The organism is Glaciecola sp. G7-5, assembly GCF_055808975.1.
Map to the genome: position 1 here is coordinate 1,095,760 of NZ_CM147892.1, position 230,686 is coordinate 1,326,445.

170 protein-coding genes and 12 pseudogenes (2 of these 182 running past the window's edge) are annotated in these 230,686 nt (G+C 40.9%); 88 read left to right on the plus strand and 94 right to left on the minus strand.

Going from position 1 to position 230,686, the window contains the following annotated elements:
- From AC0L6H_RS04840 to AC0L6H_RS04850, 3 genes are all read left to right on the plus strand, one after another.
- Positions 1-125, plus strand: the end of a protein-coding gene (locus tag AC0L6H_RS04840) for a hypothetical protein (RefSeq protein WP_473392932.1). The gene continues 208 nt to the left of window position 1, outside the view; 125 of the gene's 333 nt are visible here — the last part of the coding sequence; the start codon falls outside the window, past its left edge; it ends in the stop codon at positions 123-125.
- A gap of 122 nt (positions 126-247) precedes the next feature.
- Positions 248-703, plus strand: a complete 456-nt coding sequence (locus tag AC0L6H_RS04845; RefSeq protein WP_473392933.1) for a hypothetical protein — start codon at positions 248-250, stop codon at positions 701-703.
- A 269-nt stretch (positions 704-972) separates the two neighbouring features.
- Positions 973-4,665, plus strand: a complete 3,693-nt coding sequence (locus AC0L6H_RS04850) for a tetratricopeptide repeat protein (protein WP_473392935.1) — start codon at positions 973-975, stop codon at positions 4,663-4,665.
- Between the two features lie 492 nt (positions 4,666-5,157).
- Here the strand turns inward: AC0L6H_RS04850 and csm6 are convergent, their stop codons facing one another.
- Together csm6 and AC0L6H_RS04860 are read right to left on the minus strand one after the other, a co-directional pair.
- On the minus strand, positions 5,158-6,351 hold the full coding sequence (csm6, locus tag AC0L6H_RS04855) for a CRISPR-associated ring nuclease Csm6 (RefSeq protein WP_473392936.1): 1,194 nt from the start codon (positions 6,349-6,351) through the stop codon (positions 5,158-5,160).
- A 12-nt stretch (positions 6,352-6,363) separates the two neighbouring features.
- A complete protein-coding gene (locus AC0L6H_RS04860) occupies positions 6,364-7,515 on the minus strand; it encodes a Card1-like endonuclease domain-containing protein (protein WP_473392937.1) in 1,152 nt (383 codons plus the stop codon).
- 247 nt (positions 7,516-7,762) lie between these two features.
- Here AC0L6H_RS04860 and AC0L6H_RS04865 point away from each other — a divergent pair, with 247 nt between their 5' ends.
- The gene (locus AC0L6H_RS04865; RefSeq protein ID WP_473392939.1) at positions 7,763-8,374 is read left to right on the plus strand and encodes a hypothetical protein; all 612 of its coding nucleotides are present in this window, start codon (positions 7,763-7,765) and stop codon (positions 8,372-8,374) included.
- An 875-nt stretch (positions 8,375-9,249) separates the two neighbouring features.
- On the opposite strand, the gene AC0L6H_RS04870 is transcribed toward AC0L6H_RS04865, so the two are convergent.
- Complete coding sequence (locus AC0L6H_RS04870) at positions 9,250-9,975, minus strand: NYN domain-containing protein (protein ID WP_473392940.1); 726 nt, start codon at positions 9,973-9,975, stop codon at positions 9,250-9,252.
- A gap of 299 nt (positions 9,976-10,274) precedes the next feature.
- Positions 10,275-10,448, minus strand: a complete 174-nt coding sequence (locus AC0L6H_RS04875) for a hypothetical protein (RefSeq protein ID WP_473392941.1) — start codon at positions 10,446-10,448, stop codon at positions 10,275-10,277.
- A gap of 330 nt (positions 10,449-10,778) precedes the next feature.
- On the opposite strand from AC0L6H_RS04875, the gene AC0L6H_RS04880 reads away from it, so the two are divergent.
- On the plus strand, positions 10,779-11,093 hold the full coding sequence (locus AC0L6H_RS04880; RefSeq protein ID WP_473392943.1) for a hypothetical protein: 315 nt from the start codon (positions 10,779-10,781) through the stop codon (positions 11,091-11,093).
- Positions 11,094-11,561: 468 nt separating this feature from the next.
- Here the strand turns inward: AC0L6H_RS04880 and AC0L6H_RS04885 are convergent, their stop codons facing one another.
- The 3 genes from AC0L6H_RS04885 to AC0L6H_RS04895 form a co-directional block, all read right to left on the minus strand.
- Entirely contained in the window at positions 11,562-12,482 is a 921-nt protein-coding gene (locus AC0L6H_RS04885; protein ID WP_473392944.1) for a hypothetical protein, read from the minus strand.
- A 67-nt stretch (positions 12,483-12,549) separates the two neighbouring features.
- Positions 12,550-13,509: a hypothetical protein gene (locus AC0L6H_RS04890; RefSeq protein ID WP_473392945.1), complete on the minus strand. Its 960-nt coding sequence runs from the start codon at positions 13,507-13,509 to the stop codon at positions 12,550-12,552.
- A 304-nt stretch (positions 13,510-13,813) separates the two neighbouring features.
- The gene (locus AC0L6H_RS04895; RefSeq protein WP_473392946.1) at positions 13,814-14,425 is read right to left on the minus strand and encodes a tyrosine-type recombinase/integrase; all 612 of its coding nucleotides are present in this window, start codon (positions 14,423-14,425) and stop codon (positions 13,814-13,816) included.
- A gap of 262 nt (positions 14,426-14,687) precedes the next feature.
- Between AC0L6H_RS04895 and AC0L6H_RS04900 the strand changes: the two are divergent.
- Positions 14,688-15,032 (plus strand): annotated as a pseudogene (locus tag AC0L6H_RS04900) (transposase); the annotation flags it as partial.
- Between the two features lie 233 nt (positions 15,033-15,265).
- On the opposite strand, the gene AC0L6H_RS04905 reads toward AC0L6H_RS04900, so the two are convergent.
- The 6 genes from AC0L6H_RS04905 to AC0L6H_RS04930 form a co-directional block, all read right to left on the minus strand.
- Positions 15,266-16,864 carry a GMC family oxidoreductase gene (locus AC0L6H_RS04905; RefSeq protein WP_412970820.1) on the minus strand — a complete coding sequence of 533 codons (1,599 nt, stop codon included), beginning with the start codon at positions 16,862-16,864 and terminating at the stop codon, positions 15,266-15,268.
- A 52-nt stretch (positions 16,865-16,916) separates the two neighbouring features.
- Positions 16,917-18,473 (minus strand): AMP-binding protein, encoded by a 1,557-nt coding sequence (locus AC0L6H_RS04910; protein ID WP_473392947.1) that lies wholly within the window; start codon positions 18,471-18,473, stop codon positions 16,917-16,919.
- Positions 18,474-18,490: 17 nt separating this feature from the next.
- Entirely contained in the window at positions 18,491-19,909 is a 1,419-nt protein-coding gene (locus AC0L6H_RS04915) for a coniferyl aldehyde dehydrogenase (RefSeq protein WP_412970818.1), read from the minus strand.
- The gene (locus AC0L6H_RS04920) at positions 19,902-22,265 is read right to left on the minus strand and encodes an efflux RND transporter permease subunit (protein WP_412970817.1); all 2,364 of its coding nucleotides are present in this window, start codon (positions 22,263-22,265) and stop codon (positions 19,902-19,904) included. The genes AC0L6H_RS04915 and AC0L6H_RS04920 overlap by 8 nt, the downstream gene beginning before the upstream one ends.
- Before the next feature lie 9 nt (positions 22,266-22,274).
- On the minus strand, positions 22,275-23,393 hold the full coding sequence (locus tag AC0L6H_RS04925; protein ID WP_412970816.1) for a WD40/YVTN/BNR-like repeat-containing protein: 1,119 nt from the start codon (positions 23,391-23,393) through the stop codon (positions 22,275-22,277).
- 178 nt (positions 23,394-23,571) lie between these two features.
- Entirely contained in the window at positions 23,572-24,606 is a 1,035-nt protein-coding gene (locus AC0L6H_RS04930; protein WP_412970815.1) for an AraC family transcriptional regulator, read from the minus strand.
- 151 nt (positions 24,607-24,757) lie between these two features.
- Between AC0L6H_RS04930 and AC0L6H_RS04935 the strand changes: the two genes are divergently transcribed.
- The 3 genes and pseudogenes from AC0L6H_RS04935 to AC0L6H_RS04945 all read left to right on the plus strand — a co-directional run bounded on the left by AC0L6H_RS04935 (position 24,758) and on the right by AC0L6H_RS04945 (position 30,021).
- The gene (locus AC0L6H_RS04935; protein ID WP_412970814.1) at positions 24,758-26,590 is read left to right on the plus strand and encodes a DUF1302 domain-containing protein; all 1,833 of its coding nucleotides are present in this window, start codon (positions 24,758-24,760) and stop codon (positions 26,588-26,590) included.
- 15 nt (positions 26,591-26,605) lie between these two features.
- Positions 26,606-27,963 (plus strand): annotated as a pseudogene (locus AC0L6H_RS04940) (DUF1329 domain-containing protein).
- A 63-nt stretch (positions 27,964-28,026) separates the two neighbouring features.
- Positions 28,027-30,021 (plus strand): alkyl/aryl-sulfatase, encoded by a 1,995-nt coding sequence (locus AC0L6H_RS04945; protein ID WP_473392949.1) that lies wholly within the window; start codon positions 28,027-28,029, stop codon positions 30,019-30,021.
- Between the two features lie 20 nt (positions 30,022-30,041).
- Here the strand turns inward: AC0L6H_RS04945 and AC0L6H_RS04950 are convergent, their stop codons facing one another.
- The gene (locus tag AC0L6H_RS04950) at positions 30,042-30,884 is read right to left on the minus strand and encodes a DODA-type extradiol aromatic ring-opening family dioxygenase (protein WP_412970811.1); all 843 of its coding nucleotides are present in this window, start codon (positions 30,882-30,884) and stop codon (positions 30,042-30,044) included.
- 236 nt (positions 30,885-31,120) lie between these two features.
- A pseudogene (locus AC0L6H_RS04955) lies at positions 31,121-32,630 on the minus strand (transposase).
- 225 nt (positions 32,631-32,855) lie between these two features.
- On the opposite strand from AC0L6H_RS04955, the pseudogene AC0L6H_RS04960 reads away from it, so the two are divergent.
- The 4 genes and pseudogenes from AC0L6H_RS04960 to AC0L6H_RS04975 form a co-directional block, all read left to right on the plus strand.
- Positions 32,856-34,067: pseudogene (locus AC0L6H_RS04960) on the plus strand (IS1182 family transposase); the annotation flags it as partial.
- An 82-nt stretch (positions 34,068-34,149) separates the two neighbouring features.
- Positions 34,150-34,569, plus strand: coding sequence for a hypothetical protein (locus AC0L6H_RS04965; protein WP_473392950.1), 420 nt, complete (start codon positions 34,150-34,152; stop codon positions 34,567-34,569).
- A gap of 158 nt (positions 34,570-34,727) precedes the next feature.
- Positions 34,728-35,009 carry a hypothetical protein gene (locus AC0L6H_RS04970; protein ID WP_020745568.1) on the plus strand — a complete coding sequence of 94 codons (282 nt, stop codon included), beginning with the start codon at positions 34,728-34,730 and terminating at the stop codon, positions 35,007-35,009.
- A gap of 112 nt (positions 35,010-35,121) precedes the next feature.
- Positions 35,122-36,636: pseudogene (locus AC0L6H_RS04975) on the plus strand (transposase).
- A 203-nt stretch (positions 36,637-36,839) separates the two neighbouring features.
- On the opposite strand, the gene AC0L6H_RS04980 reads toward AC0L6H_RS04975, so the two are convergent.
- From AC0L6H_RS04980 to AC0L6H_RS04995, 4 genes are all read right to left on the minus strand, one after another.
- On the minus strand, positions 36,840-36,965 hold the full coding sequence (locus AC0L6H_RS04980) for an NAD(P)-binding protein (protein WP_473392951.1): 126 nt from the start codon (positions 36,963-36,965) through the stop codon (positions 36,840-36,842).
- Between the two features lie 363 nt (positions 36,966-37,328).
- Complete coding sequence (locus tag AC0L6H_RS04985) at positions 37,329-38,498, minus strand: NAD(P)/FAD-dependent oxidoreductase (protein WP_473392952.1); 1,170 nt, start codon at positions 38,496-38,498, stop codon at positions 37,329-37,331.
- A gap of 3 nt (positions 38,499-38,501) precedes the next feature.
- Positions 38,502-38,666, minus strand: coding sequence for a rubredoxin (locus AC0L6H_RS04990; RefSeq protein ID WP_473392954.1), 165 nt, complete (start codon positions 38,664-38,666; stop codon positions 38,502-38,504).
- 40 nt (positions 38,667-38,706) lie between these two features.
- On the minus strand, positions 38,707-39,546 hold the full coding sequence (locus AC0L6H_RS04995; RefSeq protein WP_473392955.1) for a sterol desaturase family protein: 840 nt from the start codon (positions 39,544-39,546) through the stop codon (positions 38,707-38,709).
- A gap of 162 nt (positions 39,547-39,708) precedes the next feature.
- Here AC0L6H_RS04995 and AC0L6H_RS05000 point away from each other — a divergent pair, with 162 nt between their 5' ends.
- The gene (locus tag AC0L6H_RS05000; protein ID WP_473392956.1) at positions 39,709-40,638 is read left to right on the plus strand and encodes a LysR family transcriptional regulator; all 930 of its coding nucleotides are present in this window, start codon (positions 39,709-39,711) and stop codon (positions 40,636-40,638) included.
- Positions 40,639-40,654: 16 nt separating this feature from the next.
- On the opposite strand, the gene AC0L6H_RS05005 is transcribed toward AC0L6H_RS05000, so the two are convergent.
- On the minus strand, positions 40,655-41,197 hold the full coding sequence (locus AC0L6H_RS05005) for a YkvA family protein (protein WP_473392957.1): 543 nt from the start codon (positions 41,195-41,197) through the stop codon (positions 40,655-40,657).
- A 507-nt stretch (positions 41,198-41,704) separates the two neighbouring features.
- Here AC0L6H_RS05005 and AC0L6H_RS05010 point away from each other — a divergent pair.
- Positions 41,705-42,355, plus strand: a complete 651-nt coding sequence (locus AC0L6H_RS05010; RefSeq protein ID WP_473392959.1) for an alpha/beta fold hydrolase — start codon at positions 41,705-41,707, stop codon at positions 42,353-42,355.
- A gap of 202 nt (positions 42,356-42,557) precedes the next feature.
- On the opposite strand, the pseudogene AC0L6H_RS05015 reads toward AC0L6H_RS05010, so the two are convergent.
- Positions 42,558-44,067: pseudogene (locus tag AC0L6H_RS05015) on the minus strand (transposase).
- A gap of 225 nt (positions 44,068-44,292) precedes the next feature.
- Here AC0L6H_RS05015 and AC0L6H_RS05020 point away from each other — a divergent pair.
- A pseudogene (locus AC0L6H_RS05020) lies at positions 44,293-44,724 on the plus strand (transposase); the annotation flags it as partial.
- 23 nt (positions 44,725-44,747) lie between these two features.
- Complete coding sequence (locus AC0L6H_RS05025; protein WP_473392960.1) at positions 44,748-44,930, plus strand: hypothetical protein; 183 nt, start codon at positions 44,748-44,750, stop codon at positions 44,928-44,930.
- A 372-nt stretch (positions 44,931-45,302) separates the two neighbouring features.
- On the opposite strand, the gene AC0L6H_RS05030 is transcribed toward AC0L6H_RS05025, so the two are convergent.
- Complete coding sequence (locus AC0L6H_RS05030) at positions 45,303-46,811, minus strand: transposase (RefSeq protein WP_473392962.1); 1,509 nt, start codon at positions 46,809-46,811, stop codon at positions 45,303-45,305.
- A 225-nt stretch (positions 46,812-47,036) separates the two neighbouring features.
- On the opposite strand from AC0L6H_RS05030, the gene AC0L6H_RS05035 reads away from it, so the two are divergent.
- Positions 47,037-48,470: an IS1182 family transposase gene (locus AC0L6H_RS05035; RefSeq protein ID WP_473389513.1), complete on the plus strand. Its 1,434-nt coding sequence runs from the start codon at positions 47,037-47,039 to the stop codon at positions 48,468-48,470.
- 197 nt (positions 48,471-48,667) lie between these two features.
- On the opposite strand, the gene AC0L6H_RS05040 is transcribed toward AC0L6H_RS05035, so the two are convergent.
- Positions 48,668-49,561 carry a LysR family transcriptional regulator gene (locus AC0L6H_RS05040; RefSeq protein ID WP_473392963.1) on the minus strand — a complete coding sequence of 298 codons (894 nt, stop codon included), beginning with the start codon at positions 49,559-49,561 and terminating at the stop codon, positions 48,668-48,670.
- A gap of 159 nt (positions 49,562-49,720) precedes the next feature.
- Here AC0L6H_RS05040 and AC0L6H_RS05045 point away from each other — a divergent pair, with 159 nt between their 5' ends.
- The 6 genes and pseudogenes from AC0L6H_RS05045 to AC0L6H_RS05070 all read left to right on the plus strand — a co-directional run bounded on the left by AC0L6H_RS05045 (position 49,721) and on the right by AC0L6H_RS05070 (position 54,945).
- Complete coding sequence (locus AC0L6H_RS05045; RefSeq protein WP_473392964.1) at positions 49,721-50,479, plus strand: SDR family oxidoreductase; 759 nt, start codon at positions 49,721-49,723, stop codon at positions 50,477-50,479.
- A 74-nt stretch (positions 50,480-50,553) separates the two neighbouring features.
- On the plus strand, positions 50,554-51,561 hold the full coding sequence (locus tag AC0L6H_RS05050; protein WP_473392966.1) for a zinc-dependent alcohol dehydrogenase family protein: 1,008 nt from the start codon (positions 50,554-50,556) through the stop codon (positions 51,559-51,561).
- A 46-nt stretch (positions 51,562-51,607) separates the two neighbouring features.
- Positions 51,608-52,614: pseudogene (locus tag AC0L6H_RS05055) on the plus strand (zinc-dependent alcohol dehydrogenase family protein).
- A 115-nt stretch (positions 52,615-52,729) separates the two neighbouring features.
- Positions 52,730-53,059, plus strand: a pseudogene (locus tag AC0L6H_RS05060) (low temperature requirement protein A); the annotation flags it as partial.
- 83 nt (positions 53,060-53,142) lie between these two features.
- Positions 53,143-53,883: a low temperature requirement protein A gene (locus tag AC0L6H_RS05065; protein WP_473392968.1), complete on the plus strand. Its 741-nt coding sequence runs from the start codon at positions 53,143-53,145 to the stop codon at positions 53,881-53,883.
- A gap of 759 nt (positions 53,884-54,642) precedes the next feature.
- Positions 54,643-54,945 (plus strand): putative quinol monooxygenase, encoded by a 303-nt coding sequence (locus tag AC0L6H_RS05070; protein WP_248532944.1) that lies wholly within the window; start codon positions 54,643-54,645, stop codon positions 54,943-54,945.
- A 90-nt stretch (positions 54,946-55,035) separates the two neighbouring features.
- On the opposite strand, the pseudogene AC0L6H_RS05075 reads toward AC0L6H_RS05070, so the two are convergent.
- The 6 genes and pseudogenes from AC0L6H_RS05075 to AC0L6H_RS05100 all read right to left on the minus strand — a co-directional run.
- Positions 55,036-55,299: pseudogene (locus AC0L6H_RS05075) on the minus strand (group II intron reverse transcriptase/maturase); the annotation flags it as partial.
- 28 nt (positions 55,300-55,327) lie between these two features.
- Positions 55,328-55,567: an AbiV family abortive infection protein gene (locus tag AC0L6H_RS05080; protein WP_473392970.1), complete on the minus strand. Its 240-nt coding sequence runs from the start codon at positions 55,565-55,567 to the stop codon at positions 55,328-55,330.
- Between the two features lie 388 nt (positions 55,568-55,955).
- The gene (locus AC0L6H_RS05085) at positions 55,956-56,828 is read right to left on the minus strand and encodes a hypothetical protein (RefSeq protein ID WP_473392972.1); all 873 of its coding nucleotides are present in this window, start codon (positions 56,826-56,828) and stop codon (positions 55,956-55,958) included.
- Between the two features lie 32 nt (positions 56,829-56,860).
- Positions 56,861-62,128, minus strand: coding sequence for a hypothetical protein (locus tag AC0L6H_RS05090; RefSeq protein WP_473392973.1), 5,268 nt, complete (start codon positions 62,126-62,128; stop codon positions 56,861-56,863).
- A 1,151-nt stretch (positions 62,129-63,279) separates the two neighbouring features.
- On the minus strand, positions 63,280-64,320 hold the full coding sequence (locus tag AC0L6H_RS05095; protein WP_473392974.1) for a hypothetical protein: 1,041 nt from the start codon (positions 64,318-64,320) through the stop codon (positions 63,280-63,282).
- Positions 64,310-64,828: a sigma-70 RNA polymerase sigma factor region 4 domain-containing protein gene (locus AC0L6H_RS05100; protein WP_473392976.1), complete on the minus strand. Its 519-nt coding sequence runs from the start codon at positions 64,826-64,828 to the stop codon at positions 64,310-64,312. The genes AC0L6H_RS05095 and AC0L6H_RS05100 overlap by 11 nt, the downstream gene beginning before the upstream one ends.
- A gap of 835 nt (positions 64,829-65,663) precedes the next feature.
- On the opposite strand from AC0L6H_RS05100, the gene AC0L6H_RS05105 reads away from it, so the two are divergent.
- From AC0L6H_RS05105 to AC0L6H_RS05140, 8 genes are all read left to right on the plus strand, one after another.
- Positions 65,664-66,332, plus strand: coding sequence for a site-specific integrase (locus AC0L6H_RS05105; RefSeq protein WP_473392977.1), 669 nt, complete (start codon positions 65,664-65,666; stop codon positions 66,330-66,332).
- 60 nt (positions 66,333-66,392) lie between these two features.
- Positions 66,393-67,430, plus strand: coding sequence for a PDDEXK nuclease domain-containing protein (locus AC0L6H_RS05110; RefSeq protein WP_473392979.1), 1,038 nt, complete (start codon positions 66,393-66,395; stop codon positions 67,428-67,430).
- A gap of 462 nt (positions 67,431-67,892) precedes the next feature.
- Positions 67,893-68,396, plus strand: coding sequence for a hypothetical protein (locus AC0L6H_RS05115; protein WP_473392980.1), 504 nt, complete (start codon positions 67,893-67,895; stop codon positions 68,394-68,396).
- 13 nt (positions 68,397-68,409) lie between these two features.
- Positions 68,410-68,832: a DUF2513 domain-containing protein gene (locus tag AC0L6H_RS05120; protein ID WP_473392981.1), complete on the plus strand. Its 423-nt coding sequence runs from the start codon at positions 68,410-68,412 to the stop codon at positions 68,830-68,832.
- A gap of 5 nt (positions 68,833-68,837) precedes the next feature.
- Complete coding sequence (locus AC0L6H_RS05125) at positions 68,838-69,383, plus strand: hypothetical protein (protein ID WP_473392982.1); 546 nt, start codon at positions 68,838-68,840, stop codon at positions 69,381-69,383.
- A 3-nt stretch (positions 69,384-69,386) separates the two neighbouring features.
- Positions 69,387-69,599, plus strand: a complete 213-nt coding sequence (locus AC0L6H_RS05130) for a hypothetical protein (protein WP_473392983.1) — start codon at positions 69,387-69,389, stop codon at positions 69,597-69,599.
- A 438-nt stretch (positions 69,600-70,037) separates the two neighbouring features.
- Positions 70,038-70,508, plus strand: coding sequence for a hypothetical protein (locus AC0L6H_RS05135; protein ID WP_473392985.1), 471 nt, complete (start codon positions 70,038-70,040; stop codon positions 70,506-70,508).
- Complete coding sequence (locus tag AC0L6H_RS05140; protein ID WP_473392986.1) at positions 70,499-71,152, plus strand: hypothetical protein; 654 nt, start codon at positions 70,499-70,501, stop codon at positions 71,150-71,152. The genes AC0L6H_RS05135 and AC0L6H_RS05140 overlap by 10 nt, the downstream gene beginning before the upstream one ends.
- Before the next feature lie 870 nt (positions 71,153-72,022).
- Here the strand turns inward: AC0L6H_RS05140 and AC0L6H_RS05145 are convergent.
- The 8 genes from AC0L6H_RS05145 to AC0L6H_RS05180 form a co-directional block, all read right to left on the minus strand.
- Positions 72,023-73,207, minus strand: coding sequence for an IS91 family transposase (locus AC0L6H_RS05145; protein ID WP_473392987.1), 1,185 nt, complete (start codon positions 73,205-73,207; stop codon positions 72,023-72,025).
- Between the two features lie 10 nt (positions 73,208-73,217).
- The gene (locus AC0L6H_RS05150; RefSeq protein WP_473392988.1) at positions 73,218-74,108 is read right to left on the minus strand and encodes a tyrosine-type recombinase/integrase; all 891 of its coding nucleotides are present in this window, start codon (positions 74,106-74,108) and stop codon (positions 73,218-73,220) included.
- Positions 74,109-74,221: 113 nt separating this feature from the next.
- Positions 74,222-74,398, minus strand: coding sequence for a hypothetical protein (locus AC0L6H_RS05155; protein ID WP_473392989.1), 177 nt, complete (start codon positions 74,396-74,398; stop codon positions 74,222-74,224).
- Positions 74,399-74,421: 23 nt separating this feature from the next.
- Entirely contained in the window at positions 74,422-75,954 is a 1,533-nt protein-coding gene (tnpC, locus tag AC0L6H_RS05160) for an IS66 family transposase (RefSeq protein ID WP_473392990.1), read from the minus strand.
- A gap of 94 nt (positions 75,955-76,048) precedes the next feature.
- Complete coding sequence (gene tnpB, locus AC0L6H_RS05165) at positions 76,049-76,396, minus strand: IS66 family insertion sequence element accessory protein TnpB (protein WP_473392991.1); 348 nt, start codon at positions 76,394-76,396, stop codon at positions 76,049-76,051.
- Entirely contained in the window at positions 76,393-76,785 is a 393-nt protein-coding gene (gene tnpA / locus AC0L6H_RS05170; RefSeq protein ID WP_473392992.1) for an IS66-like element accessory protein TnpA, read from the minus strand. The genes tnpB (AC0L6H_RS05165) and tnpA (AC0L6H_RS05170) overlap by 4 nt, the downstream gene beginning before the upstream one ends.
- Positions 76,739-77,656, minus strand: coding sequence for a hypothetical protein (locus AC0L6H_RS05175; protein ID WP_473392993.1), 918 nt, complete (start codon positions 77,654-77,656; stop codon positions 76,739-76,741). Before AC0L6H_RS05175 ends, tnpA (AC0L6H_RS05170) begins: the two co-directional genes overlap by 47 nt.
- A gap of 391 nt (positions 77,657-78,047) precedes the next feature.
- Positions 78,048-79,577, minus strand: a complete 1,530-nt coding sequence (locus tag AC0L6H_RS05180) for a site-specific integrase (protein WP_473392995.1) — start codon at positions 79,575-79,577, stop codon at positions 78,048-78,050.
- A 273-nt stretch (positions 79,578-79,850) separates the two neighbouring features.
- On the opposite strand from AC0L6H_RS05180, the gene tnpA (AC0L6H_RS05185) reads away from it, so the two are divergent.
- The 3 genes from tnpA (AC0L6H_RS05185) to tnpC (AC0L6H_RS05195) all read left to right on the plus strand — a co-directional run bounded on the left by tnpA (AC0L6H_RS05185) (position 79,851) and on the right by tnpC (AC0L6H_RS05195) (position 82,144).
- Entirely contained in the window at positions 79,851-80,165 is a 315-nt protein-coding gene (tnpA, locus tag AC0L6H_RS05185; RefSeq protein ID WP_473389192.1) for an IS66 family insertion sequence element accessory protein TnpA, read from the plus strand.
- Positions 80,162-80,512 (plus strand): IS66 family insertion sequence element accessory protein TnpB, encoded by a 351-nt coding sequence (gene tnpB, locus AC0L6H_RS05190; RefSeq protein ID WP_473389191.1) that lies wholly within the window; start codon positions 80,162-80,164, stop codon positions 80,510-80,512. Before tnpA (AC0L6H_RS05185) ends, tnpB (AC0L6H_RS05190) begins: the two co-directional genes overlap by 4 nt.
- A gap of 87 nt (positions 80,513-80,599) precedes the next feature.
- Positions 80,600-82,144 (plus strand): IS66 family transposase, encoded by a 1,545-nt coding sequence (gene tnpC, locus AC0L6H_RS05195; protein WP_473389190.1) that lies wholly within the window; start codon positions 80,600-80,602, stop codon positions 82,142-82,144.
- Between the two features lie 545 nt (positions 82,145-82,689).
- On the opposite strand, the gene AC0L6H_RS05200 is transcribed toward tnpC (AC0L6H_RS05195), so the two are convergent.
- The 3 genes from AC0L6H_RS05200 to AC0L6H_RS05210 form a co-directional block, all read right to left on the minus strand.
- Positions 82,690-82,863: a hypothetical protein gene (locus tag AC0L6H_RS05200; RefSeq protein ID WP_473392996.1), complete on the minus strand. Its 174-nt coding sequence runs from the start codon at positions 82,861-82,863 to the stop codon at positions 82,690-82,692.
- An 811-nt stretch (positions 82,864-83,674) separates the two neighbouring features.
- Positions 83,675-84,574, minus strand: coding sequence for a hypothetical protein (locus AC0L6H_RS05205; protein WP_473392997.1), 900 nt, complete (start codon positions 84,572-84,574; stop codon positions 83,675-83,677).
- Positions 84,564-85,082, minus strand: coding sequence for a sigma-70 RNA polymerase sigma factor region 4 domain-containing protein (locus AC0L6H_RS05210; protein ID WP_473392998.1), 519 nt, complete (start codon positions 85,080-85,082; stop codon positions 84,564-84,566). Before AC0L6H_RS05210 ends, AC0L6H_RS05205 begins: the two co-directional genes overlap by 11 nt.
- A 475-nt stretch (positions 85,083-85,557) precedes the next feature.
- On the opposite strand from AC0L6H_RS05210, the gene AC0L6H_RS05215 reads away from it, so the two are divergent.
- Positions 85,558-87,354 (plus strand): SIR2 family protein, encoded by a 1,797-nt coding sequence (locus AC0L6H_RS05215; protein ID WP_473392999.1) that lies wholly within the window; start codon positions 85,558-85,560, stop codon positions 87,352-87,354.
- A gap of 183 nt (positions 87,355-87,537) precedes the next feature.
- Here AC0L6H_RS05215 and tnpC (AC0L6H_RS05220) read toward each other — a convergent pair.
- The 3 genes and pseudogenes from tnpC (AC0L6H_RS05220) to AC0L6H_RS05230 all read right to left on the minus strand — a co-directional run.
- Positions 87,538-88,197, minus strand: a pseudogene (tnpC, locus tag AC0L6H_RS05220) (IS66 family transposase); the annotation flags it as partial.
- Between the two features lie 426 nt (positions 88,198-88,623).
- Positions 88,624-90,549, minus strand: a complete 1,926-nt coding sequence (locus tag AC0L6H_RS05225; RefSeq protein ID WP_473393001.1) for a hypothetical protein — start codon at positions 90,547-90,549, stop codon at positions 88,624-88,626.
- Between the two features lie 380 nt (positions 90,550-90,929).
- On the minus strand, positions 90,930-92,585 hold the full coding sequence (locus tag AC0L6H_RS05230; protein ID WP_473393002.1) for a hypothetical protein: 1,656 nt from the start codon (positions 92,583-92,585) through the stop codon (positions 90,930-90,932).
- A gap of 744 nt (positions 92,586-93,329) precedes the next feature.
- On the opposite strand from AC0L6H_RS05230, the gene istA reads away from it, so the two are divergent.
- Both istA and istB read left to right on the plus strand, forming a co-directional pair.
- Positions 93,330-94,874 (plus strand): IS21 family transposase, encoded by a 1,545-nt coding sequence (gene istA / locus AC0L6H_RS05235; RefSeq protein ID WP_473393003.1) that lies wholly within the window; start codon positions 93,330-93,332, stop codon positions 94,872-94,874.
- Positions 94,875-94,886: 12 nt separating this feature from the next.
- Complete coding sequence (gene istB, locus AC0L6H_RS05240; RefSeq protein WP_473393005.1) at positions 94,887-95,624, plus strand: IS21-like element helper ATPase IstB; 738 nt, start codon at positions 94,887-94,889, stop codon at positions 95,622-95,624.
- Between the two features lie 819 nt (positions 95,625-96,443).
- Here the strand turns inward: istB and AC0L6H_RS05245 are convergent.
- Positions 96,444-97,397, minus strand: coding sequence for a hypothetical protein (locus AC0L6H_RS05245; protein ID WP_473393006.1), 954 nt, complete (start codon positions 97,395-97,397; stop codon positions 96,444-96,446).
- A 415-nt stretch (positions 97,398-97,812) separates the two neighbouring features.
- Positions 97,813-98,253, minus strand: coding sequence for a DUF3427 domain-containing protein (locus AC0L6H_RS05250; RefSeq protein WP_473394465.1), 441 nt, complete (start codon positions 98,251-98,253; stop codon positions 97,813-97,815).
- 600 nt (positions 98,254-98,853) lie between these two features.
- Here AC0L6H_RS05250 and AC0L6H_RS05255 point away from each other — a divergent pair.
- Together AC0L6H_RS05255 and AC0L6H_RS05260 are read left to right on the plus strand one after the other, a co-directional pair.
- Positions 98,854-99,357 carry an antitoxin Xre/MbcA/ParS toxin-binding domain-containing protein gene (locus AC0L6H_RS05255; protein WP_473393007.1) on the plus strand — a complete coding sequence of 168 codons (504 nt, stop codon included), beginning with the start codon at positions 98,854-98,856 and terminating at the stop codon, positions 99,355-99,357.
- Positions 99,358-99,828, plus strand: coding sequence for an RES family NAD+ phosphorylase (locus AC0L6H_RS05260; protein WP_473393008.1), 471 nt, complete (start codon positions 99,358-99,360; stop codon positions 99,826-99,828).
- A 38-nt stretch (positions 99,829-99,866) separates the two neighbouring features.
- On the opposite strand, the pseudogene AC0L6H_RS05265 reads toward AC0L6H_RS05260, so the two are convergent.
- Positions 99,867-102,223: pseudogene (locus AC0L6H_RS05265) on the minus strand (DNA polymerase II).
- A gap of 213 nt (positions 102,224-102,436) precedes the next feature.
- Between AC0L6H_RS05265 and AC0L6H_RS05270 the strand changes: the two are divergent.
- The 3 genes from AC0L6H_RS05270 to AC0L6H_RS05280 are packed head-to-tail and all read left to right on the plus strand — an operon-like array spanning position 102,437 to position 105,180.
- Positions 102,437-102,700, plus strand: coding sequence for a helix-turn-helix domain-containing protein (locus AC0L6H_RS05270; protein WP_473393009.1), 264 nt, complete (start codon positions 102,437-102,439; stop codon positions 102,698-102,700).
- A 38-nt stretch (positions 102,701-102,738) separates the two neighbouring features.
- A complete protein-coding gene (locus AC0L6H_RS05275; RefSeq protein ID WP_473394466.1) occupies positions 102,739-104,025 on the plus strand; it encodes a type II toxin-antitoxin system HipA family toxin in 1,287 nt (428 codons plus the stop codon).
- A gap of 12 nt (positions 104,026-104,037) precedes the next feature.
- Positions 104,038-105,180, plus strand: a complete 1,143-nt coding sequence (locus tag AC0L6H_RS05280) for a hypothetical protein (protein ID WP_473393011.1) — start codon at positions 104,038-104,040, stop codon at positions 105,178-105,180.
- Between the two features lie 74 nt (positions 105,181-105,254).
- On the opposite strand, the gene AC0L6H_RS05285 is transcribed toward AC0L6H_RS05280, so the two are convergent.
- From AC0L6H_RS05285 to AC0L6H_RS05300, 4 genes are all read right to left on the minus strand, one after another.
- A complete protein-coding gene (locus AC0L6H_RS05285) occupies positions 105,255-105,518 on the minus strand; it encodes a hypothetical protein (protein WP_473393012.1) in 264 nt (87 codons plus the stop codon).
- A gap of 20 nt (positions 105,519-105,538) precedes the next feature.
- Positions 105,539-106,441: a nucleotidyl transferase AbiEii/AbiGii toxin family protein gene (locus AC0L6H_RS05290; protein WP_473393013.1), complete on the minus strand. Its 903-nt coding sequence runs from the start codon at positions 106,439-106,441 to the stop codon at positions 105,539-105,541.
- Positions 106,438-107,019 carry a type IV toxin-antitoxin system AbiEi family antitoxin gene (abiEi, locus tag AC0L6H_RS05295; protein ID WP_473393014.1) on the minus strand — a complete coding sequence of 194 codons (582 nt, stop codon included), beginning with the start codon at positions 107,017-107,019 and terminating at the stop codon, positions 106,438-106,440. The genes AC0L6H_RS05290 and abiEi overlap by 4 nt, the downstream gene beginning before the upstream one ends.
- Positions 107,020-107,154: 135 nt before the next feature.
- Positions 107,155-108,849 (minus strand): methyltransferase domain-containing protein, encoded by a 1,695-nt coding sequence (locus AC0L6H_RS05300; protein WP_473393016.1) that lies wholly within the window; start codon positions 108,847-108,849, stop codon positions 107,155-107,157.
- A gap of 187 nt (positions 108,850-109,036) precedes the next feature.
- Here AC0L6H_RS05300 and AC0L6H_RS05305 point away from each other — a divergent pair, with 187 nt between their 5' ends.
- Positions 109,037-109,432 (plus strand): (deoxy)nucleoside triphosphate pyrophosphohydrolase, encoded by a 396-nt coding sequence (locus AC0L6H_RS05305; RefSeq protein ID WP_473393018.1) that lies wholly within the window; start codon positions 109,037-109,039, stop codon positions 109,430-109,432.
- A 27-nt stretch (positions 109,433-109,459) separates the two neighbouring features.
- On the plus strand, positions 109,460-112,309 hold the full coding sequence (locus AC0L6H_RS05310) for a DUF3427 domain-containing protein (protein WP_473393020.1): 2,850 nt from the start codon (positions 109,460-109,462) through the stop codon (positions 112,307-112,309).
- A 54-nt stretch (positions 112,310-112,363) separates the two neighbouring features.
- Here AC0L6H_RS05310 and AC0L6H_RS05315 read toward each other — a convergent pair whose 3' ends face one another.
- Positions 112,364-113,479: an AAA family ATPase gene (locus AC0L6H_RS05315; RefSeq protein ID WP_473393021.1), complete on the minus strand. Its 1,116-nt coding sequence runs from the start codon at positions 113,477-113,479 to the stop codon at positions 112,364-112,366.
- Positions 113,480-113,677: 198 nt separating this feature from the next.
- Between AC0L6H_RS05315 and AC0L6H_RS05320 the strand changes: the two genes are divergently transcribed.
- The gene (locus AC0L6H_RS05320) at positions 113,678-114,487 is read left to right on the plus strand and encodes a hypothetical protein (protein ID WP_473393022.1); all 810 of its coding nucleotides are present in this window, start codon (positions 113,678-113,680) and stop codon (positions 114,485-114,487) included.
- Positions 114,488-114,599: 112 nt separating this feature from the next.
- Here the strand turns inward: AC0L6H_RS05320 and aspA are convergent, their stop codons facing one another.
- The 4 genes from aspA to AC0L6H_RS05340 form a co-directional block, all read right to left on the minus strand.
- Positions 114,600-116,036, minus strand: a complete 1,437-nt coding sequence (gene aspA / locus AC0L6H_RS05325; protein ID WP_473394467.1) for an aspartate ammonia-lyase — start codon at positions 116,034-116,036, stop codon at positions 114,600-114,602.
- A 197-nt stretch (positions 116,037-116,233) separates the two neighbouring features.
- Complete coding sequence (locus tag AC0L6H_RS05330; RefSeq protein WP_473393023.1) at positions 116,234-116,452, minus strand: cyclic nucleotide-binding domain-containing protein; 219 nt, start codon at positions 116,450-116,452, stop codon at positions 116,234-116,236.
- A gap of 78 nt (positions 116,453-116,530) precedes the next feature.
- A complete protein-coding gene (locus tag AC0L6H_RS05335; RefSeq protein ID WP_473393024.1) occupies positions 116,531-118,462 on the minus strand; it encodes a M48 family metallopeptidase in 1,932 nt (643 codons plus the stop codon).
- Between the two features lie 97 nt (positions 118,463-118,559).
- On the minus strand, positions 118,560-119,156 hold the full coding sequence (locus AC0L6H_RS05340) for a LemA family protein (protein ID WP_473393026.1): 597 nt from the start codon (positions 119,154-119,156) through the stop codon (positions 118,560-118,562).
- 316 nt (positions 119,157-119,472) lie between these two features.
- On the opposite strand from AC0L6H_RS05340, the gene AC0L6H_RS05345 reads away from it, so the two are divergent.
- The 4 genes from AC0L6H_RS05345 (at position 119,473) to AC0L6H_RS05360 (ending at position 125,761) form a co-directional block, all read left to right on the plus strand.
- Positions 119,473-121,203 (plus strand): DUF4153 domain-containing protein, encoded by a 1,731-nt coding sequence (locus AC0L6H_RS05345; protein WP_473393027.1) that lies wholly within the window; start codon positions 119,473-119,475, stop codon positions 121,201-121,203.
- A 125-nt stretch (positions 121,204-121,328) separates the two neighbouring features.
- Positions 121,329-122,015, plus strand: a complete 687-nt coding sequence (locus AC0L6H_RS05350) for a response regulator transcription factor (protein ID WP_473393028.1) — start codon at positions 121,329-121,331, stop codon at positions 122,013-122,015.
- Positions 122,008-123,372 carry a sensor histidine kinase gene (locus AC0L6H_RS05355; protein ID WP_473393029.1) on the plus strand — a complete coding sequence of 455 codons (1,365 nt, stop codon included), beginning with the start codon at positions 122,008-122,010 and terminating at the stop codon, positions 123,370-123,372. Before AC0L6H_RS05350 ends, AC0L6H_RS05355 begins: the two co-directional genes overlap by 8 nt.
- A gap of 157 nt (positions 123,373-123,529) precedes the next feature.
- Complete coding sequence (locus tag AC0L6H_RS05360) at positions 123,530-125,761, plus strand: tetratricopeptide repeat protein (RefSeq protein WP_473393030.1); 2,232 nt, start codon at positions 123,530-123,532, stop codon at positions 125,759-125,761.
- A 44-nt stretch (positions 125,762-125,805) separates the two neighbouring features.
- Here AC0L6H_RS05360 and AC0L6H_RS05365 read toward each other — a convergent pair whose 3' ends face one another.
- The 13 genes from AC0L6H_RS05365 to AC0L6H_RS05425 form a co-directional block, all read right to left on the minus strand.
- Positions 125,806-126,558, minus strand: coding sequence for a sulfite exporter TauE/SafE family protein (locus tag AC0L6H_RS05365; protein WP_473393031.1), 753 nt, complete (start codon positions 126,556-126,558; stop codon positions 125,806-125,808).
- Positions 126,559-126,629: 71 nt separating this feature from the next.
- On the minus strand, positions 126,630-128,141 hold the full coding sequence (locus AC0L6H_RS05370; protein ID WP_473393032.1) for a peptidoglycan-binding domain-containing protein: 1,512 nt from the start codon (positions 128,139-128,141) through the stop codon (positions 126,630-126,632).
- 34 nt (positions 128,142-128,175) lie between these two features.
- Positions 128,176-128,529 (minus strand): hypothetical protein, encoded by a 354-nt coding sequence (locus AC0L6H_RS05375; protein WP_473393033.1) that lies wholly within the window; start codon positions 128,527-128,529, stop codon positions 128,176-128,178.
- Positions 128,530-129,077: 548 nt separating this feature from the next.
- Entirely contained in the window at positions 129,078-133,724 is a 4,647-nt protein-coding gene (locus AC0L6H_RS05380) for a DEAD/DEAH box helicase (RefSeq protein ID WP_473393035.1), read from the minus strand.
- Positions 133,725-133,726: 2 nt separating this feature from the next.
- On the minus strand, positions 133,727-135,526 hold the full coding sequence (locus AC0L6H_RS05385) for a hypothetical protein (protein WP_473393036.1): 1,800 nt from the start codon (positions 135,524-135,526) through the stop codon (positions 133,727-133,729).
- Entirely contained in the window at positions 135,523-137,046 is a 1,524-nt protein-coding gene (locus AC0L6H_RS05390) for a hypothetical protein (protein ID WP_473393037.1), read from the minus strand. Before AC0L6H_RS05390 ends, AC0L6H_RS05385 begins: the two co-directional genes overlap by 4 nt.
- 83 nt (positions 137,047-137,129) lie before the next feature.
- Positions 137,130-137,891, minus strand: coding sequence for a hypothetical protein (locus AC0L6H_RS05395; RefSeq protein WP_473393038.1), 762 nt, complete (start codon positions 137,889-137,891; stop codon positions 137,130-137,132).
- An 11-nt stretch (positions 137,892-137,902) separates the two neighbouring features.
- Positions 137,903-138,487 carry a hypothetical protein gene (locus AC0L6H_RS05400; RefSeq protein ID WP_473393040.1) on the minus strand — a complete coding sequence of 195 codons (585 nt, stop codon included), beginning with the start codon at positions 138,485-138,487 and terminating at the stop codon, positions 137,903-137,905.
- Positions 138,488-138,501: 14 nt separating this feature from the next.
- Positions 138,502-139,554 (minus strand): hypothetical protein, encoded by a 1,053-nt coding sequence (locus tag AC0L6H_RS05405; protein WP_473393041.1) that lies wholly within the window; start codon positions 139,552-139,554, stop codon positions 138,502-138,504.
- A gap of 142 nt (positions 139,555-139,696) precedes the next feature.
- Complete coding sequence (locus AC0L6H_RS05410; protein ID WP_473393043.1) at positions 139,697-141,076, minus strand: GTPase/DUF3482 domain-containing protein; 1,380 nt, start codon at positions 141,074-141,076, stop codon at positions 139,697-139,699.
- Complete coding sequence (locus AC0L6H_RS05415) at positions 141,069-142,187, minus strand: DUF2868 domain-containing protein (RefSeq protein ID WP_473393044.1); 1,119 nt, start codon at positions 142,185-142,187, stop codon at positions 141,069-141,071. The genes AC0L6H_RS05410 and AC0L6H_RS05415 overlap by 8 nt, the downstream gene beginning before the upstream one ends.
- A 125-nt stretch (positions 142,188-142,312) precedes the next feature.
- Positions 142,313-144,055 carry a hypothetical protein gene (locus tag AC0L6H_RS05420; RefSeq protein WP_473393046.1) on the minus strand — a complete coding sequence of 581 codons (1,743 nt, stop codon included), beginning with the start codon at positions 144,053-144,055 and terminating at the stop codon, positions 142,313-142,315.
- 3 nt (positions 144,056-144,058) lie between these two features.
- Positions 144,059-145,519, minus strand: coding sequence for an oligosaccharide flippase family protein (locus tag AC0L6H_RS05425; protein WP_473393048.1), 1,461 nt, complete (start codon positions 145,517-145,519; stop codon positions 144,059-144,061).
- A gap of 373 nt (positions 145,520-145,892) precedes the next feature.
- Between AC0L6H_RS05425 and AC0L6H_RS05430 the strand changes: the two genes are divergently transcribed.
- From AC0L6H_RS05430 to AC0L6H_RS05510, 17 genes are all read left to right on the plus strand, one after another.
- Positions 145,893-146,489, plus strand: coding sequence for a Pvc16 family protein (locus AC0L6H_RS05430; RefSeq protein WP_473393049.1), 597 nt, complete (start codon positions 145,893-145,895; stop codon positions 146,487-146,489).
- Entirely contained in the window at positions 146,479-147,369 is an 891-nt protein-coding gene (locus AC0L6H_RS05435) for a hypothetical protein (protein ID WP_473393051.1), read from the plus strand. Before AC0L6H_RS05430 ends, AC0L6H_RS05435 begins: the two co-directional genes overlap by 11 nt.
- A gap of 18 nt (positions 147,370-147,387) precedes the next feature.
- Positions 147,388-148,683, plus strand: a complete 1,296-nt coding sequence (locus AC0L6H_RS05440) for a phage tail sheath family protein (RefSeq protein WP_473393052.1) — start codon at positions 147,388-147,390, stop codon at positions 148,681-148,683.
- On the plus strand, positions 148,670-149,038 hold the full coding sequence (locus tag AC0L6H_RS05445) for a phage tail sheath C-terminal domain-containing protein (RefSeq protein WP_473393053.1): 369 nt from the start codon (positions 148,670-148,672) through the stop codon (positions 149,036-149,038). Before AC0L6H_RS05440 ends, AC0L6H_RS05445 begins: the two co-directional genes overlap by 14 nt.
- Positions 149,039-149,080: 42 nt before the next feature.
- Entirely contained in the window at positions 149,081-149,533 is a 453-nt protein-coding gene (locus AC0L6H_RS05450) for a phage tail protein (RefSeq protein ID WP_473393055.1), read from the plus strand.
- 186 nt (positions 149,534-149,719) lie between these two features.
- Positions 149,720-150,064, plus strand: coding sequence for a phage tail protein (locus AC0L6H_RS05455; protein WP_473394469.1), 345 nt, complete (start codon positions 149,720-149,722; stop codon positions 150,062-150,064).
- Positions 150,065-150,066: 2 nt separating this feature from the next.
- Complete coding sequence (locus tag AC0L6H_RS05460) at positions 150,067-150,267, plus strand: hypothetical protein (RefSeq protein WP_473393056.1); 201 nt, start codon at positions 150,067-150,069, stop codon at positions 150,265-150,267.
- Between the two features lie 12 nt (positions 150,268-150,279).
- Entirely contained in the window at positions 150,280-150,972 is a 693-nt protein-coding gene (locus AC0L6H_RS05465; protein WP_473393058.1) for a CIS tube protein, read from the plus strand.
- A gap of 2 nt (positions 150,973-150,974) precedes the next feature.
- Complete coding sequence (gene vgrG / locus AC0L6H_RS05470) at positions 150,975-152,759, plus strand: type VI secretion system tip protein VgrG (protein ID WP_473393059.1); 1,785 nt, start codon at positions 150,975-150,977, stop codon at positions 152,757-152,759.
- Positions 152,760-152,782: 23 nt separating this feature from the next.
- Positions 152,783-153,082 (plus strand): PAAR domain-containing protein, encoded by a 300-nt coding sequence (locus AC0L6H_RS05475; protein WP_473393060.1) that lies wholly within the window; start codon positions 152,783-152,785, stop codon positions 153,080-153,082.
- Positions 153,083-153,502, plus strand: a complete 420-nt coding sequence (locus AC0L6H_RS05480; protein ID WP_473393062.1) for a GPW/gp25 family protein — start codon at positions 153,083-153,085, stop codon at positions 153,500-153,502.
- Positions 153,499-157,557, plus strand: a complete 4,059-nt coding sequence (locus tag AC0L6H_RS05485) for a hypothetical protein (RefSeq protein WP_473393063.1) — start codon at positions 153,499-153,501, stop codon at positions 157,555-157,557. Before AC0L6H_RS05480 ends, AC0L6H_RS05485 begins: the two co-directional genes overlap by 4 nt.
- A gap of 5 nt (positions 157,558-157,562) precedes the next feature.
- Positions 157,563-158,447 carry a hypothetical protein gene (locus tag AC0L6H_RS05490; RefSeq protein ID WP_473393064.1) on the plus strand — a complete coding sequence of 295 codons (885 nt, stop codon included), beginning with the start codon at positions 157,563-157,565 and terminating at the stop codon, positions 158,445-158,447.
- Positions 158,447-164,206, plus strand: coding sequence for a contractile injection system tape measure protein (locus AC0L6H_RS05495; RefSeq protein WP_473393066.1), 5,760 nt, complete (start codon positions 158,447-158,449; stop codon positions 164,204-164,206). Before AC0L6H_RS05490 ends, AC0L6H_RS05495 begins: the two co-directional genes overlap by 1 nt.
- 4 nt (positions 164,207-164,210) lie before the next feature.
- Complete coding sequence (locus tag AC0L6H_RS05500) at positions 164,211-165,584, plus strand: ATP-binding protein (RefSeq protein WP_473393067.1); 1,374 nt, start codon at positions 164,211-164,213, stop codon at positions 165,582-165,584.
- The gene (locus tag AC0L6H_RS05505) at positions 165,581-168,040 is read left to right on the plus strand and encodes a hypothetical protein (RefSeq protein WP_473393068.1); all 2,460 of its coding nucleotides are present in this window, start codon (positions 165,581-165,583) and stop codon (positions 168,038-168,040) included. The genes AC0L6H_RS05500 and AC0L6H_RS05505 overlap by 4 nt, the downstream gene beginning before the upstream one ends.
- 524 nt (positions 168,041-168,564) lie before the next feature.
- Positions 168,565-170,916 (plus strand): polyprenyl synthetase family protein, encoded by a 2,352-nt coding sequence (locus AC0L6H_RS05510; protein WP_473393070.1) that lies wholly within the window; start codon positions 168,565-168,567, stop codon positions 170,914-170,916.
- A 108-nt stretch (positions 170,917-171,024) separates the two neighbouring features.
- On the opposite strand, the gene AC0L6H_RS05515 is transcribed toward AC0L6H_RS05510, so the two are convergent.
- Positions 171,025-171,525, minus strand: a complete 501-nt coding sequence (locus AC0L6H_RS05515; RefSeq protein ID WP_473393071.1) for a DUF3718 domain-containing protein — start codon at positions 171,523-171,525, stop codon at positions 171,025-171,027.
- Positions 171,526-172,211: 686 nt separating this feature from the next.
- Positions 172,212-173,156 (minus strand): YihY/virulence factor BrkB family protein, encoded by a 945-nt coding sequence (locus AC0L6H_RS05520; RefSeq protein ID WP_473393072.1) that lies wholly within the window; start codon positions 173,154-173,156, stop codon positions 172,212-172,214.
- Positions 173,157-173,742: 586 nt separating this feature from the next.
- Between AC0L6H_RS05520 and AC0L6H_RS05525 the strand changes: the two genes are divergently transcribed.
- Positions 173,743-174,729 (plus strand): DNA topoisomerase IB, encoded by a 987-nt coding sequence (locus AC0L6H_RS05525; protein ID WP_473393074.1) that lies wholly within the window; start codon positions 173,743-173,745, stop codon positions 174,727-174,729.
- Between the two features lie 137 nt (positions 174,730-174,866).
- Complete coding sequence (gene dkgB, locus AC0L6H_RS05530) at positions 174,867-175,673, plus strand: 2,5-didehydrogluconate reductase DkgB (protein ID WP_473393075.1); 807 nt, start codon at positions 174,867-174,869, stop codon at positions 175,671-175,673.
- 72 nt (positions 175,674-175,745) lie between these two features.
- Here dkgB and AC0L6H_RS05535 read toward each other — a convergent pair whose 3' ends face one another.
- The 4 genes from AC0L6H_RS05535 to AC0L6H_RS05550 all read right to left on the minus strand — a co-directional run bounded on the left by AC0L6H_RS05535 (position 175,746) and on the right by AC0L6H_RS05550 (position 179,038).
- Positions 175,746-177,128, minus strand: coding sequence for an NAD-dependent succinate-semialdehyde dehydrogenase (locus AC0L6H_RS05535; protein WP_473393076.1), 1,383 nt, complete (start codon positions 177,126-177,128; stop codon positions 175,746-175,748).
- Between the two features lie 279 nt (positions 177,129-177,407).
- Positions 177,408-177,902, minus strand: a complete 495-nt coding sequence (gene msrA / locus AC0L6H_RS05540) for a peptide-methionine (S)-S-oxide reductase MsrA (RefSeq protein WP_473393077.1) — start codon at positions 177,900-177,902, stop codon at positions 177,408-177,410.
- Between the two features lie 66 nt (positions 177,903-177,968).
- Positions 177,969-178,253 (minus strand): GNAT family N-acetyltransferase, encoded by a 285-nt coding sequence (locus AC0L6H_RS05545; RefSeq protein ID WP_473393078.1) that lies wholly within the window; start codon positions 178,251-178,253, stop codon positions 177,969-177,971.
- Positions 178,253-179,038 (minus strand): substrate-binding periplasmic protein, encoded by a 786-nt coding sequence (locus AC0L6H_RS05550; protein WP_473393080.1) that lies wholly within the window; start codon positions 179,036-179,038, stop codon positions 178,253-178,255. The genes AC0L6H_RS05545 and AC0L6H_RS05550 overlap by 1 nt, the downstream gene beginning before the upstream one ends.
- 270 nt (positions 179,039-179,308) lie before the next feature.
- Between AC0L6H_RS05550 and AC0L6H_RS05555 the strand changes: the two genes are divergently transcribed.
- A complete protein-coding gene (locus tag AC0L6H_RS05555) occupies positions 179,309-179,776 on the plus strand; it encodes a hypothetical protein (protein ID WP_473393081.1) in 468 nt (155 codons plus the stop codon).
- A gap of 12 nt (positions 179,777-179,788) precedes the next feature.
- Here the strand turns inward: AC0L6H_RS05555 and AC0L6H_RS05560 are convergent, their stop codons facing one another.
- Both AC0L6H_RS05560 and AC0L6H_RS05565 read right to left on the minus strand, forming a co-directional pair.
- On the minus strand, positions 179,789-180,646 hold the full coding sequence (locus AC0L6H_RS05560) for a carbon-nitrogen hydrolase family protein (protein ID WP_473393082.1): 858 nt from the start codon (positions 180,644-180,646) through the stop codon (positions 179,789-179,791).
- Between the two features lie 103 nt (positions 180,647-180,749).
- Positions 180,750-181,973 carry a ligand-gated ion channel gene (locus tag AC0L6H_RS05565; RefSeq protein ID WP_473393083.1) on the minus strand — a complete coding sequence of 408 codons (1,224 nt, stop codon included), beginning with the start codon at positions 181,971-181,973 and terminating at the stop codon, positions 180,750-180,752.
- A 392-nt stretch (positions 181,974-182,365) separates the two neighbouring features.
- Here AC0L6H_RS05565 and AC0L6H_RS05570 point away from each other — a divergent pair, with 392 nt between their 5' ends.
- The 3 genes from AC0L6H_RS05570 (at position 182,366) to AC0L6H_RS05580 (ending at position 187,081) form a co-directional block, all read left to right on the plus strand.
- Positions 182,366-183,769 (plus strand): eCIS core domain-containing protein, encoded by a 1,404-nt coding sequence (locus AC0L6H_RS05570; RefSeq protein WP_473393084.1) that lies wholly within the window; start codon positions 182,366-182,368, stop codon positions 183,767-183,769.
- 149 nt (positions 183,770-183,918) lie between these two features.
- Entirely contained in the window at positions 183,919-184,761 is an 843-nt protein-coding gene (fdhD, locus tag AC0L6H_RS05575; RefSeq protein ID WP_473393085.1) for a formate dehydrogenase accessory sulfurtransferase FdhD, read from the plus strand.
- Positions 184,754-187,081, plus strand: coding sequence for an FdhF/YdeP family oxidoreductase (locus tag AC0L6H_RS05580; protein WP_473393087.1), 2,328 nt, complete (start codon positions 184,754-184,756; stop codon positions 187,079-187,081). The genes fdhD and AC0L6H_RS05580 overlap by 8 nt, the downstream gene beginning before the upstream one ends.
- Positions 187,082-187,133: 52 nt before the next feature.
- Here the strand turns inward: AC0L6H_RS05580 and AC0L6H_RS05585 are convergent, their stop codons facing one another.
- The gene (locus tag AC0L6H_RS05585; protein ID WP_473393088.1) at positions 187,134-188,189 is read right to left on the minus strand and encodes a 50S ribosomal protein L11 methyltransferase; all 1,056 of its coding nucleotides are present in this window, start codon (positions 188,187-188,189) and stop codon (positions 187,134-187,136) included.
- A gap of 177 nt (positions 188,190-188,366) precedes the next feature.
- Here AC0L6H_RS05585 and hpf point away from each other — a divergent pair, with 177 nt between their 5' ends.
- Together hpf and AC0L6H_RS05595 are read left to right on the plus strand one after the other, a co-directional pair.
- A complete protein-coding gene (hpf, locus tag AC0L6H_RS05590) occupies positions 188,367-188,723 on the plus strand; it encodes a ribosome hibernation-promoting factor, HPF/YfiA family (protein WP_473393089.1) in 357 nt (118 codons plus the stop codon).
- A gap of 94 nt (positions 188,724-188,817) precedes the next feature.
- Positions 188,818-190,011, plus strand: coding sequence for an alginate lyase family protein (locus tag AC0L6H_RS05595; protein WP_473393091.1), 1,194 nt, complete (start codon positions 188,818-188,820; stop codon positions 190,009-190,011).
- A gap of 49 nt (positions 190,012-190,060) precedes the next feature.
- Here AC0L6H_RS05595 and AC0L6H_RS05600 read toward each other — a convergent pair whose 3' ends face one another.
- On the minus strand, positions 190,061-191,137 hold the full coding sequence (locus AC0L6H_RS05600; protein WP_473393092.1) for an energy transducer TonB: 1,077 nt from the start codon (positions 191,135-191,137) through the stop codon (positions 190,061-190,063).
- Positions 191,138-191,390: 253 nt separating this feature from the next.
- Between AC0L6H_RS05600 and AC0L6H_RS05605 the strand changes: the two genes are divergently transcribed.
- Positions 191,391-191,972 (plus strand): carbonic anhydrase, encoded by a 582-nt coding sequence (locus AC0L6H_RS05605; RefSeq protein ID WP_473393093.1) that lies wholly within the window; start codon positions 191,391-191,393, stop codon positions 191,970-191,972.
- 260 nt (positions 191,973-192,232) lie between these two features.
- Positions 192,233-195,097: an EAL domain-containing protein gene (locus AC0L6H_RS05610; RefSeq protein ID WP_473393094.1), complete on the plus strand. Its 2,865-nt coding sequence runs from the start codon at positions 192,233-192,235 to the stop codon at positions 195,095-195,097.
- Here AC0L6H_RS05610 and AC0L6H_RS05615 read toward each other — a convergent pair whose 3' ends face one another.
- The 10 genes from AC0L6H_RS05615 to AC0L6H_RS05660 form a co-directional block, all read right to left on the minus strand.
- A complete protein-coding gene (locus AC0L6H_RS05615; protein WP_473393096.1) occupies positions 195,098-195,913 on the minus strand; it encodes a DUF4198 domain-containing protein in 816 nt (271 codons plus the stop codon).
- Between the two features lie 93 nt (positions 195,914-196,006).
- On the minus strand, positions 196,007-196,528 hold the full coding sequence (locus AC0L6H_RS05620; protein WP_473393097.1) for an Ig-like domain-containing protein: 522 nt from the start codon (positions 196,526-196,528) through the stop codon (positions 196,007-196,009).
- A gap of 18 nt (positions 196,529-196,546) precedes the next feature.
- Positions 196,547-198,169 (minus strand): DUF4331 domain-containing protein, encoded by a 1,623-nt coding sequence (locus AC0L6H_RS05625; RefSeq protein WP_473393099.1) that lies wholly within the window; start codon positions 198,167-198,169, stop codon positions 196,547-196,549.
- Between the two features lie 459 nt (positions 198,170-198,628).
- Complete coding sequence (locus AC0L6H_RS05630) at positions 198,629-201,691, minus strand: AAA family ATPase (RefSeq protein WP_473393100.1); 3,063 nt, start codon at positions 201,689-201,691, stop codon at positions 198,629-198,631.
- On the minus strand, positions 201,688-202,830 hold the full coding sequence (locus tag AC0L6H_RS05635) for an exonuclease SbcCD subunit D (RefSeq protein WP_473393102.1): 1,143 nt from the start codon (positions 202,828-202,830) through the stop codon (positions 201,688-201,690). Before AC0L6H_RS05635 ends, AC0L6H_RS05630 begins: the two co-directional genes overlap by 4 nt.
- 47 nt (positions 202,831-202,877) lie before the next feature.
- The gene (locus AC0L6H_RS05640) at positions 202,878-203,963 is read right to left on the minus strand and encodes a hypothetical protein (RefSeq protein ID WP_473393103.1); all 1,086 of its coding nucleotides are present in this window, start codon (positions 203,961-203,963) and stop codon (positions 202,878-202,880) included.
- Positions 203,964-204,052: 89 nt separating this feature from the next.
- Positions 204,053-204,688: a condensin complex protein MksE gene (locus AC0L6H_RS05645; RefSeq protein WP_473393104.1), complete on the minus strand. Its 636-nt coding sequence runs from the start codon at positions 204,686-204,688 to the stop codon at positions 204,053-204,055.
- Positions 204,681-206,198: a hypothetical protein gene (locus tag AC0L6H_RS05650; protein WP_473393105.1), complete on the minus strand. Its 1,518-nt coding sequence runs from the start codon at positions 206,196-206,198 to the stop codon at positions 204,681-204,683. The genes AC0L6H_RS05645 and AC0L6H_RS05650 overlap by 8 nt, the downstream gene beginning before the upstream one ends.
- The gene (locus AC0L6H_RS05655; RefSeq protein ID WP_473393106.1) at positions 206,195-209,095 is read right to left on the minus strand and encodes a hypothetical protein; all 2,901 of its coding nucleotides are present in this window, start codon (positions 209,093-209,095) and stop codon (positions 206,195-206,197) included. Before AC0L6H_RS05655 ends, AC0L6H_RS05650 begins: the two co-directional genes overlap by 4 nt.
- Before the next feature lie 133 nt (positions 209,096-209,228).
- The gene (locus AC0L6H_RS05660; protein ID WP_473393107.1) at positions 209,229-210,038 is read right to left on the minus strand and encodes a DUF7281 domain-containing protein; all 810 of its coding nucleotides are present in this window, start codon (positions 210,036-210,038) and stop codon (positions 209,229-209,231) included.
- Positions 210,039-210,349: 311 nt separating this feature from the next.
- Between AC0L6H_RS05660 and AC0L6H_RS05665 the strand changes: the two genes are divergently transcribed.
- Positions 210,350-213,580 (plus strand): zinc-dependent metalloprotease family protein, encoded by a 3,231-nt coding sequence (locus AC0L6H_RS05665; protein WP_473393109.1) that lies wholly within the window; start codon positions 210,350-210,352, stop codon positions 213,578-213,580.
- A gap of 205 nt (positions 213,581-213,785) precedes the next feature.
- A complete protein-coding gene (locus AC0L6H_RS05670; protein ID WP_473393110.1) occupies positions 213,786-215,738 on the plus strand; it encodes a glycoside hydrolase family 97 protein in 1,953 nt (650 codons plus the stop codon).
- Positions 215,739-215,863: 125 nt separating this feature from the next.
- On the opposite strand, the gene AC0L6H_RS05675 is transcribed toward AC0L6H_RS05670, so the two are convergent.
- The 3 genes from AC0L6H_RS05675 to AC0L6H_RS05685 all read right to left on the minus strand — a co-directional run bounded on the left by AC0L6H_RS05675 (position 215,864) and on the right by AC0L6H_RS05685 (position 218,802).
- Positions 215,864-218,116: a CHRD domain-containing protein gene (locus AC0L6H_RS05675; protein ID WP_473393111.1), complete on the minus strand. Its 2,253-nt coding sequence runs from the start codon at positions 218,114-218,116 to the stop codon at positions 215,864-215,866.
- 208 nt (positions 218,117-218,324) lie between these two features.
- Positions 218,325-218,708, minus strand: coding sequence for a hypothetical protein (locus AC0L6H_RS05680; RefSeq protein ID WP_473393113.1), 384 nt, complete (start codon positions 218,706-218,708; stop codon positions 218,325-218,327).
- A gap of 1 nt (position 218,709) precedes the next feature.
- Positions 218,710-218,802, minus strand: coding sequence for a type II toxin-antitoxin system VapB family antitoxin (locus AC0L6H_RS05685; RefSeq protein WP_473393114.1), 93 nt, complete (start codon positions 218,800-218,802; stop codon positions 218,710-218,712).
- 157 nt (positions 218,803-218,959) lie between these two features.
- On the opposite strand from AC0L6H_RS05685, the gene AC0L6H_RS05690 reads away from it, so the two are divergent.
- From AC0L6H_RS05690 to AC0L6H_RS05715, 6 genes are all read left to right on the plus strand, one after another.
- Complete coding sequence (locus tag AC0L6H_RS05690; RefSeq protein ID WP_473393115.1) at positions 218,960-219,388, plus strand: DUF1493 family protein; 429 nt, start codon at positions 218,960-218,962, stop codon at positions 219,386-219,388.
- Between the two features lie 29 nt (positions 219,389-219,417).
- Complete coding sequence (locus AC0L6H_RS05695) at positions 219,418-219,663, plus strand: hypothetical protein (RefSeq protein ID WP_473393116.1); 246 nt, start codon at positions 219,418-219,420, stop codon at positions 219,661-219,663.
- A gap of 203 nt (positions 219,664-219,866) precedes the next feature.
- On the plus strand, positions 219,867-220,439 hold the full coding sequence (locus AC0L6H_RS05700; RefSeq protein WP_473393118.1) for a hypothetical protein: 573 nt from the start codon (positions 219,867-219,869) through the stop codon (positions 220,437-220,439).
- Positions 220,426-220,764 carry a hypothetical protein gene (locus tag AC0L6H_RS05705; protein WP_473394470.1) on the plus strand — a complete coding sequence of 113 codons (339 nt, stop codon included), beginning with the start codon at positions 220,426-220,428 and terminating at the stop codon, positions 220,762-220,764. Before AC0L6H_RS05700 ends, AC0L6H_RS05705 begins: the two co-directional genes overlap by 14 nt.
- 31 nt (positions 220,765-220,795) lie before the next feature.
- A complete protein-coding gene (locus AC0L6H_RS05710) occupies positions 220,796-221,203 on the plus strand; it encodes a putative signal transducing protein (RefSeq protein WP_473393119.1) in 408 nt (135 codons plus the stop codon).
- A gap of 120 nt (positions 221,204-221,323) precedes the next feature.
- Positions 221,324-222,106: an MBL fold metallo-hydrolase gene (locus AC0L6H_RS05715; RefSeq protein ID WP_473393120.1), complete on the plus strand. Its 783-nt coding sequence runs from the start codon at positions 221,324-221,326 to the stop codon at positions 222,104-222,106.
- Positions 222,107-222,110: 4 nt separating this feature from the next.
- Here the strand turns inward: AC0L6H_RS05715 and AC0L6H_RS05720 are convergent, their stop codons facing one another.
- Positions 222,111-223,700 (minus strand): hypothetical protein, encoded by a 1,590-nt coding sequence (locus AC0L6H_RS05720; RefSeq protein WP_473393122.1) that lies wholly within the window; start codon positions 223,698-223,700, stop codon positions 222,111-222,113.
- Between the two features lie 285 nt (positions 223,701-223,985).
- On the opposite strand from AC0L6H_RS05720, the gene AC0L6H_RS05725 reads away from it, so the two are divergent.
- The 3 genes from AC0L6H_RS05725 to AC0L6H_RS05735 all read left to right on the plus strand — a co-directional run bounded on the left by AC0L6H_RS05725 (position 223,986) and on the right by AC0L6H_RS05735 (position 227,248).
- The gene (locus tag AC0L6H_RS05725) at positions 223,986-224,882 is read left to right on the plus strand and encodes an MFS transporter (RefSeq protein WP_473393123.1); all 897 of its coding nucleotides are present in this window, start codon (positions 223,986-223,988) and stop codon (positions 224,880-224,882) included.
- A gap of 8 nt (positions 224,883-224,890) precedes the next feature.
- Entirely contained in the window at positions 224,891-225,391 is a 501-nt protein-coding gene (locus AC0L6H_RS05730) for an MFS transporter (RefSeq protein WP_473394472.1), read from the plus strand.
- Between the two features lie 168 nt (positions 225,392-225,559).
- Positions 225,560-227,248 (plus strand): glycoside hydrolase family 13 protein, encoded by a 1,689-nt coding sequence (locus AC0L6H_RS05735; protein WP_473393124.1) that lies wholly within the window; start codon positions 225,560-225,562, stop codon positions 227,246-227,248.
- Between the two features lie 72 nt (positions 227,249-227,320).
- Here AC0L6H_RS05735 and AC0L6H_RS05740 read toward each other — a convergent pair whose 3' ends face one another.
- Complete coding sequence (locus AC0L6H_RS05740; protein WP_473393126.1) at positions 227,321-229,768, minus strand: TonB-dependent receptor; 2,448 nt, start codon at positions 229,766-229,768, stop codon at positions 227,321-227,323.
- A gap of 304 nt (positions 229,769-230,072) precedes the next feature.
- Positions 230,073-230,686: the 3' portion of a polysaccharide lyase family 7 protein gene (locus AC0L6H_RS05745; protein ID WP_473393127.1), read on the minus strand. Its footprint extends 415 nt past the window's final position; only the last 614 of its 1,029 coding nucleotides appear in the window; the start codon falls outside the window, past its right edge — the gene reads right to left on this strand; the stop codon is at positions 230,073-230,075.

The window sequence follows — 230,686 nt, forward strand, 5'->3', positions numbered from 1 at the left end:
TTTTCATTGCCGAGAATCCTAATTATAAATGGGTCTCAGTCCCTTTCATTAATAGGCCAAAACTTGGCATCTTTAGTAAAAGCGACAATACAATGTGGTACCCAATCGAACAATTTGCAAAATGACAACAAGGAACTGTCGAATCATTTGTTAAGCAAATCAGTGAATAATCCTGACAATAACGCTACATAAACGCTTTTTTTGAGAAGGAAAAGTTAAAATGTTCGAATCAAGATAAATTTACAAGTTGAGTGAAGGTAATAAAATTAAATCTGTCGAGTATTCTGAGGATACTCATTGGCATTGCGACAAAGAACTTGTCGGTATCATTAATGATGCTGGAGAAGAAGAACTTTTGCCATTTTGCGGTGAGATATTGCTTGGGAATGCTTTGAGTTTAGAAGATCGTAGGCAGGGATATTTCACTATTTTTTGTGGTGCGAAGAGTTATCGTAAATCCGAGGATGCTTGTGAAGAATGGCAGTATATTTCAGATGATTCCCTGCTCTCTTGTTTCGTGCACAATGGGGTATGTATGGCAGTTATCAAAGGAAGTGCGCCTCATGCGTTGAATGAAGCAGATTCGAAATATTTTATGATGACAAATTTATCGTCGCAACTGAGCAAAAATTTTGAAAACAAGGCTTCGGTTATTTCTTTGTCTGAGTATCGTATGAAGCGAAGTCTTCAGTTTGACTACTAGTAAACCACGATTTCCTTGTTATTAATATATTAAATAACTAACTAAAAGAGTGACTAATCGGCTTTGGTTACTCAAGGGCTAATCGTTGTCGCCGACATCCATTAGTTAGTCGCGAGTATAATATGAAAAGGCTGTGAACATATCTATTGTAGGAGAAATTCTTTGACCACTACACATAAGTCATTACTTATTGAAAAGTGGAGCGTTAGGTTTTATTCTGCTGGGCAGTCTGACTGCGACTCTAATTGAACGAAAAGGATTGTTAGTAAATGGAAATTAATTTTGAGAAAGTCCCCTTTCTAGGAGAGTCTCGATTAAAGCTTGTAGAAGGGCTATTAAATGTATTTGATGAAGTAAATGAAACGGGTAAGGCGAAATGGATTTCCTTGGAAGCGCCTTCTGGTTGGGGGAAAACTCGTCTGGTACAAGAAATGTACAAGAAATTAGCGGCACGTCAAGAAACACATTATTGGCCAAACTCAATTCTTGGTGCGACTGAGTCCGACATCAACAATCTCATGTCTAAACGAAAACGAATTTTCCCTGAGACTTATTTGTTTAACCGTGATAGACATGCTTTACCCGAGTTTATGTGGCTGGGAATCGCCTGTGAATCTCGCGGCGGTGTGCCATCGCAAGTATTGCTCGAAGATTTACAACAACTTGATGAACATAAACTCTACTTAGAGGCCGCTTGGTCAGCGATTACTTCTTTCGAAGAAAAAAGGTTTCCTACACGAGCAGAAGCACGAGCAGCCGTGATTAATATTTTTGAAGAGTTTGCTAGTCATAGTTTGGGCTTGGTAATCGAAGAAATCGCGAAATTAACTGTCCCAGGTATGGGGCTAGTGGTTAAACTCGGGCAGTTGGGGATAAAAAAATCAGAAGATAGAAATAGAAAAAATAGACAGCTTAGATCAACAGGCGCTTTGGAAAATTCAAACAGTACACTAGATTTGGTAGACGAGACTATAGCTATTATTAACAAACTCGCAAAACCAGGATTACCTACGGTATTGTTTGTTGAAGATCTTCACAAAGCAACTACTATCATGGAGAATCTGATTGACAAGTTAGTCAGATTAGATGCTGCGGTAATAATTATTACTTCGACTTGGCCAGGCGAGTTAGAACAACGACAGGTCCTTTTGAAAACGCTTCAAGATCCCGTGCTCAATGAACGATGTATCAGGGTCAAACATGATCAAGCTTTGTCATCTTCATACTTTCCTGACGGGGCATCAATGGCACCTTTAAGCTCAGATAATATGCGCTCAATAATCAAAGCTTATCACCCTAAAGTAGAGTCAAAAACTCTTGAATTATTAGCTGTTCGTTACAATAACCCGCTACCGCTTGAATTGGTTTGCACTTTACCTAGCTATACAAATAGCTTTCCTGACGGTGACTTAAAACTCACGGAGCAGGAAGTATCGGACTTACCAAGAAATGTGGAATCACTTTACATGCAGCTTTGGGATTTATTGCCCCGTCCCGCTCAACAAGCACTCGTGCTTGCCACTATATTCATACCTAATGGACGTGTCGAGTGGGACAATCAATTATTAAGTCGTGTAGTGAGCCATTTTAGTGAAGATAAATCGTATGCACTGATAGCCAAAACATTGGCAAGCACCCCAATTCAACATGGCTGGACCCGTAATGTTCTTGACTGGTTAAAGCGCTTCAACGAGCCAGATCACTTTAAAATAGCTCAATCCAATTTTTCTATGTTCTTTCGGAAACGAGACGTAGACCAAATCATTGCGCAGATAGTCGTTGAACTTAGTAAAGTACAGTTAGATATATATTCAGCATCTAGACAAGAGCAACATACAGCTTGGATGATATTGACTTTACATCAACAAGGATTGATAGCAAATCACAATGTCGTACTTACTGCTATCCGTATTTTACAAATAGCACTTTCTCCTTTTCCTCGAGAATTCCACACGGTCATTACCGTCGGAAAGTACTTAGATGGGCTTAATGTACCTGAAGATTCGGAAGAACTTTTGCATGGTAAAGCAATCAATATCTACTTTGTTGGTAGGTTCGGTCGAGTGGATCAGGCCATTGAACAAACTGAACAACTCCTGCAAGACTATAATCGTGTAATGGGAAAATTTGACCCAGATACTCTATGGACGCGCAAGAATTACTTATCACTTTTAAGCGAAAGTGGTCGTGTCGATAAGGCTTTAGAGCAGTATAAAATTCTGCAACAAGATCAAATTAGTGTGTTCGGGCCAGATGCATCTGAAACACTAACTACACGATTAGAAATCGCCTTATTAGTAGCTAAAAGAGGTCAAAAAGGCCAAGCCATTGAACAACTTGAAACATTACTGAATGACCAAATTCGTGTGTTAGGACCAGATTCGTCCGTTTTATTAAGAACACGAGGTGCTATCGCCGACTTATTAGGTGAAAGTGGTCAAGTCGGTAAGGCCTTAGAGCATCTGGAAGTATTATTGGATGAACAAATCTGTTTGTTAGAGCCTGATAACTTAGTAACATTTAAAACTCGAAACAATATTGCCAGATTGTTGGGACTGAAGGGTCAAACAGCCAAGGCCATCGAACAATTTGAAATACTACTACGTGACCAAACCCTTTTATTAGGGGCAGATTCTCCTGATGCATTGCTCTCACGCAACAATATAGCACATTTATTGAGTCTAAGAGGCCAAACTGCTATGGCTATCGAGCAGTACACAACACTATTGCGTGATCAAATTCGTATCTTGGGGCCAGATTCGCCTCTTACGTTTACAACACGTAATAATATAGCTAATTTGGAACTGGAGTGTGGTCAAAAGGACAAAGCCATCGAGCAATTTGAAATACTACTGAAGGATAGAATTCGTGTATTGGGGGCAGATGCGCCGGACACATTGACAACGCGCTCTAATATCACCGCTTGCCTTATGAGAAGTGGTCAAACGGATAAAGCTATTGAACAATATGAAATACTACAACATGACCAAATTCGTGTATTGGGGCCAGAAGCTCCCGCTACATTGACAACACGCTATAATATTATTCGCTTATCAATTGTTAAAAATGGTCGAACAGACAAGGCCATCGAGCAACTTGAAATACTGCTAAACGACAGAATTCGTGTTTTAGGTCCAGATGCGCAAGATACAATAAAAACGCGCGATACTCTTGCAACTACTTTAGGTGAAAGTGGTCAGTTTGATAAGGCTATCGAGCAATTCAACGTACTGTTGAATGATAGAATTCGCTTGTTCGGGCCAGATGAGCCAGTTACGTTACAAACCCGTGATACTTTTGCTACCTTTTTGGGTGAAAGTGGTCAATTTGATAAGGCTATTAAGCATTTTGAAATATTGTTGAATGATAGGATTCGTTTATTAGGAGAATATGCTCCCGATGTTTTGGAAACGAGGCATAGTATGGGATGTTGGCTTGCACGAAGTGGTCAAGTGAATCATGCTATCAAAGGGCTTGAAACTTTACTAAATGACAAAACTCGTATATTGGGTTCAAATGCGCCTTCTACATTTAATACTCGTAACAGTTTCGCAATATGGCTAGGACAGAGTGGTCAATATGATAAGGCTATTGAGCATGGAAAATTAGTCCTGAGGCATCAAAAAATTGTATTGGGGCCAGATGAGCATGACACGTTTGAAACACGTCATAATATTGCCTTTTGGATGGCAAAAAGTGGTAGAGCCAAAAATGCCATTAAGCCTTTAGAAAAACTTCTCAGAGATCAATTACGGGTATTGGGGTCAGATGCACTCGACACATTGGAAACGCGCCATAGTATCGCACATTGTTTATTGCTAAGTGAGCAAATCTTCAAAGCTATCAAACAGTTTAAAGTACTACTGAGTGAACAAGAACGTATATTGGGACCAGATGCGCCCGAAGCATATACAACCCGTAACAAAATAGCTGGTCTAATGATACGAAAACATTACAAATAATTTTAAGATGAAGGTATATGAACACTACTTGTCTTCTACAGCTGTTGTTTGGAATTACTATCTACGGAATACGCGCTACAGCGTACATTACTTCGCTATCTTGTCAACATCAGCGAATACTTTTGCCTGTGGTAAGGAATGTCTTGTTTCGGTTACTAGATCACAATGGCACTTATTGCTGACCGGGATAGCTTTCAAGGTAAGTACTTTTGTCCCTTTTGTGGCCCCGTAGTGACTCGGTAATTTACGAAGTCGACCTTGCAACGCGAGTAAGCTAGGTTCATCATCTGTAGGCAAGTTGAGAAAAGTGTTTTCCAAATCACGCTCAACCAATCAGACTTTCACTAAATATCGAGCAATACTTTGGCTGATGGTGTGCAGAAGTTCGACCATGTCGCTTAATGCGAGTAAAGTTACCCTCGTGTTAATTTACACTATTTCACTATTATTTAGGAAGACCTTCACCAAACGTAAAAAGGTACGATGCCATGTTTAGTTTATCGATATAAAACGCTGTTCTATATTCAACCCAAAATAATTAATTTGTTTTGTCGCTCCTTTTCGTCGTACTTTCGCGATAGAGTCAATATCATAATGTTCTGCTACTATCTCGGGTAGCTCGGAACGCAAGAGCTTACTGACTTCATTCTTTCGCGCCGTAAAAAAGGATTTTTTTAAGCCATTTCTTATGCCATCTATTTCACTCTGTTTGAATACAAACGCGTTTTTTTCGATGTAGTCTATAGCATTTTTAAGATTAGTGAAGTTGGCATTTATACCAACCATCTCCAAACGCTTATTAATATATATCAAACCCATAACAATATCAGGACACTCATCAACCGGGCAATCAAATCCTTCATGCGCATTCATAAGATCGTCTACCATCATCAAATAAAAAGCGAAATTAGCAGGACTTAACGCAATTTCTACGCCAGAACATCTTAAAGTGCGAGTATGCATTTCAATCTCAAGTTTAAGAGGAGCATTAAGTAACTTGTATACCATCTCACCTTCTTTAAAAGTGATTTTTCGTTCTAAAAACTTCTTGGGTAGGTTTGGCCTTAGCTGAATATATGGAATTTCTGACAAGTTTACTTCAGCTTTACTGATATCTAGGTTTTTACCCCTATACTTTATGAAAGAGGAGCTTTTTGTTGGGTAAAAGAAATCGTTAGATAAATAATCTGGATCCACAAATACATGGCTCAAGGTATCAAAAGGGCGCCCATATATTGACATAGCGTAGCTAAGATAAAACGTCATCGTTTTACGGCCACCTGCTAATGACGCATGCAGATTAATCGTTTCATTATTTGTTAGTTGAAAAATCATATTTAGAATGTGATCAGCAAAAGCAACCATCTGAGATTGTGTCTGCACGTCTTCTATTTGACTACCGTCTTCATCGACTGGTACGTGAACACTATCATGTGAAAATTTTATTGCAGGAAGACTGTATTCATTTTGTAAGGCTTCTAAGATAGATATTCCGCCATCTGGGCAGTTGCTTAGCTTTGTAACTGCCTCGTTTGCATAAGGCGATGTTGTTACCAGAATAACCTCATCTATTGCGATATTTTTATGATGCCAATACGCATAAATTGATTCGGTAACAATTTGCGGATTCTCAGCAACCAATACCAGTAGGATATTGCCTTTAGTCGTCTCAGGTAGTTGCGCCATAAATGTCCTTATTTACGCGTTAGAAAGCCATGAGGCTAGATGAGGTTTTAAATTCGAAAGCTCGTCTTGGCCAAATACAGCTATATCCATTTCTTTCGCTCTTGCAACCTCATTTAAAGAAATAGGCTGATAGCTTAACAAAGCAGCACGTCCACTCAAACCGCCAAGAAGTTCATTCAGAGAGTCAATTTTATATAAGGTATCGTTACCGGAAGTACCTTTAAATCGTTTTGTTTTGCATTCAAAGATATGTAATTTATTATTAACTAGCGCCACGACGTCAAGTTCGTTATGGATTAGCTTTCCGTCTATTTTTCTTTCGATAACAGCGCTATGAGCCTGATCTTGAATACTTGGAATAGTTGGCCGTAAGCTTTTAAGCACTCCGTATGCATACTCTTCTAGCCAACCACCATTGCAAAAGAACCTTGCCTTTTCGTTTTTGAAATTAATCCTGTTTTGTTTGAGTTCAATAAAGTCGATATCAATAAGATCAGTTAATAAATTAGTAAAAATATCGTCATTCTGCATATTTGCATTTAATGGCTTTGATAAGTGTTGCTCGTTAGCAGTTGTTGCTAAGAAATTAAGCTTTGCCAGTGCGCTGCCAGCTTCTTTAATCTGCATGACCCACTTTTCTCCTAACAGCCTAATTGTCTTGTCTACTTCATGTTTCATATTCTGATTTTTTAGAATCGCGCCATTAAGATCAAAATATTCATGTAATTTTAGTTTATCTTGAATTGGGGTAGGGGGACGGTCTTCTGGATATAGCCAAAAAAGATGGTCATTTTGTGGTTCTACGACATAAACAGATGCGTTGCATTCTCTTGCTGCTTCAAAAGCACACAAGACTTGGGACCGAGAGCCGTTGCTAGCGTTTAAGCAAAGTCTATTATCAGGCGATTGATAACTTTCAAAAAGTTCTAAAAACGATAGCTTTAAATCGAAACAATTGTTGCTGTCTGGCAATTGCCACCACACAGCTTCATAACCTCTCCGTTTAGCAATATCCACTACCTTCTTTGATTGGTCGTAAAACTCAATGCTTGAAACAATAACGAGTTTGTCGCTAGCAATCGTTGGGTCAATGATGGGAGTTAAAATTGAGGTAAAGTCGCCATTGAGAAGGCAAATATGGGTCGTTAAGACATCCTGTACCATTACTACTTCCGTAAATCTTTTAACGCTATGGTTTTTCATAGTTTAACAAAAACTTCTTATATTACACAGTAAGATTTCCACCCTATTTGTTCACAAGTTTGTGATCGATACTTATTTGTTCAGTTAATGCTAATTTATTAATAAATCTCGATATGACCAACAGGAGTTTGCTTTTCAGAATTACAGGTCCTATCAAAATTATCTAAACATGATTGATGGGTGCAACACCATCTAGCGGAGACGCGCAATGAAAATGATATTTGCAATAATATTAATAACGGTAGGAACTCTTTGTTTAATTAACAATATTATTTATATAGGAATAATGTGTTTTCTAGCAGGGCCCATCCTAATCTTTTGGTTTTTAGTAGAAATAAGTGACGATTCAGAAGTTGCGTATTCAAGCGAGAACCGCGCTTTCAGCCAACGAGCTAATGGCCGGAGGGTTGTGGGTACGTCTGGACTTACTGCTACAATGACAAGTGCATTGGCAGAAAAAGAGATTTCTGAAAGCATCGATGTTTCATATTTTTCTGGAGACGATACTTCAGAATGGCTTAATGACGAACTCAGTGATAGTACATTCGACACTATTTCAACGAACTCGGACTTAAACCATAAAATTGATAACGATGAGATTGTCATTAACCCTGCGAACGGTAATCCAATGATTGGAGGGGTGGGTGGCATTGATATTGAAGGTAACCCTTATGGTGTCGACGATGATGACTCTCAAATTGATACGTTAAGCTCGAGTGACAACTCACTGTTTGAAGACCACACCTTTGAAACTGATACAAGTTGTATGGACAGCTTTGATTCAAGTTTTAATGATATTTCGTCAAGCGATGATTGGTAATTAGCAACTAGTAATAAGTATAAACTAAATAAGCTATTTGAACTCTGTATTCACAAAAAGTATGAATTTTCGCTTCTATTGGTAAGTAGGGAGAGCGGTACCATTAATATTAAAAAGATTAAGATAAACAAGGCTTTTATTTGCATGAACATGCATGAATTTATTCTTTCTACGTCGTTGTTCTTGTGTGCATTATTAGGTTTGAACGCAGAATCTATTAGTGAGGTAAATTTATGGTTTTCCCTATATTTGCTTTTGTTATGTAAAGTCATTAGAGGGTTTTGTAGGTATCTAGACTGGTATGAAGTGAGTAAGCGGCATTCATACCGACATTTAGCGTTTAATTTAATTTTTCGGTTTTTTTAGTGGCTTGAATATCTACCAATATAAACCGAACGCTACTTTTGCAGAATACGTCTAGCAATTTTGGGGCCTAGCCATATAGTTACACCAAGAACTGTTAGGCATACAAATGTCGCTATCATAAAATTTGTCATTGTATAAATGTTCACTCTTGTTCGGGTGCGTTCTCTGATTAACTCTAAGTTATGTTTGATTATAAATGAAGTAAAGGATTTCCAAGCAGGTTATGAATGTTAAATTTCTAAATAATATTTAAGATGATATCTTAAACAGCACTGTATTAAAGGAGCTGAAATGCCAGAAGAGCTTATTTTCATCTTACCCCTTGCTTTATTGTGCTTGGGATATTTTTATGTTAAGAAACATCCTTCAAAAAAGTCTAAAAAAAGCAATTACAAGGAGTAAATTCTAATTTATCTGGTTCGCATGCTTGTTGGTGTAAGGTTAGACTAATAAGCCAAGGTTAAGCTCAACCAAACATAAGTCATTCTTACTAACTTAATCGAGGCCTTCTATTTCGTTGAGTTTGCTTTGGGTATTAAACGCACTTCTAAACCAGAATTATTGGTGATTCTAGTTTCATACCTGTTTGAATGAACATCAAAGAAATCAGACAGCTTTGTTAGCCCATAATTGCGAGTATCAAAGTCTGATTTAATACGTTTAAGGTACTTCCCGATATCTCCTAGCTTCGCCCAGCCTGCATCATTACGATAGTTTTGCCATGCTTGATGCATTAATCGCCATAGTTCACGTTCGAGTTCTTGCGTAAATGTATCATGTTGATCATCGCCTTCATGCTGCGATGAATCAAGGTTTTCTATGGCTATAAAATCATCACAAGCATTTTTAAATGATACCGGTGTAGTTGTTTTGCCAACACCAATCACGTGTAGTTCCGATTCTCTTAGACGTGTAGCTAAACTAGTAAAGTCACTATCACTAGATACCAGAGCAAATGCATCGAACCTCTCCGTATACAACAAGTCCATGGCATCAATAATCATCGTGGCATCTGTCGAATTTTTACCTGTCGTATAAGCAAATTGCTGTCTAGGCTGAATTGCCATTTCATTTAACGGTGTTTTCCAATTTTTGAGGTGCTCAGTAGAGAAATCACCATAGGCACGTTTTACAACTATTTGCCCAAAACCCGATAACTCTTCAATGATAAGCCGCAACTTCGAATATTGAGTATTATCCGAATCGATTAACACCGCTAGCTTCTTGTTTTCCATAAGTTACTTATATTTAGACGTTCTGTCAGGCAGAGTAACTTAATTTTCTCCGTTTATAAGTAGTTAAGAGCATAACTAAGTATGTGTTCGATGGTGAAATTGAGTGCTACCTTGTATATCGGCTAACGCCAAAGTGACAACAATAGTATGTCGTTTTACTAATAGCGGCCATTTGAAAACGTTTCTTTCAGTGCGCAAATTCAACATTCCTCCGTCGGTTAGGTTTTGTCTTTTAGTATTGGTATTAGGCAATATGAACGATTGCCAAGCCGGCCAAATTACCAATGCTCGAAAAACAATTACTCTTTAACTTCAAAACAAAGCCGCTCGTGATCTTCTTGAATATCAAGTGCAGAGTTTTCCTCAGCCATGGACTTCAATGCCTTATCTTCTTGGAGTTGTTCATAATGAACATAGATAACGATAAATGTGAATATTAATGAAACTATTGCGCAAAAAATAACAATTGGCATCACGCTTCCTTAATTAACTAGGTTCTAATAACTATACTACATGATGGGAAATACGCATTTAAAAACAATTTTTTTAGATGTAAGTAACCTCTTTGAACTCACCAACTTTGCGAGGCATTGTTCATCTTTTGATATTTCACTTCTATGATATGAGTAATTTTTGGTTGCAACATTGAAATAATATGAACGCACCTCATCCATAGCAAAGGTACGGGCCATTTTCATGTATAGCTAATAGGATTATTCAGTAATACATGAGAATAATAATTTCCGTTTTCATGTATAGAATTAGCCAATGACATTTAGGTACAGTACTTTTATTAAAGTATCATGCAAAAGACGAAAGAACTTAAACAAATACGCAGTTTACTGTATGAAGAATGTCGAGCAGTGAGAAAAAATTTGAGGGTTGCGATTGAAGAAGCAAAATCCTCAACTGATGAGCATCGTGAGGAAATTTTGGATAAAATCGAAATTCTCAATATGAAGCTGAACGACTTAACGGCAAACATAAATGTGATTACAGACGAGATTGACACTCAAAGAGTAAATAAAAAACCGAAACAGAAAAAGTCTACTAAAGTGCATAACATCTCAGGTAGGTATATTGATCAAACTGGTTTTTCAGGAGTTGTGCAAGCATGAGCACTTGGTAGCGGCAAACGTAGGTAAAATGCTCTAAAAAGGCAAAACATAACGGTCATTGTCAATGGAAATTAGCCTGACAGATTGAACCGAGACTAATTCAACTTCGTTGCGGCTAGCACAAAACCCACAATCGCTTGGTGTTAACAACTTTATGTGTACTAGCTCACATAAAACTTGACATTTTTGGTGGGAAGTTTCGACTTAACCTGACAGACAGCAAAAGACAAGCAGCGGACGTTCAGGCATTAATTCATGAGATTTTGCACTGTGCCAATAACAGCCGTTCAGTGACAACTAAGCATCTTATTTCCATTCATGATTGCCGACGTTCAGCCAACTCAAAATTGGATAAACATAATTTAGTACTTGAAAAACTACGCCGTGTTAATGGGTAAAATACAGTTGACTGAACTACGAGGCAAACGAGTAAAGATCAACAGTATATTTTCCCAATGAAACAGCTTCTTAAATACTAATTAGCTTAGCAAAGCTCCTCATATTACCTACTTCAATGAAGAATGGCTCTAGCTTAAGGGTGGGTGTTTCAGGTAGCCAAATTGTCCGCACCTCATTTTGGTAACTATATTTAAAGTGCTTTGAGAAGAAAATATTTACTGAATCAGGATTGCAAGTGAGAGGATCTAAATACTTAACAGGTGCTGCAAAGCCTTTAAAACTGCACTTTTGTTTCCTGACAGCTTTCATCATTTTTTGAAACAGCTTGCGTGGGTTTGAAATGACAATGCACGAATCAGCTTCAAAGTCATCGTACTCACGATAGGTGTAAGCAGCAGCAAAACAATGAACATAGTAGTTGGTCTCAGATTTTAAGTGAAACTTAACATCTCCAAATGTAGGGATAGTTTTTCCAGTATCACTTTGTAAAATGATGCTGTCAGATTTACGCCTAACCATAAAACTAAGTTCATCATCTTGAATAGCTTTATTTAAAGACGGATCAGCATAGTATGATGCAGGAGCTATCCTAATAATTCCATTGTTAAACATTTGTTTCAAGTGCTCGGATTTACCAAACTTGTAGATACAACCTTCTTGAACACCGCCAACTGAATCAATTGCCACCTTTGATGGCGGTAACTCGGGATATGTAGTATTAACAATAGGTGCATCCTTCATACTTCCATCAGAAAACCCATTTGGGTAGGGCCCGTATCTTAGACTGAACTCTTCTAAGGCATGTGTCCATTTGATCATCCAAAACGCCCCTGAAGTTCTAGACGAGTGAATACTTATTTGTCCATGCGCGGATAGCAAAGTTAAATTAGATATTATTTCTTTTGTTCTAGTTTTTAGCTCAATATCTGACAGAAATTCCATGTACCTGTTTTGACGATACTCGTGACGCCATAACTCGTGACGTTTCAATTATACCTCCCTAGTGGCACTTTACGCCGAATTCTACATCTTGTTGCCTTTAAGACTTTTGATAAACTCAGCGTATATGACCTAATTCTTTCACGGGTGACCAGATTGCCCCGTTCCAATGTATGGGTGCGATTCTCATACCCTCTTTTACTCCACCCCAAGATTTATCGCTTGAAGTTTCAGACAGAAATTCAGAATAGCGTTCTATAGTTGAGTTAAACTCATCTTTTAACCATTTATATTTTTCTAAAACGCTGTCACTTCCGCCATCAAAGTTGATATCCCAACCGTAGACTTCTTTCCAGCAGCAAAATTTATCTAAATTTCTCAGCTCTTGACTAAAGCCAGATACTCTAGGGTCAAAGATATTCAAATGGTATAAGATCCTGCTTTTAACTCTCAACAAAAAGTCTATCCACGATGGCGTATATATTGGATGATAACTCAGAGGAAAATTAGATAGATAACTGAAATCGTTAGTAACTTTAGTTATTGCACATTCATTTAGCGGAAACTTTCCCATGTCACTTTTCAAAACATTAAAAACAACATCATCGATAATTATACGAGGATGTTTTGCATGCTCTGATTCTAATTGATAAGCCTTTTGATATGCACTTCCAAATAGCATTGGACCATGGTGATAAACCTTCCCATGAGTAATTGAACCTCTTAAAAAAATTCCATCACACGCAATATCAGTAGAGAATTTAGTTATTTTATTGCAGAGAGACTTAAACCCATCAAATGAGCTTTCTGTTGATATAATCACGCAATCTGATATGTAACTAATTCGGGGATCACCAAGCTCTTTTTCTAGTATATGACCTTCTTTTTGTTCATATACTGGCAAGTCATGCTGACCATTAGATTCAATAGACTCTTCATAGAGAAAATTAAGTACCGATCTTACTCTCTCAAAATTCGAGCTTTCATGTCCTTCAGATTCAATTTTTAAGATTAATTCTTTAAAGCCCAATATATCCAAAAATGCTACAAAACGGTCTTCGTATCCTTCAATGTTCATCGATTCCTCATGAGTCTATAACAGCTTATTGTGTAGACGTCTTAGTAATACCCACCTACTTTCGAATCCAATAAATTACCAGAAAGGTTAAAAATTTCAATTTATTAACTAATTAATAATAAAGGAGTAAAAATAAAATCTTACTAAGATTTCTCGGTTATAGAAAAATGAACATTAATGAAATTTATACAATGTTAGTTACTCCCTCATTTGAGTTGGAACCCAAACTTGTTTTGGGGCAGAAATGCGTTAGTGGAATGTCCGCTTTACGTACAAATGGGCTGCGCAAGCAGCCCATATAAGTTCAAACTTCAATTGACTCGGATATCTCTAGAGCATCATCTACCTCAATTCCTAGGTAGCGAACAGTGCTCTCCAATTTTTTATGACCTAGCAATAGCTGCACAACTCGAAGATTTTTAGTTTTTTTGTAAATCAAGTAAGGTTTAGTTCTGCGCATCGAGTGTGTGCTGTAAAGAGATGAATCTAAACCCAGCTTGTCAATCCAACCATGCAAAATACGATTGTATTGTCGAGTTGAAATATGTTCAGAGTCGTTTATCCGTGATTTAAACAAGAAATCTGATTCCTTCAACCCTGCTTCTTTTACCCAAGCTAGAATCGACTCTCCGGTATTCGGCGTAATTTCGAATTGGACAGGGCTTCCAGTTTTTTGCTGAACTACCATTGTCCTTTTAAGTGCTGAGCGTCCACAAACGACATCCGATACTTTAAGCTTAACTAGGTCGCACCCTCTTAACTTACTATCGAGACCTAAATTGAATAACACTAAATCTCTTGTTCGTTGTTCAAGCTCTAGCCTAATTCGAATGCCCCAAATATGGGAGATCTGCAACGGCTTTTTTTGACCGATGATTTGGCCTTTATTCCAAGGTTGATGAGTTTGGTTCTTCATAAGTTTCCCCTCTGGTTATGGAAACTTAAGTATGGCAGAGCAAATGAAACTAATTTTATCGGCACAAAAAGACAAGCTGCGGACATTCATACTTGTGATCTTAGACTTCTCTTATGTGCCCAGCCTGTGTGAAAACTCCGTTTTGATCACCTTTTGAACTAAGTAGGCTGTTCTTATGATCAAACAGTCTTAGCAGCCGATCCAAGTTCACCATGGTATTTAGTATAATAAAGCGGTAAGCCAAAGCAGGAGATTACCGCTAATGTCCCATCATATAAAAGGCCAATCTAGAACCCAAGCCACCTTGTTTCCAGAAGCATTAGACGACTTCGTCACGGATGAGAATCCAATACGCGTTATCGATGTCTTCGTTGATAGTTTAGATTTAGCGTCACTAGGGTTCGAAAAAGTCGAAACCAAAGCGACTGGCCGACCTTGCTATCATCCAGGCACAATGCTCAAACTTTATATTTATGGCTATTTGAATCGTATTCAGTCATCTCGCCGATTAGAAAAAGAAACCCATCGCAATGTAGAGCTAATGTGGTTACTTGAGCGTTTACAACCTGACTTCAAAACCATCGCAGACTTTAGAAAAGACAACGGTTTTGATTGTGCCATGGTTAATTTCCTCTTATTAAGTGAAGGTGAGCAAAATAAACAATTTTGCTCCTTAGGATGTTCACCTAAGCTAGTGCAATTCACATTCCACTTAATAAAAGGTTATTTATCAATACAATTCAATAACTTACACTACCAACAAAAAGCACAATGGCGGTTTTTTGAAAAATTAACAAAATAAGTATGAAATGTTTTCATGGCAAGAGATCTGCCTTAAGGCTAATTTACCATTGCATCGGCAATTTTTTCGGCAATAGCCATTGTTGGCGCATTCGTATTACCACTAATAAGTGTTGGCATAATTGAGGCATCAACGACTCGCAACGAGTCAATCCCGTGTACCTTTAACTCTTTATCAACCACCGCAAGGTCATCTTGACCCATTTTACATGTGCCAACTGGGTGATATACCAAACCTAATCTTTCTTTCGCTTTTGCAAAAATGCTTTCATCAGATTCATTTTCAATGCTTGGATGCATTTCGCTCAAACGGTGTTCGTCAAATGAAGGTGCGGCCATAATTTTTCTTAACTGACGAATACCATCTACAATGACTCTCCTATCTTTGCCTTGCTCATCTGAAAAAAAGTTAAAATCGATAATAGGTTCATCTTTATAGCTTTTTGATTTTAGTTTTATGCTTCCACGACTTTCTGGACGTAACACACACACATGACAAGAATAACCATGTTCATTCATTAGTTTTAAGTCTCTACCGTTATCGTCGTATAGCAAGGGCACCATATGTAATTGAATATCAGGCCTATCAATTTCGTTTGAAGATTTTAAAAACCCACCAGCCTCAAGCATACTGTTTGCAAGCTTTCCTTCTTTTTTAAATGCGTACTTTATAAGATGTGGGAACATACTCACAAGACCAGACAAAGATGCGGTAAAACCATCTCGTTTCTTACTACGCACCAAAACACAGGCATCAACATGATCTTGTAAATTTTTACCAACGCCAGGTAAGTGCTTAGCAACGGGAATATTGTGTGCTTGAAGCTCTTCCCTGTCGCCAATTCCAGAAAGCATAAGGATTTGCGGTGACTGAATGGCACCGGCACTTAAAATTACCTCTTTGTTTGCCATAATTGTGTGAGTTTGCTTATTCATTTCAAACTCAACACCCACTGCTTTGTTATTTTCAATCAGTATACGTTTTACTATAGCACCCGTTTTAACCTGCAAATTCGGTCTATCCATCACAGGAAATAAATATGCTTTTGCTGCGCTGCAACGTTTACCATCTTTTATTGTGCACTGATAGTAGCCTACACCTTCCTGATCATAACCATTAAAATCTTCATTATACTTAAAACCAGCTTCCCTACTCGCCTCAATAAAACGCTTACTAATTTCATAATAAATAGGACGCGTTGACACGTTGAGTGGTCCACCTTGACCGTGCAAGTCATTTGAGAAGTCTTCGTTATTCTCAGATTTTTTAAAATACGGTAGAATATCTTTAAAAGCCCAGCCCTCATTACCAAGCGATGCCCAGTGATCATAGTCTTGTGCCTGACCTCGGATATATAACATGGCATTTGTTGCCGAACTACCACCTAGTCCCTTGCCACGCGGAACGAACATTTCATCACCTTTGCGAATATCGGGCTTTGAGGTTGAATTAAAGCTCCAATTATATTTTTTCAAAAACATAAAGGCAGCAAATGCGCCAGGGGTGTTTACTAACAGGCTTTTGTTATCACTACCGGCTTCTAATACGCAAACACTGTGTTGAGAATTTGCAGATAGCCTGTTAGCCATAACGCAACCAGCTGAGCCCGCACCAATTATTACATAATCAAAATTCATAAAGATTCCTTACACTGACATACACCAACAAAACTAAGCATAATGTGTGGCGTCATTTACGTAATTCACGACGCAATATCTTACCAACTGTTGATTTTGGCAATTCTTCCAAAATAACGACTTTTTTAGGCACTTTATAGCCCGTCAAATACTCTCTACAATAACTAATCAATTCTTGTTCACTAACAGGCTTAGATACCGTTATATATGCACATACTTTTTCTCCAGAGTGCTCACATGGCTCACCAATAACGGCTGCTTCGAGTACATTTGGGTGTTGAGTAATTATTTGTTCTACTTCATTTGGGTAAACATTAAAGCCTGACACCACCACCATATCTTTTAAACGGTCGACAATTTTTATGTGGCCCGATTCTAGCTCTAAACCTATATCACCGGTTTTGAAAAAACCGTCAGATGTCATTGCTTTCTTTGTTTCATCTTCTCGTTTCCAATACCCCAACATCACCTGAGGACCACTGGCAATTAGTTCGCCTTCTTCGCCTTTTTTGACCTCATTTCCCTGAGAGTCAACAAATTTTATAATCGTGTCGGGAAGTGGTTTCCCAACCGTACCCAAAACCTCTTTCCCAGGCTCATTTATACTTAAAACAGGTGATGTTTCAGACAAACCGTAGCCCTCAGAAATAGAACAACCCGTTACTTGTCTCCAAATATCGGCAGCCGACGAGGTGAGTGCTGTCCCACCTGATATCGTCATTTTCAATTGAGAAAAATCAAGGGCTTTAAAATCAGGGTGACTACACAGGCCTATAAATAGAGTATTCAAACCCGCAAAGCCAGTGAATTGGAATGGCTTAATGGCCTGTATAAATCCTTCAATATCCCTCGGGTTAGGAATTAATATGTTCATATTGCCATTGCAAGCAAACATAACCATATTCACTGTAAATGCGTAAATATGATAAAGCGGTAATGGACAGACAAAAATCTCACCACCTACTTTCGGGTCAAGCTTCAATCGAGAAAATGTTTGTCGCGCATTACTTATAATATTCCCGTTTGACAACATCGCTCCTTTTGAAACACCTGTTGTTCCGCCGGTATATTGCAACGCACATACGTCATTTAGAGACTGATTTTGTCGTGCTTCTAATGTTCCTGTCGAGTCATCACTCATAATATCAATCAATCGAAGCGCACCTTTTGGCGCTTCTGATGATTTTTCGGGAGCAATGAGATCTGTTGCATGTGTCACAATCACCTGCTCAATATCGGTTTGCGACAGAATTGCTTCTAATTTTGGATATAAGTCAGCCAAAATGATTATTGCTTTAGCTCCAGAATCAGAAAACTGATGCTGCATTTCGCGGGTGGTATAGAGTGGGTTGGTATTTACCAAAACAAGGCCTGCGCGTAAGGCGCCATATGCTGCAATTGGGTATTGGATTATATTTGGTAATTGTATCGCAATTCTATCACCAGCATTTAAACCAGATTGTTGCTGTAACCAAACCGCTAAAGCTTGTGATTTTTGGTCTATTTGCGCGAAAGTAAGGGTTTGCCCTAAGCAATGAAAGGCAGGTTTGTTAGCATGTGTTATAAACCCTTCTTCAATTAAATCCGCTAAGCTATTTATTGTTGTCATTTTTAGCACCTCGTCGTTTATCTGATAAATAATTTATATACAAGTTTGTGTACTGCTTTTCCATAGGGAGGAAAAAGCAGGTGAGCGAAGGATAATTTTCCGCGTTTTAAGATTGATTTGGCATGCGAAAAACGAACAAAGCCTTCTTCTCCATGATAGTTCCCCATACCTGAAGCACCAACACCACCAAAAGGTAGATCTTCATTCGCTACATGAAAAGCTGCGTCATTAATGCATACTCCACCGGCGATAGTTTCTTTTAATATACGTGTTTGAAGGTCTTTATCGAAACTATAAATATACAACGAGAGTGGACGCGGATTAGCGCTAACATAAGCAATGACCTCACTCATGTCTTTATATTCTTTAATCGGTAACAAGGGACCAAATATCTCTTCTTGCATGATTTTCATATTGTCGTTTACGTTGGTAACAACCGTTAACGGAATTTTTCGCTTGCTTGTTTCAATATTTTCTTGCACTAAGGGAATAATGTTTGCCCCCTTTTCCTTTGCGTCTTCTAATAAACCTTGAATTCTCTCGTATTGGCGCTGATTAACAATATTGGTGTAGTCGTCATTGGTTTGTACTGTTGGAAACATTGTATTGAAGCGCAATCGTATTTCATCGATTAATGCTTGTTGCTTCCCTTCAGGGCAAAAGAGATAATCGGGGGCCACACAGGTTTGCCCACAATTTAAGGTTTTCCCAAAGATAAAACGCTCAACGGCGGTTTTGATGGGCACGTCGTCAGCGATAATAGCTGGTGATTTTCCTCCCAACTCTAGGGTAACGGGAACGAGATTTTTAGCAGCGGCTTGCATTACTAATTTGCCAACTTGTGTCGATCCCGTAAAAAACAAATGATCAAAGCTTAACGATGAAAACGCTGCGGCCATATCGGCTTCGCCACCAATAACCGCAACTTCATCTAAGGGAAATTCTTGCGCAATGAGTTTGGCTAACAATTCGTTGGTATTGGGCGTAAATTCTGACATTTTAAGCATGGCCCGATTACCAGCCGCCAGCGCAGTGGTTAAGGGTCCCAAAGACAAAAAGAGTGGGTAATTCCAAGGTACGATAATGCCAATAATTCCAAGAGGCTGATGCATTACATGGCCACTAGCAGGCTGAAATAAAATACCTATATGCTTACGCTTAGGTTTCATCCATTTTTTTAAACGATCTATGCTGTAGTTAATACCCGAAACAGAAGTAAGTATGTCGCCTATAAGAGAATCGTCATTACTTCGGTGACCAAAATCTTGGCATAAGCTTTGTACTAAAGCACCCTGATTTTGTAAAACCAAATTTTTCAAACGCTTTAGCTTGTCAATTCTATCTTTGTAATCAGGATAAGGTTGAGCGGAAAAGGCCGCACGCTGCTGTTCTAAAATTGATGCAAGTGTAGATATTTCGGTAATTAAATTAGACATGGCTGGCCTCTTTTGCTGGTTTTTTTTGTTTATCATTACTCGCTCCAATTCTTAAAAGCCAAGCAATAGCCGGAATTAAGGTAAGCGCCCCCACCATGTTCAATAGAAACATAAAGGTTAATAACAAGCCCATATCTGCTTGAAACTTAATTGGAGAAAATACCCATGTTGCTACGCCTATTGCTAGTGTTATCCCAGTAAACGCGACTGCTTTACCAGTTTGTTTGAGTGCGTATAAATAACTTTCATACAATGATTTTTGAAGCGCTAATGCTTCACGCGTTTTACTGAAAATATAAATACCATAATCAACACCTATGCCAACACCCAACGCTATCACCGGAAGCGTGGCGACTTTTACGCCAATTCCTAGATAGGCCATTAATGCTTGACTTAGCAACGAGGTGAGCATTAACGGGATGATAATTGCAATGACTATTCGTACTGACCTAAAGGTTATTAAACATAAGGCAATAACCACAGAGTAAACCCACACTAACATCTCAATTTGAGCGTCTTCAATTACTATGTTAGTTACTGCCTCAACTCCTGCATTACCAGCAGCAAGTAAAAATTCAACGTCACCCGAATCATTGTCAGCTTTGAACTGTTCTACTGTTGCTACCACTTTATTGAGTGTGTCGGCTTTATGGTCGTCTAAAAATACGAGAATAGGGGCCATAGAACAATCTTGGTTAATTAGGCCTGGGGGTGTTTTTGCAACAGAGGCGTTAATCATAAATTGATTTCGATTGAGTCCAAACCACTTTAATGAACCTTCGTTCATACCAAACATACCAAACTTCGAGACATTAACCACTGATTTGACATCCTGTACGCCATGAATATTTTTTAATTCCCACTGCAACTTATCAACCCAAATTAGGTTGTTATAGCTTATGCAGGTGTCGGGAGTTGTTTTTGCCATAACAACAAATACATCGGTACTGGTGCTGTAATTGGCAACTACATAGGCGTTATCAAGGTTGTAGCGTGAATCTGGACGCAATTCAGGTGCACCAGCATCTAAATCACCAATTTTTAAAAATTGAGAATAATAAAGACCTAAGACACAAAGCAGAAGCGCTACAACTAAGGCCGTTTTTGCCATCGCTGGGCGCGCAAAACGAGCGATTATCGTAAACATTTTGTTAGATTCGGATGTTGCCGTTTGATTTCTTTCGTTTTTCTTTGCTGACACACCAATAAAACTAATTACGATTGGTATTGCAACTAAGTTGGTAATTATAATAACCGCTACCCCAATACTTGCAGCAATAGCCAATTCTCTTATTACACCTATGTCGATTACCATGAGTGTAGTGAAACCGATCGCATCGCTTGCCAAGGCCGTGATACCAGCCAAATATAAAGATCGAAACGCAAGTTTGGATGCCGTAAGCTTGTCTTCTCCAGCGCCAACCTGTTGAATAATGGCAGTAATAATTTGCACACCATGGCTAACACCAATGGCAAATACCAAAAATGGTACAAGCATACTATATGGATTTACGCCGTATCCAAGAAGGTTTAATATTCCTAATTGACTAATAACCGCAAGTATCGAAAACACCAAAACAATCAGGGTGCTGCGGATACATCTGGAATACAAATACAGCAGTAAAAAGGTTATTAACACAGCCAACGCAAAGAAAATAACAACTTCGACCGCACCTTCAATCAAATCACCAACCACTTTCGCAAAGCCCACGATACGAATATTGATTGTATCACTATCATATTTGTTGCGAATATCGCGTTCCAATGTTTCTGATAAAGCTCTGTAGTCCAATGGAAGCCCTGTTTCAGGATTTTTATCTTGTAAAGGAGCCAAAACAATTGCTGATTTAAAGTCATTGCCAACCAATACGCCTACTTGACCAGATTTAAAAACATTGGTTTTTAGTTGGTCAAGCATTGCCGACGAACCATCGTAACCATCAGGCACAACAGCGCCACCAACAAAACCTTCCTCAGTAACTTCTTGCCAGCGTACACTTGGCGTCCAAAGGCTTTTTAAACTATTGCGGTTTACACCTGGAATGAAAAATACATCATCGGTCACCTGTTTAAGAATTTCTTGAAACTCTTGAGTAAAAATATCATCCTCTTCGGTTTCTACAACAACACGAATAACATTACCTAAATCAGCTAATTCACTCTGGTAAGCTTTATAGTTATTAATAAATTCATGATTGCCAGGCACCATTTTGCTGAAACTTGCTTCGGGTTTAACCTGCATTGCTTCGGTCGCTAGAAATGCGAATATGATTGCCAATAAAGCTAATATGGGCACTCGAAAGGAGAAAATAAATTTTTCAAAAAACCGTTCTGTTAAAAATTGCGTGTTAGACATATTGATTCCTTATTTCCCTAAGTTCCATCTAGTAATACCCTGTTGTCCAACCAACACTAGCTGTTTATTGCCTTCGAGCGTGACTGCAGAAAAAGTAGCACCCGATGGATGCTTATATATTGTTTGCTGGTTTGGCTTATCAAGGGGAAAACTAAGCACAAGGCCACCGTGCCCAACTAAGTAGGCTATGCCTTTGTCGCTAACGGTACCGCCTAAGAATGAGCTTGAAAGCTTCTTTTCTATCAAGCGCCAGTTGAGCCCACTATCGTTTGAAACGGCAAAGTGTCCTTGCAATCCGAAAGCAATTAAGTGTTTAGAGTTTTGTGACGCTATAACACCAAAGAAACTTCCATGGTAAGGCAGTTCCATGCTTTCCCAAGTGTTTCCATTATCGCTTGAACGAGCTGCTACCGCATTTTCACCAACAATGTACAAGGCACCATCTACATCTTTGACTATCGAATTTAGATGAAATTTATCAATATTGTCTATTTTATTGCTTACTAAATCCCACGTTAGTCCCTCATCTTTACTGCGTAGCAAAACACCGTACGCGCCGGTCACAAATACATCCCCGTTGTCAGCCGTTATTACTGACAATAGTGGTTTATTTGGTCCTGTATCTAATTCGGTTTGAGCGTCTTTGTGTGCATATTCTAAATCTTCTAAACGATATTCTTCTTCATATCGATCAGCATCTTCGGGTAGGTCTTGCAAACGAGCTTCTTGTGCTAGTATTTGTTTAGCTAACGAACTAATCACTAGCTTTGTCAAATCGTAACCATCGAACACTTTAGTCCATTTTTTTGTATTTTGATTAAACAGTAAGATCGCTGCATCGTGGCCAACTGCCACAAAGTTACCATTTTTTAGCTGGGTAACATCGGTAATGGTCACACTCACTGGGACAGAGAATTGGGACCACTTATTAGGGTTTTCCCACTCGATAATATGCCCACGCTCCCCAACTGCAATCAAACTTTCATTATGTTGCATAATATTGAGCAAAATGCTTTCACTAGCTAGCTGACTTTTTATCGCATGCTCGTTTAATAGTTCTAGTTTATCTGCGGCTAAACAAACTGTGCCATATGTGAGTGCAGCACACGCAAGTAGTATTTTTTTCAAAGGATAATCCAACTACACTAAAGTTTAAGTAACACAAATTTAACAAATAAATAGATTATGTCTTGTTTTTACATGCCAAATGCTTATCTTAACGAGCACATTTGTGTAGAACCGCTGTGTAAAGGAAGGGAGTAATTGAATACCTAAGGTGTGAGAAATTATCTTAAGGCAACTAAAATTAGTGTTCACCACCGTCTAGGTTTCGGTATTCGCTGGGGGTTTTGTTTGTCCAACGTTTAAAGGCTCGGTTGAAATTACTGACACTCGAAAAGCCAACTAAGTATCCTATTTCGCTAAACGCAATATGTTGCTGACGAATATAGTCCAAAGCCAATTTTTTTCTAGTGTTATCTAATAGTTCTTTGTAATTTGTGTTTTTGCCAGCTAGCTTGCGCTGCAAGCTTCGTAAGCTCATGCCTAAATGTTTGGCAATGTCATTTTGAGACGGTGCACCCATGGGCAAATCTTCATAGATTTTGCTTTTTATCAAATAAATTAAATCCCCCTTATCTATTCTATTTAATAATTCATCTAGCACTTTTTCATGCATTTGAGAGATTAACGCATTTCCTACCATTAACTTTGTGTCTGCCACTTCGCGGCTAAAAGTAAGCGAATTACTTTTACATTCGTACTCAACGTTGCAACAAAAAAACGATGATAAATAATCCTCTTGTCCAGGCGGAGGGTTTTTAGCCGTTAATTTTACTAAAATGGGCGATATTCGACTGCCAACAAGTTCTCTTGAGAAAGTGACAATAGTGGCTAAAAATGTTTCAACCAAACAGGCCTCAAGAACAGGTCTATTTGAATCAGGGTAGTTGGCAATCTGCATTTCAAATAATAAAGATTGACTACTTTCACTGACGTTTATTGTGCAGGTATTTGATACAACGCGTTTATATCTTGCAAGGCGCTCCAAAGCATCGTGCAAAGAAAATGAAGACATCATTGCATACCCTAAAGCATGAAACATTGATGGGTGAAAGTTTTTTGCAATCTCTATTGAAAAATCATGACGTCCCAATTTTTGATTACAATAATGCACCAAACGAGCTAATTCATCGGCTGCGAGTCGAGATTCTAAATTATTAAGTTCAATTAACGAAATTCCACAGTTTTTACATTCACTTTCAAAGTCTAAGTTATTACTTTGCATTGCCCTAGAAAATGGGATCAAAAAACCGCTAAGTGCTGAGTAATAATTGGGCAAACTGGAAGCCTATATAAATTGACGATTTAAATTATTATATGCTTTTTGCATGAAATGACAATTAATTGGCACAAATTGCTTATCACTTTCCTTTATTTAAATATACGTTGTAGTTGTAAACAAACTGTAAAATCAGTATTGAGGAAGCCCTGTGAATATAAAATTAAAGAAAACCCTACTCGCGTCGCTGATATGCAGCACGTTTTTAACTGGCAATGCATACAGCTCAGATTTCTATTTTGGAGAAAACCAAGACTATCATCTGCAAATTACCTCACAACTAACAATAGGTGCTAGTTGGCGTTTGAAAGATCCCAACGAACGTTTTGTTGGTGCATTAAACGGTGGAATAGGCGCAACGACAACCACCGATGACGGCAACCTAAATTTCAAAAAAAATGAGACCTTCTCAAAAATCATCAAAGGTGTACATGATATTCAATTGTCAAAAGACAATTGGGGCTTATTTGCTCGCGTCAAATATTGGTACGATAAAGAATTGAAAGATGAATCACGAGCTCATGGGCATTCCCCAAATGATTATACACCAGGGGCGCCTTTAAACGATGACAACTTTGCTGATTTTGCGAAATTCTCTGGCATAGAGCTAATGGATGCGTACTTTTATACCAATTTTGATATTGGTGATGCTCCTGTCGAATTTAGATTGGGTAGACAAGTTATTAGCTGGGGCGAGAGCACTTTTATACAAGGCGGGTTAAACTCTACTAACCCATTTGACGTGAATGCATTGCGGCGCCCTGGCGCGGAACTGAAAGAAGGCCTCTTACCTGTTGGTATGGCCTACATTAATTCGGGCATAACAGAAAACTTAAACTTAGAGCTATTTTATCAGTATGAATGGGAAAAAACCCAAATTGATGGCTGTGGTACCTACTTTTCTGGTGCAGACTTTGCGGCTGATGGTTGTTTTGCGGTAACAATTGCCGTTCCCGATCAACAAGCTTTGCAAGGTGGTTTCTTCGCACAGCGTTATGCCGATGATGAAGCTGAGGACGGTAACCAATTTGGTTTGGCATTACGTTACTATGCCGCAGAGCTGAACGACACTGAGTTTGGTTTATACTATATGAATATTCATTCGCGTTTACCGCTAATTAATGCAATACGCACTAAAACACTTTCCGTTCCTGGCGTAACGAGTGTATTTGTGCCAGCAGCCTTAGATCCAACAGGCGGCGTGTTATCAGCACTCAACCCTCAATATAGAATTGTGTTCCCAGAAGATCTCAAATACTTTGGCGCTAGCTTTGCCACGAACCTTGGCGGAGTTGCCGTATCTGGAGAAGTATCTTACAAACCCGATACGCCTGTTCAAATTAGTGGTCCAGAATTACTCAATGGTGTGCTCTCAGAACAACCTTTCTTCCGCTATACTTCGCGAATAGCAGAAGTGGGTTATGGAGAGGAAGTTTTAGGTTATGACGAGCTCGATGTAACGCAGATTCAAGTTACAGCTTTGCAGTTCTTTGAGCGCGTTTTAGGTGCATCTAGACTTACCGTTATCGCTGAAGCTGGAATGATTTTAACCGATGGTGCTGAAGATTCAGACCAAAAATATGGTCGAAACTCTGTATTTGGTTTGGGTGACTTTGATGTTGGTAACGGTATTAATTGTACTAACCTTGTTGCAGCAGGTGCAATAGGCGGCGATTGTGCTCAAGATGGTTTTGTCACTGATACCGCTTGGGGTTATAGAATACGCGGCGTACTAGACTACCAGAACGTAATTGGTGGTATTAGTTTAAAACCAACTATCGATTGGCAACACGATGTAGACGGGTACTCGCCTGATCCTGGCCAACAATTCCACGAAGGGAAAAAGTCTTTCGGCGTATCGCTTGAGGCTCTTTACCAACAAAAATACAGCATGACCATTGGGTATCGAGCGTTTAGCGGCGGTAGTCATAACATATTAGAAGACAAAGACTTTATGTCTCTAAATTTCGGCATTTCATATTAATTAAGGAGTCATAACATGAAAAATAAATTACTTATTGTAGGTACATTATCTTTGTCATTTCTTTCAGCGTCGGTAATGGCAAAGGTGACTCCTGAAGAGGCAGCAAAACTGGGTACAACACTCACACCTTTAGGGGCAGAAATGCAAGGGAATGAAGCTGGTACAATTCCAGCTTGGACAGGGGGTTTGAATTCAAAAAGTGGACTAAAAAGCAAAGATCCAGGGCGTCCTGATAATCCATTTTCCGATGACAAGCCCAAATTCATCATCGACAGTAGTAATGTAGACGAGTACAAAGATAATTTGAGTGCTGGCCAAATTGCTATGTTTAAGAAATACCCTAGTTACAAAATGCCAGTTTATGAAACCCGTCGAACGGCTGCTTATCCAGATAAAATGTATGATCTTGTTGCAAAAAATGCGGTAACAGCAGAATTAGTTCAAGGTGGAAACGGCCTAAGTGGTTTTGACACAACCATTCCATTTCCTATTCCGTCAAATGCGCTAGAAATCATTTGGAATCATATTACGCGCTATCGTGGGGGCTCGGCTGAACGCATGTTTTCTGCTATACCGGTTCAAAGTGACGGTAGTTTTGTTGAAGTGAAACTCAATGACCAACTTGTTTGGCCTGAGTTTTTATCTTCTGGGCGAGAGGCAGAAGACGATAATGTGTTGTTCTACTACCTGCAAGTTATTACATCCCCAGCCCGATTAACCGGTACCGCTTTGCTTGTACACGACACCATAGACCAAGTTAAAGAGGCTCGCCGAGCATGGGTGTACAATGCAGGTCAGCGAAGAGTTCGTCGTGCTCCTAACGTAGCATACGATGGTCCAGCGGCTGGTACCGATGGTCTAAGAACCACCGACAACTATGACATGTATAACGGTGCACCAGATCGCTACACGTGGAAGCTATTAGGGAAAAAAGAAGTATACATGCCCTACAATTCTTATTCATTACTGGACACCAGCGCAAGCTACAAAGACATTGTTAAAGAGGGCCATTTAAACCCCGATTTTTTACGTTATGAATTACATAGAGCTTGGGTAGTTGAAGCAACAGTAAAAGATGACGCAAGACATATCTATGCAAAACGCGTCTTTTATATTGATGAAGACACGTGGGGTGCATCGATTATTGATCATTATGACGGGCGTGGCGATTTATGGCGCATCTCAGAAGCAAACAACATAATGTTTTATGATGTAGATACGCCGTGGATGGTTGCAGAAACACTTTATGACCTTAATTCAGGACGCTACTTGGTGACTGGTTTAGCGAATGAGGAACCACGCTTTATGACGTGGGGAAAAAAGCCGACCGTCGAGATTTCTCTTCATCAGCACTTCGTCGTTTAGGCCGCTAAACGTCTAGTAAAACAATATTATATGGCTCCTATTTTGGAGCCATGCTACATTGAGGCAAACCAATGAAAATTCTTAAGCTAATAATTATTTTGACCGCCTGTCACAGTGTTCATGTAGGCGCAAACGAGCGTGACACTAAACCAGCTTCTCTTGCTACCTTAAAGCATCAACAAACAATAAAAGAAGCCCTGCCATTTTCAAATAAGAAAGATTTCGAGCTGGCCGAAAAAGGCCTAATTAAACGCCCTAAAAAAGTTGAAATTAAAGATAACTCAGGAAAAGTCGTTTGGGAACTTGGTAATTATGATTTTCTTTTTGCTGAAAATTATCACGATAGTATTAACCCTTCTTTAGAGCGCCAAGCTCGTTTAAATATGCAATACGGCTTATTTGAGGTGAGTGAACGCATCTATCAAGTTCGTGGCTACGATTTAGCTAACATGACCTTTATTAAAGGCAACACGGGTTGGATTGTATTCGATTCATTAGTTACCCCAGCCACTGCAAAGGCTGCTTTTGCTTTAGTTACACAAGAATTAGGTGAATTTCCAATAAAGGCGGTTGTTTATAGTCATGCGCATGCCGACCACTTTGGCGGAGTTACTGGTATTATTTCACAAGAGCAAGTTGAACGTGGTGAGGTGCAAGTACTCGCACCTCGCGACTTTATGGAACATGCCATAAAAGAAAACGTGCTAGCCGGTAACGCAATGACACGTAGAGCAAGCTATCAATATGGCAATGTGTTAGAAAAATCAGAATTTGGTTTAGTAGACGCAGCGATAGGAAAAGGCTTATCAAGCGGATTAATTGGCCTTGTTGCTCCTTCTCGTATTATTGAAGACGATGAGGAAACAGTGGTAATTGATGGTATTGAGATGGTGTTTCAAAACACACCTGACACAGAGTCTCCGTCAGAAATGAACACCTACTTTCCACAATTTAAAGCCTTATGGACCGCTGAGAATGTAATTGGTGCCATGCACAATATATATACTCTACGTGGCGCGGCAGTGAGAGACGCGCAAGGGTGGAGTAAGTACATCAATCAACTAATCCACAACTATGCAAAAAATGCTGAGGTAATGTTTGCTTCACACAGTTGGCCCCGATGGGGTAATGAGTACCTGTTACAGGTACTTGAAAAGCAACGTGATTTATATGGTTATTTACATGACAAAACACTCAACTTAGCTAACAAAGGTGTAACAATTAATGAAATACACAATGAGCTTGAAGTACCTGATGTGCTAGCTCATGAATGGTATAACAGAGGGTACCACGGCTCATATTCACACAATGTTCGAGGCGTATTAAATAGGTATCTAGGTTTCTTTGATATGAACCCAGCTAATCTTAACAAGCTCAGTCCTGCCGACTCTGCTCCTAAATATGTCGCCGCTATGGGTGGGCCTCAAAAAATTATCGATTTAGCGCAAAAAGCGCATGATGAGGGTGACTATCGCTGGGCTGCCGAATTGTTAGATAAGCTTATTTTCGCACAGCCTCAGCACGAGAAAGCTCGACTATTACAAGCCAATATTTTTGAACAAATGGGCTATCAGGCTGAAAGTGCGGGGTGGCGTAATACTTATTTAACGGGTGCATATGAGTTAAGACATGGTCTACCAGATAAAATTGATGCCACAAAAGTGGGGCCGGATATTATTGCAGCAATGAGCTCTGAATTAATATTTGATTATTTGGGTGTACGTTTAGATACAAAAAAAGCACTTGGAAAACATCTAAAGATAAATATTAGTTTCCCTGACAACCGTGAATCATTTTTTCTAGAATTAAAAAATGCACATCTCAATAATATTGAGGGGATTAAAGCAGAAAACGCGCATGTATCTGTTGTAATGAATAGGAGTGATCTAAATTTAATGTTAATTAAAGCAAAGTCGTTTCCAGAATTGGTGGAAAGTGGGGCGATCGCATTTGAGGGAGATATCAAAGCCTTTGCATCGATACTGCAAATGCTAGAAGACTTTCCATTTTGGTTTAATATTTCTACCCCTAGTAAAACGTATAGTCGAACAAAACCTAGGGCATAGTTGACTTTGCCCTAGATTCGCTACTTAAACATAAAAGCCGACACCTGATTGGTATATATTTGTTCAGAATACACTTTACGACCCCGCTCTTTACGTGCCGTCCCAGCTACAACCATTAAAGGAATGAGGTGCTCTTCGCTGCCTAATGGGTGGCTGTCAAGGGCGCTTGGGGCTTCATACCATAATGCCAGTTCAGCTTTCATCTTGGGAATAGACGCTTCTACTGTCGTCGTTAGCCAAGTATCAAATTCTTTCGAGGCTGCACTATATTTAGAATTACCATAAGCGGCCATGTTATGAAAACTCATTCCGCTACCCACTATTAGTATTCCCTCCTCCCTCAAATGAGCTAGCGCTTGGCCAGCCTTAATGTGAGCTTGAGGATTGAGATCATTTCGCAAAGAAAGTTGTACGACGGGAATATCGGCCTTAGGAAACATCAACATTAATGGAATAAACATACCGTGGTCAAAGCCTCTGATGGCGTCTTCTTGACTACTTAAGCCCGCAGTTCTGAGTAACGAAACAATACGTTTGGCCAATGCCGGTGCGCCCTTAGCGGGATATTTCAATTTATAAGTGTGCTCTGGAAAACCATAGTAGTCATAAATTAAAGCAGGTTCAGGGTTTGTGGTAACACTAAAATTTGCTTCTTGCCAATGTGCACTAATTAGCAAAATGGCTTTTGGGTGCTCTGGTAAACGTGTATCAATGCTTTTTAAAAAAGCCTCCATTCCGTTCCAAAGATTGCTTGGTTCCCAATCCATGAAGAAACACGGGCCACCACCATGAGGGATATAAAACGCGGGTTGGGAGCTTGGCTTGTCAAAATTTGTATTTATTGAAGATGTTGTTTCGTTCATTGGCTATTATTTCCAGGAGTATAAGGCGGATTAAAGCTATTTGCTACCCCCTGTGACAGCTGTCTTTATGACTAGATTGGTTTGTTGAAATATCGAATTGTGGGAGTGTTTTATGGCGTGTTAGTTTAGCATTTCATGCGTAGACAGGCCTTTGGTAAAGGACATGAGGAATTGAAGCGCGAATAGCCCCACCATTTACTAGTGTTTTTCTTTACTCTTGCAACAGTAAATGGAGCCTACGCCCCAAAATTGAAGTCACGTTGAATAGTGAAATCGTTTCCGTATTGTTCATCAGGTGGCGCACGCAAATGTGGCAACAGTTTTGTTTGTTTAGAAGTTGGGTACTTTTTATCTAAATGCTTCAGTATTTTTTGAATAATGTGGATATCTATTATGCAAGCGATGATGCTTACATTGTGTTTTTCACATTTTTCGCATTCAGTGATGTCAATATTGAATACTCGCCTTAAGCGCTGGGCCCACGTCATAGCTCGCGCATGGTAAGGTTTATCCGAATGTCCGTCCTCTATATTGACGAGTCTAGGGCTGTTCTTACCGCGTTGTGATGCAGTGACTTGTGCACGAAGATTGCTGTTAGGGGCGAATACGCCGAAAAATCGGGTGAGGTTAAGTCTTGGCGGCGGAATGAGAGCGGCTAGTTTGCCAATAAAGTCGATAGGGTCAAAGAACACGTGTGTAGTACCATCTCTATAAGGCGTCTTCAATTCATAGCGCACCTTTCCATGGTCAGTCATACTTAAACGTTGCTCACTAATAGCTGGGCGACTGATGTAGCGGCATAACCTTTCTAACTTATCTGGCTCATCGGCATTAGCGAAGACCCCTGCATGTAAGGAAAAGCCGGAGGTGTTAGCCAACTGACCATATTCACCGTCACTGCTTGCAGGGAGTGTATGTAGTGTAAACACCTTTTGCCCTTGTTGAGGACCCATCGCTATGCGATAGCTGACGGAAGCACCTTGCAAATGGAGGAGGCTATCTTCATCATCAACAGGCAAGTTGAGAAAACTGTTTTCCATATCACGCTCAACCAAACCTACTTTCTCAAGATATAGAGCGATGCGATGACTGATGGTGTGAACTAGTTCGACCATGTCGCTATGAGAAGGTGCTTTAATGCGGGTAAATGTCGTGCCACCCCATGGATTTTCGCTAATCACGCCTTCTAAGAGACAACATGTGGAAATGGATATTTAGATTAAGGGCGCTACCAAATCGCTGAATCAGGGTAACTGCCCCAGTTTTCGCTTGTCTGTTGGTAAAGCCTGCTTTGTTCACAATGTGCGTGGAAATGGCGCGGTGAATGATTTGCATCACTTTGCTCAGTTCACTTGGGTACCTTGCTAGAAGCAATCGAAGCGGAATGGGTAAACTCAATACCCACTGGCGAATTGGATAACCAAGTAATACATCATCTACAAGAAGCGCTGCACTTTCTGCCATTCTTCTGGCTCCGCAGCTAGGACAGAAACCTCTGCGTTTACAGCTAAAAGCGACTAACTTCTCATGCTTGCAGTCGCCACATACCACGCGTAAAAAGCCGTGCTCTAGTCGACCACAACGCAAGAACTCATCAAACTCACGCTCAACATATTTGGGTAAATACTTACCTTGGTCAGCTAAATTGGCGTTAAACTCTGGGTAGTAACGTTCAACCAATTGATAGAGTAACGTTGTTTCTGGTCGATGGCGTTTATATATTTCACTTTGTTGTGTTGCCAGCACATTCGTTCATCCCTAAATGGTGTACTGACAAGTGTGGCAAAAACACGCTCAATTTACGACTGGCTGAACGTCCGGTTCACGCCCAGCCTGTGTGAAAACTCCGTTTTGATCACCTTTTGAACTAAGTAGGCTGTTCTTATGATCAAACAGTCTTAGCAGCCGATCCAAGTTCACCATGGTATTTAGTATAATAAAGCGGTAAGCCAAAGCAGGAGATTACCGCTAATGTCCCATCATATAAAAGGCCAATCTAGAACCCAAGCCACCTTGTTTCCAGAAGCATTAGACGACTTCGTCACGGATGAGAATCCAATACGCGTTATCGATGTCTTCGTTGATAGTTTAGATTTAGCGTCACTAGGGTTCGAAAAAGTCGAAACCAAAGCGACTGGCCGACCTTGCTATCATCCAGGCACAATGCTCAAACTTTATATTTATGGCTATTTGAATCGTATTCAGTCATCTCGCCGATTAGAAAAAGAAACCCATCGCAATGTAGAGCTAATGTGGTTACTTGAGCGTTTACAACCTGACTTCAAAACCATCGCAGACTTTAGAAAAGACAACGGTAAAGGTATTAAGAATTCATGTCGTCAGTTCGTGCAACTATGCCGAGAAATGAATATGTTTACCGATGCTGTTGTTGCCATTGATGGCAGCAAATTCAAAGCGGTGAATAACAAACAAAAAACCTATACACCAAAAAGAGCCAAGGACTTGATTGATAGATTCGATAAGAGCATTGCCCATTATCTAGCGGTTTTAGCGGACAAAGATAAGCAAGAAATCTCTGATGAAGATGTCACGGTCATGCATGAAAAAGTAGCATGGATGAAAAATAGGTTAGCAGAGTTGGCTGACATTGAAATACAAGTAAACGAGCATCCCGATAAACAGTTGTCAATGACTGACCCCGACTCAAGATTGATGAAGACCAGCAATACGGCAAGGCAAGCTTGCTACAACGTACAATCGGCGGTAGATAGTAAACACCACTTAATTATCAGCCACGAAGTGACCCAAACACCCGATAAAGGTCAGCTTCATGCGGTTGCCAGTAAAGTGCAAGAAACTCTAAAGACGAACAATATTACCTTCTTGGCTGATAAAGGATATTACAGCCGCGTTGATATTAAAAACGTACTGGATACAGGTGCTGAAATGCTAGTCCCTAAAAGCGATACAACAAACTTTGAAAAAGCAGGAATATTTGATAAAGCACTATTTGAATACAATAAAGAGACCGATGAGTATACTTGCCCCGCAGGTAACATACTGCCATACAGGCGCAGTACCATGGACAACGGTATGAAATTAAAGGTCTATGTTGACCATATCGCATGTAGAGATTGCAGTATCCGTAGTAAGTGTACTCGTTCTAAGATAGAGCCAAGAAAGATGAAACGGTGGGAGCATGAAGATACGATTGATGACATGCATAACATCACTTTTTATGGGCAGGCAGAGTGATCCACAGGCCATAAAGCAAGAAATGCGGGATAGTTTAAAGGGTATTAGCATGAGTACGGCAATGACCGGATTTTTTATCGTGTCATATGAGCACCTGGCAGCCAAATGCTTAGGCCCCAACCCCGTCGAATTTACGCGTACTGAAGTATGGGATGATATAACTCGAACCGTTATGGGGGAAGAGGTATACCGCAATACCTACACTCAAACCTACCACTATACGATTGCCAGGCGACATGCCGATATATTCAAGCAATTAGGTGAAGGGACCAATGCTAATAACGTTGATGCGCTGGCAAATATTTATGGCGCGTCTGGTATGATTTCCGCAGACGCACAAAAGTCTTTATTCACAATGAGTGACAACCTGCGAGGCGTCGCAACGACTATGCAACGATATGCTTGCGACAGTGAAGAAATGAAAACGTTGGAAAGTGCACTTATAGGGATGACCCGCGCGCGGTTGTAAGGTAAGAAGTACAAGTATGTGCTAGCTTTACAAAAGGACGAGTATAACCGGCAAGCAATGCCGGTTATTTACATCTATATACAGGAATACGGGGCTAAGCTTGGGCAATTTGGTTAATCCGCAATTCAGTTTTCGGTAAACAAGAGAGGACAGGTGATATGGATAACACGTTTCTCGATTTACCCATGGATGATGAAGATTGTTTATTGCCCTTGCAATCAGCTTCAATCAGTTGCCGTATTGCTGTAGGGCCAGATAAGGACAAAATAGTACTTGCCTTGCAAACCTTGCCCGAAAAAGACGATGATAACTATGGTCATTTAGCTCAAATAGGCGGTTTTAGCTTACTTGTTAGGGAGTTTGCTGACAGCCACGAATCTGAGAAACTGGAACGGCTATGTCGGTACATGTATTGGTCAAAACCGGACATCCTGGTATGAGGCCTCTCGGGCTGCTCTGTACGTTTTTCGGACCTTGAGACTATAAATTTCCCACCCTATTGATCAGTAGATTTACATTAAAATCATATACACACTGTGATGCCAATTCAAGATAAAGGCGCCATTGCTAGTAACTCACTCTCATACCTATAAACGACATCGTCCAGAGCAGACGTTACTGTATCAATTGGTCGAACGCCACTACCCAGAATTTCAGAAGCAGCTTTCACAAAAGGGAAGTCGTTACCACTTCATGTGGTAAAAGAGTTTAGAAGAGTTTCTTAGGTGTGGTCGGCTTGAGCATGGTTTTTTGCGTGTAGTTTGTGACGACTGCAAGCATGAGAAACTGCTGGCGTTCAGCTGCAAACGCAGGGGATTTTGCCCAAGTTGCGGTGCAAGAAGGATGGCAGAAAGTGCCAAGTTGTTAGTTGAAGATGTTCTTCACGGTTACCCTGTACGCCAATGGGTATTGAGTTTACCCATCCCGCTTCGTCTACTTCTAGCTAGGTATCCCAAACACTTAAGTAAAATCATGCAAATCATTCATCGTGCTATTTCTTGCGATATTGTGCATCGGGCTGGGTATCTTAAGAAGCAAGCAAACACAGGAGCGGTGACTTACATTCAGCGATTTGGTAGTGCACTGAATCTCAATATTCACTTTCACATGCTCTTTTTGGAAGGCGTTATCACTCAGGAGTGTGGACAGTCCAAATTCAAGTGCGTTAAAGCACCAAACCACAATGATATGGAAACCCTCGTGAATGTCATTAGCCATCGCATCGCGACCTACTTGGAGAAGGCCGGGCTCGTTCAACGGGATATGGACAACACATTTCTCGATTTACCCATGGATGACGAAGATAGTTTACTGCCCTTGCAAGCAGCCTCTGTCAATTACCGCATTGCTGTAGGACCAGATACAGGCAAAAAAGTCTTTGCCTTGCAAACCTTACCTGCCAAAGACGAACAACATTACGGTCAATTAGCTCAAATAAACGGTTTTAGCTTACACGCTGGGGTGTTTGCAGACAGCCATCAAACTGACAAACTGGAAAGGCTATGCAGATATATCTCAAGGCCAGCGTTAAGCGAGCAACGATTGAGTCTAACCGATTCAGGAAAAGTAAGATATCAACTGAAAACTCCCTATCAAGACGGTACCACACATGTCTTTTTTACTCCCTTGGATTTCATAGGCAAGCTCGCGGCACTGGTGCCAGTGCCGAGGCTAAACCTTACGAGGTTTTATGGCGTGTTTGCTCCCAATGCTAAGGTGCGTGCCGAGGTAACGGCTTCACAACGCGGTAAGAATAGCCCTCGCTTAGCAGAGCATCTGAAAGATTCAGATAAACCATACCATGCGCGAAGCATGTCGTGGGCACAAAGGTTAAAAAGAGTATTCAATATTGACATCACAGTCTGTGAGGCTTGTGAAAAAACCAACGTCAAAATTATTACTTGTATTACGGATCCGGCTGTTATCCATAAGATTTTGGCGCACCTTGACAAGCAGACTCTTCTTGAAGCAAAAAACGATTCTCTAATGCCGCCACTTCGAGCTCCACCAGCCACAGCCTCATTCAGTGACTACATCATTCAACGCGACTTCGATTTTGGCGCATGAAGCACAAAAAACAGACCATCACTTGAACATGCAACATGTTGAGGTAAGGGCTTTCACATATCTCATTGCGGATTTCAGTACCCAAGACCAGTTATATTGCGTCTATCTTGATGACAACTACTTCACTGATTCCTGAAAAGTACCCATTTGACACACGTGCAACTGGCCTTAAATACAGCTGACACAGTGGGTAGTACATAGCGTTAATATTTCTTATACTCGACTAAAACTTTGTAACCTTTTTGACTGAGTCGAAGGGCACTGACAGAACCGCCAAATCCACTGCCAACGATTATGTAGTCATACTCGGGTTTATTTGCATTAGCCATTGTCACCAACACCAAACATCTTTAAATCAATCACAACAGATTAATACAACGAATTCGTTAGCAACTAATTAATAAAATGTTGCACCGCAGTTAACAAACAGAATACCTACCTTACCTATTGGTCTTACGGCAAATCAATCACTGATAAAAGCCAAAAATGAGAGATATTTTGGCAGTAGAAGATACTTTGTATTTTGAAGGATTAGGGTGGCAGTGATGGCTAACTATTGAGAGGTAAAGACTGCAATTAAAAAGATAGCCGTGTATAACACAGTAGCGAAAGGTTGACGTTAAGACTAGCAGCTAGCCCTAACGCCAATAGAAAGGTTTCACATCAGAACGTAAGCGTTCGAGCGATATAATTTAACGAGTATGAATAGGCACAGCCTGCTTAACAAGGGCTTGCTTTTCGGCAACGTAATCACCTGTAAGCACAAAGCCAGCGATGTTCTTGTCATCCTGCCTAAAGAGTCCTTTGATGTTTTTACCATCCCCCTCAAACTCCCAGCTACCATTATCATTAGTAGGAGGATATACAACAACAGGGCAAACGGGCGTTTTGGTTATTACTGGCATAACACCAAATGAAACCGTTGAAGGATTCCCTGCAAGTGTTGCAGCAAGGGAGCGCGAACAAGCCATTAAAGGCAGTACATAAGGCATTACCTTACCCTCAATTTGTGCACAATCGCCCAACGCATAGATATTCTTTTTGGATGTTTCTAAGTCACGATTTACAATAATGCCACGCTCACAATTGATTCCAGCGTCACTTGCCAAGCCAACATTAGGTATCAATCCAACAGCAGATAAAACCAAATCAACTTCTAGTTCTTTTCCGCTTGCTAACTTAACAATTAGTGCACCGGGCGTTTCCATAATCTCAGTCACATAGTCACCAAAATACAATGTTGTGCCCGCTTCCTTTAATCCTTGCACCAAAGCATTACCCGCAAGCTCTGGCGCCAAACCATGTAATGCTGTTTTTGCTGGCTCAATAATCGTTAGTTCACAATCATGGGCAAGTAAGTCATTTGCATATTCACACCCGATTAAACCCGCGCCCATAATCGCTATACGCTGATTGGGCTTTAAGTGTTCCCTAAAAACTCTGTAGTCGGACAAATCATTAATTGACATGACCTTTTTTGCTTGGAATCCAGGAATTTCAAGGCTGTTACAAGAAGCGCCCGTCGCAAGTACCAATTTTTGAAAAGAGTAGCGCGTTTGATCAATCAAAATGTAGTGCCCATCAGGATTAATCTGCGACACTCTAGAAAAAGTTAAGAGTTGTGCGTTTAACTGAGTAGCCATCGACTTTTCGTCAGCTATTGATAAATCTTCTGCACTTTTTCTCTTGGTTAATCCCGTCGAGAGCGCAGGTTTACTGTAATAATGTCCATCATCAGCCGTGACAATTAGCATTGATTGACTAGAGTTTAATTTACGAAATTCTTTAGCAAATGTGTAACCAGCAAGCCCTGAGCCAATAATGATAATATCAAATGCTCGAGAGTTATCGTTGGGCATCATAGATTAGACCTCAACCATTTCAAATTCGTCTTTTCCTACACCGCAATCTGGGCACTCCCAGTCATCGGGAATATCTTCCCATCGCGTACCTGGCTCAAGACCCTCTTCTGGTGCTCCCTCAGCTTCATCATATTCCCAACCACAGACAATACATTGCCATTTTTTCATAGTATCCACCTTCTTATTTTGTATTTTTATTATCAGGTTATCACTCAAAAGTACGGCTAAACCTATACCAAGCAGAGCCTTTTTCTTTGTCTTTTTGACGCCAGCCGTATCGGCTAGGGGCGCTTTTTTCTATTTTTAAAGTACCGTAAATCAGCCAATCATAGAGCGCTAAAAAGTTGTGTAGATTTTTGGCTGAATTTGGCCCTCTGCTATGGTGCTGATGGTGGGTTGTTGGAAATGTAAAAACATGAGCCAACGCATACGCCACCTTGCGAACAATGGCATTTTTATGGTTTAGGAAGTACAAATCATAATGCCAGTTAGTGTGGACATGCAGTGCCCATGCGCCTTTAAAAATCATGCCGTATAAAAACACTTCAACCAATCCTAAATACAAGGCGATAAAACTGAACCAAATATTTGGCATGACTAACCAATACGTCCATCCTTCAACGAACGTTTGGCCAACAGTAATTTGAGCTTTTTCGTCGTCATTGCCAATTAAATGATGTGGCCTATGGGCGGTTCGAAATATTTTATGTAACGCTTTTAAAATTTTATTTTTTGGTGTTCTACTGTGAGAGAACCAATGACCGACACCGTGGAAGAATTCTTCTAACATGACAAATGCAACTAAAGCCCACCAGAAGTATCGCTCTTCAAAAGGTGATAAAACACCTTGGTAAGGCGCTAACAAGAACCCACAAAGTGCAAAAATTATCGTCATCACAAGTGGCCTTTGAATTAAAGAAATGCCTGCAGTACATATAACGGCCATCTTTAGGTCAGTAGAACTAAGTTTACCTGAGCGATAATTTCCACTGGCCCATTCAAACAAGACACAAATAGCGAAAATCACAGTAATTACGATGGTTTCCATGTCGCTTTCCCCCATTTAAAAACGAAATAACTTACGTAATAAATTCATAATAACTTTGGACTTTAGGCTATTGATTTGTTAATCATTTATCCAATGGATTATTAAAATGAGGCTTATTGACACGGTCAATAATGTTATTTTCGTGTAAATAAAAGGTGAATCATGAGTCGAGAATTGAAAAATGCAGATCTCAATTTACTTGTAGTGTTTAAGGCTTTAGCTGAAGAGTCACACCTTACAAAAGCCGCTGAAAAATTACATATGAGTCAACCTGCGGTCAGTAACGCATTGAGTCGTTTACGAGAGCTGTTTGATGATGAATTGTTTGTTCGAGCGCCTAAGGGGATGCGACCAACTTCCAAAGCAGCTTCACTTAAGGCGCCAATCACTGAGGCGCTTCACATCATCCAAGGACAACTAGCAACAAATGATATATTCAACATTGCCACAGCAAAGAATCATTTCGCGATATCAATTAATGGCTATGCAGAATTTGTCAGCTTGCCGGACATGCTTAGGTTTGCGAGAAAAGAGGCGCCAAATATTCACCTTGAAATATTACCGGAAAGCGATTTAAACACACCTGAGCTTCTTCGAGCTGGTGAGATTGACTTGGCAATTGACTATATACCTGTAAGTGGAAAAGACTTTATACAAGAACACTTCTTTAGCGAAGAACTAGTCGCGATTGCAGATAAAAACAACACTCGGCTTTGTGATGGATTAGATATTCAACAATATAGAGAGTTGCCCCATGTTGCCGTTCGCCCAAGAGATCACAGGGGTAGTCACATTGAAATATTATTAGGGCGCAAAAAAATCAAAAGGCAAGTTGTTTTATCTGTATCTAATCTAATCAGTATTCCCGCCATTATTGCAGACTCTGATATGATTGCTACCGTGCCCGTGCGGTTAGCAAACTACTTTTCTTCAATATTCCCTATCGTTTCATATCAACTCCCATTTGAGATTGATCCCGTGCCTATTTCTATGTTTTACCACAAAGAAAAAACAAATGATCCAGCTCACAAATGGCTGAGAAAACTGTTTAGAGAGTTTGCTTCAAAACATGAGCACAAAAAAGGACACTAACGTGTCCTTTTTCAATTTATCTAAAGATACCTTTAAAGCCAGAACTGCCGCCTCTTCTTCGGCTTCTTCGTCTTGTTCTCATTCGGCTGTATAGTTCTTTGCGCTTGGCTTCTAACCAATCTTCCTTACTTGCTTCAGGGTTGACCGTATTATTTCTGTAAGCACAGTATTCTGTGTAGGCTTCAATGTCTTCATTTAAATCTAAAGAAACCAACTCAATCATTATTGCGCCGTCCATTAAACCTAACACAGGAATGTCGTCGGCAATTAAATCTTGTTCGTCAGCAAAATATGCCAACGCAGACATGATGTCTTCTTTTTCTTCTGGCTCTAAGTCCCACTGAGGGTCTTCAGCCATTGCCACTAGAGTATCCAAAATCGCAAGTCTAGAGGTAATAAACTCAGGTACATTGTCACCAATGCTTTGAGATAAAGCCTTTGCTTTTGCAATAATTTCTTCTTTTGGCGTACTACTTAAATTCTTTTTACTTTCATTTAGTACTGTTTTAAAGTGCTCGAGATCTTGTTCAGATAATGTAAATGTTATGTCTAATGACATAATTCATCTCCTTTGATATTTGGTTACTCGATAACCATCTTAAACAATTTCTTAAACTTAACAAATCAGATACTTAATCTTTTCAAAATTAGCTGTAAATCTTTATTTCAAATGCTTTAAATTACCTTATATGGCTAACCTATATTTTCATTACAAAGTTTTAAGAGGTTTTCATAATTTTTCATAAGAACTTGTAATTGATACTTTTTTTGCTCTTTCATTGCATCCTTCTTGTTTGTCAAAACACTTACTGTTTTTAATAGACCTTTAATTTTGCAGGGAAGTAAATATGACAAATAAACACAAACCATTTGATTTAAGCCGAAGAACCTTACTAAAAGGTGCGCGTTTGGCTCAGTTTCAGCCACATTAGGTTTATCACTGAGTGTTGGCGCAAGTGAGAGTGCTCATTGTGCATCCACAAGTATTGAAGAATCACCATTTCACACTCCACCAACGCATGCACCAAAAAATCAGGGAATATTTCAGGTTTCTGATGAGCAAGGTATGTATTACTGGGATACAGGCGGCAAAGGCCCAGTTATTGTTTTGCTTCACCCGGGGCGTGGTAGTGCCTATTCATGGCCTTATCAGCAACAGCCGTTAGCAGAGGCAGGGTTTCGTGTGATTGCTTATTCTCGACGAGGACACCAAGGCTCATCGATTAAAACAGCCAATAATCCAAGTACCGATGCCGATGATCTTAATGCCCTTTTAAACCATTTAAATGTCGATAAATGTCACTTAGTTGCATTGGCCACAGGCGGATTTGTATTGAGCGATATTGTTGTTTCCTTTCCAGAAAAGGTGCTAAGCCAAACCTATGCTTACAGTTTATTTGGTCTGTGGGATAAAAATATAGACGCTCGTAATGATTTTATATTGCCTAAAGAATTTGCTGCTTTACCGCCAGAGTTTAAAGAATTAGGACCATCTTACCGCTTCGCTCATCCAGAAGGTGTAAAGGCGTGGGTTGAGATGGAGAGTAAAGCAAAAGAGAAAGGCTTACGTAATCGACAAAAGGACAAAAGCCAAGTGACATGGCAGAAATTACGACAACTAAATATACCTACTTTCTTAATGACTGGTGGCGCTGACCTTTATCAACCTCCATCAATGATGCGTGCTGCAGCTAGAGAAGAGTATAAGGCGGATTAAAGCTATTTGCTACCCCCTGTGACAGCTGTCTTTATGACTAGATTGGTTTGTTGAAATATCGAATTGTGGGAGTGTTTTATGGCGTGTTAGTTTAGCATTTCATGCGTAGACAGGCCTTTGGTAAAGGACATGAGGAATTGAAGCGCGAATAGCCCCACCATTTACTAGTGTTTTTCTTTACTCTTGCAACAGTAAATGGAGCCTACGCCCCAAAATTGAAGTCACGTTGAATAGTGAAATCGTTTCCGTATTGTTCATCAGGTGGCGCACGCAAATGTGGCAACAGTTTTGTTTGTTTAGAAGTTGGGTACTTTTTATCTAAATGCTTCAGTATTTTTTGAATAATGTGGATATCTATTATGCAAGCGATGATGCTTACATTGTGTTTTTCACATTTTTCGCATTCAGTGATGTCAATATTGAATACTCGCCTTAAGCGCTGGGCCCACGTCATAGCTCGCGCATGGTAAGGTTTATCCGAATGTCCGTCCTCTATATTGACGAGTCTAGGGCTGTTCTTACCGCGTTGTGATGCAGTGACTTGTGCACGAAGATTGCTGTTAGGGGCGAATACGCCGAAAAATCGGGTGAGGTTAAGTCTTGGCGGCGGAATGAGAGCGGCTAGTTTGCCAATAAAGTCGATAGGGTCAAAGAACACGTGTGTAGTACCATCTCTATAAGGCGTCTTCAATTCATAGCGCACCTTTCCATGGTCAGTCATACTTAAACGTTGCTCACTAATAGCTGGGCGACTGATGTAGCGGCATAACCTTTCTAACTTATCTGGCTCATCGGCATTAGCGAAGACCCCTGCATGTAAGGAAAAGCCGGAGGTGTTAGCCAACTGACCATATTCACCGTCACTGCTTGCAGGGAGTGTATGTAGTGTAAACACCTTTTGCCCTTGTTGAGGACCCATCGCTATGCGATAGCTGACGGAAGCACCTTGCAAATGGAGGAGGCTATCTTCATCATCAACAGGCAAGTTGAGAAAACTGTTTTCCATATCACGCTCAACCAAACCTACTTTCTCAAGATATAGAGCGATGCGATGACTGATGGTGTGAACTAGTTCGACCATGTCGCTATGAGAAGGTGCTTTAATGCGGGTAAATGTCGTGCCACCCCATGGATTTTCGCTAATCACGCCTTCTAAAGAACAACATGTGGAAATGGATATTTAGATTAAGGGCGCTACCAAATCGCTGAATCAGGGTAACTGCCCCAGTTTTCGCTTGTCTGTTGGTAAAGCCTGCTTTGTTCACAATGTGCGTGGAAATGGCGCGGTGAATGATTTGCATCACTTTGCTCAGTTCACTTGGGTACCTTGCTAGAAGCAATCGAAGCGGAATGGGTAAACTCAATACCCACTGGCGAATTGGATAACCAAGTAATACATCATCTACAAGAAGCGCTGCACTTTCTGCCATTCTTCTGGCTCCGCAGCTAGGACAGAAACCTCTGCGTTTACAGCTAAAAGCGACTAACTTCTCATGCTTGCAGTCGCCACATACCACGCGTAAAAAGCCGTGCTCTAGTCGACCACAACGCAAGAACTCATCAAACTCACGCTCAACATATTTGGGTAAATACTTACCTTGGTCAGCTAAATTGGCGTTAAACTCTGGGTAGTAACGTTCAACCAATTGATAGAGTAACGTTGTTTCTGGTCGATGGCGTTTATATATTTCACTTTGTTGTGTTGCCAGCACATTCGTTCATCCCTAAATGGTGTACTGACAAGTGTGGCAAAAACACGCTCAATTTACGACTGGCTGAACGTCCGGTTCACGCCCAGCCTGTGTGAAAACTCCGTTTTGATCACCTTTTGAACTAAGTAGGCTGTTCTTATGATCAAACAGTCTTAGCAGCCGATCCAAGTTCACCATGGTATTTAGTATAATAAAGCGGTAAGCCAAAGCAGGAGATTACCGCTAATGTCCCATCATATAAAAGGCCAATCTAGAACCCAAGCCACCTTGTTTCCAGAAGCATTAGACGACTTCGTCACGGATGAGAATCCAATACGCGTTATCGATGTCTTCGTTGATAGTTTAGATTTAGCGTCACTAGGGTTCGAAAAAGTCGAAACCAAAGCGACTGGCCGACCTTGCTATCATCCAGGCACAATGCTCAAACTTTATATTTATGGCTATTTGAATCGTATTCAGTCATCTCGCCGATTAGAAAAAGAAACCCATCGCAATGTAGAGCTAATGTGGTTACTTGAGCGTTTACAACCTGACTTCAAAACCATCGCAGACTTTAGAAAAGACAACGGTAAAGGTATTAAGAATTCATGTCGTCAGTTCGTGCAACTATGCCGAGAAATGAATATGTTTACCGATGCTGTTGTTGCCATTGATGGGCTGACGAACACTATGACGCTTTAATGAATAAGCCGCATGACTATTATATTAGTGCCGGTGGCACTCTCATGACGTTTGGCGGGGCAACGACACCCGATACAGATTATAAGTATGCACTGATGCCATTGCAGGAAGAGTTTGCACAAACAATTATCGATGCTCAGAATAAAAAGCAACAGTCAAAATCAAAAAGTAGCGGGAAATAAAAACATCGTTATAGTTAATACACATACAAATTAAGTAGTGCATGAGCCCAGCGAGCGGTGGCCTAATAACACTCGCTGCTATGCCCACGCCCCTCCTGATGTCATCTGACATTTTAAATGGCGTGTTTAACAATAAGACAGCAACTATGTGAGAGTATAAGGCGGATTAAAGCTATTTGCTACCCCCTGTGACAGCTGTCTTTATGACTAGATTGGTTTGTTGAAATATCGAATTGTGGGAGTGTTTTATGGCGTGTTAGTTTAGCATTTCATGCGTAGACAGGCCTTTGGTAAAGGACATGAGGAATTGAAGCGCGAATAGCCCCACCATTTACTAGTGTTTTTCTTTACTCTTGCAACAGTAAATGGAGCCTACGCCCCAAAATTGAAGTCACGTTGAATAGTGAAATCGTTTCCGTATTGTTCATCAGGTGGCGCACGCAAATGTGGCAACAGTTTTGTTTGTTTAGAAGTTGGGTACTTTTTATCTAAATGCTTCAGTATTTTTTGAATAATGTGGATATCTATTATGCAAGCGATGATGCTTACATTGTGTTTTTCACATTTTTCGCATTCAGTGATGTCAATATTGAATACTCGCCTTAAGCGCTGGGCCCACGTCATAGCTCGCGCATGGTAAGGTTTATCCGAATGTCCGTCCTCTATATTGACGAGTCTAGGGCTGTTCTTACCGCGTTGTGATGCAGTGACTTGTGCACGAAGATTGCTGTTAGGGGCGAATACGCCGAAAAATCGGGTGAGGTTAAGTCTTGGCGGCGGAATGAGAGCGGCTAGTTTGCCAATAAAGTCGATAGGGTCAAAGAACACGTGTGTAGTACCATCTCTATAAGGCGTCTTCAATTCATAGCGCACCTTTCCATGGTCAGTCATACTTAAACGTTGCTCACTAATAGCTGGGCGACTGATGTAGCGGCATAACCTTTCTAACTTATCTGGCTCATCGGCATTAGCGAAGACCCCTGCATGTAAGGAAAAGCCGGAGGTGTTAGCCAACTGACCATATTCACCGTCACTGCTTGCAGGGAGTGTATGTAGTGTAAACACCTTTTGCCCTTGTTGAGGACCCATCGCTATGCGATAGCTGACGGAAGCACCTTGCAAATGGAGGAGGCTATCTTCATCATCAACAGGCAAGTTGAGAAAACTGTTTTCCATATCACGCTCAACCAAACCTACTTTCTCAAGATATAGAGCGATGCGATGACTGATGGTGTGAACTAGTTCGACCATGTCGCTATGAGAAGGTGCTTTAATGCGGGTAAATGTCGTGCCACCCCATGGATTTTCGCTAATCACGCCTTCTAAGAACAACATGTGGAAATGGATATTTAGATTAAGGGCGCTACCAAATCGCTGAATCAGGGTAACTGCCCCAGTTTTCGCTTGTCTGTTGGTAAAGCCTGCTTTGTTCACAATGTGCGTGGAAATGGCGCGGTGAATGATTTGCATCACTTTGCTCAGTTCACTTGGGTACCTTGCTAGAAGCAATCGAAGCGGAATGGGTAAACTCAATACCCACTGGCGAATTGGATAACCAAGTAATACATCATCTACAAGAAGCGCTGCACTTTCTGCCATTCTTCTGGCTCCGCAGCTAGGACAGAAACCTCTGCGTTTACAGCTAAAAGCGACTAACTTCTCATGCTTGCAGTCGCCACATACCACGCGTAAAAAGCCGTGCTCTAGTCGACCACAACGCAAGAACTCATCAAACTCACGCTCAACATATTTGGGTAAATACTTACCTTGGTCAGCTAAATTGGCGTTAAACTCTGGGTAGTAACGTTCAACCAATTGATAGAGTAACGTTGTTTCTGGTCGATGGCGTTTATATATTTCACTTTGTTGTGTTGCCAGCACATTCGTTCATCCCTAAATGGTGTACTGACAAGTGTGGCAAAAACACGCTCAATTTACGACTGGCTGAACGTCCGGTTCACGCCCAGCCTGTGTGAAAACTCCGTTTTGATCACCTTTTGAACTAAGTAGGCTGTTCTTATGATCAAACAGTCTTAGCAGCCGATCCAAGTTCACCATGGTATTTAGTATAATAAAGCGGTAAGCCAAAGCAGGAGATTACCGCTAATGTCCCATCATATAAAAGGCCAATCTAGAACCCAAGCCACCTTGTTTCCAGAAGCATTAGACGACTTCGTCACGGATGAGAATCCAATACGCGTTATCGATGTCTTCGTTGATAGTTTAGATTTAGCGTCACTAGGGTTCGAAAAAGTCGAAACCAAAGCGACTGGCCGACCTTGCTATCATCCAGGCACAATGCTCAAACTTTATATTTATGGCTATTTGAATCGTATTCAGTCATCTCGCCGATTAGAAAAAGAAACCCATCGCAATGTAGAGCTAATGTGGTTACTTGAGCGTTTACAACCTGACTTCAAAACCATCGCAGACTTTAGAAAAGACAACGGTAAAGGTATTAAGAATTCATGTCGTCAGTTCGTGCAACTATGCCGAGAAATGAATATGTTTACCGATGCTGTTGTTGCCATTGATGGCAGCAAATTCAAAGCGGTGAATAACAAACAAAAAACCTATACACCAAAAAGAGCCAAGGACTTGATTGATAGATTCGATAAGAGCATTGCCCATTATCTAGCGGTTTTAGCGGACAAAGATAAGCAAGAAATCTCTGATGAAGATGTCACGGTCATGCATGAAAAAGTAGCATGGATGAAAAATAGGTTAGCAGAGTTGGCTGACATTGAAATACAAGTAAACGAGCATCCCGATAAACAGTTGTCAATGACTGACCCCGACTCAAGATTGATGAAGACCAGCAATACGGCAAGGCAAGCTTGCTACAACGTACAATCGGCGGTAGATAGTAAACACCACTTAATTATCAGCCACGAAGTGACCCAAACACCCGATAAAGGTCAGCTTCATGCGGTTGCCAGTAAAGTGCAAGAAACTCTAAAGACGAACAATATTACCTTCTTGGCTGATAAAGGATATTACAGCCGCGTTGATATTAAAAACGTACTGGATACAGGTGCTGAAATGCTAGTCCCTAAAAGCGATACAACAAACTTTGAAAAAGCAGGAATATTTGATAAAGCACTATTTGAATACAATAAAGAGACCGATGAGTATACTTGCCCCGCAGGTAACATACTGCCATACAGGCGCAGTACCATGGACAACGGTATGAAATTAAAGGTCTATGTTGACCATATCGCATGTAGAGATTGCAGTATCCGTAGTAAGTGTACTCGTTCTAAGATAGAGCCAAGAAAGATGAAACGGTGGGAGCATGAAGATACGATTGATGACATGCATACCAGACTTAAAGCAACAAAAAATGCCACTATAATCCGCAAACAAACAGTCGAACACCCATTTGGCACAATCAAAATGTGGATGGGGGCGACGCATTATCTTACCAAACGTCTAAAAAACGTGAGTACTGAAACCAGTCTTCATGTACTGGCCTATAATCTGAAGCGAATGATGACGATTAAAGGAACGATTGGATTGAGAGAGGCAATTAAGCAGTAGAAGGCTTAATTTATACTAAATTCCCCGCTATAGGTCACAAAATCACAAAAATAGACGCCACAGCCTGTTACCAATTATCATAATATAGAAAATCAGAAACATACCAAACTAACCATAAGAGTCGTTTACCATCACGAAAGAGTGAACATAGCACTCGAACTTACGGCAATTTATGAGTTTTTACACAGCCTGTGCCATTAGCGGTCACTCAATCTTGACACCAAGTGATCAAAAACCAATCGAATACGTTGTGGTACTGGACCACGTTGGGGGCGATAAATATATAAATCCCAAGGCACCGGCTCGACTTCTTCTAACACTCTCACAAGTTTCTCTTGGCGTAATAAGTCTTGGGCCGAAAAGTCAGGAATTTGAGCAAACCCCAGCCCATTTTGTACACCCATTAATTCAGCTTCGGCGTCGGCACTTCGAAAACGTGTTATGGATGGCGTCCATTGTCTGTCCATGGAAAAAACCCATGGCCAAAGCTTTCCCGTATTGCGATCTACTAACCCTGTAACCGGCAAGTGGTTTAGATCTTCAATAGACGCAGGCCTTCCCACTCTATTTATTAACTCAGGCGAAGCCACGACATGCATATTAATTTTGGTGAGCTGGCGGGCAATAAATCGACTATCCCTCATGAAGCCGATACGAATCCCAATATCTATTTTTTCGTCAACTACATCCACGCGCTCGTCACTGAGTGTCAGGTCTATATCCAGTTGAGGATGTCTTGTTGAGATTTCCAGTAATACTGGCATCAAGCATTTATGACCAAAACCAACAGGCGCTGCGATACGAACCCCCCCTTGTAATTCATTACCCGAGTTAGGGGCGCTTGTTTGAAACAATTCATCTACAGCGCGCAGGCGTTCTTTTGCTATCAAAGCAAATTTTTCTCCAACCAGGGTCACTTGTATGTGTCGAGTATTTCGATGAAATAAAAGCTCCCCTTGCAATCGCTCTAACTCCTTCACTGCTCGCGTCACTGCCTGAGGAGAAATTCCCAGGCGGTTAGCCGCTTCTTTAAAGCTGCGAGACTCAGCAGCAGTACAAAATATCCGGAGCATTTCCAATCTGTTAAGCATCACAGTTACATTCAGTTTTGATATGAATACATTAATACTATTCCATTTTTAGGAATTGTGAAATTAAAACTTTTCCATTTATTAATTTCTGAAGGTAAGTGATAATTTGCTTGTTATTTAGACAGAGTCATTCATTCAACTTATTTGAGGATATTAACTATGAGCAGTGTTTTAGCAAATAACATCAGCGATAAGGTCGTTGTTATCACTGGTGGTAGCAGCGGTTTAGGCGAGACCACGGCAAGACATTTAGCCAGCCTTGGCGCATCTGTTGTTTTAGGTGCCCGACGCATCGACAAGCTTGAAGCTATTGCTGCTGACATACGTACAGCGGGTGGAAAAGTTGCGGTTCAAGCGACAGATGTGACTAGCCAGGACGAAGTGAAGGCCCTTGTAAATCTTGCACAAGAGCGCTTCGGTAAAGTTGATGTGGTTATCAATAATGCAGGGTTAATGGCGATTGCACCGTTAGCTGAGACTCGAGTTGACGAATGGGATCGCATGATTGACATCAACGTTAAAGGTCTGCTGTATGGAGTAGCCGCAGCGCTTCCGATCTTTCAGGAACAGGGATCCGGCCACTTTATCAATATTTCGTCCGTAGCGGGTATCAAAGTATTCAGTCCCGGCGGCACTGTTTATAGCGGAACCAAATTCGCTGTTCGCGCTATTGCCGAAGGCTTGCGCCATGAAGTTGGGGGTAAAATTCGTTCAACAATCATTTCACCAGGTGCAGTCGAATCTGAATTAAAACATGGAAGTTCAGATACTCAGGGTGCAGCCTTTGTAAAAGATTTTTATCAGCAAAATGAAATTCCATCTGAATCTGTTGCTCGTGCTATCGCATACGCAATTGAGCAGCCTGCGGATGTGGATATCAACGAGATTGTTCTGCGCCCAACTGTTCAAGAATTTTAATTCTTTTAATAAAAGACCTATTAACCAGCGGGTGATTTAACCACCCGCTGAATATTCAGTTTGTGAGGTTATTGATGACAGCGTTAAACAGACAAATGCGTGCTTTGGTATTAGATAGCTATGAAGAGGGTACAGTATTCCGGGATGCCCTGATTAACTTACCCTCTCCATCAGCAGGTCAGGTGCAAGTAAAAATATTTGCAAGTGGAGTCAATCCTATTGATTACAAGATCCGCCAAGGTATCGCTCCTTATGCCATGCCGGAATTACCCGCAGTACTTGGCACCGATTTAGCTGGAGAAATTGTTGCTATCGGCGACGGCGTCACCGACTTTGCAGTAGGCGATGCAGTTTATGGTCTGACTGGCGGCGTGAGAGGATTGCAAGGATCATTGGCTGAATATGCTAACGTAGATGCTGAGTTACTTGCTCTCAAACCGAAAAATTTGTCCATGCGTGAAGCTGCGGCTTTACCTCTGGTTGCACTTACCGCTTGGGAAGGTTTGGTTGACAAGGCGAATGTTAAAGCGGGCCAGAAAGTCCTTATCCAAGGTGGAGCTGGCGGAGTTGGACATTTAGCTGTGCAAATTGCTAAGGCCTTAGGTGCCGACGTTTATGCCACGGCATCGACTGGAAAACAAGAACTGCTCAAGGCGCTTGGTGCCACGCCGATTGATTATCACACTGTAAGCCCTGCTGACTACGTGGACGCATACACCCAAGGCAAAGGATTCGATATCGTTTACGACACTGTCGGTGGCTCTGTACTCGATGCCTCATTAGGTATCATTGCACATTATGGACATATTTTAAGCTGTGCTGCATTCAGCTCACATAATCTGGCACCGTCGTCATTACGCTCTGCAACATTGTCAGCGATTTTTGTGTTACACCCACAGCTCAGCGGAGAGGGGCGCAAACATCATGGTGACATTCTGCGGCAAATTACGGCTCTTGTTGAAGCTGGACAAATTAAGCCACTACTCGATCCGTTACGCTTCTCCCTAGACACGGCAATGGATGCACATAATGCTGTAGAGTTGGGGTCCATGGGTAAAGTAGTTATTGATGTAATTGCTTAAAAAGTCATTGTTGTAATTACTTAAAAAGTCATTGTTGAGGATGCATATGAGCCCAAGAAAACTAGTTCGAACTGTTCGTTTCCATGAATTAGGTGGTCCCGAGGTATTAACTATTGACTCGCTGGCGAGTCCAAGTTTGCAGGCCACTGATGTACGTATTGCGGTCAAAGCTGTTGGGCTCAATCGTGCTGATGCCATGTTTAGGCGAGGCAGCTATATAGAAAAGGCTGACTTCCCTTCGAGAATCGGCTATGAAGCATCCGGGATAGTCATTGAAGTCGGGGAAGAGGTAAATCATTTACGCCTTGGGGACGAGGTTTGTATTGTCCCTCTGATGGGGCTTTCTCAGAATGGCTGTTACGCAGAAGAGATTGTCGTACCAAGTGAATATGTGGCACTCAAACCAGCAGGGCTAACCTTTGCTGAAGGCGCAGCAGCTTGGATGCAGTACCTGACAGTTTATGGCGCTTTGGTCGAAATTGCTAACGTGCAAAAAGGCGATGCAGTACTGATAACCGCCGCATCGAGCAGTGTTGGATTGGCTGCGATTCAAATTGTGAATTCCCTGGGGGTATCCCTATCGCTACAACTCTAACAGGAGCTAAAAAGGCTGCTGTGCTCAAGGCTGGCGCGGCCCATGTGATTGCAACCCAAGAAGAACCGCTACTGGATAGCTTGAGAAGCATCTTGGGAGCAAACAATTTAAACATCGCATTTGATGCTGTCGGTGGGCCGCAGATGGCTGAAATTGCTGAAGCAATGAGCCCTGAAGGAACAATAATAGTACACGGAGCATTAAGTCCCGAAATAACTCCTTTTCCCTTAAAAATAGCACTTCGTAAAAGCCTGACAGTTAGGGGGTATGTGTTTACTGAAGTGATAAAAGACATCGAGCGTTTTCGCAGAGCAAAGCAATTTATCCACTCGGGTTTATCCGAAGGAACACTTAAGCCTGTCATTGATCGAACCTTTAAATTTGAAGAGATAGTAGCAGCGCATCACTATCTGGAGTCCAATCAGCAGATTGGTAAAATAGTGGTCGAACTTGATTAACAGTTCGTAGCTTTCGCTTGTTTCTGGCCGGCGCATAATCCACCGCCAGAACAATAAGAAAAAGGGGTAGTGTATGGTAATTAGCGATCTTCTCTGGCGGCGACCACGCCATTACATGGATGTTGATGAAGCCCACGATCACGTGCACTGGGTGGAACTTTTCTTCGATCTGGTCCATGTAGTGACAATTTTCATTTTGGGGAATTACCTGTCCCATCATCTGGGGTGGCAAGGATTCTGGGTGTTTACGGGACTGTTTCTGGCGATTTTCTATGCCTGGGCAGACAGCTCGGTCTATAACTCACTGTATATCTCCACGGACATGCCGCATCGCGTGGTGATGGCACTTAAGATTGTAACGATGATGACCATCGCGGCGGCGATTCCCGACGTGGGCGGTGAAGGCTGGACGTATTTCGCGCTGGGCTATGCGTTGAATCGGGCGCTAACGGCCTATCTTTACTGGCGGGCGCGCTGTACCGACAACGCGGCCAATAGGCTGGCGCAGGAACAGGGGCGGAATTTTTCGTGTTGGCCGGGGTGTTCGCACTGTCGGCTTTTTTGCCCACACCTGTCGCCTACTGGGTCTTTGCCGCCGGCGTGGCAGCAATCCAGCTGCAGTACATGTTGCCGCGCGTGGGCACGCTCCGCTTCGAACGCTTTGTGCCTCAACTCGGACACATCTCGGAGCGCTTCGGCCTTCTGATGTTGATCTTGATGGGTGAAGGCTTCTTTAAGCTGGTAGTCACGCTGGCCGAGAAGGGCGTCTACAGCGTCAGCGCGGGTACGCTGTTCAATGTGACCATGGGCGGCTTGTCCCTCTTCGCGCTGGCCTGGACTTATTTCGACTGCGCCGGCAATGAAAAACCGAAGAGCCGCACCAGTGCCGTGCTGCTGAGATACTGGTTTGCTCACATCGTGATTTTGTGGAGTGCGGTGACGATTGGCGTTGCGCTGGCCGGAGAAGTCTACGTCGGCCTGTGGGAGCCTTATCCGCCCGGCTACGCCGCGCTTGGCTCGGTCGGCCTTGCGGTGTTTTTAGCTTCGCTATGGGCGCTGCGTCGAACCGTGGCTGATGCTACCGACAAATACCACAGCGCCGGTCTGAGGCTGTTCGGCATTGTCATGGCGCTGGTTGTGCTAGCCGTTCATCCCCTCATACCGTCGATTGTCAGCAACGGCCTTTGGGCCCTGGCGCTGTTCTCGCAAATTGGTGTGCCGATTTTTCTGGCGCTAAGAGATGGGCGCCGGTCTGATAAAATGCTGTGATGGAACATGGCTACGCCCATGCAATTTGACAGATAGCCGTCAGGGATTTGATGGGTTCTTCTTATGCTCATTAAGCCGTAGAATCACATTCTTTTCGGAAGTATTCATCAAGCCGGCCTTTTTGTTTTCGTCTTCAGTTCGCCGAGCGTTCTCCCGCATGGCGTGCCCCAGAGACTCTTCCTGCTTCATGAACAACTCCCCGTAGCGCGGGCTGGGTGGACGCCCATGGCGGTGAGGGCATCGCCACCGAGTACCAGGGCGGAGTAGTAGGTTTCGCTCACCGCGTCGCCGGCTTCGCGCAATTCGTAGCCGCGGTCCAGTACCCAAACCTCCGAGTCAAGTTGTTTTGTAAATACCCCAATCGTGAGGTACAAAACACGCATGCTCGCTTGTATTCGCATGCTTACTATTTATTCGGTAAAGGAGACCATAAACAGCCCTCAACCATTAAGCAAGTTGATATTATGCATTCGGTGATGGTATGACCTCTCGGTGCGCAGAGAGTTACCACGCAAGCGCATTTCTGAGCGCAGCATTTCCATAAAAGGGCTTTGAGGCATGAGCAAACATCCGCTGTTATTGGCGACTTAAACGACTGTAGATCAAAATCATAATAATTGTATGCTCAATTTGTTGCGTAATCGCGCATATTATCTGTTTGCTAATCGTCCTTAAGTGGGCTAAATTTGAACCATTAAACATAAAACGAGCGATAATAAAGTCGCTACCATAAGAATATTTAACAACAGGAGACATTCCATGGTCAAAGTAGCCTTGTTCGTTCGCCTTGAAGCGAAACCCGGAAAAGAGAAAGAGGTTGAGAGCTTCCTTATGAGTGGCCTTCCCATCGTCAATGAGGAGCCTGCCACCACTGCGTGGTTTGGCATTCGGCTTGGACCAAGCACTTTCGGAATCTTTGATGCTTTCCCGGATGAAGCGGGTCGGCAGGCCCATCTCTCCGGCAAGGTCGCAGCCGCATTGATGGCAAAGGCAGGTGAGTTGTTATCTGAGCCCCCGTCCATCGAAAACGTTGATGTACTTGCGGCAAAGCTACCTGGCTAGCAAGCCTAATCGGGTAGCCGAGGGTATTTAGCCCTCAGCCCCCACAACACCCTGCATGCAGGGTGTTGTGGGGGCGTTTCATCTAACAGATTACCCGTTTGGGTAATGCACTTTTATCCATCCGTCTCTGAGTGAATATAGTCCCTCGTTTTTCAGATAATTTAAGTTTAATGCCTGCTGAATACCGGGTGTTTTTGAACTGCGCCAAGGCCCTTTGCTTGTGATCCCACAAGCAACGGCTTCTTGCACATGCACACCTCGTTTCATCAAGCTTCTCACTTTGGTTCTGGGTTTTCGCCATTGCCGCCAGTAACACATTCTGACTCTGCGCCGTATCCAATTGTAACGGTCAACTAAATTTGGAGACATGTTTAGGCACTTTTTAGTAACTTCTGCTCATATTGAACAGGTGAAATATTTCCCAGCTTAACGAACGCGCAAACTTACCATGTTTATGAAGAATCTCGGCCTCATCACATAATTCTTGTGCATTTCTCAAACACTTTAGTGCACCATCGAAAATTGTATCGAACTTTAAATTATTTATCTTAGGCTGGTTCAAGTTCTCTCCTGAAAAATGATAATTTGAATTTGACAACACGAAGCAAATCATACATTGCATTTTGCATGCTGGCTCATATTATATCAACGACCGCTTTTCGCTCTTTGCAGAAATTAAGTTCTCTTATCGCCAAGGGCCGGTATACGTACACAAGAGACTGTCAGATTAAATGATGACTAACCCACTTCATGCTGTTAACACCAAGCGACTTCATGCCTATTTATCTATCAATTATTTGCAGATAAATAGGCATGAAGGAAAACTGATTGAAAAGCCGACAAAAGCATATAGTCCCAAAATAAGTTTTTTCCTAGCTCTAGCATTTCGCAAATTCTGCTTGAAAATGCCCCCTATTCCTTCATCGTCAACACAAGTCTAGCCGCTTTCAACTTCACAAAAACTCGCGGCTGACTTGTATATATAATTTTGATGAGCAACAAAGACCGTATTAGAAGTCTAGTTCATTTTGCTTGGGATATTTCTTATCCTCGTAGATTTCTACCACTTCTAAAATTTCCGTAATTTGTGTTTTAGGTTTTTCACCGCCAACTTTAATTACTTCAGTAGCGAATCTGACGTCTACTTCACATTTCAGTTTTGATGCAGCTTCAAGTTTTCGTCTTTGTGTAGGATCATCGCAACGGAGTTCACGAATTCTTTTACCGTTTGACAAAAAAACTACGCAACTAAAAGATTTTACATAGTCATAATAGGAAACGTAGACTCTTTCAACAATCGGTTCACTAGGCTCAACAGCCTTCACGGTAATTGGTAAATTCGCTAATCTTGATTCAGAGCCACCTATCTTGTACTTCAAACCTGCATTTGATTGGGAAATTTTTACCGCTAAATCAAAAATGTCTTTTTCTAGTTTATTTCTTACTGTAATCGCATCACTATCGAATTCCTCACTCGTCATATCATACTGCTGCCCGTCTGATATAATCACTTGAGGAATTTTATACGTATCATTTTTACTTAAAATATCGACTTGTTCTAAAACCGATTTTTGACTTCTCTGGATATCATCGATAAAAATTTGAAACTGTTCCATTGTCATTGAGCTTAGTTGGCAATTTACGCAGATTGCCAAACAAACATCTAAATCTGTGTTCACCGCTTTATGTTTGACTGAAAACTCTATTTTTTCCTTCAAATCCAAAGTTGCTACGTGTTTTTGTAATAAGGCTGCAATTTTATTAAGATTACTTATTACGGGCCTTAGCCTTGAGTCCTCTGCAACACTCCAGTAAAGAGCGTTTTCTGCTTCCACTGATTTGTTATACGGAAATACTATTACGTCCTGTGAGATATCTATCATTAGTTAACCTATTAGTTTTGTTGAGTTACTAATCATGGTTGTATTAAAGACGATTCTTTTTCCAGTATTCGAATATATGCACAAATTATAAGTATCACTATTGAGCTAATGTTTCGTTTGCGCACCTGTTGGACTTTTAGTTGACCAGTTTTATTTATAAGAGCTTTACCTTGATCGCGAAATGTCGGTATGCATCTATAATCTGTTTTTACTATTGCTCTGCTCGATGTTTCTGTTGAAAAAACATTTTCAGATGAGTTGAAATTCAAATGCATGTCAGGGCTGCCGAAATGGTTCATGAATAGCATCATTAGTCGGTTATATTGTTGATAATCCTCAATCAGGTTACTCTGAGATGCGGCATGAAATGTCCTAACCCAAACCCTTATGTCGTTGGCCAAATTGTTTTTATCTCTATTTTCTATAAATTTACCAGCATAAATTTGCTCTAGTGCCTTTTGACTGCCACTTACTTCGCTAGGTTGTATAATTATATTATTACTTTCGCTGCTTGCTCTTCTGCGAGAATTAAATTGAAACAAAGAATAACCGCATTCCTGTTCTATTTCGCACAAGCTACTGACAATAACCGCTACTTTGTATTTTTGGATATTTTGTAACAGCAGATAATCTGTAATCGATTCAGATGTGGTGGCATATTCAAAAACGATAGCTGCAAGTTCGAGCAGTGTAATTGTTGACGTTTCACTCTCATCTTTCGTTGATAATTGACTGCCGACATATGGCACTAGCTTAATATTATGAGCAGGAAGTAGGTTATACAATCCTTTGTTTTCCTGCGGTGACAAAAGTGATGTAGGAGAGCCTTCAACTTTTTTATTTCGCTGTCTTTTCGTCCGAACACTATCGTATTTCATCGATAGTATGTAGGCATAGCCTCGGTCGTTTAACATGTGAGTAAAATCTGGTAGCCAATCAAGCACGAGTCTATCCAGACAATGGGTGTATGTCATTAGTGTGGTGGTATCGTGAGCATGACCCATAGATACCGCGACTTCACGCAGATGATAAAAATTAGTGTTAAATGAAGCTTGATCTGTTTCTAATAAATCATAATCGAAAGGCTTTATTTTTTGAGCAATCGATTTTGTCGCTCTGCTATGTCGTAGATGATGAAAACGAATAGAGGTATCACCGGTTATTTGTTTGAGCAATGCGTTTATAAGACTACTAGCATTGTCCTTCGATATAATACCTGTCGAGTTATGACTACCATCTCGGAAAAAAGGCGATGAACGATTTGCTATCATATTTCTTTGTTGAATAGACAAATATCGGTTGAGTAACTCCCTTTCCAATTCTTTGAATTCATTAGTATCGGTGCTCACGACTCGTCTGCCGGCATCGTCACTTTTTATAGATTTTATACTGTTTTGCATAATCACTAATGCTAGTATTTCATCATTGATAACATCTCTGTTTAGTAGTCCATGAGTCTCAGTAATCCTAAGACCAAACCGATATCCAAACAATGCGATTAAAGCCGTTTGAAGACGCTCAATGTCGGTAAGTTCACTGCTCTGCATAATTTTGTCTAGCAGTATGAAATATTCGCTTTCAGATACATAGTTAGCATCAACACTTGGGTCTTCTTCGTTTGTTAAATCTATGCTGTATATGCGCGACCAATTGATGTCTTGCACAACATGCTTTTCTCTCAAGTAGCGAAAAAATTGACGAAGCACGTTTCGCATGCTTTTTCCCTGCCTGTTGAACGTATGTAAAATAGCGTTTTCAAATAACGCTTGCCAATCTATTTCCGATGGGTATCTGTTTTCGAGCTCAACATTGTTCATGCATTTAATGTAGAAACGTACAATAGCATCGCTGTAATTAACCACTGTCAAATAGGCGGCATTGCGTTTTTTGGTGGTGCCTTCTTTACATAAAAACATAACAAACCCGCCAATAAGCTTGCTGTCGACACTCCAAAACTCATCTGTTATAAAGTCTTTTTTAAGGAAATCGTATAATTCGTTTTTACAACGATTGTTGTACGTATACCTCTTTTCATGGGGCGCGAGAAGAATGGCTTGCTTCAGTTTGCTGAATCGCTGTTTGAATTTCAGTACCCCATGTGAGCCCCTTTTGTCATTGAGTGTCGGAATAAAATACTTTTCATGAAGCCCTAAAAGTTCTGATGCATCTGGTGTGGTGTCTAGTGCCATTTTACTGTTTGCTCTCACTATGCTGTCTAGCGACAAACTGGCAGTCTTCAGCCGTCCAGATGTGAATTCTCGCAGAAACCCTGGCATCTCAAAAAATGCAAGTGTTTGCCCTATCTGTTCTAAACACTCAAAACAATCAAACTTTTCCTTTATTTTGTGAGCCTGAATTTTTTGTATTAGGTCTCCTAAATGTTTTAAATATTTTTGCCTATTAAATTTACTAGAATTCAACGGCTTTATCTTATTGAGAGCAAGTACCAAGCCTGTCGTCATTGGATCTAAAAACCAGACTCTTCTCTGATGCATGGTCTCACCATACTCGGAGAAATCAATGAGGGTTGAACCGTTATGTTTATGTAAAACGCGTTGAATACTTTCAAATAAATTGTCCAGTAGTTGCGCGTTATGCAAACCACCGAATATTGCGCCAGATACTGTAATTTCAGCTAGTCGTAAATTATGATCAAAGGCTATTGTTTCTGTTTGTGTATTGATATGCTCCACGAAAGATTGCCTTGCTCTTAACGCTATTTGATATTTTCTAATTGAGTGTTCTCGTAACGGAGAAGCCTCGATTTTGTTTACCCACGTTGAAAAAACAGGCTCTTCCTTTTTGACGTTAATAGTCATAGAGTTAATTAAGTAGTTTAAGGCTTTTTGTTGTTGTTCGCGGTTTGGGTTCGTTTTATTTTCAATTGCCAGAATTAGGTTTTCATGTTCATCCTCAGTAATTGTTTGCGAGTCTGTATTATCTAGGTTAAGTTCAAGATGCTCTTGAATTGCAAGTTTTGCGTTTTCAATTCTACTTTGCCTTTTTACCCTCCTCTCTGAATCCCTTCTTTTATCAGCAAAATTATAAGGCTTTTGGTTTTTTCCTTGTTTTCTAGGGGCGTAAGCTGTCGTTTTACGAAAAGGGCTCTTGATCGCGGACCAATTATTTTCATTGAGTATTTGCTCAAGATATTTAGAGATCGCAATAAAAAAGTTCTTCGGTGCAAGCGTAGAGTTTTTACCAAATCTGTCAGAGCCGTCATAATTATGGCCGAGTTGGGCTTTAACAAGCTCTCCACAGCTTGCTAGTCTCATTAATTCCGTCGCAGTTATATGGCGAGTAAAATTGATTGGAAAATCCCATAAATCTTTCCAACGCTTTTTCATCCTTGCTTGAGTAACACTGACGAGTTGAAGCTGATTTTTCTGTTCTAGGTAAAAAAACTGTGGCAATACCTCCTCGTAGCCGTTTGTGTATATAGCTATTTGGTCAGCTATCTCTGGGCTTACTGGAGCAAGCTTCGAGGGTAGGGCACTTAAATACAGTTGGTATAGTTCAATTTGTTTAATTGCGGTGTCAGGAATCCCTGCAAGCCTCCAGTTACTTCGTTTATAAGTAACCTTGTCAGAAATTATTATTAGATTACTTAGTATTTCGATATGGCTTAGTTTAGGAAATAGGTCCTCGACTGGCCTATGAGCGGTCCCAATCATTAGCAATGCAAGGCAATAATCTACGTATGTATTGTGAGTTTCAATTATGTCTTTTTTCTTTATAGCTGCATTTAGTTTTTCGAGCGTTTTTGTTGGAAATGACAATAAAACTTCTGCGCTCGGATAATAGCCTGTGACCAAGTCGCTTTCAGCAAAAACAAAACTGTTAATGTGGTGTTTATATTCGTCCTCAATACATGTGCCTAAAAGCATTGCTTGTATTGCTGATGCATATGCTCGCTGAATGAAACAAATCTCATGGCATATATAATAGCTGCTAGTGGGCGCATCATGATTTTTTCTCCTAGTAATTATATAGTTGATGCTTTCATCACGATATAGAAGTGTAAGAATCAAGTGCAGATTGGCACAAATTTTTTCTTGACGGATTCGAAATAGCCCAGGCTTACGCTTAATCTGATTTAATACATTTTTAATGCTGTTATCTAACTCATTGAGCGCCGTATCTACGCAATCAATGAGTTTTTTGTTCGAATTAGGAAGTGAAGAAAGCCACCGCGTTATTACTGGTGGCAGAGGCAACTTTACAGTTGTAGCCCGAGGTCTAAGGTTGCTAGATTCATTTGGGGGAATATAAGCATCGGCTGGAATTTTTATTTCTCTGCAGTATTCTCCAGCGTAAGTTAAACTTCCATTATAGCCAAATTGCAGTTCTTTCACGGTATTAATATCTTGCCCAATTACAAAGGAAAGCAATACTAAAGCAGACGCATCTCTGGTTTTGTTATCACCATTTTTAATGTTTGCGACTAACTCATCTATTAATCCGTGCCGCTCAGGATCGACGAACAGTCTAAAGTCATTGGGCGTCACACTCTGGTTTTTCGTTATCCATTCTTTGGAACTTTCTTCAACAGGCGCTATAAGTGGTTTTACGTTCTCTTTAGCGTTTATGTCGTCTATTTTCTTAAATGATTCATTACTTTGAAAAGTTTCATCTATTTGTTTATTTTTAATTAAACTGCCAACTGGTTTTGTATTTAGAATATCATTAACAATCTCAAACAATGTATCAGCAAACGCACTTTCTCGAGGATTTGCATCGTTCTTTTTCACTTCACGCAAAGATGAAAGCAGCGGCTCGAGATCACCAAACCTTATTTGTGGAGGAACCAATTGAATGGTTTTCACTGGCAACAAATTTCCATAAAGAGCCAGTCTCATTTTTGTGGCAATTCTGGGGGTATTTGTGTTTTGGGCATTTTTAGTATCAAGAATAATAAATATAAAGAATAGCCTTTCTATCGCAGAAATTTGCTCAACATATTGATATGGCCTAGGCATCAGGAAAAACGTTGGTACTGGGTATTTTTCAAATTTCCCCCTTAAAATATGCCTTCCACTTGAGCCTATAGCAACTGGCACAGTGCCCGCGGTTTCGTCCAATACAGCTTTAATTGCACTATTATAAATGGCCAGTTTTTCTTCAATATGCTTTGGCGCAAAAAATTCATTATTGAGATGGTTTGAAAAGCAGTCAGCTAATGCTCGTCTTGCGGTAAATTGATTGTTTAGATAGAGCTTCTTTTCAAGGTCTTCTAAAACTAAGTTGTGGCTTGGAGCATAAAATGAAAATTCTTTACTTAATTGATTGCAATCACTCATTCTGTTTCTCGTTTTATTATATTTGATATAGTTGTATTAACTACAATCATGACTTTTTGAGGGAAGAGCAGGGATCCATACAATAACGATTTAAAATGACTGGAAGCTTATGGTTTGTGAGTAACTGGTTTTTAGAAATGGAATGTCACGAACTACTGAAAGTGACAATCGGATGATTTATAAATTCTTATAAGTCAATGATTTACATAAGGAAAATTAAGAATTTAAAATTTTGGCGTTTCTTATCATGTGAAATATTCCTTTAAGTGATATTTTACTTTTCGATAACGTTAGATCTGAACTTCTTTGATAAGTAGAAACGAGGTAAGCCATCACTTTTGTAGACAATTTCCCAGAGGAAGTTGAAGGATACAAAAATACAAACTTGGCCTTACGACTCAACCGGTAGACTATGCTAAAAAATTGTAGTTCTTTCGAATTAAACCTCGTGCCAATCTCATCAAATGCTCTTTAGTCGATATCTAAACGAAGTGAAATAGGCAGTTTTTACTATCGGACATCTGTGTAAGAAGGGAAGCCTTCATTCGTGTTATTGAATCGTAAAAGTTTAAAGTTGCTTGATTCTCTAAATCAAAAATATACTTTGTAACTTTTCGGAGATTGGTCTATGTTGAAGCGAAGATACAATGGTAGGAAGAGAAAATTAAGTGCTTTAAAATTTATACTTATGGGTCTTACCGTGGTACTACTCGTTGTGAGGATCGTGATTTTAAGACCAACTAAGAACGATTAATGCTCTGAGGTCACAGTGTAAATATTACTGAGTCGCTACTTTAGTTTTTACGCGCTAAAAACGAACATTATGTGCTGTTGATTCGTGAAACTTTGAGTTTCGTTAAAAAATATCGTTTTTAAACTCTTCAAAAACGCATGTCTTACATCTAAATTTATATGCACTGTCAGTTTAGGTCAAAGGTGACATAAGGGTTTATAATCGTTAAAAAGGGTGTCTTATCTCAACAATATAATGAATCAATATTGAATGCTGACTCCCAATTGTTTCTAACAATTCAAAATGTCGAAATTTCACAGTTTGCTTTTTAATTTGAACGCAATGTCACCTTTTAACCTATGTGACATCACGTTAGTTTCTGCAAACTATATAGAAGCCTATTTGCAAATATTAGCTATTAATGCCGGTTAGGCTTGATTTTTAGGAAGTGTAATTTTTTATGGTCGACAAAAAAATCATGCTGCTCTATGCCTATCTCTTTGTCAAATTGACAATAACGCACTTTTAATTCATCTAGATGCTTAGCTTCTTGAGTCACATGATAATAAATCTGTGCACATTGCTTACTGGATTTGTTAAACCAACTGACTACCGTCACAATGTCTCCGAAATAGAAACAACTGAATGTCTCAATCTTGATGAGGTCGCAATTTTCTATTTGTGCGCCGGTTGCCTCTTTGGAGCGTTTTGATTTATAAAGCCCATTTAACTGTTTTTGCTTTTGCTGTCCTAGTGGAAGGCTACTGATATGGTTTTCTTCGATTGTCTCATTTTCACCAAAGACTATTATAAAAGGTGTTTTTGTCGCCGAAAGTATTTCGGTACCAACTCGATACCAAGATAGCCAAGCGTCGTAGAAATTTTCAGTTTCTTCGATGAAGAAAGTGTTTTTGATAAAGTGTTCATAAGTGTAAAAAGGCAAAACTAATGCGGAGCAAGTGCGTGGTGAGTGAGAATATAGATCTACTATATTCTTTGTAATTTCAAATGCTAACCTGAAATCTGCGATGAAGTTGTTTTCTCTAATGGAACCGAAAATAGCCGCACAAAAATTATTATTTTTAAAAAGCGAGTTTATCCGCACAAGTGTTTTAGTATTAAATGCGCCTGACCCAATGTCTTTGCCTGTATATAGGAAAGCGATGTATAGCAGGGAATATTCTTTTACACCCTCAACGTGGACGTCATGCTTGATTGAAAAATAAGTATTGTCAAAATAGTCTTCGAATACAAATGCCTTCTCCAATGTGGAAACTTGCTCATCTAAACCAGGTGACCTACTCATAATTGTAGTGCACACGGATATTATTCTTGAGTCTTCATCATCAAAAAAAGCATTCAAAATTTCCAGAAGTTCATGATGAAACGGCACCTTATTATCGGAAGAGCATCCTTCTTTTATGATCGGGATATAATTGATTTTTAATTTATGCTGCATCGATCGACTCCTTCAACTCTTTTCTGAGTGCACGAACAATCATCTGTTGCCGTCTAGTTTTTACTTTTATCATGCCGTTGCAAAAACCGAATATACGTTCGTCTACTACTGAGCGCTCAGATGGTTTAAGCTGCTCATAAAGCATAGCTAGCTTCGATAGATGGGATTCAAAAGTTACCTGATCTTCTAAAGTGGTCGTACATACTTTAAAAAATAGAGTGTCTTCTTCTTTGCAACTTTCGCTCAAGCTAGTCAAATGAGATTGGTAACTTTTGCGCTTCTTTCTTTTATTCAACTCCTTAAAACATTCCCAGTGTGCGTATCTCATACAATAAGCATGATAATTCTGAGTTAAGTCTGCGCTTTGCAAAGCAACGCTGTAATTTATCAAGAGTATTTGAAGAAGGTCATCAAATTCTTCGTCTCTTTGATATTTATTTTTCGCCTCCCTTACAATGCGCTCAATTTTGGATTTAAAAATGGTTTCTCGTTGTTTACTAAGTTTCACTGTCTATCCTTTTTATTGGTTTGAAAATTAATTCAATGCCAAAATATCATTGAATAGAAATCGCGCCACTTTCTGCAACTCGTTGAAAAACATTAGAATAATATTAAATCGTTGATGCTTATATTGAGCGGGGTTATAACTCACAGTGATTTCAATTTTTACGGAATAAGATTAGATTTATGCTGTTGAAAGTTTAATCATACTGTTCGGTTGAGTTTTTGGTTGGCCGAGCTTAAACCAGTGAGAAAGGTCATAAATTATCGATACGCTAAATTTTTTCGCAATATGCGTTTCAAAAGTTGTGAAACGAATGAAGCCGATGCATAGCGGGGCTTTCGTGACGTTCTAGTCCCCCATATAAGTGTTGATTTGTTGTCAAAACTAAAGTAATTGGAACTGGGTTTTCAATCGAGCATGGATTTGCAAAAAATGCAGGCTAAGAAGCTTGTAAATGACTGAGTGCATCTTCTGTTTTCTGCCGCCAGTGAGTTCCAACTATAATATTGAGGGGGCATATTGGGGGAATATCAGACTGCCTAATGAAAGCTAAAAAGTCCGTTGATTGTATGATCATAAAGCCGCCGTGCCTCGGTTTTGTAGAAAAACAAATTGGTTTTAAAAGACAGCGGTCTTGCTAAAAATTACTTTCAGTTGCGTATTCCAATATTCCTCTGTCGGTCCGGTTTTGTTGATGCGAATACATAGTTCTGACATGCAAAGCATATTATAACGTGTCAATTAGTTCTATAAATAGAATTGACGCTGTTTAAAAAATATACTACTCTTCGTGTCAATACAGCTCATAATTGAGAAAATGACATAAAAGAGATAATAAATGCCTTTAGAAGTTACATTTTCTCAAGATGATATACAAACCATAATTGATGCAAATAATTCGCGTCAATTTGGCCCAAGAAACAAAGCGCTGATCATATGTGCGAGTTATTGGGGATTAGACAGAAAAGAGATTTGTCAGCTACCGTTAAATGCACTTATGTCGGAATCGGGTAGTTGGTATAAGCGTTGGGTGTTGCCTGCTGAGTTCAGTTTTAATGGCGAAAGTCGAGAGCTGTGCACTGCAGATCATGTTTTACCAGCTTTAGATAATTACGTTGATTGGCTCAAGTCTAAAAAAGTTGGAGGTAGTAATTTACACACTTACAGGCAATTAGACGATGAAATGAAGTTTATAGTGAACGATAACTATAAACCTTTTGCGTTAACGAAGCGCAAAAAACCACTGTCTGATGGTGGCGTAAGTTACCAAACAAGAGCACTGGACGATAAGTTGAAAGGCTTTATTCTAAATGCTGGAATTCAAGGTGCTAGGGTAAGTACGTTTAGAGATAGCTGGGTCAAAATGATGTATGACAATGGCTGCGGTTACAATGAGTTAAAAGCCGTATCAGGCATAAAAACGAAGTCAACTCTTGACGCTAAGATAAGGCCATTAGAAAGAGAGTTGCAACAAATTTTTAATAGCGTGTTTTCACGAATTAATTAGAAATAATTGCTATCGGATTTCGATGTGCCGCTTGTAAAATTTTAAAACAATAGGTTTTTGATGAAATTAACTACGAACACGAGTTACCAAGAATGGCTGAAAGAATTGGTAGAGGATGTTAAATCATCACAATACGAGGCCAGCGTCTCAGTTAACCAAAAGCTGATCAATCTTTATTGGCGTTTAGGCAACTCAATCATAAAGCAGCAGGCTTCACAAGGATGGGGAAGCAAAGTCATTGAACAACTAGCAAAAGATCTAAAGTCCGATTTCCCAAATATGAAAGGATTGTCACGTTCTAACTTGATGAACATGAGATCGTTTGCTCAAAATTGGCCTGATCTCAACACTAATTCAATTGTCCAACAGCTGTTGGACAAAATCCCTTGGGGACACAATATTGCTCTGATCGAGAAAATAAAAACTCAAGACGAAAGACTTTGGTACGCCACTGAAACTTTAAACAACGGATGGTCACGATCTGTTCTAATCCATCAAATTGAAGCTAAGTTGATAAAGCGCCAAGGCAAAGCCATCAACAATTTTGACAAAACACTACCAAAGCCTACCTCAGAACTTGCAATACAAACACTCAAAGACCCCTATCATTTAGAGTTTTTGGATGCCACTCGTGAGTCAAAAGAACGAGACATAGAAAATGCAATGATGAGTAAAATCACCAAGTTCTTACTCGAACTTGGCCAAGGCTTTGCCCTTGTCGGCCAACAATATAATCTGAACGTAGGTGGCGATGATTTCTTCATTGATTTACTCTTTTACCACCTAACCCTTAGATGTTATGTAGTTATTGAAATAAAGGCAGATAAATTAACTCCTAGTGACGTAGGGCAATTAGATTTCTACCTAGCTGCTGTAGATGGCGAACTGAAACGGGATAATGACTCTCCAACAATCGGACTTCTTTTATGTAAGGATCGCAATAAGGTTGTTGCAGAATACGCAGTACGCAATAAAACATCACCTATTGGAATAGCCGAATATAGGTTATCTGAAGAACTCCCTGGCGAACTAGAAAAGCAGCTCCCAACCATCGAAGAGATCGAGGTCAAGCTGGGTGATGAACTCAATGACGATTAGTGTAATTAAGTTAATAAAATATAGAAGGAATTAAGAAAGGATGAAAAACAAAAAAGGTGAGCGTTTAGGCTCTATTTTACTTTTCGTAATATTTTGTGTTTTGCCGACAATCCTAATGTATTTAGAACATGGTTGGATAACTGCCTTAGCAGTATTTCTTGTCACCCTAATGATTTCAGATACGTTTGACAAAGTTCGCGAGATTAGATCTCAGAGTAAGGAATAAAATCATGACGGAAGTTGCAGGTGGGATATTAATAGCGGCAATCGCTTATTCTGATTGTGTTGCCTCTTTCTTCTGCCGTATTGGGGCTGATGTTATCTCATATTTTAAATGCTTTCACCCCAACAGATGTTATTTCGGATACGGCCGTTAATGTTTGTATGTTTGTAGGATTTTGTATATCTGTAGCTCTACTCTATATATTTTGGCCTTAATATTTAACAAAGGAATGAATAACAATGTCTGAAGCTGAATATATAGAGTTCTCTGAAAAACTGAGAAAAGAATATTTCCTAATTAAAGCTAGTAAGTTTTGGTATATGCTGGGCGGTTTTATAGCGGCATTAGTGGCAACGGGTCTAATAACTTATGGAACAACCATAGCGGCAGCAAAAAAAATTATTCTAGATGAGGCTACTAAACAGAAAATTGAAGAGATTCATGAAGCACACACACAATCAGTAGCATTTATGAGCGAAATAGAAGCTATCAAAAAGAAATATTCTACGGAGCTTGCAGAGCTTGCCAAATACTATTCTTTAACTGATGAAATGTATGTTGAGTTGCCTAGTAAGCTTACGTTAGGTGAAGAAATAGTTATTAAAAATAGGGCAATCCCAAACTTGCTTATCGACGTCCAATGGTTGCCACGCAAAGAACCACAGAATGGCACCCTATTGCAAGTTCATCAACAAACTGGAAACAATGCCAAAGCTCACACTTGGATAATCGAAAAAAAGTAACGGAGGAAGTAACATGAAGCCTGACTTACAACTGCAATCTGACATATTAAGTGTCTTTATTAAGGCTGAAGCGGCGCATATTACGCTACCTTTTGTTCTGAATGAAGTAAAGACTGAACTTAAAGACGAAAAATTCTATTTTAATTATCAGTTGCTGGTTGAAAATTCACTAATTGGTGATGAGTATTTGAATTCAGGAGAGCTAGCAAAAGCCGGTGTTACACATTCTCTTTCGGGCCCAAGCATTATTGGAAACCAAAAGCTTCGCTTAACGCAAAGTGGACATGATTTTGCAACAGCGCTTAGCAATAGAGAAGTGCTTAATCGGCTCAAATCAGAGCTTAAAGATGCACCTTTCAAAGTAATATTCGATGGGTCTCAAAAACTTCTAACTCACTTTTTTAAAAAGAAGATTGATGATTTAACGAGGGAATAAACACAATGGATTCCACTACAATAGCAGAATATAAAGATATAGCTGAAGTGTTGAAGAATTTCGCTACCGCCATTGGAATACTGTTTGGCGGTGGTTGGGCACTTTGGAGATGGCAGTTTTCAGAAATACTGAGGCAGAAGAGGGAAGAAATCTCAATTGCAGGAGCTCTTGTAGCAGAAAACTATTTTGAGAATGAAGATTATTCTTTCATCAGGTTGATTGCATCATGGAAAAATAAATCAACACAACGTGTAGAGCTAGATTGCAAGTCTTGTTTCATTGAGATATTTGAAGTGAAAAAATCAGACTCTCATCAGTTTATTGATGTAGATATAGATTTAGGTACGCCTTTAGTAAGAATTTTTCCGATGGAACGTATTAAAAACTTTTACTTAGGCCCCAATACTGAAAGTATTTTAACTGAACACTTCTTTTTGCCTAATGATTCTATCTTCTTGGCAAGATGGACGTTGTGCAAGAAGCAGTCTACAGATGAAAAATGGCAAAGAGCTTGGTCTAAAACGAATGTCATTGATCTAACAAAGGAATAAACCGTGGACATTTTGCTAGCTTTTTTTACAGTCTTAGGTGGCATCGCTGCCATACATTATCTACATAAATGGGGTTATAAGAGTAAGGACTTCTGTGAATATCGGGACGTAAAACAGTCCAAAGAGCTGATTTGGGAAGTTATCAAAAAACCAGAAAACTGGAAGGATTGGATGTTTGGCACATGGAGATATGGTGATTTAGTAACCCTAAGCTAAAGAGTTTAAAAAGTATATATTAAGCAACTATGCTCTACAATTTAATATTTTCATGTAGAAGCTAGAATTTTAGATCGCAGGGACGTTTTGTGTGCCTTCCTATAATGTCATTTAGTCTGGTCTTACTTTGTTTTTCTCAAAAAGGCTAAGTTATTAATTTAACTATGGAAATTTTTTTACTTAGTTTTTAATAGAAAGCAGAAAGATCTCGTAAAAGTCAGATCTCCTTTTGCTTTTTTAATTATTTGAGGTTTTGATTGCAGTATAGTAAAAATACTTAATAAAATCAGAAAGTAAGTTCTGAAAGTGACGTAAATAGAAATCTGACCGAGTAGTTACATATACGATATGCTCGATAATAAGCGTTATAATTATTAGAAACTCAGCTGTCGTTTGATGGCTTATTTATAACTTTAATACCAAAAGGACTTGTAAAACATGCGTAATGAATTTGATGATGTCTATAAACATATTATAGATTCATACGAAGATGCTCGAGAATCTTCATCTTTTCAAAAAAGAACATATGTAGAAACTAAAAAACAGACTTCTTCGATAGTTTACGAGTTTGTTAACCACTACAAGGAGTCTGGTATCAATGTTCGTAATGATGCAATTCATTTTTTAATTATTAACTTACATCAATTAATTGCTCTCCCACTAGCACTAGAACACTCATTTGAACAGGATGTTTTTCATCGACTTTCTATTGATACTAAATCTATATTTAATGAAGCTATTAAGGTTTCTAGTCATAAGTTAAAATACAAAGAAAATGGAGTTGAATACAACAGAGAAACTAATGACTTAACTCTTACTGGTGGAGACATGTTGAAAGCTGTTGCTAATATTTATGATGATCTAAGTTTAAGCCAAGTTAAACTTTGGGGGGATAACTTATGTCTTTAAATGAAGATAATAGAGCAGCCTCAAGTTTAATGGCCAATTTAAGTGGTTTTATAATCACGGCTAATTTATCAATGTTGGCAATACTTGGTGCTTCATATGTTTTTGTTGCTGGAGATAACAACGAAACGACTACCACTTATAATATCTTATTAGGTGCAGCTTTTGTTTGTTTTGTTATGAGTATAATTGCCGGTGGAAAAGGTATTAATAATACAGCTACAGCTTTGTCTAATAGCTCATGGACAATTACGACTGCAACTAATAAATTCAATGCTCAAGCAATCCTTAGCTTATTAGGCGTTATGCTTTTTTTAATCGCATCGATATTTTGTATTGAAAACAAAGATAGTAAAAATAACGAACTTGTAGTCGTAATTTCTAGTCTTAACAACCAATTGAGTGAGCTTTCATACTCTATAAAAAGCACTCAAAAAAATGATGAAGATAATGTTAGAGAACTAGAGCTAAAGGTAAAGAACTTAGAACAAAAATTATTTAACATTACGCCAGCACAATATTGTGAGGTCATAGATACACAAATAGACGGGGGACAGTTATTTTGTCCCGACGGCTATATGTTTAAAGGTACTGAGAAACACCCTAGCAAGAATGGTACGTTAGACAAAATCATTTGTTGTAAATAAATATAACAAGTTAATCAAAAGGACAAAAAGCAGTTGGCTTTGTTCGTGCTTCACAAATTTTAGCCAATTATTTTCAGCTGGTTACAACGGCGTTAATGTCCGCTTTGCAGCGGTAGTTCAATCAAAAACCGGTTACCCTCAATGACCTCTTTTCGCCGCTCTTTAATTGATTTTGACGACAGTCGGTTAACTGCCCACAAGACCCAGTCAGGGCTTCAACTATCATCGTTAAAATGGATATTAAAATCTAGCGGAAAATTAGTAAACGTATGGAGTCTATAGGCTCTGAACGGCCTGACAGATTGCAAAAATAAAGCCGCACTGCTAATGTAATTGCGACAAAGTCATTCATTAATTAGACAGGCAGTTCCCTTGGTAATCAAAATAATCCATTCTATTTCACTGAATCAGCTTTGGTTATTAACCTCACTTCTAACCCAGAATTATTGGTGATTCTAGTTTCATATCTGTTTGAGTGAACATCAAAGAAATCAGACAGCTTTTTTAAGCCATAATTGCGAGTATCAAAGTCTGATTTGGTTAAGATTATCGGGTATCGGTCTCCCACACCTAAGCCCCTGTATTCTCTCTTCTGCACTAGACAGATAGCGGATAATTTCTCATGGTGGAAACCGCGGTGGGCTGCCTTCGATGTTTAACTATGGGGATTTCGATGTTAGGTCGGGTGTCGATGCGTGGTTTGGACGCTAAGCTTCTTTTTTCGGTGCACTGATGTAAGTCTTTTTTCATTTTTTGGGTTTCGTTGGTGCTCACTATTTGTCTTTATTTTCCGATTTTTAGGATATTTGCACTGTTTAGGCAGTACTTGCCCGTCATTACTTGTAAGTGATGACTTTTACTCGTTTCGCGCTACTTCTCATCTTTTGTAATAGGCGGCGCTCGTGGTAAATAAACAGGCTCACTTATCGCCATTATTTTTAGCGGTGAGTGGCATTTCCTGCATTCAAACGACGCGGGCTCATCATCCTTTTCACTTGGCTCAACAACCGGCTCAGGCTCTGCCATGTTCAGTAAGCGCCTTGCTTGTTTGAGTTTAACCGGACTCGCTAACAAACCATAATGGCGAATGCGATGGAAGCCATTGGGTAATACATGCAACATGAAACGCCTAATAAACTCTTGAGTATCGAGTTTCATTGTTTTATGCATATTGTTGCCTTTGCGCCGGTAGTCTTTATATGTGAAGCTCACGTGCTGCTTGTCCATACTTTGCAATCGACTGTTGGCGATGGCAACGCGGTGAGTGTAACGTGATAAATAGGCGAGCACTGCCTTGGGTCCAGCGAAGGGCTTTTTGGCGTACACTACCCATTCTCGTCCTTGCTGTTGCTTGGTCCATGCAGTGAACTTATTCGGTTTTTTAAAGCCAGTGATCTCAACCAATCCACTAAAGCATAGAAGTTGCTCGTCTTCATATAGTTGACGCACACCTTCCATGTATAGCCGACGAAATAGGCGAGATAATACTCTAACGGGTAAAAAGAAGCCTTTTTTGCTCGCTTGCCACTTCATTTTATCCAAGCTTATCCCCCCAGCTGGAACAATACAGTGTACATGCGGATGATGCGTCATTGCTGAGCCCCATGTATGCAATACCATGGTCATGCCAATATCCGCACCTAAGTGCCTTTTATCGCCCGCAATTGTGCTGAGCGTTTTAGAGGCGGCGTCAAACAACAACTTGTACAAAAGTGATTTGTTGTAAAACGCTAACTGCGCTACCTCGCTAGGAAGTGTGAATACTAAATGATAATAATCAACATCGAGTAATTGTTTCTGTCTTGCTTTGAGCCAGCGTTTAGCACTAGACGATTGGCACTTAGGACAATGGCGATTCCGGCACGAGTTATAGGCGATTAAATCAGTATCACACTTATCGCAATGCAACTGATGCCCACCCAACTGGGCGCTGCGACAACGTTCAATCGCCGACATCACTTTGAGTTGATTCAGGTTCACATGGCCTTGTTGTTTGGTTTTATAGTCGCCACCATAAAAACGAAACACATCGGCGACTTCCAATGAGAGACGCATGCTGGCCGACTCACGTTGCCTCGCTCGGCAGTAATGCTAATGCATCTAGGGGACTGCTCACTTCCCTAAGCAGTTTCGTCGCCACTTTTGTATAACGTGCAGTGGTATCTAGCCGCTCATGACCAAGCAAAGTTTGAATGATCCTGATATCCACGTTCGCTTCTAACAAGTGTGTCGCGTAGCTGTGACGCAGCGTATGCATCGATACACGTTTATCGAGCCCTGCATCTAACGCAGCTGCCTTTAACCCTCTGCGCAATTGGCGTGTGGAGAGATGATTAAATGGTTGTTGACCTGGAAACAGCCAACCCCCTTTTAACATTAAACGATTGGCATTAGCATATCGCCACCACGCTCGCAGTTGCACCAATAACACCGGTGAAAGCATCGCCATTCTATCTTTTTTCCCTTTGCCTTGTTCTATACGCAGCACCATTCGTTGGCTATCTATATCAGATACTTTAAGTGATACCACTTCACTGATGCGCAAACCTGCCCCATAAGCGACCGACAAAGCGGTTCGGTATTTGATATTACTCGCAGCAGTCAACAGACGCTTCACATCTTGCACACTCAATACATATGGCAACTTACGGGGCACTGGCACGCTGCTGATTTTGCGCAGCGCATCAGGACGATCAAGTGTTTTATGAAATAAGAAATGTAAACCTGATAGGGTCGAATTGATCGTTGTGGGCGTAGCGCCTTGATGGCCCATGTCAATTTGAAATTCGCGCAACTCATCAGCCGTAGCATCTTCAGGCGAGCGTTTCAGATACTCTGCTAGCCTTTTCACGGCTCGAATATAGCCGATTTGGGTTTTAGGATTGAGTTTTCGCATGCACATATCTTCTATCATTCTTTGACGAAGTGGGCTGATATGTTCGTTAGTTGTAGTCATGATCTGACTCCTAAGTAAGGTCAGGGCAAAAGCGCCCTTACTTAGCTTAGTTGCGGATCAGAAGTGTTTGCTTAGATAAGATGTCGATGCGGCCAATACTACCGCGTAGCGGTTTAGTCCATGATACGTTTAAGGTACTTTCCAATATCTCCTAGTTTCGCCCAGCCGGCATCATTACGATAGTTTTGCCATGCTTGGTGCATTAAGCGCCATAGTTCGCGTTCGAGATCTTGCATCAATGGTACGCGTACGCCCATTACATATTGCTGAATCTTATTTTTAGTGTCCACTAGTTTTAAGTGGACACTAGTTTTTAGAGGGCGTCAGTTTCTGAGGTGGTGTTGAGATCAATATTCCACGGCAACAACTCATCGAGCTTATTAATCGGATGCTGTCCAATACGTTTTAATACTGCTGTTAGGTATTTTCTAGGGTTAATGCCATTCAGGTTCGCTGTGCTGATGATAGAATACAGCACAGCTGCGCGTTTTCCACCTGCTGCTGAGCCAGCAAATAAATAATTTTTACGTCCAAGTGCAATTGGCCGCAAGGATCTCTCCGCCGTGTTGTTGTCGATGGCCGCATGTCCATCTTGCACATACGCGTTGAGTCCTTCCCATTGTTTCAAGGTGTAATTGACGGCTTTAGATATCGCCGAGCCTTTGGACAAGGTACGCAAGGTCGTTTGCAACCACTCGTAAAACGTATCGAGTATGGGTGTGGCTTGTTGTATTCGTATTTGTTGGCGACTATCGGGTGGTTGACCTTTGATACTTTTTTCAATCGTATATAAAGATTGGATGAACGCGATAGCGTTGTCGGCGATTGGCGAAGGACCTGATTCAGTAATCTCAACGAATTTGCGCCTGGCATGTGCCCAACACGCTACGAACGTGACATCTCTGCGGTATACATCATTGTAACCCGCATAAGCATCCGCTTGCATACTGCCGGTAAAATCTTTGAGGTGGGCACTGGGGTGCACACTTTTTCTATCTTCACTGTATTGTAGCCATACCGCAGGCGGTGCATCTTCGCCCCAAGGTCGACCATCGCGCACATACGTCCAATACCGGCCTATTTGTGTGCGTCCTTTACCAGGTGATAATGTGGGAGCGGTCGTGTCATCGCCATGAATATGTTTAGCCTGTTTCACATAGTTGCCAATAGCATCGGCCAGTGGTGTTAATAAATAGCTACTTTTACCAACCCAATCACACAGTGTTGAGCGTTCAATATCAATCTCTTCACGCTCCATTTTCTGCGATTGACGATATAAGGGCTGGTGGTCTAGGTATTTATCTAACAGCACTTGCCCAATCAAGGCAGCACTGGCGAAGCCTTTTGGAATAACACGCTGGGGAGCATCCCCTTGCACCATCTTTTGACAGCAAGGGCAGCTAAACTTAGGGCGGATTATTTTAAGTACCCGATAGGACGCGGGCACTACATCTAATATCTCAGAGATATCCTCACCCACATGCGTTAATTCACCTTCGCAATCTGGACAAGCGTGAGGGGCTTCAACATGGGTTTCTTCACGAGGCAGATGCTTTGGTAACTGCTTACGACGACGAGGCGTGGCTTTTTCTGTTGGCTCACCCAAGTCAAGCTCAGGGAGTTCAGCCGCGTGTATCTCTAATTCTTCAAGTTGCAATTCAAGCTGGTGAATTTGTTTATCCATTTGCTCAGAAGAACGGCCGAAACGACTGCGTTTCATCACCGCTAATTGATGACGCAAGGTCGCAATCAAGGTCTCTTGAGAATCAAGTTTTGCCTGCATTTGAGCCACCATCTTTTGCAAGAGTTTAGGATCAGTTGGCATCGGAGAAGTGGTCGTTTTCATGGCCTGAATTATACTATAAAAGTAACACTAACTCATTGATTAAATGCGTATATTCAGTACTTTTTCTCATTATATCGACAGCCTTTCAGCCCAGTTAAGCTGCATGCTCGGGACGAGGTCTTCGCGCGGGCGGACGCCAATCTATACCTTCCAATAATAATGCTAATTCCGACTGTGTTAAGTGTACTGTCCCACTATTTGCACTCGGCCAAATAAATCGGCCTTGCTCTAATCGTTTGTAGTACAAACACAAGCCTTGTCCATCCCACCACAGCAACTTAAGCCTATCCCCACGACGACCCCGAAACACAAACACATGACCACTAAATGGATCCCTCTTTAGTACATGTTGCACTAACGCTGACAAACCATCAAAGCCCTTACGCATATCAGTGTGTCCCGCACATAACCAGACCTGTAAATCATGCGATAAGGTGATCACAACATCGCCGCCACTAGTTGCTTTAGCAACTCAGGATTATCTTGGTGTAATTGCAAGCGATGACCTTTAGCGAACTCAAGTGTTACAATGGCCGATGTTTGGGGTTGGACTTGCTGCACAGGGTCCCGCTGACTTACCGTAACAGGTAAAAATGTCGGTGTTTGTACCGGTAACTTCGTCAGCGTTTGTTGACCGTTGGCAACACGCACCCACCGTACTTGATTGAGTTCCACTTCCCTTATCCAGCGAAACACCTGATTGGCATTCACATCGTATTTGCGAGCGATAGTAGAAATTGACGCTTGTTTAGCGTTAGCTTCTTTGACAATATTGAATTTATGCTCAGGCGTAAATATGCGCCGAGGCTTGTTTTGATTGCCATCTTTCATCAACAATTATCCTTTTTAAGTGGCTGAAAAGAATAGGATGGCAAATATGAGGTGAAAAAGTAGATGCCGTTACCGTACGCTTACGTCTTTGTAACTTTCGAACCCAGTCTTTTGAAGGCTCTTTGATTGGGCTTTGCCCTGTGTTGCCATTATGTTCTAGTACATTAATATCGCTGCCTTCTTTAGTGGTTAATATATCGTTTTTCTCATTCGTCGTCTTTTTCGGCGATTTAGAGAGAGATAAGTTTATAGTTTGAATATCTGTAAGTATCCATGATAAATCTTTAGCAAGGGCCTTATTCTTAGCATCAGAATCACCACTTTTTAGTTTAGTTAATAACTCAAGCACTTCATCTACTTTGCAGAAGTCTAAGTTTACTTGGATAGTTTTGAGTGCTTCGTCTGGCGGTAGAGGCCTTTCGAGAGCCTTTCTTATATTTATAGCTATTTTTGAATATTCTTCGGTTGACGAAGAGTGAAGAATAGCTGTCAGGAACAGCGCTTTTATTATTTTAATTTGAACTTCAAAACCGACTTTCTCTGGCATTAATAAAAAAGCGGCATAAGGATATTTGGCTTTATTGCCATGAAGAGGGCTTTTGTTGCTCAAAAATCTAGCTACTGGAACAGGCCCTGAGTCTGGATTTAGGACACTGCGAATTGCGTCAAGATACTTTTTTCTAGTTTCCTCTATTTCTTTGTTATCAGTAAATTCAAATTTGAATAGATGCGATAATTGTTTTGCCAACTTCAGGCGAGCTGGGAAGCTCTCATCTAAACCGAGTTTACTTTCCAAGTGTTCTAAAAGTACCTCGTGTTCTGGTGAGTACAGTGAAAATTTTCTGTCGAATGCTTGGATTCTATTTGTCATACGCTTTCTCGTTTTAAGTCTAAAGATAGAAGTGTATTAAATGCAACTATGAAAAATAGTAGGAAGGGTGGAGAGCCGAATAATAGTTATTAAAACTGACAGGAGATTTGGTTTTTGAGTTACTATTTCTTTGAATACAGATTCGCAGGAAGTAGTAAAAGTGACATTACAGTGATTTTTAATTTTTTCCAACTGCATGATTTTTAAAGGCAAAATATGCATTGTCAAATTTGAACGTTTCACTTTATCCTTAGCTGACACAAAACGATTTTTTTTGAATTTTTGCGCTATGTCACTTTTCGTTAAAAGTGAAACAATGTTTATTTTAATGATTTGAATAAAAAAGCGAGCTGGTTAAATACAAACTTATTAGCTTATGACCTGCTTAGTTTCACCAAGTGAGGTGTTTATCCATTTCATTCTTAAGTACTAGCATTGAAATATCATCTACATTTGAATAAACCCCTAGCGTGACCTCATCATCCTGTGCATGGCCAACAATGCGTTTAACAAGGTGCTTTTGTGCGCCTTTCTCTATACATGCCCTAATCATCGTATGCCGAAAGCAATGAAAAACAACATTACTGTAGTTTTTGTCTTCGCTTTCTTTGTCTATACCAATATTTTTTAATACCGTCCGATTAAACCAACGACTAATAGTCGTACCCCAACCGTCTTTGCAAGGCCTCCTTTTTCTTATTTGATAAAATAAAAATTCGACGTTCAACGCTTTTAGTCTCTCAATATAGTGCAATAAACCGAGAGAGATAAGCTTTTCAGTGATTGGAACAAGGCGGTTTGACGAGATAGTCTTCGTGTTTTGCTGTCTTAAATCGAAACACCAGATGTTGTCAATTATCTTAATGTCAACAAGTCGCAAATCTGCGATTTCATTTAGTCTCATCCCAGTATACAGAGCTAACGGTAGAAACCATTTAGCATCATCACGAAAATACTTAGCTTCATTAGCGCTCTTGCACTGGTATGTTAAGATTTTTTGGATTTCTAAGTGACTAAAAGCTCGTCTTTTGACTGTCCTTGCATTGCTAACCATCGTTACGTCACAAAAAGGGTTGCTATGAATCCCATCAACATTATTGCTCAGCCAATTATAAAATGAGCGGTAGTGTGACAAATAGTGATTGATAGTTTTGGCACCTAAAAACTGTTTTCCATTGCCACTACCTCTGGTTGTTTTCTTACCCATAAGCGCCACTTTAACCTGTTGTACATGCGCTTTTTGAAAACATCGGCAGTCGAAGTCAGGAGATATTACGGAATGCAAAAATGCAAATTTAGCCTTATAGCTCAGTATTGTTTTTGATGAAACTGTCCGGTTTAACTCTTCAACAAATATTTTGGTTTGCGCTCCTAACGAAAACCGTTTCATCAGGTGCATACTTTCAGTGTCACTTACCTGAGTAGTTGAAACAGCTGAATTGGGGATATTTTGTAGGCTACCTTTTGAGAGAAGCTGCTGAAACAATTGGGATTGAAAAGTTAGTTGCGTCTTGAGAGATTCTACTTCGGTTACAAGTTTTTCGAGTATAGTTTTATGTGAATTATTAGCTAACATGCTTGTTACGTCGTCATCATTGTATCTGAATTCCATATGTTCAAATGGACGATTAGATGGTTTATTATTTATTTTTTCGTTGTGGTAATGTGTTTCACGGTGACAACCATTCGATACTTTCTCGTTGATATTTTTTGTAGAAGCTTTGATTAAGAGCTGATTAAAAATGTCACTAATAGCTTTTAATGGACTCATCTGAGACTTTTCACCATTGCTACCTTTCATAACCGCTTCAAGATGATCAAGAATAAGCACTATGAGATTGCTAGCAAGTACAATAGCTTTGCAGTACTCACTTGTTCGTAAAGAACGAACAAAATACTTTTGATTAGGACTTGTAGTCATTATTCCTAATGATTGAATGCGTATTCTAAAATAGTAGTTTTTGGATTGCTTGAATTTATATAGGTAAATTGCCATATATAGGCTCAGATGGATGTAGTGAAATGTCAGTTAATAACGGCCTTATTTGGAAGACCTAAAGAGCTCATCAAAAAGAAAAAGTCACATAAAAGTATACGGGCAGGTGTATTGAATGTAACCGTAGCCCAAACCCCGTCTACTGCCAAGTGATTTAGCATCGCATAATGTTCTCTTTGATAATTCATAGAGGACACCATGCGAAGAAAACGCCAAACCAAAAAAGAATGGAAAGCCACGTTAGAAGCCCAAAAAGCCAGTGGCTTAACAGCACCCGAATATTGCGCCAAGCATAAGATCCACCTGCAAACGTTTTACGCCAGAAAAAGCGATATTCTAAAACCGTCGTCCAAACCCAATCCTAAGGCATGGGTAAAAGTGACCAAAGATAAGTCGCTGTCGACAGCGACATCGCCTCAACTCACGTTACAATATCAAGGCGTCGTGATTAACGTGCTGCATTCACCGGAGCCAAGTTGGTTAACAGAAGTCGTTAAAGGCCTCGCTTCATGAAGATGTTTGTCGAGCCTAACGATATTTATTTGCACACCGGCTTCGTGGATTTCCGCAAAAGCATCAATGGCCTATTAGTGATCATCGAATGTGAGCTTGAGTTGTCACCATTTGATGATGCGATGTTTATCTTTTGCAATAAAAAACAAGACAAACTCAAAATCGTCTATTGGGATAAAACGGGCTTTGCCATGTGGTACAAAGTGCTGCAAAAAAATCGGTTTAAGTGGCCTAAATTAAACGACATGAGTCACCTCAGGTTAAGCGAACAACAGCTCACTTGGCTGCTAGGAGGCTATGATGTAATTGGGCACAGCACGCTTCATTACACATCCATGGGCTTATAACTTAGGATCATAAAAACAATTTATTGATCACGATTTAATCTACATAAAATCCGTTATTTAGGAGAGCATTGAGGTAAAATATAGGGCATGAAAAAAGCCCCGAACACACTGCCTACTGACGTCGCTGCCTTGCAAGAGATGGTACTTAAGTTGCGTGAGCAAAACCAAGCATTAAATGCGAAGAACCAGCGTTTAACTGAGATGTTTCGCTTAGCGCAGCAAAAACGCTTTGGCAAAAGCAGTGATACTTTCCCTGGGCAAGGTGAGCTATTTAACGAAGCAGAAGAGATTGTTGAGCAAGCGGACGAAGCTGGGGCCGATAACAGCGAAACAATCACCTATACTCGCCGTAAAAAACGAGCTGAGAAGATAGCCGATGACATCCCTCGTGAGCGCGTTATTCATGATATCGCTGATGAAGATAAGTTCTGCGACTGCTGTGAGCATCCGCTGCATCAAATTGGTGAAGACACCAATGAAAAAATCGAGTTTATCCCTGCCCAAATCAAAGTGATTGTGAATGTAAGACCGAAATACGCTTGTAAAGCGTGCGAGCAACAAGGCACTCACAATCGCATTAAACAAGCCCCTGTACCGCCAAGTATTATTCCTAAAGGCTATGCCACACCCAGCTTAATATCGCAAATCATTACCAGTAAATATCAATATGGCTTACCGCTTTATCGGTTAGAAAGTATGTTTGCCCAATATGGCATTGAGCTGTGCCGGCAAACCATGTCAAAGTGGATGATAAAAAGTGGCAATATCTTCGAAATCTTATACGACATGATGCGGCGAATATTATTGGAGCAACCGGTTATCTTTAGTGATGACACCACTGTCAAAGTCGTGGGCGATAATAAGGCAAAATCTTACATGTGGCTATATGGCTGCGGGGCGGACTCGCCTGCCGGTAAAATAGTGGATAGCGATATTCCCAATATTGTGCTGTTTGATTACAACAGTGGTCGAGGCGGCCAAGTAATAGTGGACTACTTAGACGGTTACAATGGCTACATGCATGCTGACGGCTACCCTGGTTATCATAAAACACAAGCGACCATTATCGGCTGCTGGGCACATGCTAGACGCAAGTTCACTGACGCGCAAAAAGCAATGGGCAAAAACAAAAGTGGCAAAATCAATTGGGCGATTAACCACATTAAAAAGCTATACCGCGTGGAGACGCTCATCAAAGATAAAACCATCGATGAGCGCTATCACATTCGCCAAGAGCAAAGCCTGCCATTGCTTGATGAGTTTAAAGCATGGCTCATTCAATCTAAAAGCCAAGTGTTAGGGCAAACGGATTTAAGCGACGCCATTCAATATTGTTTAAATCAATGGGAAAAGCTTGAGCGCTATACGCTTGATGGACGCCTCAGCATCGACAATAATCGCGCCGAGCGCTCAATAAAACCCTTCGTGAATGGCAGAAAAGCTTGGCTGTTCTCACAAACTGCAAACGGTGCAAAAGCGAGCGCTATACTCTATTCCATCGTAGAGAGCGCCAAAGCCAATGGGCTTGTGCCTTACGATTACATCACCCATTTACTCGAAGCCTTTACATGTCCTGAGCCTGACATCGAGCAATTACTGCCTTGGAATGTTAAGTTAGGTGACGGTCTTTAGGCGACGGTTACTATTGAATCTTTGTATATTATAAATCCAGAAGCCGCCCAGCCCTGGAAAGTAAGTTTCCGTACACTCGCTTAACTTAAAATTTGTATTTTCCATTGCCAATTAATATAAGAACTCATTGGGCCGCTTAGTTTAAGAGGTGCGGTCGTTGACTTTTAAAGCAATCACCCGGCATTTAATGAGTTGTTTGTCGCTTTAATTGACCGGTGGACTGAATCAACCTACTTTGATTAAAAAATAGCATTCAAGGCTTCTTACGCTCCTTACGCTCCTTTATATGCATTAGAAGGAGTCGAATACCTACTATAGAAAAAAATACAACTGCTAATACAGGTAACCATAAACCACTGTGATGAATGTATTGCAAACAGTCAAAAAGGCTATCCAAATCTTTCACCCGTCTTTCTCACTATTGTATTATTTTATTGGTGCTCTTTAAAAAAAGAATCATTATAAAGTAAAAACCAAAATCTATTGGGTTTTCGTCAGCATAATTGAAGAGAAGTGCGTTTTGAATAAGTACTTTCAGTTAGCTTCTAGTCACTCATTTTAGAGACAAGTTCTTCATGATCTTTTTGAACATCTGTTTCACAATTTTCTTTGGCCAATAAACTAATCAACTTCCTCTCTCTGCATTCAGAGTGCCAAGCGGCAATAACGATAATGGTCAATATGAACAGGCATATTGCGCTAAATATGACTATAGGCATAAATCGAACTCTTTCTTTTGGTTGCTTTATTACTATACGTTTCATGTCAAAATACGCAATTAAATCGTTTTATATTGATTTCAGGTTAATTAAGAAATGCTACAACTTCTTTTTAAAAATTTAGAGTATGTGAGTTTACGTTCGACCAGAACATATATCATTATTCTAGCTCAAAAGCATGCGCTGAGGACCGTTGTTGCCCATCGAATATTCTGTTAAAGTTATTTATTGATTGTTTTGATGAAAAGAGAAAAATGCATGGCAGTGTCAAAGATATGCGGAAGTGAAATAGCTGGTAAAAATACACTACGCTATATGCTCGTTTTCTCATCGCAACCTTAAGGCGGCTTTTAATTGACCAGTGTTTACTATGACAAGCGTTTATCTGAAGCAACATATAGTCACAACTTCCCCATTCTTGTTTCATATCGAGTTCGTAAGCAAGCTTGATAAATATTTTGGTGAGTTTCACTTGAAGATGATCGTGCGACTAGTGTCCTTTTCAAAGTGGCAGTACTTTACAGATCAGCATTCGTCAAAATCAAGAATACACAAGGACGAGATTTTTTAAATATCTGTTCATTTTGAAATCAATATACGATGGTAAGGAGGCAATATTGAGCGCTTTGACAGCAATACGCATGGGTTTAATGGCAATAATTCCGGTTGTGGGGATTATTATATTAAAACCATCTAAAAACGGTTTATGCGTCCAAGGCAGAGTTCCTTAAACAGTGTCACCCCATCAATGAATTAACACTGTTTAAGCATCTAGCGGCTAAAAAGAAACCATTTCAGACTGAGTAATTAATTAGTTGAAGTTTGATTTTCGTTTTAAAAAATCCAATTTTTTATAATCTTCAAAAAACTCTAATTCTTCAAATGTTATTTCCACTGCTAAATTAGATAACCTCGCTTTTAATTCATCTAAATATTTTTCGTCTTGAGAAACGTGATAATAAATTTGAGTTTCTTTTTTAATGTCCTTGTGAAACCAACTAATTACCGTCAGTATGTTACCGTGGTCGAAACAGGTAAAAGATTGTATTTTTACAAAATCACATCTTTTTTTAAGCTTAGATGATATTTCTCGGAAACTGGAAGATTTGTGAAGTCCAAACAAGGGAGACGGGTTTTGGTGATTATCGTAAGGGAAAAGGCCAACCGCATCATAAATAGTTTCATCTGAGCCTAGTACCACAGTGTAAGGAGATTTGGTAGCATCCAGAATATCTGTATAGGCCACATATCTAGAGAGCCACATATCATATAAAGTTTCAATATCTGAATTAAAAAAAGGGTTGCCATAGAAAATAGTATAGAAATTATTCTTACTCGTACATCTATTTATAGCTACTAGCGTCTTGGTATCAAACACTCCGTGATTTATGTCTTTACCAGCATATAAAAAAGGAATGTATTGAAGGACAAAGTGCCTATTTTTTTCTATAAAAATATTCGTTCGACCATCAAAAAAGTCTACGTCAAAATGGGTTTTAGGATTGAATACTTTATCTGCAAACGGCAATAAGTTACTCGTATCAGGTGCTTTCGTCATTATTTCGGTCCCGAATGCCTTTACATCTGCTCCTCTTTCAGCAAAAAACGGTTGTATTATTTTTAATAGTTCACCATAAACTGAAAACGAACTAAACAAAAACTGCTCATCTATCATGATCGGGATATAATTTACTTTTAGCTTAAGCGACATTGATAGACTCCTTTAGCGCAGCTTTAAATTCTTTTACTATCATTTGTTGCCTCCGAGTTTTAAGTGTTGAAGTGGCATTCCCTATACCGAATACTCGATCGTCGATAATAGCGCGGTCTCTTAATTTAAGGTCACCATAAAGCTCAATCAGATTGTTCAGATATGATTCAAATACGATATGGTCTTCCAATGTTGAGGGATGAACTAGAGCAAATAGGAAATCTTCAGCCTCAGATGAAGTGCACATGTCAACTAAGTGAGTCTCATGATTTCTGCGTTGCTTTCTTTTACTGAATACTTTGTAGCACTCCCAATGCGCATACCTCATGCAATAAGCATGATAATTCTGAGTCAAATCTGCGCCCTTTAAAGCAACGCTATAATTTATCAAAAGTATTTGGAGAAGGTCATCAAACTCTTCATCTCGTTGATATCTACTTTTGGCCTCTCTTACAATATGCTCAATTTTGGATTTAAAAATTGCTTCTCGTTGTTTACTTAGTTTCACTGTCTATCCTTCTTCTTGGTTTGAAAGTTAATTCAATACCAAAATATCATTGAATAGAAAGCGCGCTACTTTCTGCAAGATACTGAATAATATATAAATAATTTTTAAACTGGGCTAGCTAGCCTTGGTATGGAGTCAAAGCTTACGATTATTTCAACTTCTTCGGGGGTTGATTAGATAGATATCACTGGGTTTAATCATATTGTTGAATAAGACAAATAATTAACCATAATTAGGCAGTAACATATATAAGAATTGTTAATACGAAAAGCCATTTCACAGGTTGCGTTTCACAAGTTGTGAAATTGGCTGATCCATCGTATGGTCAAGCTTTAACGATTACTAGTGTGTACAAGTGTTGGTGTATTTAACTAAGAGGCGTCTAGTAAACTAGTGGCGATTCAATGATCATTGCTTCTGACAGTATAATTTAGAATAATGTCAATTGGCTATTGACTAAATATATGGATTGCAAATGTCTAACAGTGAATTGTTGGAGAGACTTTACGAAAACCGAAATAGTATTGTTCCTGTCTTAGGGGCTGGCGTTTCAGTACCTTTAGGCCTTCCTAATTGGACTACTTTGGTTGATGCCCTAAGAGATGAAGTCACTGAAAGAAATCAGAATGTATACAATTTTAAATCTTCCGATCTGATTGGAAGAATGTCAGAGATGCAAAAGGAATTAGGTGACATAACCTTTACGGCAAGCATTAGACGCCAACTTAATCTTATTCCTTCAGTAACAACAAAGACATTGCTTGCGTTAGCTAAGGCCCCGATTAACAAAATTATCACTCTGAATCTTGATTGTGCATTAGAAAATACCAAAGCGTTAATTGGCTCACCGTTTTTAAATGGTCAGGTCTTAGCTGGAAATCAAGGAGCAAATATAGAAAGGTTTGTAGAAGACAACGATGCAAAGCTATTGAAACTCCATGGAACTATAGTTGATCCAAATACTTGGATAATGTCTTCCGAAGATTATGTCGCGGCTTACGAGGAAGGTTACGGGAAATTGGCTTTTCTAACTAGTAGCTCTAAAATACCTCTGTTTATCGGATGCAGTTTAACTGATCTTTACATGAATGAGGCGCTTAAACGCTACGGCAATTTCGGTTGTAAAATGTCTTATGCAATCTTGAGTGCCGAAAATCACAAGACTATAGAGCCGCAATTGTTCAGAGAATTGGGCGTTTATCCTTTATACATCGAAAATTATTCTCAAATTCCTGAATTGATATATCAAATTTTTGAAATCGAGACCCTTACAGTTGAATCGCAAAAAGATTTAAATGGGATTGAATTTAGAAGTTACGCCGGAGCCAAGTTTGAACCACTTCCAAATGAAGACAGTAAAGATAAATTTGGAATCCAAAGAAACATCTGTAATGCTTTAGATTTAGCCCCCATAAATGTAGTTGTTGGGAAAAGTAAATATAGAAAAACAGGAACGAAAAAAAGCTATATCGACGCCATATGTCACTTAAACAAAAGTGAGGAAAGCAATGAAAAGTTAATAAATATTTTATCGGTGATCAAAATGTACCCTGATGTTTTGTTCGATGAGGTTTTAAATGATATTTTGCTTTCAGCTTCACGAACAGACACTTATCAGCTTTTGACAAAAGTCCAAGAATCTTTCAACGAAGAGCCTTACTTCCAAAAAATATTTAATAAATATTTGGCAAATTTGGATATGGTGAATTTAGAGTATCCAGTCAGAAAAAATGTTTCTAGAATTTTAGCTAACCATCTAAATCATCCAGCCGTTGCTGTAGAGGACAAAGAAGTTTGTACAATCTGTATCGACGAGCTAGAAGTATTTCAATATCTCCTAACTAATCATCAAGTAGGAATATTTCTACAAAATGATAAACTGCTCAGTAAAACGCGACTATATCCATATACTCTTGGAAAGGAGCACCAGATAGATACTATCCTCGAAGCAGTGAACAAGCATTTTCCTAGGGAAGGAGAGGAATGGAGGTTGCCAACAGTTGAAGAATGGCGAAAACTTGCTCATTTCGAAGAACAAAATTGGCCGTGGGGAGAATGCAGTCCAGATTTAAAAGAACACGCACACTTGTATTTCGACAAATGTGGAAGAATAGCGCAACACCCTATAGATGTTGGATTGTTTCCAAAGGGCCGATCTATAGAAGGCTTATTTGATTTAGTAGGAAATGTCTTCGAATTGGCGAGTGCCTCTGGCGGTACCTTTCGACTAATGGGGGTGTTATCAAACGAAATTGCACCTTCTGAAATCTGATTATACACACTCCTTCAAGAATGATGGCAAGAACGAAAACAACATTGGAATAAGGCCCGTAAGAACCATTTCGAGTGGTGAGACGCAATAGCGCACTTACTTGATCATTTTGAATATATATTCTTTAAAAATTATTCGTAAGCGTCTAGCGATACCACCTAGTCCGCTGCTTGGTTCCATGTGTAGCAGTTTATGGACCTCTTCGTCATCTTGGCTAATGTGCGTCAGCACATACATCAAGTAGTCGAACGGCGTCAGTCCGTTCGCTTTTGCAGTTTCAATCATGCTGTAGAGTATAGCGCTGGCGTCAGCGCCTTTTGCAGTGTTGCTAAACAACCAATTTCTGCCAATCACGAACGGTTTTATCGCTCTCTCTGCACGGTTGTTGTCGATACTTAATCGGCCATCGCATGGGTAAACGGTGAGTTTATCCCATTGATTTAAGCAATACATCACCGCCTCGCCCAGCTTTGTTTTGGGTAAGACGGATTGCTCTGATTTAATTAACCATGTTTTAAATTGAGCGAGTAGCGGTAATGCTTTTTCTTGGCGAATGGCATAGCGCTCATCAATGGATTTATCTTTAATCAGGATTTCTATGCGATATAGCTTTTGAATATGATTAAGCGCCCAGTCTGCTTTGCCGCTTGGTTTTTTGCCTTGTGCGGTCTTGGCTTCTGTGAATTTGCGCCTGGCATGTACCCAGCAGCCCACTAATGTGGTTTGAGTTTGCTCATAGCCAGCATAGCCATCAACTTGTAGATAGCCTAAGTAACCTCGCAGGTAATCCACCGCGCACTGGCCTGCGCGACTCATATTGTAGTCATACAGCACGATATTAGGGAAGTTCACACACTAGCTTAATGTGACATTCCATGGTGCAAGTTTCTCGGGGTCATTCTCGCCATGCATTATTTTGTCTATCACGTGCATTAGCCAAGGTGACTCTGGGGTAGATACACTGCTGCCATGGAGCCAAGCAACTGACTTGGTGGTATCGCTAGACGCTTACCCTTATTCTCTATCGTTGTTTAATATTAGCTCGCCATCCTTGTTGATAAGACAAACTCGAATAACATTTTTGCGAGATCGATACCGATTACTTTAGACTTTTGCATCTTATAGACTCATTTTTTTGACGACAGCACGTTAGCTAATTAGTATGTACGAGTCCTTACGTCGCTTTCTTAAGTAATACAAATATAGGGCCACCTGCTTAAAGTAAACGGTGCACCCCAAAGCATAAATAAGACGGATTAATGTTGAATTTTATTTGCATTCTATTTGGCGAGGTTTAAATGATAATTCATTTGATTTCACAGAAAGTTCCCCATCTTCATATGTTATTCTCCTTGTAATGTGACGTGCTAAATCTCTGTATGCGAAAAAGACAGATTGCGAAGAGTTCGCATCAAGCATTCCTGTGGTGTGGTTTGGAAAAAAGTTTGATTGAGTGATTATAGCCTGGCAGCTATTGTCAGTATTTATTTTTAGGTTATTGTTAACAAAATGTTTATAGACTGAACAAGGGTAAAGCTCATTCTGTTTTCCTTCAACATCACAATCAGGTGAAAGAAGATCAGATCTAATCGAAGCTCTTACATAAACTACTTTTACCTTGCCATTTCCAGAAACGAAGCCATCAGCATATCCGGTTACTTCGCCAACGAATATATTTTCCTCAGCACTATATGGATTGAGTTTTTTAGGCAGCCCATCAAACTTCAATGTCAGTCCATGTTCGTGCTCAAGTTTTTTAATTAGACTATTCAAAGCTACTAACTCGCCATAGCCAGTTCCGTCAACATCCAACTGCTCTGTATCAATAATAACTATATTATTAACCCCTCGAACAATTAGTGAATAAGCACCTAAATTTTCACTATGCCCGCCGTCACTAAGATAAATGTCTGTAGATTCACTATTTTTCTCGAACCCATCAAGATAGTAAAGGGGCCAAGGAAGTAGAGCATGGAGCGTTCGGTTTGACGCTTTAGGGTTGTAATTAGGAATACTTTCTCCTAATGATAGATTCAAAAGATGCAATCCACCAGCCCCAAGGTTCCTCCAAAAAATGTTATTTTCGTTACTAAACATTTGAGTATCTAAAGCTGCTCCCGAGACGGCTACTGCCTTTGAAACAATAAAATCATCAAAAGCTTCACTTGCATAACCATATTCACCTGAGCCAAACCCGAAAGGTGTGATTTCAAATATCGATTCAGCGATCTTGGGTTTTGCACTATTCATCCAGTAGACCGAGTTAAATACACCAGAAGTGCTGTTAATGATCCATAAAGGGGTACGACTACATACTCCTTGTTTACTCTGCAATTTGCTGCATTTCGACCAGTTGTCTTTTGTAAAAGACTCAAGGTCAGCAAATGTAAGTTCTTTTACTCCAATATTATTTAATAGCGGTAGTCCAGAATCGTTAACAAACGTTTTATTTCGAACAGATGAATAAGACAAATCTGTTGGAACCTGACCAAACGTTCTCTCAAGACCTATTCGGTAAATCCCTTTCATTCCAGATTGATTAACCCCCCAATCAAACAGGGTATTTCCAATGTGATGTGGCACTAAGCTTAGCGCATGAGTAGCGATGTATGTAGTCCATTCGATGCCCCTATAAGCGAGTGCGTAGTCAATACCATCTTGAAAATAAAATAAGATGTCACCTTGTTGGTTTAAATGATTTTGAAAGCGGTACTGGTATGAGAATCGGTTGTTTTGGGACCCACATGCATCATAAAACTTATTTTCCGTGTCTTTAAAAATAGGAATGTCAGAGTTTGGATAGCAATCGTCAAATAGCATGCTATACGAAAACGGAACTTTGTGTTCATCAGCGTAATACAAGTTATTGATATACCAATACCCAGCGTAGCCACCGCCCGAAACCGTTGATATAAAATCGGCTTGTTGAAGCACGTTATTATCGAACAGGCCTGCCAGCGCACCAACTGAAAAAGTAGATGAGCGGACACCTCCTCCAGAAAGACTTATGCCTAAAGAGTAATTGGCGCCCTGAGAAATTTCTGTTTTGAATAACCTCGTTTTATCATCTAGAGAGTAATCTGAAACGCGCCCATTTCGCTCAGTAAGGTCTTTAATGGTATGTATTGACGAACAGCCTGACAATATAATTAGCAGGGCTGTTACGACTAAATGTGGCTTTATTGCTGTTATCATTGCTCATCCTAATTACTAGTTGTATTCACTATGTGCTATCCAAATATTTTACTTATGTAGATTTGCATGTTTTATTCTAAAATTAGAAACTCTGAATATTATTAGCAGGTTAATCAGATCCTGTGACAACTTTTATGCTACAGTTAGAAGTCTCTTTGTCGCTCGATTTCATCTTTTTTAACAATACATGATTAATTCCCGCTTCGTAAACGCCAAGACTTGCCCCACCAGATAATGCTATCGCAGAATCCTCGCTAATTTCCGCAGTTAGATGATTGGAAAAGAAAAGGATTGAAAAAGCGATTCCAAAAATAAAAATTTTTTATATATAGCTTCCTGTAATTAATGTGGTAAATGCTCAGCGTAATATGTACCTTGTCCTAAGGACAATTACTTACACTTATTACTGACGATCCACCCAGAACCCCCTCTAATTTTATCGATGGGTTTTTCACGCTGGATGTTAGTGAAATTTGACCTGTATCTTTAGTAAAACCTATATTATTAGCTCCAATCGATACTTTATTGACTAAATTTGCTTTTTCTGTAGTCGTGTTCAATTTTATTCTGTAACTGTTTAGCCCATCTAAAGAGCAGGTCGAAGTAAAACCTGTGTTATCTATTGGTGCTACTATTACTACTGGAAAAAACACTGAATTAATTTTATTGTTTGCTGTGTATACGGATTGAAACAGTCCTTGTCCGGCTACAAAGCTACCGACGATTTTAAAACATGATGATAATTTTGATCTACTTAACAAAGAAGAGGTAACACCAGTCAAGTTGAGGATACTTGAGTTTGCGGTATCTAAATTGACAACATCACTATGATCTATGCACAAAGTACTGTCGTTAGCAGTAATATCTATGAAGTGTATGCCATTGGAACTGGTCTTTGATGTAAGTTTTATTTTTGCGTTAGAGTAAGAGAGCTTTTCTTGAGCAATAGATAAACGCTCTGTGAATAGTTTCATATTCTGCATAGTTAAAGAATTAGGATTTCTTAGTAACTTGTTCAATTCATCTTCGGCCGGATACAGGGCTTTCCTTGCACTCCATAGCGAGGAGTCGCCACCTTTTACAATACTTAAGCGAAGCCATGTTTTCTTAACAAATGCTTTTTCGTCAGTTGCGGCGCCAGTTCGAAGTCCGTCAGATAAAACAGAAATTTTACCCTGTTTAAACTCCTCAAGAGCATCACCATCGGGTACATCAGAAGTGCCTCTGACAATTGCTGTTGGTAAAAACATGACAGTATCAGTTACTAATGCAGGTATGCTCCAACCACCCTTACTAAAATAGTCATAGCATGTACCCATGCGGCATGCTTCTTGTTTCACAAGGACTAGTTCACCATCTTTTAGTGGTAATACTCTAGAATTTGTATAACTTTTATATTTAGAGTTACCAGCTACAAAGTCAAGATCCATATTGATTACAATATCGTTTTCGTTTGTTTTTATAAGTGTTTGTGCGATTTCCTTAGCGATCTTAATTTCGCCAAGTGTGACCGGGTCAGCTAGCGCTAATGTTGAAGCAGATCCGGCTATAAATTCTAGCATTGCTGCGTTGTTATCACTTTCTTCTAGGTCATATTCATAAATTTTGATGTTCATTGTAAGTAAGTCGCTTTCCATCTTCTTTGGCCCATAAAGAACTTTGTTTAATAGAGGCGCTCTAGTAGCGTCAGCAATATTATTATAAGGACCAAGAATTTTTGTGACTGTATCACTCGCTGTGCCTGTTACAGCTTCCGTGAATTCTACGACTATTAAGACTTCATTTATACCACCAAAATCTTTCAGATACTTGAGATAAGAGTCAGTAAGGTATATAGCGAAGACATCCTCCCCGTCGACGCCCCCATCTTCTTCAGTTTTAAATATTGTATCTGGATTGCTAACTAATTCGGATGACCTTATTAGGGGTGATTCAAGTTTACGTTCACTATTCACTGAATGAACTGAGATAGTTCCTAATGGTGACGCGCATGCATTTACAAATACTATGAGCAAAGATATTAAAATTAGTTTCATTTTAGATTCCAAATAAATTATAGGTCGTTTTCTAAACAAACAACGTCTATCCAAAATAGCAACTCAATTTTTTAGGCTGACGAAGCAAATGGATTCTTTTTTAAATTTCGCTTTTGTTGAAAAAATTAATAAGTCTGAAGACTCTCTCGCAAGAGGCCATGTTATATAACTTAATAAATGTATTATCTAAAGAAAGAGTCATCGCAAACAAGGACAAAAGATATGTTCTTGTCAACTGATTAATAAAAATCGTTGAATCTTTTAAATTTTTAGCATGGTTACTAAGAAAGGGTGAACTCTTCAGAATCAGCAATGAGGCTTCATAATCAAAGGGAGGTTTTATCTGTTTGTTACGCATTTCTTCCTTAAATCGCATTAACTGGTGGCTGTTAATTCAAGGAACTTCTAAATCCTCTACAAGATTTTGTATGTCAAAAAATAACCAAAAAAAACAAGCCCGTCAAGTTTTATTGACATTTTCTGTTGGGCATTCTAATCAACTAATTTGAACGTCAAGTATAGTCGAGGCATTAAAGGTCAATGACTCCTGCATATTCTGGCTCTACGTGAACACATATTCTGGACGAACGTGAACACCATTTCTGGATAAGCGTGAACAGTAATTCTGGCTTCAACGTGAACAATTTAGCGTAGCTTCCAGAATGAGTGTTCACATTCCAGAATCCATTCCCCGCATTGATTAATTAATTGCTAACCTGTCCCTTTTGTTTTTTAGGAGCAGGTATGCCAGCACAGAGATTAACAATGCGCAAACTTAGAGATATATTGAGGCTGAAGTTGCAATCTGACCTCAGCATAAGACAGATCCATCGCAGCCTAAGAATAAGTGTAGGATCGGTGTCTAAAATACTGAAAAAGGCACAGGCTTTAGAGTTAGATTTTTCCGCTGTTTCAGCGTTAGACGATAGTGAGCTTGCCAGATTATTCTACCCAAATGCTGACACGCGAATATCCACCGAATTCGAAATACCGGACTGGCATTCGGTGCACAAAGAATTGATGGCAAAGGGGGTGACGCGGTATCTGTTATGGGAAGAGCACGCGGAACAATATCCTACCCGCAGCTACGGCTACGCTCAGTTCTGTCACCATTATTTAGTGTGGACACGCAAGCAGAAACGTTCAATGCGTCAAATTCACAAAGCAGGTGAAAAACTGTTTGTGGATTATGCGGGTCAAACCATACCTATAGTCAGTGGCTCCAGTGGCGAAGTGAGAACCGCACAGATATTCGTCGCCGTCATGGGCGCTTCCAATTACACCTATGCCGAAGCGACTTACACGCAAACGCTATCCGATTGGGTGCAAAGCCATGCAAGATGCTTTACGTTTTTAGATGGTTTGCCCCAAGTAGTGGTCCCTGACAACTTAAAAAGCGGGGTGACAAGAGCGTGTAATTACGATCCCGATCTCAATCCGACTTATCAGCAAATGGCGGCGCATTACGGTGTGGCGATAATTCCAGCCAGACCTAAGCGGCCGAAAGATAAATCGAAAGCTGAAGTAGGCGTTCAAATTATTGAACGTTGGATATTAGCAAGGGTAAGACGTATCACATTCTTCTCGTTAGCCGAGCTTAATCAAACAATTAAAGCCTTATTAGAAGATGTGAATAATCGCCACTCTAAACACTTAAAAGGGAGTCGGAAAGATTGGTTCGAGGCCATTGATAAGCCCAATCTACGTCCGCTTCCTAAACATCCTTACGAGTATACCGACATCAAACCCGTGAAAGTTAATATAGATTATCACGTGCAATATGACGACCACTTGTACTCAGTGCCGCATCACTTAGTCGGTGAGCGTATCCATTTACACGCTAAATTCAACATGATTGAACTGTACTTCCACAATAATTTAGTCGCCAATCATGCGAGGCAATATCGGCGCGGTATGACGACTACACCGGCACATATGCCTAAACAACATGAAATCTACCACAAATGGGACCAATCCAAATTGGTCAACTGGGCTAAGAATGTTGGTCCAGCTTGTCTCGATTGGGTAGAAACTCAATTCCACCGTAAGGCGCATAAAGAGCAAGCGTTTAGAGTCTGTTTAGGTATGTTAAGTCTAGGCAAAAAATACCCACACAGTCGTCTAAATAAAGCCTGCGCGATCGCTAATCAACACGGGCTTTATCGCGTCAAACAAATTAAGGATATTTTACTGAGTAACCAAGATAACTTGCATCAAGACACGACTGAAGTGACGTCCACCTTGCCACAAACTCACGAAAATATCCGTGGCCCACAAAGCTTCCACTAACAGGATAAAAACATGATCAACCAAACCTTAAATCAATTGCGTCAACTACGACTCAACGGCATGGCCGCTGCCTTGCAACTGCAAACCGAGCAACCTGGCAATTACGATAATCTTAGCTTCGAAGAGCGTATTGCCATGATGGCCGACAGCGAACAACATGAGCGCGAAATACGCAAGCAAGAACGGCTACTCAAAGCAGCTAAACTGAAAATACATGCCAATGCACAAGATATTGATTACACGCAGCCACGAGGCCTTAAGCAGTCTCAGATGGCATCACTATTAAATTGTGAATGGGTGAGTAAACATCAAAACCTATTACTTACCGGCCCCTGCGGGAGCGGAAAAACATACTTGGCGTGCGCTGCCGCGCACACTGCCTGTAGCAAAGGTTACAGTGCAAAATACTACCGACTATCACGACTCTTGATATCGCTGACCCAAGCAAAAGCTGATGGCACTTACACAAAAATGCTAAACCAACTGGCTAAAATTGACATGTTGATACTCGATGACTGGGGACTAGAGCCACTGAAACCAGCACAACGCAACGACCTGATGGAAATAATGGATGACAGAAACGGCAGCACATCCACCGTTATCATCAGTCAATTACCCACTGATGAATGGTATCAATCCATTGGCGACAATACGCTTGCTGATGCAATATTAGATCGACTAATGCACAACGCTCATCGAATTAATTTAAAGGGAGAATCTATGCGAAAAATACGTTCAGAGTTGACTTAAGGTGAACACTTGGGGTAAAAACCCTACTAGCTCAATGCGGAGAATTTAGGTGTTCACGTTCAGCGCAGAATTGGTATTCACATTCGCCAGAATACGCAACTCCCACTAAACGAAAGTAACGCAATTCGCTAAAGGGCGCTACCAACTTATCGAATTTGAGTGACAAGTACCGATTCTCATTTATGTATACCAAATTGTGGACGTAACTCTTCTTAGTCCATTCGAGCGCCACGATTTTGTTTAAATATCGCGTGTGGTTAGAAAAGATGATTTGAACTCTCTTTAGGCTATTCTGATTTTAGGAGAGGGTTAAAAAGGCTTATTATCAAGGATTTAGAATTTAGACAACAGTGCGAGCCGAATTAAATTGGGCTCACTATTTTAGTCTAGTTCCTATAGACACTAGTGAAGCGAGAAACCCATACAAATTCAAAGTGGATTATTCTTTAGGTCTTGATTGTCGTTATCTGACCGAGATTAAATTCCATTGGGGTACTGAAGTATAGTTAATGTTTGTTTTGGTGCTGAAAGGAAGCTAATCACAAAATAAAGTTGTATCAAAATACATAAACATTTATGTTTAAATTATAGAATTAATTGTGACAAAACTTACTAATAACGATTTTAAATTGTGTATAAAAACTTAGATTGAGTGAAATGGTGACAAATCTAAACGGTGTAAAATGGCACAAAACGATTTCGTTAATAACTATTTATTTCAATAGGTTACATTGAGTAGTGTGTCAAAACCCCAAATAATCCCAAATAAAACCCTCTTATATACTCAAAAAAATACCACACTCCGAAGCCGAAGAATCATTATTTGGTAATTAAATTAAACCAGCGATCAAACTCCCTTTGTAAATGCACTACCGTCTTTCCTGAAATTCTTTCTATGTCTTTTATACTTACTTTAGCGCACGCGTTATAATTTTCTTCCATCAATAATCGAGAAAGTAGGGTAGGTTGACGTTGCATTAAATATGCAATAAATGCCCAGCTCGTCGCATACATTTTTTGACTTTGGCTGCGCCATTCCTTTTCGTTAACTTGAAATAGTTGGTTTAAAGGTATAGAGGGTTGTTTACTCAATAGAGAAAACCAAGGACTGCTTGTTATCGGTAAACTTAAATCTGTCTCGGCGTATTCAGCTATGCCCTCATTTAACCACTTACTCATGCTACCAAACCAGTGGCGGTTAATTGCGTGCATTGCTTCATGCACAGCAGTATTTATACCTTGGGCTTCTGAATGCATCATTACCACTGATTCATTGGTAGCTCCCATGTAAAATCCTAAACTATTTGCTAAATTTGGTGCCACACGTTTTTGGTAACTTTTATACAAAGCTATTTTATTAAACAGCCTAAAATCAACTCGAACCGGTTGAACGAGATGTTTAGGAACAACGTGTACAAACATTTCACTCGCCTTCATGACGCGTGCATTTATCGTGTTACGCAGGCGCATGCTAGTTGATGAATAATGGTAGTTAATGGATATCATTTCGGGCTGAATACTGCCAATCAGAGTAACGGGCGTGTTACCGAATACTTGCCGTGATTTGTCGCTAATAGTCGTGATTCCATTTTCGTCTTGCCATTGATATATAGCCTTTTGCTTGCTTATGTTAATTGGTGAAGCACAAGCTTCACTAACTGTTTGAAGTTCATAAAAGTGATGACGTGCAACAGTCTCAGATGTTTCGTCTAATTGACGGTATACATTGTTTTGATTTATTTTGGCTTGAGATTTTTGTTTTCCCGTCGCCATTACTATTTCTGCTTCGGTAGTATCTCGCGGGTTAATTGTTTCCCGCAGTGAGCCGTTTATCTGTGTCAGAATTTGATTTATCGAATCGCTGAATAAGAATTTATCTCTACCATAATTAAGAACCAAAAGAGTGTTTATTACACAAACCAGCGCGATTATTGGGAATGTAATTTTTGGTTTCTTTGCTAACAACGTGTATGTTCCATTCTATGCTAAATTTACCAACACACTGTGTTGTTTGGGCAAAGAGTGCATAAAATATAACTTTTATACTAGAGGCTTATTAATATTTCGTTATGGGATCAGATACTTTTTTAGTGCTAATGTGACCTAATAAATAGATTCACCAAAAACTACCACACATCGAAGCCCTAGTTTCACGCGTTCAAATAGCGCCGGGAGCGCCATTCTTAGGTTAAAAACTAAAAAACTCTAATAATTGTTCTGATAGTGGTACTTCCAAATTCCAAACTACGTCCATCGGTTTTTCACCTATATGTGATTTATAGGTAACCAAACCAAGATAAAAGAAAGGGGCAGCCTTTCCACGATGTAGTTTATTTTTACGGACAAATAAGTGAACTTTCTGATGGTTAATGATTGCCTGACCTTTCTTGCTTTCTACTTTGGTTGATGCTTGGCTTTGCCATTTTAGAGTTTTGGCATCTACAAATTTGTCGTGGTATTGCTGTTCTAGGTTTCTTCCTTGTTTATTTAATGTAACAAACAGGAACTGATCATCTCTATTTTTCGGTATTATGTGACCAGCTTCCCACACCGAATTGTTAAAAGGCAGCCCGAATAAAGGGGGAATGTCAGCGCGCATAAATTGCTGATGAAGAAAAAAATCTTCTATGGATCACTTTCGTTCGTCTCTTTTATTCGTACCTGATGAGATGTTGTGGTTGAATTAGCCGCCGGATGCAACTTGCCACTGATAATGAAAAGTTTGGAGACTGAATGGCAAAAGATACGCCCTCGATGGCAAAGAGTAAGATCAAAAGAAGCCTTGGTGCAATCTGTGATCCCCATCCTTTAAAGAGAGAAGAAGATGAACTTTGGGAGTATTTTGATTCTCATTGCGCGTATTGCGGAGTATCGATCGGAAAGGCCTCAAGAACAGGTCATCTAGACCACTTAATTCCCACTTCCGAAGGTGGGTCGAATAGCATTCATAAATCATGCATTATCAGTTCTTGTTTGCCGATTCTAGGGCTAAATGATAGGAAATTGAAAATTTAGGAAAGAAGCATGGTGACGTATTCGCCGCGATGTCAGAGGACGAGCATCGAGATTGCATTTACTACGAACAATAGCTCTAAATGGCCCTGCTTTTTAGTCGGGGGCAAACTGCTTATCTACTTTTCTAAAGGAAATAGTGCCTTTAAATTTAGCATTATTTCTTATTTGTCGATAATCTGGTATATTAGATACATTGTTATTAGAGGATACCACTATGCAAGTCGCCAAAGAATATGAAGCGCTTACGCTGATCTCGCTACCTAATACACCGTCGTATGACACTATCGTTAGCGAAGGTCTCCCTATCCATGCCATTAATAATATGATGACGTTGCTTGGTGCCAGTAAGCAAGAAGTCGCTAAGGTGTTGGATACGAGTGTGAGGCGACTTAATCAAATAGCTAAAACCGAAGATGTTAAGTCTCTTCGCCCTATGGGTCTTACTATAGGCCAACCAGTGAGGGGTTTTAAACCAAATGTGCCGGATGCTTTAAGAGCTTCATTGAATAAAAATTCGACCGAACGCGCATTGCTTGTGACACATGCTTTTTTGAAAGCCGTCGACTATTTTGAGAGCGAAGAAAAAGCGCGAGAATGGTTTCACCATAAAAATATGTCGCTGGGCGACAAAGCGCCATTTGAGATATGCGACACCATTATGGGTATTCGCCGCGTCGAAAACACCATTGTTAAACTCGAATACGGCATGACAGCCTAAGTGGAAGTCTTTCGCCTTGCCAGTAGGAGATTCCCGTCGCTTGATGGTGCTGGTGGCCTTTACAGCGATGGTCGCTGGCACTCACAAGGGCGACCTATCGTTTATACCGCTAGCTCTCGCTCTTTGTCTGTTCTTGAAAGGTTTGTGCATGAGCAATCTATCAATGTGCCATCACTGGTCATGATGAGTATTTACATTCCTGATGATATTGATTACCAGCACTATACTGCCTCTACTTTACCTGACGAATGGGACACGATAGATAATATCTTTCAATCCCAAACTCAGGCGCTTGGCGATACATTTTTGGAGGATAACCGATACAGCTACCTAAAGGTGCCGTCAGCGATTGTCCCGCACGAATACAATTACCTAATCAACCCCTCTCACAAAGACTCACAGCGCATTCGCATTAATGAGTCTCTACCCTATCACTATGACGAGCGTTACAAGCGATTTATCAAAGCGTAAGCACCCAGGCAATCACACCTATACGTAGAAAAAAACGACTAAAACAAACCCATCTGCTGGCTGGCCATATCTTCAAAACACAAATTTATGAAAGGTAATATTCCCTCAGCGATAGGTTTGATTTGTTTTTCAACGTAATGGTCATAGTCGATTTTACTGCTCAGGTATTCTAGTGGCTCGGGGCCATTGATAGTAATAACATACGAAATCCAACCTTTGTGCTGATACTTGAGCGGTTTATTTAATGCTTCGTTTTGCTTATCGGCCAATCTAGCGGCCCTAACATGAGGGGGATGTTTTTTACGTACAAATCTAATCTGCGGCGAATACGTTTTCTGTAAATGAGCTGCTCATCAAGCATACCTGAGCGCGTGTCTTTAATGGTTTTAAGCACATATTCTTGTACGTTTTCTCCGGCAAACACCATTTGGTATAATTTAAGTTGAAAGTTTTTCGCAAGTTGTGTCCAGTCTGAACGCACTGTTTCTAAACCTTTGAATATCAGCTTGTCGCCATCTTTGCTCGTTTTTAAGCCGGCATAACGTTTTTTACTGCCCAATTCCGAACCTCGGATAGTCGGCATTAGAAACTGACTAAAATGGGTTTCAAACTCAATTTCTAAATCACAATCGAGGTGATGTGTTTGTTGTATGTTATCTTGCCATTTTTTATTGATGTCAATCGCCAGTGACCGACCGATGTCAATTGCTTGTTGGTTTGTATATTGCCCGTTTAACCACACGAAGGTCGAGTCGGTATCGCCATATATGACCTCGTAACCCGCTTGCTCAATCCATTTGGCTGTGGTTTGCATAATGTCATGGCCACGCAAAGTAATTGAGCTTGCTAAACGCGTATCGTAAAACGGGCAGCCTCCGGAGCCTAATACCCCATAAAACGAATTCATCAGAATTTTTATCGCCTGACTGCGAGCTGCGTCTTTGTTTTTCTTTGCCTCGTCGCGCTGTTGCCAGAGTGACTTGATAATGTCAGGCAAAAAGTGTTTGTCTCTACTGAATTTGGCGCCTTTATAGCCCTCAATGGCGTCCTCGGGTGACGCTAAGCCTTCCACTAAGCCCAGTGGGTCAATCTTAAAGGTTCTAATAATGGATGGATAAAGGCTCTTAAAGTCCAACACTAAAACGTGCTGGTACAACCCTGGCTTTGAACTCATCACATATCCGCCTGGACTTGCTAAACCACCATCCCTAGGGCGATTAGGTGAGACATAGCCAGCTCTATGCAATTTGGGTAAGTATAAATTAATAAACGCTGCTACTGAGCCGCCCATTCGGTCGAGCTCAAGACCCGTTAGCTGGCTGCGTAACGTTAAAAAATCGAGTACTTTTGTGTGCGCAAAGATTTCCAGTACTAGCTGGCAGTCTTGCAGATTGTATTTGGCCAACTTAACTTTATCGTGCTGAAAGTCATGCTCGATTTGGGCAAGCCTATCATCTACGTTTTGTGTATCTTTCCCTTTTCCTAATAAGGTTTGAGCAACGTTTTCTAAGCTAAAACTATCAAACTGATATGTTGCTGTTTTCAGTGCATCAATACCATCAACCACAACTCTGCCCGACATGGATACGAATCCTTGATTCACTTCATTTCTAGCATCTCGCCATGCAATAGGTTGGTTGTCACGGCCTAATGACAGTTCTACGCCATGCAACGCGGCACGTTTAATTAACAAGCGAAAATCAAAGTTGACCACGTTCCAGCCAATTATTATGTCTGGATCGAGTCGATTGACTTGAACGACAAACTGCTGCAACAGCGCTTTTTCATCATTAACCCAATAAATGTAGTCATCAACGTCCTGATGCTCTCCAATCATTAATACACTTTTAAAGGTTTCGTTAGCGAGGCCAATAGAGAACAATTCACCTTGTTCACTACATTCGATATCAATAGATAATAAAGTAAACGTTGGTACAAATTGACTTGGTTTGCACTGGCTGTTGCTGAGTTCTAAATGTCTATAATTGCCGGCAACTTGTATGCCAGAAAAGAGGGCGGAGCCATAAACAAAACGCTCCATAAAATAACGAGCAACTGGACGTATGTCATCTTCAAAACAAATAATCTGAGCTTGCTTGAGTAGTGTTTTTGCTCTGTAGAGTGAGTTATTACGGTCAAAATATAGACCTCCAACTGCGTTATGCTCAAAGGTCTTTAAGGCTAGTGGTTTATACTTATGCTCAATTCCATTAGCAGTAAGTAAGTTAGTCGCCTTAGCCGAGTCATTTTGCAATACAAAAAAGAGCCCTTGCTGCAAGCTCGATGTCGCCTTTACTACACCGTTTTTGGTTAAGGTCCAGCATTCAATGTAGGTTTTTCCATGGCGCTCAATGCTACGCGCTGTAAGAATAAATCCTTCTATGGATACGTGCATTTATTAGGACCTAGGCTTCGGAAAATTCAAGAGTAAGGAAGGTAAGGGTAATCGTAATAGATAGCAAGTCAGAACACGTATACTGAATTTAGTATAAATTGCTTTTATACTCATTTAGGTATAATGTGAGTTTATCCTGAATTCGGTATATTTGTGCTTTATGCTACACGTAGAATAACGAATTTGTGCAGATACGTATTACACGAGGTAGTAATGAAAATTAACACGTCAAAAGACTTGGGCGCTATTATCAAAGACAGTCGTAAATCCCGCAATTGGACTCAGGCTAAATTGGCACAGCGACTTGGTGTGTTTCAAAAGGATATCTCTAACTGGGAAACGAAGCCCGAAAAAATCACTATCGATATGCTTATCAAGCTATGTGCAGCGTTAGACCTAAACGTTAACCTTGACAAACAATCCAACAATATAAAAGTGTCTTCAGAAACTCTCGGAAAACCAGGGCTGGATTTCTAATGGGGCGAAAATCACATACGCGAACTCTTTACTGCTCTATGAATGGATATCCGGTAGGAGAGCTGTACTTGAAAAAAGGACGCATGAGCTTTAAGTACGACACACAATGGTTAAGTATTAATGGAGCCCGCGCAATATCCTTGAGTCTGCCTATGCAAGAGTCAGAAATATCTGATGACGCCGTTCATGCTTACTTTGACAATTTATTGCCCGATGCAGACGCAATTAGAAAAAACATGAAGGACCGACTTGGTGCAGGTAGTGACAAGCCATTCGATTTGTTAGCTAAGGTTGGCAAAGACTGCGCTGGTGCGCTCACTTTTACCACCACGCCTGTCACTGGAGAAATGTCTAGGCTTTCGCTCACGCCTTTGTCAGAGGCTGAGGTAGCTCAAGTTATAAGAAAAGCTCGTCTTGAAAAAATGTTGGGTATGGACAGCGATGATGACTTTAGAATCTCTATCGCAGGCGCTCAGGAAAAAACAGCGCTAACACATTGGGAAGGTAAGTGGTGTCGGCCACACGGCTCAACCCCAACTACACACATATTCAAACCCCCTATTCTACATCATGCGAGTATGGGGATAGATCTATCTTCAAGCGTAGACAACGAATGGTTCTGCCAAGCATTCATGCAACAATTGGGAATGAATGTGGCCACGAGTGAGATCGCGCAATTTGAGGACCAAAAAGTGCTGATAATAGAGCGTTTTGACCGCAGGTTAGGGGTGGATAATATTCTTCGACTTCCCCAAGAAGATATTTGTCAGGCTTTAGGGAAAGTTAGTGGCTCGAAATACGAGGAGAGCGGTGGCCCGAGTTCCCAGCAGGTAATGGGGTTGCTGTCGGGATCACAAAACGCATTTGATGATAGGCTGGCGTTTTTGAAGGTGCAGATCGTGTTTTGGTTACTTGCTGCTATTGACGGACACGGAAAAAACTTCAGTATAGCCCTTAATAAAGATGGATACCGACTTACGCCTTTTTATGACGTGTTGAGCGCCTACCCGTATTTCGGTCAAGGAAACATTCAGCCACAGAAAATAAAGATGGCGATGAAAGTCCACAGCAAGAACACGCACTACAAATGGAACAATATTCAGGCCCGGCACTGGCCTGAGCATGGAAAGAAGCAAGGCATAGATAAGGAGCAAACATTGGTAATTTTGGCGTTTTTGGAAGCGAATGTAGAATCCGCCCTAGCTCGCACGCTCAAAGAAGCGAACGAGCTTTTTGATATGCATATAGGAGAAGTAATTACAGAGCGTACTCTCACTTGTGTGAGCAAAATAGCTAATTACTTGAAAGCATCAGCTAAGGATTAAAAACACCTTGTTATGAGTGAATACCAATATTATCGATTTGAACGCCTAGATGGACAACTAGACAATAAGGAGCGTCAAGCGCTCAGTAACACGTCAAGTCGTGCCGAACTAACTGCGACTTCTTTTCAAGTTTACTACAACTACAGTAGTTTGCGAGCCGACCCGAGTGAGCTTGTTCTCAATTACTTTGATGTTGGGCTCTATTATGCTGATTGGGGATCAATAGATGTGTATATTAAGCTGCCAGCGGGCGTAGTGCCTGATGAGATATTACAAATGAAGGCTAATAGCTTTTCTATACAGGAAACGCCCCAATGGCAGCTATTAATCTTTTCGATAGAAGAATATTACGAGTACTTTGACAACGAGTATGCGGATGATTTCTTTAATAATTTGGCTGATCTTCGCAGCGAATTGTTGCAAGGCGATTGGCGGCTATTGTATTTTATTTGGTTAAGCGAAATAGAGTTCAACGAAGAACTTACAGCCTTACCTTTGATAAACTTTGACTTTAATCACCTTAGTAAAGCCCAATTGGCATTTGCTGATTTATTCGAAATTCCGTCGGCGTTGGCAAAGGCTCTGGCATTAGTCTTGGTGAACAACCCTCATCATCAAGCAAGTCAAGACACATTTCAAATTGACAACTGGCTTAATAACCTGACGCTGCAAGAAAAGGATAAGCTGTTAAAAATCGTATTTGAACAGGGGCAGTTAACCTCTTATCAAGCGCTGGCAGAGGTTAGAAAAGGTGAAACGAATAAAAAAGATGTTTATCAATACTGGCTGAAACCCGAAACTATAAAGCCATATATCAAGCAAGCTGAAACGCTATTTGAACAAGAACAGGCTGCCGCCGAGGCGCAAAGGCGAGCGATAGAAAAGGCGGAAAAAGAAGCCGCACTCACAGAAATTTACTCAAAGCGAGATAGTGTTTGGTTGTTGGTTCAAGAACAAGCAAGTCGCAGATGTGCAAGTGGGTATGATCTAGCGTCAAGCGAGCTATATCTGTTGGATGAGGCATATAGTTTCAAAGGCTCAACCGATATATTTGAACAACGTTTACAGGCGTTTTTAAAGAAAAATAGTCATCGTAATGCGCTACTTAAGAGGCTAACGGATTTATGTGCTAAATACGGCTACCTTAATGATTGACCATATGGGTAGTATCGTTAGTGTTGAAATGAGGCGCATTGCCTTAGCAATTGTTAATATCTATCCCTTTAAAACTACATACCTATCCAATCTAACGATGACGGATCTACTTTTTTACACACCATGAGTAGCTGCTTCGCCTCTTTTTGAGAACAGTTTCCTTCACAAATTTCTTCAGAAATAATATTGAGCAATTCCTCAAATTCGTCGTCAGTGCCGTCAATAATAACTTTGTTGTCAGCGAAATTGGCAGTCATAAGCATATAATGAACGGCTTCAGGTGGCCCGTATATATCGAGTAATGCACTGTATTGCGCCCTTGTAAGTTTAATTTTCAAGTTCAGTTCTGCCTCATTGATTACATTTTGAAATGTGTATTTATTGAATTACCCAAATTTGCTAAAAGTTTTCGCCCTTGTCGGGAAACTGTATCTTTCACGTAATGAATAAATCCTTGTTGATGAATACTGGTTTGCGCAACCGATGCCATTAAAAATCGCTCCATTTCCCGCTCAAACTCCCCCGAATCCATGTAATGAGGTAACTCCACAAGCCTAGATTCTAGTGCCTCCACACCATTTTCACTTTGGTAATCATTAAACTTACTCATAACTAATTGCGGATCCGCCTCTACTTTTTGTTGGAATAGCCAAGTTAAGTCCCAAACGTCCCTGGCTTTAATGCTTCTTCTAAGAGCCAAAGCAACAAATTTATCCGCGGCAATTTCTTCTAGTGACTCACAATTAACTAAGATGCTTTGATATCCGTCAGGCATTTGCTGGTAAGTCTTTATCATTGGCCGAAGTGAAGATGTATGAGCGGCTACTGTTGCAACCTCTAATCTGATTTTCTGCCATGGGGCACTTTTATTTTCCGGTGCTGTTTCAATAGACACTTTCCAGCGGCCAACTTTAACGTTTTCTCTTTCCTTCAATTTTTCGAAATTAGGCTGAGTCACATTAATTTTTAGGTTGTGCTTTTTACTTAACTCAGTATGGAGGCACTCTTTAAGACTTTGCAACTGTTCAAAATTAAAATCATGGCCGCCAGCAAAGTCTAAGTCTTCCGATAGTCTGTTAGAGCCATACATCATCCTAAGGCAGGTTCCACCTTGAAAGGTTAGTTTTTTAAGAAAGCCCTTTTTCGCCATGGTTGCGATGATTTCATAGTGTAGTAACTCTTTTTCAACGGTAGTTTTTAATAACGTCAGTTGTGGATCTGATTGACAGATTTGCTCTGTCAGACGCTTAACATTGATCATACTTCGTCCTTCGCTAACTGATTATTTTGCTCATCAATAGAGCTCTCTAGTTCTTGGATGTCGACCATATTTATATTTCTACCTACATTTTTCAGATCGTTCCATGCACGCTCAATAGTTGCTTCTCGAATGGGTACATCTTGAATAGGAAAGGTTTCATTCAACAATTTAAGTGGATCTCGCTTAGTATGGATCAACTCTAACGTACCCATAGGCGTGCTAAATTTTCCGCTTCTACCAGTTGTCATTACCGTTAGGTAATCAAACATCTGCTGACTAATTATGCTGTGCTTACTTAAAACTGACTCCAGACTAATGTAATTAATATCTGTTTGCCTTAGAAGGTGAGGTAAATATCTTAAATCTGTTGTAGCGTAGTACCTACTTTTTGGAAATGACCAGACACCTCGACAAACCTTTTCTAGAACGCGCTTTTTTACCAACTGATGCAATCTTACTTTCAATGCATTATCTGGATAATCTGGAAATAACATTCTAAATTGTGCAGTAGTCACAAGAGAGTGCTTTGTATATGATTGAAGCTCAAGGAGCTTTTCTTCTACATTGTATGCCTTCACATGGTATACACTAGGTTATTTTATCGTTAACCTAATGTACATCATTGTAGATATTAGATCTACAAAAGGTTAACGTTAAGATTAACTTTTTGTATACTATAGAGGCATTCTATTCACGTGGTAATCTTCAACCCACTAAAAATCCGCTAACTGTTGCGTATCTTTTATTCGCTGACGCTGCATCAGCATGGCTTCAAATACATCGTCAAACTGTCTATTGTTGATTGGCAGTTCAGGTAACGACAAATTCGCCTGTGAGAAGAACAGCGTTTGTTCTTCATCCCACGCTTGCATCCAAAAATACAAAAGTTCGTCTTTTGAATGTATTAATCGTTGCTCGGTCACAAGTTTATCTGATTTGCTTCGATTGGTTTCTTTTGTAGCAGGCACTAAGTTCCACAGGTCATTACTAGGCCAGCGTGCAAAAGGGAAGGCGTGATCGATATCGTATGACTTGCGCAACTTTTTCTTACTCCATGTACACAAAACATCTTGCTGCGTTTGCATTGCCTTTATACGCTCACGTACTTTTGTTGTAGAACGTGTTTGCTCTTCCCACTTAAGCGCTTCAAAGTACTCGTCTAAACTAAAACTTTGTGAGCCTTGTGTTTTGAAACTCTGCATAACACGTATCCATTCGTTTACCAACGCAGGCTCAATCCAGCAACTAAAGTCAGATATCGTGTTCCAAATATCGCGTGGTACATAAAACAAACCAAAGCTAACTAAATAGTCATAATCCAACATCAACGAAGCTTTTGGCGCTTTGGGCGACTTTCGGTCAACATCAAACACCGCTGTTTTTGTACCTGGTAAGGTGATGTATTTTGCCGGCATGTTTTTGATAGTAGAAGTGATGTGCAAAAATGTTGAATGCAGTGCTTTTGCATTTTGTGTATGAATTGCCCCAATAAAAATATCGTTATTCGACAGCGCCCATATTTTTCGCCACCCATTATCTTTAACGAAACCCAATCCCTTCTGCGGATCTGAGCTTTGTGGCATTTTGTAAGTGTCTACTAATGGTTTGAACAACTTTATCCAGTACATGGCTACAAGGCCGAGCGGCAAAGCGATTTTTGTAACGGTTGATTCGCGCTCAACCACTGCGCCTACATGGCCCTCGGCTATGCGCAGCACACTGCGAATAAGTGCCATTTTATAGGTTGCGGCTTTAGCATCGTTAATAACAATATTACGAATAAGGGGAAAAGCGCCCGTGCCATCATCTGGTAAAGTCAGCACTACGGTTTGCCACGAGACGTCCTTTCTTCCTGATAAGTCGGGCTCAAGCTCTGCTGTAGCAGGCGCGCTAAACTTTAAGCCTAACTTACGAGCGATATCTTTAAGTTTATCTTTACTAACTGCAAATGCTGTTCTGCTATCTGCAAATTCACCATGGCGCAACGTGATAACGAGCTTGCCATTAGGCGCTAATAGTCTGCTTAAAATTCTTATTGCGTCGTTTCTTTGAGAAGGCGCGATATGTTGCCAAACAGCACTGACTAAAATGAGGTCGTATTTGATATCGAGCGCTCTTACTCTATTGAGCTTTGGTAAGGTATCTACAAACCAATCAATGGGTAGGTCTGTAAAGTTCGCCTTCGCTTGTTCAAGCATATTTTCTGATGCATCAACAGCAGTCACGCTATAGCCCTGTTGTGCTAAAAACGCGGCATCACGGCCTACGCCAGTGCCCACATCAAGTGCTTGGCCAGATTTTTGAAGAAGTGATAACCAAGAATGATGAACGTCCTCGGTGCTAACGGCGAGGTATTGCGCATTGAGCTCTTCAACGTGCGTGTCGTAATACTCGTTGTTTTTGGACATGCGTTTCTTTTAACTAACTGTTTTTTATCAGTATGCATCACCGTAATCGATTAGGCTACTTTTTGATAAAAAGCGAATATGAATCTTCTTTGCAGAACAATAAAGACCTTGTCGCTTGGACATTGGATATGTATCCTGGTTTCAGTCAGCATTGCCTGCCTGTTTGTTAATTATTAGGATGATAATAATGATTGAAGTTGTGGCCGCTATTATTGAAAAAGATGGACTTATTTATTGCTTCAAAAAAGGCAAAGCAAAATTTGATTACCTGTCTTTTAAATATGAATTTCCCGGTGGTAAAATTGAGCCAAACGAGCTACACGAAGATGCACTCAAACGCGAGATAGATGAAGAGTTGCAGACCAACATAAGCGTTGGTGAACATTTGCTAAGCGTTGAACATCAATACCCTGATTTTGCCATAAAACTTCATTTTTATGCCTGCACCTGCGATGGGCCTATCGTTAATTTGACAGAGCATATTGAGTTGCAATGTTTACCCTTTGCGCGCCTGCGAGAGCTCGAATGGTTGCCTGCTGACGAGCCTGCTGTAGATTACTTGCAACGGCAACATTTACGCTAGTATGCCAAACAACTATGCCAATTAAGAATGTCAAATAAGAATGCCAACCAAGTTCAAGAGTTAAGCCGAGCATACCAATATGCTGAGTCTAGCTCCACAAAGCAGGTGATCGATAAGTTTGTTACCAACAATCCGCTGGCTAAAAAGCGCGTACTTACGGAAGTTAAACAAGCATTAAGCACAGCAGTTCAATTTGATTCTGCAGTCGCTTTTATTACCAAGTCGGGCGTGATCTCTTTGTTTCAGGCTTTATCAGACTTTGTTGAGAAAGGCGGTAATGCTCGAATTGTAGCTTCTGACTATTTACATTTTACCCAACCCGCAGCCTTAGAAATGCTAATGAAAATGCAGGGTGTGAATGTACGCTTGTTACAAGGTGCGCAATACCACGGCAAATTATATCTATTCAATGGAGCGGCAAATGCGCAAGTCCTTGTGGGTAGCTCGAATATTACCCAAGCCGCGCTTTCAAAAAATGACGAAATTAATTTTCTGTTCTCTGATGGCGTTGAGCGTGTTAACCAAGCACGCGAGCAATTTGAACGAATATGGACTAATGCTACACCGCTAAACAAAGGGGTGTTACACGCTTATACTGTTAAATACGAAAGCCTCAAAAAGAAAGTAATTGAACGCGTTGTTCAACTTCCCTCATTCACGCCAAATGATTTACAAAAGGCTGCCCTTAAAAATTTGCGCTGGTCTCGCGATGTTGGTAAAAATAGAGGGCTTGTTGTCTCTGCCACCGGAACGGGAAAGACAGTGTTGTCTGCGTTTGATGTGCGACAATCCAAGGCTAAGTCGGCTTTGTTTTTAGTGCATCGCTCGACCATTGCCAAGAAGTCGATGGAAACGTATCAAACAATTTTGAAAGGGCAATACTCTTTTGGCTTAGTTGGCGCAAATTCAGATGATTGGGATGCAGATTTTTTGTTTGGCACAGTGCAAACGATTGCCCGTGAGGAAAACCTTGCTCGCCTCGACTCACGCCGTTTTGACTATATCGTTATTGATGAAACACATCGAGCGTCAGCGGCGTCTTATCAAAAAGTAGTAGCGCATTTTAAGCCTAAATTTCTACTCGGTATGACAGCAACCCCTGAGCGTACTGATAGCCAGAATATTTTTAAAATCTTTGACAATAACATTGTGTGCGACATACGACTGCAAGACGCACTAGCCACAGATATATTGTGCCCATTTCATTACTTTGGAATTGCGGATCTAACAAACGACAATAACGATACCTTAAGTTTCCGCGACTTAACGCAAACTAGGCGGTTCGAACATATTTACAATAACTCTTGTAAGTTCGGTACCGATGAATCACCGATAAAAGCACTGTGCTTTTTATCGAGAGTGGATGAAGCACAAGCGTTTGCTTTGTTTCTTGTTAAAAATGGCGAACGCGCAATTGCGCTATCTGGTAATTCGTCTGAAACACAGAAACAAGCGGCGATTTCTCAATTAGAAGAAGGTTTGTTGAGTTACATTGTTACCGTAGATATTTTTAATGAGGGTGTGGATATTCCGAGTGTGAATCAAATCATCATGGCTAGACCTACGCAGTCTGCCATTGTATTTGTGCAACAACTGGGTCGAGGGCTGCGAAAAGCAGACAACAAAGAATACTTAACGGTCATCGATATTGTGGGGAATTATGATAATAATTTCCTTATACCCATTGCTTTGTATGGTGATCGTAGCAGAAACAAGGACACTCTGAGACGTTTGCTTCGCAGTGAGGAAGCACTACTCCCCGGCGAGAGTACAATTTCATTTGATAGGATAGCGAAAGAGAGAATTTTTAAAGCGATACAAACTGCGCCCAAAATTGGCATTCGAGAACTAAAAACCGAATATAGCCTAGTTAAAGCAAAAACGGGCACATTTCCTACACTAATGTCGATTCGACAACACGCCGACTTGTCGCCATTATTGTTTTGCCGTCAGACAAATATAAAGTCTTTGTACGAGTTTGCTTGCAAGTACGATAAACAATACGCTGAAGCAGAACTCGGAAAAACACGCTTCCCCCTACTTGGCTTACTGATAAATGAGGCGCTTGACGGTATCCACGGTTTTGAGCCATTAGCGTTACAGTTTCTTCTATCTAATGGTCAAATCGATTATGAGCTACTAAAGAAAACATCTCTTGCAAAGTGGGGCTTTGATATATCACCAAATAGATTTAAAGCTATTTTCAATGTTCTAAATTTAAGCTACGGTCAACCTAAAGGTTACGAGGAGTTTGATGTTGTCCAAAGCTCGGCTGATGGCACCGTTCACTCAGCGGGAAAACATCTCAAAGCGATGAATTCTGAGCAAAAACAACTACTACAAGATGCGATCGATAACGCCTTGGCTGAGTTTGAAACGCGAAGAGAGATAGGGCGCTACGTTGATGGTTTTATCGTGGGATCCAAATATACCTACAAAGAGACCTTTCGAATTTTGGGTTGGGACAAAAACCCTAATCCGCAAAATGTAGGCGGTTATTTTTACAGTCGTAAAACCAATGATTTAGCGATTTTTGTTAATTACGATAAAAGTGAGGATATTTCGGAAACAACGCAATACCAGGACTATTTTGTTAGCCCTACACGCTTTCATTGGACGACGAAAAATCAGCGTTCTTTAAATAGCCCTGAGGTACTTGCATTGCTGGAGCAGGATAAAACTAATCTGAGAGTGCCATTATTTATCCGAAAGGAAGCACGGTCAGAAGGTTCTGCGCGATACTACATAGGTGAGTTACGTGTTATTAAAGGTAGTGAAAAAACTGTCATGGTTGGCGGCAAAAAAGCAGTTAGTATGGAATTAGAGCTCGGGCAAGCGATTCCTGATAAGTTGTACAATCATTTGGTGTCGGTTTGAGCTAATGCATCTTTTTGATCTGTTTCGGCCCACCCTTTCTTGATCATATTTTTTCTACTGAATCAGCACATGCTTAACCCAGAGACCTAATATTAACTCATAAAAACGGTACGAGCCCTCCCCAGTTTTCACTATCTCCTCAGCGTCTTCTAGCGCATTTAGGGCTTTTAGCAGAGTCTGTTTGTTTATGCGTAATTCTTTTAAAATCTGATTACTATAGATATTTGAGCCTTCAGACAATCCTACAGCCATAACTGCGTTTCTTTGCCTTGCCGGTAGATTCATATAGAAATGTCGATACTCATCGTCATAATCATCTATTACCGCTCTTAAAACCCTATCCACATCATCTGCACTTACAGACTCCAACTGGTCAGCATACAACCTGGCGCATATCTGAAGAATAAGTCTTGTTTGCCCATGGCATATGTCAAAAAGATGCATAAACGCCTCTTTTGGCATTTTGTCATTTAATCGAGAGCTGCAATACTTGAAGAAAGCATCTCGCTCAATACCTTTCACATTCAATGGTGTTGTCATGCCATACCAAGGTGCTGATTTATCATTGAGCAGCTTGCGCAGCATGTTCTTTTTTGAGCCCGAGAAAATAAAGCACACATGTTCATTGTTCTGGGATATTTCTCTGAGCACAGCGTCTATTTTTACGCTATTTATTTTGGTTACTTGCTGAAATTCATCAATGGCAATGACGGCATGCGAAAAACCCTGTTTTTGACACACAGCGGTTATGGCACTGAATGTTTCATCAATCACTTCTTTAAAGGTTCGCTCTTCTATCTGAGGTTTAAAGCTCAAGCTCTCTCCGCTTCTTGAAGGGGAAATTGACACGTTAAGGCGGCTAAATAGTTTAGGTATAGCCTTTATTTTTTCTTCTAAGGAAAATGGTAGCGCATCTATAACCGCGTTATAAATGGCAATGGCCACATCAAATTGGTCAACTGCTCGGTAAATATCCACATACACAGGTAGCACTGTGTCAGGAAATTCATCAAATGCTTTTTTAATCAAACTCGATTTACCGTATCTGCGCTCACCGAACATCACTAGATTGTTTTTATTGAGCACGATCTCGTTAAACTTTTTTAGTTCTTCTTGTCTGCCACAGAAGGCATCGGCTTTTGCCAATTTATCAAAATTAAACGGGTTCATTAGGTAACCATTGCTTTATTACTATGCAGTAATCATACATTAAAAATTGCACAAGGCATACCTAAAAGTAATAAGTGTTTGGTTACCTGTTGCCACTTGCATTTGTCTGAAATTTGTACTAAACATAACGGGCAGCACCTAAAGCTAATTTTACTATTGGTCTATTTATTTCGTGTTTAATCTAAGAGGGAATTAAAATTGAACGGCAACCAAGAAGAAATAAATGATCTTCCAGTAGAACCTCAAGTTCCTATAGAAATTAAAGATTATTCAGTGGGTTGCACAACCCACAATGGCCTTAAAATTGAGCACATATTCGGGAAGTCAGAAATTCTCATTGTTTTCTTATGCGATAATAAGCGAGTCCACTGGGAGTTTGATGGCGACGATGATGATGGTATATTTTCAAATGCGACGGCTGAATATGAGGCATTGCGGTCATCCTTGCCTATGGAACTACTGGAATCTAGTAAAAACAGTCTGATCAATCATTTGGCATCATCACTTTATGTGGCTATTAACACTGGGGATGTTGAGCAATCGTTCGGTGCAGTAAAAAAACGTATTGCAGCGCTTCTTACACCAAATCAAGCAAAACTAAGGCTAATCTTATATTGCTTACTTAGCGCATGTGTTTTGGGTATTGGGCTGTTAGCACTTTTTAATTTTATCGATTGGTATCATAAAGTTGTGTTTGCCGCTGCCGGTGGCGGGCTAATTGGTGCTGTTTTTTCGTTAATGCAACGAAATAGGGAAGTTAAGATACCGCAGGATAATGGTGATTTTTATATTTTCCTGCAAGCCTTTTTTGTGTGTGTCTTAGGTGGCATTGCAGGCGGTATGATTTACATAATAGCCAATTCAACCGTGATAAATATGATATCTAATACCAATATTTATGACTTACTTTTGTTTTCTATATTTGCAGGCTTCTCTGAAAGAATGGTGCCTGATTTATTTAACGGGATCTCCAACTTAAAAAGTACTAAATCGTCATCCGATACATAATTAGCTTTTGTGAATGCGCGTTCTTCGGTTTCGTCTCGTAACGCGAACAAGCCAAATACCCGACACCGATTTACTCAGATCCATTTAAGAAATCAGCACCAAAACAAAAAAACTAGCCCACCATGTTTTCAGGCGCTAGAGCATCATCTAGTTCTGCTTTTGTCATTAAGTCTTTGTTGAGCACTAAATCATAAACACTACTATTTGTTTCTAGCGCTTCTTTTGCCAGCGCCGTACATACTTCGTAACCTAAGTATGGGTTTAACGCGGTCACAATCCCTATAGAATTTTTAACGTAGGCTTGGCACACATCTTCATTTACGCTTAAACCTTTAATACAGCGAGAACCTAGTGTTTCAATCCCGCTTTTTAATATTTCAATGGATTCAAATAGGCTCTCAACCATGACCGGCTCCATCACGTTCAGCTCTAATTGCCCAGCTTCTGCACCTAAGGTGACCGTGAGATCGTTGCCAATCACTTTGTAGGCTATCTGATTGACTACTTCGGGTATCACCGGATTCACTTTGCCTGGCATAATTGAGGAACCAGGTTGCATTGGCGGTAAATTAATTTCGTTTAGCCCTGCTCGGGGACCTGAAGATAGCAAGCGTAAATCATTACAAATTTTAGAAAGTTTGATGGCTAACTGCTTAAGCGCTGAAGAATACATCACCAATGAACCGGTATCATGGGTCGCTTCAATCAAATCATCTGCTAGCACAATACTGTTGCCTGTGACTCTGTTTAAGTGCTGAATGACTCTTTCTCGATATTTCGCATCTGCATTTAAGCCAGTACCTATCGCCGTTCCGCCCATGTTGACGGTTAAAAAAGGAATTGAGCAAATCTGTAAGCGCTCTACTTCGTTGCGTAAGCTGCTTGAAAATGCTTTAAAGCTTTGCCCTACGGTCATTGGTACTGCATCTTGTAACTGGGTTCGGCCCATCTTTAACACGTCGGCAAATGCGAGTGCTTTGTCGTCAATAAGTGCAATTAATACTTTAACTGACTCGCTAAGCTCTTTATTGGCGTCAAGCAGGGCAACTTTAATCGCGGTAGGGTAGGCATCATTAGTCGACTGCGAGCAATTTACATGGTTGTTAGGATGGCAATATTGATACTCTCCACGCTCGTGCCCCATTATTTCAATGGCTCTGTTGGCGATAACTTCGTTTGCATTCATGTTTGTTGAAGTGCCCGCTCCGCCTTGTATCATATCCACAATAAAGTGATTGTGTAGCATGCCTAGCGCGATTTCATCGCAAGCTTGGGCAATGCTCTTTGCGACTTCTTCTGGAATATTACCTAGTTCAGCATTCGCCAGTGCCGCTGCCTTTTTCACTTTGGCAAAGCCCACAATAAAGTAAGGGTAAAAGTTTAGTGTGATACCGCTAATGTTGAAATTTTCAAGGGCACGCAAGGTTTGAATGCCATAGTAGGCGGTTTGAGGGACGTTTTTGTACCCAAGTAAGTCTTTTTCTTTGCGTTCACCGCTGGGGCGATACAACTTAGCCACATTTTCATACTTTCGACTACTATGCTCCATACGTCTAATCACAATTTGTGACACTTTCGATGAGATTTTTAAAGCTAAGTCGCCTCTTGTCTCAAGTAAAGATAATAAGTCGTCACGCGAAATTTTATATAAGTGCGAATCGCTGTGCGCTTTGGCGCAGTAGCCCTGTGCATTCTCGGGCGTGACTATAATCATCTCCCCTAAAAACTCATAACGCGAAAAGACGGTCAGGCTTTTATCAACCCCCTTTTTCTCTCGAGCAACTGAACGCTGCCTTTTGCAATCACATATAAGGCATCCATTGGGGTGTTTTCATGAAATAAATAATCCCCAGCTTGCAAGGATAATTCTTCAGCTAATTCAGCAAAAAGTTTAATGTCATGCTCTTTAATGCCATCAAATAGCTCAACCCGTGACAGACATTTAACGATTGTGCTTTGCTCCATTATTCACTCCTCGTGATGAAATTAAAAAGACCTACTGTTTTTATGTGTAAACAACTAACTGATCACTGCTTGACTAGCTCAAACCCTAAGCGGCATAGGACACCCTAAACAATCCGCTATCGCCCGAATTGTCTCATGCTCTTGAGCGCTATAATGCTGGTCCTGGGTCACCGCGTAAATACAAAGTTGTAAGACTTTTTCTTTCGGCCCTGGAGCTAACTTACTTAAAAATTGCATGGCAACTGAAAAATCTTCAATGCTTACCTGATCTGCTGGGATCAGGCTGAGGCTAGTTAAGTCAAGAATTTCATTCGCTTTGCTGACAATACCTGCGTGTTGTTGTTCTTCGCAAAACTCATATATCAGTGCACTAATAATCACTTCAATGTGCTGTTGAACGGCCCCGGTGCTCTTATATTTCACTTGGTCGTGGTCGGCATTCGTAAATTCAGTATGCAAGTACTGAGCAACTATATTGGTAATGGCCCATTCAAAAATACTGAGCTTATTGTCACTAAATACTAAAAATCGCATTTGTTCGAGCATGCTTTCATAACGGCTCTCGGGCATTTCTCGTAGTTGTGGCAAGGCCATTTCAACTAGGGGGAGGCGGTGCTGAACTGCTAACTTACAAACGCTTGAATAGGCTTGCTCGGTTAAATCAAATAAGTTTTCAGGTAAATAGCTTTGTAAATAACGCCATTGCTTTGCGTGGCTGTCATCTTCGTTGGCGGGTGTTTCAGTTAGTAGCAGGGCATAAATGAAGGCTTGGGCCCCTTGTGTGCTATGTACTAAACGTTTTATATTGTTTGGAATGGCGGCTAGGTAGTCTTTAGCCATTTTAATTTGTAAACCGCTTACTTGACCAACGCCCGCTATTAAATCTTGTGTGGAGCTGTTGCTAGTATTGTGTGAGTCGCTTGTTGAATCTGCAAAAGCACTTACGCTACTTTTGTTAGGGTCTTGCTCGGCCAATAGTGGTGGTTTATTGCTAACCTTCACTTTATCAAATTTGCCTTGCCAAGAAGGGTCTATCTGCTTGATGCGTTTTGCAAGCGGCGGATGCGTTGAAAACAAACTATTAATTTTATTACTCAGCGCATTAGAAAAAAACGCATGGCTTATGCTCTGTGCTTCAGGCGTTTCTAACACAGACCCAGGTCGATAGCCGCCAATCTTTTTAAGGGCATTGGATATGCCTTGATTATCCCGCGTAAACTGCACTGCGCTGGCATCGGCCAAATACTCGCGTTGGCGTGACACCGACGCTTTAATCGCGTTTCCAAAAAACATGCCGCCGTAGCCAATCACAATCAAGCCTAAGCCTAAAAACACTAACTGATTGCCATTTTTGGAGCGGCGGCTAGAGCCCGACACTCGCATTATGTAATATCCTAATAAACCAAGCAGCATAATGCCGTGCAAAATACCCATTAAGCGCATATTAATGCGCATGTCACCGTTTACGATATGGCTAAATTCATGGGCAATTACGCCTTGTAATTCTTCGCGGTTAAAGCAATCTAGGGCGCCTTGTGTAACGCCAATGACGGCATCGTCGGTTGAAAATCCGGCAGCAAATGCGTTAATTGCGGCTTCATCTTTCAATACAAACACCAAAGGCACGGGCGTACCAGATGCAATCGCCATTTCTTCAACCACATTAAGTAACACGCGGTGCTGCAAATTGTCAGTCCCTTGACGAATAAGTGTACCGCCAAGTGCTTCAGCCACCACTCTGCCGCCTTGGCGCAAACTCATTAATTTATAAATACTACCAAGGCTCACAAAAACAATAACGCCTAAGCCTATCAATAAGAATGTAGACCAATTGAACTGCTGCTTTATGTAGTCCCAAGTAAGGGGCTGGTCTTCTAGACCTAAATACCCCAAAAGGCCCATTACCAGTATGTTTGTTAATACAACAAGACTAAGCACAGCCATCACAAACAGCAGTATAAGGCGCTTTGTTTGCGAGCGGGCTTTAGCTTGTGATTGGAAAAAGTTCATCTATTTAAACTCCTTTAAATATGCATCGTTTAAACTAAGGTGATGAATGCGCAATTGTTGCGCTTTTTCACACTAAGCAATGCGACAAACTTGATCCTTAAAAAGATACCTTGGGCGCGTCTTGTATAGCTGCGCTGTCGGCAAACTCTAGTAAACTTGCATCTTCAGCGTGACCAAAAGGATTGGCAAAAATGGTTTGCGGAAAACTCTGTTTATAGGTGTTATAGGCATACACTTGGTCGTTATAAGCCTGGCGAGCAAAACTGACTTTATTTTCTGTCGAGGTGAGCTCTTCAGAGACCTGCATCATGTTTTGGTTGGCTTTTAAATCAGGATAGGCCTCCATCACTACATTGAGCTTGCCCATGGCAGAGCCCAGCATGGCTTCAGCGCCTATTAATTCTTGCATTGCATTGGCATTGCCTGGTGAACTCGCTGCTTTAGAAAGGCCCTGCGATGCTTGGTTGCGCGCAGCAATGACGTTTTCTAAGGTTTCTTTCTCGTGGCTCATGTAGGCTTTTGCCGTTTCGACCAAATTGGGAATAAGGTCGTAGCGGCGTTTTAATTGTACTTCTATTTGTGCAAACCCATTTTTAAGCTGATTTTTAAGGGCCACTAACTTGTTATAAATTGACACTATGTAAAGGGCAAACAGCACGCAAAGTGCGATAATTACTATGCTGGTAATATCCATATTCGATTCCTCAATAATTCATCATTAAGTATGCAGAATATCTGCTTCTTTGCATGCATACAATGCTTGCTTGAGTAATGCCAATTTTAACATGTTCTAGTTAAGCCCTTTTGGACTTCGTCTTTATTAACGGCTAATTACTATGAAAAGTGCTACTTCGAGCGCTATAAAGCGTCGCGTCTTATTTGCGTAGGCAAATATCTCCCAAAACATCCTTTAGTATTATGTACATAGTGGGGTATATTGGGAAGAATCTTGTCTTCGCAAGAAGGACGGGGCTTAAGTAAACTGCATTACTCTTATGAAAGGAATCGTCATGCAAACAGCAAATAATATTCTAGAGACGCCTTGGGTCACCGCTACGCTAGCCCTTGCGCAAGCAGTTGTTTTATATTTTTTATATATTACGGTTGAAGAAAGCAGGGACTTTGCTCAATACCCAGAGTACTTAAATGCTATAGCTGGCTTTGCCATTGCTTTTCCGCTTATTTTACTTTTTGTTCGAAGAAACGCCAAGCCTAGTCATACTTTGTATATTGCTGCAGGGGTCGCCCTGGTCATCGCCTTGTGTGGCTTTTATGCAGGCCTTCAATCTAAGCCTATTGATAAGTTGTCAACGTGGAGCATTAGCGCTGTATTCATCCTCGCGAGTCTTATTATTGCTTTTAAAGCGGTTATTTATGGGCAGCTTTTTGTTGCAAAAAAGGCATATACCTTTGCTCATTTGTATCAGCATTCTTGGCGTACCTTTATCGTTGGTGCTGAAGCTTGGATTTTTACCTGGCTGTTGTTTGGTATTTTATATTTGGGCGCATCCTTGTTTAATATTATTGGAATAACCCTTTTTGACGAACTCTTAGACGAGTCCTATATAACCATTCCAATCTTTACGCTAAGCTTTTCGTTCGCCATAAACTACTTTCAATCTAGTGAAAAAGTGGCCGACACCATCGCAATGGTTTTGCAAAGTCTGATTAAGTTTGCTCTACCGCTTGTTTCACTCATCATTATTGGCTTTGTGCTGAGTATGATATTTACGGGTATTGGTACTTTATGGGACGATGGACCGGGTTCGGTGCTCATTCTTTGGCTACAAGCCTTAGCCTTGTTTTTTGTCAATACCGTTTACATGGGCACACAAAAAGACACGCCCTATAAGCCATGGTTGCACAACTTAATACTCGTCAGCATAGCGTTTTTGCCCATTTATTCTTTACTTGCTAGTTATGGCTTGTGGTTACGCATTGACCAATACGGCTTAACACCTTCGCGCGGCTTTGGCATGTTGGTTAACCTACTCATTAGCGCATTTAGTTTTAGTTATCTTGTCGCGATTGTAAAAGCCCGTAGCAATTGGTTTTTAATTAAGAATAAAATTAACGTGATATTAGGCATTGCGGTGGTGATTGTTTGCATATTGCTTAATACCCCGTTGTTGAGTATGCAAGTATGGTCTACACATAGCCAAATGGCCCGCCTTGATATGTCTGAGCCTGTATCAGATGACGATATGCGGTTTTTTAAAAACAATTTGGGAGCCTCGGGTTACAACGCGCTCATGGATATTAGAGATAGCATGCTTGCGCTAGACATAAGTTACGACAAGCGATTAGAAGGCATTTTTATAAACTATAGTTATTCGAGAAATTTCGACAAAACAGAAGAAGACATTGAATATAAGAAATCATACAAAACGCTACCCGCAAATATAGATATCCCTATTGAGATAGTGGAAGCTACGTTTAATGAGCGCTATGAAGGCCAAGATGTTGTTTTCATTCAAGTTGACCTTAACGATGATAACACCAACGACTATATTGCCTTGCTTGATTTACCCTATGGTGCTAACGAGTTTATATGGACCTTTGAAAACGATAAATGGCAAAAACACAACGCAACACTTTTAACCGCAAAAGATAGTCTTGATATTGAACGGTTCTTTGTTGACCCATCAACACTCTTAATTGAGGTGCAAGAACCACAATTTAAACAACTAAAGATTGGCGATGCCGTTCTATATGTACCGCCTCGAAGAAATGAAAACTAGCTGTTGACTGTTTTTATGTAAGCTAATTAGGTCACTAGCGAAGCTCTAAATGTCAAGTATACTTAACAGTAAGTTTTGCGCTCGTACTGGGCCTATTAATAAAAAGTCAAAACGAAAGGAATGGAATGCAAAAAACAAAAGTCCTCATCGTTGAAGATGATGCCGAAATTTCACGTTTAACAGCTATGTATTTGGATGCAGAAGGCTTTGATACAAAAATTATTGTAGATGGTGCATTAGCTTTACCAGCAATTGAAGAGTATCAGCCCGACGTTATTGTTTTAGATTTGCTACTGCCACATGTTTCTGGAGTTGAAATTTGCAAACAGGCGCGAACCTTTTATGACGGGCCTATTTTAGTGTTAACGGCTTGTGACGATGATGTCAGCGAAATTAGTTTGCTTAAATTAGGGGCTGATGATTTTCTGACTAAACCGTTAAAACCGCATATATTAGTGGCCCGAATTGATGCACTTTTCCGCCGGGTACAAGCGTTAAAAAGCAAGCAAATGCTAACTGAACGCAGCCGCTTAAATATTGATGTTTGCAGTCAAAAAGTGACTTTAGATGGTGTTACCTTAAACCTCAGCCATGCTGAGTTTGAAATGCTCGTTTTGTTGAAAAACAATATGGGCGAACCCGTCTCAAGAGATGATTGTTGCCATGCATTGCGAGGTATTGATTATGACTTTAACAACCGCTCAATTGATATGCGCATTAGTGGCCTTCGTAAAAAAATGAAAGACGATAAAACACCGCACGAATTTATAGTCACGGTAAGAAACAAAGGGTATATGTTAATCAATGGCTAAACTGTCCTCGCTTTCACTCTTTACCCGGCTCTATCTCACTATTGCCATCGCCATGGTGTTTAGTGGCTCATTATCTGTTTATTTTATTGAAAAGATACATGTACAAGGGGCTATTGATGAATATGTCATGTTTACTGACAATATTTATGCTGACCTAATAAAAGAGAAAAAGTTTGTGCCTACTGCACCCTTAGAGGAGTTAACTGACGAAGTTCACAAAGTTGACGGCTATCTAATATCTTGGAAGGTAATCTTTGAAGAAGGGCCGCCCTGCGATGTATGCGAATGGGTTGCTAATTCAGGTGATGTAGAAGTTTATCGAAACGACCTAAATCAGTGGTTTGCGGTATATAAATTAGCAAATGTTGAAGCTTGGTTTGTGATTTTCGAGACAAACGTATTTAATTTTGCAGAGCTCGAAAAGGCTAAGGAAGAAGGTTTATTAAGCAATATCTCTTTTCACGAGTTTGAAGATCTATCTCAATTATTGATTGTTTTTGTGACTATCGCTATTGCCATTTACTTTCCGGTAAGGGTAATTAAAAATCAGATAGAGAGCTTAATTAAAGTACAACACCAATTTGGTGCTGGCGACATGAGTGCAAGAGCAAGCAACGAGTTTTCAAAGCCCATTGACGAATTGGCAAATAGTTTTAATTCGATGGCAAATTCAATCACCGATACGGTCAACGAAAACCAAGTGTTCGCTCAGGCAATTCCTCATGAGGCTCGCACGCCATTGAGTCGGATTCAGCTTGCGGTGGGCCTATTGAGTCAAAATAATGATAATTCGCAGCAACTTGAGCTACTTGATAATATCAATACTTATATTGGTGACATCAATATGCTGATTAACCAAACTGTTACTTTTTCGAAGTTAAATTCAACAAATCCTGACGCTGTATTGTCTTCCCATCGCAACATTAACTTTAGCACTTTTATTGAATCAAGAGTGAAAGCGACCGAATGTGATCGCAAGCTGGACCTTGTGTTGGAGCTCGATTCTTCATTAATGCTTAATACTGATCCTGTGTATTTGCGTTTACTGGTTGATAATCTACTCAACAACGCTGCTATCCATGGCAAAAGTCAAATAACAGTGGCGCTAAAGTCAGCCAAGGGCCAGATAATATTCTCTGTTAGTGATGACGGAAATGGCATCCCTAACGAACATATCGATAAAATCCTCATCCCATTTTATCGCGTAGATGCAAGCCGAAGCCGCCACACCGGTGGCTTAGGACTTGGCTTGGCAATTTGTAATGCAGCATGCAAAAGAATGGGCGGGCAATTGACAGTCGAAAACAATAAAACGGCGGGGGCGACGTTTACCTTTCAGTTGCCAGAAGACCAGTAGTCGACGCTAAAAATCAAATAGATTATAAATATGTGTATGCCAAAAATGCTCACAATCGCTTAGATGACAGCAACAGTACATTGAACGCAATGCTAACAGCACTTGATTTTTGTTTAGTTTTAAACCATATTTACTAAACTAATCAAGGAGCTAAGAAATGTTTCAGCACATAGACATGGTGGTCGGTGGTTTTAGCTTAGCGGCGTTCGCGATTGCTGCGATTTTAGCTTTAACAAAGCACGCGATAAATAGAGAAAAACAATTAATAGAAAGCGCTAATGACGACCATAAAGCGCGTTTGGTTGAACACGCTCTAAATAAATACCACGTTTCGTCCGACACCCTCACGCGTCAACAAAAATACGATTTAATTATTGCTGGCATGGAAAGCAAGTCACGCTTTTGGAATAAGTTGTTTCTATTTGTTTGCGCTATTACCGTTATTGCCGCAATTAGCACCGTATTAATTGTTCTAAATAACAAAACTGATGATCCAGCCACCATAGATTTTGTTAATCAGCCCCAATTTGTTGAAGCCCAGCAAGCTTATTTTTATGAAAACGACAATGACAAAGCCTACCAAAAGTACTTGGAGGCGGCATCGAAAGATAACCCTTTGGCCATGGCAGCGCTCGCTAAACTGAGTTTTCGCGGCTGGGGTACAGAACAAAGCATCAAGGCGGCGACATTTTGGGCAACAAAGGCCTTTGAAGAATTAGAAGCAGACGCATTTAAAAATAATGGTTGGGCTAGGTATTCATTGGCCTATTTATATAATAGCGGTGTCGGCACCGAGATTGATAAGAAAAAAGCGATTGAGCTTTATACCGAGGCCAGTAACTATGGAGTGGGCATTGCTAGCAATAATCTAGGTAGAATATTTCAAGATGATCCTGACAAACAAGACCTTAAACGAGCAGAGGCGCTTTTTTTACTAGCGTATAAACAAACCGATGGAAAGTTGGACTCAAGCCTAACAAATTTAGGCAACTTTTATTACTTTGAAAGCAATGGGCACCCAGATTTGCAAAAAGCTGAAAGATATTACAAAGAATTAGCAGCAAAGGGTTCATCATACGGAATGTATCGAGTGGGAGTTATCAATTTGCATGATAAAGAGAAACCCGACTACGCCACAGCTTTTGAATATTTAACTAAAGCGCTAAACCAAGATTATGAATTAGCTAACGCTCAACTTGCCTTACTGCATCTGCGTGATGATTTTAAACAACGTGACCCGTCAAAAGCAATTGAGTATCTTCAAACGTCACGAGAAAACGGGAATATGTTCGCTTCTTATCGTTTAGCGTTGTTGTATAGGACGGAACAAGCTGAACTCGATAAAAGGGGCATTCCAATTCAGTCTTCGTTTGAGGAAGCACTTAATCTGTATGAAGAAGCCGCCGAAGAGGGGCAAAGCTGGGCCGCTCAAGATTTGGGCAATGCATATCGAAGGGGGCAATTAGGCCTTCCATTGGATTTAAAAAAAGCACAAGAATATTTTCATAAAGCATGGGAGTTAGGTAACGAATCGGCGCCATACTACATTGGTAACTACCATGAGTTTTATGCAAATAGTTTAGGCTACCAAGAAGCAATTAAATGGTACAAAACATCGATTGAAGAGGGCGATGATGATGTAAATTTAGATCTTCTGAGAGTGTACAAAAAAGACAAAAGCATTGAAGATAATCTGGCTAAAATGCAGGACTTTGTAGCGCAAAGTCCCCTAGCGCAAAGCAAGGATAAGTCTAAACAGGCATTGTATAAACGTATGCAAGCCTTTGTTCACGCAAATAATGGCTCTGACCCTGAAGAACATGAAAAAGCTGAGGCTTATTTGCTCGAAGCCATAGAATTAGGTGACCGAGATGCACATTACGAACTCGCTTTGTTGTATGACCATGAAGACTGGAATCCTGAAGGTGTAAATGAGAAAGCGTTTGCACATTTTAAAAAAGCATCGGAATTTAGTTCATGCGCAGAAAACTACCTAGGGATTTATTACGAACAAGCAAAAGTTGGCAATAAAGTCGATTATGAAAATGCACTTAGCTACTTTAAACTCGCTGCTGACAGCGGTAATGAATATGCCATGTATAACTATGGTCGCTTGCTTGCGAAAGGACTAGGGCAAAATGAAGACATTAGCCTTGCCACAACATACTTAACACAAGCTCACGAAAGAGGAGCTACTGGTGCTAGCTTCCTTTTATTTCAAATATATAATGACCAAAGTAATCCTGATTATAGCAAAGAAAAGGCGAAAGCTTACTTACTAGATGCTGCACAAAAATCGCATCCAAAAGAAAAGATTGATGACGCGTTTATGAGTTTGTATGCAGAAAAAGAGCCGCAATACGCTGCGCTGTCGTGTTCGTCAGGCTAGCCTTGAATGAGGGCTAATTAGTGGTGGTGACTATATAGCAATAACTATACAAGCATGAAACATGCGGCGACACCTGTCATGCCAATCACTAACCACCTATATTGTTTTTCAGGTATGCGCTTAACCAACTTTATACCCGCATAAGCGCCTAACGCTATGAGCGGTAAACTCACAAGGTTCAAATAGAAAGAATCGAGCGTGATGGTTTCCCAGCTCCATACATGAAACGGTACCTTGAACACATTGATTATAAGAAAAAACCACGCAGCGGTGCCAATGTACTCGTTTTTAGGTAAACGCATACTGAGCAGGTATAGGGCCATTACTGAGCCCGCAAGGTTCCCGATCATCGTCGTGATCCCTCCCAAGGTCCCCATCAAAATGGCAAACCACAAAAAATCTGGGACCTTTTCTTTATTGGCCGATTCCATCCATATCATGATCCCCAGGCTAACAAATATGATGATTGCCATAATTTGCGTGAATAAGGTGTCGTCAATTGCATTGCCAATAAAGGTCGCTATAAATACGCCTACCATTGCAGACGGTAACAGCTTAATCAAAAAACGCCAATTGGCATGGCGGTGATAATATTTAACCGCAAACAAATCGGCCATTATCAGCATGGGTAAGACAAGGCCTGAAGAGATTTTGCCACCAAATATCAGGGCCATTATAGGCACGGTGAGCATTCCCACACCGTGCACACCAGTCTTTGCCATGCCAATTAAAAATGCGGCAAACAACAATAAAGTAAGTTCTTGATAACTAAGGCTATAGGTAAATAAATCGAGCATTAAAAGCTACTGGATAGTTGATTGTGCTCAAGCATAACAATTTTCCCTTCGGGAATGAAACAAAGTATCTGTTAAGTTTGAGCTGCAAAAGATTCTTGTATAAATCGATAGTCTGAAGAACGAGTAAACTTATACAATCTAGCGAGAATAAATGGCAAGCCAATTAATGAAGTAGAGGCGAGCGCTAGGGCCTCTTTTATAATCTGCATAAGGATTAAGGCGATTGCCATAGTTTTATATACTTGCTGCCAAATGGCGTTAAAAGCATTTAGAAAGAATGATACTTCTTGTGGGTCGGCCGATTCGGCAATAAATACTTTAAAGTCGAAATCAATGTCACGATAAATAGCGTATTGCGAAGTAGAGCCCGCAAATAGCTTGTTGGTAAATACGGATATTCCATCACCAAGGATTTTCACTGTGCGGCGATAAAAACTCACCGCAGGTAGGGAAAGTTTTTTAATTGCGATAGCTAAGGCTTCAATCTTTTCGCTTATCCATGCGGTGGCCTTTTGTAGCTGCTTATAAACCCATCGAAACGCACGCTTTAATCCATCAAATAACCATGCTCCCCATTGCTTCTCACTTACTTTCGCTGAGAGTTGTTGTGCATAATCTTCGTTTTCTGATATTTCCGCAATTGCATTGGCGACTTTTTCAGACTCCACTGCGCTTGTATCGTTTAAACTGGTTTTCGCAAAGTACTGCAGGCAAACTGCATCTAAATCAGTCGCTTGTTCTAAAGTTTCATCTACTAAGCCTTCTATTTCGCAGAGCTTTTGGGCAGCTTGAGAGACCTTGTCGGTGGCCGAGGTTTTAAAGACATTCTCCTCAACCTCCATATTAGGATTAATATTTTCAAAGCCGTGCAACCAAAGTTCAATGATGAGTATTTTCTTTAGCAGTTTATGTTTGAATGCAAAGTGAGAGTCTTTTATTTTCTGGTAATTATTGTGCATCAAGGGCGTGAGCTTATCTAAATCATAGAGATAGCTTAATACTGTGAACTCATCAGCTTGTTCTGGCAGCACGCCAAGGTAGTGTAAAAAAGATTCCCACAGCGCCAAACCAGAAACACGATTGACTCCATAGGCTCGTACTTTGGGCTTTCTATCATCAACAATGCCTAGTACGCGCAACCTCAACTCAATGCTTTTGTTGAGGGCTGGGCGGCGGTTTATCGATAACCAATCGTTTAGGTCGTTTGCATCGTCGAAGGTATAAAGTTGTTGTAATGCCGTCCAAGTTTGTAAGCCCAGCCAACCATCGTTGATGATATTGGCGTCATGCTGAAACTGTTTTAAGGCCGCCGTTAATTTAGGCCCGTCGTAAACAAAACGCTGGGTTCTTCGGTTTCGGCGAAGTCGCGAGCTTGGCCTAGACTTTGATAAATAACCAAGTTGGTATAAGCGCTCCCAAACGTACTTATAAAGATCTTTGTCTTTGCTCAGCTCTTTAAAGTTTGCTTTGCTGGTGGGGACAGATACTATTTTACCCGAACGTTCCACTTTACCCAGAATGGCCTCAAAGCCTTCCAGTTGATCAAATCCTGTAGGCATATCTGCAAGTTCACTGACTTCCATCGCCTTACCATCTCCTCAGGCAATATGGGTTTGGCTAAGAGCTTAACTTTCCCAGCGCTAGACCAATGACTTTTGAGCGAAACTCAGACCCGTTTTTAACCGCGCTTGCATGGGTTTCAATTAAGGCGGTGGTTACGCCTTCTTCTGCAATGAAATTGATGGAATCGCCGTCAATTTTAACGTGGGTTGCTAGCGCAAGTTTGAGTTTACCTTTGACGGATTGGTCTTCACTGCGGGCTGTTGCTAACATCGAGTCCCATTTTAAGCTTTTATTGTCTTCGCTCACAATGACCTCTAGTTCACCCGTGTAGGTCTCTACCGACAATGAGGCTAAATCGCCAACCGCTTCGCTAAGTGAATTAGATATTTCTTTCCAACCTTTTGGCATTTTTCGTCCTTAATTTTTTAGGAGGGCTTAATTTAACTTACTCCATATTGTGTAAAAATCAAGCGTAAATTTTATTGCTTTACTGACGGGTTTATAGCGACAACGTGATGCTTTGGGCTGGAGTCGTGCGGGACAAACTGTGGATTTTTTAGTGTTTTGATTGGCGCTACTGTTAGTACTACCAAAAACAGCAACAATTCAATCAATGCATAGGAAGTCAATATGAGAGTATTTAATCGTTTTTACCTAAATGACAATCAAAACCCTGAAACCTTTACATGCAAGACTTGCCAAGTGTTTCAGTTCTCACTAGTTAATAAGTGCCGATACTGTGGCTAGTAATAATTAAAGTAAGCTGAGATCCCCCAAAAGCCCCTGCGTCATCTCAGCCCCCCTGCGTCATCTCAGCGAAGGCTGAGATCTCCCAAAAGCATCCTTTATTTATGGTATGAAAAAGGTAGTATCAAGGAGATTTCTGCCTCCGCAGAAATGACGATACACTTAGGCGACAAGCACCTTTAAAAACACCAAGGACGGGCAGTGCTTGTTTACTTCCGCCAACTTTTCGGTAAGGGTTCAAAAAAGGCATCGGTGGCTTTTTTCAATTGCAAAAATACGGAAGACTCTCGGTTCCAGCAATCGCGTTTCATTAAGCTTTTAACGGTTACTACAGAGTCGCTATCGCCCGACATACATTGTTTATAAACTTCAGTGGCTTGTAAGTTGTTTGCTTGCAAAGCGCGGTTGGTCAACACTTTGAGTACTAAAAACGCATAAATGCTGATGATTTTAGTACTATGCTGGCTATCATCCTCCCCATGAAAAAGTATCTTATTACCGTCGCTAGCACTTACTCTATCTCTGAATTCTTGCACGTCAGGTGTATTAAGCGTGTTTTTTGCGGTATCAAGGCTTTCGCTGTACTTTGACCAAAGTTCGCGAACCTCCCGTTTAGGATCAAATTCATCGCTCATATTCATGAGTAAATTGCGTTTTAATGTTTCAAAAGAGTCTACAAAATAATTTCTGAGATCTGACCAATAGGTCTCTACGTTGTTAATTTTTTCTTGTGGTTTGGGAAACATATAGAAAAAATCATCATGCCCGTTGCGGCTGTTTTTCCCAGCAAAATGCAAGCGCGACCATTTGGCCTCTAATGCGGTAGCGATTGGGAGGTTTTCTTCGCTTGCGCCAAATCGCATGCGCCGCTCGAATTCGCCGGCGTTAAACGACAGTTTTCCAATAGCTGAATACACACCACCATTTTCAGCATCATCAACGCGACCCTCAAAATAGTTGATTAAATTATTGGCTTTATAAATTAATTGGCTATGGGTGTTCGAATGAGGCACAAACTCTTTAACCGTCGCCATTTTCTTTTTACAGGCCTCTTTCTTTGATTCCTGCATATGTTTGAAAAACTGATCGTTGATTTTACTGCTAACAATATTGATATCTGACAATGATTTTTCACTCAACCAATAGTGACACACCAAAATAGCGCGATAAAAAACCGATTTTTTCAGTTTTAAAAGACGTGCTTTGTCGTCAGAAAAACCAAATCCAGGGTCTTTAAAGCCATTCTCCATTGTTAGCAGTGACTTCAGTTTCTCGAAGGTCTCGCTAGGAATCACTTTTTGCAGATATTTACTGTCGTCTTCATCGCCTATTGAAAAGCCGATTGCGGCAATAAAATGATCTGTTAACTGACTTATTTGTTCGTCATTAATTCTGTCACTAGTATTAGCATTGTGTTGATTGTTTTCTACTAGGCTTGTGTGAATAACGATGCGTATTTGCTTTTCGAGTTCTTCATAATTGGCGTCTACCAGCTCTTTGGCACCCTGAAAGTCGAGTACATCATTTGTAGTTGTGCCCGAAAACAACTTTATTTCGCTAAACAGCGGTTTCATTTTTATGCACACTTCGTTGGGATACACCAACGCAGGTAACATAAATGTTAGCGGGATAGATTTAATATGCTGAGTTAAGGCACTGTTAAGTCTAACAAAAAATTCAATACACTTAGCTGTGTTGTAGTTTGTGCCGGTTGCCAACAAGCTTTGCCCTGCTTTTGTGATCTTGTAACTCGAGCCGGTGGACGTCGTTTCTATTTCGACCAAGTTGAGTCCAAAAATACGCTCATCTTGACCTTGATTACGTAAATGCTCTTGAGTTCTCACTTGTGTTGTTTTTGTACCTAGCACTGAGGTGCCCACTCGCATTAACGCCGCTCTGTAGTTTGCACTGGAAAACTGCTCTTCAGTATCCCTTATCGTATTGAAACTATTAGGTTTATAGTCAGTATTGGCATAAAGAGTATAGCTAAGCGAACGGTCTATCGCCGCGCTTAATTCAACTTTACCTTCTTCAAAGTTACTTGCAAACCAGATTGCGTCTAAAAAGCTGTGTAGGTTTCTATTAAAGGCTTCTTCGTCAAATAGTTGAGCGGTATAATTAAATTGGTCTTCTTGTTCCAAATCCAAGATGTCGTCAACAACGTTTTCTCTTAAAACATCAGACAACAAGTCTCTCTGTTTATATTTCGTGCTTTGTTTATTTTTGCTGCTTTTTTTGTTTTGCATTGCTGGGAAATCAAACACTCTAGATTTTCCATTTTGTAATTCTGCCGCTATTCGCAAACGCGGTGGTAGTTGCCCTGCTAAACCAACGTAGCTACTCTCAGGAATGTCACAATACATACCATACAAAAATGATTTAAAATCGCCATGAAGATGCATTTTGTTGCTGTTTTTTTCCTTAGCAAAACAGTCTTTCGCACTTAAGCATAGGTATACTTCAGCAGCGGGCTGTTTCTTTTGTTTAGCATCCAGTAATCTGCCGCATCTGCCAGCAATATTATGAAATTCGTTTGCAGTTAACACTTCATAGCTTGTTTCAAAGCGACTTGAGCTTCGCGGAAACTTATAATCCATTAACACAAATAAATCAGTTGATAAATTCAAGCCATAAGCTAGCGATTCAGATGAGATACAAATTATAGATTGGCCAGCCGCTTTTAGTTGCTGCGCAAGGTCATTGTCAGAAAAGATATCGAGTACTAGGTTCTTAATCGCTGAAGGTGTTTCGGAATTATGGAAAAACACCCCTTTCGCCATACATTCCTCAAGCACTTGGCGTTTGGATTGCGAAACATCGGTTTCTTTCAGTATATTCTTGAATTGATGCTTATAGCTAATGAGTTTTTCTGTACCTAGTTCACCGTCAGTGTCGGCTCGGCTATCGAGGGTTAAGCCTAAATTCCAACCATTCTCAATACTACTTGTACAAATCAGTAAAGACGCTGGGCTACTCTGGTTTTTACCCACATAACTTTTCACAATTTGGTTTAAATAGGCATTAAACCTTATGCCATCGGCGCTGTTGTTATGAAACGTATTGGCCAAGTTCTCAATGTTGCTAATAACTTCGCTTGTGAAGTTTTCAATTGATTGCTTTCGCTGTACGTCACTGCTCATATTCGCAAGTTCAATACGGTTAGCTTTAAATTTATCTTCTGTTATTGGTGTGTTATCCATTAACAGTAAATAGTGATCTGCGTTTACTGGGCGTATATTAGAGTGCAACACAAAAGGGCTATATTTTTGTTGTCTGTATTTAAATACGTTGGCAAAGTTTGTCGATTCGGTCGTCACAATAATGAGTGTTAAAGGAGATGAGTCAGGATCGTCCAAGCGACTTTGTGCTTCATATCTTAATTTACTGATAAATAGCTCTAGCGCGACCCGGGTTTTATGAAAAATTATATGAATTTCATCAATGATAACGACCCGCAAAGAGGCAAGGTAGCTCGGCTCTGTGAGAGCAAAAATGTTCGCTTTTTCGGTAATTACACTCGAAACGGCATAGTCATCTAAGTTTTCTCGTATCCTAGGGTCGTTATTGTTTTGGTCTCCGGTTGATACAATGACCGGGTCTTTTTCTGATTGCCCAGTAAAGGTTTGTAATAGCTTGCCATATGCCTTGTTCATTGCATTGCCTTGTTGTTCAACAAGTGCTTTTAATGGCCCGATGTAAAGTCCTTTGCCACTGTTTGCATCGTTTAATAACCTTTGCAGCATGATGGCAGTGGCGATTTCGGTTTTCCCTGATCCGGTGGGTCCTGAAATCACAATATGTTTGTATAGGGAGTCCTTTTTACTTGGGTGCAAAATCTCAGAATATTCATCTTCTATTAGCAGTTTATCGACCAAAGAATCTTTGCCGCGTCGCAAGGTGCGCTTTTGTTGTTCTTGTAAAAAGTCGTTTCTGGCAGCTTCCCAAATTTTAGGGGGAATATCTGCATTTTTCACCGTTAAGGGGACAATTTTTTCATACAAGGTTTTAAAGCTATCGTTATTGTCCCCATCTTCGTCTTCATCAAATCCGATCAAGCCCATATTGGTAAACGAAGTTTGTCGTTTCAAATTGGCATCAGAACCAAAAATGTCATAAGGAAGCTTATATATTGCAAAACCTTGTGTCACTTCATCACTGTTAGTCGCTTTGATTGCGTTACTGTTTGTTTTCAATTTAGCGATCACACGTTTTATTTGCAATGGTGTAAGATGGTTGGATTCACTTTCGCTAGTTACAAAATGTAGACTTTTTGTTTTGTCTTCTATTTCAACTTCTGCTTGAATTGCTGCTTCATATTGGGCTTCACTACTTGTTGAATTGCTGACCATTTTTGCTAAATAACGCGTTATTGCATCGGCATCTTGGCTACACATAAATATGGGGACATTCAAGTGTGCTGCATAAATGACTTTTTTCAACAGCATATCAAGTTCGTGCCCTTTCTCTGCAGTAACTAGAGGCTCACCTGAGACCGTTCCCGTAAAAAATGCCAATAGGCTATCATCCAAATCTTGTGTGGCATTTAGGTTTGCACTTTGCGCTATGTTGGCGCATAAGCCACTGCTTTTGCCATCTGGTGAAATTGCTACCCCCTTAGAGAAGGTAAAACATAGGATGCGGTCGTTTTGTTCATAATGAGTATAGAGCGAATGAAAGGGCTTAAGTACGTCCATTTCAAAGTGAGGAATGAGCTGCTCGTTTTCTGCTGAAACGCTAATATAACTGGTGGTTTTTTTACTAGCTGCCTTCATTGAGGTCACTGTGCAATGGCCCACGGGGACGTTTTGTGTTTGAGTTCCTACAATGGGAAACGCAATTTTGAATTTTGAGGGCATCTTTAGTCCTTGTTTATTTCGATATCAATTGAAAGCTTTGCACGGTCGATGGAGGCAGCAAGTACGTAGCGTCGAATGTTATTGTTTTGCATCAGCACCTCTTTACTTTGCATTAATTGCGTAGAGTCAAATTTGCCAGAAAAGGGTAAGGTCGCATTTGTACTTTTGTCTGAAAATGAAACCGAGGCGTAAGTGTAGCTGTCTTTAAATGGTATAAAGCGAAGCGTAATTTCTTTAACCGCAGTACTTCCACCTTCATAGGTAAACGTGGCGGCAAATCGTTGGTGTGGAAAGCTTTTATATTCTTGAGAGGCACTGCTAGCAGCCATTCCGTCTTGCCATTGTATTGTTTCACGTTCGGCTACCGGTGGCGGCATAAGCGCCATTATCGCGCTTGCTTTTTGATCAAAGAAATCAAAGCTGGCAGGACCAAAATAAGCATATAAAAAATTTATATAGTCGCTATCGTTTTTTATCCCAATAGTATCAATGTGGCTAAGCTCGTCGTAGTAATCATCTTTGCTTTGGGCAGTTAATGCAATGTGAGCTAACTCACAAAATACTTGCCATGACATGAAATCTGGATCGTCCGTTTGTAAGCTGCTTTTTAGTTGTGCAATGGGATACTTAGCAAGATAGTTAAAACCTGTTTGAGAGAGTAAAAATGCGCGTTCTTTTAGCACAACACACTGGCTTTGTTGATTGTAGGTTTGCGCATGGTTTAAGTGCTTCAAATAATGATAGGGGTAGCTAATATTGTTTGATAGTACATCTTTATGTAAGCGGGTTTTGGCACTGTAAACATGAAAATAAAAGAGCGCTTCACGCATATATTCATTGTTTAATAAAGCAAGTGCTTCATCGCTAGCAAACACAATGCCCTTTTGATTCAATTGATAGGCTTGTGACCAAGACTCAAGTGACGCAACGATGCGCAGATTTTGTTTTACTAAGTAAACACCTAATAACAAAAGCGCTGCTTTTTGCATCTGTGAGTGATTGTTGCGATTTAGTGTTTTTGATAGCAGTTCAATACAATAATTTACGCTTTGAAATTTTTCGCGAGATACCGCTAGCGCTTGCGTTTCTTTAAGCGCAGTAGATAAGGCTGAAATTAGTTCAGACAAGGGAACACTCGTCTTATCCCACTGGAATTCACCTTGTTTACGGAAGCGTAAGGTCAGTGAATTATCGTCTGCTGTAGCGGCTTCTACAGCCGTTGTTTTGGCGCTTGAAATAAGAAGCTTGTTAAAAAGCACAAGCTCAATATTAACGTCGGGTGCTTGCTCATTTTGAATTAAGCGGTCGCTTAGGGAGTTCAGGTTTTCGTTGTCTGGGCCTATTAATTCTTTTACGTGCTCGTATAAACTCGCGAGATAGTCGCTTTGAATGTTCAGAGCATCACATAATTGCCAAGCATTTTGAGTTGCCGTGCACGCCGCAATTGCGATGGCTGAACAAGCTTGGTTGAGGGCTTTTTGGGCAACTACTTTTTGTGCGTCGTTAGTAAAAGGTAATATTGAGTAGTTCGCCAACAGTTTTGACACATGGCACAGATCATTGTCACTAAAGCCATCATCAAGAAAAACGACGTGAAAACAGGTGCTGGAATAAATATTTATATGATGCAGTAATTCACCGCGGTCTATTAGAATATATTTATAGGCTTCTTGTACACTCCAAAAAGGGGCGATGTCGTTTGCGCAAAGGATGATTTCGGGGCGTATCAAAAGTACGCCAGAATCGTTGCGAATAATATTGTCTATCGCTAAATTGCCATCAGCCGGTGGTGTTGTATTCATAGTGGCTTACTCTGGGTTAGGTATAAGTCTCTTAGTGTTTGCCATTCACTACGGTCAATAATCTTGTTGGCTAACATATCACGGCTAATGCCGCAGCATACTGCATGTTCACCTCGTAATAAGTCCGCTAAAAATTGATGCCAATAAGGGTCATAAATTCTGCCTGCCTTAGCAAAAATAATTGACAGCACCTTGGAGTTATCAAGCCCCGTGAATTCGGTCTTGGCCAAATACTCGTGTAATGACTGTTCAAACCAAAAGCGCTTATCTTCAGCCTTTTGAGTCCGAGGGTTTTGCCCGATTATTGTGGCTTGTTTGTCTTTATTAAACACCAACACATGAGGCTTAATTAGTTCATCAGAACCAATTAAGCGTCGGATCTTGTCTTGATAGCTTTTGCTAAGGTGTGTTTGTAGCGGCGAAAGATAGGATTTTAAGCTTGAAGAATAACCCGGGTATTCCGCGTTTTTGGGATTTAATAAGCTTGTGTTTGGCGCGCTTTTAAAATGGTAGATATCACTAACATCGCACAGTGCATTGATGAGCTGCTGACTATTGTCCATCAATACAGAATCGCCGTACAAACTGCTTACATCAATTTGCACATCATTCCAAAGCTGTAAGAAATCTTTTCGTTTTAAAACACTAATATAAACCGAAGCTAGTGATAAGTATGCTTCATCAAGGTTTTCATCATGAACCTTAGATTGTTGCCATTTTTCTATGGTTTCAGTGGTCACGCCTAGCGCGCTGCAAATGGCTTGCATTTCGGCATCGAAGTGTTCTTCAATGGCGCTTATAGTCGTATATTTCTTTTCGCTTTGGCTTAGTAATTGAATGAGCTCCCTTAATGCTTCTCTGCTGAGGCGGCAACTATTGCGGGTTATTACTGAGCTTTTAACTAGCTCGGTCAACTTAGGAAAGTCTGATTCATGCCGAGTACCTACAGGCAGAGCTTCTGCGGATTGGAACAGTGCCTTATAGGCATCGCTAAAGGTGATCGTTGGCTTGTTAGATAAACTTAAAAAGTAATAACACGAACTTAGACACACCCTAGAGATATGAGCGTATAGCATGTCTGATTGGGCATGCAAACTAGTTAAAAAGCCGTCAATTTTTTCATAAATATAATGCTGATTTTTTCGCGCCAACTTATGTTTGTATGCGCCAACTTGTGTTTGGTGCGTCTCAATATTAAGCAAAAGGAAAAGGTTCGTTTTTATTATAGGGTGTTCATTTTCAGGCAATAACATTGAAAACAAAGCCTGGACTTGAGGTTTGCTTGGGACGTAGGTGCAGAAATCCCGTAATTGTTTGGCGTTAATATTAAGGTGCATGGTATACAGGTCAGAAAAGGAAGAGGGTGCATCTACAAAGTCTTCTAGCGCAGTGTTTAACAAGCTTGTTAAAGCGTTTAGGTAAGCCTTGTGCGCGAGTAGTTCGGACTCGTAAGAAGAGTTGAAATGCACTAACTTCGCGATTAAATCTAAGCATTTCAGCGCCTTTTTCACTTCATCCATGTACAACAAACCCATGCATTTAAAAGCTACAAAGTTACCGAAATACGGGTATAAGTCAAACACTTCCTTGTGCTCGATTAATCTTAGTTTAACAAACCATCAGCCCAGCGACTGAAGGACTGATAAAAGCTTTCTGTTGTCAAACTTTGGGCATTATCAATATAGCCGCTCGTTAAAAATTGCGCTAACTCTTCTTCGCTTGCTGGCTGGCTTTGCATTAAAGCATGCTGTTTAAGCGTTGAAGCGTCATTAAAGGGGAACTCAATATCTAATGACTCCACTTCTTTAAAGGCAATACAGGCTGACGATAGAATTTCTTCTGACGACGATTGGTCTAACAATGTATCAATAACCGTTAAGCGCGCTACGGCTTTGTCAATGTTATGCCGCACGCCATCTACCTCAGTAAAGATGTTACCCAAGTAATTGCTACCTGCAACGTAGGCTTTATGTCGCGACAACAGTATCTTGATGTATTCTGTTGCAGCCAATCCACTAAGCGTTCTGCCGCTTGGCAGTGTAATAGACGTCGTTGTCGCATATTCTGCCCGTGCGCTTTCAAGTTGTGGCACTAGCTTGCTAGCATCACTGGCAAAAGACGCACTGATTTCTTCGGCAATTTCTTCTACATCATATTGCAAGAAACGCTGGCGAATAGTGATGTTTTCGAGGCGCTCCTTAAGAGAGTCTTCAACGGCACTTAGGCGCGTCGCCCGGCCCAGCTCAAAAACGCCGAAAAGCTTTTCTTTACATGGGCTAATCACCTCGAAGCTAGTGAGCGCTTGTGCTTCATAACTCAACGATGAAGCAATTAATGCGGCACTTAAAATAAGTTTAGTATTCATAATGCTAGTCCTTAAAGGTTAAGTAAGTCATCGTTGCCTCGAAATGAAGCAATGAGTTTATGACACTGCTCGTCAAACGACAGTAGCATCGTATCTACGCGTCTTTCTAAGGCGTGCTGTAGTCTTTGTCTTACAAATTCATTCGGTACTTTTTCTGCGTCTGAAAAAGCTTCGCTATAGGCTTGAGCCACGCGCTGTTGCAGTGCCAAATGCTCAGCATCCACTTTTTCAATGATTTGATTGACGCGCTCCAAATTCTCTTGGTTTTTCTCTTGGGCATAACGCGAGACCATATCTTGTAACTGTAAAACACACTGGGCTTTTACTAATTGCCCGCGTTTTTCCATTTGGAAAAGCTCTGTCTCGGTCACAATTTTGGTTTTTTCACGCTCATGACTTAACATTGCTTTGTGTAGTTCAGGGTTGGCCAATGTAGTTACATGTCTGCGAATCAAGCCAAAAGGTCCAGATTTTTCGACTGTCGTAATAACTTCATTGGCGTTGTTGAAGGCACGGCTGTTTAACTCAGCAACGTGCTCTTCAGGTGTTTGATGTTCTCTTTGTGCTTGCTCTAATCTAGCGATTGTATTTTTCATGGTTACTCTCCGGTTTACTTAGGTTTTTTGTTGCTGCGTTTTAGTTGCTCGTGGATCTCTTTAGTGACGTCAAACTTGAGTTTGGTAGCAAAACTGTCTTGAAGGGCTTCGTCTTCTAGTTTTGCGGCCATCGTCTTTGAAAGCTGTTCGAGGGCAATAAAGTAGGGTGATAGTAGAAGTATGATTCCGCACTCTAGTAGAATGACCAGTAACACGGTCACTAGCGCTGACATCTGTTCTTCGGTAATTAGGTCGGGAAAGGTCGCGTTAATTTTTACCGAAAGCGCACTGATTTGATTTTGAATATCAAAGGCGCCTAAGTTCGACTCAAAAAGGCTAATTTCACGTTGAAGTTGCTGTTCAAAGGTGGTTTTAAGTTGTTGAATTGAATCACTAAGGCGCAATGCGAAATCAGCCTCTAGTGCTTTAAGTTGCGCCAGTTTGTCTTGTTCTAACATCTTTCTGAACTCAAGACGCTGCTTTGGTAATTGGGAAAGTTGTTTCTCAGCTTCTTTTAGTTTGGCTCCTCGCACTTCGCCATCTTTGTCCCGCTTATGTTTTGTGCCGTCATACATCTCTTTTGCGTCTGCAATTCGTTGGTCAAATACCGCTAATTGCAAAGCATTGTCTTCGTTTATTTGGGTCGACAAGGCACTTTGCGCGGTCTCTAATTTTTTCGCTATTTGCGCTTCTATTGCTGCCCGCTGGACTTCATATTGCTCGCGTTGTTCTGTTTCTATCGTGCGAAGACCTTCAAACACATCAGTATCAACACTGGTGCTTTTATCGATGCCATAGAATGTTGATAAAATACAAAAGGATAGAGACGCCATAAAAACGAGGGTGGCAACAAGACTTATCTTGTTTGTAGATATCACTCCAAAGGCTTTTAGTTTTGCTACCTGCGTGATTAAAAAGAAGGCAACAGCTAAAAATGTGCCGCCATTGACGATCCCTTCGTAAAAAGGAATAGAATATGTGGAGTCTAAATACATAATACTAAAACCGGCGAGGACAAATACAACCGGCAGGGTGGATGATAATAGTTTGTATAGCAGTTTGTTCATGGTGACCTCGTCAAAAACTCTTTTACATCGATTGATGTCTAGATTAAGAGTTTCTGGCGAGATAAAAACACCGTTTTTGTTCCGCACGATTTAGCGTCACACACAAATTTTGCATGCGAAAAATAGGGGTTTTGCGCGAGACCTATTCGCCGTCTAATACAAACAAAGGCGCTAGCGTCATCTCAAAATCGTCTACTGTTTTTTGTTTGATTAAACGTTCACAGGCCCTGTTTAACTCTTTTTGAGCAGACTTTTCGAGTGCGGCGACTTTTTCTTGAAAGTCACTGGCCTGGAAGCTTAAGGCTTGACGATTAGCGTGATTTAATTGCGAGATTTGTCGGTATAAGTGAATAAATCGACCTATTACCACGTAAGGAAAGTTTCGATTCTTAATTGGGCCAACGCACGCTTGATAACCGCCAACAGGTAAGCCTTTGATCTTCATATCGACTAATTTGTTGGCACCAAACCACGCGCTACTTGCGCCCACAATACCACCGCCTATACTGCCTAACATCAGGCTATGACCTGCTACAGCTAAGTCTAAAGCAGCTCCGCTGATGGCACCTGCTGCTGTTGCGGCAAGGGTTAATTGCTTTTTATCAAGGCCCCATGCAAACCATTGGTCGCAATCAAATAAGTCAGGTGGTAAATCAAACTGATCAAGCGCGAACTGAGTTTGATGATGCGCATAGTTACTCAACAAGGCTTGTACTGCCTCTTCTTCACGCTGTTTCATCCAGGCTTTGTATTGCTTATCAAGAAGTGGCTTGATAGTTTTTGCTTGGCCTTCGGTCAGTACTTTTTGGCAATTTTGATGCTGACATAAGTCGTCAACCAACTGGGCTAAAATTTTAACGCTGTTGGCTTGTTGTTGGGCGCGATGTTGTTGTAAATCAGCAACTATCGCATTTAAAACGCTTGCCCACTGTGGGTTTAAGTGAGTAAAGGTTTGCAGTAACTCAATGTGTTTCGCAAAATCGGCCTTCATTGGATTAAATATGCGTACCGATTTAAAGTATTGCGCCAGTGCATTGTTCCACTCTTCAATGTAGTCACTGTTTTCTATGGGATTAATAAGGGCCATAGAAGGTTGCCCCGTCCAGCGTAGTATTTCCATTTCAGCTTCGTACTCAGCGCCGTAGGGACGGGAACCATCAACCACATACAAAATGGCAGCGCCTGCCGCGATAGGTTCAAGTAAGGCAACTTCATCTTTGAATTGCTGTTGGCATTCACTGTCTTGTAAAAATTTTGCCACCGTCGCTGCACGCTCGTTTGCGCTACTACAATGCTTGTTTAACCAGGTTAAGACCTTCAAAGGGCGCTGAAATCCGGGGGTATCTATTAAGTCATATTGGCCACTATCGGTTTTTACCGCGTAATGATCTGCACTTTGGGTTGTGCCGCTGCGGCTTGATATCTGGATATTGTCGTTGTGTGAAAGTGTTGACACAATCGATGACTTACCTTTGTTAGGATGGCCAACAACAGCGAAGGCTGGGATTTGTTCGTTAAGCATGATTATCTCCAAGTGCAGGCCCTTGGTATACGCCCCAATTAGGGATTTTTGCAATGAAACGTTGCCATTCAGCTAAATGTGTTGGCTCTGGTGTCAGTAAGGTATTTTGTTTGTAATTGATTGGATAAACCAAGCCTTGATTATGTTCCATATAGTCTTGCAACTCTCCCATGGGTGGCTCCCAGGCTTTTACCAATATAATTTGCTTTCCTGAATGTTGCGCTTCGTTTTGTTCAAGCACTATGGGGCCTTCATTTATGGTCTTTGTTGGCGATAAGGCAAGTTGTAATACGATGCTTTGAGATAAGCTAGCCCAATTATTCAAGACGTATTGCGCCGGTAAGTTTGTTGTTACCGGAGACAAAGAATGGACGTTTTGTGCATTTTGTATGCTGCTTTTTACTTGTAAATGCGAAGCCGCTTTTTGTTCTTTACGCACTAGGCTATTTACCCATAGTTTAGCCACAACTAACAGCAAGCCCCTGAGCAAGAATGAATAAACCAATTGGGTGGCCAAAACAAAGAGCCACCACTGGCCAAAACTGCCCGCATTCGTATAGGTTTTGTTTAAACGAGAGTCTTGAGTTTGTTGGAGTAGTTCAAGGCTTGGTTGAGCCGCGTCCCAAAACCACCAAGGCAACGCAATAAATTCAAGCAATGGAAACAGTTGCTGGGTGTCTAATACTGTAGTTCGCCATACAAAATTAATATCGGTGCCCAATAAAAGCACCATAAATGTGAGTAATGAGGCTAGGGCATAGGCTAAAGCTGCTCCTTGGCTTTGTAAAAAAAACCAAGGCTTATCAATATGTAACTGTCGTATTTTATGAATGTAAGCGTGCTGGGATTTTGACCATAAGGGGATTTCGCTCAATAAGCGGGCTAAATTTAGACCTCTGCGGCTAAACAATGAAATACCCGAGATAAGCACGCTAAAAAGAGGCAATGCAACATAGATGAAGAGTAAATAACTTAAATTTACGCGCCCAGCCTCATCACCGCTAAGAAAGGCAACACTCAAAAATAGGCCCAATAAGAAACCAATAAGCAGAATAGGGCGCGACAGTCGAGCGGCGCTACTTAAGGTGTTGACAGAAAGATTAGATTGCACGAAAAGCCTTGTGTGATTGCTAATGAGAAAGTCTTGAGTGTAACGAAAACTAAGAAATATAGAAAACCTTAATATTCTACTGCGCGTTTTTGTGCGTTAACGATCGTTATGAATTATTCTTGGTGCTATTCTTCGTCTATTTGATGCAGTACTTGTAGAAGATTAACTTGTTGATCTTTGCTAAGTTTACTTCTGTCCGCTGGTGCCAAGCCTATTTTCGCAAAAGCCTGCTGGTGCGAGTCGAAGCTATCTCGCCAAGCTTGACTCTTCATCACTTCATTCCAGTCACCCCAAGAGCCTTGGTTACCTTTAATTAATCCCATGCTAACAGCAATACTTCTGTATAATCGTATCGCAAATTGCACTGGAATACTGACCCACCATTTGAAATAGGGCAATCGGCCATCTGCATGGATTAGCCACTTACTCGCTTTCAAATAAGTTTGCATTGATTGGCGAAATAACCTTCTGTTGAGCTTCCAAGATGTTGGTACCGCAGCACAGGTTTTAATGGCTTCTTTACACATATAAGGTTCGTAACTGCTAAAAAGCCGGCGAGTGGAATAAAAGTTAGTCATGTCGTTATACATACTCAGTGGCCACAGACTAAACCATTCTTTATGTGTATTTGGGCGTATAGATTTTACGTAGTCCATGTGTTTACTTCTTCTGTCTACAACTTCTTGTATGTGTTGCTCGTTAAATAACTGACTTGATGCACGCATTTTCGCTGTGATTGGATTGTGGTTTTTAGCTTCTATTTGGGGAAGATAAGGGGCACGGTAGTAGCCTCTAAAAAATTTAACATGGTTGCCTTTTAACAAGGTATCGCTTAAGAAGCCTCCGAACACAGCTGAATAGGTTTTTAATCTAAATTGTTTATCAAACTGCAGACTGTGGGCATGAAAGTATTGATGGCCCATGCCAACCAAGTGACTACTTTGCGCTAAAATATCGAAATAGTGCGTTTCGTTTCGAAAAGCGATGGACAAATCTGCCCCATATATTTCGCACACTTTTTTGGCGATGTGACCTTCACGGTTCATATTGCTAAGAAATATAAATGCATCTCGTTTCAGCTTATTTGCTAATAAACCCGCAAGCGCTCTTGAATCCTCACCACCACTAATGAATTGCGCAGCCCCCTGCATTTTGTCTGTGATGCGATTTATATTCCCTTCAATGCCTTGTTTGAAATAATCTGCCGCCTCTTCAATCGTGTTAAACCCCTTCTTTTCTTCGGGTAGCCAATAGTGTTCGCTTTGTGCATTGTGATTGGTAAACGTAACAACGCTGCTAGGCGCTACTTGATATATTTGTTGATAGGCAGTGTAAGGAAAGGTAACGATGTCGTTTAGGATAAAATCAAGTAAAGAAACAGTATCAAATAAGCGTGCCCGATTTGCCGATTTTGCTAAAGCACTAACATGGGTAGATATAAATACTTCACCGTCTTGTTGAAATTTATAAACGGGTATAATAGCCATCAAATCAGTCACGACAGTATATGTAGCTTCTAGTTTGTCTATCAGTAAGATGCTAAAAGGACCGCTTAAATCTTCATCCCACTGCATCTGCTGTTTAATGATCCATCTATCATAAATGGCTTTGCTCGCGACTTGCGAATCATCTTCTGTTAAGAAATCATTGTCTTGAAAATAAAGTACAGGTCCGCCTATAACAACAAGGATATGCTTGTCTGTTTCAAAGGGCTGAAATCCCTTATAGTGCCCCTGACTAACAGCAAGAGAGCCCCAATCACCCTGATATGCTTGGACATGAGGAGGATCTAGGTCATAAATAGATAGAATATTATTTGTTAACAGCTCTTCGTTGTGTTTTTTTGTTGTAAAAATAAAATCACTCATCGCTTACAAGCTTCTTGTTTTATCAAGGGTTAATTTTGACAGGACGGTCGTAAAAAAGGTAGAAAAACAGACTCTTGTAAACAATAGATACATTGCAAAACATATTATACTAGTGCCAATTGACAGTGAGAATGCGAGCGGTGCTTGTTCTGCTTGCGGCGCAATAATAAAGTGATTGAGCGTTATACTACAAACAACAAAAAAGACCACCGAATAGACAAGTGGCGCGAAGTATTTTGTCACAAGTTTAAAACTAAGAAGTTGGGTTTTCAGTAAATAAAGTAGCTTAAGCAAAGCTATGAAATTAAACACCAATACTTGCAGTATAAGAAAATGTTCGAAACTAAGCGCAAAGCCTAGTGCGCCAGATAAAACAGAAATGCTAAAAAAGAAGATATTCGTCTTTAATACCCAACGGCTTTTATTGTTTGCAATTAAGAAAACGTTAAAGTGGTGCATCAAGCATCTTGCTAGTGCCAAAAACGCGATTACTTTAACTACCCATACTGACGGAGCCCACTGCTCGGTAAATATAAACTCAATATAGTGATCTGCATAGACGCCAAGTGATATCAGGGCTGGGACGACAAAAAAAGAAACCGCTGCGGTAAATTTCGCAAACTCCTCGCCCTTGTTTTTTGCTCGCGTAATATAACTAAGAAATACCGACCTTAGCGCGACGAGTGATAATTGCTCGACTAGCTTTGAAAACTTTCGAGCGACACTTAATACCGCAAAAATTGCCGGACCAAAATATAAGCTCACAAACAATTCGATTACCCTTGAACTCCAATAATTTAACACTTCTGACATCAGTAAAGGCAAGCTGAATGAAATGCTTCTTTTTGCCTCAAGACGGGAAAATTCGAGAGTGGGTAGCAAGAGCACTAAAAAGCTCATGAACACGATATCCAAAAGTATTTGCAAGTAGTGATAAATGACGAGTGCCCATGGTCCCATGCCATCATAGGCTAGATATACACTGACAATGCCAGAGATGACGACTGAGGGTGCTCTTAACAGCGACAAACGTTTAAATAAGAGCGCCCGCAAAATAAGCGCTTTTTGTATGCTGTTATATGCTATCAATACAGGGTAGAAAAGAAATGCCAAAATGATATTTTTAGCGGTAGCAGAATAGTCATCTAAAAAATATATGACGACGATCCCCAACAATATGGCAACGGCGACCGAAGCGCCTGTTGTGATCAAAAGGCAAGTATTGACCATTTTTTCTGCGATTGCTTTGCGTGTAACGATATAGTCGAATATGCCAGAATTGAGAATATTGGTGATAAACTCGAGATACAAAAGTGCAAGTGTCACCATACCAAACTCTTCAAGAGTTAAGTAGCGCGCTAAAAATATGTAAACAATAAGCGCAGACCCGCGCTCGATAAACTTAGCGCCTATGGTCCAAGCTGAAGAGTGAAATGCGCTCTTATCCGAATGTGTATTTGGCAAAATGCGTAAACTTGCTATGTATTTATTGGCTTAGTATAAGCTATATTCAAGCGTATTTTAGCGATTGTTGCGATCTTTTTGATAGTGACAATCTGCTAGTAGTGTTGATTCCAATGCAGCAAAAGCTATATATCACTGAACAATTTAGTCCTCACTTTCACCGCAAGTGCTTATTTTTCTGGATAAATATTAAACAAACAGCGTTTAATAAATAAGCATTGACAATTCGCTAACATTTGACCATTCTAATAATATACACGAACCTTTAACGCTTCAGTTAAATTAGTTTGTTTGCCGACTCTACGCTATACCTGTAAACATGCCGTACCGATTGTTGTAACACTTTAGTGAATAACAAAAAAGAGGTGTAACTTTGTTTGCAGATGCGATTGAGCATATTGCAAGCGGGCTAAATCAGCATATTAAACGGCAATTTTTGCTTAGTGAAGACTTGGTAATCGTCTCCAATTTAATCAATTCTGAAGGTCAGCCTGCAAGCGATACAAATAACAAGTTAGTCATTACGCTTATTAGTGTAGAAAAAGACGCCACGATGCAGTCGGCAAACCCCTATGCACGTCAATCGACCGGGCTTGTTTCGTTACATCCTGCTTTACATGTCAACCTAGGCATTCTTATCTCAGCTAACTTCTCTGATAGCAATTATAACGAAGCCCTAAAGTTACTTTCTGCTGTTGGCCTTTATTTTCAAGCGCAAAGTGTTTTTGATCATAACAACACCCCAGATTTGCCCACTGAAATTCAAAAATTCACAGTGGAACTCGAAAACTTGTCCATTAATGATATGAGTAGCCTGTGGAGCATGATCGGTAGCAAACACCTTGCTTCTTTGTTCTACAAAGTTCGCAGTATCGTCATTCGTCCCGATAATCTCAAAGGACGCGTTACCATTGTTGAGACAAGCGACATTTCTGTGCGCCCAGTCGTTAGTGGAGCAAATGATGATTAGTTTTATTCAGTTAATTCAAATGCAAGTAAGTCACGAATATTATGCAAGTAACGTTGACGGAGCGCTTGATGTTTCGTTGTCAAATGAATCTAAAAGCTTATTAGCCAATGCAGGAATATTGTGCAAATACAGCGCTGGACTGCTGCGCGTGTTAGGTACTAGCGATAGTATTAATGCCTTAGACCTTTATGTACAAGAGCATAGCGAGCAGCAAGCGCAACAAATCCCCAGTGAGCAAAACATTAAAGAACCTGTCATTGCTTTATTAATTTCTACTAGAGCATCCGAAATATACCAAATTACTACCGACGTCCCGCCTCCTGGTCAACAATGTTGGTATGTTTCAAATCGGGAGCTCTACCAGCAAACGCCGCATTTTCTTAATGAAATAAATATCCTAAATAAGTCGCAGTTGTTAGCCGTGTCTGACCCACAAATCGCCAAAATACTTCAGCGCGAAAATCGTACTCAAACCTTAATCGGGATTGTTGAAATTTCTGTCAAACAATTACTTAAAACACTAAAAACGTCGGAATATCTCGATTTCACGCTACAAATGCAGTCTACCAAATCTTTGTGGAAATACTTTATCCAAGACAGTCAACAAAGAAAGCTAGAGATTGTAGATTTGCATGGCGGTCAACAATTTCGTATGGCCCAAGCTGAAAGATTAAATAATCAAGATTGGGTCTGTTATTTATCAGATAGCGAGATTGTGCTTAAAGAGCATAACTCAGCTGCATTTCAACTAAATTCCATCGTGAATAATGAAAGTCAAATGTTAGTCAGTCGATTGCCGGTAGCATCTCCGATGAGTATTCATAAGCAAGTCGTGAATGGAGAGCAAGCAGTAGTGTCGGAAATTTTTGTTTACTTGTAACACATAAAGGAAAAACTAATGGGGACAATGAAAACACCAGGCGTTTATATCGTAGAAAAAGACGCTTTTCCAAACTCTGTTGTTGAAGTGGAGACCGCGATACCGGCCTTCGTTGGCTATACGGAGTTTGCGAAGAAAGGTCAAAAAACAATTACTAACCAAGCGGTTCGTATTTCGTCCATGGCAGAATATGAAAAGTTCTTTGGTGGCAAATATAATGACACTTTTGTACTGAACGCCATTAAAGCTCCAGCTGCGCGAGCGGCAAGAGGCGGCGCGGCGGCAAATGCGGACCCTGCGCCCCCACCTGAAAACGCTGTCGCACTCACTGGCGATGAAATCAACATCGATGGTACAAACTACTTACTGGAACGCTCTAAGTTCTCGCCAAAATATTTGATGTATCGCTCGATGCAAATGTTCTTCTTAAATGGTGGTGGAGTCTGTTATGTAGTCTCGGTGGGTGATTACAAAAAAGACGCTCCGGCTGCTGGCGCAATAAGCAAAGACGAGCTCTTAGTAGGCATTGAAAAGCTGGTAAAAGTGCAAGAACCAACGATGCTGGTCGTGCCTGAAGCGGTTGCGTTAGCAGATAATAAACAGTGTGCTCTGGTACAAAATCAGATGGTAATGCATTGTGGTAGCGTGATGAAAAACAGAATCGCCATCCTCGATGTTTATGACGGCAATAAGTCAGAACAAGACAACAAGTGTATTTCAAATTTTAGAAAAAACATGACCGCAGAAAATCTTGATTTTGCAGCCGCTTATTATCCTTGGATAAACACGGGTTTAGTGGATGTTACCTCACTAGATTTTGATAGTTTTAGTAGTCATAAAGACGAAGATGAAACAAACGGACGCGCCAAGTTTTTGAGTTTGATTAAGGATGAATTTACCAAAATCGCCAATGATCCTAGTATTGCAGCCGACCAAAAAGATGCGGCAAAAGCGGTGTTGGCAGCGCGTGACGCAATGCTCAAGGAAGTCAAAGCAGGAATTGCACCTAAGCGTAAGGCAGATATAGCAAAAAGCTTATATGTGAACAGTGATGTTTACAAGATGGTCCTTTCTGAAGTGCAAGCTGATGTTAATGAAATGGCTACCAGTGCGGCAATAGCGGGTGTTTATACGCAAATAGATAACAATATTGCGGTATGGAAAGCGCCAGCAAATTGCGGCATTCAAGGTATGAACTCGCCCACTGTTGAAATATCTGACTTAGAACAACAAAACCTAAATGTGGACTTAGACGGTAAGTCAATCAACGCCATTCAGAACGGTCAATGGACCAGCCAAAGTGTGGGGCGCTAGAACCTTAGATGGTAACAGTTTAGATTGGCGTTACATTAGCGTTAGGCGCACCATCATTATGATCGAGCAATCTATCAAATTTGCCGCCAACGCTTACGTGTTTGAAGCAAATGATGGCCAAACATGGGTCACTATGCGCTCGATGATAAACAACTTCTTAACCGGTATTTGGAAACGCGGCGGCTTAGCAGGCGCTATTCCCAAAGATGCATTTCAAGTCAATGTTGGCTTGGGTGAAACAATGACTTCTACCGACATTTTAGAAGGGATATTAAGGATTACGGTATTAATTGCGGTAACCCGTCCTGCAGAATTCATTGAAATAACATTCCAACAACAACAGCAGAAATCATAATGCGCGTTGAAAAGAAAATCTTAAATACGGTAGGAGAATAAAATGGCTGATGACGGAAGTGCACAATCAACAACAATATGGCCCATGCCAAAGTTTAACTTCCAAGTTAAATGGGGTGGTGAAGTTATTTCGTTTAAAGAAGTAACGGGAATAAACGCAGAAACCACGGTAATTGAGTATCGCGCCGGTGATAGTAAACAGGCGTCGACGGTGAAGATGCCCGGCTTAGTAAAATATGGTGATATCACCATGAAGAAGGGCGTGTTTAAGTCAGATATCAAGTTTTGGGATTGGTTTAGCTCAACAAAGTCTAATGTAATCAAACGGATACCCGTAACGATTAGTCTTTTAGATGAAGCTGGTGAGCCAACTAAGGTATGGGAGCTCACAAATGCTTTTCCGCTCAAAGTTGAGGCCACCGACCTCAATGCCGAAGGCAATGAAGCAGCGATAGAAAGCATAGTGATAACCCATGAAAAGCTGGATGAAAAGTAAGGCTTTACTTCACTAAAAACGCAAGCACATGCCCTCAATAAAAGTATTGAGGGCATCAAAACAGGAAGATGTATGGCATGTTAAACGATGAACATAACCACATGTTCGCTTTTAGATTTAAGGTCATTTTGGGCGGTAACATCCTTTCTGATACCTCATTTACACAAGTGTCGGGTATAGAAAAAAATTAAGAAAAGTGAATATCAAGAAGGTGGCGAGAATCGCTTTGCGCACACGCTTTTAGAGCCCAAGCAACATCCTAATTTGGTGCTCATTCGTGGTGTGGGCAAAATGCGCTCACCGCTAGTTAAATGGTGTGAATCGGTTTTAGAAGGTGATTTTTCAATGCCAATTGAACCGAAAAGATTGCAGGTTTTTGCACTGGGTAATTCGGGCTTACCGAAGGCCATTTGGGATTTTGATAACGCCTTCCCTGTTGCGTGGAAAATAGGCCAATTTAATGCCACAAAAAATGAGCTTGTACTCGAAACGGTTGAGCTTTCTTACAACACCTTTACGCGAGCCTTGTAGCAATGAGTATTGAAGTCAAACAGCTCGTTATCAAAGTCAATGTGAAAGACAGTGGTCTGCGCGAGGAAAAACAGCAAGGTGAGGCTCTCACTAACGCCCAAGTCACTATGTTAGAGCAAAAAATTCAACAATTGCGAAGCGAACTAAATACCCAAATTCAGCGCAAAATAGAAAAGCAATTGCGCAAAACAATGGAGCCCTAAAGGGAGAGAAAAATGCTGAAAACATCAGGACACCTAAAAAAGATGGAATTAACGGCGTGTTCTATTGAAGATGGCAAAGTTACGCTAAATAAAAGTAAAACGTTTTCTGTGATGCTTAACCCAACCACGGTTTCTTTGCAGCAGTCAATTAGTTACAACAAAGAAAAAGCCCTAGGGCAGTTAGATTCAGAACCTAAATTTGAAGCCTATCAGTCGCAAACCTTGAAGTTTGATTTATTGCTTGATGGCACCGGTACGATAGAGAGGAACAACAAAAAAAATGCTACTGATGATGTGAAAACGCAAATAGAAAAGCTCAACGCCACGATGTATGACTTTGATGGCAAAAAGCATGAACCCAATCATGTAAGAGTGCTATGGGGAAGCATTATTTTCTTTTGTCGCCTAGACAGTATGAGCACGCAATATACTTTATTTAAACCTGACGGTGAGCCCTTACGTGCAAAACTGAGTTTAAGCTTCTCGGGCTTTATGAGTAAAAAAGAGCAGGCGCTAACCGCCAATCGTTCTTCTCCTGACTTAACCCATGCCGTTCATGTAAAAGCCGGTGATACCCTTCCAGGCCTTTGCTACGAAATTTATAAAGACGCCAGCTACTACACCGAGGTTGCGCGCTTGAACCATTTGAATAATTTTAGAGTGTTGAAACCCGGAACGGTTTTACACTTTCCACCCTTGAGATAACAATGGCAAATAATAATACCGCAGACGGCGCCAGTGTAATAGAGATAAGCGTGCTTATTGAAGGCAAAGAGATGAGTGCCAGCGTTGGCATCATGTCGATTGAGGTAACAAAACTGGCAAACAAACTACCTAGTGCCACTATTTGCGTGAATGATGGAGACATCGCGTCACATGAATTCGACTTTGCTGATTCGAAGGATTGTGTACCTGGATCTGCGATAGAAATACGGGCTGGAGATGCCTCAAAAAGTGAATGTATTTTTAAAGGGCTTATTGTAGAAATTATTGTCGAACTTAGTTCAGGCGTCTCTGCAACCAGAATAGAATGCACTGACAAGGCCACCGAGCTTAGTATTGCTCGTAATTCAGCTACTTTTGTCAATCAAACCGACAGTAGCATTCTCAATAGCATTATAAGCGCAGGCTGCAAAGCAAGTGCTGAGGTAGACGCCACGTCATTCACCCACCCTTGTATGGTGAAGTATTACGCGACCGACTGGGAGTTTATTCTTTCTCGTGCAAAAGCCAACGCTATGATTGTGTATGTTGAAGACAATAAGGTGAGCATCAAGACAGTAAAAGCGCCAGTTGGCCCTGTGCTGACATTGACCGTTGGCACAAACATCATGGATTTTGACGGGCGCATCAATGCTAAGCCAATGGTGAAAGAGTTTGCTAATTCTAGTTGGGATAGCGATGAGCAAAAACGAACAGAAGAGAAAGCAAGTAATCTACAGGTTGATGCCATTGGCGATATTGCAACGGCGAAATTGGCCGATGTGTTTTCTGTTTCGAGCAAAGGCTTGTTAAGTGATGCGGTAATTTCAAGTGATAGCCTTAGTGCCTTAGCTGAAGGCGACGAAGTTTATGCCCACTTAGCAAGTAAAACCGGAAGCGTTCGTTTTTTTGGCAATGCAAAGGTGCATTTGGGCGATACCATTGAGCTAAAAGGAGTGAGCAAACGCTTTAGCGGGAAGGCCCTGGTAACCGGGATCTCGCACCATATAGAGGATGGCAATTGGACAACTAAAGCCAGTTTTGGCTTACACGCCACCATGACCACTAATATGCAAAGTAGCCAAAATGATATCGATTACGGTGCAATCCCCAAGGTCAATGGTTTATTAATCGGCACTGTCCTAGATATTCATGATGATCCCGAAAGTGGCTTTCGTATTAAAGTCGATTTACCTAGCTTTAATAATGCCAATGAGGAGATTTGGGCTAGATTGAAAGTCCCCTATGCTTCAAGTGAAATAGGCTTCTTTTTCTATCCTGAAATTGGCGATGAAGTGATTGTGGGCTTTGTAAACGACGACCCAAATAGCCCTATCGTGATGGGCTGTGTACACAGTAAAAAAATTTCCCCAGAGAAAGCGGCCGAACAAGAAAACTTCCATAAGTCCATTATTACGCGCTCAAAACTAGCGCTTAAGTTTGATGACGAAAAAACCATTTTCACTATCAATACGCCAAAGGAGCAAACGTTTTGCCTAAACGATGATGAAAGCTCCGTTAGCATAAAAGACTGCAACGGCAATAGTCTTGTTATGGATGAAAGCGGCATAACGCTCAGTAGTGATAAAGACATCACAATTAAGGCGGGCGCGAATGTAAAAACAACAGCAGGTCAAGAGATTGCCTGTGAGGCGACGACAGATCTAGCGTTGTCAGGCTTAAATATCAAGCAAACTGGGGATGCCAGTGTGAACATATCAGCGCCTCAAGTGGAAGCCAGTGGCAGCGCAATGGTGACCATTAAAGGCGGCATGGTCATGATTAACTAATATGTAATTACTAGGAGAATACAATGCCCCCTGCAGCACGCCTCACAGATATGCATGTTTGCCCTATGGTGACGCCAGGCTTGCCGCCAATTCCTCACGTTGGCGGCCCGGTTGTTGGACCCGGTGTACCCACGGTACTTATTGGTAAATTGCCTGCCGCGGTATTGGGAGATAATGCGGTATGTGTAGGCCCGCCCGACAGTATTATCAAAGGCTCAGCAACGGTGATGATTGGCGGCAAACCTGCAGCAAGAATGGGGGATTCAACCGCCCATGGTGGTTCCATCGTGTTAGGTGAACCTACTGTGATGATAGGAGGTTAAATGAAGGCGAGTAATACGGATTTTCTTGGTCGTGGTTGGTCTTTTCCACCTAGCTTTGATTCACAAGACAAACAAATTGAGATGGTCAGTGACAATGAAGATATTCGTCAAAGTTTAGCCATTTTACTGTCAACAGAGCCGGGCGAGAGACTAATGCACCCAACGTACGGCTGTGGTTTACATCAGGTCGTATTTGAAACCGTATCGACAACGATGGAGTTAGAAGTAAAAGACCTAGTGACTCGTGCAATTTTGTTTTTTGAGCCGCGTATTACTTTACTCAATATTAGCGTCGATAGCTCCCCTGAACAGTATTTAGAAGGGCGCATCAATATTCATCTAGATTATGTCATCCGAAGCACTAATACGCGCTCTAATATGGTATTTCCTTTCTATATTAATGAGGGTACTGAATTGTGAGTCAGTTGCAGACTTATTTAGCCTTACTGAAAAATCGTAGTCGTCAAGAACTGCGATACCCTCGTGCCCTCGAAAGCGACTATGCGCCGGTGGATGATAAGGCTTTACATGACTTACTCGCCTACTGTATTGAACTGGCCGACTGTTTTGTTTACATAAACGAAGACTTACATGCACAAGGTAGTTGGGCAAAACTTTTCTCTAAAAGCGAATTGAGTTTACTCGCAACACTTTCTCATTTCTGTGAGTTTCATGCTAAACAGCAGTTATTATTTAAACCTAACACGCAGTTAGAAGCAAAAACGACGCAAGTGCTCGACTATACCTTTGCGCTCGATAAATGGTTGGCGTCGCTCAATTTAATGGAGTCAGAAGCGGCTTCAGAATTACGCACCATATTATCCACAATTATTAGCCAACGACTTAAGTATCAATTAAGGAGTTTGCTCGACAACAGTGATGTTGAGCTGCAAAGCGCAGGCACAAAAAATGCTACCGAGGCGCTACATGCATTGTCTGAAGTTTGGGATATTAACGATACTTTTATTGTTAACTTTTCTAATAATCAGGATCTTAAGAATATCGAATTTACCAAAAGCAATACCAATAGATTTGATGTTGACACTATTTACTACACCTTTTTAGGGGAGCTTTCATCGATAAACGAAACCTGTTTGTTGCATTTTGATGCTCTATTAAAAAAGCAGCAGCATCAACCTTCGGTGGCGATGTTTATCACCTTCTTAAGCTTGTACCAAAAAGTGCAAGGCAAAATAAATAGCTTTGCTAGCAAACATTTAGAACATTATTATTTTAGCCTGTTAAATATAAAAAATAATGAAAAAACAACAGAGCGCGCATTTCTTTCTATTCGCCCACGAAATATCACAAATGCCTGCAATATAAGCCCAGACGACAAGTTTTTTGTTGCCAACGGTGGTGACGATACTCAATCTGAAGTGAGTTTTAGCCCCGAAGGCATATTTACAATTAATCCCGTAAAAATAGCCCATGTATTGCATCTTAATGTAGAGCGCGATCCGTTAATTTCACCTGAGTGTTTGTTTGGTCATTGCAATCAAATTAGCACCACCGAGCGCTTTAATGTGAATAGCGATTCTTTACATGAAGATTGGCCATTGTTTGGCAAAAAGCATGCTTTTATTGACAATCAAAGACAACAACAAGCCGGTGTTGGCTTTGCAATTGGGGCCGAAGATTTTTTACTACAAGAGGGAACCCGACGAATTGAAATCACTTTTAGTCTCTCTCATGCAAGTGAAAATGCTAATTTACTCAACTTCTTAAACAAACAAAAACCCATAGATGTAGATTTAGCTGCAGGTGTTACCAAGGAGCAAATCGCCTGTTTAGAGCAATGTTTTGAGGAGTTTGAACGTGACTTTAATTTACGGTTTACATACTCGGTAGAAGCCTTAGTTGCCAATATTGAGAGTCAACAAATTACCCAGTTTTTCCGAATGAGTCTTGCTGAGCAAAGCAATAAATGTTTATTTTTTTATTTGTTACAAAGGCTCATTAATCCAAAGGCGATTGGTAAAGAGAAAGGAGCACAGGCGACGATTCTTGGGCTCATTTTTAGCCGCCAGTTGTTCAGCAACAAGACTTGGTTAAATAACGATGAGCTCGCAGAATTAGAAACAGCCTTAGGCATACAAGAAAAGCACAACGGTATGTCAAAAGATGAAAAAGTAAGGATCATGCAGGTTATTCGTTCGACAGAGCAATACCACCATAGCAAAGTACTTAGCCAACTATTTTCTTTGCGCATCACATCAGCTCTTGGTTGGCTTACAGATGTTGAACATAAGACGAGCTTGTTAGCGCCAAAATCGGGTAAGTATCGTTTTTGTATTGCCATTGATATTGACCCATCAACCGAGGCAATAATTGGCTATGACAAAAGCTTACATGGTGCTAATTATCGTAGCGATATGCCGATATTCGAATTTCAACTAAACGCGAAAGCAACCTACTTTGGCTATGGTTTGCTTAGACATTTTAGAGTATTAAATGCAGACATTAAAAGCCAAGCTTGCGGTGTCACATCGCTAAGCGCTAAAAATCCATTAGGGCCTGTAGACTTGAGCGGGCCCGCGGCAATATTTGGTACCCGGCCTAATCAATTTTCCTATTTTCAGATAGGCTATTTTGAGGCTGCCAAGAAAAACGTAAGTCAATATACCTTGCATATGCAGTATGCAGAATTGCCTAAACACAAAGGCGGTTTTGCTAAGCATTATGAAGCCTATGACGAAGACTTCTCGTCGTCTATTTTTACCTTTAATCTTGAATGCTTGTCTCAAGGCGATTATACCCATGTTGGTGAAGCGAAAATGTTTGCTAGCCGCGATGGCAAACTGCTATCTAGGATCACCTGTAGTTTCGTAAATGGCGATGGGTTTCGTCCTGTGCAATCACATATTACTGCGCAACAATTTGCTCACGCGAAAGATATTCGCAACGCTTATTTACGGTTATCGATAAAGCAACCAGAGTATGCGTTTGGCCACGAACTTTATCCGAACTTATTAGCCGGTGTTTTAATCGAGAATAATCGTCGTAAATATAGAAAGCCACTTCCTTTACCAAAGCTACCTTACACGCCGGTAGTCGAAAAACTCAGCCTCGATTACACTGCAAATAGCTACTACGATTTTTTGAAAAATGATGCACCAGACCTCTCCTCAGCGCCAAATAAGAATGCAGTCATATTTCATTTTTCAACTCTTGAAACTCGCGAAGCGAAGGCCTCAAACAACAATAAACGCCCTGATATCGTGCCCGCAATCCAAAACGATGCAAATTTGATTATAGGTTTATCTAGCCCAACTGCGCCCAAGCAAGTGTCGTTGTTTTTTGATTTGCAAGATAACTGCGAACTGGATATTTCAGAGCCAAGCCCTGAACTCATTTTCAAGGTTTACACCCCCTCCTCTTGGCAGCTCATTCCAGCAAGTAAGGTCTTATTTGACGGTACATCAGGTTTGACTACTGCCGGAATAATTAGCCTTGAACTGCCTGAAAATACGAGCACCAACCCCTACGCTTTTGCGCCCGACCATTATTGGATAATTATTTCGGTCAACGATCAAGCTGAAGCCTTTCCGTCTATAAAGCAGATAGACATAAACCTTATTAGTGTGATTGCTTCAGTTGATAAACAAAACTTTAAGCCTACGGAAAAATGGAAAGCACAATCAAAGGATATTGCTAAAGTAAATCTAATCAACACGTATTTGAGTCAAACTAGTTTAAAAGATAAACGAGAATTAATTGCTTCTACTAGTGAAAAATTACGTCACAAAGGGCGCCCTGTTACGGCGCTAGATTTTGAACAATTTGTACTCGACCAATTTCCATCTATTTGCATTGCCAAGTGTTTCCCTCACACCAATAAGGACTCAATTTCACCAGACAGTACAAAAGTGACTTTTGCGCCAGGGCACCTACTTATTGTGGTCCTGCCTTTTCCAAAGGCTGGGGAAACCGTAACCGACGCAATAGGCGCAAGCAGTAAAGTACTTAAAGATATTCAACAGGCGGTGTCGGAAGTTGCGCCGCTATTTGCCAAGGTACAGGTTAGTAACCCCTTATATGAGCGCGTGCAGATCCGTTGCTCCGTGCGGTTTAGGAAAAGTGGCGAAGCGGGCATTTTGGCCCAAGCATTGAATCAGCAAATATCGCAATATTTTGACCCTTTTACCTTAGCCAGAAAAAGTCAGTTGTTTGGGTGGCATCTGACTTGTGAAGAAATGATGGCCTATATTCAAAATATTGACATGGTCAAGCACGTTACTAACTTCTCTATTTTGCACATTAGCCGCACCTCACCTAGACATTATCTCTTGCAAGATACGGTAACTATGAAAAAGCAGAACCTGCACACTATTAAGTCTAAATACCCTTGGTGTTTAGCCTTACCTGATAAACAGCATGCAATCGAAGTGATTGAAGACAGCCTTATAGAAATACCAAATGTGACAGGGATAGATGAAATGAAAATTGGTAACAACTTTATTTTGGGAGCGTAATAACGATGGTAAAAAGAGACCGCGCAACGCTTAGAGGCTTTTTTGGGAAAGGGGCCTTACCCTCTGCCGAGCATTTTTCAGATCTTGTGGAGTCGTCCTTAAATACCCTTGATGATGGCTTTAATAAAACGCCGCATGACGGTATTCAACTGTACACGCTCGATAATAAAGATGCCTTGATGAGTTTGTATCGCGGTGGTGGCAACATTGAAACGACCTTAGCTAATTGGCTCATTAAATTTAACGACGACGCCTTAGAAAATATCGATGTAATTGCCAATCCTGCCATTCCTGAAAAACGAAAAACGGTGCTTAGCTTAGATAGCCATGGCAGAGTAGGCATCAATAATCATTTACCACAGCATACCCTAGATATTGATGGCACTTTGGCAACCCGGTCTTTACGAGGAGTTGAAGAAAAACCGGTATTGGCTAACGGCAATTGGTACGACATCACTGAAGGATTGCAAGGTGTTCAGAGTTTTGAGCTAAGCGCTGCGGTAGGCATTCCGGGTACCGATATGCGCGCTGCTTTGCGCTGCACGGCGATTGGCATTTTTGAAAAAACAAGCTCTTGGAAGCAGATCTTTAGCCGTTCTCGGCGCTTCAAAAAACAGCATGTCTATTATTCTAGTTTTTCTCATCGCATTCGGATTCGCTGGTGTAAACGAGGTGACTTGTATTATCTTCAACTAGGCACTAAGTGCGACTACAAATATTTTGCCGAGAAATACCACAAGCCTGTCAACGATGGCATTAGAGTGCGCTATCACCTTAGCTCTTTGTGGCAAGACGAAGATTTGTCAGGCTGCAACGAACCTTTAAGCGAACTTGAAAAAGAGCAAATAGCAGAGCAAGACGCCAACAGTCAAAAAGAGCAGGAAAGCTAATGGCAGTCGCGCCTATTTTTATAAAAAGGAAAGAAGAGGGTGTATCAAGCACTTCGATTTCTTTTGACAGTTTATTGCAAGAGGGAATTGAGCTATCTCAAACACTAAGTGGGCACGATTGGACTGACTATAATATTCACGACCCTGGTGTGACGATATTGGAGCAGTTGTGCTACGTACTAAGCGATATTGCCTATAGGTGTGACTACCCCGTTATTGACTATTTGGCCGGCGGTGACGATAAGGTTTCATTTGACGCTTTATCGCTGCATTTGCCCGAAGACATCTTTACTCGCCATCCCTCTACCCGCTCAGATCTTGTTAAATTGCTCCGCAACGAAGTGATTGCCATTGAAAGCATTAGTATCGTTGAGGCGAAAACCAATGCTGTGAGCACAACACTGCACGATGTATACGTAAACTTTGACCCTATTTACTTGCAGCTTAATAACAAGCAAGAACAAATTGAGTTTGTCGAGAAAATCCAACTCTGTTATGAGAACAACCGTTCTTTAAATGAAAATGTAAACAAAATCTATCTTAAAGAAGTGCAAGAACTGCGTTTAAGTGCAGAAATATTAGTGCATTCTTCTCATAGCGCATCTGAAACTTGCGCTGCTATCTATATGAATGTGTTAAAGAAAATAGCTAGCATTCAAAATACCGACGATATCAGCAAGCAAAAAGTGAAGAAAATTAGTGTAAGCGACCTATATTCTGCAATAGATGGCATTGAGCAAGTTGCTGGCGTAAAACATATTGGGTTTTTAGATCAACACAATCAAGAAATTGATGAGCTTGAGTTTGAGACGGTCACCAGTGCCATTTCGCTACATTTACCAAAGTCAGAAAAAGAGATCCACGTTCACTTGTTCGCAGGCAATAAACGGCTCCCCCTGTATTTTGGACGATTTGTAAGTGAATACTATCAGCTTGCCAGTTTATATAAAAAACATAAGGCTCAGCAGTTTGCTGAGTATCAGTCTGGACACATACCAGTAGTATTCGACCGTGAGTTGGCACAATACACGAGCATTACTCAGCATTTCCCAAGTAATTATAAACTTAAGCCTGGACAAATATTAGCAAGCGCCAGTAACAGTGAAAAAGCGCACAACCTGCAGTTAAAAGGCTACTTAGCCGTTTTTGACCAAATGCTACACAAGCAAACCCAGTCTTTGGCTTATATCGAAACTTTGTTTGCGCCGGTACGAAGCAGCATAGATGAAGACGGCAATATAAACATTGGCAATTTGCGGGAAGAGGTCAAGCAATTAAATACAGAACAAGTGGCGGGCTTTAATGAAATTACAGGACCTGATTTTACAGCACAAACCTTTGACCTTGATAATGAACATAGCCAGTTCGAGAAGCGAGCCTCAAAAGTGCTGGATTATTTTTTGGCTCTTTATGGCGAAAAAATGAATCAAAATAGTTTGTCTATGTTGGCCAATGCAGAAACCCAGCAAGTCTTAAACGAGATTGAGTTAGAGAATAAGATTCGTATGCTCCAGCATATTAAGGCAATCACCAAAGACCGGCTGAAAGGAGTAAACCTAAGTAGCACAGATAAAAGCGCCGTCGGACTAAGTGGTATGCAGCTTAAAGTCTCGGTTCTACTAGGATTTACCAAGCTTAATATTCGACAGTTGTACAAGCTTGAAAAGCATGAAACAGGCATGCATTTGATTGAACATGGTTTGCTTGGGCAATTTATCGAAAAATGTGATGCTGAGCATATTGATACCCCGGCTGTTTTTTATCAGCATCAAGTGACGGTGGTTTTCCCCGATTGGACAGATTTAGGCGCTAACCTTGAGTTTCGCCAATTAGCTCAAGAAACCGTTATGTTGACCTGTCCGGCACATATTTTCGCTCACGTAGTCTTTATAAATAAAACCACGATGCGCAAACTCGATTCTGTTTTATCGCCTTGGTTACGAAGCTTAACTCGCGCCGAGAATGACCCGAGTAAACACAAACCCTTAGCAATGGATATAGCGCGCATACTGTTGGATGTTTTGCCTGCCTATAACGGGGGGATTATGCGCTCGGCTGATATTATTTTACACGAAGCAATTGTTGAGCTTGAATTTGAGAATCCCCTCGATGCGCACGATTTTAATAGGCGTTACAATGACGCCTATCACTTAGATATTTTGCGCTTAATTGAAGACAGACTCACTCCTTACAAGCATGACACTATCTATGTAGAAGAAATAACGCTGACCTTGCCCGATATTCATGCTGAGCGTTTTGACACTGACTTTCTAAGCGAGTTAAACAACAGCCTTAGTGATTATTTAAATCCTGCGCTTAACGACACACCTTTTACCTTAAGCGGTCCTGTACAACCGCAAACTTTGCGTGAAAGCGGCGCAATGCATGGCGACAGTGCAAAAACACATAAAGAACCGGCGGGTCGTGCACAAATTAGCGCGAAAGAATTAAGGCCGCTACTTTCGACACCGACTTTAGCCAGTCAAAAATCGAGCTTTGCGGAATTAATGAATGCCTTTATTGCTCAAGTAGATGATGTCGGCTTAAAACAGCGGGTATTGCATTCACTTCAATTGAGTGAACACGTATCTGCTTTAGCTCCCGTATTCATATCGATCGCACAACAGCGGGTATCAGGCTATGCGCTGCAGTCTTTTGCAAAGCTACTAAGTGAATTGTCGGCCAATAAACTAAGCGCAATATTGGCGCAGCTGTTTAGCCTAAAGCCTTATCAACTCGATGCTGCGGTTAATGATTATCTAATAAGCCAAAAACATGCGCAAAGCCACAACAGAAGGGCGAAAAAAGACGAGCGCACAGTAGCGGGCTTTTTAACTAACTTAGATGCAGCGCAAAAGCAGGGCTTAGTATTGGCTCTATTGCAGCAAATACAGCGTACGCATATGGCTTCGTTAGCGCCTGAAACACTGCCCGATATTGTCGCTAAAAGCCTTGCGGCTAGCAAAGCGTTAGGAAGCGATACGACAACAAGTTCATGTGTGGAGTTAGCAAAGGAAAGTGCGCAATCTCGTTTTACTGACAATGGAATTAATGATCTCAATGCATTTCCAGAGGAATTAACTAGGCACTACTTTGAAGCTGTCCTTGAGGCCCTAGTATCGCCTGTTGTGTCAAACCCCAGCGCAAAAATCATTTCAGAACAAACGTTCTTCTTACTTATAAGGCACGCACCGCATTTACTTAACAAGATGCTTAACACACCAATGACAAGTAGCTCACTATATCGCTTATGTAGCCGATTGAACGACGAGTGTTTAGTGCAACTATGTAATTCATATTGTGCGCAATACGCGTTGAGTCCACCAACTAGTGCGATTGATTACTGCTGGTCCAAAGAGGGATTAGAAAAGCCTTTCGCCTGGATGTATTTTATTCAGTTTTTGATAATGGAAAATACGTATCTTCAAACCAATGATGAGGCAATAGAATTTGTGCGTGTTGAACTTAGCACGGCTCTGCGCGCTGAACACAGTCCGAAATATAGTCTTGAAGCTGGTCCTGAACATGATCGTGAACATAGCCCTGAGTTTTTAGCTGAAAATAAGCATGAAAACAGCCTTAACCTGAGCGCCGATCGTAAGGCTTCTGAATCAAACTCCTTAACGCCTGATACCTCAGCAGATGCTAAACGGCCAGCTTTCTCAAGCGCTTCTGTGTTTACTCAAAAAAGTGACATACCTAAACAGAAAAAGCGTCAGCACGCAACGCCAGAAAATGAACTAAAATCCTCAGGCCAATCCAATAAACAAGTAGTGCATCAGTTACAAAAGTTAAGCCTAAGTGAGGGCTTAAAAGACTACTTTTCCGCCTACGCGACGGGCTCTTTTAGCGCGTCTCATATTGCGCGCTACTACGATGAACTTGAAAACCTAGCACATAAAAAAGTTGCACATCAAAATACGCCGCATGTAAACCAAGCACTAAAAACACACTTACTTGTGTGGTTTGAAAGTATTGTGCGCTTGCCTGTATTGCGTGTGTTTGAATCGGGTAGAGCTTATTCGTGGAAAAAAGCGCGCATAGCACTAATAGAACTTATCAATATTTACGCGCTACTTACCAAGCAAGATGATGCTCAGCATCAATATACAAGTTTGTCGATACTAAAAAGTACAGTCGAGCAGTTTACCAACAAGCATCACCGAGTGATGACGCGACGGCTTAAACAAGAGCTGGACAAACCGCAAAGTAAAGCCCAAGCTTCTGTGCATAGAAAAGCTTCATCGTCGCGAGCGCCTTCATCAAGAATACCCATAAACGAGCTCGTAGGAAGTACGCAGCTTAGTGAGCTTATGCAGTTCGCGTTTACCTACGATATTCTCGTTCAGGTGGTTAAACGAGGTAGCTTTACTTTAAGTGAGCCCCAGCTCTACACACCAAATAAGATTTTATGGTACTTGTTGAAGTCTTCAGACACTCAAACAAGTCAGGACCTTTCAAGAGCCGCAGACACTAGAACCTTAGCTACCAATCAACCGACTATGGCTGATGACACCAGTGCGGCAAACAAAGCAAAAACAAAAGTAAAGCTCGCCAGTAAAACATATAAAAGCTACGCAGACTTTCAACAGCAACTCAAGCATTATATAAATGACCCACAAAGCTCCATTGCTGAATTACAGCAACAATTATTGGCAATAACGCAGTTTGGGAAACAACATATTATTCAGGCCTTAATTAGCGAACCAGTATCCTTTGCTTTACAACAGCAGCATGCACCAGAGTGCTTTGCTTTAGTAAGCTTATTTAGTACGCACGATACTCAGCAAAGCCGCCAATTGTTGAGTGCACTCAGTTTGCTAATAAAACGAAGCTATCCTGCTATTTCTTCAATTGAGCTACGCGTGCTTGAATGGCAAAGCTTGTTGCAATTGCATCAACAGCTTAACTTGCGCTTTCAAAGCAAATGGCTAACGCGTATTTATTTGGGCTTTATCCAAAAGCGTCAACCCAAGGCTTACCACCGTCTGTTAACACAACATAGTCACAGCATGAGTGATTTTATCCGCTTTGCTCAGCTACCTTCAGAGCATGTTAGCGAGGCCTTGTCGGTATTTGTCGACATGGCTGAGCAATATTTGGATACCGCGCAAATGCCCAGAGGCAATGAGCCGGATGCTTCGCCATCAACGCATCGTGAGGACAGCACGCCCAAACCAAATCGGGAAGCATTATCAACGTCAATTGAAGAAGCCATAAGCCAAGCTAATGAGGAGCACTTAGGCTTGCCATCGCAACTAGCCGGCTTGGTCCTACTGCACCCCTATTTGCCAAGGTTATTTGATATGTTTGAACTGACCCACAATGGCAGCTTTACAACACAAGAAGACCAATTGCTTGCGCGTTCACTATTGGTATATTTGGCCACGGGCGATGCCAATACACCGTGTCAAAATTATGCATTTTTAAACATTATGTGTGGTTTGCCAGAATCGCTAGGTGCATTTGAGCAAAACACCCTAGCACTGACACCTGAACAAGTCACAACGGTTGAATTATTGCTCACTAGCCTGATTGAACACTGGTCAATTGGCAAAACCTCTATTGCTGGATTGCGCGAGACCTTTTTAATACGTGAAGGCTTTGTGAGCAAGCAAGACACAGCGAATGCTTACTTGATTCGTATTGAATTCCAGGCATTTGATGTCTTGCTTGAACGTCTTCCATGGCAAATAAGCACAATCAAATTACCTTGGCAAAAAGCAGTGATTGAACTTGAGTGGAAGCACTATGGATAACAAAATGAAAAAGTCAGTTACCATAAACGTAGATCTCGCTAAGCAAAATGCGGCTTGTTTGGCTGCTGAAATGCGATGGTTTGAAGGCGTGCTAAATGCACGAATCAGTCACTATTTTGAGCATGACACTGCTTTTGACATAGCTACTATCCCAGCACCTGATCTTACAAAATTTAATGCAGATTATGCCAATTATATTTGTGAACATGAGCTAAATACTTATGAGCGCATCATCTTAATATTGGCCTTTATTCCCCATATTAAGCCCGAATTACTCGACACTTTCTTTTTGAAAAATGAAATAACAGGGCGTGGCTTCACCGAGTTTGGCACTTACGCTTTGCCATCTCATAAAGGGATATTACCCACGGTAGAAACCGCTTTGTTTATTTGTTCAGCGAACGACCTTGCAAAGCGACTAGAGCTGCTTACTCTTTTAGATCCATCTGAAAAACTACAAGGTTTAGGACTTATTCAACTAGCGTATCAACAACAGGCTGAAAGTCCGATGGCAAGTGCGAAACTAGTACTTAATCCAGAGATAGTTTCACGCTTTATTTTGGGTAAACTCCACAAACCTAATTACAGTGTGAACTTCCCTGCCCAGTTAATAGAGAGCTATTTAACATGGGAAGACTTAATACTACCCCAGAGCACCAAAGATGAACTAGCGCATATTCTTACATGGCTAGAACAAGAAAGTACGATAATGATCGACTGGGACTTTAAACGGCATATCAAGGCCGGTTATAGGGCTTTGTTCCACGGGCCGCCTGGCACGGGTAAGTCACTAAGTGCCTGCTTATTGGGTAAGCGAGTGGGTATGGACGTTTATCGCATCGATTTATCCGCACTGGTGTCAAAGTACATTGGTGAGACTGAAAAAAACCTAGCGGCGGTGTTCGATCAAGCTGAACAAAAAAACTGGATACTCTTTTTTGATGAAGCAGACGCGCTTTTTGGCAAAAGAAGCGGTGGTTCAAGCGCAAACGATCGCCATGCCAATCAAGAAATTGCTTACCTGCTACAGCGAATTGAAAGCTTTGATGGTGTTATTGTACTTGCCAGTAATTTCAAGGCCAATATGGATGATGCATTTACGCGGCGCTTCCAATCAGTGGTGTATTTTCCTATGCCAAACGCAAACGAGCGCTTCTATCTTTGGCAGAATATGCTCAGCAAACAAGATTGCCTGGCGGATGATTTGGACCTAAAACAACTGGCCCAACGCTACGAGCTTTCTGGTGGGGCGATGACCAATGTAATTCGATTTGCAGCAATACACGCGCTACAAAAGGGCAATAAGGCCATTGAACAAGGTGATCTGGTAAAAGGTATTGCCCGAGAACTCAGAAAAGAAGGCAAACTTATCTCATGAAAAGCATGTCTATGCATAAAGTCGTTGATTGTTCGCTAATAACACTAGCTTTGTCGTGTCTTGTCTTTTTTACGAGTAGTTTGTTTGCAAGCACTAAGGAGCAACAGGTTGTTCAAGAGTTTGTCTTTAGTTGCGAAGACGTTGAAAATAGTGGGGTAGTGGATGCTAGGGCCTTTACATCTTTTGAAAAAAATCTGATTCAGGTAGGCTTGTTTCATTTATTTGATGAATTTGGCTACAGTAACGACCCAACCGAACAGCAGCTAAGATTGCTGCGCGACGGTGAAATAGGTCATGATACAAAGGCAAAGGTAAAAGAGTTTTGTAAAGGCATTTCAGCTGACGAAAAAACGAATCTTATTGATAGTATGTTTCTTTACGCTTCTTTGAAATCAATAGAGCCTAATTGCAAAGGAATGGCAAAAGTCTCGGGTTTGCGTAAATGGATTGAAGATCGTAAAGATGACGGTATTAAGGGCTGGGTACAAAGTGTATTGACGAACTGTGAACACGAATCCAAAGATGCAAATATCAATGTAAATCAATATTTTATCTTAAAAGATGATGATTTCGCCGCCATCATGGATTTGGCTGGTGATGTAGAGGCTGCTAAAGCCTTAGAAGAACAAAGAAAATTGGCTTTTGATACAGCCAGCGCTGAACTTGCAAAAGCGCAAGAGGAAAATTCTGCAGACGACTCACTTGTGCAAGCTCTTACCACCGCTGAGAAAGACCTAGAAAAAGCAAGCAAAGATGCAAATAAAGAAACCGAAAAACTCGCCAATCTAGAAGCCTTGGTCGAGCTTTTAACGCCATTAAAAGACAAAGCCTTTGCGAGCGAACAGCTGTTCTTAGCAAAAGCTTTATCTACAATAGGCGAATCAGACGCGCTTAGTGCTTTAGGTGAAGAAAAGCAATCTAAAAAGGCTTTAGCGGCACTGGCAAGAAAACCTATCGTGATTGCACCTTACCCTTTAAAGGCTGCAGATTGCGACTGCGTCGAAGATTTTGTATACAACGACAAGCTATATCATTTTTATCCTGGTTTTATTGGCAATACTACGCCTGAACCAAGCCTCATTGACAAAGTCATTCCAGGTGAAGATGCACCGCCTCCGCGAGACTTAATTGACTATAGTATTGCCTCGCGCATAGCCTTCCAAGGGATGTCGCTCAACAAAGCTGGCAAAATACCTTCAGTCTTTGTTGAGAAAGATGGCTTGCCCATAGCATTTGAACCGCTTGATGCCTTTAATCAACAGCGTGATCAATTTATAACTCAGGCGCATAAGCACTTTACTAAAGCCGACGTGGTGTTTGAGCTTAAAAGCTGGTTATTGTGGAATACTGAAAGTATAGAAAATGCCATCGGCACCTTAAAAGAAAGCATTCTTATTAATAAACCAAACAACAGCCTACACTGGGACTATCGGGCAACAAAGCAGATAGATGGCTTAGTTTTGTACTTTAATAACTTTGAGCAAGACCAAGCGCATTCAGAGAAATTGAGCAAAATCGTAAAAGCATTTTTAGGGCTCAAAACGCAATATGAGCATTTGCACATTAGCATTGTGCTTGATATGCCATTGTGCACTAATGCCGATACTTGCAGCAATATTTCTGACGAGCTACTCAGCAACAGCTTTAACATATGCGATATTGCAGTGGGTGGTAAACCTGACGAAGCGGATAAGCAATTACGTTGCGGCATAAATGAAAAGGCAGTGACCCAATCGGTCGACAATATTTTAGTGTTTTTACCATCAGAAACGACTCACAGTAAAAAGTATCTGCGCCGCTTAGTGGAAGAGAAGTTCAAAGGAGAAGCGCGCAGTAAAATGCTAAACAAGCTTATTCCAATTGTGTCTCCATACCCCTTAAACGCTAACAATACTGTAGACTTGAGCATTTTAGAAGACGACCTGATTTATGCCAAATATAACTTTGGTGGCACCGCTTTTTGGCCTATGCCATTAGCCACCGACGAGCACTACAAAGACCTTTACACTATTGTGGATGATGTCATGATTGATATTGGTGGTTTGAGTGAATCCCTGGCGAATCCAGAGCAAACCAACAAAATTCAAATTCTTATACGCTCGGTGCTACCCACTAGTTTTTGTGAATTATTATGCACGCAGCGTTATCAATTCAGAATACTGTTTGATGCACTTGTTGTTTTTATGTTGGCTACGCTTATCTTTAAAAATGCCTCGTGTTACTTGTGCAAGATAATTGATAAGCATTATGTGGCTTATATCAGTTTGTGGGTGCCTATCACTTTGTTATTCGTATCAATGTTGGGTTGTGACCGGTTTTGGAACAATAAAGCTGATATAGCCTTGTTGGTCTTATTCTTAATTGGCGTGTTTGTGGCGGCAGCCAACTATATTGTCTCGGTAAGGCGCGCCAAAGATTTGCAAGAGATCACCGTCGCTGAATCAAAGAGTAAATAATTACTACTGCGCCAAACATCCCTCGTTGTCGAGAAAAACCGAGGCTGCATTATGGAGATTCTTGCCTTCGCAAGAAAGACGGGGGTGGACGCGCAGAACGCCCATACTGTCATTACTGCCCCCAACTACCGTTATTACTGCCCCCCATACCGTCATTACTGCCCCCCATACCGTCATTACTGCGGAGGCAGTAATCTCCCAAAACATCCACCAAAATGGCATACTCCAACAAAGAGCATTTATACTAATTAATAGTGTTTTTTGCACAAAATTGTATAAATATAAAAATGCACTAAACTTTAAGTTGTTGATTTTAAGATATAATAAATCTGGTGCATAAATTGCTTTCGATTATTGAGAGGTGGAATAGCTTAGCTGCCCCATTCAAACTAGCGCGTAAATCGAAAAGGAGAAACAGGTTTGACACCACCAAGTTCTAATAGTCCACGCAGCGCAGCGCAAATAGCTGATAACGCACCGGTTTCAAATAATGACGATCGTTCCCACAACTTCGTTGATGCCAATTGTTATTCACGAATGGAAAAAAAGCGCTTTGGTATTTTAGCGAACTGCAAAACATAGCAAAGGATGATTCTTACCTTTCCCACTTAACAAAAGCCTATACATCATGGTCACACGAAACCGATAGCGATAAGCAAAATAGCAAGTTATCGCTTGTTGAAAAACAAATGCAGTCTTCAAAAGGCCTTGATAGCCTATCTTTTTTGCAAAAACTCGCCTTTGATAAGCAACTAAAAGGCTATTTAGAGAAATCGCTTTCTTATATCTTTATGCGCGATCTAGGTAAGTCCATTCACGACAAAGAGGTCGCCCAACAAATAAAAGACATAAGTCAGCAAATTCAAAAGTGGGTGCGTAAAAATGATAAACAAAGTGCCACAGGCTTAATTGACAACAGTATTATTGCAAAGAAAGCAAAAGAATATGGTGTCGCTGACACATTGGCGTGGCTAAAATCGAAACTTCAGCTCTTGGAACTTCGTTTACCAGCCTCACTAGATAAAACCAACGGCCTGCGAAAACTTGTCAAAATTGTCGCTGGCGTGGTTCTGCATCAAATGATTGAGTTACCCAAAGATGCGTCGAAAACCTTTAGGTCGGCGCGTTTAGATAGCGCAATTAGACTAGGTTATTGCTACGGGCTTACTTATCCCTTAATTGACGACATTCAAGACTCAGCTAATTTTCTTTCTTCACAAGAAAAAGAAGTTTTTAATATGGCAATTAGGGATAGTTTGTTAAATGGCTATGTAGCTGAGTTCCCGCGTTTTAGCGAAGCTAATAACGATACAATGCAGTTTATTTACGAAGAGCTACAAGCGGCTTTTGAAGGAATAAAAGCAGAGCAAAGTAGCGCCAACGCAAAGTACTTCTTTGAACAAGCCTTCGTCTTTTTTGAAGCGCAAAACATTGATCGCAAAAAGTCGCTAAAATGCACTTCCTATTCTGATGAAGCGCTATTCTTACCCGTAATATTGAAGTCTGCTGGCAGCCGCATATTGGCCCGAGACATAGTGTTAGCTAAGCGTGATAAACATTTCGATTACCGCACTTTTTGCTTTGGGATATACAATCAATTTAATGACGACATAAAAGACTTGTTTGACGATATTGAAGAAGACAATCTTACTCCCTATAGCTATTTTTATCTAAATAACACGTCTTTGTCACAAAACATGAACCCATACCGGCTTTATTGGGGCGTGGTTTTTTATCTGATTTGTGTGGTGTATGAAAACGACCCTGCAATTACACGCTTATTTTTAGAGCGCAGTCTTAACGCCCACAAAAGCCTCAAAAACAGCGTGGGTGATGAGCGCTACAAAATGCTCGAACAACGGATGTTACATACCGGGTATAAGCCATTTGATTCAGTCATTTCAAGACTTGTTGAAAATCCAAATCAGGTAGCCTGGTTCGACAAATTGATTAGTCGAGAGGTATCAGCCTATTTCACACAACAAAGAGAAAACAAACAAAATTTTAAGCGTAGTTTTCGTTCGGCCCAAGCCTATGTTGAGCAGCATTTAAGCATTGAGGCACATAAACGAGTTGGCCATACTCAGCTTGTTGAGTCGGCTAATTACGCAGTAAATGTAGGAGGCAAAAGGCTGCGCCCTGTGCTGGCATATATTACCTTAACGCAGCGATACAATTTTACGCCTGAACAAACCCGTCCTGTGCTTCAATTGCTAGAATATATGCATACCGCTTCACTCGTGTTTGACGACAAACCTAGTCAAGACAACGCGCCGTTGCGTAGAGGTAAACCTGCTTTGCACGAGCATTGTAATAGTGAAGCGCAAGCGGAGCTTGCCGGTGTTTATCTGATAATGAAAGCGGTAGAGGTGCAAACAACAATACAAAATGTATCCCCGCAGGCATTGCTTGCATCTATCAATTACGCCGCAAATACTACCCAAGCTATTTGCGAGGGTCAGTTACTTGATTTGCAATCTCATAATGCACAAACCTCTCTAGAAGAGCTAGAGCGTATTTGCTTTTTAAAAACGAGCTTGGCTATAGAAGCCGCGATTATGATCCCTGCAATTTTAGGTGGCGAGAATGATATTGAGAAAGGGCATTTGAAACGTTATGCAAAGTATCTTGGCTTAGTTTTTCAGCTAAAAGATGACCTTTTAGACGCAGAAGGAGATGAACAGCAATTAGGTAAGCCTGTACAACAAGACAAAACTGCCCAAAAAGCTTCGTTTGTGACCATACTAGGTACACAGGGCGCCAGGGAAAAATTAAATTATTACAGTGGATTAGCGAGTGAGTCTTTGCTCAAGCTAGCAAATAAGAACGCATTCTATGAGGAGCTTTTGGATTTTGTGATGCATCGGCATTCATAAATCCAACTACTTAATGAATATCTGCGCCAGGCTTACTTTTATAGTGAACCTAACGCAGTAAATCGTGTTGTTATAGATGGCTGATAAAGTGTCACTTTCACAGTGAACTTAGTCTGCGATATTTTTTATGACAACTTCTTGCTCATCAAATAATCGAACGAAGGTAGATAAATCGTAGTTGTTACAGCTAACAGATTCTTGAACATCGTACTTTGCACGAGCGGCTCTTTCACCCATTACTACCGCATCTAAACATAGTTGTGACGCGATGTCGGTATTAGTTGCAACCAAAGCGACGCGCGAGGCCGTTTTATTTTGCTCTGTTTCGGCAACTACTGTTGTTTCTTTCTTGCCGTATTCATAAGCAAAATCATGCAGCGACAAGCCGTTACAAGTCACGGTTGCTTTGAACTTTGCAAAGTCTAAGCGATTTTTTCGGACTATTGCTTTGGCAGAATCTAAACCTTCTGTCGCGGCTAAATAACAAGCTTGCGTTTCTAAGGTTTCATTTATCGGTTTTAAAACAACGTCTTTCGCCATGCTACTTGCAGAAGCAAGTGTAAACGTAGCAGCGATGCTGCAAATTAATGCTTTCGATAATGTTTTCATGTAGCTTCTCCTAGAGTTAAAAAGTAGTTTCTTTGTGTGTGTGTAGAATCATTATCGGTAAAAAAATGCATTTTAAAAGCCTTTTTTGTAATTAAATTACATATTTCTTCATTTTAATGTTCTGTTTACCGTAAAAATGTAATTAAGTTACATTTTGTAGCATTTAGGTAGAAAGGAATTCAAATACTCTTTACATTTGAATCGCGAGCTTTACAAAGATGTCGCTTTTATGACGGCCTAATATTGTTTGCTAGAGCGAATCGTCATTCCTGCGATACTAGGAAGGTAACACTGGAGCGAATCGTCTTTCCTGTGAAGGCAGGAATCTGCTTGATACTGCCTCTTTCGTCCCTTAAATAGAGGATGTTTTTGGGAGACCTCAGCCTGCGCTGAGATGACGGTGGGCTAGGCTGAGATGACGGGAAGGGGGGGATAAACGCTTTACCGAATCGTCTTTCCTGCGAAGGCAGGAATCTGCTTGATACTGCCTCTTTCGTCCCATAAATAGAGGATGTTTTTGGGAGATCTCAGCCTGCGCTGAGATGACGGGAAGTGGCTGAGATGACGGGAAGTGGCTGAGATGACGGGAAGTGGCTGAGATGACGGGAAGTGGCTGAGATGACGGGGGGCTTCGCTGAGACGATGAGCGCAGAACGTTGGAGTGAATTAATGTTTGTTAGTTGACGTTATACATCTTTTGGTAAAGTGTCGGCTACCACCGCACCTCTTTTTCCTATTGGTTTCTCTGGGCCTATCGTACTATCTAAAGACGTTTGATGTTCTAAAGCGGCGTTTAATTCAGACCCAAGTAACACGACTAAAGCACTAACGTAAAACCACATCAGCAGCACAACGATTCCGCCCACCGAGCCATATGTTTCGTTATACGAAGCATATTGTGTCACATATACAGAAAACCCAAATGATGCGCCTATCCATAGAAGTGTTGCGACCACTGCGCCAGGGGTAACCCATTTCCATTTTGCATTACGACGATGCGGCCCATATCGATATAAAGCAGCAAGGCTAAAATTGAAAAGTATGAATAAAATTGGCCAAGACACCAGTTTTACTTGAAGCTTAGTTAGCTCTATATCTGCCACAAAGGTAATCAATGTGGGCAAGACCGTGATTAAAACCAAAGAAACTATCACGATACCAATCATTATCAAGGTCACCATTAGCCGCAATATTATGCCAAGAAAGAACCCGCGAGAGTTCTTTTCACTATAGGTAATATTACAGGCTTTAATCAACGACTCTGCGCCCTTACTAGCACTCCATAGTGCAATCAGAGTGCTTAAAATCAATCCCCAACCCAGTTCTTTATTCGATTGAGAGATAATCCTTTGCAATTGTTCTTCAAGCACATAGCGGCTTTGTTCAGGCAAAATACCAATCAGTAAGGCAATATGAGTTTGTAATTCATCGGCATTGATAAGCAGACCATATAGCGAGACCGTCGCGGTAAGCAATGGAAATACAGCTAACAGAAAATAAAATGCAACCCCTGCAGACACCAAAGTCAAATTATCGGACTGTATCTGCTGAAAAACCCGTGTAGCAATTTGCTTATACTGCTTGATAGAAAATTTTGCGGGGCTGCCAATCTTATTTGCTGTAGTATTCATTTTAGGTTTTATCCAATCATTTTTTTAAGTGCCGTTTAATTCGCTTTGTGATGTCACAAAATACGGTTAACCAAAATCTGTTGATGCTTATCCTTGCTGAAGTTTATTGAATGGTCGCGCAACGTATTCTTTTAGCTTTGCAGCAACTGATGTACTTATGTGTATAGCAACACATGTACCAATTTAGACGCTCACCCACTATATAAGCTGCTATCTCGTATTCCTTTAATTTGAAGGCCTTCGGAAATGTGTTTCCCGACTCTACAATTTGATATGACGTGTAAAAGTTACATAATTGTCTTATATTCTTACTTATCATTTAATCGTCTTCGCAATAAAAACTTCAATTGTTTATATAATAGCGCGATGTGTCTTGTTGTTTTCTTGTGGTCTTAGCCCTTTGCAGAACAATAGAGATTGATCTGTATGTTGGTATTAAACTTATAGGTCAGTACTTGTTAAGAAATGCGCAAGCTAAAATGCCGCAAACAAAAAAACTAAAAATCAAAAAGGATGTTTTGTTTTGATCAACAAGAAGAAAAGTCAGAATGTGAATTCAAACCTAAAATATACGGCACTCTGAGACATGGATAAATTAACTAGTTATTGCTATCGAAAGCCCTATGGCCGTGGCTTCCAATATTTCGATGCAAAAAATTGTAAAATACAATGCCGGAATTTGCTGAAGCAGATGAAAGACTTGGCGGTCCCTCCTATGTGGAGCGATGTGCAAATTTGTATTGATATACGTCAGAAAATTCAAGCTTTTGGGCGTGACGCTAAAGGTCGAAAACAGTATATCTACAATGAAGATTGGCAGAAGAGTCAACAACAAAAAAAGTTTGCAAAAATGACTAAGTTTGCAAAAAAATTACCGTCGATTCGTGAGTATTGTGAGCGCCAACTCAGTGAGGAGTTAGCTTTTTCAAAAGAGCAGGTTCTTGCGACTATGGTTAAAATATTAGACGAAACAGGTATTCGCGTTGGTAACAGACGTTATACGCAAGAGAACAGCACTCACGGCCTGTCTACACTTCGCAGAAAACACCTGAGCGAGTTAGACGAGGGGGTCATGTTCTCATTTATAGGTAAAAGCAATAAAGATCGCGAGGTTAATATTGAAGACCCCGAGCTTGCTGCTCATATTAAGGCATTTTCGGATCAGCCTGGGTATAATTTATTTCGTTATAAAGATAAGCAAGCAGGGTGGCAAGATGTTGATAGTGATGAGCTTAATGAATTTATTAGACTTCACATGGGCAGCAATTATTCCGCCAAAGATTTTAGAACATGGTTTGCAAGCTGTTTAGCCATAGAGACATATTATACCTTGGCGTCTAGCCAATCGAATTCACGAAAATCGATGCTTAATCAAGTAGTCGGTGAAGTTGCGAAGGTGCTGGGTAATACCGTTGCTATTTGCAAATCGTATTACATTCATCCCAATATTCTTGCAAAAATTGAAAGCGAGCAAATGCCTAAGCAAAACCTAGCGTCATTGGCTAAAGAATCAGATAAGCAATCATTAGACAACGTCGAAAAACTCACGCTATCAATTATCAAGCAAACTTGAATGTAAACGCTACACAAGCTATGCAAGCTTTACACTTACTAGCAACATGTATTGCTTAGAAACCCAGCCAAATAGGCTATGATGAGTTGGCACTGTTCTTTCATTCATTTATGTTTTTAGCAGAGGAGAAAATATTAATGTATGAAGTAACTATTCCAAATCCTGGTTTTGGTACCTTTAGACTTGAAGGTGAATCCTTAAAAAATGCTATTCACGAGGCTCTAAACGCAGGTTTCAGACATATAGACACAGCGCAAATTTATGGTAATGAAAGTGAAGTGGGTGAAGCAATTGCATCATCTAAAGTCGCTCGAAAGGACATTTTTTTAACCACCAAAGTATGGTTTGATAACTTTGCGAGTGACAAGTTTGAAGATAGCGTAAAAGAGAGCTTGTCGCGCTTACAAACTGATTATGTCGACTTACTGCTGATTCATTGGCCTTCGCCGAACGACAAAGTCAATATGAAAGAATATCTGACGAGCTTAAATAGTTGTATGCACAAGGGTTACACCCGCGCCATTGGTTTGTCTAACTTTACAGCACCGTTGCTTGAACAGGCATTTTCAATTTTAGGCAAAGAGAACGTAACGTGTAATCAAATAGAAGTGCACCCGCATTTTCAGAACAGCGATTTAGTTAACTTTTGTCAACGCAACAGCATTAACGTTGTTGGCTACATGCCATTAGGTAAAGGCAAAGTGATGGAAGATGATGTGTTGCAAAGCATTGCGAAAGAACACGACACCAGCCCCGTATCGATTGCCTTGGCATGGCAAATCCAGCAAGGATTAGTGCCTATTCCAGCATCGACTAACGCCGAACATATTAAAGCGAACTTTGAAGCTCGCAATATCATTCTAAGCCCCGAGCAGATGAGTAAAATCAAAACTATAGATACAGGCCAGCGCCTAATCGACCCAGACTTTGCGCCTGATTGGTAACAAAGCACATCATACAGAAAAGCAGGAACTCGATTCTACATCGACTTCCTGCTTTTTTGTTTAAATAACGAATTATGCAGTTTCAGCAATCATTATCGATTTTATGTTTACGAATTCTCGCAAGCCGAAGCCACCGTGCTCACGGCCATAGCCACTGCTTTTAACACCGCCAAAGGGTAAATTAGGTTGCGCTAATCCGTATCCGTTTATATTGACCATACCTGTGTCAAAATGATGAGTGGCCATCTCAATGGCCTTTTCTTCGTTTTTAGAGAAAATGCCGCCACCTAACCCATAGCGAGAGTCATTGGCTACTTGCATAGCCTCTTCGTCATCTTTGACTTTAATCAGCGCCGCAACGGGGCCAAATAATTCGTCATCATAAGCGGGCATGTTAGGCGCCACATCTCCTAAAATAGAGGCTGGATAAAAGAAACCTTGCTTATCTGGAATTTCACAGCCACAAAGCGGTTTTGCACCGGCTGCAATTGACTGACAAACCTGATCATGTAATTCATCACGCAAGTCTTTTCGGGCCATGGGACCTAGGTCGGTATCTTGGTCAGTAGGGTCGCCCATTTTCAAATTTTTCATCGCCTTGACAAAGGCTTCGGTAAAAGCATCATAATTCTTTTGAGTAACAATGAAGCGCTTGGCCGACACGCAGGTCTCGCCGTTGTTAATTACCCGCGCTTTGACACAGGTTTTTACCGCAAGCTCTATATCAGCATCATCTAAGACCAAATATGCGTCGTTACTACCTAGCTCCAAGACCGTCTTTTTGGCTAGTTTGGCGGCTTGTTCTGCTACCATTTTGCCTACCTTATCGCTGCCAGTAAAGGTCACGCCGCGCACTTTTTCATGGCTTATAAGGGCTGATGCGGTTTCTCCATCAACTAGTAAGGATTGGTAGCAATATTGAGGAAATCCAGCTTCTTCATACATACTTTGTATTTTTTCTGCCATGCCAAAAACGTTAGCAGCGTGTTTCATAACAGTGGTGTTGCCTGCAACCAAATTAGTGATGCTGTACCTAATCACCTGATAGAGCGGGAAGTTCCACGGCTGAATGCCTAAAATAACGCCAATGGGCTGATAACTTACAATCGCTCTGCCTTGCTCATAATCCCGCTCTTCATCTGCCAATACCGACTCGGCTTGTTTAGCTGTATAGCGACAAATCTGGGCGCAGAGCTCAACCTCTTGCTTTCCTTGAGCTTTCACTTTTCCCATTTCACTAGTCATAAGGTCAACCAAAGCATCTTCGTTTTTCTCAATTACGTCAGCCAAGTTGCTTGCTAGTTCACACCGGTGCTTCAGCGTTTTCTGTCCCCAGCTTTGGAAACACAAATCAGCGTTGGCAATGGCATTATCAGCTTCTTGCGTCGACATTAGTTGATATTCTTTTATTGGCGCTTCGGTAAACGGATTAACGGTTGTGCTTATGTTGGTCATAGTAATAGCCTCTTTCGTTGAAGTTTTAATAAATGAGTAAGAGACAATAGGTAGAGCAAGGACAACGCCAAAGCTGCGTTTAACTTATAGTGCATTGATTTGTATACTGTTTATGATTTCAAGCTTTGAGCGGGCAGAGCACATTTACAATAAATCATGCAAACATTTCACAAGGATTGAAAATTTAACTGATACTAAAATTGTAGAACGGTAGATTTAGGAATTTAAAAGCAAAGGCTTACCTACGACAAGGTAAGCCTTCATTGGAAGCGTTGTGTCTTAAATAAAACTTTCTTCAAACCTTATAAAGTGACAGGTATAGCCGTTTGGTTTTTTCAGCAAATAATCTTGATGGTAATCTTCTGCTGGCCAAAATGGCGCGAAGGGTTCTAAGGTGGTAACCACTTTGTCTGGCCATCTTCCTGATTCATCAACTAGCTTGATCATGTCTTGTGCAATTTGTTTTTCTTCATCGTTTTGGTAGAAAATTGCCGACCGATAGCTTGATCCCATATCGTTACCTTGTTGGTCAACCGTGGTTGGATTGTGCATTCGAAAGAAGAAGTCGAGTATTTCGCGATAGGAAGTTTGACTAGGATCGTAGGTGAGCTCTATGCCTTCGGCATGGCCAGGATGATCTTGGTAACTTGGATTATCGTTTTCTCCGCCTTGGTAGCCTACCTCAGTATCAACTATACCGGGGCGCACCCGAAAGAGGTCTTCCATTCCCCAAAAACAACCGCCTGCTATATATGCTTTTTTGTAATTGTTCATTATGCCTTGTTCTTTGTTTGTTTACTTTATGATTCTTGTTACGTGCAAATATGAATTAAGTGCTTTTTAAGCAATAATTGTTTTCCACTTTTCACTGCGGTTTTTCACAGCCTTTATGTAGGAGCAAACCGCGACTGCAGAATAGTTTTCCTCAGTTAATTTCTCAAAGGTCAGTTCCACTAAGGTCTTCCCGATGCTTTGACCCCTTAGTTTATAGGGTACCTCGCTATGTACAAGATACATCGTTCCATCTTGCAGTTTATAGTCGACCCAAGCTGTTTCAGTGCCGACTTTTAGGTTGAATCGCTGGTGCTCTTTATCATGAACCACCTTCAAATTACTATGTGTCATTAGGGTTTACCTTCTGTCGTACCAAAAAAGTGAGCGCTAAAACCTAAACTGTATTTGTCGTAAACTTGCTGGTAGACCTTTTCAGAGATCAGCTCAGATAGTGTTTCGTCAAATCTATCCCTGATAGCTTTATCTTTAAAGCATATTCGCTGCGGATTACTATTAAAGAAATACTTTATATCTGACAGACGATCGGCTTCTTTTTTGCCATATTGCATCTGAAGTGCGTAATAGTATCCCGTATAGTCTCCGATATACGCGTCAACTCTTTCACCATAAATCAGCCGCCCTGCTTGCAGTGAAGACGCAGATTCAATAATGAATTCGACGTCTTTGGTTATTTCGGCAAAGTTATCAATATAAATCTCCGCGCCCTGAAATATAGCTAGTCGTTTGCTTTTTAGGTCAGCAAGTTCTGCTATAACCGTTCCAACGGGCGCAATTAATACATTCAACCAGTAACGATAGGGTTTGGATAAATGGCATCCAGATAAATTATTGATTACCCACCCCGTTGCGGCATCAATTTCCGGACGTTTCAAAACGCTGTTTTGTCGCTTTGATGGTGTTGGCACAAACTCAACCTCGTATCCTGCTTGTTCCATAACGATTGATAAGAGTTCAGGGTCTATTCCTGTTTTTTGGACATGATCGATGGTATAGGGTGGAAACTGTGATGAAATTGAAATTAGCAATCGTTTTTTATTGTCCGATGCAAAGCAAGACTGACTTAGCAGCAACAAAAATGTAATAAAAACACTAATGACTCGCCCTGATTTTCTCATTAGTCAACTATTACTAAACAAAACCCTGATCAAAACATAACCTAAATCGAGGTCAAAAGAAAATCTTTAACGCAATGCTATACGTCAATAGCAAATGTAAAATGAACGCAGGGTATAAAAATATCTGGCTAAAAATGCCTATTTGCTTTCTAATTAAAAAGCACTAAGCAAGCTCATTATTTTTGGACTTTTCAAATTAAAGGTGTTATTAGTCAACACAAAATTAGTGCTTTGTTAAGTCTTAGTATGTACTCAAAGGAGTATGCATGTATGTATAAATCAGAACGAAAAGTAAGTAGGAAGCTTCTCACCGTTGGCTTAATAAGTTTGCTCGTAATGGGATGCAACAGTCAGTTTGCAAGTAATATGCGCAAAGTTACTTACCCACCTGATTTCAAATATACCGAGCCAGCTGAGCTTAAATCAGATATGGCCAAGCTTGCACAGCAAATGCGTTTGCTCGACCAGGCTTTGATGACGCCACATGATAAAACCGAAGCCGGCGTCGAGAATCAACGCCAGCAAGTTCTCAGTGCTTTGCAGAATATGAGTAAAATTGCGTCTAACTTAAAAGCCGGAAACGCCGGCGCGAACCATCCTTTCATGCAAGATTATATGCAAGACTTTGTCGCAAAAGTTGATCAAGCAAAGGGAGCAGCGTCCTTAAAAGAACCTCGTTATTTTTTTGCTGGAAAGGTTTCTGGTGGATGTACTAGCTGCCATAAGGTCAATCGTTAAAGTGCTAAGCGCTTAATCCTTAATAGTGCCAGCCAGTGAAAGTGCCTGACTGTGCACTGATACAGGCATGGCTTGGCGAACTTTTAACAAGCTTTTTTCATCATAGTCAGCTATTGCTGCGCCGCTGCCTTCTTCTAGTATGCTCATAAGCTCACCCCAAGGCGAGTATATGCAACTGTTACCGTAGGTTTCTCTGCCATCTTCATGGCGTCCCCATTGATTGGCGGCTATAACATAGGCTTGATTTTCAATCGCTCTTGCTTTTAAAAGTGCGTGCCAGTGAGCTTGCCCCGTGACTTTTGTAAATGCACTGGGCACAACAATAATTTCGGGGTAGTTCATGGCGGCGTAAAGTTTAGGAAAACGTAGGTCGTAGCATATACTTTGCCCAAGTTTCGCCCAGCCTAAATCAACAACACTTAGGGCAGTGCCGCGCTCGGTATATTTAGATTCTTCATAAGTGCCAGTGCCGTCTTCTACCTGCACATCGAATAAGTGTATTTTATTGTAGGCGGCAATTCGCTTACCGTTTTGGCCAAAGACAATAGAACAGGCGTAATATTTCTTATTTGTTTTTGAGCCTGTGGTTTTTGATACGGGGCAGGAAATAGGCATGCTACCAGCCACCAATATTGTGTTCGTCGTTTTTGCTAATTGTGCCAACCTAGTTTGAATTGGTCCATCATCTATGGCTTCGCTAAGGGCTAACATTCGTTGCCCCGAGCAAGCAAAAAGCGTAGCACATTCGGGAAGTACGACAATGGCTTCATCTTCGGTGGAACAAGACTGTTTGACCAGCGCTTCAATCGTATTCAGGTTATCTTCAATTGATGCACTGCTGGTCATTTGTATCGCTACTAATTTGCTCATAATAACTAATTTTCTGTTTGTCCGTAAAGTTTATATATTTTTGCTTAGGCTTTGCTGCTTCATCGCTTTGAAATGTGCGTGAAAAGCAAAGCCATTTTAACGTTTAATTCACCGCTGACACCATCACCTTTATCGTGATTAAGATAAGCGAAGTAATAAGTACTGGCCAAAACGCAACTTTAGGTAAGAGGTTGTCTTCCTTCAATAACAGCCCACCGAATAGCTTTGAGCCCGATGAAAACAAGTAAGTGTTAGTGGTTGAAATAACCAAAAATGCATACATCAGAATATAAAAGTACTCTATATACACAATGCCCGAACCGGCAAACTGCTCGCGCAGCTGGATATGCGCCAACATAACCACAAAGAATAAGGCCGAACTTGCACCAATAAAGCCCGTTACGTTAAAGCCTATTTTATCTGATATTTTTTTGTCATCGGTCACGGTGAGCATCGCTGCAAACAATAAAACAGCGACTAAAAACAAAGGTAGTAAATAAATAATAAAGGCGTTACCGAATTTGCGTTTAATCACAAAATTGTAGCGCAACTCAGGAAAATCAGTTTTGCCTATATAATGCTCAATGCCAAAATTCGTGTCGTAGTCGGTAAATTCATAGTCAAAATAGGTGTCTTCTCGTTCCCATGTGCCGAGTACCATGGTTTGTTCAATACCAAAAATGTCAGTGATGTCGGTTGCATCATAGGCATCATAATCGGGAAATAGTATCAGATTTTCTGAAAAGTCTTTGGGCCACAATCTGATCCATACTGTTTTATGGTCAAAGGGATATGTCTCGTATTCGAAAGGTTGTCGTAAAGTCGCTTCGAAATACCAACCAATCACCATATAGTTGCTAGTCTCAGAAAGCTTGCGATATACCTCCCTTGGCTCAATGTCACTGCCAGAATTGACTTGCTCAGGCAAAATAAAGCCTACTTCACCTGGTTTAGGAATATTGATATGGGTATTTTTACAGTTTTTAATGGTGCGATTTGCGGCTTCCATCATCGCAGTAAAATTACTACACTCATATTTTTGCCATATATAGCCCGTTACATTTACGTCGATTGAGTTAAAAAACTGCAGGGATTGCACATAAACGCCGGTTTTAAGCATTTGTAGAGGATGATGTTCTTGCTGTTCTCTGGATTCTTTATGCTTACCCCACTTGTCTTGTATAAGCGCCGTTGCGCTTTGCGGTGTGGGTAACTGTGCTTCGTTTAAACGGTAATTGTTCATCAATACCCATAAACTCACCAAAATAATCGACAACACGACAGTCACAACGATAGATCGTTTCCAGTACTTGCGTTTAATTGACATTTCCTTAACCCTTCTAGACATATGCTGTTTGCTTATTCACTCGCTAAGGCTAAGATGCGTGTGCTGATATTAGTGTAGAGTAAATTCATCTATTTACAAACTAAGAACAAGGTAATTGCCTTAGGCGCCTTAGCAACTGAGGCAGAATTGTATTATTCGCACGAAAGGCATAATATCAGGTGAAAGCAAGAATACTGGGTCTGCGGCAGCAGTATTGACCTTTTGAGTTGTATAACAGTGTTCCAATCGGGATAAAGTAGGCAACGAGAGGGGAAAGATATGGCTGAGTATCATCAGGTTCAACGAAATTTGAATACCCAAGAAGATGACACCGCAAGCAAGGTTTTGCAAAAAAAGGTCAAGCGCCGTTCACTAATACGCGCACCTTACAGTTGCAAGCGCAGCAAGTAAAAGCCACCAAATATGCTCAAAAAAAGGTGAGTAAACAGCAAGGTTTAGGTCTGCCAATTCAATTGCAGGAAGGGATTGAGTCGCTGTCCGGACAAGCTATGGATGGGGTAACAGTACACCGAAACTCCAATAAGCCAGCCGAGTTAAACGCACATGCCTATGCGCAAGGCGATGATATTCACTTAGCGCCAGGTCAAGAACAGCACTTGCCCCACGAAGCCTGGCATGTTGCACAGCAAAGGCAAGGGCGGGTGCAGCCAACTCGTCAGCTCAAAGGTAAGGCGGCTATAAACGATGACTCTAGTCTAGAGCAAGAGGCCGATGTGATGGGGGCCAAAGCAATGTCATTTACTGGCGCAGCTACTGGGCAATTAAAAGGCGCTCAATCAACAAATCAAGAACATATTCAAATTCAACATAAAAGTACCGGCGCGGTTGCGCAATGTGTTTTAAAATTCAATAAACCCCTTGTTGCCGGTGAAGTCGTTTCAGTTCGAAAAGTGCCTGGCAAAACCGTGTTTATTTTAAAAGGCGCAAACAACGATGCACTCATCATCAAGTTTGAAGGCCATTCACAAAGTGAATCTAACGAAGATTTTAAGGCCCGCAGTGAAAGCGTAGAAGCTATGGCTTTTGATATTTTGCCTAATTTACCCGGTTCGGTGAACTTAAGCGCCGCTGATATAGCGCAAATAAATGCGATAAATTTACCCGGTAATAATGATCTTGGCGTACTTAAACAGATAGTCGCCGATCACGCTTTTATGCAAAACAATTTGGCACTAAAAAAAGAATTTGTAGAAGTAGATGAAAATTTCCTCGATATCGCGAATAAGGATCTTGCTGATTCTTTAAACATGTCGAAAAAGGACAAAAAGAAAAAGCCAAGTACAAAAAGTTATGCGATTCTAAATAATAAGGATATTTTGCGTTCAATGGGGCGAGCCGCCGCCTTTGACTTATTTATCGGAAATAGCGACCGTTTTCGCGCAGACCCTAGTGATACAAACCTAGAGAATATTGACTTTAATGCAGCACTTAGCGACATGGTAGCGCTTGACCAACTAGATACCTACGGCTACATAATTGCGAACGATGGCACCGAACAAGCTTGGGAAGGGGAGGCTATTCTAAACAGTACTTCGGCGTTAAATAAGTATGTTGCCCAAGCGTATATGTCGATGTTACAAAAAGCAGGATTAGACTTGGATAAAAATACGGAAGTAAATGTACAGCACTTTATTAGCGGTGTGCATATTGCGCTGATCCTTATTAAAGAGAAGGTCAAAGTGATCGAAATGATGAGCAAACGCGGTGCTGGCAATACTGTGCAGCACCGTGCGTTGTGCAAAATATTATTAGCTCGTATACACAAATTGATTTAGCACTAGGCTAGTTTGCAATGTTTCTCTACCAACTATATTCCTTGTCAACTAAGGGTCTTTTATACAAAAAAAATTGTTAATAAATAGCAGAGTCTATAAGCTTATTTTACCTACATTGTTTACGTGCAAACGGTATTAATGCGAACCATATGAATATTGACTCTAAAGATGAAGGCTACCCGCTTGCTCAAGAGCAAGCGGTGGCAATTGAGTTAAACGGGATTACCTTCGCTGTTATGATGATGACACCTCAAGACCTAGAGTATTTCGCTGTAGGTTTTTTGTTTAGTGAAGGCATTATTGAGCGTGTGATTGATGTAAAAGACATCGAAATAGAATATGAAACAATGCCTAACGCTGCAACAAGCGATATAGATTTGGGGCTAAGTCTTAAAATTAGTTTATCTAATCGCAGCTTTCACCGCTTTAAAGAACGTATTCGCCTACTAAAAGGGAGCAGTGGGTGTGGTATTTGCGGCTCGGCGGCACTTGTGCAGACTTTTCATCAAATAAACAATATTAACGATGAGCAAGGCGGCTATTCATTTGATGCCAGTTTGCTCAGCGGCATGCGAGAACAAGTCACCCAATATCAAACGCTATCAGCAGAAACAGGCGCAATGCATGGCGCATTTTTACTCAATTCGCAAGCCGCAATACAAGCTAGCAGCGAAGACATTGGGCGCCACAATGCCTTAGATAAACTCATCGGGAATATTTTGCTGAACAAATTAGCTTATGATAAACATGCGGTCCTCGTTACAAGTCGCTGTGGGGCTGAGCTAGTGCAAAAGATTGTTCGTTTGGGGATCACCACATTGGTCAGTTTTGCGTCTCCCAGCCAGCTAGCTTTGCAACTGGCAAATCGTGCAAAGGTGACCCTTGTTCATATCCCCAAAAAAGACTCGCCAATTGTGTACTCGCCACCAAATAGTGAGCTTGAAAGTGGCTTTATGAAAACAAGCAACCTAAAGGCTTCTGAAAATGTCTGAAACAAATAAACCTAGTAGAGCCGGTGGTATCAACTCAATTAGTTCTACGTTTAAGCAAGTGTTGCAGAGTAAACGCGTCAAAGCGAATATTAAGAACTTACTAAGAGTGAATAAAAGCGGTGGCTTTGATTGCCCTGGTTGCGCTTGGGGTGACAGTAAAGAAGGTTACGTACATTTTTGTGAAAATGGTGCAAAAGCAATTGCATGGGAGTCAACTGAGCGAACGTTAAGTGCTGACTTTTTTGAGCGATATACAGTCTCAAAACTTAAAAATCAAAGTGATTATTGGCTCGAGTATCAAGGCCGCTTATGTCAACCAATGCGTTACAATGCGGGCACCGACAAATATGAGCCTATTACTTGGGACAGCGCTATTGCGCTAATAAAAACCCATTTGACCGCGCTAGAGTCGCCTAATCAAGCAGAGTTTTATACTTCTGGCCGCGCAAGTAACGAAGCGTCGTATTTATATCAGTTATTTGGGCGTGTATTTGGTACCAATAACTTTCCCGATTGTTCTAATATGTGTCACGAAGCAAGTGGTGTTGCACTAAACGAGTCGATTGGTGTTGGCAAAGGTACGGTTGTTCTTGATGATTTCTTCAAGGCTGACGCTATCTTTGTGTTTGGACAAAACCCAGGCACAAATCACCCGCGTATGATGAATGCTCTGCGTAAAGCGGCCAAAGCGGGTTGTAAAATTGTGGCGATAAATAATCTAAAAGAAGTCGCACTGCAAAAATTTGCAAGCCCTCAAAAGCCCTTGGAGCTACTTACCCCTAAAAGTACCGATATAAGCCACCTTTATTTGTCACCAAAGTTAGGCAGTGACTTTGCGCTAATAAGAGGGATGGCGAAAATCATTATTGAGACTTTTCCTCAAGCCATTGATGAGCGCTTTATTGCTCAGCATTCCTGTGGTTTTGATGATTACCGAAAAGCAGTAGAGCAATCTGATTGGGCGCAAATAGAGTCACAAACCGGTATCAACAAAGCTAAGATTTTTGAAGCTGCTGAAATACTCGCAAGTAGTCGAAGCCTTATTAGTACTTGGGCTATGGGGATAACTCAGCACAAACACTCAGTTGAAACCATTAAAGAACTTACTAACTTGCACCTTATGTTGGGACAAATTGGCAAACCTGGCGCTGGACTAAGTCCTGTGCGTGGGCACAGCAATGTGCAAGGAAATCGAACCATGGGTATAAACGAACAACCATCTGACGATTTTTTAAAAAGACTAGGCGAGCATGTTAAGTTACCCATGCCCAAACAGCATGGGCACAATGTACAATCTGCATTAAAAGCATTGTTTGATGAAAAAAGTCGCGTACTAATTTGCCTTGGTGGTAATTTAGCTGCGGCAGCCCCTGACACAAGATTTACCGAAAAAGCGATGGCCAAAGCTAAGCTAAATGTGCAAATAAGCACCAAACTTAACAGAAGCCATCTTATGGTCAGTGAAGACGCGCTGATCCTGCCTTGTTTGGGTCGAACTGAAATTGACAAGCAGCGCGGTGGGGCGCAAAAAGTAACCGTTGAAGACACATTTAGCATGGTACACGCTTCCGCTGGCACTTCAACACCGCCGTCGGCCTTGTGTTTGTCAGAGACCGACATTGTGGCTCGCATTGCCGATGCAGTAATAAATGCATGCACAGATGAACGCAACCATAAAATAGACTGGTTATCACTCAGAGATGATTATGGGTTAATTAGAGATTTAATCTCCGCTTCGATTGCTGGCTTTGAAGATTTCAATCAGAAAATAGCACAAGAATTTGGTTTTCATTTAGACAACCCAGCGGCAAATTTGCAATTCAATACATCCAATGCAAAGGCCAATTTTAGTGCTTCACCCATACCAAATTCACTTTATTCAGCTGAAACAGAACGTTTAGTATCTGCGGTATCGGCGAAAAAAGAAATGGTATTTACCTTGCAGAGTTTACGTTCTCATGATCAATACAATACTACTATTTATGGGATGGATGATCGTTACAGGGGGGTTAAAAATCAGCGGCGAGTGATTTTTATAAATGCCAGAGATGCTAAAAAATTACAGTTGGAAGAAGGACAAAAAGTAGAGCTAGAGTCAATATGGGAAGATAAGACAACGCGCAAGCTTGACGATTTCCAATTGGTTTTTTACGACATTCCCAAAGGAAACGTAGCAGCATATTATCCCGAAACAAATCCCCTTGTGCCAATTGATAGTGTGGGCGACCGTTCATACACGCCTACCTCTAAATCCATACCGGTGGTCATAAGAGCATCCAAGTTGCTTAAGCCTGAAACAATTCCGCTTAAGGATCTTTAGTCTCAATGTGATTATTAATAGCACCGTACAATATTGCAGTAGTACGTATTCACTACAGCTTACCATTTTCAATTTGTTTGGGTTCTAGCTCTTGCAGGGCTTGTTCGTTCACGCTAATTGATTGCTCGGTGTCTGAAATTGACCAAGACCAAAACTGTTCTTTGCCAACTTCTTCAGTTAACGGCGATAAGGTGATGGTAATCGGCTTGTCTGGACTTACTGCAAAACCTTGCGGTAGGGGAAATAATATTTGGTCCCAATGGGTTGGTATATCGTTTGGACCGGTACTAAAGTAAGCGCTTTTGCTAAGCTGTGTGCTAAACCAACCACATAAGGCATAAACCACGCTTTCCTCGCTAGGGTTTATGGTGGCACTAAAGCTGCGCGGCGAGGCGGACTTTTGAATTGTATGCATATCTAAAGAACCCAAATCAGCCACACTTTCAAGTATGCTTTCAGGCTCTAGTGCAACTAAATCTGACTGCTGCAGCGGGACATGCGCAATAGGCCCAAAATCAAAACCATAGGGTTTATCTTGTAAAAAACATAAATCGTCGAGTACGTCTTCGTCGGTGACCAAGCCAATATGTAAACTGACTTCGCCTGGTATCATTGTGCCGCCCTCTTTAAGATAGCGGTCGCGCAAGCTAAGCAGTGGCTCAAGCATGGCTTCGTAAAACAAACAATGCCCCATCCATTCAGACACAATAACATCTACCTTTTCATCAAGCACAAGTGACTGATGGTCATCATGATAAAAGTCGATGCTAGAAAAGCCATTAGCAAGTGCGATATTTTGTGCATTTTTAATAAAAGGAGAACGGTCTACCGCAATCACTTTTTGGGCCTTTGCACGGGCCGCAAACATCGACAATATGCCACTACCACAGCCAAAATCGAGCACTCGGTGCTCTGGCCTTACGACCTCATTTATGGCTTTAGCGTAGGCTTCGGTGCGCACAATATCTTGTAACATAACTTTATGCATAGCTACATCGCGATACGACATTCTGTGGCGACCAAAGCTACCGTCGCTTTCATTTGCGCTTATGTCGGTGTTTTTTTGAACATCTGGCAAAGTATTTTTGTCGTTGTGATTGTGGGTCATATTTGTCTCATTTTCGTCTGCATGGTCCATTCTATCAGGGTGAAGTAAGGCTCGATACTAGTTCTACTGCTTTGTTTAGTTTTAGAGCAAAAAGAAAATTGTCGCTTGTATTTGCTTATCTTGTCCCAAGGTCTATTATGAAGACAAGAACCGTTTTTAATGCAAAGAGGAAAATCTATGAAAATAAATGTTTCAGGTCACCATTGTGATATCTCAGCGTCGGTTGTAGAAGATGTAGAAGAAAAGTTTACGAAAATAGCGAGCCATTTCCCAAGTCTTATCGCGATAGATATTATTGTGAGAAAAGAGCATGGCGAGTATACAGCAGAAGTTGCCACAAAATATGAAGGTACGAGTATTGGCGTAAAAGGAAAGGGCGACGTAATGTATCCCGCTATCACCCAAGCCAGTAAAAAATTAAACGCAGCACTTAAACACCGCAAAGGACAGTTAAAAAGTGACTTGCATGAAAAACCCACAGTGACCACGCCTGAAATTGCCCACGAAATTATTCAGGAAATGGATTTGAAATAGTATAAAAATGGGGGCCGTCTTTACATATATCTGAAAACCAGAAAATAAATAGGCTGCTCCCTGTTTCTTAAGTCCCTCAAGAAGGTCATCAAGTGTGAAAAATCTTGTCTTAAGTGTTTTCTTGCTTATTTGTAGCGCACCTTTGCTAAGTGCCCAAAACAATCCATTTGTACTCATCGATGAACAGCAACTGCTTGCTAAAAAAGCATCATCTTCCGGCGCAGCCTCCAATGATTCTCTAATAAGTGCGCAAAAGGCCTTATTTAAATATGCTGACAAGGCCCTGAATATTAAGCCTTTTTCAGTTACCCATAAAAGCATAAAGCCACCTTCAAACAACAATAACGATTATTTGAGTATTAGTCGTTATTGGTGGCCCGACCCAACGAAAAAAGACGGCTTGCCGTGGATTCGAAAAGATGGTCAAACGAACCCTCAGACCCAAACGGATGCGGTTGACCGCAAGCGCTTTGGCAAAATGGCCGACACAGTGCAAATGCTTGCTTATGCCTATTATTATTCAGAGGACCCGCGCTATGCCCAAAAAGCCGTTGAACTTATTCGGGTTTGGTTTTTGAGTAAAGAAACGCGTATGAATCCGCATTTAGAATATGCTCAAAGCGTCCCCGGCATTGATAAAAAGCGCCGTTCAGGCATGTTAGACGGGCGTTTGGTGTCTACACATATTTTGGATTCTATCGCGATGTTGCAGACGTCAGCTTTGTGGACGCCAAAAGACAATGAAAATATGAATGCTTGGCTGAGTGATTACTTGAACTGGTTAACAACAAGCAAATTGGGTAAATCGGGGGCACTACAAGCAAACAACCACGGTTCGTGGTATTTCTTTCAGCTTAGTGCCTTGTCGTGGTACTTAGGCGATACAAGTTCACTTAAACATCATGTGGCCTCGGCGATACAAACGATGCAAAATCAAATTGCAGAAGATGGCTCTCAGCCTCATGAACTTAGCCGCACCCGCGGGTATTTTTACAGCAGCTTTAATTTAGAAGCACTCACTAACATTGCAAACATTGCACAAAAAGCCAATATACCGTTTTGGGAAAATAAAAGCTTGGTGAAGGCCATTGAGTACCTAGTACCAGCAGCCAGTGGTGCAAACTGGCCACATGCTAGTAAAGCCATAAACCCAAGTGATTTTATGCTAGTCCTTAGCCGTTACAATAGCGCTTATGAAAGCCCTAAATATCCCGAGCTAGAAAAGGACTTGCAAGGACAGTGGGCGTCAACTGCGTCGCGCAAAATGTGGCTGGCACTTTTATTTTAGTAAAGCAAAGGTTTTAGCAATATGAAAGCATTCGTTTTGGTGTTTGCGTTTAATTGGCAGGGAAAGCCGGCGGATTTTGCCATCTTCCAATTAGCGGCCCTTCTTCAGTAAACGCGATTTTGCTATTAGCCGCACCCTTAATCAAGATAGAGCAATCTACAAAGTCATCGCCAATGCTATATTGGCTAAAGTCTTCAGGGCTTATGCGTTGCCAGTAGTTGGCACAGCCTAATTCGATGGAATCTACATCACCGCTTAACAACTCAATACTAAAGGTTTTTCTGGGAAGTACGTGCTGCCACGCTTGGGTTTCACCTAAGGTAACGCTTATTGCATTGGGCTCGTTAATCGATAGCGTCAAATACAAAGGCTCTATAAATGATTGGTATGTTGCTTCATCAAATTTAACGCGTTCAAACATCAGTAGGTTATTTACGGTCAACATCGCATCGGTATATTGTTTTTTATACTGATACCAAGCGATTAAGTTTTGGGTATTTTTTACTGCAATTTTGACCGGAAGAATGTCGCGTAATGAATTGGCAACAAGTAGATTTTCTCTGTAGTCTAGCCAGCTTTGCTTTCGAGCATGATAGCTTGTTTGCAGCCATGCAAACAAAGCCTGCTCAGTTAGATTTTTGGTTTCCTCTTCTTCTAAGCGTGCAAACAATGGATCAAGATCAGCTAGAACCCCTTTTAAAATCTTGTTGTCAATTTCGTCATACATTCTTCCAAACTTGGGGTTTATGCCGTCGTTATTGCTGCCGTAAAAACTGATGTCATAGCGATACGAAAACGTGTTTGTAGACAAAACGGCTTCACCCTTAAATATTGCTGGCGAGTATCGTAAGTTCTCTACATAGCGAATAGCACTTTGGTTAATTTGAGGGTCTTTACTTGCTTGTAAAATAGTAATATTGAACGGGACACCGTCAGTACCCACCACAAAATGTAATTCGGCCCAACCTTCGGCTCTTGAACGTCCAACGATTCTTTTGGTGCGGGTGGCGTTTTTGTTTTCGATAAGTTGGTTAGCAATAAAGACTTGCGTCTTGTTGGTAACGAGGCCCGAGGCCGAACTAGAGAACAAAAGAAGCAGACATAAAAATGGAGCGATAAAATACATGGATTTCCTTATTATTGTATTTTGAGCTTGGTTGGATATCGGCCCAATACCTTACGCCGACCAAGCTTGAGTGTAGACGAAAAACATTCCGATGTGAATCGTGTTTATAGCGAAAACAGTAGAGCTTAACTTTTGGGTGAGCTTTTATGTTTTACTATAGGTATAAGTATTGACTCCTTAATCCATTCTGCGTTTAGTATTGGACTACGGAGAAAATCAATATTTGAAGCGAACAACATAGGAAATAAATACAATGAGTGAAATTAAAAGTGAAGTCCTTGCTGCAAACGAAAAGTATGTAGAAGGTTTTGGTGACAAAGCAGACTTAGCATTACCTCCTGCTAGAGGCTTTGCCATCCTTACCTGTATGGATGCAAGACTAGATCCCGCAAAATATGCTGGACTAGCGGAAGGTGACGCACACGTCATCCGAAATGCAGGCGGCAGAGCTAGCGACGATGCTATTCGCTCACTTGTGATTTCTCATAAGCTTTTAGGGACTAACGAATGGTTTGTCATACACCATACCGATTGTGGTATGGAGTTATTTGACTCAACTATTATGGGTGATCTGTTGGCTTCAAGTTTAGATACAGCCAGCGTTGATGAAAATGGTTGGCATGATAATGGTGATACGCCAGGGTCAACAGAAGGCAAATATATCAATTGGCTAACGTTTAAAGATAACGCAAAAGCAGTCGTTGAGGATGTTGCGCGTATTCGCGCTAATCCATTAGTGCCAGCGTATATTCCAATTTATGGTTATATCTACGATTGCAAAACCGGCCGTTTAGTTGAAGTACCAGAAGCAAATAAGCAAGGCGCAGCGAAGTAACTAGCTTTAGCTCGTGAAAAAGTGCAAGTTAGTATGTGTTTTGCTTTACAATAACCCACAATTAGTTGGTAAGTTTGCAGTAAATAAAACCGAAACCTACTGAATAGGCTGAGGAGCCGTTGTCTGCTTGCACTCCTATTGTACAATAGGAACTCAAGCGGGTACCGGAAATTTATAGTCATGATAAAGACAATTTGGCCGATAAAAAACGCGAGCCATATTTGCTAATTTACTTTCACTTCCCAGGGTTAATGTTGTACATGAAACAATCCATCATCATCGCAAGGATTTTCTTGATCACGATTGTAGTGGCGATAGTTTGTTACGTTGAATACTTAAGATTTCAAACAGAAAAAGAACAAGAGAAACTTGCTATAACGCAGTCTGTATCCTTCTTGCGTGGGGATATTGAAGCTACTATTTACCGCAATGTAGAATTGGTCAAGGGCTTAGCGGCATATATATCAATTAATCCCAACATGACTCAAGATGAATTCTCTCAATATGTTGAACAATTACTTAAGTCGAAAAGCAATATTAGCCACTTAGCTGCTGCTAGAGATTATATTATTACGCATTTATATCCTCTAGAGGGTAACGAAAAAGCATTTGGTATAGATTACCGTCAGGTTAAAGATCAACTTGGTCCCATACAAACCGCAATCGAGTTCAACGAAATAGTACTTGCTGGACCTGTAGAACTGCTTCAAGGAGGAACCGGCATTATCGGTCGTTTGCCAGTATTTATACAAGACAAGAATTGGGGCTTAGTGTCAATCGTGATGGATTACGATTCTATACTAAGCAGTCTAGGATTAGACGCTTACAGTCATATCGATATCGCCATTAGAGGAAAAGACTCTAAAGGCAGTGACGGTGACATCTTTTACGGAAATGAATCGCTATTTACTTCACCTAACGTTACCCAGGTCGTTAAATTGCCATATGGCACATGGGTAATTGCCGCGCGGCCTGCACAGGGATGGATGCAATTTAGTGCGCATTTTCTCCCTTGGGTGTTTGCAAGTATTATTATATTTGCTTTGATTTACAGTATGAATTTGCGCTTCAAAAATTTGGATTTAGCGAAAGACAAACAAAAAGCCCTTGCTGATTCAGAAGAAAAATTTAGAAATTTTTTCAATTTACACAGTGTCGTCATGCTCATAATTGATGAGTTTGGAGTAATTAAAAATAGCAATGAGTCCGCACAATTATTTTATGGTTATAGCGAAGCGGAATTAACGGGACTAGCGATAAACGCATTAGAACCCGATAGCGCAGATACTTCGTTCTGGGGTGTTCGCTTTGCAGACTCAGTCAACAAAAATACAATAACTAGCCAGCACAAAATGAAAAATGGCGAAATCAAGGATGTTAAAATCTACTCTACGCCAGTCGAATTAGACGGTCAAAGACAATTATTCTCTATTATATTTGATATAACAGAACAACGAGAACTTGAGAAACAATGGCGATTGTTTGAGCAAGTCTATCGAAATGCTCAAGAGGGAATTTTTGTCACCGATGAATTCTTTTCCATTGTTTCAACTAATCCGGCCTTTGAAAATATCACTGGATATTCTGAAAAAGAAGTGCTGAATGAAAAGCCATCTATACTTAATTCTGACATGCATGAAGAGCGTTTTTATACAAATATATTTGCGACCTTGGCAGGGAAAGGCAGTTGGCGTGGCGAAATTTGGAATAGAAACAAAGGGGGCACTGTTTATCCTCAGTTGTCTTCGGTTTCAGAAGTTAGAAACGAGGCGAATCAAATATGCAACTACATAGGTGTGTTTTCTGATATTTCCCAGCAAAAGCAATCAGAGGAAAAGTTAGAAAAACTGGCTCACTTTGATCAATTGACAGGATTACCAAATAGGCTCACTTTAAAACTTCATCTAGAAAAAGCCTTAGAAGTCGCCAAGCGGCACGCGACAAAGTGCGCTTTGTTGTTTTTAGATTTAGACCGCTTTAAAGTGATTAATGATAGTTTAGGGCATGGCGCGGGCGATGAGCTTTTATTAAAAGTGGGGCTACGCTTAAAAGACCGCTTAAGAAGCAAGGATATACTCGCTCGCCTAGGTGGAGACGAATTTGTTATCTTGATCACTGATTATCAGGATGATAGCCAACTTGCATTCATAGCGAATGACTTATGCAAGCACCTACAAATCCCTTTTAAGATCGTTGACGATATAGAGGCAAACCTAGGCGCATCAATAGGGATTGCACAATATCCAAAAGATTCAACATCGGCTGATGAATTGCTTGAGTACGCTGATGCCTCTATGTATAAGGCGAAAAAATCAAAAGATATTAATTTTGTATTCTACAGCCAAGATATTATTTTAGAAGCTAACAATAAGTTAACCATTGCCACAGAAATAAAACGGGCGATCAATGAGAATGAATTCGAATTATTCTTACAACCACAATACGATTTGACTGAGGGAACTTTATTAGGGGCTGAAGCACTCATTCGCTGGAATCATCCTCAAAAAGGTTTCTTAACACCAGATAAGTTTATACCCTTAGCTGAAAGTACAGGCGCAATAAAGCTTATTACTGCATGGGTCGTCGATAAGGTTTTCGAAATTGTCAATCAATGGCGAAGTGACAAGCGAGATTTGATTTTATCGTTTAACGTATCTGCTTTAGAGTTCGCAGACAAAGACCTTTTTAGTCATATAATGCAGAAATCCAAAATTTACCCAGAGGCGTCGAACTATTTAACCATTGAAATTGTTGAAAGTGCTTTAGTTGAGCACCTAGATTTTGCGAAAGATATTTTACACCATTTACGTAAGGAAGGTTTTAAAGTCGCGATTGATGATTTTGGTACGGGCTTTTCATCCTTGTCATATCTGGCGCAATTGCCGGTGGATATATTAAAAATAGACCGCGTATTTGTGGATAATATGGAGTCAGACTTACAAAATGGTATTGTAAAATCAATCATTGATTTGGCTAGTAACTTTAGTTTAATGGTTACTGCAGAAGGTATCGAATCAGAAAGCCAAACATCTTTATTATTAAAAATGGGATGTACTGTAGGGCAAGGGTTCTTTTACAGTAAACCCATTAGGCTTGAAGACTTTACGATACGATACCTGCAATAATTAGAAGCCAATGGTTAAGCTTGAGAAATAGGTCTCAAAATCAGCGCGCTTGTCACCTTGTAGAGGCACACCCCATACTGTGTTGAATAACCAGCTACCTTTTTTAGGCAGCGTAAACTCAACTTTTCCTTCGTTGTTTGTTCTTGTTGCTTGTCCGTCAATAGAGTAATCATTGAGTGACGACATACGCACAAGGGCGTTTCTTAGCGGCTTACCCTTAAACATAACAACAAGTGTCATTTTTTCATCATCCATGCTTTTATATGGGTGGGTGACGGGTACAATCTCAAGGGTTTGGCCTATTGGTTTGATAGCATTATCTGTAAATTTATCGCCAACTTGTAGAATAGTTTTTGCTTTGCGAGAATATATTTCTGTACCGCTTTTGTCACTTTCGCCATTTGCCACTCTGTAAGCTGTCACAAGTGCTAAACCTTCGTCTTCAGCGTATTTATTGAAGAGTTCTGCTTCAAGTTCACTAATACTATGGAAACTCTCAAAACCTACCACCACAGTGCCTTCAGTTTTTAAGTTAGCCGTCACAGAACCATCATCTCGATAGCTATAAGTTTGTACACTGGCCGCCATATCGCTAACGCCGTCATGCTGAAACTGACGAATAGATGCGATGCGTTTCCATTGTAAATCCCATGGCCCAGAGTCGCTCTTGTGGCCTACCATAAAGCTAATATCTACAGTGCTTGACGGCGCAGACTTAAAGGTCGTCGGAGCTAGCCAAAAGTCATGTGCCAGAGCCAAAGGACTTAGCATGGCAATACTTAATATAGTTGCAGTTAACTTAACGAATTTAAACATGAATTTCCTTAACCTTTCCGATTTGGGTTTTATTGTTTTGTTATTGATATAAAAAAGGAAACCATCCATGGTTTCCGGATAAACATCAGGCTATCAGTTTGCGTCAATCAAATCTTGATAGTCGTTTTGTCCCGCCACGTCTTGTATGTAGGCCCTACCATTTACAGATAGTGGCGTATCGCTGGGGGCTTGCGCAAATGCTGCTCTACTTTGCGATAAAAAAGAAACGGGTAAGGCTTCAATTGTTATCGAAATCGTGCCTGAGACGCTAGTTGTTGGCGCTTTACCATCGGTCACTGAGTAGGTAAAACTGTCGCTACCGGTGACTTCAGGATTGGGCGAGTATGTATAGCTACCGTCACTATTTATTGTCACTGTGCCTAAAGTAGGATCATCAGTAATAGTGTATTGCAGTGGGTCATTGTCGGGATCCGATGCAGGTAATCTATCAACTATATCGGTCTCAGCCTGAGTCAACACTGTTAAAGAAGGCGCTTGAGGTGGATTGTTCACCATTATTTCTTCATCGTCGTTGTCATCAAAGCAGGCTGTTAAACTTAAGGTCGCAATTGCAATTGCAGCAAGTTTGAAGCGTTTTGATTGTATAATATTCATCTTTACTTCTCCTTTTGCTTATTCAGAACCCGGTAGAGGCGTTGCCAAGTATGGGAAACTTGCTGACATCATGTCGGCGTTCGAAGGTGCTCCATCAGTAAACGGAACAGTCCCTACGGAAGCGTCTTCTGGTGCACATAAGCCTAAGTTAGTTGGCGTACCTGCAACTGGAATAGGGTGACATAGTGCGCCCATTACTACTCGAAGGGCAATATCGACTACATCATCACCAGGGCGTCTTCCGTTAGGGAAACCGGCTAAATCGTCGCCTGCTACACCAAATGCAGATTGCTCTGATTGTGCTGTAGCTGCGATACCCGTATTTAAACGAAGCATTTCAGAGGGCGTTACGGTTGCCTGTTGGTTAACACCTTCAAAGCCAGTTAAAAAGGCCGCTATTAGGTCATTACGTGGGAAGTTAGTAGGCGCAAGTGTTGCTATATCAGTACCTAATGTTGTATTTACTGCATCTTTAAACAAAATGTTTAGCAGTTCAGGTAAGGCTGGGTTGGTAACATAATCAATAAACTGTCCGTCACCAGATGGATGCGCTGATGAGAATTTATCTTTATCTTCAATACCAATGACCAACTCATTCACCAATGGCGAACCAAGCCTAGAAACCTGCACTAAGGCACCACCGTTCACATCGGGTTTGTCAAAGGTCGCATTTGGATTCAGAATTCGCGCTTGCGGCAAACTTGCGGTGGTCCACGTACCAATTACGCCGTTGCCATCACCAGTTATACAAGCGGTAGGCACTTCCATCGCGATACTGGTTACGTTTTTATCTCTTAAATCATCATTTGATGAGTCTTGAGTGATCCCGCCTGGGAAACCTGCTCCGTCATCTGCGCCTGGGGCACTATCGCCTTCTACTGGCACGTAGTTAACTAAATCAAATGTTTTCCCTAAGTTAACAACAAAGGGGTCTTTGCGTTGACCAACGAAGACTTTGCCCATGCTATCGCAGCCAGGAATTTGTATATCGTAGATATGAGCATTTGCGTAGGCTTCATAGCCAGCCATGTCGGTAAAGGATTTGTTGCCTATATAATCTAAAGGTTTGTTAAACGATTCACCGCCGCCACTTGCGTTTAACACTGCACTAGATGTGCCGGTGCTAAGGTCGCCGCTAATCATGGTAACAGTATACGATTCTGCAAAGTTAGCACTCGCTTGGCTGCTTGCACTAATCGGCCCAATATTAACTAAGGGCACACCAACCGCTTTTTGATTGCCTTCTGGGCCAATCATTAATTTTGCGCCCATGTTTTGATTGGCTAACATCCTTTTGAAATTAAAAGCGAAGGTGATGTCTTCAATCGCATCTCCATCGGTATCTACATGTAAATTGTAGCTAGCTGCCGGATCCATAGGGAAATAGTTAGGACCGCCGTAGGCGTCTTGTAGCGGAATGTAGTTAGCAATTAAGGTCACGTAGTCTCCACGTCCGTCTTCATAACTATTAAATGCATAAAAGTCGGTAGAGTCCACAGTTGGAAAGCGCGTGATATTTGGCGCTTCACGGTGACTAGAGGCTAAAGCATTTGTACTCGTTAATGCCGCACAAATTGCTAATGAAATTACTGAAATTTTTGTAGGCGTTTTAAGTAGCTGCCTTGTGATTGTAGGTATCATATGTGTTCCTTTTTTTAGTTATAGATGTCGTTCACAGTAAGCCAAACGTTTACTTATTTGCTTTGGATGCAAAACTTTTAAAATAAATAGAAGTTTTTGTGATTCCCGCATTTTAGATGGCTGTTTATCGCGAACCGGCGTAAATCCAATTACGTAGGTCGTAACGTTGCATAAATCAAACCATTTACAGGTAGAAGGGGCTAAGGAGCTCAGCACAAGGGGCTGCAGAGCTTTAAACGCAATTGAAAAGCTAGAGACGAGCTAGAAGCAAGGTGTTATTTTTTGCAAATTGTGCAGGGTAAAAGGAAACTAATGTAATTTTTACAGCAAACTGACAGACAGGAAAAAACAGGGTCAGAGGAAAAAACAGGGTCAGAGTGTATGAACATCAAGTCAACAATTTATCTACTTGCATTGACAAAGAAGAGTAAAAAAGCAGCAAAATAGTAGCGCTAAAACTCAGCTTGAAATCGTGTTTATGCTACTACCAAAGCGAGTACTTACTACATCTATTCGTTTTGCCATCTGATCTTTTAGCTCACTAACATGAGAAATAATGCCAATCATGCGCCCGCTCGCTTGTAGATCAATGAGTACTCTTATGGCGGCGTCTAACGATTCACTATCAAGGCTGCCAAAGCCTTCATCTATGAATAAGGTATCGAGGCGAATACCGCCAGCGTATGATTGCACTACGTCTGATACACCTAAGGCCAGCGCAAGCGCAGCCATAAAGGATTCGCCCCCAGAAAGCGTGGCTACCGAGCGTGGTTTACCAGTATCGCCATCTTGTACCTCAAGCTCTAAGCCAGAGGCTCCTCGCCCTTTAGACTTGTCTTCTTTACGTGTGAGTTGGTAGCGCCCGTTACTCATTTTATGCAAGCGTTGAGAAGCCTGTATTAGTACATCATCTAGTAATACACTTAATACAAAGCGTTGCAAACTTATTCTGTTGCCAGTATTGCCGTTGGCGACTTTGTCTAGCGTACCAATTACAGAATATTGCTTGTTTAGTGCTTCATTTTCTTTTGCGGCTTTACGTAGTTTTTCGTTTACCGCATTTAAGCTAGTCTGGCGGGCATCAAGTTCGCGCCATGCTTTGTCATGATTGTCATATACAGTCTTGTGTTCGTTGAGCTGCTCTTCAAGCTGCGTCAAGTCCGCTTTGCTTTTGCCTTTTAAGCTTTGAGATAGGGTTTTAATGACGGCATGTAAACTATCAACTTCGCTTTTGTGTTCTTCAATCGCCTTTGTTAGCGCTGTTTGTGTGTTGTCATCGAGTCGAGCGCTTAAAAATGCCTCAACATTTGGGAAGTCACTGTTTTCTAGTGCTTTTTGCCAATTTTCATCTGCCGTTTTGCTGAGTTTTTCTTGGCTAAGCAGGCCCTCAAGCAAGGCTTTTTCAGTGGCGATAGCTTGGTCATGAGCCGATTGCTTGCTCGAGAAGGTCTTTTCGGCTTTTACCAAACCCTCGCTTAAACCTTTAATATTGGCGGCAACGTCTTGAATCTTTTCTGTTAGTTCGCTGCCACTTTGATATTCTTCCGGAATTTGCGTGCGAAGTTGCTCTACTGTTGTTTTGGCTGTAATTAACGAATTATTGTTGCTACTGGCGCTTGCTTCTAGGCTTAATAGTGCCTCGTCGCTTTGCTCAAGGGTAAGCTTAATAGCAGCAATGCGTTTGTCTGTTGTTGCTTTAGATTCTTTTAAGGCAACAAGATTAGTGACCGCTTGTTGTACATCCTCGTAGTGGTCGTTGAAAGCTTGTTCCGCCATACTTGCGTAATCGCCAAGGCGTTCACAGGTATCTGCATGAGTACTTTGTAACGTTTCTTTTTTATTCATGCGAGTAGCAAGCTCATCTTTTATCGCTTGCATGTTGTCTCTGCACTTATTTTCTTTGTTGCGAGCAAGCTCTACTTGCTCTTTAGTCACTAAACTTGCATCGTTTTGCAGTGCTGCTGGTTGAGGATGCTCTTTACTTCCGCATACCGGACATGGAAGATTGCCCTTGAGTTCTTTTGCTAATATTGCTGCTTGGCCCTGATGCCATGCGAGTTCAGTTGTGGCGGCATTAGTTTTACTTTGTGCATATAAATCAGCTGCTTGTGTTAATTTTTCTTGATGCTGCTCTATGATCTCGTTTTGACTTTCGATATCCTTTTGAAGTTTTTTCATTTGCACGCGCAAACTTTGTTTTTCGCGTAAACTACTGAGAGCTTGCTCTTTTGAAGCAAGTGCTTCAAGGGACTGTGCTTGCGTAGCGCTTTGTTTTTCAGCCGTTTTAAGCTCTTGCTTTAACTTCTCAATGCTTTGTTTTTTATCTGCAAGTGCTGATTGGCTCTGTGTTGCCTTACTTTGGGCTTGTTTCAGAACTAAGCTTGCCTCTGTCAGCTTATTCAGTTGAGTTGTAAATCGCTGGAGCTCGTTTTGTTGGGCTTTGAGCTTATCAATATCAGTGGCTTTGGCTTTTGCCTCATTATAAGCGGTCTGCGCCAGCGTGTGTTCTTGCTTGGTTTTAGATAGCTCTTTTTTTGCTATTTCATACTGGGAGTGAGCGCTAGCAAACGTTTCTGAAGCGCTTAGTTTATTTGCATATAAATGATGAATATCTTGCGCTTTTTTGGCTTGGACTAGCTTTGCTTTTTGGGCATCAACTTCACTTTGTTTCGAAAGGGTTGCACTTAGCGCCTCTTCTTTGCTTGCTAAGGCTGTAAATTGTTGATTAACAGTGATTGCTTCTTCTACTTGTCTTTGCTTAGCTTGCAAGGCGCTTTGCGCGCTGTCTTTTAACGCTTTGGCACTGTTAAGCTCTGGCGCTAATGCGCTCAGTTCCGCATCTAAAGCTTCTTTGGAAGCTAAATCAGCGCCTTCTAGAATACCACGCACCTTGCTATCATGATGGGCGACCGCTTGTTTAATACTTGATGCTTGCTCGCGTAGGCTATTTTCTATCTTTTTGTAAATGTGGGTTTCAAACAACTGACTAAAAATGGCTTCGCGATTGGCTGAATCGGCCAATAGTAGTTCACGAAACTTACCTTGGGGCAGCACCATAACCTGCCTAAATTGATCAAGACCTAAACCAATCAATTGGGTGATAAGCCTAGTTGCCTCGCCTACGCTTTTAGACACCAACAACTGCCCTTCGGCGCTTCCATCTAAGAGCCACACCCGAGCGACAGCGGCTTTAATCGTTGTGCCATCGCCTTTGCTTTTTGCTACTTCTTGTATTGGTGAGCGGCTTATGCGGTATGTTTTGTCACCTAGGCTAAAATCTAGCGTGACTTCGCATAAAAGACTCGGGTCAGAATGGTCACAGCGCATTTGTTGAGGATCGCGCTCAGCGCCTGTGGTATGCGCATATAGCGCAAAACAAATTGCGTCTAAAATTGAGCTTTTCCCAGCACCTGTAGACCCGTTAATTAAAAATAAAGGCTGCTTACCTAGTTTGCTGAAATCTATCTCTTCTTGGCCCGCAAAAGGCCCAAACGCTTGAATCCTTAGTTTGACTGGTTTCATGCATCTTCCTCTTGTTTGAGCAAGGTCGATATAGTCTCTTCAATCGCACTTTGTTGTTCGTTGGTCATTTCATGGCCTTGTACTTGCACAAAAAAGTCACGGAACATGTCGAGTTCATTTCGTTTAAGTTTTTCGCGGGTCATATTTTCATCGCCGCTAATGAGCATACCGGGCTTTTCAAGCTGCAGTACATTTGGGTAGACTTCGCGCAATTTGGCCATTGGCTCTAAAATAGCAATACGGTCGGTAAGCCTTACTAACAGGTAGTCTTGGTTGTTAGGATCTATTCGCCCTTGCTCAATAATATGCGCAAATTCTCCTTCAATAATGCGCATGTTGCGCAGTGGCAGAAGCGGTAATTGAGTACATGAGACGCGTTTGTTTTCATCTATTTCTACCAAGGTTGCGGCTTTTTTCTGATGTTGCTCTGAAAAGCTGTATTTCAAAATTGAGCCACAGTAGCGGATATGCTCAGCCCCTTTATACTGTGGTGCATGCAAATGTCCTAGGGCGACGTAATCAAAACTTTCGCAGGGCTGGTAACTTACTCTATCTGAGCCTCCAATGGATAGCGGGCGCTCAGAATCAGAGGCTTCAGCGCCATCTATAAAGCAATGACTAATTAGAATGTTGGCCTGTTTTTCTGATTTTACCTCGTTGATTTTATTGACTAAATAAGTATGGGCTTCATCGTAGGTGCTAAGCGCTTCACCTGAGAAGTTGCGTACCATTTCAGGGTCGTTGTAAGGCAGGCCGTAAAACGCCATGTCGCCATTAGAGCTTGAGATAATAATGGGTGTGGTGATGTCGGCCAAATCACCAACAATATGTAAGCCAGCTTGTTTGAGCTGCCCGGCGCCAAAACGAATGCGTTGGGCGCTGTCGTGGTTACCTGGAATAAGAATAATCGGCACGCCCAGTTCTAGCGTGATTTCGCTTAATACTTCATCGAGCAAATCCACCGCATTTGCCGGTGGAATTGCGCGGTCGTAGATGTCTCCTGCAATCACAAGCGCATCGACAGCATGGGTTTTGATGTAGTCGATTAACTGCTTTAATACATGGCGCTGATCTTCAAGCATCGAGACGTTGTGAAATTGTCTACCAATGTGCCAGTCTGAAGTATGTATAAATTTCAAATGTGCGCTTCCTATTGTGTTGGGACAGGGATGCTACTGCCGCTTTATTATTCTTCTTTAAATTGTTGTAACCAAGCATAAAAATCGACTTCCATATTGCTGTCGAAGTCTTGAAATATCGCAAAGGCTTCGTCGCTAGAAAAGGCGTCACAAGGTTCTTTTTGTTCTTTTTTCATAAAGGCAATGAGCGAACGTAATCGCTCGTGGTCATTGTACATATAGCTTATCCAAGCCCAACTACTGTAGTAAAGGCGATGAATATCTAGATTGGGCCATTGCAGATGGTCAAAAAACTGGAGTATTGGATAGGGTTCACTCTTAAGTTGTTTGCGACTGTAAACAATCTTGAGCTCCTCATCTTTAGTCTGTATGTTTTCGTAAAACTCTGCCATTCCTTCACTGAACATTCGGGGCGTCATGCCAATAATATGTGCGCTTAGTGCATGCACCGCCTCATGGACCGCAGTTTTCAAAGCGTTCTCATCTGAACCTTGATAGTCAACATATGCGATATTTAAGCCAGTGTAGTAAACCCCTGCTGAATTTATTGGGTTATCAGAATAATATGACAAATAGCGCTCATAATCAGCGCGTTGAGGCACAATAACGATGTTCAACGTTATTTCGCGTTTGGCTGACTCACCAAGCAATAAAATAAACTGTTCATGCAAAAAGGCAATTCTAAGTAACAACGTTTGTTCAAAGTAATCGCTCATTTTTGGCGTATGAATATTAAGGCTTAAATAATCGTTTATAGAGTAGCTATTACGTTTGTAGTCGTTGTTTAAGCGCTTAATAGCATCTTTAAACGCAGCTCTATACACTAGAAGCAGTTGATCTACACTGCACATATTGTCATCAAACACGTGCTGACTTGGAAAATCCACTTCAACCTTATAAGGTTTGTCGCTTATTTCTATACTGCGCGGCGTGTTTTGTACTTGGTTTTTTACCTCAGCTTGTTTTACATCTATAAAGCTAGTTTGTTCTTCTTGTTTATTGCTAGCGATGTACGCGCTTGCTTCTTCTGGTTCTGGGCTTGGTTGGGGCTCATACAAATAGCCCGACATCAGCAATATAATGATGGCCAAAATGGCATACAAGGGGCGAAAATGGCTCTTTTTCTTTGTCATTAATAAGTGCTTTTTCCAAAAACTAAATTAGGCCTTAACAAAATTGCCATGAAGGTCTTCTATGTTAATGCCAATGCTCTAAAAGAAGCTTAAATATGCTCATGTGCGTCAATTACGGCGTTCAAAAAGGCTTTCCCTGCTGACGATAAAAAATAATGATTATTGCTAGTATCAAAAGCAAAGCCGCGATTTACGAGGTACTCTATGGCTTTTTGCCAATTAGCAAACTTAAGGGCTTTGCAGATACTTTTGTATTCGTCGTTTTCGCCCAGTGCATCTATATCTTTGTTGTTAAAACCAAGTGAATCAACACTTAAGTTGTCAATGTTTCTTCCTGACATTTCAAAATGTCTGCCTAGGATCAACAAAATTGCTTGGGTTTTTAAAGCGTGCTCATCGGCTTCGTCAATCTCGCTGTCAGCAAAATTGTTAATGTAAAAGAACTCGCCTTTGGCGTTGTATTCTAGCGCTTTGCCAATCAATTTATACAATAGCGTAAATTCGTCTACAAACCTAAATAGGTAGGTGTAATCTTTGTCTTCAACGTAGCTCGACTTTAACTTGTTGTAGCTGAGTTTTGTGATCACTTTGCCTTGCGTAAAGCGCTGGTAGATGCGCGCGCTAATATCTTGGTTGATGTTTTGCATTGCTAGAATAGGTGCGTCTGTTTCAGTGCTAGGTGCGAACGCATCGTCTTTTTCATGTTGGCTTTGAATATCACTCATTCGATGTTTGCTCCTTGACTAAGGCTGGGCTGGCGAGGCAACGTACTTTGCGGTATGAATAGCTTTCAGTGTACTTTTCATCAGCATGTGTATTATTTGAATATTCCCCAACGGTGGGGCTGTTTTGCATTACCCTTGCAAATAGATTGGTTGTTTTAAGTGAGTACTTACTGTCTCTGTTTTTCATAAAACCGATGCTAGATATTAAGTCGTACAAATGATAGCCCTCAAACTGGTCGTGTAAACGCATATGAAGCATATTAATAAGGTCATCGGTTTCCCTTAATGATACTCCTTTGAGTATCGCTACGAGGCGCTGATGCCTTTGCATACGCTGCATTGCCTCTTGATTCGCGCTCGCTGTACCCGAGGCTCCAAGCAAGTGATGAAGGTTTAGAACGTCTTGGCTGCGCGCCTCAAGTTCATTGAAGAGGTTCTTGTAATAAGCTGGTGAGTCGTTAAATCCGTAACCAATTGGACGCTGAAAGGCTTTAATATTAGGCGAAAATCCAGGCTGGATAATGGCGGCACTGCCCATTCTGCGTTTGTTTAAGTTGTCACTCAAGGTTGCATTGAGCTCGGGCAATAAGCTTTGCTGATAAAAATGCTCAATGGCATTGAAGCGCTTAATACTATCGCGCTCTTTATGTATAAAGCGATTGACCGCGTTAGCGGTGGCCTCAATAGGTTGGTAAAAGTTTAAAAAGCTCAAGGCATAACTTTGGATGTTGTTGGCGATGTTTTCTTTGTTATGAGCACGCAGAGTTTCTTGGATTTTTGAAACAATTGCATGCAAGCCATCAAAGTCTTGATAGGTCGTGTCGGGGTTTAGAAATAACAAGACCGGCATAATGTGGCGTTCATACAATTTAACTATTTGCTGTAGCCACTGCTTTTTCGCTTCGATGTACTGCGCGCTACTAAGGCTGCTTTTTACGCTCGATGAGGTAAGTGCTTCTAGATCTTTACTTAGCGACTGCATTTTCACTACGTTTTGTCGTACATCGCTCAATAACTTGCCCAAATGCATAAATAGGTTGTCTACAAACTCTGAAAAGTCATCATCGTCGTCAGCAAAGTTGTAGTGACCACTGCGCATATCTTGATGCGCCGTATTGAGGATTTGTAGATGGGTTTTAAGCTGTACATCGGTAAGCTTTTTAAACAGAGACACATCGCAAAGCCTAACAATAGCCAATACCGATTCTTGGAAATATAAGCGGTTTTCACCTTGGCTTGTGTCTATATCCATTACGATGTGCGCCTGCACAAGGTTGGCACTTGAGAAAGCAATTTTAATCCGCTTGCGGGTATCTGATTTAATGTTTTCCGTGTAGTTTTTTACCCGCGTAAATATCGCATATTCCGGGATGTAGTTAATTCCTGCTGCATCCATGTCTTTAATGCATTCTGAGAGTATTTTTCTGTGCTCAAGCAATACGTTTAGGGTTTCTACCGTCCCTAAAGCCTTATGATCACCACTGCCCCTGTAAGCACTTACTTTCTTCATGACGCTCGTTCTTCCTGACTTTCTTCATCATTTTTATATGATTTGAATGAAAATTCTTCAGCGCCACCCCAATACACACGATTACGCTCATTATGATAGGGCAAGGCCGTAATTAGCGCGTCCATAACATGACGTCGACCAATTTTTGCCTGTAATTCAGGACTGGTTGAATGGGTGCCAGCGGCCATTAAATTAAAGCCATTATTGGCTAAATCTGTTAACCACCAATCAAATTGACCTATGTCGATATTGGCAATTTCGTCATGCACAATTGGGAACGAAGTATCGCAGTTGTGATAAAGCATACGTTTAAGTAGCAGCTGAACAAGTTTGATTTTGATTAAGGCATTGGTCGAATTACTTTGTTTTTTATCTTCTTTGCCTGACTTATTCGCAAGTTGCACGCGTGGCTCAAATGACTCAATAACCTGACTCATGGTTAGGGTGAAATTATCGTCTTGATCAAAGAAGCGTTCGGCAAAGGCAACCAGTCGAATATAGAAGTCTTCTGACTGCATTTCGCGGCTATAAAGATTGGTTTCAGCAAATTCCTTAACCAAGGTTTCAAACTGTTTGTTGATCCCAACTTCAAATTCTACTGAGGCAACATTGTTGATAGTTAGCCCTGTAAATGCTTTGTTTATTTCTTTTTCGAAAGACTTAATCACGCGATAATTTTGCACAATAATTTCTTTTTTATTGCCAATTGTTTGGTTGTGTTCCTCGATTTGTTTGCCGAGTAGGTCGCGCTGGGTATCGAGGTTTGCGTACACCTCGCCAACGTCTTCAAAGCACGCCACGATTTCTGGCCAAAAAGGTGTATCGCCCTTCATGCCGTGTTTATCTTCAATAATCCGGCGGTCAATAAAGTCGCGCAGGCCGCTAATTAGGTCAAATTGTAATTGTTCTAAATTGCGAGCGCATTGGCCAAACATTTCTATGTGTTTGTCATTTAAATAGCCGGCGAACTCAATGTCATCATCGAGCATGTTCAGCCATTTACTATGCAAGCTCGCAAAGCTGCTGAGTTGCTGTAAATAATATTTGTTTTCGCTAATCCGTTTTTGGCAATCTTCATAATCATTTTTGGCTTTAAACTGTCTTGCTTGGGCATCATCTAGCCCACGCTGCGCCGCGTTATGGCTATGTTCAAACGCGGCAATAGTGGTTTGCGAAATATCTATCTCAGCTAGCAAAACCTCATTTCGTTTACTTGCATAGGCAATGTCTTCGATAACCTTTAAATCACTTTTGGCTAAATCGATATCGCGCTGCAGTAGTTTAAGAGATTGCTCGGCGTGCAGCACACTGCTTTGGTCTTCTTCTACTTTGCGTCTTTGTTTTTGGAGTGCTTGAATTTCTTGTTGGTTTTTTTCTAGCACGGCTTTATGGTTAATTTTGCTATAAGCCTTAAAAGGAAGCGTAGCGCTGAAAAATTGATAATGGCTAGCATGAGTATCAAAAAGCTCAGCGAACGCGTTTATGGCGTTAAGAGCTTCCTTTGACAAGGCTTTTGCTGTATTGGCATTTGCCAAAGCTGGGTTAACGCTATGCAACCAATCCAACTGCGTTTTGGGGAGTTGGTTTTCAAGGTCAAATTGCTTATTGTTGATGATGCTTTCAAGCGTATTTTGCTTGCTTTTTAATTCACTTAGTTGATTGTCTATTTTGGCCAAGGCTTCAGCGCGGCTTATATTGCCATTTTGCACGTTCAATTGGGTTTCTTTGTCTTCTAGCTCTAGCGCCAAAAAGCTCTTTATATCGTCTACAGATTGTCCTGGGTATTCTGTTTTTAATCGTCTAAAGCTATCAATGGTCTCTTGGTGTTGGCGTTGCTCTTTTTCTTTCTCTTTTAATGCGCGTTTTTCTAATGCGGCCTTTTCTTTAGTTTCACTCAAGATACGTTGTTGTTTGTCTCGCTTTTCTTTAGCTAATAGGTTTTTGCTTGCTAAATCCTGTAGCTCAGTGCCTAAAGCTGCACTACTCTCTTTAAGCCATGTTAAAGAGGGCTTTACCTGTTCTAAAGCGCCCAAATATTCTTCAAAATTGGCTTTGTTTTTAGATAGTTTTTCAAACAATGAGCGCTGATTTACAATGCCAGTGAGCTGCAGTTCTTGGGCTTTGAGACTTTCGTGCTGCTCTTTAAATTCAGAAATACTAAAGTGTAGGTGGTCTTGCTGGCTTTTTTTACTGCCTTCAATGATATTGGCAATGGCGTCGGTAAATGGCTTTTTGTTCTTGCTCGATGCGACAAACAACAGCTTGATTAAAGCCCTTAGGGAGTTGACCGTTTGTGTTTCTTGGTTTTTAAGCGGGAAAAGGCTATAGCGAGTCGACTGTAACTCGCTTTCATACAATAGGCTTGCGACTTTGGCTGGGTCTTTCGCAAGCACGCAGGTATTGTCATTGTTTTGAATAAAATCATAGACGCCTTGCTTGCTTAGATTATCGACGCGTTCGCCAATACCATCGGGATCATCACCTTGTTGCCAAAACAAATGCCGTAATCGCTCATACGGGAGCTGTGTAAACATACGTTCAAACTTTAAGCGGCCGCTATTAGAAGCACTTAGTATTTGGCAGCAATGCGGTCCATCAAAAAGGCGTTTTTCATATTCTAAAATAAGAAAACTAAATTTACTGGGAAAGTAGTGGTTAAACGTTGTTTCAGAACCGTAGTTTTCTCCATGGCTGTCTGAAAAACCAAAATTTACTGCTTGCTTGGCCATAGAGCATTCGGGCAAAAAGAATAGTCTAATCGCGTTTATCAAGCTCGACTTACCCACATTGCCTTGTGCAACCAACATACAATGGGCATCTACTTCTAGCTCGGCATAAGCGAATTCGCTCGAATCTACTGCGATAATGCGTTTTACACCAATGAAGAGCTGGCTCATGAGTTTCCCTTTAAGATTGATAAGTTAATATAGTACTTTTTGAAGCGGGATTTTACTATCGTCGTCTTGATATTTTGAATACTTTATTAACGAGTGTGTTCGCGCTTATTAGTGCAAGAAAGTAGGCGCTCAATTAGGCATCTACGGTTAACAAGGCTTCTTGCTCCATAAAATGCTTTTGGTGTTTAATGACCTCGCCTAAATCGTACATATTATTTTGTTCACATAGCGTTAGCATACTTAGCAAAGACGCACTTGATTGTGGTTTAAAAGTAAACAAGTCGGCGTAGTTTACAAGGTTTGTAGGTGTAACATATTCTACGTTTTCATAGCCCATTCGCTTTAACGATAGCGCCATCTGTAGCCCAGCCAAGTCAAAGTCAAATAAGCACTTTACATGCTCATATTGACTCAATATTGGGCGAAGCATTTCGTTTAAAACGCGCGTTCCACCTGAAAAATAGATGTCAGACTCACTTATATTAATTAGCCCTTGGTAATGAGTTAATAGCTTTGGCCACTGGAAAAAACAATCTTGGTTTTCTATTAAAATTGCTTGTTTGGCGGGGGTGAAATTTAACGGTAACAGCGTGTGCTGGCTCACTGCGGCCACTTGCAATGAACGCAGTGGATTAGTGCTACATACATTTGCGAAACAAAGCATATAAGCCGATTCACACTTAAGCGCATGGCTCGAGACTAACGAGGATTTTGCTGCCATTGCGCGATTAGCTATTGGGGAACTTTGTATTAACAGGCTGTTGAACAAACTTTCATTCTTAACTTCAACTCTGTGTTTATTTTTACCTGACACCTCGACCGCAAAAACGCTGCTCCAATCACTGTTGCCAGGCATATATTTTACAACTTGATCAAAATTAACGTCTTTCCCTGCTTTTATTTTCTGAAGAAGGGCATGTAGCTGCATTTTCTTTTCTGCCATCAGGGTGTCCGTATTAGTTAAAATCCTTCGTTAAAACAGGTGATTATAGATTTCGATTCGTCGTCGTTAATGGCTAAGGTAAGCTCAACAGTATCTAAGACAGACAACTTTTATACCATTAGTATCAAATCAATACCCTATACAGCACTAATATAGTCAATTATGAAACAACTAACGATGTTTTGCACAGGCGCGTTTTACAACATCCATACTCTTGGCGGATGTGATTGACGGATATTATGCGGTAGTAATCCTTGTAAATAAAGGATGTAAGCAAAGCAAAAAATACAATTTGGAAGGTTGCGTTTTACATGTTGAAAGTATTGTCTTTGTCTTTTATTTCCTTATCGCTGTTAGGTGCGAGCTATTCGGCTACCGCTCAAGATGGTGATGTGTTCGTAACAAGCTCATTTGCCAATACTCCCTTTGTAGAACCATTAGTTGAACAAATCATAGCAAAGTCATCTCAATATGAAATCGGCAAAATAAGCTTTAGTCGAGTCGGTCAAGTGTCAGATAGCTTGCCTAACATTTACTACATTGGTAGCGATGGCATTTCAAGCTTATTGGTAAAAGATGCAGGCCCCGATTTTAGCGCTCTGCTTAATTACAAAGGGCGAAGCTATAAACTTACCGCCACCACCGTGACGGTGCTAGTTGATGAATTTAGTAAAACCGAAGCGCAAGAAACAGATGGTATTGACGAGCACCCCAATGCTATTGCAACCTTTAGCAATTCGCAAAATTCAACCAGTGCCTTCTATGAAAGCTATCAAATGAGCCAAAACCTAGGCTCAAAAAGTACTCAGAGTATACAAGACACCCCAGCCTTTTATCAGCACTTCGACACCAACGCACTCAAAAAGGTGCGTGTAGTGGTGTCTGAAAATGCGATTATCGAAGAGCTTGAGAATTATGGTGAGTTTAATTTCACTAGCCTTCATCAGCGTATTCAAAGCGGTATTGACTTTGCCAACCTCGCCTTGGTGACAAGTGGTATTGAAGCTTTGCAAATTGAAGCCAGTGAAATTGTTGTCCAGCGTTTGCCTAAAGACTACGTAGGTAGTGTGATTGAAGAGGATACTTATAAGCGTATTGCTTTTCCGTCTTGGGGTGAAAGTGATGCAACTTTTCAGATGACCGCGCTGGCCTTAACCCAAAATCATGCTGATATTATTTATAATTTAGGGGCGCGTAACTTATTTCGTGATAATACCTGTGGCTTTGCAACCGTTGGCGTAAATGGGACAAAGTCAGAAACACTAAGTTATTCGACCGATCATACGTATCCTATTGCCATTACCGTTAAGAGAGGTTGTGAAACAGGACGCACGCCGGTACATGAGTTTGGCCACACAATTGGTTTAAATCACGAACGCAATAATAAGGCCGGTACTTATGTTGCGGGCGAGTCAGTGCCTTATACGCATAATTTTGGTTTTACTTCGCTTGACGAGTCAGCCTATTCAATCATGAGTTATGGTTTGGCCTGTCAAGATGCCTACCCGCAAATTGCCTGCAAACGCGCCAACTTCTTCAGTTCGCCCGATATGACCTACGGCAATAGTGCCTTTGGTATTGCCAAACCCGATCCAGAAGCCGCTGATGCCGTCAGGTTTTTAAACGACGCCTGGGCCTTGCGATTCAGCAATACAATTAATCCCATGACCATTAGTCCTGAACCCTTGGGTGGTTTTACCATCACTTGGGAAGCAAAAGACATTCAGCCCGAAAGCCAAGTACTGGTGTTGTCGGCAAGTTCGCATTCAAGATACAACTATGTGCTCGATAACAATGCTGTTTTCAATCATGAGAAATTTGAAATTCCACTGATGACCAATCAAACAAGTTATACTTTTAGTCATCAGCAAATGCAGGAGTTAGGCTTAGAAAAAAGCCTTTACGATACGGTAAGTATATTTACTGGCCATATTAATAAATACGACGATATTATTCCCAATCTACACGCCCAATTGCACGCAGGAAAGAGCTTGTTAAGCGTTGCCGATAATGCGCAAAGTGCGCTTTTAATGATCGATGGCGAAAACGTAAAAGCCCCCCAAGCTGGCGACACTGTAACTTTCACCTTTGACGCAAGTGGAATTAACAATTTTAGTATTGATGATCTAAAATTGATGACCATTCTTGACTCCCAATATAACTCACGTTTTACCACTGCTGTGAGCAAGCGTGAATATAATCCTACTAATCCTATGCTTGATTTTGTTGACTATGAGCTAGTCAGCGTTGCTGAAAATAAGGTTGAATTACGCCTTAGCCTTAGCAGTGACTATCGTGATTATGTGGGCTATTTAAGCAATCGTGAAACAAGCAACTACAAGTTACCTATTGTGGGTTTTTATTTAGACTATTCGAGCAATCAAAATGGCGTCTATCAACAAACAAAAGGACAAGAAGTGGGGCTTGATTTACGTAATGCATTAGATGTGTTCCCATTTATTCAAGCCGAGTCTTTTGCACACGTTATTGATAACGACAGAGTAATTCCCTTATCTGTTGTATTTAGTAGTACGCAAGAAATTATGCCTAGTGATGTCAATGCTATAGTTGAGGCCTCAAGCTCATATGAAATAGGTAATGTCATTACTACGTGGAAACAATTAGCAAATAAAGACGGTAAGTTTCAATATGCAGTGACTTTAGAAAACCCCGATGCTATTGATGATGAAGGTGACGCTTATGCCTCGGTTAGTTTTGGTTTGAAAAGTGTGAATTTGTTTTCGACATCGATGGTGATTGCGAGCGACAAATTAATGTTCGAAAACGACAGCACAAGTACCGTGAAAGTGAGTTCGCAGCGCGAGACACCGCTTAGTTTTACTTTAAACAACTTACCTCAAGGTGACTACGATATACTTCTTTCGTTATCGACAAATGACGCCACCGACACGCAAACGCCAATCGCGGCAGCGCTTAGTCGTGTTAATGAAGAGCAGGGTGTATTGAGCTTTATGTTTGACCCTGACTTGCTAAATAAACCTGAACAAGTTCGTCTTACAATAAGCCTAGACGAAGGCGACAGTGCACAATCTGCGAGCCATTGGCTTGATATTCACTACAACAATATTCCGCGTATTTACGCTGAACAAACTAAGTTTAGCGCTAAGCCCGGCGATACCGTGAATATTCCTTTTCCGGCTGTAGATGATCCCGACGATGCAGACCTTGAAGTATCATGGGCAAAAACAGACGACGCGCCTTCGTTTGGAGCAACAAACACAGCTTTGCAAATCGCTATCGGCGACAATACCCAAGCAAATACAAGCTACCAATACACATTTGAAGTTTCAGATGGAATTGATACTACGCAACAAACCTTCGTTGTGGATATTGACGCATCACCGCAAAGCAGCAGTACGAACGATAGTTCCACTACAACTAGCACTGCAAGTAGCACAACAAGTGCACAAGCGCCGGCTAGCTCAGAACCCAGTGGCGGCGGCAGCTTAGGAATTCTAAGTGTAAGTCTGTTACTTCCTATTTCGTGGTATAGACGCAGATTGGATGGGAAAAAACTGTAAAATTTCAATGTAGACAGCCATAATTTTCGCCTCAACTAGATTGTAAGTAGGTGAGGCGTATGAACGACAGACTTATTTCTTTGTTCAATTTGACTTCAATTAAGAACTCATTGATTATCAACTTTTTATTCGCATGCGCTGACAAAACGCGCTGAATCAGAAAGTTGAAAAGCATCAAATGAAAATATTCAAAAAAAGTGTGGCTATGTCGCAGAAAACACATTGTAGATTACGCAGAAACGCAATGTGTAGATTTATCCCAAGAATACTACTGCTACTACTTCTATGTATGAATGCACTTTTCGCAAATGCGAAACAGTTTGAATTGACATCGCCTGATAAATTAGGGCTTGCAAAAGTTGAGTTTGAAGCTGGGAAGCTTTCGTATAGTTATTCTAAAAATGGGACTCAAGTCATTCTAAAGTCGTTAATGGGCCTTGAGATTGACCAATTAGACCTACAAAACTCAGCAGTAGTTGATGCAATAACAAAATCAAGTTCGACTAGTTGGAAGCCCCTTTGGGGCACGCAAGAAATCTATCCCGACGTATACAATACTTTGGTGTTGCACCTGCTCGACAACAAGAGTAATGCGACCATAAAGGTACATCTTAGAATGTACGACCAAGGGTTAGCATTTAAATACGAGGTAGATTTAGGCCTTTCGAAAGTGAGCAAAGTAGTAAAAGAGCTGACCGAGTTTAACTTGCCCAAGCAATCCACAAGCTGGATACTGAATCACCCGTGGGGGAAAAAATATAAAAGTAAGGTTTCTACCGATAAGATTAAAGGAGCGAGGCTTCCTTTATTAAGTCAATCACCTAGCGATCAATATGTATTTATTACTGAAGCGTCTCTATACCGTTATGGGGCGCTGAGCCTATCTGCAATTAATAACACTACACTGAGCGCTGACATTATTGGTAAAGAAGTACAGTTTGAAAAGCACCTTTCCACCCCATGGCGCTTAGTAATGGCCGCCCAACATCCCGCCTATTTTATCGAAAACAGTTTTTTGATTCAAAACTTGAACGAAGCCTCAAAAATAAAAGATACCACTTGGATACAGCTAGGGATCAGTACGTGGGATTGGCGAACTAGAGGAGCCAATGAAAATGGGTTTACGTATCAGCTAAATACCGAAAGCATGGTTCGGCTAATTGATAAGACGGGAATGCTTGGTCTACCTTACTTCATGATTGATGCAGGGTGGTATGGTGAGGAACATAAAAAAGAATCTAATCCCTTAACTACGATTTCTCAGATAGATATGCCCGAAATTTTGCAAGCGGCCAAGGAGAAGAATGTCGGTATTTGGTTATACATCAATCTCGCTGCATTCGAAGAACACGACATGGACGCAATACTTTCACAATACAAAAACTGGGGCATTGTGGGCATAAAACTTGGTTTCTTAAGAAGAAGCGATCAAGCCGCAGTTGAGTTTTTGCAAATTCTGCTTGAAAAGACTGCTAAGTATAAGCTCATGCTTAATTGTCATGAATGTATTATTCCATCTGGGATAGAGCGTACTTGGCCGCATTTTCTAACAAGAGAATATAATCATTCACTTCAGGATGGCTCATACATTGCCTCGCCAATAGATCATACCGTGACGCCATTTTTAAATAATGTTGCCGGCCCCATTGATGTAACACCAGGTTTTTTTGACATAGACAAAATTGAGGAGCGGCTCTATGTTAAAGCGCCTTTGAGATCGACAGTAGTAGCACAAACGGCTATGGCGCTAACGTATTTTTCACCCGTATTATGTTTACCAGACATTCCAGAAGCTTATCAGAGAAAGCCTGCGCTATTTGAATTTATCAAAAGTTTACCGCTTAGTTATGATGAATCCAAAGTATTGCTGGGAGACATTGGTGAGGTGTTTATCGTCGCGCGAAGAAAAGGAGAGACGTGGTGGATTGCTGGCCTAGCAAACGAGTCTGGCGCAAGTTTAGCGCTTCCGTTGGCATTTTTGAAAGAAGGTGTTTATCAAGGCACGCTTTATGAAGACGGAGAAGATACAACTTGGGAAAAGAACAGGGAAAGTTATACCAGTGAAAAATTAACTGTCAGTTCAGGCAAAAGCTTACAATTGAATATTGCTAAGGGTGGTGGATTTGTTGTGAGGCTAACGCCGGTAGTCGATGAGTAGTATGTAAATGAAAGGCGCGACTCTTGCGAGTTCCGCGCCTATTCATAAAATTAAAGTGTGAGTGGCATAAGTAAATCGGGTTAATTTGTTTTTACTTATATCCAGCTAACATACCGAAAATAGCTTTACTCTATTTGCCCTCTTAACTCGCCACCAGGGTTAGCCGGTGTGTGTATGTTTACGTAATGACCTCCACTAGCTAGCACGCCAAATATTGTTTCGTTTAACTCGGCATCAGCTGCTGTCATCCATATTCCTGGATCATCCATTGATTGCTCAAGACCAACTAATACTGGGCCATTTTTGCCGCTTACACCGGTATGGATGTGCGCCATCGTTGCGTCGTCTACACCTTCAGTAATCGCAGTGAGTTCTACCGCGTATCCGTTTGTGTTTACAAGCGCATAACCATCGCCACTCGCTGACGTTGTTACAGCCGGCACTTCTTGCAAGCCACTTAAAGGGAAGGTTATTAACACGAAGTTGTCAGTCAAGATTTGACCACGCAGCTCGCCACTAGGGTTTGCAGGTGTGTGTATATTGACGTAATGACCACCGCCGGCCAATACACCAAAGATAGTTGCGTCAATTGCGGTGTCGGCAGGTGTCATCCACATTCCCATATCATCCATTGATTGCTCAAGAGCGACCAATACTGGGCCATTGTTACCAACACGGCCGGTGTGAATATGCGCCATAGTGGCATCGTCAACGCCTTCGGTAACTACCGCAAGCTCAAGGCCATAGTCATTAGTATCAACCAGCGCATAACCGCTGCCTGATGCCGATGTTGTTACCGCTGGAACTTCTTGTGAACCACTTAAGCCAAAGGTCACAATCACAAAGTTGTCAGTTAAGATTTGACCACGCAATTCACCGCTTGGATTTGCAGGCGTGTGCACATTCACGTAATGTCCACCACTGGCTAATACTGCGAAGGTTGCCTCGTCTAGCATGATATCTGGTGGTGTCATCCACACACCCGCATCGTCCATTGACTGCTCGAGGGCAACTAATACCGACCCATTGTTACCAATACGCCCAGTGTGAATATGTGCCATGGTGGCATCGTCTACGCCGTTTGTAACCACTGTTAGTTCTACAGCATAATCATTGGTATTGACCAGTGCATAACCGCTGCCTGATGCCGCTGTTGTTACTGCAGGGACTTCTTGCGAGCCACTAAGCGCAAACGTCGCTAAGGCAAAATTATCTGTTAATATTTGACCACGCAGCTCACCACTAGGGTTTGCAGGTGTGTGTACATTTATATAGTGACCACCTCCGGCCAGTATGCCAAAGATCGTTTCATCAATTGCGGTGTCGGCAGGTGCCATCCACATTCCCATATCATCCATTGATTGCTCAAGAGCGACCAATACTGGGCCATTGTTACCAACACGCCCGGTGTGAATATGCGCCATAGTGGTATCGTCTACGCCTTCGGTAACTACCGCAAGCTCAAGGCCATAGTCATTGGTATCGACTAGCGCATAACCGCTGCCTGATGCCGATGTTGTTACCGCTGGCACTTCTTGTGAACCGCTTAAGCCAAAGGTCACAAGTGCAAAGTTGTCAGTTAAGATTTGACCGCGCAATTCACCGCTTGGATTTGCAGGCGTGTGCACATTTACATAATGTCCACCGCTGGCTAATATGCCAAACGTAGCCTCGTCGATGGCTAAATCGTCAGGACTAAACCACACGCCAACTTCCGAATCGTCAGTTTCTAATGCAGCTAAAACAGAGCCATTGTTGCCTATGCGACCTGTATGGATATGCGCCATGGTGGCATCGTCTACGCCATTGGTGTACACCACTAAGTCAACATCATAATCTGCAGTATCTACGGTGGCATAGGCGTATCCGCTAGCACTAGTAGAAACGGCTGGCACTTCTTGGCTTCCAGATAAATCAAAAGTGACTATTGCTGTAGTAGCGTTAACTATTTGCCCGCGCACTTCGCCGTGAGGAAAGTCACTGGTGTGCACGTTGATGTACCATTCACCATCTTTGAGGTCGTCAATTAAATCTGCTGTAAGTGCAGTTTCGCCTAAAACGTATGTGCCGCTTGCACCTTCTGTTAATGGAAATGCAACGTCTCCATTTCTACCGATATCGCCATCATGAACATGTACAGCGCTTACACCGCTTATCATCGAAACATCAACTGAAACCTGAAATGCCATTAAGGTCTCGTCTAACTCTACCGTTGCTGATGCTACTTGGGCTGAGTCGTTTGTTGGCACTTGTTGCATGCCATTTAAGGATACTGTATACGTGGTTGAAGCGCTAAACGCAGGAGGAATTATTTCTTCTTGCATCGGCTCTGGATCATTATCACTGTCTAAACAACCCGCTAAGACGGCCGCAGACATGAGTAAAAGTACTAGTTTTTTGATAACGTTGTCCTGTAATGTAGGATTTAACTTACAAAAATTTATACTTCTACTAACATTTCACAGGGCAATTCTTTTTATTAAGATTATTTAATGTTTGATATTTTTGTGACAAGAATTGTTTTGAGTAAACAACAAGCTTTGTTTGACCGTAGTCGCATGAGCAAGCATCCGACGGTTCTATTGTTTATCCATCGGGTCGCTGCTGGCTTTTGATTTCATTATATTCACCTCTAAGTGCCAACAGAAAAAATAAAGCGATAATAAGCCAGTATAGGCTGCTTACGATGTCTGATAGTCCTTGTGATATTAAATTGGCAATAGCAGTAATAATGAGTACTACCATCTCGATACTTCCTAAAAAAACAGCCCATAATTTTTGCCGGCTCAAGCCATAAACGATGGATGCATTTGTTACTGCAATCGCTATTGAAGACGAAGAGAAAATAGCCACGTTGATACCAGCATGACTAGCCAAGAGAATATCTATGAAGATTCCCATATGTGCCAAAACGGCAACGATAACGGCGAATAATGTTAAGAAACAAAATGCTAAGGTTACTCCTTTCAAACTAAGCTCCAAATGCTTCTTTTTTAGTTTTTAAACCAGTTGCACTGATTGCGTCAGCCATTAATACATTGTCAATTACAATGGTAGTTTTCATATTGCACCTGTGTGTAAGTAATGGTATGTTTTTGAACATGATAGCAAAGTAGAAAACATACCAAGCTATTAAATAGTGATAAAAAACTTGCTGTCTATTCGCTTCGCTCAATTTTAGCCCACAAATATGTCCCCGTTAATCGGACGTAATATACCAAATGAATATTGAAGAAATATACGAGTTTCTCGTCCATAAAGAAGCCGTAAAAAGCTCAAACTTGCACCCAGAGCCGGATTTTGTAGATGAACTCGGTATAGAGGGTGATGATTTTTCTGAAACGATAGATCTGTTTGCTGAAAAGTATAAAGTAGATATGAGAGGGTATTGTTGGTACTTTCATCATGGTGAAGAGGGTTGGAATCTAGGCGCGTTATTTTTTAAACCTCCGTATGCTCAAGTGCAGAGAATACGTGTTACCCCAAGCTTATTACTTGAAGCAGCAAGAACAAAGCTATGGCCGGTATCTTATCCAGAGCATCAAATTCGTGAAGGGCGCCCAGATATAACATTTAACAAGATATTGTTCGGTGGTATTGGCATTCTAGGCACATTATTGTCGTTAATTAATATTTTTGTTTCGGCTTAAATTATTGGCAGCATTGAAAGGAGGCCTGTATGTACCGTAAAGCGTTATCTTATAGTTTAATAGCTATAATTCTTGTAGGTGTCCTTTTTATGATTATACCTTTTACAGCCTCATTACGGCCAACTGCAGATGCTTTGCACAGAGCTCCACATATTGATCTTAGTTCTATGAAAAAAGACCAAGGTGCAGAATTGGTAGTTCCTCAGTTTAAACTTCACATTTCCAAATTAGATAATAATAAAATAAATGGGGTACAGAAATACCAAACTTATTAATACCCAAATATAAAATAGTAGCTGAACAATTTATTTTTGTAGGCATGTAATGCGAACAGGTTACTAGATAGAAAGCGTTATGCTTGGCTCAGTGAATCGTACTCAATTTTAACCAAGACTTCCCGGTCTTTAATTAAGTGTGATTTACGAATTGAGAATTTTGATGGTATGACTTTAAAAACAAATAAATTTTACGGTTAATTATGACTCATGTTATTGGGACAATAGAACCTCTTAAGAAGCTGAAAGAGACATTAAATAAAAATGGTATCACCAGATTTAATTCTATAGGCGAAATTAACAACTTTTTAAAGAACTATGAGTTGGAAAAAGAAGAAATCCCTAGTATCGCTAAATTAGCATTAGATAAAGACATAAAAAACCTAGAAGAAACGGAAAAACAGTATGTAGCAAAAAGTACTGCAAATTTATTTAACAAAATATTTTATTTTCTAAAAATAAATTCAGTACACCGAAGAAAAGTATACCTAGAAAATAACTATGAAGATGTCTTGTCGGTTAGACGGACTAGCATGCATAAAAAACTAGTCTTTACTAAAGAAGTGGTTGACGGCCTCTACTCACTGATAGCTGGAGCAGTTGGAGAAAATTCGACTGTAAAAGAATTAGAAAAGCTATCCAATGAATACTATTTGATTAATGACTATTCAATTAAATTTGATCGGCCTATTTTCAATAAACGAGACAACGACAAAATATTTAGTATTCAAATAGAATCATCTGCTAATTTGCAAATCGGGTATTTTTGTTCTTGAAACCAAAAACTGGAGCAACAAATCAATAAACAATCTTGACTTAAGATCTCCTATTGAACAGATTTCAAGAACTAGCTATGCGTTGTTTGTCTTGTTGAATAGCAAGTCAAACATTGGCCTCAATCGCCATCACTGGGGTAATACAAGAATACCGATAAGGAATATCATTGTAATGACCAAAGTTAAGCCGAAAGAAGAATTTAAACACATTAAAGTATTAACATTAAATGAGTTAAACGGATACATACAGTACTTTGATAATATATATAGTAGCGAAGAAGTTGAGTATATATTCAATTATTTAAAGCGCTGCTGTACCTCTTAGTTAAAGTGCACGCACACAGGGAACAGTTTGAATGTCTATTGTTACGGTTGGTTCTTTTGATGATGCATTGTTAGCACATATTGCTAAGGGTAGGCTAGAAGCTGAAGGAGTAATATCGTACGTGGCGGACGAACACTATATATGGGCAAACTGGTCCATGTCTTATGCTCTTGGTGGCGTAAAAGTTCAAGTAAACAGAAATGATGCTGAGGCCGCAAAAGCGATTCTTGATAAGTTACGCTTTGGCGAATATGAAGATAATGTAGACTCGGATTTTAAAGTTGAAGTCTGCAAGGCTTGTGATGGCAAATTAGCTCGCGCAAATAATTACTGGCTAATTAGGCTTAGTCAGATTTTGGTATGTTGGGGCTGGGGTGTCGTTGTCCGAATTTACAGCAAAAAGCAGATTTGCAAAAAATGCGGCGTAGTCCAGCAATGACAATACTAAAAAGTAGGAAACGAACAGAAAATACACATATATCATTAAATAAATGAGTCATTCGCTAATGAAGTGTTGTACAGTATAACTGGTCTAATCAGTTGTTGAGTAAGTGATGTAATGAATATTCATGTTGTAAAAGGTTTCATCCAAAATATATTTTTGGTTGAATACCCCGATAAATGCATGCTGCTAGACGGCTGTTCTCGAGCCGATTTTGACACGCTGTCAGACTATTTCGACAAGCAATTAGGCCGGCCCTTGAGCGATCTGAAAGTGGTAGTGGTTACCCATATGCACCCAGACCACGCTGGATGCGCGCACTACTTAAGGCGTAAAACAGGCTGTAAAATTGTGTCATGTGACAAGCCCACCCAGTGGTATAAAGGTCTAACAGGCCGTTTTGCTCATATAACTGACATGTTTCTTGCGCTTTGGGTTGCTAGTAAAATGAAACGGCCAAAGCAGAATATTTGGTATCATCCCCATTTGCATCCTGATATTTGTTTAACAGACCTGCAAACAATTCCCGGCTTTGACGACTGGCAGGTGTTTGAAACCCCAGGACACACTGACCGTGACTTATCTATTATGCATCTTCCTTCTAAACGTATTTATGTAGGTGACCTTATCGTCAAAGTGAAAGGCAAGTTGTCACCCCCTTTTCCGGTGTACTTACCCGACGCTTATAAACGCTCTCTCAAGCGATTACAGTCATTAAACGTAAACTCGGTGATGATGGCCCACGTAGGCGAGCAGGCCTTAACCGCAGACGACTATTTGCACCTACTTCAACACGCACCCACTGAGCCTGAAACAAACAAACTAGCTATAATTAGAATGCTAAAGGGTAAGCTTTTTGGTCAACAGCTCGGTTTACGAGATAAGCCTAAACAGCAGTAAGCATTTACCTCGCTGCTTCTAAAAAGGCATCGGTGAGTTTAGGGCCCCTTTTGTCGGGATGTTTGTATTTTTTAAGTACCTGATAAAATGACTCTGAAATCTTGCTTTTGGTGAATTCAGCTTTTAGCCCATCACACTGCTGCGGAGTTATTGCTCCTAGCTTGGTGTTGCTTGGGAAATAACTAAAAGTGCCCTCGTTTGGCACAAACTGTAAAAAGCCGCGAGCATTAAAGAAATGTATTTCGTCTTCGCGACTATATTTTACCATCGATTCGCAGTTTTTAGGCCGCCAGTTAGGGCTATACATCCTAAGTTCCAAATTCGCGACATTTCGCCGTTCTCCAACCCGCGATTTTGACGCAAATAACGCCGACATCAAACAATCATATTCTGGAAAGTAAGCCATGCCCGGCAGCACGTCACCCGAGGCGTAGCCTGGCCATGCAATAATTTCGATCGTATTTCCATTTAAATCGCCTTTCCATGCGCCTTCTATACTTTTATAGTTCACGCCTTCAGTGCTGGTAAATGACTTTAGCGTTGTCGCTTTACTAGCACTTTCTTTATACAAAGCTGGGCACGACATTTCGACTTTCGCTTTTGCAGCTTCGATTTTACGTTGCTCAGCGTAGACCTTGATAGCATTTTTCCGCGAGGCTTTTGTCGCCTCAATAATATGAGCATACTTTTCCTTTTCCGCTGCTTCACGCGCTTGTCGCTGTTGTGCAAATACCCGATTAATAAAGGGCGGGGTGTTGTTATTGAATCGATAAAGGTTTTCGTAAACGGCGGCAACTTCTTCGCTATTGCACTGCCCAGATAAGGTGTCGCGCATAAACGCCACTGAGTCTACCGTCGCATTAATGACTTTCGCCGCACTCTCCCAAGGCATACGACCTTCTTTTTTGGCTTTCATTAAATCATTAAAATACGTAACAATCATGTCTGAGGCGAGCTCATCTTCATAGCGAATAAAACTAGGGTAGTATTTATTTGCGACTCTGACTTGAGAAATACTAGTGTCACCCTCCCACCAAATGTGGTTTTGATACTTCCATTGTGTAGATGTAATGGTACGTAGGGTGTAGTTCTGCAAGCCATTCCCACAAAAGGCCGAGTAGCCATATAAAAAATCTACATAGAAGCGTTTGAATAAGGGGCTTTTTGGAAGCGCAGAAAACTCACCATCGCGTAAAGACGAATAGATTTGTGAATATGCCGCAGAGTTTGGTGTTTTACCGTCGTTAGCCAGGCAGCTTAAGCTCTCGTCTTCTTTACATCGCTGGCAATGGCTATTACCCAATTGCACATAGCGCGCATAGCTGTTTGCTGGAGTTGATTTCGTACTAGCTTGTTTGCGGACTAAGGCATAATAATCGTTGGTGTACGTTTCCCAATCCTCGTCGCTAAGCAAGTCGGCATAATAATCGTTTTGACATTGGCACCACTGTTCATCGGCTTCGCTACCACTAAGTGTTGCTGCGGTCATGCAGGCGACTTTTAGGCTGTCGTCTCTGCTAGATTTGGCGTTGGCATGTTGGATGGCAAAAAGTGTAAACATCACTAATAAAGCAGATATAAAGCTTGTATTCATTAAAAAGAACCTCACGACAGGGAGCTTTTACAATAGTACAGATGTTGTACAGAGGCAATACAAGCGGCTCTTCAAATAAAGCATCAATTTATCCTCACATCTGTTCGCACTTCTCCCTGCAGGCAATGCCGAAAATTCATCACTTAAGGATTGCTTTTTCAAGCTTAATCGTTTAAGTTTTGTACTAAGTTAAATTTATGTAAACACACTGTGAAGAGCTAGAGCGCTTTTTACTTTTTTTTATTACTGAAGTTGAGTGCAAGCAAATTATTCCATTTAGGAGACATGATGACCACTAAAGCGGATTCATCACCACTTTCGTTTAAAGAAAAACTAGGCTACGGCTTAGGAGATATGGCATCAAATTTCTATTTGGGATTCTTTGGACTGTATTTACTTTATTACTACACCGATGTTTACGGCCTTGCCCCTGCTGCGGTGGGTTTAATGCTACTTATTTCAAAAATTACTGATGCGGTCAGCGACCCTGTCATGGGCTTAATAGGCGATCGTACCGAGTCACGTTGGGGAAAATATAGACCATACTTATTATGGGGCGCCATTCCCTATGGCTTGTTAGGTTGCGCAATATTCTTTGGCCCTAACTTTTCTGAAACCGGAAAACTGATTTACGCTTACGCGACCTACATTGGTGTGATGATCGCGTTTACAGTGATGAATGTACCTTACTCGGCCTTGTTAGCGGTTATTTCTCCCGTTGCAGAAGAGCGCACCAAAGCGACTACCTACCGTTTTATTTGTGCTGGGGCCGGTGGCTTGTTGGTCGCAATGTTTGCTACGCCGCTTGTAAACTACTTTGGTAGTGGTGACGATGTTGTTGGTTTCAGGCTTACCATTTTATTGTTTGCAGTAATATCGGTCTTACTGTTTTGGTTTACTTTTGCCGTTACTAAAGAGCGAATTAAACTTCCTAAACACGAGTCTTCAATTAAAGAAGATATGAAAGTGCTGCTAAAAAATGTGTCGTGGGTTGTTTTGGCTATTGCTTGTGTTGTGATTATTGTTGGCTTAGTCGCGCGCTTTGCGTCGGTTATTTTTTACGTGAAATACTATATGCAAGATGATGGCGAGGCAGTATTTCTATTCTTTGACCGCGTGGCTCTTTTTTCTTCACTGGGGCTTTTTGGGCAAATGGTAGGTGCATTTTGTACCCCTATTTAACTAAGTTAATGAGCAAGCACATGCTGGTTTTGTATATGTGCTTGCTGCACTCCTTGTTGCTAGTTATCGGCTACTTCATCCCGCCTGAAATGTACTGGTTTGCCGCTTTCTTAAACTTTTTGGGCATTGCTACTTTTGGTACTGTTATAACTTTACTCTTTGCCATGTTTACTGATTGTGCCGAATATGGTGAATGGCTAACAGGCAAACGCACCAGTGGCTTAACAGTATCTGCATCCATGTTCGCATTAAAAGTCGGCTCTGCAATGGGCGGCGCCATTCCCGCCTTCATACTTGGCTACCTAGGGTTTGTGGCAAACGAGGCGCTATCTGATTATGTAATTGATGGGATACGGGCAATGGCTACTTTGCTTCCTGCTGCGCTATTTGGCTTAGGTGGTTTATTGATGCTCTTCTATAAAATAGACAAAGACCTATTAGTTACAATTGAGCATGAACTCTTAAAACGTAGAGAAAACCAGCCGCTTAACGAAACGCTTGTTAATTAAATGATATAGATAGCGCCCATATTATGGACGCTATTAGCAACCTTACTTTCGCTCTCATCTTAATCGTTTAAGTTTGCGGTTTACTTTATTTAAAACGATAATTACACTACAACTCAACTCTTGTTTCTAGCTAACGATTCAATCGTTTAAACGCTGATAGGAATTCAAATGACACTACATTCTCAATCTAAAGATATATCTGCACTTCGCAAGTGGTGGAAGGAGCAAATTGTTTATCAAATATATCCACGCAGTTTTAAGGATGCGAGTGGCAATGGGGTAGGTGATTTACGCGGTATTATCGACAAGCTCGATTATATCGCAAGCTTAGGCGTAAATTCTGTATGGATTAATCCAATTTATGCTTCACCAAACGATGACAACGGTTACGATATTAGTGACTACCGTGCAATTATGACCGAATTTGGCAACATGTCGGACTTTGATGAATTACTGGCGGGCCTGCACAGTCGCGGGATTAAGTTCATTATGGACTTGGTGGTTAACCATACTAGTGACGAGCATACTTGGTTTGAACAATCCCGAGCCTCACGAGACAACCCATACCGTGACTATTATCATTGGTGGCCCGCTGAAAAGGGTAAGCCGAATAAGCGCTGGAGTTACTTTGATGAAAAAGGAGATGCTTGGAAATACGATGCACCGAGTGATTCTTACTATTTGCATTACTTTAGTGAAAAACAGCCTGATTTGAATTGGGAGAATCCCAAAGTACGTCAAGAAGTTTACGATATTATGAAGTTTTGGGCCGACAAAGGCGTAGATGGATTTAGGCTTGATGCGTTTCAATTTGTCTCAAAAGATACTAGCTTCCCTAAACTGCCTGATAGTTATGAAAATGATATCTCACAGATTATTAAATACCACGGTATGGGGGCTAATCTGCACGGCTATTTGCAGGAAATGTATGAGCAGGTACTGAGCAAATACGATGTTTTTGCGGTAAGTGAGGGCGCAGGTTCTACGTTTGAAGATGCGCATATGTTGGTTGACGAAGAGCGCAATGAATTGCAGATGGCTTACCATTTTGAGTGTGTAGACATGAACGTAGATGTGGATAATCCACACACCTTGCAGCAGTTCAAAGATGTGCATACACGCTGGGATGAGTCCTTTGCCGAAAAAGGCTGGATAGCAATCTATTTAGCGAACCATGACCAACCTCGTATGGTGTCGAAATTTGGTAACGATGCTCCTGAGTTTCGTGACGCTTCGGCAAAAATGCTCAACACTTTTATTTTAACTATGCGCGGCACGCCGTATTGTTATTTTGGGGATGAGTTGGGTATGACAAACATAGATTTTAGCGACATTGAGCAATATAAAGATGTTGCCGCTATTAATGGCTACAAAAAAGTTTTGCATGAGGGCAAGGATACCAGTCATTATTTACGCCACCTGCGCGCGTTTTCTCGCGATCATAGCCGTACACCAATGCAATGGAATGATTGCGCAAATAGTGGCTTTACAAGCGGTGAGCCTTGGCTACCGGTTAATGACAACTACGAATCTATCAATGTTGCAGCACAAGAGAGTGACGAAACGTCGGTATTACATCATTTTAGAAAACTAACCGCCTTGCGCAAAGCCCATGAAATCTTTGTATACGGTGACTACGAACTTTTATTGCCTGAACATGAACAAGTATATGCCTACCGAAGAACACTAAATGGTAAAGAAGTTGGTGTGCTTTTAAGTTTCTCCGAACATGAGCAGCGCATCGACGCTAGACCTTTTACGTCTATGCAGGCGCTATTAATTAATAACTATGATGAACTCAAGCGAAATAATGGAGAAATTGTATTAAAGCCATATCAGGCTGTTGTACTGGGCTAAAGAGTTCTTCGTAAACAAAAACAAAAATGCAGCCTATCGATAGGCTGCATTTTTCACTTCAAAGAAGCTATTTTAGAACGCGAACGAAATCGAGCCACCAAATGTTCTAGGCTGATTCGGGTAAGCGTTAAAGCTACCTGCTTGAATCGGTGGTGGGAATGCTGACAGAAAGTATTCATCATTTGTGAAATTACGAATCCATCCCTGCAGACTCACGCCATTTTCAAAGGTGAGACCAGCACTTATATTCAATGTACCAATTTCTCGTGTTAATTCAGGCGGTACGTTTGCTACTAGGCGCGTGCCGCTTTCATATAAATAATCAGTACGCACATAACCGTATGCGCCGCTGTCAAAGTCAAACTCGTATTTAAAGCCAAACGTATAACTGCGTTCGTGTATGCCTGCAGGTTTTTCGCCAGACAAATCAACTACACCGTTGACGCCAGATGCACCTACAAAGGAGTCATATACTGGGTCAAGTAAAGTCCCTGCAAAAAGTACGCTAACACCATCAAAGGGTCTGTAAACAGAATCAAACTCAATCCCCTTCGTTGATTGCTGACCTGCATTGGCTAATACAAAGCCTGTACCAACGAAGGTACTAGACTGAAAGCCTTCAATAGTTTGGTCGAATAAGGTGATGTTAAGTGCGCCTGATCTAAAGCGTGACTTCATACCTAGCTCATACACAGTTGACTCTTCTGGACCCGCATAGCGTGTACCATAGCTTTGGTTCTTTTGGGTCAAGCCTGCAGCCATAATGGCAGCGGCATCGCTTGGAAAGGGACGTGTATCGCGAGATAGGTTCCAAGATGTCGCTTTAAAACCTGTCGCGGCGGTGGCGAAAAAGTTAATGTTTCTATTTAGCTCGTAAGCTAAGCGAACACTATAGGTTGCTTTACTATCGTTACTATCACCGTCTTCAACGCTATTTGGGAAATCCAATTGTTGAGGTAAAAACTGGACACCTTGTACTACCCCCAAGTTTGCTGCCAATATTGCAAGATCGGGAATGACAGTAACCGGAAATCCAAAGACGGTATTGTCGTTTGCTAAGTCAATCGACGATAGAACTTCGGTATTGTCAGTTTCAACCGAGACATTCTTTTTATCATCAGTGTAACTGACGCCAAAAGTGGCCGTTAAATCTTCAGTAAGTTTGTAGTCAATGCTCACAAATAATGAGTACGCATCGTTCTTTTGTAAGAATTCTGAATTTACATATTGGTCACCATTAAAGAAAGTACCGGGTGCTTGACCAAATACACCTTCAAATCCAGCTAATAAAGGTGCTAAACCTAGTGCATCAAAGTAACTTCTTGTTGCCGAACCGTAATACAAGGTGTCATTGGTATGTACTTTTTCGTTGAAGAAAAAAGCGCCGGCCATCCAACTAAAGTCGTTGTCACCTGTTGAGGTTAAACGAAACTCTTGGGTGAAAGTGTCAATCTTTGTTTCGTCGCCTTCTTTCAAAATATCCAGTGATGTGTAATCCACATCAACTAAGTATTCTGCTTGGTTTTTACGAAATGCAGTTATTGAGGTAAATGCCATCGTGTCAAACTCTACATCGACTTGCATCGACACGCCTTTGTCTTTTACCTGGTTGTTTGGGTCAATATTCAGTGCAGATTTGTATTCGAACTGATCGGCGGTATCTAAAACAGTGCCACCTAAAGCGCGAACTGCGGCTGTGGTTGGGCCATTGATTACATCTGAAACTGTACAACATGCTTCTTTAATTTCGCTTGAATCAGCGATAAAACGAATTGAAGTGTCGTCGTTTGGTTGAAACAATAGTTGTCCGCGCATATTCCAACGGTCTCGATTGTTTAATTTACCTAGGCCAACGACGCTTTCAGTATAACCGTCACGCTTATTTACGCCGCCAGAAACACTCATCGCCCACTTATCATTTATACCCGTTGTATAATATCCACGCACCAACTGTTGGTTATAGTTACCCATGCCCAACTCAAATTTACCCTCACTATCAAATGAAGGACCGGCGGTACGAACACTTATAACACCTGCAGAAGCGTTTTTACCAAATAAGGTACTTTGCGGTCCACTTAGCACTTCTACTTGCTCTAAGCGTGGTAAATCACCAATTTGTGCAGCGGCGCGTGAGCGATATACGCCATCAATAAATACACCAACTGAAGGCTCAATACCTGTGTTGTTGGTACCGTTACCAAAGCCACGAATCGAAAAGTTAGTATTAGTTGAGCGCTGCAAGGGGGTTACGCGAAGCGTGGGCACAAGAGTTTGCAAATCTTGGATATCAAGTACTTTGGTTTGATCAATTTCTTCGGCGCTAGTTACGCTTACCGCGATAGGCGTTTCTTGTAAGCCAGTTGTTCTTTTCGAGGCAGTAACCATAATGACTTCTAGCTCGTCTTCGTCGTTGTTTTGTGCCTCTTGTGCGAAAGATGCTGTTGATGAAAGTCCTAGCGACAATGCGATCATTGCGGCAATAGGCGTGCGAATAAATAAAGATGGTGTGTGTGTTTTCATTTAGCTCTCTTGTGCTTTGCAAAGCACCCTGTTGTGTTAGGTGGTTGTTCACACTGTTGTGCTGCTAACTTCTGTTTTGGCTAGTGGCCCGTTTAGCTGGCTAACAATGCGTTTGTGTAGACCTGCGTGCTGGCAAAGGATATCAAGCTTTTGTGATAAAAGTAAATGAATTGTTAATCTTATGTGAACTAGGGTGTTCGAAGGGCAGGAAGGACATTGTTTTAGAAAGAAAAAAGGCCTGCGCACACACAGGCCTTTTTATTATCGGCACCCCACAAATTAGGGCGCCACACACAAAAACTGCTTAATATTTGTATCCATCGTGCTCGTTTTTAATATGATAAAAGGTGGCTTGCACATAGTCGTTTTTATCACCGGTATTGTTTTGATTGTAAACACCCGCTTTGAAATACATCCATTGACTCGATTTGTTGTAACCACTATTACTCATATCAAATGTTTTCGTAATGTTTGCCTTACCTTTACGAATAATGGTGACCATTAAAGTGTCTTTCTCTACGCTGATCTTGTAGCTAAACTTCTCGTTTAATGCAATTCCATCTTCTGGGTCAGCAAGGGTGTGTGAACGTGAACCAATTATGTCTACCCAAAACTCATCAGCATCATTTTCTTCATGTGCAAAATAAATCGAGCCCTTAGTGTTGTTTGGCAACTTTCGATAATAAAGGCGTATTGGCTCGTCTTTAGTCGCATGAATTTGTCCTACAATCACGCGGCCTACTTTCTTTTCATCGCCGGTTGTCGATACACGGTTAACGGCCAAAGTGGCTTCAAGTGAACCATCAACGCCGCCGGCTCTTTTCTGTCCGGAGAAGTGCATTGAGCTAAATACCCAGTTATTTTCGTTTACGCCTTGGGTTTTGATGCGAGTGTTACCTCTGCGCAACATTTCTCTTA

Excerpts from the sequence above, each read along its gene's own strand:
- AC0L6H_RS05125 (WP_473392982.1), top strand. The coding sequence starts at position 68,838 with ATGGATTCCACTACAATAGCAGAATATAAAGATATAGCTGAAGTGTTG.
- AC0L6H_RS05550 (WP_473393080.1), bottom strand. The coding sequence starts at position 179,038 with ATGAGAAAATCAGGGCGAGTCATTAGTGTTTTTATTACATTTTTGTTG.
- AC0L6H_RS05740 (WP_473393126.1), bottom strand. The coding sequence starts at position 229,768 with ATGAAAACACACACACCATCTTTATTTATTCGCACGCCTATTGCCGCA.
- AC0L6H_RS04985 (WP_473392952.1), bottom strand. The coding sequence starts at position 38,498 with ATGATGCCCAACGATAACTCTCGAGCATTTGATATTATCATTATTGGC.
- AC0L6H_RS05480 (WP_473393062.1), top strand. The coding sequence starts at position 153,083 with ATGAAGGCGAGTAATACGGATTTTCTTGGTCGTGGTTGGTCTTTTCCA.
- AC0L6H_RS05490 (WP_473393064.1), top strand. The coding sequence starts at position 157,563 with ATGGTAAAAAGAGACCGCGCAACGCTTAGAGGCTTTTTTGGGAAAGGG.
- dkgB (WP_473393075.1), top strand. The coding sequence starts at position 174,867 with ATGTATGAAGTAACTATTCCAAATCCTGGTTTTGGTACCTTTAGACTT.
- AC0L6H_RS04965 (WP_473392950.1), top strand. The coding sequence starts at position 34,150 with ATGAGTACGGCAATGACCGGATTTTTTATCGTGTCATATGAGCACCTG.
- AC0L6H_RS05725 (WP_473393123.1), top strand. The coding sequence starts at position 223,986 with ATGATGACCACTAAAGCGGATTCATCACCACTTTCGTTTAAAGAAAAA.
- AC0L6H_RS05135 (WP_473392985.1), top strand. The coding sequence starts at position 70,038 with ATGCGTAATGAATTTGATGATGTCTATAAACATATTATAGATTCATAC.
- AC0L6H_RS05370 (WP_473393032.1), bottom strand. The coding sequence starts at position 128,141 with ATGGAAGTCAGTGAACTTGCAGATATGCCTACAGGATTTGATCAACTG.
- AC0L6H_RS05090 (WP_473392973.1), bottom strand. The coding sequence starts at position 62,128 with ATGAGTGATTGCAATCAATTAAGTAAAGAATTTTCATTTTATGCTCCA.
- AC0L6H_RS04915 (WP_412970818.1), bottom strand. The coding sequence starts at position 19,909 with ATGTCTAATTTAATTACCGAAATATCTACACTTGCATCAATTTTAGAA.
- AC0L6H_RS05255 (WP_473393007.1), top strand. The coding sequence starts at position 98,854 with ATGCAAGTCGCCAAAGAATATGAAGCGCTTACGCTGATCTCGCTACCT.
- AC0L6H_RS05450 (WP_473393055.1), top strand. The coding sequence starts at position 149,081 with ATGGCTGATGACGGAAGTGCACAATCAACAACAATATGGCCCATGCCA.
- aspA (WP_473394467.1), bottom strand. The coding sequence starts at position 116,036 with ATGGAGCATAGTAGTCGAAAGTATGAAAATGTGGCTAAGTTGTATCGC.
- AC0L6H_RS05005 (WP_473392957.1), bottom strand. The coding sequence starts at position 41,197 with ATGTCATTAGACATAACATTTACATTATCTGAACAAGATCTCGAGCAC.
- AC0L6H_RS04990 (WP_473392954.1), bottom strand. The coding sequence starts at position 38,666 with ATGAAAAAATGGCAATGTATTGTCTGTGGTTGGGAATATGATGAAGCT.
- AC0L6H_RS05555 (WP_473393081.1), top strand. The coding sequence starts at position 179,309 with ATGTATAAATCAGAACGAAAAGTAAGTAGGAAGCTTCTCACCGTTGGC.
- AC0L6H_RS05685 (WP_473393114.1), bottom strand. The coding sequence starts at position 218,802 with ATGAAAACTACCATTGTAATTGACAATGTATTAATGGCTGACGCAATC.
- tnpA (WP_473389192.1), top strand. The coding sequence starts at position 79,851 with ATGCGAAGAAAACGCCAAACCAAAAAAGAATGGAAAGCCACGTTAGAA.
- AC0L6H_RS05085 (WP_473392972.1), bottom strand. The coding sequence starts at position 56,828 with ATGATAGATATCTCACAGGACGTAATAGTATTTCCGTATAACAAATCA.
- AC0L6H_RS05420 (WP_473393046.1), bottom strand. The coding sequence starts at position 144,055 with ATGAGTGATTTTATTTTTACAACAAAAAAACACAACGAAGAGCTGTTA.
- AC0L6H_RS05180 (WP_473392995.1), bottom strand. The coding sequence starts at position 79,577 with ATGACTACAAGTCCTAATCAAAAGTATTTTGTTCGTTCTTTACGAACA.
- AC0L6H_RS05465 (WP_473393058.1), top strand. The coding sequence starts at position 150,280 with ATGCTGAAAACATCAGGACACCTAAAAAAGATGGAATTAACGGCGTGT.
- AC0L6H_RS05395 (WP_473393038.1), bottom strand. The coding sequence starts at position 137,891 with ATGAATACTAAACTTATTTTAAGTGCCGCATTAATTGCTTCATCGTTG.
- AC0L6H_RS05500 (WP_473393067.1), top strand. The coding sequence starts at position 164,211 with ATGAAAAAGTCAGTTACCATAAACGTAGATCTCGCTAAGCAAAATGCG.
- vgrG (WP_473393059.1), top strand. The coding sequence starts at position 150,975 with ATGGCAAATAATAATACCGCAGACGGCGCCAGTGTAATAGAGATAAGC.
- AC0L6H_RS05110 (WP_473392979.1), top strand. The coding sequence starts at position 66,393 with ATGAAATTAACTACGAACACGAGTTACCAAGAATGGCTGAAAGAATTG.
- AC0L6H_RS05535 (WP_473393076.1), bottom strand. The coding sequence starts at position 177,128 with ATGACCAACATAAGCACAACCGTTAATCCGTTTACCGAAGCGCCAATA.
- AC0L6H_RS05405 (WP_473393041.1), bottom strand. The coding sequence starts at position 139,554 with ATGAACAAACTGCTATACAAACTATTATCATCCACCCTGCCGGTTGTA.
- AC0L6H_RS05440 (WP_473393052.1), top strand. The coding sequence starts at position 147,388 with ATGGGGACAATGAAAACACCAGGCGTTTATATCGTAGAAAAAGACGCT.
- AC0L6H_RS05225 (WP_473393001.1), bottom strand. The coding sequence starts at position 90,549 with ATGATAACAGCAATAAAGCCACATTTAGTCGTAACAGCCCTGCTAATT.
- AC0L6H_RS05380 (WP_473393035.1), bottom strand. The coding sequence starts at position 133,724 with ATGCCCTCAAAATTCAAAATTGCGTTTCCCATTGTAGGAACTCAAACA.
- AC0L6H_RS05335 (WP_473393024.1), bottom strand. The coding sequence starts at position 118,462 with ATGAACTTTTTCCAATCACAAGCTAAAGCCCGCTCGCAAACAAAGCGC.
- AC0L6H_RS05515 (WP_473393071.1), bottom strand. The coding sequence starts at position 171,525 with ATGAAAACATTATCGAAAGCATTAATTTGCAGCATCGCTGCTACGTTT.
- AC0L6H_RS05505 (WP_473393068.1), top strand. The coding sequence starts at position 165,581 with ATGAAAAGCATGTCTATGCATAAAGTCGTTGATTGTTCGCTAATAACA.
- AC0L6H_RS05460 (WP_473393056.1), top strand. The coding sequence starts at position 150,067 with ATGAGTATTGAAGTCAAACAGCTCGTTATCAAAGTCAATGTGAAAGAC.
- AC0L6H_RS05665 (WP_473393109.1), top strand. The coding sequence starts at position 210,350 with ATGTTGAAAGTATTGTCTTTGTCTTTTATTTCCTTATCGCTGTTAGGT.
- AC0L6H_RS05700 (WP_473393118.1), top strand. The coding sequence starts at position 219,867 with ATGACTCATGTTATTGGGACAATAGAACCTCTTAAGAAGCTGAAAGAG.
- AC0L6H_RS05330 (WP_473393023.1), bottom strand. The coding sequence starts at position 116,452 with ATGGAGCAAAGCACAATCGTTAAATGTCTGTCACGGGTTGAGCTATTT.
- AC0L6H_RS05140 (WP_473392986.1), top strand. The coding sequence starts at position 70,499 with ATGTCTTTAAATGAAGATAATAGAGCAGCCTCAAGTTTAATGGCCAAT.
- AC0L6H_RS05345 (WP_473393027.1), top strand. The coding sequence starts at position 119,473 with ATGCAAACAGCAAATAATATTCTAGAGACGCCTTGGGTCACCGCTACG.
- AC0L6H_RS04905 (WP_412970820.1), bottom strand. The coding sequence starts at position 16,864 with ATGAATTTTGATTATGTAATAATTGGTGCGGGCTCAGCTGGTTGCGTT.
- csm6 (WP_473392936.1), bottom strand. The coding sequence starts at position 6,351 with ATGGCGCAACTACCTGAGACGACTAAAGGCAATATCCTACTGGTATTG.
- AC0L6H_RS04870 (WP_473392940.1), bottom strand. The coding sequence starts at position 9,975 with ATGGAAAACAAGAAGCTAGCGGTGTTAATCGATTCGGATAATACTCAA.
- AC0L6H_RS05710 (WP_473393119.1), top strand. The coding sequence starts at position 220,796 with ATGTCTATTGTTACGGTTGGTTCTTTTGATGATGCATTGTTAGCACAT.
- AC0L6H_RS05560 (WP_473393082.1), bottom strand. The coding sequence starts at position 180,646 with ATGAGCAAATTAGTAGCGATACAAATGACCAGCAGTGCATCAATTGAA.
- AC0L6H_RS05095 (WP_473392974.1), bottom strand. The coding sequence starts at position 64,320 with ATGCAGCATAAATTAAAAATCAATTATATCCCGATCATAAAAGAAGGA.
- AC0L6H_RS05025 (WP_473392960.1), top strand. The coding sequence starts at position 44,748 with ATGAATAAGCCGCATGACTATTATATTAGTGCCGGTGGCACTCTCATG.
- fdhD (WP_473393085.1), top strand. The coding sequence starts at position 183,919 with ATGAATATTGACTCTAAAGATGAAGGCTACCCGCTTGCTCAAGAGCAA.
- AC0L6H_RS05715 (WP_473393120.1), top strand. The coding sequence starts at position 221,324 with ATGAATATTCATGTTGTAAAAGGTTTCATCCAAAATATATTTTTGGTT.
- AC0L6H_RS04875 (WP_473392941.1), bottom strand. The coding sequence starts at position 10,448 with ATGCCAATTGTTATTTTTTGCGCAATAGTTTCATTAATATTCACATTT.
- AC0L6H_RS05545 (WP_473393078.1), bottom strand. The coding sequence starts at position 178,253 with ATGACACATAGTAATTTGAAGGTGGTTCATGATAAAGAGCACCAGCGA.
- AC0L6H_RS05580 (WP_473393087.1), top strand. The coding sequence starts at position 184,754 with ATGTCTGAAACAAATAAACCTAGTAGAGCCGGTGGTATCAACTCAATT.
- AC0L6H_RS04850 (WP_473392935.1), top strand. The coding sequence starts at position 973 with ATGGAAATTAATTTTGAGAAAGTCCCCTTTCTAGGAGAGTCTCGATTA.
- AC0L6H_RS05200 (WP_473392996.1), bottom strand. The coding sequence starts at position 82,863 with ATGCCTATAGTCATATTTAGCGCAATATGCCTGTTCATATTGACCATT.
- AC0L6H_RS05565 (WP_473393083.1), bottom strand. The coding sequence starts at position 181,973 with ATGTCAATTAAACGCAAGTACTGGAAACGATCTATCGTTGTGACTGTC.
- AC0L6H_RS05585 (WP_473393088.1), bottom strand. The coding sequence starts at position 188,189 with ATGACCCACAATCACAACGACAAAAATACTTTGCCAGATGTTCAAAAA.
- AC0L6H_RS05645 (WP_473393104.1), bottom strand. The coding sequence starts at position 204,688 with ATGAGTGATATTCAAAGCCAACATGAAAAAGACGATGCGTTCGCACCT.
- AC0L6H_RS04980 (WP_473392951.1), bottom strand. The coding sequence starts at position 36,965 with ATGGCTAATGCAAATAAACCCGAGTATGACTACATAATCGTTGGCAGT.
- AC0L6H_RS05670 (WP_473393110.1), top strand. The coding sequence starts at position 213,786 with ATGTCGCAGAAAACACATTGTAGATTACGCAGAAACGCAATGTGTAGA.
- AC0L6H_RS05050 (WP_473392966.1), top strand. The coding sequence starts at position 50,554 with ATGACAGCGTTAAACAGACAAATGCGTGCTTTGGTATTAGATAGCTAT.
- AC0L6H_RS05115 (WP_473392980.1), top strand. The coding sequence starts at position 67,893 with ATGTCTGAAGCTGAATATATAGAGTTCTCTGAAAAACTGAGAAAAGAA.
- msrA (WP_473393077.1), bottom strand. The coding sequence starts at position 177,902 with ATGAACAATTACAAAAAAGCATATATAGCAGGCGGTTGTTTTTGGGGA.
- AC0L6H_RS04880 (WP_473392943.1), top strand. The coding sequence starts at position 10,779 with ATGCAAAAGACGAAAGAACTTAAACAAATACGCAGTTTACTGTATGAA.
- AC0L6H_RS05145 (WP_473392987.1), bottom strand. The coding sequence starts at position 73,207 with ATGCGTCTCTCATTGGAAGTCGCCGATGTGTTTCGTTTTTATGGTGGC.
- AC0L6H_RS05310 (WP_473393020.1), top strand. The coding sequence starts at position 109,460 with ATGTCAAATAAGAATGCCAACCAAGTTCAAGAGTTAAGCCGAGCATAC.
- AC0L6H_RS05735 (WP_473393124.1), top strand. The coding sequence starts at position 225,560 with ATGACACTACATTCTCAATCTAAAGATATATCTGCACTTCGCAAGTGG.
- AC0L6H_RS05070 (WP_248532944.1), top strand. The coding sequence starts at position 54,643 with ATGGTCAAAGTAGCCTTGTTCGTTCGCCTTGAAGCGAAACCCGGAAAA.
- istA (WP_473393003.1), top strand. The coding sequence starts at position 93,330 with ATGCCAGCACAGAGATTAACAATGCGCAAACTTAGAGATATATTGAGG.
- tnpB (WP_473389191.1), top strand. The coding sequence starts at position 80,162 with ATGAAGATGTTTGTCGAGCCTAACGATATTTATTTGCACACCGGCTTC.
- AC0L6H_RS05355 (WP_473393029.1), top strand. The coding sequence starts at position 122,008 with ATGGCTAAACTGTCCTCGCTTTCACTCTTTACCCGGCTCTATCTCACT.
- AC0L6H_RS05300 (WP_473393016.1), bottom strand. The coding sequence starts at position 108,849 with ATGTCCAAAAACAACGAGTATTACGACACGCACGTTGAAGAGCTCAAT.
- AC0L6H_RS05390 (WP_473393037.1), bottom strand. The coding sequence starts at position 137,046 with ATGGATGAAGTGAAAAAGGCGCTGAAATGCTTAGATTTAATCGCGAAG.
- AC0L6H_RS05630 (WP_473393100.1), bottom strand. The coding sequence starts at position 201,691 with ATGAAACCAGTCAAACTAAGGATTCAAGCGTTTGGGCCTTTTGCGGGC.
- AC0L6H_RS05245 (WP_473393006.1), bottom strand. The coding sequence starts at position 97,397 with ATGGCGACGGGAAAACAAAAATCTCAAGCCAAAATAAATCAAAACAAT.
- AC0L6H_RS05660 (WP_473393107.1), bottom strand. The coding sequence starts at position 210,038 with ATGGCAGAAAAGAAAATGCAGCTACATGCCCTTCTTCAGAAAATAAAA.
- AC0L6H_RS05150 (WP_473392988.1), bottom strand. The coding sequence starts at position 74,108 with ATGACTACAACTAACGAACATATCAGCCCACTTCGTCAAAGAATGATA.
- AC0L6H_RS05625 (WP_473393099.1), bottom strand. The coding sequence starts at position 198,169 with ATGATACCTACAATCACAAGGCAGCTACTTAAAACGCCTACAAAAATT.
- AC0L6H_RS05675 (WP_473393111.1), bottom strand. The coding sequence starts at position 218,116 with ATGTCTGCGGCCGTCTTAGCGGGTTGTTTAGACAGTGATAATGATCCA.
- AC0L6H_RS05690 (WP_473393115.1), top strand. The coding sequence starts at position 218,960 with ATGAATATTGAAGAAATATACGAGTTTCTCGTCCATAAAGAAGCCGTA.
- AC0L6H_RS04920 (WP_412970817.1), bottom strand. The coding sequence starts at position 22,265 with ATGTCTAACACGCAATTTTTAACAGAACGGTTTTTTGAAAAATTTATT.
- AC0L6H_RS04995 (WP_473392955.1), bottom strand. The coding sequence starts at position 39,546 with ATGGAAACCATCGTAATTACTGTGATTTTCGCTATTTGTGTCTTGTTT.
- AC0L6H_RS05495 (WP_473393066.1), top strand. The coding sequence starts at position 158,447 with ATGGCAGTCGCGCCTATTTTTATAAAAAGGAAAGAAGAGGGTGTATCA.
- AC0L6H_RS05045 (WP_473392964.1), top strand. The coding sequence starts at position 49,721 with ATGAGCAGTGTTTTAGCAAATAACATCAGCGATAAGGTCGTTGTTATC.
- AC0L6H_RS04910 (WP_473392947.1), bottom strand. The coding sequence starts at position 18,473 with ATGACAACAATAAATAGCTTAGCGGATTTAATTGAAGAAGGGTTTATA.
- AC0L6H_RS04865 (WP_473392939.1), top strand. The coding sequence starts at position 7,763 with ATGAAAATGATATTTGCAATAATATTAATAACGGTAGGAACTCTTTGT.
- AC0L6H_RS05410 (WP_473393043.1), bottom strand. The coding sequence starts at position 141,076 with ATGCTTAACGAACAAATCCCAGCCTTCGCTGTTGTTGGCCATCCTAAC.
- AC0L6H_RS05340 (WP_473393026.1), bottom strand. The coding sequence starts at position 119,156 with ATGGATATTACCAGCATAGTAATTATCGCACTTTGCGTGCTGTTTGCC.
- AC0L6H_RS05520 (WP_473393072.1), bottom strand. The coding sequence starts at position 173,156 with ATGAATACTACAGCAAATAAGATTGGCAGCCCCGCAAAATTTTCTATC.
- AC0L6H_RS05270 (WP_473393009.1), top strand. The coding sequence starts at position 102,437 with ATGAAAATTAACACGTCAAAAGACTTGGGCGCTATTATCAAAGACAGT.
- AC0L6H_RS05605 (WP_473393093.1), top strand. The coding sequence starts at position 191,391 with ATGAGTGAAATTAAAAGTGAAGTCCTTGCTGCAAACGAAAAGTATGTA.
- AC0L6H_RS05650 (WP_473393105.1), bottom strand. The coding sequence starts at position 206,198 with ATGAAGAAAGTAAGTGCTTACAGGGGCAGTGGTGATCATAAGGCTTTA.
- AC0L6H_RS05475 (WP_473393060.1), top strand. The coding sequence starts at position 152,783 with ATGCCCCCTGCAGCACGCCTCACAGATATGCATGTTTGCCCTATGGTG.
- AC0L6H_RS05655 (WP_473393106.1), bottom strand. The coding sequence starts at position 209,095 with ATGAGCCAGCTCTTCATTGGTGTAAAACGCATTATCGCAGTAGATTCG.
- AC0L6H_RS05640 (WP_473393103.1), bottom strand. The coding sequence starts at position 203,963 with ATGACAAAGAAAAAGAGCCATTTTCGCCCCTTGTATGCCATTTTGGCC.
- AC0L6H_RS04860 (WP_473392937.1), bottom strand. The coding sequence starts at position 7,515 with ATGGTACAGGATGTCTTAACGACCCATATTTGCCTTCTCAATGGCGAC.
- AC0L6H_RS04895 (WP_473392946.1), bottom strand. The coding sequence starts at position 14,425 with ATGAAGAACCAAACTCATCAACCTTGGAATAAAGGCCAAATCATCGGT.
- AC0L6H_RS05615 (WP_473393096.1), bottom strand. The coding sequence starts at position 195,913 with ATGTTTAAATTCGTTAAGTTAACTGCAACTATATTAAGTATTGCCATG.
- tnpA (WP_473392992.1), bottom strand. The coding sequence starts at position 76,785 with ATGAAAGATGGCAATCAAAACAAGCCTCGGCGCATATTTACGCCTGAG.
- AC0L6H_RS05620 (WP_473393097.1), bottom strand. The coding sequence starts at position 196,528 with ATGAATATTATACAATCAAAACGCTTCAAACTTGCTGCAATTGCAATT.
- AC0L6H_RS05290 (WP_473393013.1), bottom strand. The coding sequence starts at position 106,441 with ATGATCAATGTTAAGCGTCTGACAGAGCAAATCTGTCAATCAGATCCA.
- AC0L6H_RS05010 (WP_473392959.1), top strand. The coding sequence starts at position 41,705 with ATGTATTACTGGGATACAGGCGGCAAAGGCCCAGTTATTGTTTTGCTT.
- AC0L6H_RS05610 (WP_473393094.1), top strand. The coding sequence starts at position 192,233 with ATGAAACAATCCATCATCATCGCAAGGATTTTCTTGATCACGATTGTA.
- istB (WP_473393005.1), top strand. The coding sequence starts at position 94,887 with ATGATCAACCAAACCTTAAATCAATTGCGTCAACTACGACTCAACGGC.
- AC0L6H_RS05215 (WP_473392999.1), top strand. The coding sequence starts at position 85,558 with ATGTCTAACAGTGAATTGTTGGAGAGACTTTACGAAAACCGAAATAGT.
- AC0L6H_RS05695 (WP_473393116.1), top strand. The coding sequence starts at position 219,418 with ATGTACCGTAAAGCGTTATCTTATAGTTTAATAGCTATAATTCTTGTA.
- AC0L6H_RS04945 (WP_473392949.1), top strand. The coding sequence starts at position 28,027 with ATGAAAATTCTTAAGCTAATAATTATTTTGACCGCCTGTCACAGTGTT.
- AC0L6H_RS05435 (WP_473393051.1), top strand. The coding sequence starts at position 146,479 with ATGATGATTAGTTTTATTCAGTTAATTCAAATGCAAGTAAGTCACGAA.
- AC0L6H_RS05205 (WP_473392997.1), bottom strand. The coding sequence starts at position 84,574 with ATGTCGCTTAAGCTAAAAGTAAATTATATCCCGATCATGATAGATGAG.
- AC0L6H_RS04950 (WP_412970811.1), bottom strand. The coding sequence starts at position 30,884 with ATGAACGAAACAACATCTTCAATAAATACAAATTTTGACAAGCCAAGC.
- AC0L6H_RS05525 (WP_473393074.1), top strand. The coding sequence starts at position 173,743 with ATGGATAAATTAACTAGTTATTGCTATCGAAAGCCCTATGGCCGTGGC.
- AC0L6H_RS05040 (WP_473392963.1), bottom strand. The coding sequence starts at position 49,561 with ATGCTTAACAGATTGGAAATGCTCCGGATATTTTGTACTGCTGCTGAG.
- AC0L6H_RS05720 (WP_473393122.1), bottom strand. The coding sequence starts at position 223,700 with ATGAATACAAGCTTTATATCTGCTTTATTAGTGATGTTTACACTTTTT.
- tnpC (WP_473389190.1), top strand. The coding sequence starts at position 80,600 with ATGAAAAAAGCCCCGAACACACTGCCTACTGACGTCGCTGCCTTGCAA.
- AC0L6H_RS04890 (WP_473392945.1), bottom strand. The coding sequence starts at position 13,509 with ATGAACATTGAAGGATACGAAGACCGTTTTGTAGCATTTTTGGATATA.
- AC0L6H_RS05035 (WP_473389513.1), top strand. The coding sequence starts at position 47,037 with ATGTCCCATCATATAAAAGGCCAATCTAGAACCCAAGCCACCTTGTTT.
- AC0L6H_RS05385 (WP_473393036.1), bottom strand. The coding sequence starts at position 135,526 with ATGAATACAACACCACCGGCTGATGGCAATTTAGCGATAGACAATATT.
- AC0L6H_RS05175 (WP_473392993.1), bottom strand. The coding sequence starts at position 77,656 with ATGACAAATAGAATCCAAGCATTCGACAGAAAATTTTCACTGTACTCA.
- AC0L6H_RS05305 (WP_473393018.1), top strand. The coding sequence starts at position 109,037 with ATGATTGAAGTTGTGGCCGCTATTATTGAAAAAGATGGACTTATTTAT.
- AC0L6H_RS05600 (WP_473393092.1), bottom strand. The coding sequence starts at position 191,137 with ATGTATTTTATCGCTCCATTTTTATGTCTGCTTCTTTTGTTCTCTAGT.
- AC0L6H_RS04970 (WP_020745568.1), top strand. The coding sequence starts at position 34,728 with ATGGATAACACGTTTCTCGATTTACCCATGGATGATGAAGATTGTTTA.
- AC0L6H_RS05375 (WP_473393033.1), bottom strand. The coding sequence starts at position 128,529 with ATGCCAAAAGGTTGGAAAGAAATATCTAATTCACTTAGCGAAGCGGTT.
- AC0L6H_RS05230 (WP_473393002.1), bottom strand. The coding sequence starts at position 92,585 with ATGAAACTAATTTTAATATCTTTGCTCATAGTATTTGTAAATGCATGC.
- AC0L6H_RS05105 (WP_473392977.1), top strand. The coding sequence starts at position 65,664 with ATGCCTTTAGAAGTTACATTTTCTCAAGATGATATACAAACCATAATT.
- tnpC (WP_473392990.1), bottom strand. The coding sequence starts at position 75,954 with ATGAAAACGACCACTTCTCCGATGCCAACTGATCCTAAACTCTTGCAA.
- AC0L6H_RS05315 (WP_473393021.1), bottom strand. The coding sequence starts at position 113,479 with ATGAACCCGTTTAATTTTGATAAATTGGCAAAAGCCGATGCCTTCTGT.
- AC0L6H_RS05275 (WP_473394466.1), top strand. The coding sequence starts at position 102,739 with ATGAATGGATATCCGGTAGGAGAGCTGTACTTGAAAAAAGGACGCATG.
- AC0L6H_RS05400 (WP_473393040.1), bottom strand. The coding sequence starts at position 138,487 with ATGAAAAATACAATCGCTAGATTAGAGCAAGCACAAAGAGAACATCAA.
- AC0L6H_RS05365 (WP_473393031.1), bottom strand. The coding sequence starts at position 126,558 with ATGCTCGATTTATTTACCTATAGCCTTAGTTATCAAGAACTTACTTTA.
- AC0L6H_RS05360 (WP_473393030.1), top strand. The coding sequence starts at position 123,530 with ATGTTTCAGCACATAGACATGGTGGTCGGTGGTTTTAGCTTAGCGGCG.
- AC0L6H_RS05350 (WP_473393028.1), top strand. The coding sequence starts at position 121,329 with ATGCAAAAAACAAAAGTCCTCATCGTTGAAGATGATGCCGAAATTTCA.
- AC0L6H_RS05080 (WP_473392970.1), bottom strand. The coding sequence starts at position 55,567 with ATGCAATGTATGATTTGCTTCGTGTTGTCAAATTCAAATTATCATTTT.
- AC0L6H_RS05280 (WP_473393011.1), top strand. The coding sequence starts at position 104,038 with ATGAGTGAATACCAATATTATCGATTTGAACGCCTAGATGGACAACTA.
- AC0L6H_RS05000 (WP_473392956.1), top strand. The coding sequence starts at position 39,709 with ATGAGTCGAGAATTGAAAAATGCAGATCTCAATTTACTTGTAGTGTTT.
- hpf (WP_473393089.1), top strand. The coding sequence starts at position 188,367 with ATGAAAATAAATGTTTCAGGTCACCATTGTGATATCTCAGCGTCGGTT.
- AC0L6H_RS05120 (WP_473392981.1), top strand. The coding sequence starts at position 68,410 with ATGAAGCCTGACTTACAACTGCAATCTGACATATTAAGTGTCTTTATT.
- AC0L6H_RS05730 (WP_473394472.1), top strand. The coding sequence starts at position 224,891 with ATGAGCAAGCACATGCTGGTTTTGTATATGTGCTTGCTGCACTCCTTG.